Origin of the sequence: Pseudophaeobacter sp. EL27, from assembly GCF_900313025.1 — a bacterium.
Classification (GTDB): Bacteria; Pseudomonadota; Alphaproteobacteria; order Rhodobacterales; family Rhodobacteraceae; genus Pseudophaeobacter.
In genome coordinates, this window is the sequence record NZ_OMPQ01000015.1 from 1 (window position 1) to 230,686 (window position 230,686).

At 56.7% G+C, this 230,686-nt stretch carries 193 protein-coding genes, 3 tRNA genes, 2 other RNA genes and 3 pseudogenes (1 of these 201 cut by a window edge); 97 read left to right on the forward strand and 104 right to left on the reverse strand.

Features of this window, described 5'->3' with window-relative positions; all coding sequences use genetic code 11:
• On the reverse strand, nt 1–197 hold a 197-nt coding region (locus ED661_RS18515), incomplete at its 3' end, for a transposase (protein WP_162930185.1).
• Between the two features lie 42 nt (nt 198–239).
• Here ED661_RS18515 and ED661_RS18520 point away from each other — a divergent pair.
• Nucleotides 240–1,859 (forward strand): ankyrin repeat domain-containing protein, encoded by a 1,620-nt coding sequence (locus ED661_RS18520; RefSeq protein WP_256385571.1) that lies wholly within the window; start codon nt 240–242, stop codon nt 1,857–1,859.
• 1,644 nt (nt 1,860–3,503) lie between these two features.
• Here the strand turns inward: ED661_RS18520 and ED661_RS18530 are convergent.
• The 3 genes from ED661_RS18530 to ED661_RS18540 are packed head-to-tail and all read right to left on the reverse strand — an operon-like array spanning nt 3,504 to nt 8,625.
• On the reverse strand, nt 3,504–4,832 hold the full coding sequence (locus ED661_RS18530) for an HlyD family type I secretion periplasmic adaptor subunit (RefSeq protein WP_122075932.1): 1,329 nt from the start codon (nt 4,830–4,832) through the stop codon (nt 3,504–3,506).
• A gap of 2 nt (nt 4,833–4,834) precedes the next feature.
• On the reverse strand, nt 4,835–6,925 hold the full coding sequence (locus tag ED661_RS18535; RefSeq protein WP_122075934.1) for an ABC transporter transmembrane domain-containing protein: 2,091 nt from the start codon (nt 6,923–6,925) through the stop codon (nt 4,835–4,837).
• Nucleotides 6,922–8,625 carry an ABC transporter transmembrane domain-containing protein gene (locus ED661_RS18540; protein ID WP_122075936.1) on the reverse strand — a complete coding sequence of 568 codons (1,704 nt, stop codon included), beginning with the start codon at nt 8,623–8,625 and terminating at the stop codon, nt 6,922–6,924. The genes ED661_RS18535 and ED661_RS18540 overlap by 4 nt, the downstream gene beginning before the upstream one ends.
• Nucleotides 8,626–8,796: 171 nt before the next feature.
• Between ED661_RS18540 and ED661_RS18545 the strand changes: the two genes are divergently transcribed.
• The gene (locus tag ED661_RS18545) at nt 8,797–12,648 is read left to right on the forward strand and encodes a PA14 domain-containing protein (RefSeq protein ID WP_162930187.1); all 3,852 of its coding nucleotides are present in this window, start codon (nt 8,797–8,799) and stop codon (nt 12,646–12,648) included.
• Nucleotides 12,649–12,994: 346 nt separating this feature from the next.
• On the opposite strand, the gene ED661_RS18550 is transcribed toward ED661_RS18545, so the two are convergent.
• Nucleotides 12,995–15,316: a bifunctional diguanylate cyclase/phosphodiesterase gene (locus tag ED661_RS18550; RefSeq protein WP_122075940.1), complete on the reverse strand. Its 2,322-nt coding sequence runs from the start codon at nt 15,314–15,316 to the stop codon at nt 12,995–12,997.
• Between the two features lie 294 nt (nt 15,317–15,610).
• Nucleotides 15,611–16,162 (reverse strand): helix-turn-helix domain-containing protein, encoded by a 552-nt coding sequence (locus ED661_RS18555; RefSeq protein ID WP_254054888.1) that lies wholly within the window; start codon nt 16,160–16,162, stop codon nt 15,611–15,613.
• 76 nt (nt 16,163–16,238) lie between these two features.
• Between ED661_RS18555 and ED661_RS18560 the strand changes: the two genes are divergently transcribed.
• The 28 genes from ED661_RS18560 (at nt 16,239) to ED661_RS18695 (ending at nt 41,750) form a co-directional block, all read left to right on the forward strand.
• The gene (locus ED661_RS18560; RefSeq protein ID WP_122075944.1) at nt 16,239–16,523 is read left to right on the forward strand and encodes a hypothetical protein; all 285 of its coding nucleotides are present in this window, start codon (nt 16,239–16,241) and stop codon (nt 16,521–16,523) included.
• Nucleotides 16,524–16,947: 424 nt separating this feature from the next.
• Nucleotides 16,948–17,100, forward strand: a complete 153-nt coding sequence (locus ED661_RS18570; RefSeq protein WP_162930188.1) for a hypothetical protein — start codon at nt 16,948–16,950, stop codon at nt 17,098–17,100.
• Nucleotides 17,101–17,222: 122 nt separating this feature from the next.
• Entirely contained in the window at nt 17,223–18,116 is an 894-nt protein-coding gene (locus ED661_RS18575) for a ParB/RepB/Spo0J family partition protein (protein ID WP_162930189.1), read from the forward strand.
• A complete protein-coding gene (locus ED661_RS18580) occupies nt 18,113–20,266 on the forward strand; it encodes a transposase domain-containing protein (protein ID WP_122075952.1) in 2,154 nt (717 codons plus the stop codon). Before ED661_RS18575 ends, ED661_RS18580 begins: the two co-directional genes overlap by 4 nt.
• Before the next feature lie 72 nt (nt 20,267–20,338).
• Nucleotides 20,339–21,082, forward strand: a complete 744-nt coding sequence (locus tag ED661_RS18585; protein WP_027240429.1) for an AAA family ATPase — start codon at nt 20,339–20,341, stop codon at nt 21,080–21,082.
• A gap of 8 nt (nt 21,083–21,090) precedes the next feature.
• Nucleotides 21,091–21,891, forward strand: coding sequence for a hypothetical protein (locus ED661_RS18590; protein ID WP_162930190.1), 801 nt, complete (start codon nt 21,091–21,093; stop codon nt 21,889–21,891).
• Nucleotides 21,888–22,265: a hypothetical protein gene (locus tag ED661_RS18595; RefSeq protein ID WP_122075956.1), complete on the forward strand. Its 378-nt coding sequence runs from the start codon at nt 21,888–21,890 to the stop codon at nt 22,263–22,265. Before ED661_RS18590 ends, ED661_RS18595 begins: the two co-directional genes overlap by 4 nt.
• A gap of 121 nt (nt 22,266–22,386) precedes the next feature.
• Entirely contained in the window at nt 22,387–22,674 is a 288-nt protein-coding gene (locus ED661_RS18600) for an HU family DNA-binding protein (RefSeq protein WP_216822467.1), read from the forward strand.
• 3 nt (nt 22,675–22,677) lie between these two features.
• An RNA gene (locus ED661_RS18605) (hammerhead ribozyme type II) lies at nt 22,678–22,750 on the forward strand.
• Nucleotides 22,751–22,768: 18 nt separating this feature from the next.
• Complete coding sequence (locus ED661_RS18610; protein ID WP_122075957.1) at nt 22,769–22,930, forward strand: hypothetical protein; 162 nt, start codon at nt 22,769–22,771, stop codon at nt 22,928–22,930.
• Nucleotides 22,931–22,986: 56 nt separating this feature from the next.
• Nucleotides 22,987–23,664, forward strand: a complete 678-nt coding sequence (locus ED661_RS18615; RefSeq protein WP_122075959.1) for a DUF3164 family protein — start codon at nt 22,987–22,989, stop codon at nt 23,662–23,664.
• Nucleotides 23,665–23,676: 12 nt separating this feature from the next.
• Nucleotides 23,677–23,934, forward strand: coding sequence for a hypothetical protein (locus ED661_RS18620; RefSeq protein WP_122075961.1), 258 nt, complete (start codon nt 23,677–23,679; stop codon nt 23,932–23,934).
• A complete protein-coding gene (locus ED661_RS18625; protein ID WP_122075963.1) occupies nt 23,931–24,383 on the forward strand; it encodes a gp16 family protein in 453 nt (150 codons plus the stop codon). Before ED661_RS18620 ends, ED661_RS18625 begins: the two co-directional genes overlap by 4 nt.
• A complete protein-coding gene (locus ED661_RS18630; RefSeq protein ID WP_122075965.1) occupies nt 24,380–24,775 on the forward strand; it encodes a helix-turn-helix domain-containing protein in 396 nt (131 codons plus the stop codon). Before ED661_RS18625 ends, ED661_RS18630 begins: the two co-directional genes overlap by 4 nt.
• A gap of 343 nt (nt 24,776–25,118) precedes the next feature.
• Nucleotides 25,119–25,532, forward strand: a complete 414-nt coding sequence (locus ED661_RS18635) for a helix-turn-helix domain-containing protein (protein WP_122075967.1) — start codon at nt 25,119–25,121, stop codon at nt 25,530–25,532.
• 240 nt (nt 25,533–25,772) lie between these two features.
• A complete protein-coding gene (locus ED661_RS18640) occupies nt 25,773–27,275 on the forward strand; it encodes a DUF2235 domain-containing protein (RefSeq protein WP_122075969.1) in 1,503 nt (500 codons plus the stop codon).
• Between the two features lie 271 nt (nt 27,276–27,546).
• Complete coding sequence (locus ED661_RS18645) at nt 27,547–31,560, forward strand: NACHT domain-containing NTPase (RefSeq protein WP_122075971.1); 4,014 nt, start codon at nt 27,547–27,549, stop codon at nt 31,558–31,560.
• Between the two features lie 95 nt (nt 31,561–31,655).
• Nucleotides 31,656–32,777, forward strand: a complete 1,122-nt coding sequence (locus tag ED661_RS18650) for an ATP-binding protein (protein ID WP_162930191.1) — start codon at nt 31,656–31,658, stop codon at nt 32,775–32,777.
• Nucleotides 32,778–33,460: 683 nt separating this feature from the next.
• A complete protein-coding gene (locus ED661_RS18655) occupies nt 33,461–33,814 on the forward strand; it encodes a hypothetical protein (RefSeq protein ID WP_162930192.1) in 354 nt (117 codons plus the stop codon).
• A 76-nt stretch (nt 33,815–33,890) separates the two neighbouring features.
• A complete protein-coding gene (locus tag ED661_RS18660) occupies nt 33,891–34,199 on the forward strand; it encodes a hypothetical protein (protein WP_162930193.1) in 309 nt (102 codons plus the stop codon).
• 12 nt (nt 34,200–34,211) lie between these two features.
• Complete coding sequence (locus ED661_RS18665; protein ID WP_122075980.1) at nt 34,212–34,703, forward strand: hypothetical protein; 492 nt, start codon at nt 34,212–34,214, stop codon at nt 34,701–34,703.
• A 20-nt stretch (nt 34,704–34,723) separates the two neighbouring features.
• Complete coding sequence (locus ED661_RS18670; RefSeq protein WP_162930194.1) at nt 34,724–34,933, forward strand: hypothetical protein; 210 nt, start codon at nt 34,724–34,726, stop codon at nt 34,931–34,933.
• Between the two features lie 453 nt (nt 34,934–35,386).
• On the forward strand, nt 35,387–35,563 hold the full coding sequence (locus ED661_RS22015; protein WP_162930195.1) for a hypothetical protein: 177 nt from the start codon (nt 35,387–35,389) through the stop codon (nt 35,561–35,563).
• A 25-nt stretch (nt 35,564–35,588) separates the two neighbouring features.
• Entirely contained in the window at nt 35,589–35,936 is a 348-nt protein-coding gene (locus tag ED661_RS18675) for a hypothetical protein (RefSeq protein ID WP_122075984.1), read from the forward strand.
• 812 nt (nt 35,937–36,748) lie between these two features.
• Entirely contained in the window at nt 36,749–37,894 is a 1,146-nt protein-coding gene (locus ED661_RS18680) for an acyl-CoA dehydrogenase family protein (RefSeq protein WP_122075986.1), read from the forward strand.
• 103 nt (nt 37,895–37,997) lie between these two features.
• On the forward strand, nt 37,998–39,038 hold the full coding sequence (locus ED661_RS18685; RefSeq protein WP_122075988.1) for an enoyl-CoA hydratase/isomerase family protein: 1,041 nt from the start codon (nt 37,998–38,000) through the stop codon (nt 39,036–39,038).
• A gap of 3 nt (nt 39,039–39,041) precedes the next feature.
• A complete protein-coding gene (gene mmsB / locus ED661_RS18690) occupies nt 39,042–39,914 on the forward strand; it encodes a 3-hydroxyisobutyrate dehydrogenase (RefSeq protein ID WP_122075990.1) in 873 nt (290 codons plus the stop codon).
• 252 nt (nt 39,915–40,166) lie between these two features.
• The gene (locus ED661_RS18695) at nt 40,167–41,750 is read left to right on the forward strand and encodes a choice-of-anchor L domain-containing protein (protein ID WP_122075992.1); all 1,584 of its coding nucleotides are present in this window, start codon (nt 40,167–40,169) and stop codon (nt 41,748–41,750) included.
• Between the two features lie 11 nt (nt 41,751–41,761).
• Here the strand turns inward: ED661_RS18695 and ED661_RS18700 are convergent, their stop codons facing one another.
• On the reverse strand, nt 41,762–42,535 hold the full coding sequence (locus ED661_RS18700) for a helix-turn-helix transcriptional regulator (RefSeq protein ID WP_122075993.1): 774 nt from the start codon (nt 42,533–42,535) through the stop codon (nt 41,762–41,764).
• A gap of 143 nt (nt 42,536–42,678) precedes the next feature.
• Between ED661_RS18700 and ED661_RS18705 the strand changes: the two genes are divergently transcribed.
• Nucleotides 42,679–43,116, forward strand: a complete 438-nt coding sequence (locus ED661_RS18705) for an excinuclease ABC subunit A (RefSeq protein WP_122075995.1) — start codon at nt 42,679–42,681, stop codon at nt 43,114–43,116.
• Nucleotides 43,117–43,155: 39 nt separating this feature from the next.
• Here the strand turns inward: ED661_RS18705 and uvrA are convergent, their stop codons facing one another.
• The 3 genes from uvrA to lpdA all read right to left on the reverse strand — a co-directional run bounded on the left by uvrA (nt 43,156) and on the right by lpdA (nt 49,275).
• Nucleotides 43,156–46,014, reverse strand: coding sequence for an excinuclease ABC subunit UvrA (gene uvrA / locus ED661_RS18710; RefSeq protein ID WP_122075997.1), 2,859 nt, complete (start codon nt 46,012–46,014; stop codon nt 43,156–43,158).
• 183 nt (nt 46,015–46,197) lie between these two features.
• Nucleotides 46,198–47,370 carry an MFS transporter gene (locus ED661_RS18715; RefSeq protein ID WP_122075999.1) on the reverse strand — a complete coding sequence of 391 codons (1,173 nt, stop codon included), beginning with the start codon at nt 47,368–47,370 and terminating at the stop codon, nt 46,198–46,200.
• Nucleotides 47,371–47,880: 510 nt separating this feature from the next.
• Nucleotides 47,881–49,275, reverse strand: a complete 1,395-nt coding sequence (lpdA, locus tag ED661_RS18720) for a dihydrolipoyl dehydrogenase (protein WP_122076001.1) — start codon at nt 49,273–49,275, stop codon at nt 47,881–47,883.
• A gap of 252 nt (nt 49,276–49,527) precedes the next feature.
• Between lpdA and ED661_RS18725 the strand changes: the two genes are divergently transcribed.
• Complete coding sequence (locus tag ED661_RS18725) at nt 49,528–49,959, forward strand: hypothetical protein (protein ID WP_122076003.1); 432 nt, start codon at nt 49,528–49,530, stop codon at nt 49,957–49,959.
• 95 nt (nt 49,960–50,054) lie between these two features.
• Here ED661_RS18725 and ED661_RS18730 read toward each other — a convergent pair whose 3' ends face one another.
• The 4 genes from ED661_RS18730 to ED661_RS18745 form a co-directional block, all read right to left on the reverse strand.
• Nucleotides 50,055–50,633, reverse strand: a complete 579-nt coding sequence (locus ED661_RS18730) for a DUF924 family protein (protein ID WP_122076005.1) — start codon at nt 50,631–50,633, stop codon at nt 50,055–50,057.
• A gap of 138 nt (nt 50,634–50,771) precedes the next feature.
• Entirely contained in the window at nt 50,772–52,046 is a 1,275-nt protein-coding gene (locus ED661_RS18735; protein WP_122076007.1) for an MFS transporter, read from the reverse strand.
• Nucleotides 52,047–52,238: 192 nt separating this feature from the next.
• Nucleotides 52,239–53,309, reverse strand: coding sequence for a tRNA preQ1(34) S-adenosylmethionine ribosyltransferase-isomerase QueA (queA, locus tag ED661_RS18740; protein WP_122076009.1), 1,071 nt, complete (start codon nt 53,307–53,309; stop codon nt 52,239–52,241).
• 77 nt (nt 53,310–53,386) lie between these two features.
• Nucleotides 53,387–56,692, reverse strand: a complete 3,306-nt coding sequence (locus ED661_RS18745; RefSeq protein ID WP_254054889.1) for an AsmA-like C-terminal region-containing protein — start codon at nt 56,690–56,692, stop codon at nt 53,387–53,389.
• A 237-nt stretch (nt 56,693–56,929) separates the two neighbouring features.
• Between ED661_RS18745 and ED661_RS18750 the strand changes: the two genes are divergently transcribed.
• From ED661_RS18750 to ED661_RS18765, 4 genes are all read left to right on the forward strand, one after another.
• Complete coding sequence (locus tag ED661_RS18750; RefSeq protein WP_122076011.1) at nt 56,930–57,391, forward strand: peroxiredoxin; 462 nt, start codon at nt 56,930–56,932, stop codon at nt 57,389–57,391.
• A gap of 209 nt (nt 57,392–57,600) precedes the next feature.
• On the forward strand, nt 57,601–58,440 hold the full coding sequence (locus ED661_RS18755) for a ferritin-like domain-containing protein (protein ID WP_122076013.1): 840 nt from the start codon (nt 57,601–57,603) through the stop codon (nt 58,438–58,440).
• Nucleotides 58,441–58,710: 270 nt separating this feature from the next.
• On the forward strand, nt 58,711–60,042 hold the full coding sequence (locus ED661_RS18760; protein ID WP_122076015.1) for a M23 family metallopeptidase: 1,332 nt from the start codon (nt 58,711–58,713) through the stop codon (nt 60,040–60,042).
• Nucleotides 60,032–60,583, forward strand: coding sequence for a polymer-forming cytoskeletal protein (locus ED661_RS18765; protein WP_122076017.1), 552 nt, complete (start codon nt 60,032–60,034; stop codon nt 60,581–60,583). The genes ED661_RS18760 and ED661_RS18765 overlap by 11 nt, the downstream gene beginning before the upstream one ends.
• Nucleotides 60,584–60,879: 296 nt before the next feature.
• On the opposite strand, the gene ED661_RS18770 is transcribed toward ED661_RS18765, so the two are convergent.
• Both ED661_RS18770 and ED661_RS18775 read right to left on the reverse strand, forming a co-directional pair.
• Entirely contained in the window at nt 60,880–61,425 is a 546-nt protein-coding gene (locus ED661_RS18770; RefSeq protein WP_122076019.1) for a peptidylprolyl isomerase, read from the reverse strand.
• Nucleotides 61,418–61,924, reverse strand: coding sequence for a peptidylprolyl isomerase (locus ED661_RS18775; RefSeq protein ID WP_122076021.1), 507 nt, complete (start codon nt 61,922–61,924; stop codon nt 61,418–61,420). Before ED661_RS18775 ends, ED661_RS18770 begins: the two co-directional genes overlap by 8 nt.
• Nucleotides 61,925–62,061: 137 nt before the next feature.
• Here ED661_RS18775 and pgk point away from each other — a divergent pair, with 137 nt between their 5' ends.
• The 5 genes from pgk (at nt 62,062) to ED661_RS18800 (ending at nt 67,740) form a co-directional block, all read left to right on the forward strand.
• On the forward strand, nt 62,062–63,252 hold the full coding sequence (pgk, locus tag ED661_RS18780; protein WP_122076023.1) for a phosphoglycerate kinase: 1,191 nt from the start codon (nt 62,062–62,064) through the stop codon (nt 63,250–63,252).
• Nucleotides 63,253–63,499: 247 nt separating this feature from the next.
• A complete protein-coding gene (locus ED661_RS18785) occupies nt 63,500–63,799 on the forward strand; it encodes a septum formation initiator family protein (RefSeq protein WP_122076025.1) in 300 nt (99 codons plus the stop codon).
• Nucleotides 63,800–64,045: 246 nt separating this feature from the next.
• Nucleotides 64,046–65,035, forward strand: a complete 990-nt coding sequence (pdhA, locus tag ED661_RS18790; protein WP_122076027.1) for a pyruvate dehydrogenase (acetyl-transferring) E1 component subunit alpha — start codon at nt 64,046–64,048, stop codon at nt 65,033–65,035.
• Between the two features lie 17 nt (nt 65,036–65,052).
• On the forward strand, nt 65,053–66,420 hold the full coding sequence (locus tag ED661_RS18795; RefSeq protein WP_122076029.1) for a pyruvate dehydrogenase complex E1 component subunit beta: 1,368 nt from the start codon (nt 65,053–65,055) through the stop codon (nt 66,418–66,420).
• A gap of 15 nt (nt 66,421–66,435) precedes the next feature.
• A complete protein-coding gene (locus tag ED661_RS18800; RefSeq protein WP_122076031.1) occupies nt 66,436–67,740 on the forward strand; it encodes a pyruvate dehydrogenase complex dihydrolipoamide acetyltransferase in 1,305 nt (434 codons plus the stop codon).
• Between the two features lie 175 nt (nt 67,741–67,915).
• On the opposite strand, the gene cysE is transcribed toward ED661_RS18800, so the two are convergent.
• The 14 genes and pseudogenes from cysE to fabD form a co-directional block, all read right to left on the reverse strand.
• The gene (gene cysE, locus ED661_RS18805) at nt 67,916–68,734 is read right to left on the reverse strand and encodes a serine O-acetyltransferase (RefSeq protein ID WP_122076033.1); all 819 of its coding nucleotides are present in this window, start codon (nt 68,732–68,734) and stop codon (nt 67,916–67,918) included.
• 146 nt (nt 68,735–68,880) lie between these two features.
• Nucleotides 68,881–69,240: a hypothetical protein gene (locus tag ED661_RS18810; RefSeq protein ID WP_254054890.1), complete on the reverse strand. Its 360-nt coding sequence runs from the start codon at nt 69,238–69,240 to the stop codon at nt 68,881–68,883.
• 16 nt (nt 69,241–69,256) lie between these two features.
• A complete protein-coding gene (locus ED661_RS18815) occupies nt 69,257–72,601 on the reverse strand; it encodes a glycoside hydrolase TIM-barrel-like domain-containing protein (protein ID WP_254054891.1) in 3,345 nt (1,114 codons plus the stop codon).
• A 151-nt stretch (nt 72,602–72,752) separates the two neighbouring features.
• Entirely contained in the window at nt 72,753–73,097 is a 345-nt protein-coding gene (locus tag ED661_RS18820) for a head-tail adaptor protein (RefSeq protein ID WP_122076035.1), read from the reverse strand.
• A complete protein-coding gene (locus ED661_RS18825; protein WP_371412462.1) occupies nt 72,979–73,698 on the reverse strand; it encodes a head-tail connector protein in 720 nt (239 codons plus the stop codon). The genes ED661_RS18820 and ED661_RS18825 overlap by 119 nt, the downstream gene beginning before the upstream one ends.
• Before the next feature lie 161 nt (nt 73,699–73,859).
• Nucleotides 73,860–74,447: pseudogene (locus ED661_RS18830) on the reverse strand (phage major capsid protein); the annotation flags it as partial.
• On the reverse strand, nt 74,378–75,421 hold the full coding sequence (locus tag ED661_RS18835) for a phage portal protein (RefSeq protein ID WP_122076037.1): 1,044 nt from the start codon (nt 75,419–75,421) through the stop codon (nt 74,378–74,380). The gene ED661_RS18835 and the pseudogene ED661_RS18830, both read right to left, overlap by 70 nt.
• Before the next feature lie 174 nt (nt 75,422–75,595).
• A complete protein-coding gene (locus ED661_RS18840) occupies nt 75,596–76,672 on the reverse strand; it encodes a DNA-packaging protein (RefSeq protein ID WP_122076039.1) in 1,077 nt (358 codons plus the stop codon).
• A 658-nt stretch (nt 76,673–77,330) separates the two neighbouring features.
• Nucleotides 77,331–78,485: an endolytic transglycosylase MltG gene (mltG, locus tag ED661_RS18850; RefSeq protein WP_122076045.1), complete on the reverse strand. Its 1,155-nt coding sequence runs from the start codon at nt 78,483–78,485 to the stop codon at nt 77,331–77,333.
• The gene (gene fabF / locus ED661_RS18855; RefSeq protein WP_122076047.1) at nt 78,486–79,751 is read right to left on the reverse strand and encodes a beta-ketoacyl-ACP synthase II; all 1,266 of its coding nucleotides are present in this window, start codon (nt 79,749–79,751) and stop codon (nt 78,486–78,488) included.
• 274 nt (nt 79,752–80,025) lie between these two features.
• Complete coding sequence (locus ED661_RS18860) at nt 80,026–80,769, reverse strand: HisA/HisF-related TIM barrel protein (protein ID WP_122076049.1); 744 nt, start codon at nt 80,767–80,769, stop codon at nt 80,026–80,028.
• Nucleotides 80,770–80,926: 157 nt separating this feature from the next.
• Nucleotides 80,927–81,160 carry an acyl carrier protein gene (locus tag ED661_RS18865; protein WP_009808171.1) on the reverse strand — a complete coding sequence of 78 codons (234 nt, stop codon included), beginning with the start codon at nt 81,158–81,160 and terminating at the stop codon, nt 80,927–80,929.
• Nucleotides 81,161–81,571: 411 nt separating this feature from the next.
• Nucleotides 81,572–82,309 (reverse strand): 3-oxoacyl-[acyl-carrier-protein] reductase, encoded by a 738-nt coding sequence (gene fabG / locus ED661_RS18870; protein ID WP_122076051.1) that lies wholly within the window; start codon nt 82,307–82,309, stop codon nt 81,572–81,574.
• A gap of 79 nt (nt 82,310–82,388) precedes the next feature.
• Nucleotides 82,389–83,324 carry an ACP S-malonyltransferase gene (fabD, locus tag ED661_RS18875; RefSeq protein ID WP_122076053.1) on the reverse strand — a complete coding sequence of 312 codons (936 nt, stop codon included), beginning with the start codon at nt 83,322–83,324 and terminating at the stop codon, nt 82,389–82,391.
• A gap of 245 nt (nt 83,325–83,569) precedes the next feature.
• Here fabD and ED661_RS18880 point away from each other — a divergent pair, with 245 nt between their 5' ends.
• Nucleotides 83,570–84,847, forward strand: coding sequence for a cytochrome b/b6 domain-containing protein (locus ED661_RS18880; RefSeq protein WP_122076054.1), 1,278 nt, complete (start codon nt 83,570–83,572; stop codon nt 84,845–84,847).
• Between the two features lie 91 nt (nt 84,848–84,938).
• Here the strand turns inward: ED661_RS18880 and ED661_RS18885 are convergent, their stop codons facing one another.
• The 3 genes from ED661_RS18885 to ED661_RS18895 form a co-directional block, all read right to left on the reverse strand.
• Nucleotides 84,939–85,562, reverse strand: a complete 624-nt coding sequence (locus tag ED661_RS18885) for a LysE family translocator (protein WP_122076056.1) — start codon at nt 85,560–85,562, stop codon at nt 84,939–84,941.
• Nucleotides 85,563–85,757: 195 nt separating this feature from the next.
• Nucleotides 85,758–86,333 (reverse strand): YceI family protein, encoded by a 576-nt coding sequence (locus ED661_RS18890; protein ID WP_122076058.1) that lies wholly within the window; start codon nt 86,331–86,333, stop codon nt 85,758–85,760.
• 208 nt (nt 86,334–86,541) lie between these two features.
• A complete protein-coding gene (locus ED661_RS18895; RefSeq protein WP_254054892.1) occupies nt 86,542–87,096 on the reverse strand; it encodes a hypothetical protein in 555 nt (184 codons plus the stop codon).
• Between the two features lie 362 nt (nt 87,097–87,458).
• Between ED661_RS18895 and rpsF the strand changes: the two genes are divergently transcribed.
• The 6 genes from rpsF to ED661_RS18925 all read left to right on the forward strand — a co-directional run bounded on the left by rpsF (nt 87,459) and on the right by ED661_RS18925 (nt 91,863).
• Nucleotides 87,459–87,812: a 30S ribosomal protein S6 gene (rpsF, locus tag ED661_RS18900; RefSeq protein ID WP_122076060.1), complete on the forward strand. Its 354-nt coding sequence runs from the start codon at nt 87,459–87,461 to the stop codon at nt 87,810–87,812.
• Nucleotides 87,813–87,839: 27 nt separating this feature from the next.
• Nucleotides 87,840–88,067, forward strand: coding sequence for a 30S ribosomal protein S18 (rpsR, locus tag ED661_RS18905; RefSeq protein WP_005982441.1), 228 nt, complete (start codon nt 87,840–87,842; stop codon nt 88,065–88,067).
• Nucleotides 88,068–88,080: 13 nt separating this feature from the next.
• A complete protein-coding gene (gene rplI, locus ED661_RS18910) occupies nt 88,081–88,698 on the forward strand; it encodes a 50S ribosomal protein L9 (protein WP_122076062.1) in 618 nt (205 codons plus the stop codon).
• A 138-nt stretch (nt 88,699–88,836) separates the two neighbouring features.
• Nucleotides 88,837–89,205: a hypothetical protein gene (locus tag ED661_RS18915; RefSeq protein ID WP_122076064.1), complete on the forward strand. Its 369-nt coding sequence runs from the start codon at nt 88,837–88,839 to the stop codon at nt 89,203–89,205.
• A gap of 120 nt (nt 89,206–89,325) precedes the next feature.
• A complete protein-coding gene (locus ED661_RS18920; protein ID WP_122076066.1) occupies nt 89,326–89,805 on the forward strand; it encodes a lytic transglycosylase domain-containing protein in 480 nt (159 codons plus the stop codon).
• A gap of 99 nt (nt 89,806–89,904) precedes the next feature.
• On the forward strand, nt 89,905–91,863 hold the full coding sequence (locus ED661_RS18925; protein WP_122076068.1) for a bifunctional 2',3'-cyclic-nucleotide 2'-phosphodiesterase/3'-nucleotidase: 1,959 nt from the start codon (nt 89,905–89,907) through the stop codon (nt 91,861–91,863).
• An 83-nt stretch (nt 91,864–91,946) separates the two neighbouring features.
• Here ED661_RS18925 and ED661_RS18930 read toward each other — a convergent pair whose 3' ends face one another.
• The 6 genes from ED661_RS18930 to ED661_RS18950 form a co-directional block, all read right to left on the reverse strand.
• Nucleotides 91,947–94,292 carry a CHASE3 domain-containing protein gene (locus ED661_RS18930; protein ID WP_122076070.1) on the reverse strand — a complete coding sequence of 782 codons (2,346 nt, stop codon included), beginning with the start codon at nt 94,290–94,292 and terminating at the stop codon, nt 91,947–91,949.
• A 261-nt stretch (nt 94,293–94,553) separates the two neighbouring features.
• Nucleotides 94,554–95,885: a trigger factor gene (tig, locus tag ED661_RS18935; RefSeq protein WP_122076072.1), complete on the reverse strand. Its 1,332-nt coding sequence runs from the start codon at nt 95,883–95,885 to the stop codon at nt 94,554–94,556.
• A gap of 217 nt (nt 95,886–96,102) precedes the next feature.
• Nucleotides 96,103–97,221, reverse strand: coding sequence for a porin (locus tag ED661_RS18940; protein ID WP_122076074.1), 1,119 nt, complete (start codon nt 97,219–97,221; stop codon nt 96,103–96,105).
• A 355-nt stretch (nt 97,222–97,576) separates the two neighbouring features.
• Nucleotides 97,577–97,732 (reverse strand): hypothetical protein, encoded by a 156-nt coding sequence (locus ED661_RS22020; protein ID WP_162930196.1) that lies wholly within the window; start codon nt 97,730–97,732, stop codon nt 97,577–97,579.
• A gap of 67 nt (nt 97,733–97,799) precedes the next feature.
• Nucleotides 97,800–98,135 carry a hypothetical protein gene (locus ED661_RS18945; protein ID WP_122076076.1) on the reverse strand — a complete coding sequence of 112 codons (336 nt, stop codon included), beginning with the start codon at nt 98,133–98,135 and terminating at the stop codon, nt 97,800–97,802.
• Entirely contained in the window at nt 98,132–98,857 is a 726-nt protein-coding gene (locus ED661_RS18950) for a lysozyme (protein WP_122076078.1), read from the reverse strand. Before ED661_RS18950 ends, ED661_RS18945 begins: the two co-directional genes overlap by 4 nt.
• Nucleotides 98,858–99,144: 287 nt before the next feature.
• Here ED661_RS18950 and ED661_RS18955 point away from each other — a divergent pair, with 287 nt between their 5' ends.
• Nucleotides 99,145–101,292 (forward strand): ATP-binding protein, encoded by a 2,148-nt coding sequence (locus ED661_RS18955; protein ID WP_162930197.1) that lies wholly within the window; start codon nt 99,145–99,147, stop codon nt 101,290–101,292.
• A 64-nt stretch (nt 101,293–101,356) separates the two neighbouring features.
• Here ED661_RS18955 and aroB read toward each other — a convergent pair whose 3' ends face one another.
• Both aroB and ED661_RS18965 read right to left on the reverse strand, forming a co-directional pair.
• Nucleotides 101,357–102,478, reverse strand: coding sequence for a 3-dehydroquinate synthase (gene aroB / locus ED661_RS18960; protein WP_122076082.1), 1,122 nt, complete (start codon nt 102,476–102,478; stop codon nt 101,357–101,359).
• Between the two features lie 2 nt (nt 102,479–102,480).
• The gene (locus tag ED661_RS18965; protein WP_122076084.1) at nt 102,481–103,068 is read right to left on the reverse strand and encodes a shikimate kinase; all 588 of its coding nucleotides are present in this window, start codon (nt 103,066–103,068) and stop codon (nt 102,481–102,483) included.
• A 220-nt stretch (nt 103,069–103,288) separates the two neighbouring features.
• On the opposite strand from ED661_RS18965, the gene ED661_RS18970 reads away from it, so the two are divergent.
• The 6 genes from ED661_RS18970 (at nt 103,289) to ED661_RS18995 (ending at nt 112,311) form a co-directional block, all read left to right on the forward strand.
• Nucleotides 103,289–104,950, forward strand: a complete 1,662-nt coding sequence (locus ED661_RS18970) for a hypothetical protein (protein WP_371412463.1) — start codon at nt 103,289–103,291, stop codon at nt 104,948–104,950.
• Nucleotides 104,951–105,937 carry a tyrosine recombinase gene (locus ED661_RS18975; protein WP_122076086.1) on the forward strand — a complete coding sequence of 329 codons (987 nt, stop codon included), beginning with the start codon at nt 104,951–104,953 and terminating at the stop codon, nt 105,935–105,937.
• A 109-nt stretch (nt 105,938–106,046) separates the two neighbouring features.
• Nucleotides 106,047–107,357, forward strand: a complete 1,311-nt coding sequence (locus tag ED661_RS18980; protein WP_122076088.1) for an HlyC/CorC family transporter — start codon at nt 106,047–106,049, stop codon at nt 107,355–107,357.
• Nucleotides 107,354–108,976, forward strand: a complete 1,623-nt coding sequence (locus ED661_RS18985) for a hypothetical protein (protein ID WP_122076090.1) — start codon at nt 107,354–107,356, stop codon at nt 108,974–108,976. The genes ED661_RS18980 and ED661_RS18985 overlap by 4 nt, the downstream gene beginning before the upstream one ends.
• A 128-nt stretch (nt 108,977–109,104) precedes the next feature.
• Nucleotides 109,105–111,522 carry an FAD-dependent oxidoreductase gene (locus ED661_RS18990; protein ID WP_122076092.1) on the forward strand — a complete coding sequence of 806 codons (2,418 nt, stop codon included), beginning with the start codon at nt 109,105–109,107 and terminating at the stop codon, nt 111,520–111,522.
• A gap of 207 nt (nt 111,523–111,729) precedes the next feature.
• The gene (locus ED661_RS18995) at nt 111,730–112,311 is read left to right on the forward strand and encodes an NTP transferase domain-containing protein (RefSeq protein WP_122076094.1); all 582 of its coding nucleotides are present in this window, start codon (nt 111,730–111,732) and stop codon (nt 112,309–112,311) included.
• A gap of 107 nt (nt 112,312–112,418) precedes the next feature.
• On the opposite strand, the gene ED661_RS19000 is transcribed toward ED661_RS18995, so the two are convergent.
• The 16 genes from ED661_RS19000 to ED661_RS19075 all read right to left on the reverse strand — a co-directional run bounded on the left by ED661_RS19000 (nt 112,419) and on the right by ED661_RS19075 (nt 133,341).
• Entirely contained in the window at nt 112,419–115,625 is a 3,207-nt protein-coding gene (locus tag ED661_RS19000) for a Hint domain-containing protein (RefSeq protein ID WP_122076096.1), read from the reverse strand.
• A gap of 1,182 nt (nt 115,626–116,807) precedes the next feature.
• The gene (locus ED661_RS19005) at nt 116,808–117,836 is read right to left on the reverse strand and encodes an extracellular solute-binding protein (RefSeq protein ID WP_371412473.1); all 1,029 of its coding nucleotides are present in this window, start codon (nt 117,834–117,836) and stop codon (nt 116,808–116,810) included.
• A 29-nt stretch (nt 117,837–117,865) separates the two neighbouring features.
• Nucleotides 117,866–118,675 carry an ABC transporter permease gene (locus ED661_RS19010; RefSeq protein WP_122076100.1) on the reverse strand — a complete coding sequence of 270 codons (810 nt, stop codon included), beginning with the start codon at nt 118,673–118,675 and terminating at the stop codon, nt 117,866–117,868.
• Nucleotides 118,675–119,604 (reverse strand): ABC transporter permease, encoded by a 930-nt coding sequence (locus tag ED661_RS19015; protein ID WP_122076102.1) that lies wholly within the window; start codon nt 119,602–119,604, stop codon nt 118,675–118,677. Before ED661_RS19015 ends, ED661_RS19010 begins: the two co-directional genes overlap by 1 nt.
• On the reverse strand, nt 119,604–120,695 hold the full coding sequence (locus ED661_RS19020; RefSeq protein ID WP_122076104.1) for an ABC transporter ATP-binding protein: 1,092 nt from the start codon (nt 120,693–120,695) through the stop codon (nt 119,604–119,606). The genes ED661_RS19015 and ED661_RS19020 overlap by 1 nt, the downstream gene beginning before the upstream one ends.
• A 467-nt stretch (nt 120,696–121,162) precedes the next feature.
• Entirely contained in the window at nt 121,163–122,311 is a 1,149-nt protein-coding gene (gene argE / locus ED661_RS19025; protein WP_122076106.1) for an acetylornithine deacetylase, read from the reverse strand.
• Between the two features lie 10 nt (nt 122,312–122,321).
• On the reverse strand, nt 122,322–124,391 hold the full coding sequence (locus ED661_RS19030) for an FAD-dependent oxidoreductase (protein WP_122076108.1): 2,070 nt from the start codon (nt 124,389–124,391) through the stop codon (nt 122,322–122,324).
• 122 nt (nt 124,392–124,513) lie between these two features.
• Nucleotides 124,514–125,437 carry a LysR family transcriptional regulator gene (locus tag ED661_RS19035; RefSeq protein WP_122076110.1) on the reverse strand — a complete coding sequence of 308 codons (924 nt, stop codon included), beginning with the start codon at nt 125,435–125,437 and terminating at the stop codon, nt 124,514–124,516.
• Between the two features lie 28 nt (nt 125,438–125,465).
• Nucleotides 125,466–126,959 (reverse strand): aldehyde dehydrogenase, encoded by a 1,494-nt coding sequence (locus ED661_RS19040; RefSeq protein ID WP_371412464.1) that lies wholly within the window; start codon nt 126,957–126,959, stop codon nt 125,466–125,468.
• Between the two features lie 18 nt (nt 126,960–126,977).
• Nucleotides 126,978–127,652: a DUF1028 domain-containing protein gene (locus ED661_RS19045; RefSeq protein ID WP_122076111.1), complete on the reverse strand. Its 675-nt coding sequence runs from the start codon at nt 127,650–127,652 to the stop codon at nt 126,978–126,980.
• 4 nt (nt 127,653–127,656) lie between these two features.
• Nucleotides 127,657–128,073: a RidA family protein gene (locus tag ED661_RS19050; RefSeq protein ID WP_122076113.1), complete on the reverse strand. Its 417-nt coding sequence runs from the start codon at nt 128,071–128,073 to the stop codon at nt 127,657–127,659.
• A 102-nt stretch (nt 128,074–128,175) separates the two neighbouring features.
• Nucleotides 128,176–129,708 (reverse strand): 4-hydroxyphenylacetate 3-hydroxylase family protein, encoded by a 1,533-nt coding sequence (locus tag ED661_RS19055; protein ID WP_122076115.1) that lies wholly within the window; start codon nt 129,706–129,708, stop codon nt 128,176–128,178.
• Nucleotides 129,709–129,960: 252 nt separating this feature from the next.
• Entirely contained in the window at nt 129,961–131,238 is a 1,278-nt protein-coding gene (locus tag ED661_RS19060; protein WP_122076117.1) for an NAD(P)/FAD-dependent oxidoreductase, read from the reverse strand.
• 622 nt (nt 131,239–131,860) lie between these two features.
• Nucleotides 131,861–132,043 (reverse strand): DUF5615 family PIN-like protein, encoded by a 183-nt coding sequence (locus ED661_RS22105; RefSeq protein WP_216822468.1) that lies wholly within the window; start codon nt 132,041–132,043, stop codon nt 131,861–131,863.
• 120 nt (nt 132,044–132,163) lie between these two features.
• Complete coding sequence (locus tag ED661_RS22290; RefSeq protein WP_254054894.1) at nt 132,164–132,766, reverse strand: DUF433 domain-containing protein; 603 nt, start codon at nt 132,764–132,766, stop codon at nt 132,164–132,166.
• Between the two features lie 62 nt (nt 132,767–132,828).
• Nucleotides 132,829–133,341 (reverse strand): transcription termination/antitermination protein NusG, encoded by a 513-nt coding sequence (locus ED661_RS19075; protein ID WP_122076119.1) that lies wholly within the window; start codon nt 133,339–133,341, stop codon nt 132,829–132,831.
• Nucleotides 133,342–133,506: 165 nt separating this feature from the next.
• On the opposite strand from ED661_RS19075, the gene ED661_RS22435 reads away from it, so the two are divergent.
• The 8 genes from ED661_RS22435 to ED661_RS19105 all read left to right on the forward strand — a co-directional run bounded on the left by ED661_RS22435 (nt 133,507) and on the right by ED661_RS19105 (nt 139,026).
• Nucleotides 133,507–134,001, forward strand: a complete 495-nt coding sequence (locus ED661_RS22435) for a recombinase family protein (RefSeq protein WP_371412465.1) — start codon at nt 133,507–133,509, stop codon at nt 133,999–134,001.
• 23 nt (nt 134,002–134,024) lie between these two features.
• Nucleotides 134,025–135,107: a recombinase family protein gene (locus tag ED661_RS19080; protein WP_371412466.1), complete on the forward strand. Its 1,083-nt coding sequence runs from the start codon at nt 134,025–134,027 to the stop codon at nt 135,105–135,107.
• Nucleotides 135,108–135,176: 69 nt separating this feature from the next.
• Nucleotides 135,177–135,782 (forward strand): ParB/RepB/Spo0J family partition protein, encoded by a 606-nt coding sequence (locus tag ED661_RS19085; protein WP_216822469.1) that lies wholly within the window; start codon nt 135,177–135,179, stop codon nt 135,780–135,782.
• Nucleotides 135,783–135,905: 123 nt separating this feature from the next.
• A complete protein-coding gene (locus ED661_RS22110) occupies nt 135,906–136,058 on the forward strand; it encodes a hypothetical protein (RefSeq protein WP_216822470.1) in 153 nt (50 codons plus the stop codon).
• Nucleotides 136,059–136,075: 17 nt separating this feature from the next.
• Nucleotides 136,076–136,675, forward strand: coding sequence for a ParB/RepB/Spo0J family partition protein (locus ED661_RS19090; RefSeq protein ID WP_122076121.1), 600 nt, complete (start codon nt 136,076–136,078; stop codon nt 136,673–136,675).
• A 788-nt stretch (nt 136,676–137,463) separates the two neighbouring features.
• A complete protein-coding gene (locus ED661_RS19095) occupies nt 137,464–137,832 on the forward strand; it encodes a MarR family EPS-associated transcriptional regulator (RefSeq protein WP_122076123.1) in 369 nt (122 codons plus the stop codon).
• A gap of 19 nt (nt 137,833–137,851) precedes the next feature.
• The gene (locus ED661_RS19100; RefSeq protein WP_254054895.1) at nt 137,852–138,421 is read left to right on the forward strand and encodes a GNAT family N-acetyltransferase; all 570 of its coding nucleotides are present in this window, start codon (nt 137,852–137,854) and stop codon (nt 138,419–138,421) included.
• Nucleotides 138,422–138,636: 215 nt separating this feature from the next.
• Entirely contained in the window at nt 138,637–139,026 is a 390-nt protein-coding gene (locus tag ED661_RS19105; RefSeq protein ID WP_122076126.1) for a hypothetical protein, read from the forward strand.
• A gap of 712 nt (nt 139,027–139,738) precedes the next feature.
• On the opposite strand, the gene ED661_RS19110 is transcribed toward ED661_RS19105, so the two are convergent.
• The 12 genes from ED661_RS19110 to ED661_RS19165 form a co-directional block, all read right to left on the reverse strand.
• Nucleotides 139,739–140,695, reverse strand: coding sequence for a DUF2971 domain-containing protein (locus ED661_RS19110; protein WP_122076128.1), 957 nt, complete (start codon nt 140,693–140,695; stop codon nt 139,739–139,741).
• Between the two features lie 38 nt (nt 140,696–140,733).
• Entirely contained in the window at nt 140,734–141,510 is a 777-nt protein-coding gene (locus tag ED661_RS19115; RefSeq protein WP_162930198.1) for a hypothetical protein, read from the reverse strand.
• A gap of 17 nt (nt 141,511–141,527) precedes the next feature.
• Nucleotides 141,528–144,920 carry a DEAD/DEAH box helicase family protein gene (locus ED661_RS19120; protein ID WP_122076132.1) on the reverse strand — a complete coding sequence of 1,131 codons (3,393 nt, stop codon included), beginning with the start codon at nt 144,918–144,920 and terminating at the stop codon, nt 141,528–141,530.
• A gap of 5 nt (nt 144,921–144,925) precedes the next feature.
• Nucleotides 144,926–147,016, reverse strand: coding sequence for a DUF262 and DUF1524 domain-containing protein (locus ED661_RS19125; protein ID WP_122076134.1), 2,091 nt, complete (start codon nt 147,014–147,016; stop codon nt 144,926–144,928).
• A 505-nt stretch (nt 147,017–147,521) separates the two neighbouring features.
• Complete coding sequence (locus ED661_RS19130) at nt 147,522–147,752, reverse strand: hypothetical protein (RefSeq protein ID WP_216822471.1); 231 nt, start codon at nt 147,750–147,752, stop codon at nt 147,522–147,524.
• 148 nt (nt 147,753–147,900) lie between these two features.
• Nucleotides 147,901–148,845 carry a hypothetical protein gene (locus ED661_RS19135; protein ID WP_122076138.1) on the reverse strand — a complete coding sequence of 315 codons (945 nt, stop codon included), beginning with the start codon at nt 148,843–148,845 and terminating at the stop codon, nt 147,901–147,903.
• 1 nt (nt 148,846) lies between these two features.
• A complete protein-coding gene (locus ED661_RS19140; RefSeq protein ID WP_122076140.1) occupies nt 148,847–150,004 on the reverse strand; it encodes a restriction endonuclease subunit S in 1,158 nt (385 codons plus the stop codon).
• Entirely contained in the window at nt 150,001–151,569 is a 1,569-nt protein-coding gene (locus tag ED661_RS19145) for a class I SAM-dependent DNA methyltransferase (protein WP_122076141.1), read from the reverse strand. Before ED661_RS19145 ends, ED661_RS19140 begins: the two co-directional genes overlap by 4 nt.
• 260 nt (nt 151,570–151,829) lie before the next feature.
• The gene (locus ED661_RS19150; protein WP_122076143.1) at nt 151,830–152,249 is read right to left on the reverse strand and encodes a hypothetical protein; all 420 of its coding nucleotides are present in this window, start codon (nt 152,247–152,249) and stop codon (nt 151,830–151,832) included.
• An 80-nt stretch (nt 152,250–152,329) separates the two neighbouring features.
• A complete protein-coding gene (locus tag ED661_RS19155; protein ID WP_122076145.1) occupies nt 152,330–152,707 on the reverse strand; it encodes a hypothetical protein in 378 nt (125 codons plus the stop codon).
• Between the two features lie 143 nt (nt 152,708–152,850).
• Nucleotides 152,851–154,425 (reverse strand): recombinase family protein, encoded by a 1,575-nt coding sequence (locus tag ED661_RS19160; RefSeq protein ID WP_122076147.1) that lies wholly within the window; start codon nt 154,423–154,425, stop codon nt 152,851–152,853.
• On the reverse strand, nt 154,422–154,634 hold the full coding sequence (locus ED661_RS19165) for a hypothetical protein (protein WP_122076148.1): 213 nt from the start codon (nt 154,632–154,634) through the stop codon (nt 154,422–154,424). Before ED661_RS19165 ends, ED661_RS19160 begins: the two co-directional genes overlap by 4 nt.
• 436 nt (nt 154,635–155,070) lie before the next feature.
• On the opposite strand from ED661_RS19165, the pseudogene ED661_RS22440 reads away from it, so the two are divergent.
• Nucleotides 155,071–156,096: pseudogene (locus ED661_RS22440) on the forward strand (recombinase family protein); the annotation flags it as partial.
• A 558-nt stretch (nt 156,097–156,654) separates the two neighbouring features.
• Here ED661_RS22440 and ED661_RS19185 read toward each other — a convergent pair.
• The 8 genes from ED661_RS19185 to ED661_RS19220 form a co-directional block, all read right to left on the reverse strand.
• A tRNA-Ser gene (locus ED661_RS19185) sits at nt 156,655–156,744 on the reverse strand.
• A gap of 240 nt (nt 156,745–156,984) precedes the next feature.
• Nucleotides 156,985–159,552, reverse strand: coding sequence for a DUF3772 domain-containing protein (locus tag ED661_RS19190; protein ID WP_122076152.1), 2,568 nt, complete (start codon nt 159,550–159,552; stop codon nt 156,985–156,987).
• Nucleotides 159,549–160,583: a cysteine synthase A gene (locus tag ED661_RS19195; RefSeq protein ID WP_122077055.1), complete on the reverse strand. Its 1,035-nt coding sequence runs from the start codon at nt 160,581–160,583 to the stop codon at nt 159,549–159,551. The genes ED661_RS19190 and ED661_RS19195 overlap by 4 nt, the downstream gene beginning before the upstream one ends.
• A gap of 70 nt (nt 160,584–160,653) precedes the next feature.
• Nucleotides 160,654–161,778: an NUDIX domain-containing protein gene (locus tag ED661_RS19200; protein WP_122076153.1), complete on the reverse strand. Its 1,125-nt coding sequence runs from the start codon at nt 161,776–161,778 to the stop codon at nt 160,654–160,656.
• Between the two features lie 27 nt (nt 161,779–161,805).
• On the reverse strand, nt 161,806–162,246 hold the full coding sequence (locus ED661_RS19205; protein ID WP_122076155.1) for a TrgA family protein: 441 nt from the start codon (nt 162,244–162,246) through the stop codon (nt 161,806–161,808).
• 76 nt (nt 162,247–162,322) lie between these two features.
• On the reverse strand, nt 162,323–163,546 hold the full coding sequence (locus tag ED661_RS19210) for an aminotransferase class V-fold PLP-dependent enzyme (protein ID WP_122076157.1): 1,224 nt from the start codon (nt 163,544–163,546) through the stop codon (nt 162,323–162,325).
• Between the two features lie 202 nt (nt 163,547–163,748).
• On the reverse strand, nt 163,749–164,744 hold the full coding sequence (gene acuI, locus ED661_RS19215) for an acryloyl-CoA reductase (RefSeq protein ID WP_122076159.1): 996 nt from the start codon (nt 164,742–164,744) through the stop codon (nt 163,749–163,751).
• 11 nt (nt 164,745–164,755) lie between these two features.
• Nucleotides 164,756–165,859: a dimethylsulfoniopropionate demethylase gene (locus ED661_RS19220; protein WP_122076162.1), complete on the reverse strand. Its 1,104-nt coding sequence runs from the start codon at nt 165,857–165,859 to the stop codon at nt 164,756–164,758.
• 284 nt (nt 165,860–166,143) lie between these two features.
• On the opposite strand from ED661_RS19220, the gene ED661_RS19225 reads away from it, so the two are divergent.
• From ED661_RS19225 to ED661_RS19245, 5 genes are all read left to right on the forward strand, one after another.
• Nucleotides 166,144–166,875, forward strand: a complete 732-nt coding sequence (locus tag ED661_RS19225; protein ID WP_122076165.1) for a FadR/GntR family transcriptional regulator — start codon at nt 166,144–166,146, stop codon at nt 166,873–166,875.
• Between the two features lie 139 nt (nt 166,876–167,014).
• Nucleotides 167,015–167,365: a transfer-messenger RNA gene (gene ssrA / locus ED661_RS19230) on the forward strand.
• Nucleotides 167,366–167,639: 274 nt separating this feature from the next.
• Nucleotides 167,640–168,455, forward strand: a complete 816-nt coding sequence (locus tag ED661_RS19235) for a sulfurtransferase/chromate resistance protein (RefSeq protein WP_122076167.1) — start codon at nt 167,640–167,642, stop codon at nt 168,453–168,455.
• Nucleotides 168,452–169,738: a chromate efflux transporter gene (chrA, locus tag ED661_RS19240; protein ID WP_122076169.1), complete on the forward strand. Its 1,287-nt coding sequence runs from the start codon at nt 168,452–168,454 to the stop codon at nt 169,736–169,738. The genes ED661_RS19235 and chrA overlap by 4 nt, the downstream gene beginning before the upstream one ends.
• 138 nt (nt 169,739–169,876) lie before the next feature.
• A complete protein-coding gene (locus ED661_RS19245; RefSeq protein WP_122076171.1) occupies nt 169,877–170,359 on the forward strand; it encodes an SspB family protein in 483 nt (160 codons plus the stop codon).
• 217 nt (nt 170,360–170,576) lie between these two features.
• On the opposite strand, the gene ED661_RS19250 is transcribed toward ED661_RS19245, so the two are convergent.
• Complete coding sequence (locus ED661_RS19250; RefSeq protein ID WP_254054897.1) at nt 170,577–171,194, reverse strand: hypothetical protein; 618 nt, start codon at nt 171,192–171,194, stop codon at nt 170,577–170,579.
• Between the two features lie 234 nt (nt 171,195–171,428).
• Between ED661_RS19250 and fumC the strand changes: the two genes are divergently transcribed.
• Genes fumC through ED661_RS19265 form a run of 3 tightly spaced genes read left to right on the forward strand, consistent with a single transcriptional unit; the run spans nt 171,429 to nt 173,241 of the window.
• Nucleotides 171,429–172,823, forward strand: a complete 1,395-nt coding sequence (gene fumC / locus ED661_RS19255; RefSeq protein ID WP_122077059.1) for a class II fumarate hydratase — start codon at nt 171,429–171,431, stop codon at nt 172,821–172,823.
• Nucleotides 172,823–173,011 (forward strand): DUF4169 family protein, encoded by a 189-nt coding sequence (locus ED661_RS19260; RefSeq protein ID WP_122076173.1) that lies wholly within the window; start codon nt 172,823–172,825, stop codon nt 173,009–173,011. The genes fumC and ED661_RS19260 overlap by 1 nt, the downstream gene beginning before the upstream one ends.
• Nucleotides 173,008–173,241 carry a ribbon-helix-helix domain-containing protein gene (locus tag ED661_RS19265; RefSeq protein ID WP_122076175.1) on the forward strand — a complete coding sequence of 78 codons (234 nt, stop codon included), beginning with the start codon at nt 173,008–173,010 and terminating at the stop codon, nt 173,239–173,241. Before ED661_RS19260 ends, ED661_RS19265 begins: the two co-directional genes overlap by 4 nt.
• Here ED661_RS19265 and ED661_RS19270 read toward each other — a convergent pair.
• The 3 genes from ED661_RS19270 to ED661_RS19280 all read right to left on the reverse strand — a co-directional run bounded on the left by ED661_RS19270 (nt 173,232) and on the right by ED661_RS19280 (nt 176,828).
• On the reverse strand, nt 173,232–174,620 hold the full coding sequence (locus tag ED661_RS19270; RefSeq protein WP_122076177.1) for a cytochrome P450: 1,389 nt from the start codon (nt 174,618–174,620) through the stop codon (nt 173,232–173,234). The two genes, ED661_RS19265 and ED661_RS19270, sit on opposite strands and share 10 nt — an antisense overlap.
• Nucleotides 174,617–175,933, reverse strand: a complete 1,317-nt coding sequence (locus ED661_RS19275; protein ID WP_254054898.1) for a hypothetical protein — start codon at nt 175,931–175,933, stop codon at nt 174,617–174,619. The genes ED661_RS19270 and ED661_RS19275 overlap by 4 nt, the downstream gene beginning before the upstream one ends.
• A 142-nt stretch (nt 175,934–176,075) precedes the next feature.
• Nucleotides 176,076–176,828, reverse strand: coding sequence for a cytochrome c biogenesis CcdA family protein (locus ED661_RS19280; protein ID WP_122077065.1), 753 nt, complete (start codon nt 176,826–176,828; stop codon nt 176,076–176,078).
• A 115-nt stretch (nt 176,829–176,943) separates the two neighbouring features.
• Between ED661_RS19280 and ED661_RS19285 the strand changes: the two genes are divergently transcribed.
• Nucleotides 176,944–177,189, forward strand: a complete 246-nt coding sequence (locus ED661_RS19285) for a sulfurtransferase TusA family protein (protein WP_122076179.1) — start codon at nt 176,944–176,946, stop codon at nt 177,187–177,189.
• A 46-nt stretch (nt 177,190–177,235) separates the two neighbouring features.
• Here the strand turns inward: ED661_RS19285 and ED661_RS19290 are convergent, their stop codons facing one another.
• The 7 genes from ED661_RS19290 to purC form a co-directional block, all read right to left on the reverse strand.
• A complete protein-coding gene (locus ED661_RS19290; protein ID WP_122076181.1) occupies nt 177,236–177,625 on the reverse strand; it encodes a nuclear transport factor 2 family protein in 390 nt (129 codons plus the stop codon).
• A 79-nt stretch (nt 177,626–177,704) separates the two neighbouring features.
• Entirely contained in the window at nt 177,705–180,896 is a 3,192-nt protein-coding gene (locus tag ED661_RS19295) for a ribonuclease E/G (protein ID WP_122076182.1), read from the reverse strand.
• A 629-nt stretch (nt 180,897–181,525) separates the two neighbouring features.
• The gene (locus ED661_RS19300) at nt 181,526–182,863 is read right to left on the reverse strand and encodes a sigma-54 dependent transcriptional regulator (protein ID WP_122076184.1); all 1,338 of its coding nucleotides are present in this window, start codon (nt 182,861–182,863) and stop codon (nt 181,526–181,528) included.
• A 33-nt stretch (nt 182,864–182,896) separates the two neighbouring features.
• Nucleotides 182,897–184,669, reverse strand: coding sequence for an ATP-binding protein (locus ED661_RS19305; RefSeq protein ID WP_122076186.1), 1,773 nt, complete (start codon nt 184,667–184,669; stop codon nt 182,897–182,899).
• Nucleotides 184,670–184,705: 36 nt separating this feature from the next.
• Nucleotides 184,706–185,374 carry a phosphoribosylformylglycinamidine synthase subunit PurQ gene (purQ, locus tag ED661_RS19310; protein WP_122076188.1) on the reverse strand — a complete coding sequence of 223 codons (669 nt, stop codon included), beginning with the start codon at nt 185,372–185,374 and terminating at the stop codon, nt 184,706–184,708.
• Entirely contained in the window at nt 185,374–185,604 is a 231-nt protein-coding gene (purS, locus tag ED661_RS19315; RefSeq protein ID WP_122076190.1) for a phosphoribosylformylglycinamidine synthase subunit PurS, read from the reverse strand. Before purS ends, purQ begins: the two co-directional genes overlap by 1 nt.
• A 110-nt stretch (nt 185,605–185,714) precedes the next feature.
• Nucleotides 185,715–186,476 (reverse strand): phosphoribosylaminoimidazolesuccinocarboxamide synthase, encoded by a 762-nt coding sequence (gene purC, locus ED661_RS19320; RefSeq protein ID WP_122076192.1) that lies wholly within the window; start codon nt 186,474–186,476, stop codon nt 185,715–185,717.
• A 311-nt stretch (nt 186,477–186,787) separates the two neighbouring features.
• Here purC and ED661_RS19325 point away from each other — a divergent pair, with 311 nt between their 5' ends.
• From ED661_RS19325 to bmt, 3 genes are all read left to right on the forward strand, one after another.
• A complete protein-coding gene (locus ED661_RS19325) occupies nt 186,788–187,114 on the forward strand; it encodes a DUF1476 domain-containing protein (protein ID WP_122077068.1) in 327 nt (108 codons plus the stop codon).
• A gap of 123 nt (nt 187,115–187,237) precedes the next feature.
• On the forward strand, nt 187,238–189,220 hold the full coding sequence (locus ED661_RS19330) for a phosphatidylglycerol lysyltransferase domain-containing protein (RefSeq protein WP_122076194.1): 1,983 nt from the start codon (nt 187,238–187,240) through the stop codon (nt 189,218–189,220).
• A gap of 138 nt (nt 189,221–189,358) precedes the next feature.
• A complete protein-coding gene (gene bmt, locus ED661_RS19335; protein WP_122076196.1) occupies nt 189,359–190,384 on the forward strand; it encodes a betaine--homocysteine S-methyltransferase in 1,026 nt (341 codons plus the stop codon).
• A 109-nt stretch (nt 190,385–190,493) separates the two neighbouring features.
• Here the strand turns inward: bmt and ED661_RS19340 are convergent, their stop codons facing one another.
• On the reverse strand, nt 190,494–191,573 hold the full coding sequence (locus ED661_RS19340; protein WP_122076198.1) for a PA0069 family radical SAM protein: 1,080 nt from the start codon (nt 191,571–191,573) through the stop codon (nt 190,494–190,496).
• Nucleotides 191,574–191,796: 223 nt separating this feature from the next.
• Between ED661_RS19340 and ED661_RS19345 the strand changes: the two genes are divergently transcribed.
• A complete protein-coding gene (locus ED661_RS19345; RefSeq protein ID WP_122076200.1) occupies nt 191,797–192,495 on the forward strand; it encodes a B12-binding domain-containing protein in 699 nt (232 codons plus the stop codon).
• A 1-nt stretch (nt 192,496) separates the two neighbouring features.
• On the forward strand, nt 192,497–193,216 hold the full coding sequence (locus tag ED661_RS19350; RefSeq protein WP_122076202.1) for a DUF1638 domain-containing protein: 720 nt from the start codon (nt 192,497–192,499) through the stop codon (nt 193,214–193,216).
• Between the two features lie 36 nt (nt 193,217–193,252).
• On the opposite strand, the gene ED661_RS19355 is transcribed toward ED661_RS19350, so the two are convergent.
• Nucleotides 193,253–193,882, reverse strand: a complete 630-nt coding sequence (locus ED661_RS19355) for a glutathione S-transferase family protein (protein WP_122076204.1) — start codon at nt 193,880–193,882, stop codon at nt 193,253–193,255.
• 96 nt (nt 193,883–193,978) lie between these two features.
• On the opposite strand from ED661_RS19355, the gene ED661_RS19360 reads away from it, so the two are divergent.
• On the forward strand, nt 193,979–194,728 hold the full coding sequence (locus ED661_RS19360) for a YafY family protein (protein ID WP_122076206.1): 750 nt from the start codon (nt 193,979–193,981) through the stop codon (nt 194,726–194,728).
• Here ED661_RS19360 and ED661_RS19365 read toward each other — a convergent pair.
• A complete protein-coding gene (locus tag ED661_RS19365) occupies nt 194,725–195,135 on the reverse strand; it encodes a SufE family protein (RefSeq protein ID WP_122076208.1) in 411 nt (136 codons plus the stop codon). The two genes, ED661_RS19360 and ED661_RS19365, sit on opposite strands and share 4 nt — an antisense overlap.
• Nucleotides 195,136–195,273: 138 nt before the next feature.
• On the opposite strand from ED661_RS19365, the gene ED661_RS19370 reads away from it, so the two are divergent.
• Nucleotides 195,274–195,789, forward strand: coding sequence for a hypothetical protein (locus ED661_RS19370; RefSeq protein ID WP_122077071.1), 516 nt, complete (start codon nt 195,274–195,276; stop codon nt 195,787–195,789).
• A 179-nt stretch (nt 195,790–195,968) separates the two neighbouring features.
• On the opposite strand, the gene rnd is transcribed toward ED661_RS19370, so the two are convergent.
• From rnd to ED661_RS19390, 4 genes are all read right to left on the reverse strand, one after another.
• The gene (gene rnd, locus ED661_RS19375; protein WP_122076210.1) at nt 195,969–197,126 is read right to left on the reverse strand and encodes a ribonuclease D; all 1,158 of its coding nucleotides are present in this window, start codon (nt 197,124–197,126) and stop codon (nt 195,969–195,971) included.
• An 82-nt stretch (nt 197,127–197,208) separates the two neighbouring features.
• Entirely contained in the window at nt 197,209–197,811 is a 603-nt protein-coding gene (gene purN / locus ED661_RS19380; protein WP_122076212.1) for a phosphoribosylglycinamide formyltransferase, read from the reverse strand.
• Nucleotides 197,808–198,854 (reverse strand): phosphoribosylformylglycinamidine cyclo-ligase, encoded by a 1,047-nt coding sequence (gene purM, locus ED661_RS19385; RefSeq protein WP_122076214.1) that lies wholly within the window; start codon nt 198,852–198,854, stop codon nt 197,808–197,810. Before purM ends, purN begins: the two co-directional genes overlap by 4 nt.
• Nucleotides 198,855–198,959: 105 nt before the next feature.
• The gene (locus ED661_RS19390) at nt 198,960–199,931 is read right to left on the reverse strand and encodes an MBL fold metallo-hydrolase (RefSeq protein ID WP_122076216.1); all 972 of its coding nucleotides are present in this window, start codon (nt 199,929–199,931) and stop codon (nt 198,960–198,962) included.
• Nucleotides 199,932–200,049: 118 nt separating this feature from the next.
• Here ED661_RS19390 and ED661_RS19395 point away from each other — a divergent pair, with 118 nt between their 5' ends.
• Nucleotides 200,050–200,985, forward strand: a complete 936-nt coding sequence (locus ED661_RS19395) for a LysR family transcriptional regulator (RefSeq protein WP_122076218.1) — start codon at nt 200,050–200,052, stop codon at nt 200,983–200,985.
• Nucleotides 200,986–201,020: 35 nt separating this feature from the next.
• Nucleotides 201,021–201,096 (forward strand) — tRNA-Ile (locus tag ED661_RS19400).
• A 1,297-nt stretch (nt 201,097–202,393) separates the two neighbouring features.
• Here ED661_RS19400 and ED661_RS19405 read toward each other — a convergent pair.
• The 3 genes from ED661_RS19405 to ED661_RS19415 all read right to left on the reverse strand — a co-directional run bounded on the left by ED661_RS19405 (nt 202,394) and on the right by ED661_RS19415 (nt 205,577).
• A complete protein-coding gene (locus tag ED661_RS19405; RefSeq protein ID WP_122077073.1) occupies nt 202,394–203,659 on the reverse strand; it encodes an ABC transporter permease in 1,266 nt (421 codons plus the stop codon).
• 5 nt (nt 203,660–203,664) lie between these two features.
• A complete protein-coding gene (locus ED661_RS19410) occupies nt 203,665–204,471 on the reverse strand; it encodes an ABC transporter ATP-binding protein (protein WP_054461212.1) in 807 nt (268 codons plus the stop codon).
• Between the two features lie 101 nt (nt 204,472–204,572).
• Nucleotides 204,573–205,577 (reverse strand): ABC transporter substrate-binding protein, encoded by a 1,005-nt coding sequence (locus ED661_RS19415; RefSeq protein ID WP_122076220.1) that lies wholly within the window; start codon nt 205,575–205,577, stop codon nt 204,573–204,575.
• Between the two features lie 197 nt (nt 205,578–205,774).
• Here ED661_RS19415 and ED661_RS19420 point away from each other — a divergent pair, with 197 nt between their 5' ends.
• From ED661_RS19420 to hisD, 7 genes are all read left to right on the forward strand, one after another.
• The gene (locus tag ED661_RS19420; RefSeq protein WP_122076222.1) at nt 205,775–206,755 is read left to right on the forward strand and encodes a LysR family transcriptional regulator; all 981 of its coding nucleotides are present in this window, start codon (nt 205,775–205,777) and stop codon (nt 206,753–206,755) included.
• Nucleotides 206,756–206,939: 184 nt separating this feature from the next.
• Nucleotides 206,940–209,378, forward strand: a complete 2,439-nt coding sequence (locus ED661_RS19425; protein ID WP_122076224.1) for an FAD-dependent oxidoreductase — start codon at nt 206,940–206,942, stop codon at nt 209,376–209,378.
• 3 nt (nt 209,379–209,381) lie between these two features.
• On the forward strand, nt 209,382–210,470 hold the full coding sequence (locus tag ED661_RS19430; RefSeq protein ID WP_122076226.1) for a GlxA family transcriptional regulator: 1,089 nt from the start codon (nt 209,382–209,384) through the stop codon (nt 210,468–210,470).
• Nucleotides 210,379–211,392 (forward strand): D-cysteine desulfhydrase, encoded by a 1,014-nt coding sequence (locus ED661_RS19435; protein WP_122076228.1) that lies wholly within the window; start codon nt 210,379–210,381, stop codon nt 211,390–211,392. Before ED661_RS19430 ends, ED661_RS19435 begins: the two co-directional genes overlap by 92 nt.
• A 16-nt stretch (nt 211,393–211,408) precedes the next feature.
• Entirely contained in the window at nt 211,409–212,599 is a 1,191-nt protein-coding gene (locus ED661_RS19440; protein ID WP_371412468.1) for a DegT/DnrJ/EryC1/StrS family aminotransferase, read from the forward strand.
• Complete coding sequence (locus ED661_RS19445) at nt 212,596–213,315, forward strand: aspartate/glutamate racemase family protein (RefSeq protein WP_122076232.1); 720 nt, start codon at nt 212,596–212,598, stop codon at nt 213,313–213,315. The genes ED661_RS19440 and ED661_RS19445 overlap by 4 nt, the downstream gene beginning before the upstream one ends.
• The gene (gene hisD / locus ED661_RS19450; RefSeq protein WP_122076234.1) at nt 213,312–214,580 is read left to right on the forward strand and encodes a histidinol dehydrogenase; all 1,269 of its coding nucleotides are present in this window, start codon (nt 213,312–213,314) and stop codon (nt 214,578–214,580) included. Before ED661_RS19445 ends, hisD begins: the two co-directional genes overlap by 4 nt.
• Before the next feature lie 271 nt (nt 214,581–214,851).
• Here hisD and ED661_RS19455 read toward each other — a convergent pair.
• A pseudogene (locus ED661_RS19455) lies at nt 214,852–215,864 on the reverse strand (IS5 family transposase).
• Between the two features lie 187 nt (nt 215,865–216,051).
• On the opposite strand from ED661_RS19455, the gene ED661_RS22025 reads away from it, so the two are divergent.
• The 4 genes from ED661_RS22025 (at nt 216,052) to ED661_RS22445 (ending at nt 221,177) form a co-directional block, all read left to right on the forward strand.
• Nucleotides 216,052–216,420: a hypothetical protein gene (locus ED661_RS22025; protein WP_162930199.1), complete on the forward strand. Its 369-nt coding sequence runs from the start codon at nt 216,052–216,054 to the stop codon at nt 216,418–216,420.
• Between the two features lie 145 nt (nt 216,421–216,565).
• Entirely contained in the window at nt 216,566–217,672 is a 1,107-nt protein-coding gene (locus tag ED661_RS19460; RefSeq protein ID WP_122076236.1) for an efflux RND transporter periplasmic adaptor subunit, read from the forward strand.
• A 1-nt stretch (nt 217,673) separates the two neighbouring features.
• Entirely contained in the window at nt 217,674–220,697 is a 3,024-nt protein-coding gene (locus ED661_RS19465; protein WP_216822472.1) for an efflux RND transporter permease subunit, read from the forward strand.
• Nucleotides 220,698–220,991: 294 nt separating this feature from the next.
• Complete coding sequence (locus tag ED661_RS22445; protein WP_122076238.1) at nt 220,992–221,177, forward strand: ion channel; 186 nt, start codon at nt 220,992–220,994, stop codon at nt 221,175–221,177.
• Nucleotides 221,178–221,643: 466 nt separating this feature from the next.
• Here the strand turns inward: ED661_RS22445 and ED661_RS19475 are convergent, their stop codons facing one another.
• On the reverse strand, nt 221,644–222,081 hold the full coding sequence (locus tag ED661_RS19475; RefSeq protein ID WP_254054899.1) for a nuclear transport factor 2 family protein: 438 nt from the start codon (nt 222,079–222,081) through the stop codon (nt 221,644–221,646).
• A 273-nt stretch (nt 222,082–222,354) separates the two neighbouring features.
• Between ED661_RS19475 and speB the strand changes: the two genes are divergently transcribed.
• Nucleotides 222,355–223,338 carry an agmatinase gene (gene speB, locus ED661_RS19480; protein WP_122076242.1) on the forward strand — a complete coding sequence of 328 codons (984 nt, stop codon included), beginning with the start codon at nt 222,355–222,357 and terminating at the stop codon, nt 223,336–223,338.
• 38 nt (nt 223,339–223,376) lie between these two features.
• Here the strand turns inward: speB and ED661_RS19485 are convergent, their stop codons facing one another.
• Nucleotides 223,377–224,696 (reverse strand): ATP-binding protein, encoded by a 1,320-nt coding sequence (locus tag ED661_RS19485; protein WP_122076244.1) that lies wholly within the window; start codon nt 224,694–224,696, stop codon nt 223,377–223,379.
• 142 nt (nt 224,697–224,838) lie between these two features.
• On the opposite strand from ED661_RS19485, the gene ED661_RS19490 reads away from it, so the two are divergent.
• Both ED661_RS19490 and ED661_RS19495 read left to right on the forward strand, forming a co-directional pair.
• Complete coding sequence (locus tag ED661_RS19490) at nt 224,839–225,753, forward strand: MBL fold metallo-hydrolase (RefSeq protein WP_122076246.1); 915 nt, start codon at nt 224,839–224,841, stop codon at nt 225,751–225,753.
• 69 nt (nt 225,754–225,822) lie between these two features.
• Nucleotides 225,823–225,897: transfer RNA gene (locus ED661_RS19495), tRNA-Asn, on the forward strand.
• 198 nt (nt 225,898–226,095) lie between these two features.
• Here ED661_RS19495 and ED661_RS19500 read toward each other — a convergent pair.
• Nucleotides 226,096–228,696, reverse strand: a complete 2,601-nt coding sequence (locus tag ED661_RS19500) for a PAS domain-containing hybrid sensor histidine kinase/response regulator (protein ID WP_122076248.1) — start codon at nt 228,694–228,696, stop codon at nt 226,096–226,098.
• Nucleotides 228,693–229,256 (reverse strand): molybdopterin-dependent oxidoreductase, encoded by a 564-nt coding sequence (locus tag ED661_RS19505; RefSeq protein ID WP_122076250.1) that lies wholly within the window; start codon nt 229,254–229,256, stop codon nt 228,693–228,695. Before ED661_RS19505 ends, ED661_RS19500 begins: the two co-directional genes overlap by 4 nt.
• 401 nt (nt 229,257–229,657) lie before the next feature.
• Here ED661_RS19505 and ED661_RS19510 point away from each other — a divergent pair, with 401 nt between their 5' ends.
• The gene (locus ED661_RS19510; RefSeq protein ID WP_122076252.1) at nt 229,658–230,272 is read left to right on the forward strand and encodes a response regulator transcription factor; all 615 of its coding nucleotides are present in this window, start codon (nt 229,658–229,660) and stop codon (nt 230,270–230,272) included.
• Between the two features lie 25 nt (nt 230,273–230,297).
• On the opposite strand, the gene ED661_RS19515 is transcribed toward ED661_RS19510, so the two are convergent.
• Nucleotides 230,298–230,686, reverse strand: the 3' end of a protein-coding gene (locus ED661_RS19515) for a cytochrome P450 (RefSeq protein ID WP_254054900.1). 850 nt of this gene lie beyond the right edge of the window; only the last 389 of its 1,239 coding nucleotides appear in the window; its start codon lies beyond the right edge, outside the window; the stop codon is at nt 230,298–230,300.

Genomic DNA, 230,686 nt, shown 5'->3' on the forward strand with positions numbered 1-230,686 from the left:
TCCTTCTGGAGCCGCTTCAGTTCCTTAAGCTGCTCTGTGCCCATTCCGCTGTACTTCTTCTTCCAGCGGTAATAGGTTTGCTCCGTCACGCCGATCTGACGGATTGCATCAATCCGGGGCATCCCTTGCCCCATCAACACTTCAACCTGCCGTAACTTCACGACAATCTCTTCGGGCTTCGGTCTCTTAATAGCCATCTATGGTCCTCCGCTTTTCTAAACATAGGGGCGGACCACTTCATTGGGGGAGGCTCAGAGACTGGCACCTTCCCACTTTTGTTTGCCGCACAAGAAGGCCACCGCGAGATCGTAAAAGCGCTTATCAACGCCAAGGCCGATGTGAATGCGGCCAATCATGAGAATGGCACCGTCCCGCTGTTGATGGCTGCCCAGAACGGCCACCGCGAGATCGTAGAAGCGCTTATCGACGCCAAGGCCGATGTGAATGCGGTCAATCAAGAGAATGGCACCGTCCCGCTGTTGATGGCTGCCCAGGAAGGTTACCGCGAGATCGTAGAAGCGCTTATCGACGCCAAGGCCGATGTGAATGCGGTCAATCAAGAGAATGGCACCTTCCCACTGTTGATGGCTGCCCAGAACGGCCACCGCGAGATCGTAAAAGCGCTTATCGACGCCAAGGCCGATGTGAATGCGGTCAATCAAGAGAATGGCACCTTCCCGCTGTTGATGGCTGCCCAGATCGGTCACAGCGAGATCGTAAAAGCGCTTATCGACGCCAAGGCCGATGTGAATGCGGCCAATCATGAGAATGGCACCGTCCCGCTGTTGATGGCTGCCCAGAACGGCCACCGCGAGATCGTAGAAGCGCTTATCGACGCCAAGGCCGATGTGAATGCGGTCAGTCAAGAGAATGGCACCTTCCCACTGTTGATGGCTGCCCAGAACGGTCACCGCGAGATCGTAGAAGCCCTGATAGCAGCGAAAGCTGATCTCAAACTTGCCCATTCGAAAACCCAAGAAACCGCAGTCGATGTGGCTGTAAGGGGCGGGCAGCAAAACGTCATTCAGGTTTTTGCGCGTGCGCTCGGCACCCCTGCCGAAAAGCTCGTCGACGAGATAAAGGATCGGTTGGAGCAGAACCGTGACGCGTACCGGGACCTTTCAGAAAAGCAACTTTCAGAAGATCTTATCGCTTTGACCAAATCCCTTGCGCCGTCAGACCCTTGGCCGGTCCCTCATCCAATGGATCTGGGCTGGACGCAGCCCGAAGCAGAACGCCGCGATGACATCTTGAAGGTTTTTCTATTGGCCAAGGCCCGCGTCGATCTTCCAGACGGCGTGGTCCGAAATGTCAGGTGCACACCGCTCACTTTCTATGTTGGCGTCACACTTGCTGAGGTTTTGATTGAGCGAAGTTCTGGTTCGTTTGGCGTTTTCTCATACCTCGATTTGGGGGGAACATTCGTCCATCTCGACGGTTCATCCGGTGGTATCCATGCTGTGAATGATCGTGCGGGCGCAGAATTGAGGCTGCAACAAGTGGAAGAGGCCGAAGCCTACATGCGCTTCTTCTGCAGCTATGTCTCCGGAGAAAACGGTATTTTTAGAATTGTCGAGCGTTTTTCTGAACTGGGTATTTCGATTGAAAATCCCGAAGTGGCGGACGCACTTGAAAAGCTGTTCAAACCCGTGGAAGTGCTAGGACAGGATGACCGAAGCTTTGTCATGACAGCGAATGTTGTTCACGGCGACGTCCTATCTTGTTCCAAATTCCGGATCGAATCTGGCGGAAAAATCGAGATGCTAGAGGATGATCCGCTTGCGGGCGCTCTTCTCGTGGCGCAGCATCAATTTCGCGACGGATTGCGAGAAATTGTTCCGGTTGTGCGCGACCTGTAGCAACCTCATAATTGTATAGGTTTCACTTCAAACATCCCATCGCAAACCGCTTTACATCCCTCATGCATCGACAGTTGTGAATTTGAGAGCGCGGCTCCTAAGCTGCTTGCGCCAAGCCCACTAAAGTATCAGTTGAATGTCAGTTTTCAATGAAACTACTCAGTTGCACAGTCTTCGCAGCTGATGTTTGGTTTCGGCCCTCAGTGCTAGATGTCCATGTCCGCTTTGGGCTGCGAGCAGCCGTTAGCGCCATTTGGGACTGAGCGGCCGACGCTCGTCGCGAGCCCGACCAGAGAAGTATAGCGATGCCCATTTTGAAACCTGTCCGGGAGCGCGCCGCCCGCGTTCTGTGTAAGTTGGAAGTCCCTGAACCAAAACGCAATGGAGGGGGCGCCCATGTAGCGCTCTTTCCTGCAGGAGGTCGGTGCAGTTCTGAGTGCAATGCTACAGCTCTAAAGTTGGGAAGAATTGAAGGGCGTGCCCCAAGAGCTCGGCTCCGAGCAGTTTAAAACCTCTTCAAACGACCTTTAAAGAACTCAGCAGCCGGATATTTTAAGCGGTTCGGGATGCGATATAACCGAGTTTGAAATGGGAAGTGTCCCGTACTGCAATGCGAAGTGTCCCAAACTCACCCCGAAACTGGTACAAAAAGTGGATGGCCACGGGTTCAGTTTTGGCATAGAAAACATGGCGTTCGTCTTGAAAAATTTGCTGCAATGGGAAGTGTCCCGCACTGCAAAACGAAGTGTCCCGCTACAGCCAAGTGTTAGGAGACACTTGATATTGCAGTAACCGGAAGACCCCGGATGAAGCCGGAAGATACCGGATAGAGCCATTTAAAACAGGCTTTAAGAGGTGTTTATGGGGTTTGAAAGCTTGGAGGGCGTTGTCTTTCAAAGATGGCCTAAATCGCTCAAACTGAAACGACAGACGATTTTGAGACACTTCCCCTTTCAAACTCCCCAACTCTCCAACTGCCCTTAATAATAGCGCCTTGCGGGCCCGAGGTGACCAGCAAGGTTCATTTTCTCTACTTCCGAACTAGGAACTAGACCGCGTTGAGGCGTTCCCGTTCCCAGAAAGGGATTTTGTTATAGGTGGCAACCTCTTGATGAATTCTGACAAGGCTGAACCACACTGCGAACTAGGAACAGATTTTTCGGTGTGAACGGGGTCCCCTCTCCCCTGCCCTGCGGCACCAAATTGAACGGTAGTTCTGCAAAATTCTGAATGCTGCCGTTCTGGGGCGAAATCAGATCAGAGCCATTGAGGTGCAAAGTTCGCCAAACCCTCGTTCGCTGCGGCAGCAAAGACAAAACCCGTGCGGCCTCACGCATTGCGAACAAACCTGCCTTTCGCCTTAGCCACGCGTCTCTTGCTGAATGTGAAAAGGCTTTGTAGGTCCACGGAGAGAACAAAGCCTCTCCACTGCATTGGAGCTCGTAGCCACGGGCGCGTACCGCCCGAAATGGAGCACATTTGGTTGGTTGAAAACCTGCCTGACGAATGTGCTCTACCGGAACCACTTCATACAGGTAGAGCGGCCGAAATTGACTGTCGCTGATGGAAGGCAGTTTCGTGCTCATGCCATCTTTCGTCCGACCGATCAGGCGTCAACGTCGCTCTCTCACACCAAAGCGAATGTTAGCGTTCATTGAACGCATTGTTCATAGTTTGATGTACCGGCTTAAGCATATAGGATAGCAACGTTTTTTCTCCAGTCGTCATTTCTGCTACAACCGTCATACCAGCTTGCAGAGGGCGCATATACGCGCCGGACCCGATTGAGCGGTTGTCCAATTGGATCGATGCGCGGAAATATGTTTCGCCGGTCTGCTCATCAATCAAAGGCACAGGTGACAGTGCTGCAACCCGGCCTTGGATTTTTCCGAAACGCCGTACATCATAGGTATCAACGGTAAGATTAACTGGTTGTTTCAGCCCCACATGCCCGATTTCGTTGTTAGGGATGCGCGCCTCAACCATCAAATCCAATCGTGTTGGCAGCAACTCGAAGATTGTCTCGCCCGGAGCAATTACCTCACCTTCATTGGGGAAGGCAACGGATTGCACTATTCCCACGCTAGGCGCAGTAATCTGCAGCTCTTCAAGTTTGCGATCGACAATTCTCAATGACACTGCAAGTTCACTGCGCATATCGCTCATCTCTTCGACCACATTCAGCATTTCTTCGCGCAAGGTCAAAGTTTGTTCGGCCATTTCCGCCTGGACAAGTGTTAGAGCGCTACGGGTTTGGGCTAAACGGACCTCTCCGTCGGATGCCGCTGTGCGTAACGCATCCAGCTGATCGGCCTCGCGTCCGAGATCACGCAAAGTGGTCAAACCTTGCTTATGCAGATGGCGTGCACGCGCTAACTCTTCCTGCTTACGTTCAACCCGCTCTAGTGTGAAACCCTGAGAGGTCTGGAGTATGTCCAGCGTTTCCTGCTGCTGAGCGATTGCCAGACTCTTCACACGCTGGCTCTCGGCGTAGATTTCTAAGGTTGCGGCCGCGCGGTGCTGGTTTTTCTGGCGCAGCGTTTGCAGTTCGTCTTCGTTGATCACTGTTCCGCTTTCCAGTGTACGCAAAACGGTCCGGGCGCGAGACAGCTTGCGATCAACGGTCGCTATTTGTTCACGTAGCCTTTGCTGTTCCTTATCCAGATCCGGATGGCGCAACTCGACCAGCACATCACCCTCTTTAACTTGGTCGCCGTCTTGCACATGCACATATTCGACGATACCGCCTTCCATCACCTCGATTTGAGTATAGTCGCCAAGCGGCACGATCGTGCCCGGTGCTCGGGTGATCTGAGGCACATCTGTGCGTCCGGCTAAGACCACCAGCGCAACCACCATGCCAGAAAAGATCAAAGAGATTAGCGCTGCAAATCGCGATTGACGGCTTTTTTCTTTCTGCTTGGCCTTTGCAATCGGGCCGTTTCCCTGCTGCTTCTTGGATGATGTGCGCATTTTTAGGTTCCCGTTGCTTTCATAACCGCCTGCACCTTTTTGATGGCCGCAGGTCCGGTATCATTGACGATGACACGATCCCCGTTCAGGTAAATCAGCCGGTCTGCCATTTGCATAAACGAACGGTCAGCAGTGGTGATCAGAACGGTCTTTGCACCGCGCTGATTTTCCAACCAATTCTTAAATCGATCACGGCGGGTCTGTGATAGGCCGTTAGTCGGTTCTGAGAAAAAGAATATTGATGACTGCCGTGCCATGCTCCGGGCCAGCGCAATTGACTTGATCAGTTCGCTAGGTAGGCCCGCCACAAATTGAGCGCTCAGGCGCGTGTCACATCCTTCCGGCATGGCCTTGACTTCTTCAGAGATTCCAATGTGCTCCAATGCCGCAAGAATTTCCGCCTCACTCAGTGCCGGGGCAGCCAGGCGAAAATTTTGTGCCACGGTCCCGTGAAAGAGCTGAGGCGTGTAAGTTGAATAGGTTATTGATTTGCGCAGTTCATCCCGTGCGATCTGACGGATGTCGATACCATCATGCTCGATTACGCCGGAGGAGGGAGACGCAAACCCGGTGGCCAAATCCAGTACCGCTGTCCGGCTGGCGGTATCCCGCCCCATGATTACTACAAGCTCTCCCGGTGTGCAGTCGAAACCGGCTGCTGTGAGCAGCGCGGGATTCAGCGGATCTGGGCGATGGTTCACCCCCTGAAATGAAATTGCACCACGCAGAGTTTTTTGATGAGACTGGTTCAAGCCCAGCTCTACTTCCTCTGTCAGCGATAATACCTGATCGGCCTGCTTCTGGCTCTTGCGAAATCCGGAGATCTGCCCAAGCGAAGATTGAAAGGCTTGAACCGGCGCGAGAACCTTGGAAACAAGGGCGATAGAGGCGATCAACGCACCAAAACTAATACTGCCTGCTACCGCGCCTTGTGCACAAAGAATGATTGCTCCGACCGAACCAAGTGCAACAATACTCTGCGACACGGTCTGAATCAGGTTCCGCAGCTGACGAGCACGAGCAGTTGCTGTTTCCGATGCTTCCGCCAGCGGCATACAGCGGCGCAACCATTGTTCTTGCATGCCAAGATTGGCCATTGTGCGCTGATGCTCCACGGCATCCTGGATCACCGTTGAACTTGCTCTGCTGGCCTCTGCCGCGGCATGTTCCAGTCGCTTCTGGAATGGCATCGCAAGAACCCCGATGCACATCAGAAGTACCGCAAGCCCAAGTGTCAAAAGTCCGACAGAAGGGGCCAAATAAGTCAGAACAGCAAAGAACATCAGCGCAAACGGCAAGTCGATCAAAGTTGTCATCACCTGGCCGGCGAACAGCTCTCGCAAGGATTCAAATTGACGGAAACGCGCAATTTGCTGACTCACACTGGACTTTTGCAGCTGCGGCAGCGGCAGGCTCATCAGCTTTCCAAAAAGCGCAACCGCCAGGGCGCGCTCCCCTTGCTGACCGACATAGGCCAGCGCCCTGGTTCGGACACTGCGGAACAGGAAATCAGACGTTGCCAGAATAACTACACCCGCGACCAATGCCACCAGCATGTCCACCGAACCGGAAGGAATCACGCGATCATAGATGGCCATGATCAAGAGCGGTGCCAGCAAGCCCAACAGGTTGGTCAGGAAACCCGCCAACAACAGGCCGGGTATCATCTGGTGCAGCGCCGCAAATGAAGCTCCAACCGTGCGATGCTCCCGGTGTGAAGGCTGATAACTGAATTTCTCGATCCGGATTACTGTGCAGGGATTGACCCGTGCTTCCAGAGTGCCAGGGTTTCCCCCATTCAATCCCGCAATTTGTAGCATAGCTCCTTTGCGGCGCAGAGCTACGAAGCAGCTACGATTGGCTGGGATAACCAGCGCGGGGCAATCTGCATCAGTAATCTCGCTTTCTAGACAGGCTACACGGGTATAGGGAACATCCAGATTCTCAAGAGTTTGGATCAAACCGTCAGGATCAAGCGTTTCAGTAAGATACGGGAATGCCTCTGCTATCGCTTCGTCGTTGCTCTGCCAACCTCCGACAAGCAGCAGTTCCTTCAACAGTGCACCGGCGTTTTGAGTTGTGACCAGGCTCATGCCACGTCCTTTCGCTGCTCGGCTGCGGTTTGTTCGGCATGGGCGTCCGCGTCCCAATCTGCAACCTCATCCCCCACCAAACAGGTCAGTTTGCATTCCACATCAGCAAGACCCTTCATGCGGGGATCAGGGCTGTTCATCAGGATCGTCGGCTTTGGTGACAAGGAGGCCAAACACTCCGCCAAGTCCTCCCGCTCTGTGGTATCCAGTACCGCAGTCGGTTCGTTCAAGAGCAGGATGCGCGGACGTAACGCCAGCACACGTACCAGCGCAATCAACTGCCGGTTAACGGGATCGTTTTCAAAAGCACTGCCAGAGCCTAGCTTTGTATTATACCCCATTGGCAGTCGATGAATCCGCTTTTCCAGCCCCAGCTTCGCCGCAAACTCTTTCGCCCGGGAAATATGCGTCTCATCGCCAAAAGCGCTTAGATTTTCTAATAGTGTGCCCGACAGAATGGCAGGATCGCTTTCCAACATAACAATGGCATCCTGACCCCGCCTCGATACGAGTGACTGCGCTGAAACTCCGTCTATCAGGACTTCGCCCGCTGCAGGACTACAATGCCCAGTTACAGCATCGTAAAGTGCCTGTATCTGCCAAATCGCATTGCTGCTAACCAAACCGATCTGGCCTGGCGCCAATATCAAGGAGCTTATGCCCGAGCGTTCGGCATCCCCGCTTCCTCCCTGGAGCCGGAGGTCGCGCAGGGTGATTTTTCCTTCAATCAGGCCTGCACACTTTGTTGAGACCGGGTCAATATCCAACGCATCAATTTCACGCAGCTTTCTCCAGGACAGAGCAACGCTCTCTGACTGCACCCATAGTGTCATCAATTTGGTCAACGGCTGTACAATCCGCCCGTTCAGCAACATACATGCAGCCATTTCAGCGATCCCGATCTGCTGGCGGATAACCAAGAAAGCACCAAGCAGTCCCATAGCAGCCACAGAAACCTGCCCAAAGACAGCCCCGAAGTTCTGAGCGAGGCCGGAAAACCGGATCAACCGATGGCTGAGATCAACGGTTTGATCTTCCAGCAGTTCAAACCGCCGCTGCATCTGGCGCTCCATCCGGTTGGCTTTGACGGTTTCGTTGCTCGACAGCACCTCGGACAAAAAAGCGTACCGGCGACTGTCCAAAGATTTTCTCGTGTCAAACAGCGCCCATTGAGCGCGCTTCATCAGCAGGGAAAACACCAGTACCGCCACCAAGCCTGTGATTGGCACAAGAACCAACCAGCCTCCGATCAATGCCACCATCACCGCGAAAACCAGCGTGAATGGCAAGTCAATCAACAGGGCATGATTCTGCCCTGCATGATGGTCACGAAGTTGGGAAATGGCGGAAAATCGATCAATGTATACCGACGCTGAATCCCGCGAAAATGCCTGAGTGTTGGCGTGTAATATCCGGCTCGCAAAACGCCGATAATTCGAGACTGCTGCCTTTTCCGCAGCCCCGTTCAGTAATGTCAAACGGCTCCACCGCAGAACTAGTTCGATCCCCGCGCTCACTAGGAGGAGGACGGTTAACATGCGCAGTGTTTCAACTGACTGAAAGGGGATCACACGATCAAAAATCAGGAGAATAGAGATGGGAATAACTAATGCGACGACGTTAAGTGACAGCGACGCAGCCAGAAGAGGCAGCTTCACGGCCAGGGAGCTGTCACGCCCTTTGAATGTCTCTTGTTCCATACCGGCCCCATACCACTCACTCTGGTGCACAAGACATTGAAACCCCTTAAGCCTTTATCAATTACACAGAACGCTTTGGGTAAGAATGAGTTAAAATTCAAGCTATGCGTGTGAGATTGCATTAACCGTTTTGTGTTAATGAAAAAATCAAATGTATTTCCGGAGGTTCTTATGTCTGGCAAAGCCGATCATTCGATAAACCAGCCACACAATTTGATAAAAGATCAAAAAGATAAGGAGACTTTTGCAGAGGGGCTGTCAAAGGGCGCCCAAGCCGCACCTGAGGACCAAAGCCGCAGTACTCTCCACACTGGAGAAACTCTAGAAGGTGATGCTTCCGAAAGACTCGCTTTTGATGGGCACGCTAGTTTCACTGTGCAAGAGGTGGACACCTTATCCGCCCAAGAGACGCCCGGTGACAGCAGTCAAGACGCAGCTTCGCTTCTTCCTCACGATGGCTCCCCCGTGCTTTTTGATGCAGAAGCTCCTCAAGACACAGGAAGAGACGCTGATGATGGTCAGAATGTTGCCCGGTCTCACCAAATTCCCAATGAAGGGGCCGAGCATGCGATTGACGTTGGCGGTTCTCAGGCGCCATCGGCCCAACAAACTAATCAGACCGCTAACCGTAGTGCTGGAGATGGATCTCCAGAACCTCCCAAAGAAAATAACGCACCGGAAAGCCTTTCGCTCTCTAACGGCACTATTGCCGAGAACGCAGAAGGCGCAATCGTCGGCACCCTCTCCGCTGAGGACCAGGATGCGGGCGACAGCCACAGCTATTCCGTCTCCGATGACCGCTTCGAGGTTGTGGAGGGCCAGCTCAAGCTGAAGGACGGCGTATCGCTCGACCATGAGGCCGAAGCTGAGATCGAAGTACAGGTCACCGTCACCGATAGTGCGGGCACATCGCATACGGAAGACTTCTCAATTGAGGTGACAGATCAGAATGACGCCGTGACCGGCGTCGAGCTGACCGGCAGCGCTATTGCCGAGAACGCAGAAGGCGCAATCGTCGGCACCCTCTCCGCTGAGGACCAGGATGCGGGCGACAGCCACAGCTATTCCGTCTCCGATGACCGCTTCGAGGTTGTGGAGGGCCAGCTCAAGCTGAAGGACGGCGTATCGCTCGACCATGAGGCCGAAGCYGAGATCGAAGTACAGGTCACCGTCACCGATAGTGCGGGCACATCGCATACGGAAGACTTCTCAATTGAGGTGACAGATCAGAATGACGCCGTGACCGGCGTCGAGCTGACCGGCAGCGCTATTGCCGAGAACGCAGAAGGCGCAATCGTCGGCACCCTCTCCGCTGAGGACCAGGATGCGGGCGACAGCCACAGCTATTCCGTCTCCGATGACCGCTTCGAGGTTGTGGAGGGCCAGCTCAAGCTGAAGGACGGCGTATCGCTCGACCATGAGGCCGAAGCTGAGATCGATGTACAGGTCACCGTAACCGATAGTGCGGGTACATCGCATACGGAAGACTTCTCAATTGAGGTGACAGATCAGAATGAGGCTCCTGGCGGGTTAACACTTCAAGGGGAAAGTGAAAACCTTGTTGAAAATGGCAGCTTTGAAAACTTTAGTCTGGAAACCGGTCGTTGGCGCGCCTTCAAAGAGGACGATTCCGGCAGTTGGGATACTGATACCAGTATGGAAGTCTGGGACAATTTAGGCCGGACTGATGCTTCTGAGGGCGAGCAGCACCTAGAAATGGACTCTGGCCGCGGTGTCGATAGCATCAGTCAGACCATTCAGACCAACGAAGGGCAAGTTTATGATCTAGGCATCGATCTACGCGAACGTCTTACAAATGGCACCGACACTGTCGAAGTCTATTGGAACGATAATCTCGTTGGTGAATTGGATCCTGATAGTAAGGAGTGGACGACCTTTGAGATGCAGGTGATCGGTACCGGCGAAGATAAGCTGGAACTGCGTGAAGCAGCCGATCAAAATGACAGCTATGGTGCACTGGTCGATAACATCACGGTTACATCCGCGCAGAATGTTGTTGCCGAAAACGTCCGTGGCGCCATTGTTAATCGGGTGAATTTCGAAGATCCAGATGGCGATGACAGTCATATGTTCGAGGTTTCGGACGACCGTTTTGAAGTTTCCAATGGCTTCTTGCGCTTGAAAGAAACTGAAGCGCTCGACTTTGAAGAAGCCAGCGAAATCGACGTATCTGTCACGGTGACGGACTCTGGCGGACTCAGCACCTCTGAAACCTTTACTGTTGAGGTGGCTGATACCGCCGACCTGACGGTTTCGACTGGATTTCATGCGCGGTACTTCGATGTGGACCAGCGGCTCAGTTCTCTGGAGGATATCGATTGGGACGCGGAGCCAACGCATCAGGAACTGGTCACAGAGATTAATTACGAGAACGGCAGGGACTCCTTCTGGGAGGGCGGCTCGGAAGACACCTTCGGAGTAGAAATCAGCGGAGCCGTGCAGGTGGACAAAGGGGGGACATACCGGTTCGACCTCGGCGGTGACGATGGCGCTCAGTTATTCGTGAACGGGCAGCCGGTCGTCGAAAACGATGGGCTCCATGCCTATCAGACCAAATCAGGCGAAGTGCAACTGGATCCTGGCAGCCACCATATTGAAGTGCGGTACTTCGAGAATTACGGACATGCGGGTCTGAAGCTTGAATGGGAAGGGCCGGGCATGGATGGGCCTCAGCTGGTGACGGCACCAGATATGTCCGAAGCGCAAACTGTATCCGGTATGCCGATTGCGATGAACGTCGCCCATCCAGAGATTGAGCTAAGCGAGACTACAAACCTGGCGCTGAAGGGCCTGCCCGCAGGCACGGTTGTGGAGGCGGACGGCAAAACACTGGTGGTGGAAGACGGCGGCACTGCGGACATCACCGGGTTTGACACAGAAATGCTGACAGTCACGCCGCCGTATGATTTTGCAGGCCAAGTGGATGCCACGCTCACCATGACCGATAGCAGCGCTGCAGCAGGCAGCACAGACATCAGTCAGCCGATTACAATCAATGTGAATGAGGCCCAAATAACTGAGCCAACTGCAGAGTTTGTGACAGGATTTCGAGCTGACTACCTAGATGTGGACCAGCGGATCGGAAAGCTGGATGACGTGAACTGGGACGCTGACCCCACCCACCAGGACCATCAGGCAGAAATCGATTACAAAAACAGCGGTGAATCCTTTTGGGAAAGTGGTTCCAAAGATACGTTTGCTACCCGGATCCAAGGGCAGGTTACGGTTGAGGAAGGAGGTTCCTATACCTTTTTCACCTCCGCTGACGATGGTGTGGTAGTTTTTGCCAACGGGCAGGAGGTCGTCAAAGACGATGGTAATCACAGGTATCGCGAAGATTCCGGTCGGATCGAATTGGAACCCGGCACACACGACATTGAGATTCGATATTTCGAGAATTACGGGCATGCAGGTCTGAAACTTGAATGGGAAGGCCCGGATTCGAACGGCCGTGAGACGGTACAAGCCGATCAGGACATCGCCGTTGATGTGAACGGCACATTGGATGTGGGCATCGGGCTAGAAGGTGCGAGTGACAGTGCGACCGTAGGAATTGAAGGCCTGCCCCGTGATACGATCTTGACTAGTGGCGACAATGCTCTTGTAACAGACGGCGGGCCAGTGGATCTTTCGGGTTGGAACATAAGCGCGCTCGAGGTTTCTCCACCACCCGGTTACGAAGGGGAAATAAAGGGGGAGATAGTTGTTAGCGACACTGCCTTCAATGGCGCACCTATCACCTTCAGCTCTGATTTCACAATACCGGTTGGAGACACAACAATTACGCTCGAACCTGTTTCTCAGGGTGAAGAGGGATTCGGTCCCGAAAGCAGCATGAGCTCTGGAGACGCTGCGTGGGATGCGTTTACAGAACTAAGCGAGGAAGGCGGCCAAGATTACGATACCTCACAGGAAGATGTTCTGGCCGAGCCAGTTATTGTTCAAGAGTCGCAAGAGGTTTCACAGATCAGCACTGAAACCTATGAGCGAACAGATTGGTAACATTCTGCTCATTCAAAAGCTGGCAGCAGCCAAAAAGAACAACGCTGGTTGATTGTCGTGTCATGCGCACCCGATAAGGCCCGTAATGTTGAGCAAGGGGAAGGCCGCTAAAAGTGCACAGAAAGCCCAACCCCTCTTGAGTTGGGTTTTATTGGGCCAAAGAGATTAAGTTAGGCTCTCGAGAGGCAACACTCTCCCGAACTACGTGGCGCAACAATAGAGCTCGATTTACTGTGGGGTACCGAGCTGAGCGCGCTGTTCCCGTACCCTGAGAAGCAGCGGTAGCAGTAGAAGCGACTTTCAACTCACCTACCAGCCACACACCTCAACTAATGGCTATGCGCCTTCAGCCTAAACGAATACTTTTTTTGGAGGCATTAAGGTCGCTCATCCAAATCAACAGGTCATCAAATCTCATTGGTTTTGCGAACTGATAGCCTTGTTGCCGGATGCATCCGAGCGTTGCCAGGTGATCGCTGGTCGTCTTGTCCTCGATCCCCTCGGCTAGAACATCAATCTCTAGTTTTGTTGCGATGTCCTGAATAGCACGTATGATTTCAACATGGAGTTCAGATGTTGCCGCGAAATCAGTCAGAACTTTTGAAATTTTGAGTTGATCAGGGCGTACTTCATAGATGCTTTGAAAGGAAGAATAACCCGCGCCGAAATCACCGATTTCCACCCCGACTCCCAACTCATCCAGTTGATCCAAGAAATAGGCTAGTTTGTCTCTGCATAGGGCACTGCAAAAATCTTCAACGACTTCAATTGACAAGCTGCATGGAAACGGCCGGAGTTCACCAAGTCTGGTTAGAAAGCTTCTTTCTTTTAGCGTTTGGATACTTAGGTTCACGGATATCTTGGGTACAATAAACCCATGATGTGCCCAGTTTTGAGCGTCGGAAACGGCTCGCTCCAAAATAAGTGTATCAATCTTGGAAATGACGCCAAGACGCTCTGCTATCGGTAGAAATGTAGCCGGTGACAATGTTCCTCTTGAAGGATGAAGCCATCGGGCAAACACTTCCAGCCCGATGACTTCATTAGTACTTACATCGACTTGAGGCTGATAGTACGGTACGATCAACCCTTCTCGTATCGCACAAGAGAGTTCGTCAGAAAGTGCCTTGGTTTTGAAGACTTCATCGCGAAGTTCACCTGAAAACTGGGCGCATCTACCACGTCCAAGCTCTTTGGCACGGTAAAGGGCAATGTCAGCATCACTCATGAGCCTTTCGATATCTAGGTGGCCATCACATATCTTCGCCTTGGCGACACCGATGCTAGCCCCGAATTGGCACGTCTCTTCTTGGAAAAGTAATGGTTTCGAAAGCTGTAGGATAATATTGTCGGCGAGCTTTTCTGCATCCGCTGCCAAGCGTTCACCGGTACGAATTATAAGAAATTCGTCCCCTCCGACTCGAGCCACCAGGTCGTCGTCGGCGGCGAGCTCAGCTAGGGTTCGGGCGACCTGTTGTAAGACGTGATCTCCCGCAGCATGGCCCAATGTATCATTGATCTCTTTGAAGAGGTCCAAGTCGATGTGCATTACAGTGATGGCCGATGAATTTGTATTCAGCTCGTGCAATCTCCGTTCGAGTTTCTTTTGTAGAGATCTACGGTTTGCTAGTCCCGTTAAGGGATCATGGTCGGCTCTGTACTCAGCATCTTGATTGTGTCTCTCAAGCGCTTCGTTTTGTTTGTCGAGCTCCAACAATGCGTTGCGCAAACTGTCGGCCTGCTCCAAAATTGACCTTCTTAGAAAGGTCGCGATAGTCAGAGACGCTAGGATCGCGATCAGAAATATGGTCACGACAAGCCAATAGGATCTTCGCCAGTCGGCCACTGTTTCTTCCAACCTGAGGCTCAGCGCCGAGAAAACTTTGTGCCAGTATCCATCAATTCTGTGGTCAAAATCAGTCTTGGCTTCGAGCAATTGTGTGATTTCAATTTCACGACCTTTCCGGAACTTCTCGATTGATTTTATCGTTCTCACAGCTGCGCTTTGAAACATACTGCTGCTTCGACGAAATGAGGTTCCTGCTTCCGTAACCGCCTGTTCAATCGGAGTATCAGCCATGCCAATGGGATGTTTTGAGGCCCTAGAGATGGCATCTGCCACGGCCTTGAATTGACCGGCGTTCACAACAAATGCCATCTGATCGTTAAAGTTGACCCGTTGTTTCTGGCTTAGTCTTTGAACAAGGCTTTCTAGCACCGCGAGCCGGTAGGCAACCTCTGGAAGGCGGTCAAACAAAACTGAAGAATACTCCGCTGCGAACCCATCAGGCGGGACCGTAAGTCCCATTTCACGTGCAATTTCTTGGATTATTTTGTTGGCCGCAGAGAGCCGAACTTCGCGTGATACGTCATCGGCGTTGAATTTCTGGAGATTTGAAAAAATGGTGTCGACCGAATTTTGTGAGAGCGCCTCGGGTTCATCACCGATATCCCAGAGCTGCAATGGTGGGGTATCAGATCCGTTTTCAAAAATCAGTTCAGCATTCGCCAACCAAACCTTTTCAATCAAGTTCAGGCCGGTTTCCGAAGCCTGTATTTGTGTCAGTCGTTGATTGATTACATTTAGACCGACGAGACTTAGCCCGAGGACTGGCAGAATGAGTACGAATAGTAGAATGCGAAGCTTGTCGCCGATCGAATTTTTCATCCGGGTAGACCTCAATCCTAACTCTTCCACTCCTTGGATATCATCCAAGGGCAAAAGTTCGGTTAAAGGTGGTTTCCGCTCAGAGAGCAGTAGTCCGCTTTTGCAATGACTACTATCTGCGCATCGAAGCCTCTCGGGCTATACTAGACTGAGAGTACCGCTAACAGTCGATTGATCGGCACAGCCGCATTTGAACTCATGGCGACAGTCCTCGCGGCAACCAGGTCCGTAAGGCCCGTTATGTTGAGCAAGGGGAAGGCCGACAATAAACACGAGCTTGGAGAACAGATGCGACTAACCTGCCTTGATGGCAAGGTGCTGACGCAGCTCCTGAAGGGTTTTTCCCAAGGCAATTTCCATTGCAACTCCATCTGTGGGATCCGGCAACTGGGACATCATCTTATTGTATACCCACAATGTTTCTAGCAAGTGCGCCTCTTTAGACATCTCAATTCCGTTGTTCGCATATTCCTCGGTCACAACCCCACTACAGAACATCAAACGCATAGAGTCAGCAGGGATAACGTGACCTGGCGATCCAAGACTTGTGTCCGTTCGTCCACTTGGACCGCTTCCTTGCTCCGGCTCAATAGGCTGTGCGGGCTGTTCGCTACTAGGCAGCGGAATCGACATAGACCCCTCACCTGTCAAAACCCAAGATGCCGAAATGCCCAAATGGGTACTTATAGCAGTTAGAAATTCACTTCCAACAGCTCGATCACCGCCAATATAGTTCTGAATCGTACGGTAGCTGACGCCCGTTCTTTTAGATAAATCTTTAATAGTCAAAGATTTAAACTCACACACCTCGCGAATTCTCTCCGGTACACCCAATTGTTCACCCACCTTATTGACACTATACCCATTTGGGTGTAATGTGAGTATGCAACGACACGATACAAGGCCGCAATGCGAGGGCAGTATGACAAAACAAGATAAAATATTCCAGCCCGGGACCATCCTGCATGAGGTGATTGTGGGTGCATTTCGATCTTCAGGGTCAAGTTTCGAGGCTTGGTGCCGCACAAACGACGTCAAGCCAAGTACCGCCCGCACAGCCACCTATGGGCAGGCTGGAGGAGAAGTAGGCAGCGCAATGCTGGAACGCATCATTGATGCCGCTGGGCGGGAGATGATCGAAATGGCCTATTCCCAGCGAGTGATCCGTGAGGCTGCAAAGCTCGAGAATGCACAGGGTGGAGCATGAACCACCTCCCGTTCCCCACTCCCCTCAACCAAGATGGCTGCGCCTGCGGCCGGTTGAGCCACTACCCCAGCGACACCGTGGATGGGTCGCTGGGGGCTTTTGGAACACGGTCGCCACTCGCGAAGCCGGGTCCCAGTTCCACCCTATTTTGGGCGGGCTGGGGCCAATGGATCCGCGATTGGTCCCTGACAGGGTCGGAAGTTTTGGACGACATCATCGGGGCGATCTGCGTCTTCGCCCTGCCCCTTCCGCTCCTGTTTCTGGAGTTCCTGCTATGACAGATGACTTCGTAAGTCGGCGAACCTCCCTCGCCCCCGTAGCTACCGCACTGGCAAGCGCCACGTCGAACTATGCAGAACGCCGAACGGCAGCGGAGAAAGCCCATCTCGCTTTGTGCGAAGCACGCCTAGCGGGCGCTCAGAATGTGAGCGCACTCGCGGATCAATCTGACGCCGCCGTGGAAGCCATGAGCACCGCCCAGGAACAGATCGCCAACCTGATGGCGGATCTCAAAGAACAGGGCGTTCTCGACGATTTCTACGCCTTTGCCGCCACTCAAAACCGGCAGCCTACCTAATGCCAGGCGCGCAGATCATACGAGGCCCCTTCCGGTCAGATCCGCGCATCAAAAATCACAGCCATGTCGCACAGAACGGCAGGCCGCAAGCAACTGACCCCCATTTCACTGGAGCATCCACCATGACCCCTCCAAATTGGCAGAACACCCACACATTGCCGGTGGCAGACATCCAGGTGGAAGAACGCCTGCGGATCGCCTCCCAGCCAGCGGTGGCCAGCATTGTGTCTTCCATTCATGAGGTTGGCAGCATTCTGCAGCCCCTCCTGGTGCGCCGGGTCAAAGGTGGCTATCGCCTGATGGATGGTTTGCACCGCCTAACGGCAGCCAAAGAAGTTGGCCTAGCGGAAGTGCCGGTCAAGGTGAGCGACTGCACCAATGACCAGGCCATTCGCATTGAAGTGGATGCCAATGTGGCTGGCGCACCGCTGACGGCACTTGATATGGCGGTGTTTCTGGCTGCTCATAAGGAGCTGTATGAACGGGAGAATCCTGAGGCGAAAAGGGCATTTAGAGCCAACCAAGCACGCCGTGGCGATTGTACGGACATTATGTCCGTACAATCATTCGCAACCAATGCCGCCGAAGTGTTCGGCAAGGGTGACCGGCACATTCGCCGCCTCATTAGCGTTGGCGAGAAGCTCTCCAGAGAAGAAATCACCCTCCTGCGTGAAGCTCCAAAGAAAGTACAGTTCAAGGACCTGGAACACATCGCCAAGTGCGGAGAGCCTGAAGATCGCAGCGCGATCTGCATGGCCCTGGGTGATGGTTCAGCAAGGACAGCCAAGGAAGTCTTAGACCGGAAGAAAGCCGCAGGTTCGCAGGTACAGTCGACCACGGGGCAGCAGGTCTCAAAGCTCAAGGACGCCTACTCCCGTGCCAAGAAGGCAGCCCGGAAAGAGTTTGTCCGGCTGCATTGTGATGAGTTGATTGAGCTGATCCACGAGATTGCCCTTGAAGAAGACAAGGCGGCCGAGGTTGTCCCCTTCACCAGCACGCGTGAGGCGGGGCAATGAGCGTGGATATCACCCCTGATCAGGAATGGTGGTCTGCAGAGCAGATTGCCGAGGCGCGCTTTCCTGGTCTGCCTGGAACGGCGCGAGGCGTGAACATCTTCGCCATGCGCGAAGGCTGGCGCGGTGCACCAGGCGCGATCATGCGCAAGCCCGGGCGCGGCGGTGGTTTGTTTTATCACTGGTCCGTGCTGCCCTTTAATGCCCGTTTAAAGCTGATTGAACGGGACGCAGAACGTAAAGCAGAGCACCCAGAGGAGTGTCTTGACCGTGGTCGGGCCTGGGCGGAATACGAGAGCACCAGCCAGAAGGCAAAAGACGCGGCTGCAGAGCGCCTGGATGCGCTCAACAAAGTAGAGCTCCTGCACCTGAGCGGTGCGACCCATGTCGTGGCTGTTGAAGTGATCGCAAAGGAAAAAGACGTCAGTGCCCGCACAGTCTACAACTGGCTGGCAATGGTTGAAGGCGTAGCAGATGCGGACCGCCTGGCCTATCTGGCTCCTCGCCCACCGAAGAAGCGGGTCAAGAAAGAAGACCGTGCACAGTACCTCCCCTTTATGGATTGGCTGCAAAGCGCCTTTCTGCGCCTGGAACAGCCTACATTTGCGCAGAGCTATCGGGCAGCTACCCGGGAAGCAAAGCGACAGGGTTGGGACTACCCCATCCTGAAGACCGCCAAACGTTGGGTGGACGCTGAGGTGCCCCGCACCACGCAGGTGTTCAAGCGCCAGGGCATGAATGGCCTCATGCGCTGCTTCCCGGCGCAGACCCGCGACCGGTCTTCCCTATCGGCCCTGGAAGCGGTCAATGCCGACTGTCACAAGATCGATGTCTTTGTGAAGTGGCCAGATGGCACCATCAACAGACCCCAGATCGTGGTGTTCCAGGACCTCTACTCAAACAAGTTCCTGTCCTGGCGGGTTGATCACGACCCCAACAAGGTCATGGTAATGGCCGCCTTTGGTGAGATGGTAGACAAATGGGGCATTCCCAAACGCTGCCTGTTTGATAATGGCCATGAGTTTGCCAACAAGTGGATGACCGCTGGCACGCCAACCCGGTTCCGCTTCAAGGTTCGCGAAACTGATCCAGTTGGTGTGCTGCCGCTCCTGGGCATTAAGATGCATTGGGCCACGCCAGCTCATGGGCAGGCAAAGCCGATTGAGCGGGGCTTTCGCGACATTGCCAGCGACGTGGCAAAGGATCCGCGTTTTGCCGGTGCCTACGTTGGCAATCGACCCGAAGCAAAGCCGGAGAACTACGGCAGTCGTGCCATCCCGCTGGAAGAGTTTCTTGAGATTCTGGAAGAGGGCTTTGAAGAGCACAATGCCCGTCTTGGGCGGCGGTCTGACACTGCAAATGGCCGTTCCTTTGATGAGACCTTTGCGGAGAGCTACGCCAATGCCACGCGCCCAAGGGCAACAGAAGAACAGCGCAATCTATGGCTCATGGGGCAAGACACCAAGAAACTGCACAAACAAAACGGCAGCCTCACCTTCCACAAGAACATCTATCACTGTGCCTGGATGAGCCAGGAAGCGAACAAGAATGTAGTTGTCCGCTTTGACCCTGAAGATCTGCACAGCGGCGTGCATATCTACGCGCCCACAGGCGAATACATGGGCTTTGCTGAATGTCAGCAAAAGATCGGCTTCTTTAGCCATGAAGACGCAAGAGCCACGGCCAAGAAGAAGCGCGCAATTGTGAAGGCAGAGAAGAAACTGGCAGAGCTGCACGCGCCGGTTTCTCCGGAACAGCTTGCAGAGGACCTGCGACAGACCCGCGCGCAAACCAAGGTCACGCCCCTGGTAGAGGCCAAAGTCGTGTCGCCGGTCTTTGCCAACCGGGTATCCGCCTCCAACTTCCGGGACCACAACTCCCCAGCAGCCGAGGCCGCACAGGATGCCCTCATTTTTGAGATGAGCACGGCCAAACAGAGACGCAAACCAAAACCCGCATCAACGGAGAAGTTCGCAGTGGCGAAAGATCCGGATGCGCGCTTCCACCAGGCGCTGGAAATCCAGGAACGGCAACGCGCGGGAGAAGTAGTTGGTGAACGCGAAGCCAGCTGGCTGGACGGGTATCAGACCCACCCGGAATTTGAGGCTCGCATTGAGCTTCACAAGAGCTTCGGCGGCAACGACGCCGGGTAGAAAATCAAAAAGAAGAAGCCGTCGCCTGGCTTGGACCCCGTGGCGACGGCAACCGATGGAATAGGAGCGAGCATGTCACAGCAGATGGAAATCGGCAACAGCGTCCAACCCCTGACCAATGTGGCGGCGATGGCCACTTTGGTGAAGGAGTTGCAGGGCCGGACCTTTGGAATGCCGGGTCTTGGGGTGTTTTATGGCTATCCCGGCTATGGCAAGACCTTCGGCGCGATCTACTGCGCCACCACTTTTGACGTCATTCACATCTCCATGCAGGGGGATTGGACCAAGAAGACCTTCCTGGAACGTCTCTTGATGGAGCTCGGTGTGCCACCAAAGCGCACTATCCCGGATATGGTGTCGCAGGCCTGCGAAGAGCTGGCCATCGACGGACGCACCTTGATTGTCGACGAGTCTGATTATGCCTTCCGGCGCGGCATCATTGAGCTGATCCGCGATCTGCACGACGGCTCTGACACCCCCATTGTCATGATCGGCATGGAGGAGTTTCCACAGAAGCTCCAGAAGTACGAGCTGATCCATAGCCGCGTGATGTCCTGGGCCGCTGCCGAGCCTGCCATCCTGCGCGATGCCAAGTTGTTGGCATCCGTCTATGCAGAAGGCGTGGAGATCAGCGAGGATCTTTTAGATGCAATCATGGTCCGCAACACCGGCAATGTGCGCCGCATGGTGGTCGACATTGCCCAGGTGAAAAGCGAAGCCCTGGCGCAGGGCGTGGATGCAATGTCGCTGGAGGATTGGGGCGGGCTTCAGTTCCGCCGCAAGGATGCGCCGTCTCCGCGCCGGGGGCTGAAGTAATGGCCACCATGTCTAACAGGCCTCGCACGCCACGCGATCCCTCCGAGCAGAAGATCCTGGAGTATATCTGCGCCCAAGAGCGCTTCACCTACTCAGATGTAGCTGAGCATTGCGACACAAGTAGCTGGGCAAGGAGGATTTTCCTGAAGGAGCTGCAACGTCAGGGCATAATTAAGCCCTGCGCGCGTGAAGGTAAGGTCCAGTATTTTGCGGTTATCCGAGGAAATGGCCAACCACCTCAGTCGCTCATTGAGCTTCCCCCGATCCAACCCAATGGCGCAGAAGAAAAAGCCATTTGGGCCTATATCCACGATCACGCCTACTTCACCTTTGAGGACATAGCACGGGTCTGCGTTGTCGGAGCCGTCCGCACCCGGTTTATGGGACGGCTGCGCAAGCACGGCATCATTCGCGAATGGAGCCGCAGCCAGGGCAAAATCTTCTACACGGCTAAACAGCCTGAAGACCTCAGGGACCAGGCCAAGGCCGAGCGTACATCGGATGAAGGCGCGATCTGGACCGCCATTCGCCATCAAAAGAAGTTCCGCCCCGTTGATCTCTTTGCAGCTCTCTCCCCTGCCCGCCCTGACATCACCCAGGGTGATATTCTGAACTACTGCCGGATCCTTCGCACTTCGGGGTATCTGCGCGCAAGCGCCCGCACCCGAAGCCGCAAGATGGGCCCTGAGACTTCCCTTATTCTCACCCGAAACACCGGTCCTTTGCCGCCTCAGCAAAGGCGCATGACCGTCGTCATCGACAGCAATGAGGATAAGATCATCTACGCCTCCGGAGGCCGCCTTCAATGAGCAGCGATAGAGAAGTGATTGCGCTGGACGCCTGGGGCGACACCCTGCCCGACTGGATCACCGTGCTGGTACAGGAATGCGACCGGTCATCGCAGAACGCCGTAGCCCAAAAGATCGCCTTCAGCCCGGCCGTGGTCAGTCAGGCCATCCGCAACCGCTACAGCGGAAACATGCGCAGCATTGAAAGCCGGGTGCGGGAGGTCTTCATGAGTGCCCCGGTTCTTTGCCCCGCTCTGAAAACCAAGATCGAGAGTGCTGTCTGCCTGCAATACCGCCGCCGCGCTGAGACCTGGACCCATGGCAGCCCCTTCCGGGTCAAAATGATCCGTGCCTGCCGGGCCTGCCCCAAGTTCAACAAGAGTGATGAAGAATGACCCTGCCCCCCAAAACCAAGTTTGCCATCTGGCTCCGCAGACTAGCCGACCGGCTGGATCCCACCGGAGCCTGACACCCCCGCGCGACCTGCGCACAACCCACCAGAAGGAACACAACACCATGTCAAAGAAGATCACCAAACAGGACCTGATCCGCAGCATTGCAGAAGAGCTGGGCCAGACCCAGGAAGCCGTTGGCGCAACAATCGACGCCCTCATTGGTCAGATCACCAATGCCGCTGTGGCCAGCCAGGAAGTCACGCTGCATGGCTTTGGCACTTTCAAGCGGTCTGAGCGCGCAGCGCGCGCAGGGCGCAACCCCGCAACAGGTGTCTCCATCCAGATCGAAGCGTCTTCTTCGCTTGGCTTCAAGCCCGCCAAGGCCGTGAAAGACAAGCTGAACTCCTGACCCAAGCGAAACCCGTCCGGCCTAGCCGGGCGTGGTCACCAGGGCGTGGCGGCCCTGATCTGATGAGCAGCCAAGCACCGGAAAGGATACAGACATGGCATCATTCATTCTCGGGGTAGTCCTCTTGGTTGTCGGCGCTTTTCTAGCCGCAGTCGAAGCCCGAGCCTGCGCGTATGAGCGCAAAAACATCGGCCCCGTTCTGGCGCTGGTCGGCGTCGGTTTCCTGGTCGGCGCAGGTATCGACACTCTTTTCTAAAGCTTCCTCCCTCCTCTAAAGCTTCCTCCCTCCCCCAAATTTGAAAGAAACCACTCATGACCAACGCCCAGAATCCGACTCCTGAAACGGCATTCATGCCCGCAAAAATCCCAGATGGGATTGTCGAAGTAGACGGCAAGAATTACCGCACCAACGCCAAAGGGTCTCTGGTGCCCGTTGAGCTGGTCAAAGCGCAAGACGCGCTCCAGGACGAAACCGTCCGCAAGATGATTGGACATGGGAAGGCCTTGAGCGAGCAGATTGCCCGGTTCAAAGCCCACACCTTCAACGATATAGGCGCCTTTGAAGCGCTTCTGGCCCAGCAATACGAGGCCAAAATCGGTGGCAAAAAAGGCAACAAAACCCTGTTCAGCTATGACGGTCTGTACAAAGTCCAGGTGCAGATCGCTGAGGCCTTTGACTTTGGTCCGGAATTACAGATCGCCAAAGAGCTGGTTGACGAGTGCCTGAATGAGTGGGCCGCTGACTCTGGACCCGAGCTCCGCGCTATCGTGACCAAAGCCTTCAACACTGACAAGGAAGGCCAGATCAACCGCTCTGAGATCTTCATGCTCCTGAACCTGGACATCTCTGATGAGCGCTGGAAGCGGGCGATGCAGGCAATCCGCGACGCTATGCGCGTGGTCGGTTCCAAAACCTATGTCCGGTTTTATGAGCGCCCCTCCCAGACCGCTGCCTGGGAAGCCATCACCATTGATCTCTCAAAGGCATAGGAGGCGGTCGTCATGGCGATGTCAGAAGATCAGATCCGCGAGGCAATGCGGAAGAGCTTCAGCTCTTACACCACCAAGATGCGGCGGGCCTCCTTGGTGCTGGGCAGCAACCTGTCGGTTCTCAAAGGGGAAGCAGATCTGGCAAAGCTCGAGGGCGATGCCTTTGGCAAGATTGCCCGCGAGGAAATGAGCGCCGCAGACCAACGCATGGCGGCGGATGCGGCGACCTTCCACCCGGCCGTCCCCTTTATCAACGAGGTGTCCGGATGAGCCGCGCCCTGCAACGCAAGATCCACGTTGGCTGCCGTGAGCTTGGCCTGAACAGTGACGCACGGCGGGAGTTGCAACTTGTCGTCACCGGCAAGGCCTCCATGACAGATATGACCGAGGCAGACTTAAACGCTGTTTTAAACCGCCTTAAACAGGATGGCTTCAAAGCCAGCTCCAGCTCCAAGAAACACGCAAAGGCTTCGCGCCCCGATCTGCGCCTGGTCCATGTACTTTGGCGCAAACTCGGCGAAGCTGGCCAGCTCCGGGATGCAAGCCGCAACGGCTTAAACAAGTTCATCCGCGCCCGGTTTGAAAAGACCTGGCAGAACGTGCCCGCAGATGTGGACATGATGCGAGACCACTCCGAGATCGACCAGGTCATTCAGGCTCTCAAAAGCTGGGGCCAGCGCGTCAATATCGACTTTGACTGGTCGGATCATCGCAGATGAGCGGTGAGTTCAAACCATATCTCCCAGGTGTTCTGGCCCTGATCGCTGATAACATCAGTGTTGAGCTCGCCGTCCGCCTTGCCAAGCAGCGTGGCGGGCGTGAAGTCTATATCGCCAAGAACCCTGCCCCCGGCAGCTCAATTTCCAAAATCGTGGGGCAAGCCAATGCACAAAAGCTCTACAAACTGCTGGGCAGCGGCAAGATGCTGGTGCCTGCCGGAAACATCAGCGGCCAAACCGGACGCCGCCAGCGGATTGCCATGCTCCTGGACCAGGGCCTGAGCCATTCGCGCATTGCAGCCGAAGTGGACGTCCACGTCCGCACTGTGGAACGCGTATCCGCCGAGCTGCGCTCCCCAAGGGAACAGCGGCAATCAGATCTGTTCCTCTAGATCCTGTTCGACCAACTGGTGGCAGATAGAAAAAGCTCTCCTCACCTGGATCTCCATTGATCATTTTTGGCTGAATTTTGCCCAATCCGCCCTCCTCACCCCCGCCAGCTGAAAATCGCAGCGTGGGAGTGTTCTGAGGATCGCCGTTAAATACCACTTAAACGGGGTACAGACGCGCTTGTGGAAATTTCCGACCCGGAGTAGCGTTCAGCCGAAAACAGCGCTCAGCGGCCCGCAAATCGAGCCACGCAGATCTCCCAAAATTCTCAACTGATGCGTTTTGAGCGACCTCCCGACACGTGACAGGGAATTATCTGCCGACCGATGTCGGCATCACAGTCACATGACAGATACAAAACCAAACCTCCTCACCTGTGACGAAATGATCGATCTCGGGATGAACGTACCAGAAATGCTGGAAGACCTGGAAGATCACCTAGGTCCGGAGGCCGTCTGGAAACTGACAAGCCTTTTTGGCGGTATTGAGGCCTACATCCCTCACCCGCATAAGAAGGCGCAATCACTTGCAGCCCAGCAACTTGGTGATCCAATCACAGATTGGATCTACAAAACCTATGGCGCAGGCCGGATCAACATCCCGCTGGGGCCACAATCAAGCCGGGCAGTGAAAATGGCAGCGTTCCGGGTGGCCCTGCTCAGCGGCAAATCGCAACGGATCATCGCTCAGTCTCTCGGCTGCAGCATACGCACCGTGGAGCGCGCAAAGCGCGAGCTGGTAGACGCAGGGTTTCTGTAAGGAACTTGGGGTTTGGGGGGCTGCAGTCTAGAAGGTCTCCAAGACCGCTCCATGACCTTTGCCCGATCTCAATCCGCCAGGGGCAGTATTCGAGGGACCAGCCTACCCCTATTGCAAGGTATTATTTGCCCTTGGCAAAGTGCACTCTTCGGTGGAACATGTCTGCATTGATTTACGACCTTTTGATGAGCGATAGCGCTCTTCGTTCGCTCAGATGTATTTGCAGGAGGCTCGACTGCCATGGCCAATTTGATTGTGTGCTGCGATGGAACTTGGAACACCCCCGATCAAGAGGACAACGGTCAACCTGCACCGACCAACGTGTTCAAACTGCATGGCGCACTAGCGCCCTCTGACGCAGGCGGCGCACCTCAGCATGCCTATTACCGGGCAGGCGTCGGCACGTCGGGCAACCTCATGGACAAGGCTTTGGGTGGCGCTCTGGGCGTGGGCCTCGGCCAGGACATCAAAAGCGCCTATAACTGGCTGTGCCAAACCTTTGACCCCGACACATCGCAGATATTTCTGTTTGGCTTTTCGCGCGGGGCTTATACGGTTCGGTCTTTGGCTGGGATGATCGGACGGTGCGGCCTTTTAGTCCATGACGACGACACACCCGAGGTTAAGCGATGGGCCGACATCGACGCGGTGTATGAACTCTATCGCGGCCCAAAGCAGCTCGCTAAGCAAAAGATAAAGCACTACACACGGCATGACGACGTGACGATCCATTTCATGGGTGTCTGGGACACAGTAGGCGCGTTGGGTATTCCCGATGAATTACCAATCGATTTCATCTATCGCCGTAAGGATGCGCGGTTTCACGATACCCAATTGGGTGACAACGTACGCTGCGCGCGGCACGCGGTAGCTATCGACGAACGACGCCTGACCTTCGCGCCTACATTGTGGTCCAATCCACGCCCAGACAGGGTAAAGCAAGTCTGGTTCCCCGGCGTACACGGAGACCTGGGCGGGTCCTATGCCGAAAGAGGTCTTGGAGATATCGCGCTGCAATGGATGATAAATGAGGCACAGGCCGAAGATCTTGCGTTCAAGGATGGTGCCCTGTCACAGATCAAGCCCGACCACCAAGGCGTTCTACATGACTCTGTCCGCGGTGTGTTTGCAAAGATGCGAACGCGGCCCCGCGCAGTGCCGGACATCCGCTCGCCCGCGATCCATCTGACCGCGCGCGCGCGGTCAGATGATCCGCCCCTGATCCAGCCGGAATACTGGCCGACAGAGGTCCTCGTGCAAGGGCAGAGCCGCAGCTTCGATGTATTTGCACGGGACCGATGGAACACCACGGATCTTTACCTTGAAGCGGGCGCGACCTATCGGTTTGAGGCGAAGGGTGAGTGGTTGGATGCGAGCATCCGATGCTCGCCAGACGGGCCGGTCACGTCATTCAGCCTCGGCCAGCTTTTTCAAGCGCCCACCTGGATCAGCCGAAAACTGCAAGAGCGTAGGCGTGAAAAGCGCAGCAACGCAAGCGCGATCGTTCCGGGTGCCCCCCGCGAGAGCAAAGCTCCTTACTTTTGTCTGATTGGTGTGGTGGCGAGTGGGATCGGTGCTGACGACAAAACCAAAGAACTGATGCCCCACGACACCTTTCAAATCGGCAGCTCGAACACCCATACACCTGATGAGAGCGGATATCTGTACTGCTTTGCCAATGACCTCTGGTCCCTTTATGGCAACAATAAAGGCTGCGTCCATCTCACTGTATCACGACAGTAGTAGAGTGGCCCAATGGGTGCGAACGGCCCAAACCAGACACTCGCCCGAACATTATGATGCCGCAGTCGCAGCAAGCATTGCTGCCATTCGCTGTACCTACAGAATGCAGCATCTAACATCGCCGTAAGCTCTACAAGATTTCACAGTAGAGCACCCATTGCTCGGCCTCTGCGTAAGGTGGCCATTCCGCTGGTTGTAGGCCAACGCTGGAGCTTCTATTACTGTGAAACAGCTTCTGGTTCAGTACGGTAAGCGCTTTTGAAAGGCGATCATGACTAACAGCATCCTTGCGCGGCGACTGAGCGGCGTTGACGCCGATGGCAAATTATTTGAGCTGCCTCAAACTGATCTCCTAGGTCGGAAAAAACCCATTCTCGTCTTGGGCGATGCTGGAATGGGAAAGACGACACTGTTAGAAGAAATCGGACAAGAGGCAGGCTACAAATTTGTTCACGCAAGACGCCTAATCAGATCGCATGATCCTTCAAAACTCTTAGGTGACGCGACTACCTTCGTTATAGACGCACTTGATGAACTGGCAGTGCAAGCTGAAGGAGATGCTGTCGACGCCGTCCTCGCTTCGCTTGAAGCGGCAGGGTTCCCAAACTTCATTCTTTCTTGCCGGGTGGCTGATTGGAGAAGCGCGACGAGCGTGCAAGCTGTGGGAGACACCTATGGGGACGATCCACTCGAGCTGTTTCTTAAACCGATCTCTCGGGATGACGCTCGTAGTCTTTTGTCGAAGGACATCGGAGATGAGCGTGCCGATACCGTTCTCAGTCATTTCGAAGAAAATGGGCTTGAAGGACTGTTTGGCAACCCTCAGACGCTGAAGCTGATTAGAGCTGTCGCTAGCAGTGAGGAACTGCCTGTTTCAAAAGCGGCGCTGTTCAGCCTTGCAGTGACAAAGATGTGGGCCGAGCATAGTCAAAAAAAAGCAGACTCGTCACTGTCTAGGCTACATGAAAGCGCAGCATTAGATGGGGCTGGGGCCGCATTCTCTTCTCTAATCTTGACTGGCAAGAGAGCTGTATCCAGGTCATCCGCCCTGGCGATGGACCAAGATGATCTTCCTGTGACGGAAGTTGGCATGCTGGCATCGCGGAACGCTCTCGATGCAGTCTTAGGCAGTCGGCTGCTCACAAGTAACGTTGAGGGCGACCCAGATAGGTTTAGCTACACGCACAGGAGCGTTGGCGAGTTCATCGCAGCTCGTTGGCTCGCGCAAAAAGCAGATACTGACAGAAAACGACGACGCCTGCTAAAGCTGTTTCATGGGCATGGGCTTGTTCCCGCGAGTCTTAGAGGTGTTCATGCATGGCTTGCCCAAGATGCTCACCTGGCTCCGCAAGTTATTGCGGCTGATCCAATGGGCGTGGTGGAGTATGGCGACACTGACAACTTTTCGGATCAGCAGGCGCGCGCTTTGTTGGAAGCACTGTTCGAACTAGGCGATCGGGACCCCCGGTACTATAACTTCGACAAAACCCATTCATTGAGGGGGATTGCAAAGACATCTCTTTGCAATGAAATCAGAAATTTAATTGTATCTCGGTCGACGCCGTTCTTTCTGAGAGCAATGCTCTTGCATTCAGTTTTTGGATCACCGGTTGCGACTTTGCTGTCAAAAACCCTCGAAGACATGGTGCTTGATCCAACTGTCACGTTCCATGAACGACGAATTGCTGGTGATGTACTGTCCGACTTGTCAAAAGATCATACTGACTGGGCTCAATTGCTAGCAGAACTTCACGATTTAGCGGATGAAAGTTCGCTACGGCTCGCGGTGGAATTACTTCCTGGCCTCGGCTTCGCAGGTCCAACTAACACCCAAATCGTCGAGTTGATTGTTGCGTTCAGCGGGCTTAGCCTCTGTCATTTCCCTCAAACAAAACGACATAGAATTAGTGGGTTCCTATGGGGCCTAGAGAAAAAGCTTCCTGACGATCGAATTGAACCCGTTCTCAACATCCTAGCGGAGTATTTGATTGCTCTACTTGGTGATGCTTACGATCGCCTTGAAGACTCAGCTGCTATCAACGTTGTTTACGCCCTCACCGAAAGACGCTTGGCGCTTGGCGGTGTTGATCCGCTAAAGCTGTGGAAATGGCTATCATCCATTGGAGACTGTCGTGGCTTTCGCGACGACTCTCAAAAGGCAATTTCAAACTGGCTAAGGAACAACAACGATGCGAGGCGAAGAATTCAGCGTTTTGCGTTGCTGGAAGAAACGGGTTCCAAAACAGTATGGATGCGCGGCTGGAGGCTTAGCGACCATCTTAACGGCCTATCTCCAGATGAGGGCGATATCGTCGCGCTTCTGGATTGTCTCGATCCGGTGACCGAAGCTCAAGGAGACCGTTGGAAGGACCTTGTCCGCCTATGCCCCCACAATGAAGAACGTGGGGAAAGAGTGCGCAAAGCCGCTGATCCATTCGCGATAGAAAAAGATGGTAAGGCATTCCTTGAGCAACTGGCAAAGCCAGAAGTCCCAGAATGGCAGATAAAGCAAGAACAGCGTGACCGAAAACGAAAAGAGGAAAAGCAGAAGTCGTGGGCAGAGCACAGAGCCAACTTTCTCAAACATATCGATGATCTTCGCGGTGGGCGATATGGTGAGGTCGTTAACCCAGCAAAGGCATATTTGAACCTATACTCCGACATGGGCAACGACGTGCCTGCCCATGAACGGATCGAACAGTGGTTAGGGCCGGAGCTTCAGGACGCGGCGTTTAAGGGTTTTGAAGCCTATCTATCGAACGAAGGATCGACACCTACGGCTAGAGAAATTGCTGAGTCCTACGCTGAAAGCAAACGTTGGGATGCTGCATACATATTCGTTGCGGCAGCCGCCGAGAGAGTCCGCAACAATAAGCCTCTTGATGATCTTTCTGACGAGAGGCTACTCGCTGTTCTTCTCGAAATTCGACTAACCCCTATCTTGAATCATGCAAAAATCGACCGAGTGTCCGAAGTGGTGGAGCAAGAAGTCAAGAACAGGCCAGGGCTTTGGGAGGCGTTCTGGCGCTTGCGGGTTGAGCCACAGCTTGAATCCCAAAAAGAGCACGTTGACGGGCTCTATGAAATCGCTCGTGCAACGAATGGCGAAGGCATGGCGATTGATCTCGCATGTGAATGGCTGGAACGCTTTCCAAAGATGACGCATCGCGCAGAAACCGAGCTTATCGACTGTCTTATCGCAGCTAACAAATTCGGATTTCTGAAGAAATATGTGGATGAGCGTAGAGCGAGCAATATTAATGATGACGAGCGGCGTTCTGATTGGGACGCGGTTGCATTTCTTGTTGACTATGATGTTGTTCAAGAAAACCTCTTCGACACGAGGCATGAGGATCCAGACTTCCTATGGCACCTGCGGTCACGTCTCTGTCGACGCCATGATGAAGGTCCACCTGTACCGCTCTCCGCAGGGCAACTTTCTTGGATCATAAATGGATTCCGGAAGATGTGGCGGAACGTGCCTCATCCCAGTGGCGGAACAACCGGAGATGCCAACCCTTGGGACGCGGCAGAGTATCTAGGGGTGCTAATCAACCGCCTTGGAGGGTTAACTTCGGTTGAAGCAGTGGGAGAGTTGCGCGCATTGCGGGACGCGCCCACTGATAGTTACACTGATTATCTCAAGAGAACCTTCGCGGAACAGGCTCAAAAGGTTGTCGAAGAGAAATACGTGTCGCCCAAACTTGCTGACCTCGAGTCCGTGCTGATCGATGCAGCTCCAAAATCAATGGATCAACTTCAAGCAGTTGTGCTTGAGGAAATAGTCGAAGCTCAACGCAAAATTCGGTCTCACCCAGTTGATTGGTATAAAGACTTCTTCGTAGAAGGCGTACCTAAAAATGAAGAAGACTGCCGGGACACTCTGTTGAAGATTCTTGGTGACTATCCGCATGGAATTCTTTGTGAGCCAGAAGGCCATCTTGCCGATGACAAGCGCGCCGATATACGTTGCACAATTGACCAGCTGATGTTGCCCATTGAAGTCAAGGGACAATGGCACAAGGACCTTTGGCACGCGGCGGACACCCAACTAGACAGGCTGTACAGCAACGATTGGCGTGCTCAACGCAAAGGCATCTACGTTGTATTTTGGTTTGGACCATTTGTCCCACAAAATAAGAAGCTTAAATGGCCGAAAAGTGGCGCAAAACCTCCTAATTCTGCAGAAGAGCTTCGAGCCACTCTCATCGAAAACAGCGACGTGGCCAAGGAAGGCAATGTCGAAATTTTCGTTGTAGACTTAGTTAGGCCATTAGCGTCGTGATTGCTCGTGCCACGCAGGACATGCTCCTATCTAGATTACTTCATAGCAGGGTTGTGATAATCCGAGCTTTGCCTAGGGCTGGACGTACTTCTCTATTGAAAGCGCTGGCCAAAGAGATGGACGATGGTTCAGTAATAATTGCTGGCGAGGACTTTGCTGGCTCAGTTCCTCAAGAAATCCAAGCTGCATTTGGCGAGAGAGCAGTTTTTGTCGACGCAATACAAACAATTCAAGTAGCAAGCGTTGACATGATTATCCGTTCATGCATCGAACACAAGCAGGCCTCACCAAGATTCATTCTTGTTTGCCGAAATGCAAAAGCCGAACAAGAGCTAAGTGGCGCTCTCATCGGGATAGCCACGGACCTTGAGCTTCCGCCGATCCAAGTTTTGGAGCATTTGAACGATGAACGATCGCTGCAGACTACTCAGGGCCCGTCGAGCGCCGCAGCTCCCCAAGCGCAATCGTCCAACACGCCTGAATGGAACAAAGAAGCCCTTTGGCTGCGCGGTGGTCTTCCCGAAAGTCTCAATGCAGATAGTGATCGCCAGAGCTATTCCTGGAGATCAGATTACCTTGCTTCTATGCTAAATCAAGACTTGGATTGTTGGGGAATCGACGCAAGTGATCGCCTTCCCGCGGTTTTTCAATATGTTGCCAACAACAACGGTGAGCAATTTGACGATGCGAATTGTGCAAAAATCCTTTCAGTCAAGAGGGAGAGTATCAGAAAATCTCTAAACCTTCTTGAAAGGATGGGTCTCCTACGACGCCTGCTGAATTGGCCCGCCGGAAGTAATCAAAGTCTCAACTCCATGCCGGTCTTCTACGTCAGAGATTGTGGCTTACTGCACGCAGCTCTCGGTATCGGGTCTGTGGAACACCTTCGCTCGCACGACGCTCTAGGTCACAGTTGGGAGAGCTTCGTAATTGAAGCTATCGTCAATGCATCAAATGGTAATGCGACGCCCGCGTTCTATCGGGACAAAGAGAAAAACGAGATCGACCTAGTCCTGCGTTTTCCTAGCGACGCGATCTACGCAATCGAGATAAAGGTGAGTTCTGATGCGAAGGCGAAGAAAGGTTTTGCGATTGGATGCAATACAATTGGAGCAACACAAAGGTTGGTAGTCCACTCTGGCGAAACGGATTTCACTTCAAAAGAGGGTGTGCCTCGGCTCAATCTCATTTCCGCGCTTAAGCGATTACCACATTGACGAACAACACCGGGCAGCACTAAATCCAAAGTCTGCTTTTTAGTGCAAATCCATCGATGATGCTCCCGCAGCGAAGGTCCGGGTTCCGCCCTATCTGCATGTACTGGATGCCCGGCTGCTTACCTGGGATGAGTCCGCCTTGAGCTGAGAGCCGACCTTCCGGCACTTCTAGAGTTGATCACTGACCAGGCGGCCCGCCTTGGCTCGGCGTTAACGGCAGCTATGCGCAGAAAACGGACTTTGCAATTTCCTGCTAAGCGCACCAGATTATCGCGCCTGATATTGTCTGACGCCGCAACGCAGCTTTCGCGTTGCAGACGTTCATTCATCTTGCTGTCAGCCGGAAAGTACTTCCATAAGGGTTAGGTGATCTCGCCCTGTTCGGTAGCGGTCAATCAACGGGCCTAAGCAGGCGAGCAACTACCGGTCTTCGCGCTCGTTGAAGTCATCTGTTTGATCTCCGGCCTTTGTTGGAATCTGCGGCAAATGGCCCGATTAGAGAAGTAGAGTGTTGGGTTCCAGCCTGGGATGGTGCACTTACTGATTGAATTGTGTCCGCTAAAGAGTCCATTTAATTGTCCATCAACAACGCCGTTCCATCGGTGCTTTTGTAGATAAAGCGGCATTAGAGTTCGCTAAAGGAGGATCGATAGATGTGTGACAAATACGAAGAGCAATCCACAATGCTCGGAAAGATCATTGCAATCTTTGAGCCTCTCGGAATTGAGCCGACAAGCTTGGACGGCAAAGCTCTCTTTGGACAGGCCGAACTCGGCCTCTTTATTTACTGTATGAACTGGTTGATCCACGAAGAGGTGATCCGAGTTGATGCCTGCCGAGGTGAGGGCCGGTGGATCGGGTGTCAGCTCACATCCAAAGGGATATTCTTGCTCGGTCGCGAAGTTGAGATCGGCGGGAAGTGGCTCCCGATGAGAGAGGCGGTGAAGGAAGCTGAGGCTGGTACCTGGGATCGCTCAAAAGCTGGTGAGTTAATGGGGGGGTTCTTCGCAGGGGCCTTCAAGGCACTTGCCTCATGAAGGGGAGATTGGGAGAACAAGGCCACCATTCAGAGTGAAACTTTAGTAAACACGTTGCCCAAGTTAGGAGTTTGAGGTGAGCTTGAGGGATGTTCCATATGAAGAGCAGCTTGAGGCAGAGCGCAGGCTAAAAACGCTTGGGCTTAGTCGGCCGGAAGTCAGCACGTTTGTTCTTTATGGTGTGGGGGTTCCAGGTCTTGCGGCGGCCGTGTTTGAGGGGTTGGCTGGAGAAGGAATGCTGCAAGAGAACATTATCGTCATCCTGCTTCTTTGTGTGGTTGGCGCGCTCATCGGTCGGTCAGTGGGACGAGAAAAAGTCGCCTCATACGAGCAAGCGCTGGAGAAGACAGTGAAAGATCTACGCCGTGACAGTCGGTCCATCTAAGGAGTATTTGAAGTGGGTGAATTACTTGACCGCGGGTTTCAACGGGAAATCTTGCACGTAGTTGCGAATGACTATCCGAGTGCGTCGGACATCCTGGCGACATTCGGGCCTCAGTCAAACAACTCTCTGAAGGTCAATCTCGCTTACCTGCGAGAACATGGGTTGGTAGAATTCAACGTACACTCCAACAAGGATGATCAGTTTCCGATGCCGCTCCAGGCAGTGATAACCGCCAAGGGTTTGGACTTCTTGTCGGACGACGGAGGGCTATCGGCGATCCTTGGGGTTGTGACCGTACAGTTTAGCGAGGAACAGTTTCGCAAACTCCTTCTTGAGAAAATCTCCGCCGCAGATGGAGCGGCTGAAGACAAATCGGCCATTATTCAAGCCATCGAGGAGATGCCGACGAATGCGCTCAATGAAGTCTTTTCTAGGGCTGTCGATTGGGGCATCGAGCAAGCGCCTGAGGCTTTGGGTGCGCTACAGAGCGCCTTGGGGCTTTGATCCAGAAAAGGAGTGGTGATGTGTTGGTGCAGAAGGAAGTATTGAAATTCTTGATCGAAAAAGGGCCTGGGCGCACTGAACAAGAACTTGCTGAGGCAATATTTGGAAAGAAGGCCTATCAGCAGCAAGTGAACCAGGATTGCCGGATGCTTGCCGATCGAGGCGAAGTCGATAGGCGCCGTGACGGCGGGCAGGCAGATCCATTTCGGTATCACCCGGTAAACAGATAGAATCCGATTAAGGAGTTTAAGAATTTGTATTTGAAGAATATTGCGGCGCGAAGGTCCGCCCTTTTGATGGGGGTGGTTGTGTCCTCCGTCATTGCGGCATGTGCTCCTCCAGCGGCCTCTGGTTGGGTTGCAACATCGCAAAACGATCCAGTGTCTGGCGAAAGCAGGTGTGTGGTGACAAAGCCTGATGCCCTTGGAGGCCGCGGTTACACTCGTGCATTCTATTTGTATCCCGTTGTGGAGAAGCACCCAAAACACGGTCTCCTAGTGGGTGCAAGTACAGGAGGCAGTTACCCGGTGCCTTCGGGGGATATTCTGTGGCGAGTCGATGGGAATAATCCCGTATTACTTAAGGCAGCCGAGACACCCGCATCCGGGCCAAGTTATTATGGAGTGAACGTCAACGCTATTCTTTCCGGATCAACAATGGCGTCTGGCGCAAAGGCTCAGAGAATGCTGGATCAGATGAAGCAAGGCAGCACTTTGCTATTCCGCCAAGAATTGCCGAGTGGCAATATCGGGATTCCGCGGGTCACTGCAAATATGGTGGGTGAGGTGAGTAATGGGAAATCGCAACCGATTGCTCTGGATCAATCATTTCACACGGCCTTAGCCGCCTGCGGCATCTGACTAGTCCAACTAAGGAGAGAAGTGCTTGACGTTGCGTGACATTTTTCAACGCGCAGAGACGCTCGTTTACCGAGTTGGGCAAGATTTTAGTTCCGCAGCATCTACGTCCATATTGGACTGGCCACTATACCTTGTCGTGCTGTCGGGGCTGGGTCTCATGCTGTTTCTGATTTTGGCAGTTGCCGTGGTCCAGCGCTACCATGACAGCCTTGTGAGGGCTGGGTTGCTATTAGGAATTTGGTTCATTCTTGCCACCGTTTTTGTCTTGATAGCAGTGGGTTTCGGTGTCTCGCCTGGTTTGTGGGTTGCATTGGTTCCAACGGTGATTGTTGTTGTATTGCAGTTGCTCGCCGTGAAAGGGCGGTTCAACTAAGGAGCCCTCGAGGGATTATCCTTTCAGGTCTCGGTGGGCACCATGGTTGCGTATGAAGGCAACCGCGTTGCATGCCGGTCTGTGAACGGCAGCTTTGGCCAAAATGCCTGGCGAACCGAGCGCTCGCAGAAACTTGTTTACTCATGCCTGAGGGCTACAGGCTTTAGTCCGCTTCGGGCTGCGAGCAGCCGTTAGCGCCATTTGGGACTGAAGTGTCGGTACTCGTCGCGAGCCAGACCAAAGAAGTATAGCGATGCCCATTTTGAAAGCTGACCGGGAGCGGGCCGCCCGCGTTCTGTGTAAGTTGGAAGTCCTGGATCTAAACAATGGAGGGGCGGCCATGTAGCGCTCTTTCCTGCCGGAGGTTGGCGCAGTCCTGAGGGCGATGCTACGGCCCCAAAGCTCGGAAGAATTGAAGGGCGTGCCCCAAGAGCTCGGCTCCGAGCATTTTAAAGCCTCTTCAAACGACCTTTAAAGAACTCAACAGACGGACATTTTAAACGGTTCGGGATGCGCTATCACCGAGTTTGAAATGGGAAGTGTACCGTACTGCAATACGAAGTGTCCCAAACTCACACCGAAGCTGGCACAAAAAGTGGATGGCCACGGGTACAGTTCTGGCATAGAAAACACGGAGCTCGTCAAGAAAAATTTGCTGCAATGGGAAGTGTCCCGCACTGCAAAACGAAGTGTCCCGCTACACCAAGTCATTCCTGCAGGATTGATTTGCAGCCACGCAGGTTGCTCTGACGCCTTCTGATGGTTAGTAAATTAACAACCGTTCAATTCAGGCACGCCAGGGAGGACAGGACGTGGATTTTGCTTTGTCCGAGGAACAAACTGCGATTTTTGATATGGCTCAGGCCTTTGGCCAGGAACACATCGCGCCTTTTGCGCGCCAGTGGGAAGCTGATGGCACCATCCCCAAAGAGCTTTGGCCCCTGGTGGGCGAACTGGGCTTTGGCGGACTATATGTCAGTGAAGAAACCGGCGGCGCGGCGCTGTCGCGTCTGGATGCCACTTTGGTGTTTGAAGCCCTGTCGATGTCCTGCCCCTCAGTGGCGGCCTTTTTGTCTATCCACAACATGTGCGCCAAGATGCTGGACAGCTTTGCCAGCGATGAGATGAAGGCGCGTGTCATGCCGGGCGTTGTCTCACTTAATACCGTGCTGAGCTACTGCCTGACCGAGCCTGGCTCTGGCTCAGACGCGGCCGCGCTGAAAACCCGCGCTGAAAAAACCAACGAAGACTATACCTTGAATGGCAACAAGGCCTTCATCTCGGGTGGTGGCTACTCAGACGCCTATGTCTGCATGGTGCGCACCGGCGAGGATGGCCCCAAGGGTATCTCTACCATCTATGTCGAAGACGGCACCGATGGTCTGACCTTTGGCGGGCTGGAAGACAAAATGGGTTGGAAGAGCCAACCAACGGCACAGGTGCAGTTTGATGACTGCAAGATCCCGGCCGATAATCTGGTTGGTGAAGAGGGCCAGGGCTTCAAATATGCCATGGTGGGTCTGGACGGTGGACGTCTGAACATCTCTTCCTGCTCGCTGGGGGCCGCACAGGCCGCTCTGAACCTGACGCTGCAATACATGTCCGAGCGCAAGGCCTTTGGCAAATCCATCGATCAGTTCCAGGGGCTGCAGTTCCGGCTTGCGGATATGGAGATCGAGCTGCAAGCGGCGCGCGTTTTCCTGCGTCAGGCCGCCTGGAAGCTGGATCAGGGCGCGCCCGATGCCAGCAAGCATTGCGCCATGGCAAAGAAATTTGTCACCGAAGCGGGCTCAAAAATTGTCGACCAGTGCCTGCAACTGCATGGTGGCTACGGCTATCTGGCGGATTACGGCATTGAAAAACTGGTGCGTGACCTGCGGGTTCACCAAATTCTTGAAGGCACAAACGAGATCATGCGCGTGATTGTCGCGCGCCATTTGCTAGCCGAACACAGCTAAGCGGGGTACAACCCTGCCAAAGCTGGCGACTGGTTTTGCCCCATGACCGCTTGGTCGTGCAGCAGTGAAACTGAATGCCTGTTTGGCCAACTGCGAGGAAGTTATGAGCGATATCAATATCCGTGTGACCGGACAGGCCGGTCGCATCACCCTCACCCGCGGCAAAGCCCTGAATGCGCTGTCCTACGAGATGTGCATGGCCATTGATACCGCCATGCGCCAATGGGCCAGTGATGACGCCGTCAAGCTGGTGGTCATTGATGCCGAGGGTGACAAGGCCTTTTGCGCCGGCGGCGACATCGCCGAACTCTATGACACCGGCACCAAGGGCGACTTCGCCTATGGGCGCAAGTTCTGGAGCGACGAGTACCGCCTGAACGCCTTCATCTTTGAATATCCCAAACCCGTTGTCAGCTTCCTGCAGGGCTTTACCATGGGCGGCGGCGTGGGCATTGGCTGCCATGGCACCCACCGCGTGGTTGGCGACAGCAGCCAGATCTCCATGCCCGAAGTTGGCATCGGCCTGATCCCCGACGTGGGCGGCTCTTTGATGCTGACTTTGGCGCCGGGACGTCTGGGGGAGTATCTCGGGCTGACCGCAACGCGTATGAAGGCCGCCGATGCCATCTACGCGGGCTTTGCCGATTTCTACATCCCTGAGAGCTTTTGGCCCGTGCTGATCGCCGGATTGGAGAAAGATGGCGATGCCGCGCTGGTCGAGGTGGCGTCGCAAAATCCCCCTGCCGGCACGTTGGAAGCCCAACAGCCAGAGATCGACCGCTATTTTGCCGGGGAAACCCTGACGGATATTCAGACCGTCCTACGGGCTGAGCCGAGCGAGTTTGCCGACAAGGCCCTCAAGGTTCTGGGCCGCAATGCGCCGCTCTCCATGGCCTGCACGGTTGAACTGCTGCATCGGCTGCGGGACAGCTCCCTGAGCATCCGCAAGGCACTGGACCATGAATATCGTTTCACCTATCGCGCCATGGAAAAGGGTGACTTTCTAGAGGGCATCCGCGCCCAGATCATCGACAAGGACCGCCAGCCCAAATGGCAATATGCACAGCAGGATGTCCCCGCTACCGCCGTCAGTCAGATGCTGATGCCGCTGGGCGCGGATGCCTTGGTTTTTGAGGAGGAGTAACACATGAAAATCGGATTTATCGGTCTTGGCAATATGGGTGGCCCGATGGCTGCCAATCTCGCCAAAGAGGGCCACGAGGTTCTTGGTTTTGACATGGCAGATGTCAGCATCGAGGGGGTCACGATGGCTGGCTCCGCCGCTGCGGCGGCGACCGGGGCCGATGTGGTCATCACCATGCTGCCCAATGGCCAGATCCTGCGCGCCGTCGCCAATGATGTGCTGCCTGCCATGCAGTCTGGGGCTACCCTGGTGGATTGCTCCACCGTAGACGTGGACTCGGCCCGTGCTGTTGCAGAACAGGCCGCAGCATCAGATCTGTTGTTTGTCGACGCGCCGGTATCCGGTGGCATTGGCGGCGCCGCAGGCGGCACCCTGACCTTTATGGCTGGTGGCAGCTCTGAGGCCTTTGCCAAGGCAGAGCCGCTGTTTGACATCATGGGCCAGAAGGCCGTGCATTGTGGCGAGGCCGGCGCAGGCCAGGCCGCCAAGATCTGCAACAACATGATCCTGGGCGTCACCATGATCGCCACTTGCGAGGCCTTTGCGCTGGCTGATAAGCTGGGTCTGGATCGCCAGAAAATGTTCGACGTGGTCTCGACCTCCTCGGGCTATTCCTGGACCATGAACGCCTATTGCCCCGCCCCGGGTGTCGGCCCACAGTCGCCAGCCGACAATGATTACACCCCGGGCTTCGCCGCCGAACTGATGCTGAAGGACCTGCGTCTCAGCCAGCAGGCGGCTGTCAGCGCCGATGCGGACACCCCAATGGGTGAGCTGGCGCAGGCGCTCTATACACAGTTTGTCGAAAATGAAGACGGCACCGGCATGGATTTCTCTGCCATGTTGCCACGCTTTGAAAAACGCACTCGCGGCTAAGCCACAGCCGAAAATACAGCAGTTTCAAAGCTGCACAGGCCCGGCCCGGAGCCGTCTCATTTTGACTGAGGCTGCTCTGGGCCGGGCTTTTCTTTTGCCACTCTGCGGCTCCAGACTGTGTTAAGAAAATGTTCAATTTGATTAAAATTCAGGAAATTGGCACCGGGTTTCCATATTTCAGTCCAAGTTCGAGGCGAGATCTAAGGGCAGGTCAGGGTGATTTGTGGCCTGTCACAGGATGCAGGATCTCACATGCCAACGGCTACAGAACTCAATATCAATACCTCCGCCACAGCCAATCAGATGGCGCAGGAGATCTTTGGTGACGGAACCACGGTTGTCAGCGCCAGTTATTCTGGCGATGGGGCCTCCTCTGGTATCTATTCCGGCGCGGATACCACCGTTGCCGGGGTCGCCCCAGCGGATAGTGGCGTCATTCTGTCGACAGGCCATGTCGCGGATTTCACCAACAGCTCTGGCAGCACCAATACCAATACGTCTGGCAGCACCAGCACCAATACCGGCGGCACCAATGGCGACGCCGACTTCAATGCCCTTGCTGGATCCGCCACCTTTGACGCCGCCTTTATGGAGATCGATTTCATTCCGGACGGCGATGTACTGACGCTGGACTTTGTTCTCTCCTCCGAGGAATACCCGGAATTCTCCAACTCCCAGTATAATGATGTGGTTGGGGTCTGGGTTAACGGGGTACAGGCCCAGGTCACCATCGGAGATGGCTCTGCCTCGATCGGCAATATCAACCAAAACGAGACCCAGAACATCTACGTCGATAATACCGGCGATCAGTACAACACCGAAATGGATGGGTTCACCGTCACCCTGACCTTTACCGCGCCGGTCACTGCAGGCGCAGTGAACACCATCAAGATCGGTGTCGCCGATGTCTCTGACAGCAGCTATGACACCAATCTTCTGGTTGCCGGCGGGTCAGTACAGACCGCCTTTGTTGCCCAGGACGATCAGGTTGATCTAGCCTATAACACTACAAAAACACTGGATGTTCTGGCCAATGACAGTGATTCATCCGGCGGCACACTGACCGTCAGCCATATCAATGGTATTGCCGTCACAGCCGGGGATACGGTGACTCTGACCACAGGCCAGCAGATCACCCTGAACCCGGACGGCACCCTCACGGTGCTCTCTGATGGTGATGACGAAACCGTCTATTTCAACTACACCACCGAAAACGGCAATGGTGACAGTGACACCGCCCTGGTCGAGATCAATCAGGCCCAGGCCTGTTTCATGGCGGGCACCCGGATCGAGACCGACCAAGGCCCCATCGCCGTTGAGGCGCTGCGACCCGGCATGATGATCCAGACCTATGATCACGGGCTGCAGCCGCTGCGCTGGGTCGGACACAGCCAGGTTCCGGTCACCCCCGTTACCGCACCCATTCGCTTTGCCAAGGGGCAGTTTGGCGCCGAGGCGGATCTATGGGTCTCTCCCAACCACCGGATGTTGATCACCGGCCAGTTTGCCGAACTGCTGTTTGGCGAAGATGAGGTGCTGGCAAAGGCCAAGGATCTGATCAACGATGGCGGCATTCGTCCCGATCTGAGCCTGGCGCGGGTCGACTACTACCACCTGCTGTTTGACCAGCACCAGATCCTCACCTCACATGGGGTCCTGAGCGAGAGCTATCACCCCGGGCCGCAGACCACTGCGGGCTTTGATGCCGAAACCCAGGCCGAGCTGTTTGCACTGTTCCCAGAGCTTTGCCCGCAAAGCGGTGCGGGCTATGGCTGTGCTGCCCGCCCTGCCCTGCGCCAATATGAGGCACAGCTTCTAAACCATTGTATGAATTGATATTACCGGCATCACGCGGAGCCAGAAAATAGGCTCAGCAGAGTCTCTTTGGAGGCCGCGTCTGCCGGGAACATCAGTTCCAACCGCAGCTCCGACATGGCGACATCACCGGTCGAGGTGAATTGCGACAGGGTGGAAAACAGTTTCAAATCCACCCCGTTGAACCGGTAATGCGTGGGGATCACCGCTGGCATTTCCCCCGGTCCCTGCCATCCCTGCGAACCCACACGGCGCTGTAGGCGCGCAACCGCGCCGGCAAGGACTGCATCCTTACCAGCAGAGGCCAACTCGCTGCGTAAACGGTGCAGGATCAGCGCCTCGACCTCATCCAGATTGACCAAGCTGCTGCGCAACTGCTGATTTACGATCAGGGCCTCAATCAGGCTGTCCCCCAACTGCAGACCCGAAGCGGCAAGCAAAGCCGCCGCAGGCGGGTTCATCCCCTGCAACACCCAATGGTGATCAATGGCCAGCGCCGGAAAGGGCGCGTGGCGTTCCAACATCCAATCCACCGCCTGCTGCAAAGGCGCGCGATCCTCGGCACTGATGGGTGCACTGCCATAGGCCGGGGCCAGCCCCGCAGACAAAAGCAGCTGATTGCGCATATCCAATGGCATCTGTAATTCTTCGCCCAACCGCAGGGCCATATCCCGGCTGGCCTTAGCCCGCCCGGTCTCCAGAAAGGAGATATGGCGCGAGGAAACCTCTGCCGTGAGGGCCAGATCTAGTTGGCTCATTCGGCGAATGCCGCGCCATTCCTTCAGAATTCCGCCAAAATCAACCATTCCCTGTGCCCCTGGTCATTGCGCAGCCCCCTTAGCCCAGACACCCTAGCCCCAGGACATCAGAAATTCACCTACCTCAGAGGTAATTGTTTTGCCCCCGACAGGGGTGAATGCTGTGGCGGTAACCTCATTGGAGACCCACAATGACCCTAGACACCTCAATCCGCCTGTTGAAACTCGCCGCCCTGGGCTCAGCCCTGTTTGGCCTCGCCATGGTGCTGGCGCTGATTTCCCCGCTAAAATTGGTTTTTGATACCTTCCTAGACCTGGTCCACTGGCCCCTGGACGGGCAGCAGGCTTTGGCGGGGGACAGCGCCCGCGTTTTGGCCGCCATCACCGGCGGGCTGATGGTCGGCCTTGGCGCGCTGATCTGGCGGATCACGGAGGATGTCTTTGCCAAGGATCCCAAGACCGGAGGCCGGATCATCCTGATCGGTGTCATTGCCTGGTATCTGCCGGACAGCTTTGGCTCCTACATGGTTGGCGCGGGGTTCAATGTGGTGCTCAACACCGGGTTTCTGGCGATGTTTGTCCTGCCTGTCCTGCTTCATCGCCAAACTATAAAAACGGCGCTGGCCTAGCCCCAAAAACAATGGCCGGGGCGTCCCCCGGCCATTTGCCTATTCAGCAGCGACCTTCTTGGCGTCGAGCATCTCTTTCAGATAATGCCCTGTGTGGCTGCGTGGCTCCTTGGCGACATCTTCCGGTGTGCCGGTCGCCACGATCTCGCCGCCGCCATCGCCGCCTTCGGGGCCGATGTCGATGATCCAATCGGCGGTTTTGATGACATCAAGGTTATGTTCGATCACCACCACCGAGTTGCCCTGATCGACCAGCTCATGCAGCACTTCGAGCAGCTTTTTCACATCCTCAAAATGCAGACCTGTTGTCGGCTCATCCAGAATATAGAGCGTGCGCCCGGTGGAGCGTTTGCTGAGCTCTTTCGACAGTTTCACCCGCTGCGCTTCACCGCCTGACAGGGTGGTGGCCTGCTGGCCGACCTTGATATAGCCCAGCCCCACCCGCATCAGCGCATCCATCTTGTCGCGAATGCTGGGCACGGCCTGAAAGAAGGCTTGCGCATCTTCTACAGTCATATCAAGCACATCGGCGATGCTCTTGCCCTTGAATTTCACCTCCAGGGTCTCGCGGTTATAACGCGCGCCCTTGCAGGTTTCACATTCCACGTAGACATCGGGCAGGAAGTGCATCTCGATCTTGATGACACCGTCACCCTGACAGGCTTCGCAGCGGCCGCCTTTGACGTTGAACGAGAACCGCCCCGGTTTATAGCCGCGCGTCTTGGCCTCAGGCAGGCCGGCAAACCAGTCCCGGATCGGGGTAAAGGCCCCGGTATAGGTGGCCGGGTTTGAACGCGGCGTCCGTCCAATGGCCCGCTGGTCAATATCGATCACCTTGTCCAGATGCTCCAGCCCCTTGATGCTTTCACAAGGTGCCGGCGTCTGGCGCGCACCGTTCAGCCGCATTGAGGCGGTCTTGAACAGGGTCTCGATGGTCAGGGTGGATTTACCCCCGCCTGACACACCCGTCACACAGAGGAATTTGCCCAGCGGGAATTCCGCCGTGACATTTTTCAGGTTGTTGCCCGTGGCCTTGACCACCTTGATCTTCTTCTTGTTGCCCTTGCGTCGTTTTGCCGGAACCGGAATTTCACGCACCCCGGCCAGATACTGACCCGTAATTGACGCCGCATCCGCCGTCACCTGCGCCGCCGTGCCGTGGCTCACCACTTGACCACCATGCACGCCGGCACCGGGGCCGATGTCAAAAACATAGTCCGCCTGGCGGATCATATCCTCGTCATGTTCCACCACGATGACCGTATTGCCCTGATCGCGCAGGTTCTTCAGCGTGGTGATCAGGCGGTCATTGTCGCGCTGGTGCAGGCCAATTGAGGGCTCATCCAGCACATAAAGAACCCCGGTGAGGCCAGAGCCGATCTGGCTGGCCAAGCGGATCCGCTGGCTTTCTCCCCCCGACAGGGTGCCACTTGAACGGGACAGGGAGAGATATTCCAATCCCACGTTGTTCAGGAAGCCAAGGCGCTCGCGGATCTCCTTGACGATGGCGCGGGCGATCTCCTGCTTTTGCTTCGTCAGGTGATTGGGCACATCCTCGATCCAGGCCAGCGCCTCGCGGATGGATTTCTGCACCACCTGCCCCGCGTGCTCGCCAGCGATCTTCACCGCCAGCGCCTCTTCGCGCAGACGATAGCCGCCGCAGGCGCCACAGGGGCGATTGTTCTGGTAGCGTTCAAACTCTTCGCGGATCCAGTTGCTATCGGTCTCGCGGTAGCGGCGTTCCATATTGGGAATGACGCCTTCAAAGACCCGCGTCACCTCATAGACACGGCCTCCTTCGTCATAGCGGAAGGGGATCTCTTCCTCGCCGGACCCCCGCAGGAAGACCTGCTGCACCTTGGGAGACAGATCCTTCCACTGGGTGTTCTTGTCGAATTCATAGTGTTTGGCGATGGCCTCGATGGTCTGCAGGAAATAGGGCGATTTGCCTTTGCGCCAGGGTGCCAGAGCGCCGTCATAGATTTTGAGGCTTTGATCCGGCACCACCAGACGTTCGTCAAAGAACAGTTCCACCCCCAGCCCGTCACATTGACTACAAGCGCCAAAAGGCGCGTTGAAAGAAAACAGTCTTGGCTCAATCTCTGGAATTGTGAAGCCACTGACAGGGCAGGCAAAATTCTCACTGAAGGTTATCCGTTCGGGATCGCCCTCACGCGGGGCGGTTTCCAGAATGGCGATGCCATCCGCCAGATCCAGCGCGGTGCGCAAACTATCTGCCAGACGGGTCTCCAGCCCTTCACGCACCACCAGACGATCCACCACCACGTCAATGTCATGGCGGAATTTCTTGTCCAGTGTTGGCGGCTCATCCAGCTCGTAGAACTCGCCGTCCACCTTGACCCGCTGAAAGCCCTGCTTGCGCAGCTCCAGCATCTCTTTTTTGTACTCACCCTTGCGATCCCGCACGATCGGAGCCAGCAGAAAGCCCCGCGTGCCCTCCTCCAGGGTCATGATGCGGTCAACCATATCCTGCACCTGTTGTGCCTCAATCGGCTGGCCGGTCGCCGGGCTATAGGGCGTGCCCGCCCGGGCAAAAAGCAGACGCAGATAGTCGTAGATCTCGGTCACGGTGCCCACGGTAGAGCGCGGGTTCTTTGAGGTGGTTTTTTGCTCGATCGAGATCGCCGGGCTGAGGCCGGAAATGTGATCCACATCGGGCTTTTCCATCATGTCGAGGAACTGACGCGCATAGGCAGACAGGCTCTCAACATAGCGGCGCTGACCCTCAGCATAGATGGTGTCAAAGGCCAGCGAGGACTTACCCGAACCGGACAGGCCGGTAATCACCACCAGCTCATCGCGAGGGATATCCACATCGATGTTTTTGAGATTATGTTCGCGTGCGCCGCGTACTTCGATGGATTTCAACTCAGCCATACTGCCCTCGTGCCCAATATTCTGGCCACTGCGGGATCTCGCCGCTGCCAGTCTTCGCCTTACAGATAGGCAATGTGGCGCGGAACTCCAACAGAAAAATGAGAACGTTAGTGGAACATTTTCCCGGATTTTGACGTTGAGCCGCCAAATATGGTGGCTTTGCCTATTTTTCGGCGCCGCCCCTTACGCGGAGATTTGCCGACGCTTGAGCGCCAGCAGCTGATGGACGAGACAGCCGCCCAGAAACAGCAGGAGCAGAGTGGCCATCAGTCCCGAAAACCCGGCCAGGCCAAGCGCCATCACCATAAGGGGCGTACCAATGGTATTGCCCAGGTTCCCGGCCTGCGCCAGAACACCGCTCGCCTGGGCGCGCTCCGCATCCTCCAGATTAAGATGCGGTATCGCCGCAAAGGAGCCCCCCTGCACCAGGCCCATGGCCGCAGCCAGCGCAATGCAGGCCAGCGGATCGCCGGGTTGGATCCAAAGCCATAGCACACCGCCCCCCGAGAGCAGAAATCCCAGCTGCACCACCTTGACGGCTGCGATATGGCGCAACAGGAAGACCCCCAGGATCATTGAACTGGCAATACTGGCCAGAGGCATGGCGCCAAGTACAAATGCGCGTAGGTCCGCGGCAATATAGGGCGGGATCACCGTAAGCACGGAGACAAAACAGCAGGTGTAAAACAGCCAGCCCGCCGCAGGGGCAACCTGCCAGGGGCTTTTGTAAACCGGCAGGTGCAGCCCCGGCAGGCTCCGCAGCGCGGGAAACTCCGCGCGCGCGGGCACGGGCACGTCCCGCAGGGCAAAACCCAGCCAGAGCGCCAGCCCCGCCATGATCAGCGCATGCATTGCAAAAAGTGACAAGAGGCCGAACCCTGCCACCAGCGGCAGGCCAAACCAAGCCAGCAGGGTAAAGGCGACACCAAAGAAGGTGCTCCACAGGGACATGGCCAGCCCACGATCCCGGCGAGAGGCAAGCGCTGCAATCAATGTCGGTCCGGCAACCACAGCGCCCAGATGCGAGATCCCCTCAACTAGGCGGCTGGCGAGAAACAGGCCAAATGGCAGGTGCAGCGCCTGTAGGGCGGAGATCGCTGCGCCCAACCAAAGCGCCCAGACAAGGCTGCGCCGATAGCCGATTGAGCTGACAAACAGCCCTGCCACCAGGCCAAAGATGATACCGACGATTCCCACAGCAGAGACAGTGAGACTGACGGAGGCGCCAGCATCCGGGTAGAGCTGATCCATCCGATCGAAGATCACGCTGATCTTGCCATATTGCGCCGCAACGCCCAGGCCTGCGGCCCAGATCGCTATCACCAGTGGCCAACGTGTTATCGCGCGATCATCCAAGGCATTCTCCCTACTGTATCGACAGCGGGGTGGATCTTTTCCCTGTGCCTACCAGCCTGTTCTAGACCGGGCCACTTCGGAGTGCCAGTTCCGTAGCATTTCCATTTTGTCATTGGTCGGTCGGCGGGGCAGCCCATGTGGGGCGAATAGGTTGATCGGGTTCCAGTTTAGCAGGGCCTTCAAACTCATGATACATTTCGTCCACCGCTTGCGCGACAGACGCTCCATTTTGTTGAGGTAGCTCACCATCACGCCTTGGCTTACTGCAACAAGACGCCGGTTCCCCAAGGCTGTTTCACAAAGGCGGTCAGAATAAGGCAAAGAGGCCATAATTGGCCGCTGTCTAATTAAGGGTTAACTCAGACTCTAGACACCTCACCTCGTCTCCGCCCTAGCCACCGCCCTAAAACAGCCACAACATATTGAAAGAATGGACAAACCTAAAAACACAAACGCGCACCTCCTGGCAGGGAGATGCGCGTAAAACCACAGCAGACGGTAAAGCTGCTGCTACATGTGGATGACCCGATCAAAGGCGTCTAACACACTTTCATGCATCATTTCACTCAAGGTGGGATGCGGGAAGACGGTGTTCATCAGGTCTTCTTCAGTGGTTTCCAACTGGCGGCCCACCACATAGCCCTGGATCAGTTCGGTGACTTCGGCACCGACCATATGGGCACCCAGCAGCTCCCCGGTTTTGGCGTCAAACACGGTTTTGACCAGCCCCTCAGCCTCCCCCAGAGCGATGGCCTTGCCATTGCCGATAAAGGGAAAGCGCCCGACCTTGATATCATAGCCCAGTTCTTTGGCCTTGGCTTCGGTATAGCCAACGCTGGCCACCTGCGGCTGGCAATAGGTGCAGCCCGCGATGCTTTCGGGTTTGACAGGATGGGCGTGTTTACCACCGATCAGATCGGCGACCATGACGCCTTCGTGGCTGGCCTTATGAGCCAGCCAGGGCGCGCCGGCGATATCGCCAATGGCATAAAGCCCTTCAACCCCGGTGCGGCAGTATTCATCTGTTACCACATGGGTCCGGTCGATCTTGACGCCAAGCGCCTCCAGCCCCAGGCCTTCGACATTGCCGACGATGCCTACGGCCGAAATCACCGTGTCAAATTCCTGCTTTTCAACCTTGCCAGCAACTTCGATATGAGCGGTCACTTTGCCCTTGCCACGATCCAGCTGCTTGACCATGGCTTTTTCCATGATCTTCATGCCCTGTTTGACAAAAGCCTTCTTGGCAAAGGCCGAAATCTCGGCATCTTCCACCGGCAGCACCCGGTCCATGACCTCAACTACGGTCGTCTCAGCGCCCAGAGTGTTGTAGAAACTGGCAAATTCGATACCGATGGCACCGGAGCCAATAACCAGCAGCTTTTTGGGCATCCGCGGCGGCACCAGCGCATCGCGGTAGGTCCAGACCAGATCGCCATCGCCTTCCAGCCCGGGCAACTCGCGGGCCCGCGCGCCAGTGGCAAGGATGATGTTCTTGGCAGTCAGCTCTTCGGTGCCCTTATCAGTTTTGACGCTGACCTTGCCCTTGGCCGGGATTGTGGCCTCGCCCATCACCACGGTAATCTTGTTCTTCTTCATCAGATGACCAATGCCCGAGGACAGCTGTTTGGCCACCCCGCGGGAGCGTTTGACAACCGCATCCAGATCATAGCTGATGTTATCGGCGCTCAGACCAAATTCCTTGGCCCGCTCCATCAGGTGGAACACTTCCGAGGAGCGCAGCAGCGCCTTGGTCGGGATACAGCCCCAGTTGAGGCAGATGCCGCCAAGGTTTTCACGCTCAACAATGGCGGTTTTCAGCCCCAGTTGCGCCGCACGGATTGCGGCGACATAGCCGCCCGGCCCTGCGCCAATTACGATCACATCATAGGTCTGTGCGGCCATGGTCTTCCCTCACCAATAGGAGCAACATAATTTAGTTCACCGTTAAACTACTTTTCAAAGAACTGCAAACACTCAGTCATGCACCTCCAAAAAGACCCTTTCCCAAGGCCACATCAGCGCTTTCTTGTCAGTCTACGGCTTCTGCGGCAGTGCAGAGATGGCAGAGGTCTTTTGTCTTTCCAAAACCATAGCCCTGCAACTTCGCCTATACTAGCGCGAAATCTTGCCAGAATCGTAAAGTGATCCCCCGCAATGACAAAGACTGTTTTTGACCTCTTCAAAGCCCTGCTAAATGCCACCCTGTTGTTACTGGCGCTTTGTCTGTTTCTGGGCTGGCAGTTTTTCACATCCGCACGCGACGTGACGGATCGCTTGGGTGAGATCGGCACGCGCTTTGCACCAATCCACAACCAGCTTCAATCAATGACTGAGGAGCTTTCTGCCCTGAACCAGGCTCTCACAGACACAGCCGCCCCGGATAGTGCCGAGATGCGGTTCAGACTGACCAGATTGGAGGAACAGTTGTCGGGGTTGAAAGAAGAAACACATGCCCTGAGCCAACTCCCGGCCCAGGTTGTCGGCACGGCCGTGGAGGCAGCGGTGCAGGAAATCTCAGCAGAAATTACCACGCGCCTGCCACATCTGGAGCCTTGCGCCCCCGGTATCTCGGCGCCCCTGAACTAGGGCACCGTCTCGCTCGGCAAAGGATACGAAAGGGAGCGGGACAAGGCCCCCTTTCGTGCATTAACCTGGCGAACCTTTAGCAACCTGGCGAACCTTTAGCCGGTTGCCTGCAGGCTGCGGACGGTCTCGCCATAGCCGCCAGCAGAGACATAGTCTCTTTCAGGGGCGGTACTGTTGCGCAACAATGCCTCGTTGCGGTAGGGGAAGCGCCCGAACAGGCGGATCACCTCACGGTGGGCTCTGGCGTGCAACATGTTGGAGGCGCCATTTTTGGGCATCCGCTCTTTCATCAGGCGCACACAGCGTTCCTGATCGCAGAGGTTTTCCGAGTGCATCAAGGGCAAGTAAAAGAACTGCCGCGCCGGCTCATCGATCTTCATATCCCATTTTCGCTGAATGGCGTTTTTGGCTGCGCAAAGCGCCAGACGATCTGAGCGGAAAGCCTCGCCAGTGCCGCGGAACATATTGCGCGGGAACTGATCCATCAGGATGATGTAGGCCAAAGTCCCCGAAGGATAGGTCAGCCACATGGAAAACTTGCCCTCACAGGCCGCTTTCCATGTCTCCTGAAACCGGGTTCTAATGGTTTCATCCAGCGCATCATCGCTTAGATACCAACCTTTTTCTCCAACCTCATCCAGCCAGAACTTAAGGATTTCTTCGGGCCCCTGCATGGTCCATCTCCACGTATAAATACTGAGGTTCAGTTCAGACCTTTTTTGGTGCTGTTTACAAGTGACGCTGGGTCACTATTTGCAACATTCAGTGGCATTTGCTGAAATATTCCTCACAAACCCATTGGGTTAGCGCAATCAGTTGGCCTCACTGGCGGCTTCTTGCTCCTCAATCTCGGTCTCAATGGCATATTCCTGCGCAAATTCCACAACCACGGGCGAGCCGGTCAGGGCCATGGGCGACATAATGCCCGTCTCGTCGGCGGGAATCGCTGCCCGCTGTGTGGTGCGATAAAGCGCATAGACGGCCAGGGTGATCAGCAGGATCGCCATGAACAGGAAGTAACCCGATGGGCCAAAGACCGCATCACTCATGATCCACCCGGTGATCAGCGGACCTGCAATGGCGCCCAGACCGTTGATAAAGACCAGCCCGCCAGAGGCCGCTGCCATATCATCATGGTCGAGATAGTCATTGGTATGGGCAATCAGCAGCGAATAAAGCGGGTTGGACATGCCGCCGATAAAGAAGGCCGCCAGCAGCAAGTAGCTATAATCGCCCCCCATCATCATCCCCAAGATCGCGGCACCGCCGCCCAGTGCAGAAACGGCAAGAACCAGAATACGACGATCCATCCAGTCCGACATCCAGCCCAGCGGATACTGCAGAACAATGGCGCCAATATAGAAGGTGGCAATAAAGATCGAGATCTGCGACAGGGTCAGACCCGCTTCAGCTGCATAGACCGCGCTCATGCCAAACTGCGCGGAGAAAACACCCCCGAGCAGGAACATCCCCACACAGCCCAGCGGCGAGACATTCATCAGCTCGCGCAGCGACATCGGTTTTGTGGTCTCAAAGGCAGGGGTGGGCGAAATCGACAATAGAATCGGCGCAAAAGAAACCGAGATCACCACAGAGGCAATCACAAAGGTCTCATAGCCCGCGGGATCCCCGACCAGCATCAGCGCCTGGGCTGTCACAATGCCCATTGTCTGCACAATCATGTAGAGCGACAGCGCCTTGCCCCGGTTGGCATTGTCAGAGGCATTGTTGAGCCAGCTTTCTGCCGTCACATACACGCCGGAGAAGCAAAACCCGATCAGCGCCCGGCCCAGCATCCAGGCAATCGGATTGGCCACTGCCGGATACAGGATCATCACCGCCGAGATCAGCGAGGCCAGCGCCGCAAAGACCCGCACATGGCCAACACGGCGGATCATTTCAGGCGCCAGACGAGAGCCACCCAAAAAGCCAATGAAATAGGCCGACATCACAAAGGACATCTGCAGGGTCGAAAACCCCTCCATCGCGCCCCGCACGCCCAGAATGGTGCCCTGCATGCCATTGCCGATCATCAGCATGCCCATACCCAAAAGCAGCGCCCAAGCGCTCGACAAAACCTGCAGCATTGAGGTCACTCCTTTGCCGTCGAGCAGAGCCCCACTGAAACGAGTGTTACAGCAGCCCTGCCCGTCTGTTGTTATTGACGGGGGATGCCCCTGATGTCAGAGGCGAGTGTCGGTTGATAAATTTCGAATAAAGCGCGTTATCCTACTCTTATCAGAGCGGATGTTGCCTGTGCTTGTCTACGTTCATTCGCGTCACTTCTGCGGCGTATTCGTCTCTTCGGGCAATAAAAGCGACCCGTCACCGTAAGAAAAGAAGCGATAGCGGCTGTTTACCGCGTGATCATAGATCTCGTGCACCCGCTCTTGCCCCATCAAGGCTGAGATCAGCATCAGCAAGGTCGATTTTGGCAGGTGAAAATTGGTCATCAGCGCATCTGCCGCATGAAAGGTAAAACCCGGATAGATAAAGATATCCGTCTCCCCCTCCCAAGGCTGCACAGTGCCGGACCGCGCAGCACTTTCAATCAGACGCAACGCGGTGGTGCCAACTGGAATCACCCGGCCACCTGCAGATTTGGTCGTGGCGATCTCGGCTGCGGCCTGCGCACTGACCCGCCCCCATTCCGCATGCATCTTATGGCTGGTGACGTCTTCGACCTTGACCGGCAAAAAGGTGCCCGCGCCCACATGCAGGGTCACATAAGTGAATTCCACCCCTTTCGCCTTGAGAGCCGCCAACAGGTCCTGATCAAAATGCAAAGAGGCCGTAGGCGCCGCAACCGCGCCTGAATGACGGGCCCAAACGGTTTGGTAGTCTTCCTTATCCTGCGCATCTGCGGCCCGTTTGGCGGCGATATAGGGCGGCAAAGGCATAGCCCCTGCCGCGTTGAGCGCCGCATCAAAATCATCGCCTGCAAGATTAAACTGCAACTGTCCCTGCCCGTCCGCCACACCAACCAGCTCCGCCGACAAGGCGTCCGAGAACACCACGGTCTCACCCAGCTTGACCTTCTTCAGGGGCTTCAACAGGGCCGACCAGCTGCCATCAGCCTTGGGATCCAATAGCGTCACTTCTATCTTAGCGGCCATTTTACCCTGAGCAGTGTCGCGATGACGCAACCCAGAAAGCCGCGCCGGGATGACTTTGGTGTCATTGAGCACCAAGCGATCGCCAGGCTGCAAAAGGTCAACCAGATCGCCAATATGGCCATCCGTCATCTGGTCAGGCGTAGCCACCAGCAAGCGCGCCGCGCTGCGAGGCGAGGCCGGACGGGTGGCAATCAGGTCATCGGGCAGGTCAAAATCAAAATCGCTGAGTTTCATGCCGCCCCTTTAAGGGGTTTATCCAGGCTTGGCTATGGTTCTTGACGACAACTATAGCGGCACAGTTTCAGGTGGTCCTACTTGTCACCCCCCACAACGCCTGGCGGTTGGTAGGGTTCGGACTGGCCGCGATCGGGCTGGCTTGGTCGGGATTGCCGATCCTCTGTCGGCGCGCCAGGAACAGTTGGCGCCCTGCCACGGAAAATCTCTCGGAACATTCCCGGCGCCAAGGCTGAAAGCGGATTGACGCTGACCTTTGGGTCATCTGCGGTACCTTTGAGCCTGAAGGCAAAGCCAAACAGCCCCTCACCCTTGCGGGAAACCACCCGGCCAATGGCATTGATGATATAGATCGGCGAGATCACCCCGCGCATATTCAAAGCCCCGGTGTTCAGGTCATAGATCCCGTCCATCGACAGCCCCATTGAGGGCCCAACAGCGCTGCTTTCATGCAGCACCAGATGGGTAGAGCCAAGCCGGAACTTTGCTTCCATCCCAGTAAACAGAATGCCGCCACCGGACAATTCATCCAGCAGGCCAATGACGCTGATGGCGTTCAACAGGGCTGCCATGGAGGGCGCATTTTTGATCCGGGTGTTTTTGATCTTGATCTTACCGTCATATTCGCCCGCCTCTTTGGCCGGCACCAAAGTCATGTCAAAGCTGCCACCCTCACCATGGCGTAGAATGCCAGCGGCCTTAAAAACCCCCCCCGCATCCTCTGACCGGATGCGCGTGGCAACGCCTCCAGGCTGTGGCACCACGACGCCAGAAACCGGCGTGGCCCCGTTCAGATTGCCGGTAAACTGCCCATTCAACCCGCCTTGGGTGGAGAACCGGCCCTGAAACCCGGTCAGGGCGATGCTTTCGGTGACGCGCAGTCGATCCAGCCGCATCGAAATAGGACCGGACTGGGCGCTGCCGCGAGAACTGCTGCCGCTTTCTCCTGAAAACGGTGCCCTTTGCAGATCCAGCGCGCCGCTGGTAACCTTAATTTCCGCCAACCCGTTGCGTAGACCAAAGAAGTCCACAGCCCCCTGCATCCAGTTGCCAACACGCACCGTGCTCAGATGGGCCTGTTTCAACCCGCCATCTGTATTGGTGCTGACCCAGCCCTGAACCTGCAAACCCGGTGCATCAAGCCTTAGCCTGTCAACTTTTACCGGCGTTGACAGGGTGACATTCATATCCAGCTGACCTTTGGCCGCGGGCCGTTTGCGCCAACTGATCTGCGGAATGCGCAGATCCAACCCCGCAAGATCGGATGAGAACTGCAACTGCGGCGGCTGCTCTGGCAGGATATCAAGCTGGTAGCGCCCCTGCCCCTGTCCCGCCAGCGTCCCCTTTGGCAGACCTATCTGCAGAGTATCAATGGCCGCTGGGCTGATCTCGATCTCGCCAGTCACCTGGCTGGCCGGGCTGGCCTGCGGCCCTACGGACTGGCTCCAATTTGCGGTGATTGGGATACCCGACAGGCTGCCTGCGCCGGAAAGGGAGACCTGCCCCTGATCCCCACGCAGGGTCAAAACCGGGGCGGCGACCTCGTGGTTGGGAACCAAAGTGGTGCTCTGCACCGCGCTGACAGTGCCTTGGTAGTGGTATTCAATCTCTTCTGGATCCACCTGCGGCTTAAGCGGCAGCGCCAGGGTGCCGGTCAAACGCACCCGCCCTGCGGCCAAATCTACCGGCAGCTGCGCCTTATCCATAACCGACAGCGGTGGACGGTTCAGCAGCGATAACCCGGCAGTGACAGGCCCTTCGGCCATCACCCGGGCGATCCCCGGCGTCCCGTCGCGCACCGAGGTATCCGGAATAATGAAGGAGGTTCCGGCGACCTCTACCTCGCCCCCCTGATCCGCAGTTACTGTCCCCCCGGAGGCAACCACCACCATCCGCGTGTTATAAAGGCTAAAATGACCAGCCCCGCCCTTCACCCGTGGCATATGTTTTTGGAACTTGACCTCAGCCCCGGTGAAATTGGCCTCCAGCGCATAAAATGGCTTTGCCCGCCCCTTGCCGCGCAGGGCAAAACTCACATCCTGGGCCTGGGCCTGAAAGATATTCTCAAGCACCCACTGGCGTGGTTTTTCCGCCGCCCCCGCTGGCCAGAGAGATTTAACCTGGGCCAGATCCAAGTGATCCGAGTGGGCATCCAGCGCATATTCCCAGCCCTCAGGTCCGGTCTCGATCTGGCCATCCAGCCGGATCTGGCGGCCTTCGTGCTCAACCAGCATCTCGCCCAGCTGAAAGCGGAACGGGGCGGGCTGCAACCGAAAATCCGCGGTCACCCCGGCAAAGACCTGCGGTGCCTCATAGAGCCCGCGCGGGTTGAGGGTCAGATCGGTGAATTGCAACTGCCCCACCAGATCGGTCAGGCGACCGTCAGTGATTCCGGCCAATTCAGCACCACCCTGCATAGTGCCCGAGCCCCATCCGCTGTTGATCTTCAACTCATCAAACTGCAGGCGCTGCTCCAAGGGGAAGAAGGTAAAATAGCTATGGGCGCCGTGAATAGGAATTGGCAGGGTTTCTGGGGAGGGCTGGATCACCCCCTGGCCAATCTGCAGGCTGGCCGAAAGCGGCAATAGGCTCCCATCACTGGAGATGCCGCCGCGCAGAGATCCCGATATGGAGGCCCGCAGAACCTGCAACCAGCCAAGGGCCGGCGCCTGCACCGCAATATCTTCGCTGGCGATATCACTGACAAAAAACCCAAATTCGGCTGCGGCATCGCCGATATCTGATTTGTAATTGGCCTCAACCGCGCCCACATCCTGCCGACCGCTCAGTACCGAAAACCCCGAGGAAATGGTCAAGGACTGGCCCTGACGCGTGAACTGCACATGGCCGCCATCCAGGGTCCAGACCCGGCCAAGCCGCGCATCCTCGTAGCGCAGGGTCACCCCATCCGTCGAAATCTCTGTCAGCGAAGAGAGCACCGGCAATTCGAACTGTCGGTCCCATTGCTCGATCAACTGAGGCAAGCTGGCAGCCTGACGCAGTGGCGAGCCGCCCTCGGATAGGCTGAGCGCGATACTGTCAGATTCGCGGCGCAGATTGGCGTAGAGACCGCTCAAAGAAATCCGTTTGGGGTGTATCTGTCCCCGCAGCAAAGGACGCATGGCCAAGGAGATTTCGGCATCCGCCAGATGCACAAGTGGCGCCCCATCCGAGGTGCGCAGAGTCACATCGCGCATTCCGACGCGAGGTCTCCAACCATGGTTCACCACAAGGCTCAGATCGCCGAATTCCAGTTTCAACCCATTCAGGTCCCGCTCAATACGCGTTTCCAGACGCTGACGCAGCCACTGCGGCGCATCCATTTGGGTGCCGATGCCAAAATAGATCGCCCCGGCGCCGAGGAAACACAGCAAAGCCAGCATCCGGATGGTCCACCGCAGGACACGCCACGGCCGAGACCCGCGCCGTGGCGCGGGCTGCCCTACCAGCTCATCGACTTGACGTGCGACGAGATCCTCTTTTTCCGCAACTGGTTCGATCGGTGTTTATCCTTTGGCCTTGATGGCCTAACTATATCAGACAGCCCTTGCCAAACTGTTTGAGTTCAGCCTTTTTGGCAGCCAACCACTTGGGACCAAACCTTTCAGGAGACCCTATAAATGCTCGATGCAACTGATCAGGCCCCTCTGTTTTGCCTGCCCCGGGATGGCGGCGGTGAAATCTCTCTTGCGGAGCTGAAAGGCCAAGCCGTTGTTTTGTTTTTCTATCCCCGCGATGATACCCCGGGCTGCACCAAAGAATCCATCGGGTTTTCAGAACATTTGCAAAGCTTTGCCGATGCCGGAACCCTGGTTTTTGGAATATCCAAAGATACGGTGTCAAAGCACGATAAATTCATCGCAAAACACGAGCTGACAACGCCTCTCTTGTCGGATTCTGAAGGCAGCACCTGCGAGGACTACGGGGTTTGGAAAGAGAAGAACATGTATGGCAAGAAACACTGGGGCATTGAGCGGTCGACCTTTTTGATCAACGCCGAGGGGCGCATCGCCCGCATCTGGCGAAAGGTAAAGGTGGCGGGCCATGTGGAAGAGGTGCTGGAGGCGGCTCAGTCCCTATAATCCGTGCGACTTAGGGGTGAGGATTTGCTGGATCCGATCTTTCCTGTCCCCTGGGCCAGAAAGGAATTAAGTGAGGCTCTGCCTCACACTCCGGAATATTTTTGGAAAGATGATAGAGGAACAGCCTCGCAGGTCAGGCGCGAAAGTGCCGCTGGAGATACTGCTCCCTGCAAGGCTGGCCTTTTGCGCCCCTGATATGAGGATCTACCATGACTGCTCCCCTCACTCTTGCCCAGATGGCGAACGAGGTACTCAACACTGCGGACGGGGCTGCGAAAACCGCCCTGTCGCGTCACCATGCTGCCAGCTGGTTTGCGGCCCGCGAACAGGACCCTTGTCCAATTGAGATTGGCACTGCCAAGCCACCGCTGCATCCTGCCCGCCCGGAAAAACCAGAGTTGCTCAGCCCGCGGGATGTGCCGAAACGCAAACCAGGCAGCGAAGACGGGCGTATTGCCATGCTGCACGCGGTGGCGCATATCGAACTCAATGCGGTGGATCTGCACTGGGACATTATCGCGCGGTTTTCGCATGTCCCTTTGCCGATTGGTTTTTTTGATGATTGGGTCAAGGCGGCCGATGAGGAGTCAAAACATTTTGGCCTGATCTGCGATTGCCTGGAAAGCCTGGGCAGTCATTACGGTGCCCTGCCTGCCCACCGGGGCATGTGGCAGGCAGCGGAAGACACCGTGGATGATCTGATGGGCCGACTTGCAGTGGTACCCATGGTTCTGGAGGCCCGTGGTCTGGACGTCACCCCGGGCATGATCAAGCTGTTCCAACAGGCCAAGCTGACCCAGGCGGTTGAGGCGCTGGAGGTGATCTATGCGGAGGAAGTCAGCCATGTGGCCTATGGTTCCAAATGGTTTTATTTTCTCTGTGGTCGCGACAATCTTGACCCCAAGGAGGTTTTTCACAGCCTGGTCAGAAAATACTTTCGCAGTACGCTGAAGCCGCCCTTCAATGAGGAAAAGCGCGCCGATGCCGGTATTCCGCCGGATTTCTACTGGCCGCTGGCAGATCAGATCAAACCGATTGCCGGGGTCTGACATCGGTAAATTCCACCTCTGAAACGCCGGTGCCGGTGTGGCATGCCATGAGGCCCTCAGGCACGCAGCGACCAGATCATTCGCCAGCGTCAAGCACTGGCGGTATTCCGCCCAAACCCAGCTCTCTCGGCGTCAAAGCGATGGGACAGCACCAAAAAACCGCCTTCACGCTTGCCCAGAGCCCGCCGCGTGGCTAAAGATTTTGCGCAGTGTTCTGCAGCTGGGGATGGCGGCAGACCTGCGAATTAGGGATGGGACAAGGATCAGCACGTGCGAACACGTCTGGCTATTAAAATACACTCATTTCTGGAAAGGCACTTTCCAGAACGCCGGGTCTTTTTGAAATCGGATACCGATACCCGTTTTGTACGGCTCAGACCGGGGACACAGCTGATCGCGATCACCGGGATGGTGGCTTTTGTTGCCTGGGCAATTGTCGCCACCGCAATCGTTTTGATGGACAGTATCGGCGCTGGGAATTTCCGCGAGCAGGCCAAGCGAGATCAGATCACCTATCGCGCCCGGCTTAATGATATCTCAAATGAACGCGACAGCCGTGCTGAAGAGGCCTTGGCGGCACAGCAGCGGTTCAACGCCGCGCTGGCACAGATCTCGATGATGCAATCAGAATTGCTCACCTCTGAGACCCGCCGCCAGGAGCTGGAAACCGGCATCGAAGTGATCCAGACAACCCTGCGCCAGACCATGACCCAGCGGGATGGCTCCCGGGCGGAACTGGAGGAGCTGCGCGAGAGTGCCAAGGAAGAGTGGTCCACTCCCCTGGCCGCTGCGGCCGCACCTTTGCAGATGGATTTTCTGTCGACCGTGCTGTCAGAAACCGCCACGGAACGGGATCAGATCGAAGCCGACGCCAGGGATGCGCTGGAACAGCGGGCCGAAATGGAGCTGGAACTGGAGCTGCTCAATGAGCGCAACGACCAGATTTTCCGTCAACTCGAAGAGGCCGTGGCTGTCTCGGTGACGCCCCTGGACAAGATGTTTAGAAATGCCGGCATGCCAACAGATCGAATTCTGGAACAGGTGCGTCGTGGTTATAGCGGTCAGGGCGGTCCGCTCAGCCCTTTAGCCCTGTCCACCCGCGGTGAGGAGCCCTCCGCGGATGAGCTGCGCGCCAACCAGATTCTCAATCAGTTGGACCAGTTGAACCTGTACCGGATGGCCGCCCAGCAGGCGCCTTTTGCCTCGCCCGTCAATCTGAACCATGTGCGCCAGTCTTCGGGCTTTGGCTATCGTCGCGATCCCAAAACGGGTGGACGCCGGTTGCACAAGGGCTCTGATTTTGCCGGGCGAACCGGCACCGATATCTTTGCCACCGCCGATGGCACCGTCACCCATGCCGGCTGGCAATCCGGTTATGGCAAACTTGTTACCATTCAGCATGCCTTTGGGATTGAGACGAAATACGCTCATAACTCAAATCTGCGCGTTAAGGTGGGCCAAAGGGTCTCGCGTGGCGATCACATTGCTGATATGGGTACCACCGGACGGTCCACCGGCACCCACCTCCACTATGAGGTAAGGGTCAATGGCAAACCCGTAAACCCGATGATCTATATCAAGGCTGCAAGAAATGTTTTCTAAAAGCAAAATCAATGAGCCCGGTCCAAAACAGGCCGAGGCGACCCCAACAGCGGCCCCAATGGCCTCTTCCGCACCTGCGGCACCTGCAAGCGATTACAAGCCCTCTGCCCCAAAGGCAAAGCCGCCCGCATCGCTGCTGAGCTCGGATCTGCACATCACAGGCAATCTGAAAACCTCGGGTGATATCCAGGTTGAAGGCACCGTCGAAGGCGATATCCGTGCCCATCTGCTGACCGTTGGCGAAACCGCCACCATCAAAGGCGAAGTGATCGCGGATGATGTTGTGGTCAATGGCCGAGTTGTTGGTCGTGTACGTGGCCTCAAGGTGCGTCTCACCGCAACGGCGCGGGTTGAGGGTGACATCATCCATAAAACCATCGCGATCGAGAGCGGCGCCCATTTTGAGGGCTCTGTCCAGCGCCAGGATGATCCGCTGACACCCGGCGGCAAAAAGGCCGCCCCGGCCGCTGCGCCCGCCGCTGCACCTGCCCCTTCGGCAGCTGTCAAAGCGGCCACAGCCGCTGCCAAAGCCGATAGCTAAGCTGGATTAGATGCCATCCTTTCAATGAGGTCAGGCATCAGGTCTTGTGAACAATTAGAACGCCGTAGACTTTGTCTGCGGTGTTTTTCCTTGATCTGCATCTTCTGAATTCTCCCTCCGCCCCACTCGGACACAGGGCTCTGGCCGACTAGGCGAAACCTTGGCCACAGCCAACCCCACCGCACGATCCTCCCCGCTAGGAACGAAAAAGCCGCGCCAGAAACAGGTCTGGCGCGGCTCAATATTCGATTACCTTTCGCAGCCCCAGAAAATCGCCCAAGGTCGCGCTAGATCACTTAGTCAGTGACGGTCACTTTGCTCATCATGTCGGGCTTGCCCACAACAGAGCCATTCCCGCCAGTGCCCAGTTTGATCGCATCGACCACATCCATGCCCTCAGTCACCTCACCTACAACGGTGTATTGACCGTTGAGGAAGTGACCGGGCTTGAACATGATGAAGAACTGCGAATTGGCGCTGTTTGGGTTCTGCGACCGCGCCATACCAACCACACCGCGATCAAAGGGGCGATCGGAGAATTCTGCAGGCAGATCAGAACGCTCAGATCCGCCCATGCCGGCACGGCTCATGTCGCCGCCCATAAGGCCAAACTGAACATCGCCAGTCTGCGCCATGAAGCCATCGATCACGCGGTGGAAAACCACCCCGTCATATTTGCCTTCAGCGGCCAGAGCCGTGATCTGTTCCACATGTTTGGGGGCCAGGTCTTCGAACAGGTCGATTGTGACGGTGCCATTGGCCTCGCCCTCGATCTGAATTTCCAGCCCCGCAGCCAGCGTCGAGCTGGCCAGCAGAGAAAAGACTGCGGCGAGCTTAAACATCTGCGGCCACCTTGACGCTGATCATGCGATCAGGGTTCGCAGGGGGTTCGCCCTTAACGATGGCGTCAACATGCTCCATGCCCTCAATTACACGGCCGTAAACGGTGTATTGGTTGTTGAGGAAATGGTTGTCCTTGAAGTTGATGAAGAACTGCGAGTTGGCCGAATCCGGATTGGCAGAGCGCGCAGCACCCAGGGTGCCGCGGTCATGTGGCAGGCTGGAGAATTCAGCAGGCAGGTTGGGCAGCGACGAGCCACCTGTGCCGGCCGAGCGCAGGTTGAATCCGTCTTCCATATCGCCATTGGCAACATCACCGGTCTGCGCCATGAAACCATCGATAACCCGGTGGAAACAGACATTGTCATACTCGCCACCACGGGCCAGTTCCTTCATGCGCTCGGCATGTTTTGGGGCAACATCTGCCAGCAGTTCGATGACCACATTGCCATCTTTCAGCTCGATGATGACGGTGTTTTCGGGATCTTTGATATCGGCCATGAGGCGCTCCTGTCTGCAAAATTTGCAACGATAGTTAAGGGTAGCGCTCGCAATTGCCAAGGGAGCATTGACTGATGGCTAAAAAGCGCTGAAAGAACTGCGTAAATAACCGCGATTTTTGCACAGAGGAGCCTCTGATGGGCTGGAAAACACTCGACGACATGGATCTCAACGGCAAACGCGTCCTGGTGCGTGTGGACATCAACGTACCGCTTGTTGATGGCGTGGTCACCGATTCCACCCGGATCCGCCGCATTGCCCCCACCGTGCAGGACATTCTGGCCGCCGGTGGCAAACCAATCCTGCTGGCGCATTTTGGCCGCCCCGGGGGCGAGCGCCGCGAGAACCTGTCGCTCAACCAGCTGATACCAACTCTGGAACGCGCTTTTGAAACCAATGTACATTTTGCTGCGGATTGCATCGGTGAAGGTGCAAAAGAGGCCGCAAGCGCCCTGCAGCCAGGTGACGTGCTGCTGTTGGAAAACACCCGTTTCCACGCCGCCGAAACCAAAAACGATCCTGATCTGGCTGCAGGCATGGCCGAGCTGGGCGATATCTATTGCAACGATGCCTTCTCTGCCGCACATCGTGCCCATAGCTCGACCGAGGCCCTGGCGCGACTACTTCCCGCCTGTGCAGGTCGCCTAATGCAGGCAGAGCTTCAGGCGCTGGAGAGCGCCTTGGGCGCCCCCAATCGTCCGGTGACAGCCGTTGTTGGCGGCGCCAAGGTTTCGACCAAGCTGGAACTGCTGGGCAACCTGGTGGAGAAGGTCGATTACCTGATCATTGGCGGTGGCATGGCCAATACTTTCCTCTGGGCCAAGGGCCTGTCGGTTGGTGTTTCACTGGCAGAACGGCTGATGAAAGACACTGCGATCGAAATCATGGCCAAAGCCGAAGGCACTGGCTGCAAGATCGTCCTGCCCAGCGATATCGTGGTCACTGAGAAGTTTGAATCCCACGCCCCGCATCAGATCCTGCCTGTAGATCAATGTCCTGAAAACGCAATGATCCTCGACGCTGGTCCCAAAAGCGTCATGGTGATCAATGATATCTTTGAACAGAGCAAAACCCTGATCTGGAACGGACCACTTGGCGCCTTTGAGTTTGAACCCTTTGATGCCGCAACCAATGCAGCGGCCCTGAAAGCGGCCGCCCTGGCCCGTGCAGGCCAGCTGACCGCTGTTGCGGGCGGTGGTGACACTGTGGCAGCGCTGAATGCCTCTGGCGCGGCTGGGGATTTCACCTATATCTCCACGGCAGGCGGTGCCTTTCTGGAGTGGATGGAAGGCAAGACCCTGCCCGGCGTTGCCGCGCTGGAAAGCTAAGCCCCTCTGGTTCACCCCTCAACTGTTGACCGCCGATCAGGATCCCTCCTTGGTCGGCGGTTTGCCTCTTGCCGCTACCAGTCTGTTCTCACGGCAGAACTTCTTAACAAACCCTTAACAGAAAAAATTCTATCCCCTTGGAGTCAAAAGGGGATTCACAAAGCGAATCACTTGTGGCATAACAAAGTCAGAGGCCGGAACAACTGGCCCAACAGCAGACTTGAGCAGTAACATACAGGCACTTCCATTGACCCGAAGCAGTAAGCCTTCCATAGGTTCCTTTACCTTTTTTGTCGTCGCGCTTGCGCTGGGCGCATATTTTACCTTTGCGGCGGTACAGGGTGACTTTGGGTTGTTCAGAAGGGTTGAGATCCAGGCAGAAGCCGGTGAGCTTCGTCTGGATCTTGATCGCCTGAACCTGGAAATTGCCGCGATCGAAAACCTTACCCAACGCCTGTCGGACGACTACCTGGATCTCGATTTGCTCGACGAACAGGCCCGTTCGGTGCTTGGCCTGCTACGCGCTGACGAAATCGTCATTCAATAAACCCTTTTTGCACCCCTCCTGTGGCACTGCTGGCTGATCCGGCTGTTGAACAGGTTCGATCCTCATGCGACCATGAAAAAAGAGCGCTGCAGTTGCAGGGTGTTTGACGCGGCATTTATGCCCGCGCCACGGCCTTTTCTGCGGTGAAATGACCCGAGGTCACAAAATGTCTCGCCAGCCGCGTGAAATTCAATTATGAATTAGTTTAACACTAAACTATCTAGCCTCAAAGGGGAGCCCGCACCGATGGCAGCTAGGAAAAGCACAAAGAAACCAAACGTTTCTGCCGAAGAACTGACAAAATACTACCGTGACATGTTGTTGATCCGTCGATTCGAAGAAAAGGCCGGTCAACTCTATGGTATGGGTCTGATTGGGGGGTTCTGTCACCTTTACATCGGCCAGGAAGCAGTTGTTGTTGGTCTGGAAGCTGCGGCTGAAGAAGGCGACAAGCGTATCACTTCTTATCGTGACCACGGCCATATGCTGGCCTGCGGCATGAATGCCGATGGTGTCATGGCTGAGCTGACAGGTCGCGAAGGAGGTCTGTCCAAAGGCAAAGGCGGCTCGATGCATATGTTCTCGAAAGAGAAGCATTTCTACGGCGGCCACGGCATCGTTGGCGCTCAGGTGCCGCTCGGGGCCGGTCTGGCCTTTGCCGATAAATACAAGGGCAACGGTCGTGTGACCTTTACCTATTTTGGGGATGGGGCTGCCAACCAGGGTCAGGTCTATGAGACCTTCAACATGGCAGCGATCTGGGATCTTCCGGTGATTTTTGTCATCGAGAACAACCAGTATGCTATGGGCACCGCTCAGGCGCGCTCCACCTCCACCCCGGACATCTACACCCGCGGCGAGGCCTTTGGCATTCCCGGCGAAGCCGTTGATGGCATGGATGTTCTGGCGGTAAAGGCCGCCAGCGAGCGGGCCACAGCCCACTGTCGCTCGGGCAAAGGTCCATATATCCTCGAAGTCAAAACCTATCGCTACCGCGGCCATTCGATGTCGGACCCGGCCAAGTATCGCACCCGCGAAGAGGTGCAGAAGATGCGCAGCGAACGCGATCCGATCGAACAGGTCAGGGATCTGCTGTTGACTGGCAAACATGCCACCGAAGACGATCTGAAGGCGATCGACAAAGAGATCAAGGAAGTGGTCAACCAGTCCGCTGAGTTTGCCCGCACCAGCCCGGAACCAGCGCTCGAAGAGCTCTGGACCGATATTTACGCCTGAGAGGGAAGAGATAAGATATGGCAACTGAAATTCTGATGCCCGCCCTGTCGCCAACCATGGAAGAAGGCACGCTGGCCAAATGGCTGGTCAAGGAAGGCGATACTGTGAATTCCGGCGATATTCTGGCCGAGATCGAAACCGATAAGGCCACGATGGAATTTGAGGCTGTTGATGAGGGCGTGATCGGCAAGATCCTCATCGCTGAAGGCTCTGAGGGCGTAAAGGTGAACACGCCTATCGCTGTTCTCGTCGAAGAGGGAGAAAGCCTGGATGCCGCGCCTGCGGCCCCCAAGGAAGCGCCGGCGGCCGGGGCACCTGCGGCGCCCGCAGCCGCCGTCGCTGCTGCCGCGACTTCTGACATACCTGTCGTGGATGACAGCCCGGATTGGCCTGAAGGCACTGAGGTGGTGAAGACCACGGTCCGCGAAGCCCTGCGGGACGCCATGGCGGAGGAAATGCGCGGCAATGAAAACGTATTCCTGATGGGAGAAGAGGTTGCCGAGTACCAAGGCGCTTACAAGATCTCACAGGGGTTGTTGGACGAATTTGGCGCCAAGCGAGTCATTGACACGCCCATCACCGAGCACGGTTTTGCCGGCATCGCAACCGGGGCTGCCTTTGGCGGTTTGAACCCGATTGTCGAGTTCATGACCTTCAACTTTGCAATGCAGGCGATTGACCATATCATCAACTCTGCGGCCAAGACGCTTTATATGTCTGGCGGTCAAATGGGCGCACCCATGGTGTTCCGTGGTCCCAATGGTGCGGCGGCCCGCGTTGGTGCCCAGCATAGCCAGGACTACGCTGCCTGGTACATGCAGGTGCCCGGTCTGAAGGTTGTGATGCCCTACTCAGCCTCCGATGCCAAAGGCCTGCTGAAATCCGCAATCCGTGACCCCAACCCAGTGATCTTCCTGGAGAATGAAATTCTCTATGGCCGTTCCTTTGACGTGCCCAAGATGGACGATTTCACCGTTCCCTTTGGCAAGGCCCGGATCTGGCGGGAAGGCAGTGATGCTACCATCGTCTCCTTTGGGATCGGCATGCAATATGCCCTGGAGGCGGCTGACAAGCTCGCCGCTGATGGTATCTCAGCTGAGGTCATCGATCTGCGGACCCTGCGTCCGATGGACCTGCCAACAGTGATCAAATCGGTGATGAAGACCAACCGTCTGGTCACCGTTGAAGAAGGCTGGCCGCAGGGTTCCGTTGGCAGCTACATCGCCTCCGAGGTGATGCAACAGGCCTTTGATTACCTGGATGCTCCGGTCATTACCTGCACCGGCAAGGACGTGCCCATGCCCTATGCCGCCAACCTGGAACGCCACGCGCTGATCACCACAGATGAAGTGGTCGCTGCCGTGAAACAAGTCACCTACCGGTAAGGGAGCACGAGAAGCATGCCTACAGAAATCCTGATGCCCGCCCTCTCCCCCACCATGGAGGAAGGCACTCTGGCCAAATGGCTGGTAAAAGAAGGCGATACTATTTCATCCGGCGATCTGATCGCTGAAATCGAAACCGACAAGGCCACGATGGAGTTCGAAGCCGTGGATGAAGGCGTTGTCGGCAAGATCCTGATCCCTGAGGGCTCTGAGGGGGTGAAGGTCAATACCGCCATCGCCGTGCTGCTCGAAGAGGGTGAAACGGCAGATGACATCGGCGCCAGCGCGGCACCCGCTGCCCCTGCAGCCGCAGCGAAGGAAGTCGCCGCAGCACCCAGTGCTGGGGCGGGTGAGGCCGCGGCACCGGCTCCGACGGCCCCGGCAGCTGCCGATGGCAGCCGTATCTTTGCCTCACCTCTGGCGCGACGCATCGCGGCAGACAAAGGTCTTGATCTGGCAGGCCTTGTTGGATCCGGTCCCCGTGGCCGTATCGTCAAGGCAGATGTCGAGGGCGCGGCAGTCGCGCCCAAAGCCGCTGCGGCCCCTGCTGCAACTGCCAGCCCAGCTGCTGCCGCCCCAGCCCCGGCTGGTCCCTCTTCTGATATGGTTGCCCGCATGTATGAGGGGCGCAGCTATGAGGAGGTCACTTTGGATGGCATGCGCAAGACCATCGCCGCCCGCCTCACCGAGGCCAAACAGACCGTGCCGCATTTCTACCTGCGCCGCGATATCCAGCTGGATGCGCTGCTGAAGTTCCGCGCACAGCTGAACAAGCAACTCGAAGGACGTGGTGTCAAACTCTCGGTCAATGATTTCATCATTAAGGCCGTGGCCCTGGCGCTGCAGGCGGTTCCGGATGCCAATGCTGTCTGGGCTGGCGATCGTGTGCTCAAGATGGAAGCCTCGGATGTGGCCGTTGCCGTCGCCATTGAGGGTGGCTTGTTCACACCCGTCCTCCAGGACAGCGAGCTGAAATCGCTTTCTGCGCTTTCCGGCGAGATGAAAGATCTGGCCGCGCGCGCACGTGATCGCAAACTTGCCCCGCATGAATACCAGGGCGGCAGCTTTGCCATTTCCAACCTTGGCATGTTTGGCATCGACAATTTTGACGCCATCGTGAATCCACCCCATGCCGGCATTCTCGCCGTCGGGGCGGGCGCGAAAAAGCCAGTTGTCGGAGCTGACGGTGAGCTGAAAGTGGCGACAGTGATGTCTGTCACCATGTCGGTGGATCACCGGGTCATTGATGGTGCGCTTGGTGCGCAGCTGCTGCAGGCAATTGTTGAAAACCTGGAGAACCCGATGGTCATGCTCGCCTGAGCCTGTCCTGCCCGGCGACACCCCAGATGCTAATACCTGCCCGCATATCTCCATGCGGGCAGGTATTTTTTTGGAAGCGCATCAAAAAAAAGGAGGCCTGAGCCTCCCTCATTTACACCCGTGAATCCCTCAGTGAACTGAGCAACTGCATAAGCTCATTCAGCGATCACAGCGATTATTTGGGTGTGCTATGTTCCGAGAGAACCTGGTCCATACTGATCGAAGGCTGGTCACAACCGGCTTCACCAACGATCTTGGCAGGAACGCCGGCAACGGTTTTGCAGGCAGGTACTTCTGCCAGCACAACCGAGCCCGCAGCGATGCGGCTGCAGTGGCCAACCCGGATATTGCCCAAAACCTTGGCCCCAGCCCCGATCAGCACGCCATCCTCGATCTTGGGATGGCGATCTTCTTCTTCCTTACCGGTGCCGCCCAGGGTCACCGAATGCAGCATCGAGACATTGTCCCCCACCACAGCGGTTTCGCCGATCACGATGGAATGGGCGTGGTCGATCATGATGCCCCGGCCAATTCTGGCACCGGGGTGAATATCAACGCCAAAGATTTCGGAAATCCGCATCTGGAAAAAGAAGGCCAGATCCAAATCGCCCTGTTTCCACAGCCAATGTGCAATGCGGTAAGCCTGAACGGCCTGGTATCCCTTGAAGTAGAGGATCGGCTGCAGCAGTCGGTGGCAGGCCGGGTCACGGTCATAAACCGCCATCAAATCGGCGCGCGCAGCGGCAATCAGGTCAGGATCCGAGGCAAAAGCCGTGTCTACAATTTCCCGCAGGATCACCATCGACATCTCATTGGAGCAGAGTTTTGCGGCGATCCGATACGACAGCGCCTTTTCCAGCGTCGGATGATGCAGGATGCAGGCATGGATCAGCCCGCCCATAAGCGGCTGTTTTGAAACGGCTTCCTGAGCCTCGGTCGAAATTTGTTCCCAGACCGGGTCCAGGGGCGAAACGGCTGTGCGCGTCTTGATCATGGCATGGCGTCCTCTTCTTGCCCTTAGGTTTGCATTTAGGGGAGAAAAACCCAAGCGCAAACCCTTGATGGAAAGAATTTCAAAATGGAATGGATCGCACCGGCCAAACCCGTTCTCGCCAGGAACACCATCTGGCAGAAGCGAGGTTATGGCTCCGCCTGCGAAATTTGCTTGCTATCCGCAGAGCGGACAAGGCGGCTGTGCAGGCCCGTCAGAACCAGTCGTAAACAGGTGATATAATCCGGATTGTCCCAAGTGGGCTCGCTGCAAAGCGGGCCGCAACTGTGCCGCGCCGCTGCATCCAGCGAGCCATTGCCCCAGCGCGGATGCAACTGCGCTGTACGCGCAACATGCGCCGCCGCCAAACCTGCGCGGTCAAACAGCTGTTGACACAAAACGGTGCGCTCGCGTGCAGGGGCTGCAAAGAGCGCCCGTGCCATGCTGCTCACATCCTGTGGCAAAACAGGCAGGCGCGCGTCGGTTTGATCTGGATCGTGATCCTTCACCGTACCGGACTCTCTGCTATTGGATGGGTTTTTCTGTCACAAATCCTGCCCCATACCGATCTGACAGCTGCGCAACCTCGACGATATCCCCGATGACTGCCGAATCTGCGCTCTGATCACCTACGCTGTAGATCCAGCTGGCGGAGTTTACCTCCAGTTCCCGCAACAGGCTGGTCCCACGCAGGATACGGATCCGGTAGGCCTCTCGTGACTCACCCAATGGAATTTCAGCAAGATCCCAACTGTCGCCTTCAATCCGGCTGCGCCGGATCCAGCTGACCGATATATCCTCGCCAAGGCCGCCGTTGAGACGCAGATGCACCGGCGCATAGGGGCGCAACCCATTGCCATCAAAGGCCTCAACCCGGTGAATATAGCTCGGGTCATCATAGCTGCGCCGCGCCGGGCCAATCCGGTAGTGGCACGCAATGCGCCGCTGTGCTGGGGTCAGCGCCACCTGGGAAAGACTGCCATCCAGCAAGACCACATAGGATCCTTCGGGCCAAAGCGCTGGCATCAGCCCATCACTGCCCAATTGCCCGCGCAGGCGGCCCCGCAGCATATAGGTGTTGTCACCAACCAGATCTGCCTCGCGAAACTGGAAAACTTCCCAGTTGTCGCTGCTGCCATCCCCGATGGCCACTGCATTGGCCCCATTCAAAACCGCCAAACTGTCGCGGCTTTGCAAGGCACCGGCGATCAGTTTCACCTGCAGATCACTCCCCAGATCCCAACGTCCCGGCGCAGCGGCCTGCAGCGGCGTTTCAGTCAGCCCTATCGTGCTGCGCGCTGCAATGATCTGTTCCAGGCTGTAGTCAGAATCGCTCCGCGCGGCATAAAGCGCCACGGTTCCGGGCCAGGGAGAGGCGCTCACCGCCAGATGCGGTGCATGGGGGACTTCCTCGCCCGTGAGCAATGGCAGGTCCATGAACAGTGGCAAGACCGGCAGAGGCGGTTCAAAGGCCTGTCCGGAGGGCAACACGTCAGAGATTTCCGCCGGCAGGTAGACCTCAGGGTCGACCCGCACCGCATCTACGATCTGCGACGCCCCCAGCTCCATCCGGTCGAGACGATAGTGCTGAACAAGGGAGGGTCCCCCCGCTGGCTCCTGAGAAGGTTCATCTGCGGGTTCAGACTCCAGCTCACTTGGCAGCGAAACAACATCCCCCACCCCCAGATGCAACAATGAGGGCGGAAGCACAAAGCCGGCGGTGTCACGCGAGACCCGCGCCTCCGCCAGCCAACGTTCGACGATCTGGCGGGCCTCGCTTTGAGTCAGGACCAGGGCCAGCTCGCTGGAGCTCACTGAATGGGTTGTCTCATCCGGCAGGCTCGCCTCGACAGCTCCGATATCATAGGCCGCCCCCCACTCGATAAACCGCAACCGGACCCGCCCCGCCAACTCAGCCTCGGCCTCGCGGGTCACCTCGATGGCGCCGTCAAGTTCCTCCTCATCCACCAGCCCCTGTGCTGAGAGCACATGCTGACTCTTTCCCAGGCGCAGACGGAATTCCAAAACCCCATTGCGCTCAATGGTGTCAAAGCCATAGCGCAGGGCCAGAGGTTGCAGTGCTGCACGCGCCTCAGCCACGTCGCTGACTCCATAGCCGTGCACAATCCCGTACAGCTGAGAGGTGTCAATCCAGGTCTGCCCGGCAGTCCTGCAGATCTCCTCCACCACAGAGGCCAGGCTGCGCTGCCCAACGCGGCCATTCAGCCAATGGCCACGCGGGTAGTTTTCCCCATCGCTCCAGACGGCATCAAGACTGGGAAAGGCCGGAAAAGGCCGGGCATCCCAGGTCCAGACATAGGCATTGCTCATATCCAGCATCCGCCCCGCGTACTCGCTCGACACCGGGTTATTGTCCCCCTCTCCCCAATAGCCCAGAACCGCACGCAGATATTGCAGCTGCATCAGATCATCCCGCTGACCATTGGAATAGCGCGGCAATTGCGATTCAGAGCTTTTGGGGTCGAGAAACTTGTTCGGCTGATTGGTGCCTTTGTCTATCGCAGCGCAGCCCAGCTCGGTGAACCAGATCGGCTTTTTCTGCGGCTGCCAGGCGGTCGGCAAGGCCTGACGCACCCCACCGATGCGCTCGTGATGCTGGTTGCCCCACCAGCTTTTCAGATCCTTGTAGCGCCAGATCCAGGGTTCATAATGGGCCTCGTCAGTGATGGGCGTCCGGATCTGCGCCTCCACGGGCTCAGTTGAGTGGTAATACCAGTCATAGCCCTCACCGCCCTCAACATTGGCACGCAGATAGTCCAGATCATAGATGCTGGGCGCACCCGCGACACGATCCAGATGATGCCTGCCCTCGCACCAGTCCGAGACCGGCATGTAGTTGTCGATGCCGATAAAATCGATATTGCTATCGGCCCAGAGCGGATCAAGGTGGAAATAGCGCTCGCCCTGCGGGCTTTGGTAACCCCAGTACTCGGACCAATCCGCCGCGTAGCTGATTTTGGCGTCAGGCAGCAACAGGCGGACCTGGGCCGCCAGATCCCGCAGCGCCGCAACCGCAGGGAACCCGGAAGCCCCGCGGATCTGGGTTAACCCCCGCATCTCTGAACTGATGCAAAAGGCCTCGACCCCGCCTGCCGCCGCACAGAGCGCAGCATTGTGTAATATGAACCGCCGCAATCCCCAGTCTGCTGCACCGCTATAGATGACCTCGCCCGCCAGAACAGTGAAGTCCGCCGCCATGGCGCCGCCCATGAAGGCCGCGACCTCAGCTTCGGCAGCCAGAGATTGGTCCGGGCTTCCCACCAGTCCCGGTGCCTTTGACAGCGTGATGCGCCCCCGCCAGGGCAGGGACGGTTGGCTCTGTGCATCGCTCCAGGGATCGGGAAGATCATTGCCCGCCACCTTATCCATCAGGATAAAGGGGTAAAACATCACCCGCTTACCAGCGGCTTGCAACGCCTGGATCGCCTCAATGACCGCCGCATCAGCAGGCGTGCCCCCATAAAGCGCCCTCCCCTCATCATCCTCAGGCACCAGATCGGCACTGCTGCGCGTCTCGCCCGAGACCCGCCAGGGCATCGGAATCCCCTCTGTCTGTTTCTGCTCCACCTTTGGTTTGATCTGACACTGCCCACAGCGCAGATCATTGCCAAACCAGGAGACAATCAGCGAGGCGGCGTCGCAGCTGGGCAGCTCGTTCGAAAGCGCCTCCAGAGAGGTTGCAAGATCGCTTTGACCTGAGGCGGTATGGCTGTTACCGCCCTTTGCCTGCCCCGGCCCGATGCCATAGTGAACCGCAGTGGTTGCCAGCGCATATTCGCCCGTGCCCGGCATCAAGGCCACCCCCTGCACCAGCTGACCGAGATCAAAGGGGTAATCCGAGCGATCCAAGACCTCCTCAGCCCCAAGAACCGCATAGATCTGCGGCGGCTGCCAGTTGGCATGGCATCAAACAGATTGCTGCCCAGGGCGGCCGTTACCGCAGTATCACTGGTCAGATGTTGAAAAACCGACTGCTGCGGGGCAGCGGCAAGCGCATAGGTCATGGGGCCAGCTCCTCGAGACATTGACATGTAAGATAGCGCCTGCCCGGATCGGCCTCGCCAACCGCTTCGATGCGAAACAGCCGCTGACCTTGACGAAACCGCTGACCAGGGCGTGGACGCGAGGCGCTGCCCTGTGGCATCGCCCGCAGGGTGATCCGGTAGCGCTGCAAGGAGAGGCTGGCGCCCTCCTGGCCAGAGGTGCGACCGGTTTGTGATTTCAGCTCAGCCCAGATCTCTCCCAGTGGCGCCCAGCTCTCGCTGTAGCCGCCGGATCCGTCGCTGACCCGCTGTGGATCTTCCAGCACCAACCGCCGGTTGGTTAGGGGCACTGCGCCGCCCATCATGACCCACCCCTGCCGAGAGCCGCAACAGGCGATACCGCTCGATCAGGCTGACAACCCCAAAGGGCATGCAGCCCCCATGCAGGGCTGTGTCATCGCGGTACTCGTAATAGTGGGCGGCAAGCATCAAAACCGCCTGAGCCAGATCATGGGGCAAGTCCTCCCAGCTAGCGGCAAAGCCTGCAGCTAAGGTGATTTCCAGCCGGGCTCCTTTTTGCAAAACAGGCAGGCTTGCTCCCCGTGGGTGCAGGCGTGGTTGCTGGCTGTCAGGCTCCACCCAAATGGTATCGGGTGCTAAAACCGTTGTATCACCATCTGCATCAATCAGAGTTGCTGAGGTGAACGTAACAACCGGGGCAATCGGCACCGATGCCCGATCCGGGTGACGCCATCCCGTGATCACCCAAAGAAAATCCCGCTGTAGCAGGACTTTGCCGGTTCGGCTTTCGATCGCCGCCAGGGCAGCCCGCAGAAAGCCGGTCAAAACACTGTCCTGCAGGTCATCTTCGCCAAAGCCGGTCCCCAACCGCAGATGTGCCTTAAAGGCCTCCAGCGGCAGGGCCGTGTCCGGCAGGGGTGTCACTTCGCTCAACATCATCATCAACTCCGCGGGCTCTGATCCCCAAGATGTCCCAATCAGGTTCAGCGGGCACGCAAGGCTCTCTGCCGCTCGGACGGAGGGGGAGCAGCTAGACGACAGAATGCCAGGGAATGCGTACCCGCCGGGGAGCCGGGCTGCCGGCTCCCCATTCAGCCAAAACCTTAGCTCAGGCCGAATTTCAGCAGTTTGATGGCAGCAAAATCGCTGACATCGCCGCCCACTCGTTTGGTGGCATAAAACAGCACATGGGGTTTGGCGCTAAAGGGATCCCGCAGCACCCGCAGATCCGGGCGTTCCGCAATGGTGTAGCCCGCTGCAAAATCGCCAAAGGCCAGCGACAGGGAATCCGATGCCGCATCCGGCATGTCCTCGGCAATCAGCACCGGATAGCCCAGCAGCCGCGCAGGCTCGCCAGCGGCCAGCCCGTCTGACCACAAGAAACGGCCATCTGCGTCCTTGAGTTTGCGCACCAGCCCGGCGGTTTTGGAGTTCATCACAAAGCTGGCATTGGCGCGATACTGCGCCCCAAGGGCATAGACCAGATCGATGATGGCATCCCCGTCACCAATGCCACCATCCTCACCGGAGGGCACATAGCCCAGGCTGCCCCAGCTCCAGCTGTCATTCTCCACGGTGGGGTGGGTCAGAATACCGGTAGGTTTATCCATGCCATCGCCGTTCAGAAAGGCCGCAGCTTCGGCGCGCGAAAACTTGTCGGCGATCCGCCTGGCCAGCCAACCTTCGATGTCAGGGCCCTGATGGCCTCTTGATAGTTTGAATAAGCGGTATCACCAGGCAGGCCCAGCAGCATGGGCGGCACCCCAAAAGCCAGGGCAATTTCACGGGCCGCGGCTTCCTTGGTCTTTTGGAACTCCATATCTGACGGGGAAAACCCCATGGGTTTCCAGTCCAACCCGCCCTCCAGAACCATAGGGCGTCCAGCGTTGCGCGCGCCTTGGAAATTGGCCTCGACCTCATCGCTCAAGCAGCGGAACTGATCGTCTGACAGGGTGCCCTGGCTATCACTTCCGGCCCAGACCAGTGCGCCGGAGGGACGCGCGGCATTGTCCAATAACCCCTTGGACCACTGCGAGGCAGCTGAATGCACATCCAGCGACAGCGCGGCCGCCTGAAGTGGGGCAAACCCGTAGTGATCATCCTGGGGATGGAAGTTCTTCAGGTGCAGCACCGCAGTGCGCCCACCGTCACAGGGAAAGCGGTGCTTGCGTCCTCCCACGGTGTAGTCATAGGCCTGCGGCCAGCCATCAGGGCCGGGGACAATCGACATTCGATCCGGGCGCAGCAGGTGCCGCTCAGAGGGCCAGCTCGCATCTTCGCTCACCGCTTCGACATAGGCATTGCCGGACAGCATCAGGTGGCCAAACAGCCCCTCAAAAAAATCCTGCCGTGTCTGCGCCCCATTGGGGCGGGTGATGAGCGCAAGCAGCGGGTGGGTATCAAAGCGCTGTGCTGCGTCCTGCACCACCAGCGGCAGGGCAGCTGCGGCCTCAATAACCATGCGAACGGCGCGGAACCCCACCGGATTGCCCTGATAGCCCAGACGCGTCAAAGAGATGGCATCGCGGGCACTCAGTGAGAGCGCCCCGCCTCCCTGCCAGGCAAGACCACGTGCAGCGGCGCTGGCCTTGGTCTGCGGTGATTTGGCCGGGGCGGCCAGGGGCTCGCTGGGCTCTGTCTTGCGCCAAGGTAGGTCAAACCTCATGGGCCGCTCCTTTGATCCATCATCCGGGCATCACGCCCTTTGCTGGAGAAAAGATATGACGCTGAGATCTGAATATCCTCAAAGAGCGGCGTGCCGACCTATGGAAACAGCACCGTCAACGTATTGTATTCACTTCAACATTCATCCAACCCTGATGTTGCAGGCCACCATTTCCTAAACCATTCTCGCCCGTGGCAGGCGATTCTGCAGCGCCGGATCCAGAATGAGCTGGTGCAGGGCCCAGACCAATGCATCAACCCGGTCCGGCGAGCCCTGCCCCTGAAACCCCTGTGGTGACATCTGGCACATTTGTTCTTCAAGCTCCGCCAGCCCCGGCAGATGATGTACCCGGCGCTGCTCATATAGTGCGGCAACGGGTTCTGCCCGCACCACCTTGCCCCGACTGGCATGAACCGCCTGAAAAGCCACCAGAGGATCCACCTGCCGCAGCAAGTTCTCAACAAGCGCCCCGCCCTGGTTCACCTCTGCCACAACCCGGTCCAATTCCGGCGCTGCCGCGACCTGGAGTTCGGCCAATTGAGCCGCCCGCCAGATGGCGCCCTCAACATCGCTCAAAAGCACCCCATCCAGCTCCTGACGCCCAAGTCGGGTTCCGGCATATCGGGCACGGACCTCGCTCAGGAAGGAGGGCGCGAGATTGGCCCGGTTGGCCTCGGTTGCGGCGTGGCTTTGCACGGTGGATGGGGTTTGCAGCAGCTCGCGCAACACCGCAACATTGCGCGGTGTTGTTGTCACGCAGGCCCGAGGGTCCTCTCCCAACCGCAGCGAGAACTGCAACATGTCCCAAGCCTCCCGCGCTTGGCGCCACTTGGCCAGCTCATCTGCCCAGGCCGTATCAAACTGCGGCCCCCGCAGTGCCTCTGGATCATGGGCCGAAAAGGCCTGCGCCATGGCGCCATTGGCCCAGAGCAGTTTGCGCTCACCCGCCTTCCATTGCGGCCTGCAATCCGGGGGCGAACAGGCCAGAATGCCGCTATCCCCCTGGACCATCACATCACGCACCTGGTCATAGGTCTCGCCTATCAGCGCCAGACGTCGTCCACGACCCGGCGCCAGAGGCGTAGATCCTTCCACCTGGGCCCGGATCCATTCGGCACCTGCGCGGGTCTTACCCGCGCCGCGTCCGCCCAGGATCACCCAGGTTCGCCAATCCCCCGACGGTGGCAGTTGGTGCCCATGTGCCCAGACCTCGAACAGATAGGGCAGACAGAGGATGGCATTGTCACTCATCTCCTTGATCAGGGTTTTCTGAGCGCTCGGCGGCGCGCAGGCGATCCAGGCGGCAGCTGATTTCATTCCGGGCAGCGGCGAGATCTCGTTCGCGCGCATCTCCTGTTCCTGTGGGGCTGTGCTCGACAAGGGTTTTCTCCACTTTCTGGCAGTCTCTGATAAGCCCCTCAAGTTTTGCGATCCGGGGAAGTGATGTGGCCAAAGCCTCCTCGCCGGATGTGGCAATCAGTTGTTGGAGATCTTCGGCCTCCTGACGCAGGCGCAGAATTGATCGCTGGAGCGATTGAAACAGATCCTGCGTGGTTTGAGTTTGGAGGGTTGGCTCTGTCTGTGACATCTGAGCATGGGCCTTTCATCCAGAGGGGCCCCGGCACAACAAAAGACTAAGAGGATCAAGAGCAGGCGCTGAACCACCGGCTCAGCCGACAAGAGCTGATCATCGATCTTTTGCAGCTGCGGGGTAAGTTAGGTCAAGCGCCGGACAAAAGTCAAATGAGTAAGGGTTGCCAAACGACCGGGAACATGGGGAAATCTTAACCAACCTGAATTGGACAGACCCTGGGTCGCGACCTCGAGACAGGACCAAAACAGAAAAACCCGCCCGGTCATTTGACACGGGCGGGTTCAAGGATTTTCAGGGTCTTGCAGATCAGCGTGATCAGTTGTTGTTACGCTGCGCTTCGATCTCGCGCCATTTTACAACGTTGCGATTGTGCTGTTGCAGCGTTTCCGCAAAGGCGTGACCACCGGTACCATCTGCCACAAAGAACAGAAAATCGGTGGTATCCGGGTTCACAGCCGCCAAGAGGCTCGCCTGACCTGGGTTGGCGATAGGCGTTGGAGGCAGCCCTTCGATCACATAGGTATTCCAGGGTGTTACCTTGCGCAGTTCGCTTTGACGCAACCCGCGACCCAGCACACCTTCGCCCTTGGTGACACCATAGATCACGGTCGGATCCGTTTGCAGACGCATGCCGCGGTTCAGACGGTTGGTAAAGACACTGGCCACCTGGCCGCGCTCCCGTGCAACACCGGTTTCCTTCTCGATGATCGAGGCAAGGATCAGCATCTCCTCTGGGGTCTGAACTGCCGCGTCTTCGCTGCGGTTTTCCCAAGCGGCACCAATCAGCAACTCCTGCCGGGCCTGCATCTGCGCCAGAATTTCAGCGCGAGGCTGGCCAGAGATGATCTCATAGCTGTCTGGTGCCAACATGCCCTCGGCAGGGCGCTCTCCGGGATCACCGGAAAGGATATCGATGATTTGCAGCGCATTCACCACCTGCCAACTGGTCACACCCTCTGCAAGGGCAACCCGAAAGCGGGTATCCGTAGCGGATTTCAGCTCGGTAAAGATCGCTGGAGCCTCGTCTACACCAAGCTCAAACTCAGCCCGTTCAACAAACTTGCCAGAGGCCGGGTCCAGCTCACGCACTTCGGCGCGCAGCCGGGTCACGCCAACGCGGTAGACAACCTCGGTCCCGCAGGTGCTGGCCCCGCCCTGGGTGATCTGATCCAGAATGCTCTCCATCGAGGTGCCTGGACGGACCAGAAAGCTGCCGGCTTTAAGCTGGCTAGACTTTTCAGTGTACTTGGCGCTCAACCGAAATATCATGCCAGAGGCCACCGCCCCCTCCTGTTCAAGTTCAGCGCTCACCCGGGTCATGTTCGACCCGGGGCGCACCTGCAGACAGATCGCCGTCTCCAGCGGTCCTTCGGCGGTATACTGCGATTTGCCCCAGAGGATGAGGCCGCCCAACAGGAACAGCAGCACCACCAGAACAGTCAGCATGTTTGAGGCTAGGCTACGCCACATTTATTTGGGCTTCCCAAAGACCACAGAGGCATTGGTGCCGCCAAAGCCAAAGGAATTGGACAGGGCCACATCAATCTTGCGCTCACGCTTGGCATTGGGTGCCAGATCGATGGGTGTTTCCACCGCCTGGTTGTCCAGATTGATGGTTGGCGGTGCAACCTGATCCCGAATCGCCAGGATCGAGAAGATCGCCTCAATCGCGCCAGCGGCGCCCAAGAGGTGGCCAGTAGCCGATTTGGTCGAAGACATAGTGACCTCAGCCGCGTGATCGCCCAGCATGCGCTCAACCGCACCCAGCTCGATCGTATCGGCCATGGTCGAGGTGCCGTGAGCATTGATGTAATCGACGTCTTTGGGCTCAAGTCCAGCATTTTTCAGCGCCGCTCGCATCGAACGTTCGCCGCCCTCGCCGCTCTCGGAGGGAGCTGTAATGTGATAGGCATCGCCCGACAGGCCATAGCCCAGAACCTCTGCGTAGATCTTGGCACCACGGGCCTTGGCGTGTTCATAGTCTTCCAGCACCACAACACCGGCGCCTTCGCCCATGACAAATCCGTCGCGGTCGGTGTCATAGGGACGCGAGGCCGATTTGGGATCATCGGCGCGTTTGGTCGACAGGGCCTTGCAGGCGTTAAAGCCAGCAATGCCAATCTCGCAGATTGCCGCTTCGGCGCCGCCAGCGATCATCACATCAGCATCACCCGATTTGATCAGCCGGGCCGCATCACCAATGGCATGGGCACCTGTGGAGCAGGCCGTCACTACAGAATGGTTGGGGCCTTTGAAGCCAAAGCGGATCGACACCTGGCCAGAGATCAGGTTGATCAGGGCACCCGGAATAAAGAAGGGAGAAACCCGACGCGGGCCCTTTTCCTTGATCATCACGGCGGTGTCGGCAATCGAGCTCAGCCCGCCGATACCGGAACCGATCATCACGCCGGTGCGTTCCAGGCTTTCGGTATCTTCCGGCGTCCAATCCGCATCGCGCACAGCCATTTCGGCGGCGGCGATCCCGTAGAGGATAAAGTCATCGATCTTTTTCTGATCTTTCTTGATCACCCAGTCATCCGGGTTGAAAGAGCCGTCTGTACCGTCACCACGCGTGACTTCGCAGGCATAGGTGGTTGCAACACCACTGGCCTCTGCGTCAAACAGCGTGATCGGTCCGGCACCAGACTGGCCGTCCAGCAGGCTTGACCAGGTCTCTTCGACTCCGGTTGCCAATGGTGTCACCAATCCCAATCCGGTTACAACGACTCGACGCATTCCTTGCTCTCCTCTGCCTCGGCAATTCGCTCACCCAGATAGCTTGGATTGCCCAAGAGGTGCAAGTGCGCCAATAGAACGCCCAGGCGGGAGTGTTAAAAAACAGGAGAAAGACCGCCGCTCAGAGCAGATCTATTGCAGATCTTTCATCTGCTTCGCGGCTTTGGGGCAGATTTCCCCCTGCCCCAAGCCAGTTTTGCAAAGCCGTCGCATTCCTCCCAAATGGTTTAGCACAAAGACCCTGCCTAGCCCCCAGAACGAGAGCGGGCTCAGGTCAAAGGAATTCAGCCACTTGCTCTGTCTGCGGCTGCGCCGTCTCCAGAGCCTCTTCCAGCGTCAGCGATTTACGGAACAGCGCCCGTCCCACCAATGCGCCAGAGATGTTATTGATGTATTTCAGTCGGGAGATGTCATCCACGCCACGAACGACACCGCTGGCAATCACGGGCGAATGAGCGGCAGCGGCGAGACCAGAAATCAAACCCAATTGCGCCTCAACATCAGACATATCGCTGTCGATATCAGTCACAATGATTCCAGCAAAGGGGGCACTGCCAAAGGCTGCGATATAGGTTTCGGGCTCAAAGGCACCGGCCTTCAACCAACCCTCGGTCATCACCTGCCCCTGCCAAACATCCACTGCCAAGACAATTTGATCTGGGTGCTGCTTGGCCAATTCGCTCACAACTGTCGGATCCAGCGCTGCCAGGGTGCCCACCACAACGCGGCCTGCGCCCTGGTCAATCCAGGCCTCAACGCTTTCACGGCTGCGCATGCCACCCCCCAACTGCACCGGAATACCAGCGGTCCGGATGATCTCCTTGACCAGATCCGCATTGCAGTCATCACCTTTGACCGCATTGAAATCGGTCAGATGCATCCATTCAGCACCGGAGGCGGCGAACTCCTTGGCCTTTTCAACCGGATCCACATGCCAGACCAGCGGCTCATCCAGGCGCCCCTTTTCCAAGGTGACACAATGCCCGTCCAGCAGTTCCATTGTTGGATAAATCTGCATCCCGAAATTCCTCCTGATTGCTCAACCTCTGCATGATAGCACATATCATCACAGCATAGGCCGAGCCTTCCCCAGAACAGTCAGGCATGCGAGACGCAAAACGGCGCTTCCCTAGTGGAAAACGCCGTTTCGATAATCACATTGCTGTGATGGAGACTTAGGAAGCTTCGGTGATGAACTTCACTGCGTCGCCAAATGTCTGGATGGTTTCGGCCGCATCATCAGGGATCTCGATGCCGAACTCTTCTTCAAATGCCATGACCAGCTCAACAGTGTCGAGGCTGTCTGCACCCAAATCGTCGATGAAGGACGCGTTTTCGGTCACTTTTTCTTCTTCAACACCCAGGTGCTCTACAACGATCTTTTTTACGCGGTCTGCGACGTCGCTCATGTCATTTCCTCGTTCTTCAGGGCAGTTTGCCCGGTTTTGCCCGTACCCGCTTGGGGTGGCATTGTTTTGCCCGATGCGGGCGGTTCTGCTCCCAAACGCGAGAGCTACCCGATCGCCGCCCTTTGGTAAGGGAAACGTCAGGACGAATATGGGCCGCCTATAGCACAGACCAGCGCAGAGGCAAATGGTTTCGCACCATCAGCCGCCCTTGTCTGTCCCCTGCCGTGACCGACCCAGTCGAGCAGATGGCGCCGCACAGCCCCAAGGACAAGGGGCAGCGCGGGCTATTTCTTAGACCCAGTTGATATCAATGTGATATTTCAAAAGATCTGGGACATTCTGTGCTTTGGACTATCCGATTCTGCAATGTTTTTTGCGCGAGCTCCCGGAATTATCAAAACCAGATTCCCCTTACAGCATCGCCATACCGCCGTTCACATGTAGGGTGCTCCCGGTCACATAGGCCGCCTCGGGGCTGGCCAGATAGAGCACTGCAGCGGCGATTTCTTTCGAATCCCCCATGCGAGCAGCCGGGATCTGGGTCAGGATCGCATCTTTCTGGGTATCGTTCAGCTTCTCGGTCATGGCAGTGGCGATAAAGCCCGGCGCAACCGCGTTGACGGTAATGCCCCGATTGGCGACCTCATAGGCGATGGATTTTGACATGCCGATCATCCCAGCCTTGGAGGCCGCGTAGTTGCCCTGACCGGGGTTGCCGGTGGCGCCAACGATGGAAGAGATATTGATGATGCGGCCCCAGCGCGCTTTCATCATGCCACGCATCACCCCACGGCACAGGCGCATGGTCGAGGTGAGGTTCACGTCCAAAACGCTCTGCCACTCCTCATCCTTCATCCGCATAAACAGATTGTCCTTGGTGATCCCGGCATTGTTCACCAGGATATCAACCGAGCCCATGGCTTCGGCCGCCTGTTTTGGCAGGGCCTCAACCGCCTCTGCGTCACTCAGGTTGCAGGTGAGCACATGAGCGCGTTCGCCAAGCTCAGCTGCCAGTTCCTGCAGCGGGGCCTCACGGGTGCCGGAGAGCGCTACGGTCGCTCCCGCTGCATGTAGAGCACGGGCGATATCGCCGCCGATGCCACCAGAAGCCCCGGTGATCAGGGCATTTTTGCCAGTCAAATCAAACATATCTATTCCTCTGTTTCCAAGTGCTTGGCCTTCTGAGCTGCCTTCAGCTTCAGGCCGCACCTCTATTGCTTGCGCGAGATCAGGACTCTTTGACGGCAGCAACCGCCTCAGGAGTGCCAAACTGGCGGCTGGACAGGCTGCGGTCGATCTTGCGGATCATGCCCGAAAGCGCCTTGCCGGAGCCAATTTCCCAAAACTCCGTGACGCCCTTGGAGGCCATCACCTGGACGCTCTCACGCCAGCGCACCGACCCCGTGACCTGTTCGACCAAGAGCTGGCGGATTTCGGCAGGATCGCTCACCACATCGGCCCGCACATTGGCGATCAATGGCACGGCGGGGGCTTTGATCTCTACTGCGGCCAGGGCCTCAGCCATGACATCTGCGGCGGGCTGCATCAGTGCACAGTGAAACGGCGCCGAGACCGGCAACATCACTGCGCGTTTGGCACCGCGCCCCTTTGCGATTTCGGCAGCGCGTTCCACGGCGGCCTTGTGACCTGACACAACCACCTGGGTGGGATCATTGTCATTGGCGGCCTGCACCACTTCGCCTGTCGCGGCAGCCTCAGCGGCGACCTCTTTGACGGTGGCAAAATCCAGCCCCAGCAGGGCGGCCATGGCGCCGACACCAACCGGCACCGCGCTTTGCATTGCTTCGCCCCGCGTGCGCAGCAGACGGGCGGTATCTGTGACAGAAATCGCACCCGCTGCGGCCAGAGCTGAATATTCACCCAGCGAATGCCCGGCGACAAAACCCGCGTGATCAATTGCAATCCCTTCGGCCTCCAGCGCACGCATCGCCGCCAATGAGGTCGCCATCAAGGCAGGTTGGGCATTCTGGGTCAGGGTCAGGGTCTCGATATCGCCTTCCCAGATCAACTTGCTGAGGTTTTCCCCCAGAGCCGCATCGACCTCATCAAAAACAGCCTTTGCGGCCGGATAAGTCTCTGCCAATGCCTGGCCCATTCCGATGGCCTGGGCGCCCTGCCCGGGAAATACAAATGCGATCGTCATTAAGGGTCACTTCCTTCGCTGTCGTTTTCTCCGGTTTAGCCTCAGCTGACCCAACGTACAAGTGAACTGAACAGAGCCGCCCTATGCCCCTTTCCCAGGGGGCCAAGGATATCTGAGGAGACAGACGGCACCCGCTGTGCAGCGCCGCGCACAAACCCTGTTCACATGTGGACATAGCCTGCCATTGCATGACCCGAACGCATGACTAGATTGGCCAGTATCCATCTGTACAAGGAACCAGCCCCGTGTCCGCCCAAAACACCACCTCCAGCTACGGCAGTGTCACCAAGAGTTTTCATTGGCTCACCGCGCTTTTGCTGATCTCCGCCTTTCTGCTCGGCCTAAATGCCACCGACCTCGCTCATGAGATCCAGAGTCCCGGTTTTGATGGCTCTGCCGAGACCCTGTCGCGGGCCGTGCTGCTGTTCTCGATTCACAAAACCGTCGGTGTTGCGGCCTTCTTCACTGGGTTGGCCCGGATCATCTGGGCGCTGAGCCAGCCCAAACCAGGCCTGCTGCATCCTGAAAACAAACCCGAAGCCCTGGCCGCAGAGGTGGTTCACTGGGTACTTTATGGCGCCATGGTCGCAACTCCTTTGACCGGCTGGATCCACCACGCCGCCAGCACCGGCTTTGCCCCGATCTGGTGGCCCTTTGGTCAGGAGCTGCCCTTTGTGGCCAAGTCTGAGGCCACCGCCGGGCTGTTTGGTGCGCTGCATTGGATCTCCACCAAGGCCCTGCTGGTTACCGTTGGACTGCATGTGGCAGGCGCCCTGAAACATGTGGTGATCGACCGCGATGCCACCCTGCGCCGTATGTTGCCCAAGTCCGGTGACCTGCCAACACCACCGGCGCAAAAGCACAGCCCGGTTCCAGCCTTTGTCGCCGCAGCGATCTGGGTCGCTGTCCTGTCGGCTGGCGTGATGATGGCGCAGGACCCTCACGATCACGGCTCTCACAGTCATGCGGAGGCAAGCCCCGCCGCAACACAGACCAGCCAGGATGCGGGTTCCGCTGAAACCAGCCAACAGGCCTCCGCAGGCAACTGGGTGGTACAAGAGGGGAACCTTGGCCTGACTATCCAGCAGATGGGCAGCGGCGTCAGCGGCTCCTTTGCCAACTGGCAGGCTGAGATCACCTTTGACAACCCCGATGCCCCTGGCCCTGCTGGCAAGGTAGCCGTCGAGATCGACATAACATCGCTGACCCTGGGCACCGTCACAGACCAGGCCATGGGAGCGGATTATTTTGACGCCACGACTTATCCAACGGCGCGGTTCGATGCCGAACTGGAAAAGCTCGCAACCGGGTATCAGGCTGTCGGGACCCTCACCATCCGGGACAAAACCGTCCCACTCACCCTGCCCTTTACCCTCAGTCTTGATGGCGATCGGGCCGAGATGAGCGGCCAGACCAGCGTCAACCGGCTCGACTTCGACATTGGCAAAGGTACGCAGGAGGAGGGCACTCTGGGCTTTACTGTGGTTCTGGACGTGGCCTTGACGGCGCAACAGTCGCGCTAAAAGCAAAGGCTCTGCTGCACAGCGAAAAAACGAAACGGCCTCCCCGAGCGAACTTGGGGAGGCCGTTTCGTTTTGATAAACTGAATACCCTTTAACCTTCGGCAAGTGCCGGTGGTTTGGCCAAAAGCAACAGGACCCCAAACAGGATCATCCCAACCCCGGAGCCGCGCTGGAACCAATGCAACTTGGCCGCGGCTGTGCGGGCTGCAAAATGACCGATCATCGCATAGGTCAGGATCGCTGTGGCCTCGAGCACAAGGAAGATACCACCCAGGGTCAGGTAGCTCAGCGCGTAGGCATCAACATCCACAAACTGGGGAAAGAAGGCCGCAAAGATCAGGATCGCTTTGGGGTTTCCAACCGCCACCAGGGCCTCGCGGCGAAAGCTGTCGCGCAGCCGCACCGGGCTGGCCGATACATCTGCCCCTTGGGTGGCTGCCGCGTTTTTCAGCAGTTTAACACCCAGCCAGATCAGATAGCAGGCTCCCAAAATCTTGACTGCAGTAAAAACCAACGCCGAGGTCGACAGAACAAGACCCAGCCCCAGGGCGCTCAACGCAATCATCGGCACAAAGACCAACAACCGCGCCAGCCCGGCAAGCAGTGCAAACCCCGGTCCATGTTGCGCCCCATTGCTGAGCGCCAACAGGTTGCTGGGGCCAAAAGCCAGGTTCAACGCAAAACAGGCGGGAATAAAAAGTAACAATTCGGCCATGAGGCAGCTCCCAATACATATGTTATCAGGGCATCCCCTGGCTCCTCCTTCCCTCCTACAACGCCCTAAATGTTCTGGCGAGAGGGGTTTTGGGGTGGGGGTACAAACAAAAGGCCGCCTCCCAGATTGGGAAACGGCCCTTTTTTCCTTCAGTGTCGTGTTACGCAGTCGAAACCCGTAAAACGCTCCAGAAGATTACTCGGCTTTCATTGCCTCGATGGAGATCATCAGCGGCACTTCATCGCTGACATAGGGGGCAAATTTGCCCAGACCAAAGTCAGAGCGCACCAGGGTGGTGCTGGCATCAAAACCGGCCCATGGCTTACCCGCCATTGGGTGATCACCCGTCTGGTTCAGCTTTGCGTCCAGAACGATGGATTTGGTCACACCATTCAGCGTCAGATCACCGGTGATGTTGGCGGTACCTTCGCCGGTCACGTCGATCTTGGTGGAGGTGAATGTAACCTGCTCGTCGCCATTGGCCTCAAAGAAATCTTTGGACATGAAGTGATCAAACCGCGCCTGCCAACCTGTCAACATCGAGCTCAGCGGCATGGAGACGGAAACCGTAGAGTTTGCAGGGGTCTCCTGATCAAACATGATCTCACCTTCAAAACCGGAGAACATGCCCCAGGTGGTGGAGAATCCGAGGTGGTTGTAGTTGAACACAACCTGGCTGTGGCTGGCGTCCAGCACGTATTTCTCGGGAGCCGCGAAGGCTGCGGTGGTGCTCAGGCCGACAAGTGCTACAGCTGCAAGGATCTTTTTCATTCGTTTCGCTCCGTTGGAGAAGAGTAGAGTTCAAGGTTTCTTGATCGTGTCGGCTATACCTGTGCCCTGTGGAGAGAAAATGAAACCGGCATTTTCCAACACTATCTGTTGAGAAAAGAACAAAGGCCCTGCGCGGTGACGCAGAGCCCTTAATTTATTCAGGATCGGAGGTACCTTGGTCAATTCCGCTCACGCGGACGTGATCAGATTAGCTGAACAATTGCACCGCACCGCTCAACTGATCGCGCAATTGACTGCGCGCTGCCGAGCTCCCGAGAGGCACCTCGATCAACAGGCTGCCGTCGTTTTCAAACAATTGCACTGCACCGTCTTTCAGCCGTGCGCCGCCAATGGTGTCGTAACTGCGGCGCAGAACCGTTTTGGGTTGCCCATGGGCATCACGGCGCAGCACCCGCAACTCACGGCGCACCGGGTCAAAACAGGCTTCTGGCTGATTGCGCAGATCCCGCAATGTCATCAGCACCAGCCCCAGAACAAAGAACAACACCGACACCCCAACCTTCATCAGGTTCAGCTCGGGATCAGCCACGCTACTAGGAAACAGCCAAAGCCCGCTGGCACTGACCATCATTGCAAGCCCCAGGCCGCGCAGCAAAACTGTACGCAACCGCCAGTTTGCTTCAAAGCTCAATACCAGGGGCATGGCCGTGCTCAGGTTGCCACCGGTCAGCGCCTCTCCAACAAATCTGCTGCGATGTTGTTGCCCATAGGGGGGAAGAGCTGCTTCGCTGGATATGGTCATGATCTGCCTCAATCTGCCGAACCGTCACCAATGAGGTGCGGATTAACTTTTTGTTAACCAAGATTGACGCGAAGAATGAGGCAACAATGGGGCGGACTGGCAAGAATTGTTGATATCCCCGTGTTTTTCGTGACTTATAGCATCCAATACAGCCTCAAACCGGCCCTAAAATTGACCAATCCTCCCCCTTTGCTCGCTAGGGTGGAGTACACCGGTCCTTTTGCCTTGCTCTTTGCGCCAGAGCCGCTATATGAGGCCATCCTTCCGCGACACATTCGATCCGCGCAGACTCTCGTGACAGGGCAGCGGAAGGTTCAACCGCCCGGTCTATGAAATGCGCCTTGAAACAAACTGGAGTTCGCATGCCCCTCTATGAGCATGTTATGATTGCGCGTCAGGATCTGTCCAACTCGCAAGCTGAAGGTCTCGTCGAACATTTTGGTGCCGTATTGGCTGACAACGAAGGTAAACTCGTTGACAGTGAATACTGGGGCGTCAAAACGATGGCCTATAAGATCAACAAAAACCGCAAGGGCCACTATGCCTTCCTGCGCACCGATGCATCTGCAGCGGCTGTTCAGGAAATGGAACGCCTGATGCGCCTGCATGATGACGTGATGCGCGTTCTGACCATCAAGGTCGACGAGCACGCCGAAGGACCTTCGGTCCAGATGCAGAAACGTGACGAACGCGACACCCGTCGCGAGCGCCGCTGATCTAGCTTGAGAAAAGGACGCTAAACCATGGCAGCCAAACCATTTTTCCGCCGTCGTAAAGTCTGCCCCTTCTCGGGCGACAATGCGCCAAAGATCGATTACAAAGACACCCGTCTTCTGCAGCGCTACATCTCTGAGCGTGGCAAGATCGTACCTTCGCGTATCACCGCCGTTTCGGCAAAGAAGCAGCGTGAACTGGCCCGTGCTATCAAGCGCGCCCGCTTCCTCGCCCTGCTGCCCTATGCTGTTAAGTAAGGAGACCTGAGCAATGCAAGTTATCCTTCTTGAGCGCGTAGCCAAACTGGGCCAGATGGGCGACGTTGTAGACGTCAAACCCGGTTTTGCCCGCAACTTCCTGCTGCCCCAGGCGAAAGCCAAGGTCGCATCGGAAGCCAACCTGGCCGCCTTTGAGGCCCAGAAAGCGCAGCTGGAAGCACGCAATCTGGAAACCAAAGCAGAAGCAGAAGCACTGGCCGAAAAGCTGGACGGTCAGCAGTTCGTCGTGATTCGCTCCGCTTCGGATGCTGGTGCCCTCTACGGTTCCGTCACACCACGTGACGCCGCTGAAGCCGCCACCGAAGCCGGGTTCTCGGTCGACAAAAAGCAGGTTGCTCTGATCGATCCGATCAAAGACCTCGGCCTGCACACTGTTGTGGTCAAACTGCACCCAGAAGTCGAAGCTCAGATCAAGATGAACGTAGCCCGTTCTGAAGAAGAAGCTGAGCTGCAGGCCTCTGGCAAATCGATCCAGGAGCTCGCTGCCGAAGAGGAAGCCGCTGCTGAATTCGAAATCGCAGAACTGTTTGACGATATCGGCGCAGCCGCATCCGACGACGACGAGGGCGACGCTCCCGCAGCTGCCTCTGACGAAGAGCCCGCTGCCTGATCTCCCTTCGATCAGACGACAAATGATTCAAAAGGCCACGCCCTCGCGGTGTGGCCTTTTGTCCGTCAGGGCTAGCCCAATCCTTTGTTCGGTCCTATTTTGGTGTTGCGACATCTTTGGATTTAAGGAGCAAAGCATATGAATAACCGAGTTTTGACAGGTCTTTGTGGTGGCTTCCTTTTGCTGGCAGTCTCTGCCTGTAACACTGTTCCGCTGGAGGCCCCGCTACAGGTCAGCGGCTCGCCAGCCTCAAATTTCGCGGGCGATGAGGCCCAGTGCCGCGCAGAAGCACGGCGTGTGGGACAGGGGCATATCGGCAAGACTGCGGCTATTGGTGGCGCAGGTGGGGCCATTGGCGGTGCTGTAGAGAGCGGCGACAAGGCCCTGGCGGGTGCCATCGTTGGCGCCGCTGTTGGCGCTGCAATTGGCGATGCCCAGGTTAAGGAAGCGCAGCGCAACTACCTGGTTCAATGCATGCAACAGCGCGGCCATGCCGTGACCGGTTAATCTCGACAGGCTTGCCCCTGCAATCTCCCCAGCCAGCGGCAGTCAGAAACTCGCCGCCCCAAAAGCCCCGCGCACCTGGAATGGGCCAATGCCCTTTTCCGGCCCCTAAGCAGGTTTCCCATGTCTCGACGTCAATTCCTCGCTCTTTGCCTTGCCCTGCCACTTGCACTGCCCGCCTGCGGCTCGGCGGGCGGAGACACACTGGATGAGAACGCAGCCTTTGACCCGCCGCTTTATCCCAATGAGACCCCCGACCTGCGCCGCAGCATCAACCATTGGGCCGACCACTACGACATCCCTCGCCTCCTGGTGCACCGGCTGGCCGTCCGCGAAAGCACCCATCGCCCCTGGGCCATCAACCGGCCCTATTATGGCTTGTTGCAGATTCTGCCTGCCACAGCCCGCTCCATGGGGTTTTCCGGCAAGCCCTCGGATCTGCTGGATGCCGATACAAATCTTGAGTTTTCAGTAAAATACCTGCGCGGTGCCTGGCTCTTATCGGACGGCGACTACGACACTGCGGTCAAACACTATTCCCGCGGCTACTATTACGAGGCCAAAAGGCGCGGCATGCTCAAGGAAACCGGGTTGGCGAACTAACCCGCACAATCCTTTGGGGAAAATTGGTCGGGACTCCTGTCATTTTGATGTTATCGTTACCGGATATCCAAGCAGCAAATTTACACTGGGAGTTTCACCATGCCGATCTCACTTGACCGCCGGTCCTTTCTCGCGGGCAGCGCCGGCCTCATCGCGCTGCATCCGTTTTCGCTCCAGGCGGGCTCAAACCAGGTCCATCTGCGCCTGATGGAAACAACCGACCTGCATGTGCATGTCTTTCCCTATGACTATTACGCCGACAAACCCCGCGACACGGTGGGGCTGGCCCGTACCGCCGCGATCGTCAATGAGATCCGGGCTGAGGCCAGCAATGCTTTGCTGCTGGATAATGGTGACTTTTTGCAGGGCAACCCGATGGGGGATTACATCGCCTATGAGCGCGGCATGCGCGACGGCGATCTGCATCCGGTGATTGCGGCGATGAATGCTGTGGGCTTTGATGCCTCCACCTTAGGCAATCATGAGTTCAATTACGGCCTTGATTTCCTGATGAAATCCCTTGCCGGAGCGGATTTTCCGGTGGTCTGCGCCAATATCGCCAAAGAGAGTGGTGCAGCGCCGCGCGACGACAAGACCCTGCTGCTGCCCTATGTGCTGATGGACCGCGAGCTGACAGATGGTGCGGGACAAAAGCATGCCATCAAGATTGGCCTCATCGGCTTTGTGCCGCCACAGGTGATGAACTGGGATCGCCGCCATCTGGAGGGCAATGTTGAGGCCCGCGACATTCTGCAATGCGCCCGTGCCTATGTGCCGGAAATGAAGGAAAAGGGCGCCGATATCATCATCGCCCTGTCGCACTCGGGCATTGGTGAGGCACAGGAGCGCGAGGGCATGGAGAATGCCTCGCTGGTGCTGGCCGGCGTTGATGGTATTGATGCCATCATGACCGGGCACAGCCATCTGGTCTTCCCCTCGTCCAAGTATGACGGGCTCGACGGGATTGACGTTGCCAAGGGCACGCTGCAGGGCAAACCTGCCACCATGGGCGGCTATTGGGGCAGCCACCTGGGGCTGATTGATCTGATGCTGGAACGGGACGCAGGCGGCTGGCGCGTTGTTGGCCATGCCTCAGAGGCGCGGCCGATTTCCAAACGCAATGAGGATCGCTCAATCACCGCCCTGGTGGAGAGCGATGCAAAGGTTTTGGCCTCTGCCGCGCAGGAGCACGAGGAAACCCTGGCCTATGTGCGCCGCGCGGTAGGCAAAACAGACGCTCCGCTGCACAGCTACTTTGCCCTGGTTGCAGATGATCCCTCGGTGCAGATCGTCTCCATCGCTCAGAGCTGGTACATCGCTCAGATGCTGAAGGGCACCGAATATGAGGGCCTGCCCATTCTGTCTGCCGCAGCCCCCTTCAAGGCCGGTGGCCGTGGTGGGCCAGAGTATTTCACTGATGTGCCAAAGGGCGATGTGGCGATCAAGAATGTCTCGGATCTATACCTCTACCCCAATACCGCACGGGCGGTTTTGGTCAGCGGCGCTCAGGTCAAGGACTGGCTGGAACGCTCGGCTGGCATGTTCAATCAGGTTGATCCTGGCAAGGCAGATCAGTTGCTGCTCAATCCAGAATTCCCCAGCTACAACTTTGATGTGATGGATGGGGTGAGCTACCAGATCGACCTGAGCCAGCCGTCAAAGTACAGCAGCAAGGGGGCCCTGGAGAACCCAGAGGCAAATCGCATCGTCAATTTGACCTATAACGGCGCGCCCATTGATGCCGAGGCAAAATTCATCATCGCCACCAACAATTACCGTGCCTCTGGTGGCGGCGATTTCCCTGGCGCCAAGGGCGATACCATCGTGTTTGAAGGTCCGGACACCAACCGCGATGTCATCGTGCGCTACATCGTCGAGAAAGGCACCATCAGCCCCCGTGCGGATGCCAACTGGAGCTTTGCCCCCCTGCCCGGCACCAGTGTCCTGTTTGACACCGGGCCAAAGGCCAGCGATTACGCCAGCGAGGTTCAGGGCGTCGATATCACCCCCGCCGGAGAGGGCCCCGACGGTTTTGCCCGCTTCCGCATTGATCTTTGATCTCGACTCCATCTTTGATGGATGAGAGACAAAGGGGCCCGCTGACATGGCGGGCCCCTTCTTACATACTGCTGATCCTGGTATCAGAAATCATCCCACCGGACCTGATCATCTGTACCGGTTGCAGCCATCACCGGTTCAGCCTTTACGGGCTCATCCCAGCTCTCGCCCTCACCGCTTGGATGGGCTTCAAAGGCGGTCTGCGGGGCAGAAGTATTGGCAAGGGGGGAGACAGTCGCGGCACCGTCGATCTCAAAGTTCCCCATCAGTTCGACCAGCTTGCCGGCATCCGTTTTCAGCAACATGCTAGCGGCGGTGGATTCCTCCACCATGGCGGCATTCTGCTGTGTCACCTGATCCAGCTGCATCATGCCGGAATTGATCTCATTGAGGCCCGTTGATTGCTCAACCGCACCTTCGGCAATGCCAGAAACCTGTTTGGAGATCCGGCTGACCTGTTGAACGATGGTTTGCAAGGCGCCACCTGCCCGGCCAACCAGATCAACGCCGCGGCCAACCTGCTTGCCACTGTCTTCGATCAAGGTCTTGATTTCCATCGCCGCGTCAGAAGAACGCTGTGCCAGGGCACGTACCTCGCTCGCCACCACGGCAAACCCACGACCGGCTTCTCCGGCACGGGCGGCTTCGACACCGGCATTCAGCGCCAACAGGTTGGTCTGGAAAGCGATATCATCAATCACCGAGATGATTTGCGAAATACTCTCAGAGGAGCTCTCGATCTCGGTCATCGCCGCAACAGCCTTTTGCACCACCACATCGCTGGTCTCGGCCTCAACGCGTGCTTCTTCCATGGTCTGCTCAACTGCCTTTGCACCCTCGGCTGCGGATTTGACCGAGGCCGTCAGCTCATCCAGGGCCGCCGCAGTTTCTTCCAGCGTTGCAGCCTGGCTTTCGGTGCGGCTCGACAGATCCTGCGAAGCCTGACTGATCTCAGCCGCGCCATTGCCGATACTGCTGGAGGTGTCCATCACATGGCCAACAATGCCCTTCAGGTTCTGTACGGTGTTGTTGAAATCTCCGCGCAGCTTTTCATAGTCTTCGGGGAACTGTTCCTCGATCTGCGCCTGCAGATTGCCTTTGGACAGTTGTGACAATTCCTGGCTCAACCGTTCCACCACATGGTTCAGCTCAGCATCGCGGCCTTCGGCCTTTTTCTGCTCCAGGGCCTGCATCTCAACCAGGGCATCGCGGAAAACGTCCAGGGCGCGGGCCATTTGGCCAACTTCGTCACCACGCTCCTGGCCCTGAATTTCGACGGTGTTGTCGCCGTCAGCGAGACCTTTCATCGATACGGTGATCCGATTGACAGCGCGGGCCAGACTGGTCCCGACAATCAAGGCAAAGGCACTGCCCAACACGATGGCGACCAGGATTGCAGCTGGGATCATTGTCTGCGCTTGGGCCGAGATCGCGGCATTTTCAGCGCGACGCGCCTGCATCAGAGCAAGCTCTTCAGCCTTGAAGGCAGAGATGATCTCGGAGAATTCAGCAAAGAACGCCGCTCCGCGCCCTTCACCCACAAAATCCGCCATATCATCCATTGTTTTGGCATCGCCAATTTCTCGGCGCAGCTGAAGCAGCGGTTCCACGGCCTGTTCACGCCAGTCGGCGATGATCTTGGCCATCTTTTCCGCCCGGATCTCCTGCATCATGCTCTCGACCGACTTAACTTCCAACTCAGCGACCAGCCGTTCGAACTCAGCCGCATTGGCGTTGAAAGAGTCCAATAGCGTGTTTTCGCCGACCAGAAGGAACCCACGCATTCCAGCCTGCAAATCTACAGCGATGGTCTGTAGGTCTTTGGCGTCACTGATAATTGAGTGGGAACGCTCCACCGCTTCGAGGGAGCTATTCATAAACTCTGGGCTGGCAATGCCGGTTTTCACCAGGGTCATAAATGCCTGTCGGCGATTGCTCAGGTTCACTTCTTCTTCTTCGATGAAACTCTCAATCTCCGTGCGGAAGGCATCAAAAAACTCTGTGCCTTTGGCCTTCCTCACTTCGGCCGCCATGTCATTCATGGTCATTGCATCACCAATGTCCCGGCGAAGCTGAATGGCGTGCTCAGCAACCTCGGTCTGCCAGGCGCGCAGGATGTTCTCCGCCTGCGTTAGCTGCTCCACCATCTGAGGTTCATCGCTGACGGTCTGATACAATTCCTCAAAGGCGACAAAGGTCTCTGCCACACCATTTTCATAGGGTTCCAGATATTGTTCTTGGCCAGCCAAAAGATAGCCGCGCAGGCCCGCTTCCATTTCGAAGGCAGATGAGGTGAGATGCGCTACCTCGTCCAAGATGTGCTGTGTGTGGTCAACCTTATGTGAGGTCTCTTCCATCAGTTTGAGATCAAAGACCGTCAGTGCACCAACGCCCCCGATCAGAATCAATGGGAACAACGCAGCAGACATGACTTTTGTCTTGGTCTTTACACTGGAAAGAGAAAATCTCCGTACCTTATTCGCAGAAATACCGGTCATCGTTACATCCTGTGAGAATCAATATCTCTCTCAGAATGAGACAAAAGACTTACCATACTATTAGTTGTATTAGTCGATTTACATTTCAATTCCTGAATTCATCTCAGGAAAAGCCAACGCAACCAAAACTTCAAAGTCTCAAAAAAAGGGGCCGCCCAAAAGGCGACCCCGAAAAACATAATTAAAGGAAGATTATTCTTCTTCCAGAGCCTCAACAGCTTTCTGAAGATCCTCTTTCGAGACTTCTTTCTCCGCAACTGTTGCCGATTCAAACAGGTGATCGATGACTTTGTCTTCAAACAGAGGCGCGCGCAATTGCTGTTGCATTTGAGCGTTCTGCTGGATGAATTCAAAGAACTGACGTTCCTGACCAGGGTACTGACGCGCCTGTGCCATGATGGCCTGGGTCATTTCAGCATCGGTCACTTCGACTTCTGCTTTCTGACCCAGCTCTGCCAGCAGCAGGCCTAGGCGCACACGGCGCTCAGCCAGCTTGGTGTGCTCTTCGGTGGTTTCGATTTCACCGTGGTCGTGACCTTCAACCTCTGGGTGATCCTCGTGCCACAGCTGGTGCGAGATCTGCTTGGCTTCGGCTTCGACCAGCGAAGGAGGCAGGTCAAAGGAAACCAGCTCGTCCAGCTTGTCCAGCGTCGCACGCTTCATCACAGCGCGGGCAGCACCGGCGTATTCGGATTCGAGACGCTCACGGATCTGGCCCTTCAGACCATCAAGATCTTCGGCGCCGAATTTCTTCGCCATCTCGTCGTTGATCTCGGCAGCTTTGGGTGCCTTGACCTCTTTGATGGTGCAGGAGAAGACAGCTTCTTTGCCCGCCAGGTGCTCGGCCTGATACTCTTCGGGGAAGGTCACGGAGACGTCTTTTTCGTCGCCGGCCTTCACGCCAACCAGCTGCTCTTCGAAACCAGGGATGAAGGAGTTGGAGCCCAGAACCAGTGGGTAGTCGTCAGCCGCGCCGCCTTCAAAGGCTTCGCCGTCCACTTTACCCAGGAAGTCGATGACGACCTGATCGCCATCTTCAGAAGCAGCTGCTTCGTCACGGGCTTCAAATTCCTGGGCGTTCTCAGCCAGGTTTTCCAGAGCTTCGGTGACAGCTTCGTCTTCTGCTTTCACAACCAGCTTTTCGAGGGTCACGCCGGACAGGTCAACCGCAGGAATTTCTGGCAGGGCTTCATAGGACATATCAACGCTGACGTCGTCGCCCTCTTTCCAGTCTTCGTTGGTCATTTTGACGTCGGGCTGCATTGCAGGGCGGTCGCCGGATTTTTCAAAGTGCTCGTTCATGGCACCGTCGATGGTTTCCTGCATCGCTTCGCCAATCATGCGCTGGCCGAACTGCTTTTTCAGCAGCGCCATCGGCACCTTGCCTTTGCGGAAACCCTTCATTTCGATTTCCGGCTGGGCCTCTGTCAGCTTTTCATTGACCTTGGCGTCCAGTTCGGCAGCGGTGACCGTGATGGCGTAGCCGCGTTTCAGACCTTCGTTCAGTGTCTCGGTGACCTGCATGTTATACCCCATAGAGATTCGGGACGCGCGCGCGCAGGCACCGCCCCCAGACAATTTGAGGCCTTCTATTGTTACTGGCGGCGCGGTGCAAGAGCCATTGCCGGTTTCCCCCTCTCAAAGCAGCAATTCCAGCGCATTTTTTGGCTCACCCACAAAAAAGCACGCCCCCAAACAGGGGACGTGCTTCTTGTTTTGAAAACCGAGGGGAAATCTGTCTTCAGAACTTCCAGCGAGCGCCGGCCAGGATCACATTGGCATCCTGGTAGGTGGTCGCCGATGTGTCAGCGTAGGAATATTCGCGATAAGCGATATAGGTCTCAAGATTGAAACGGTCGATCTTCTGGACCGCGCCAATGCCCCAGCTTTCCGAGGAGTCGCCTGCGGTGACCAGATCGGAGCCATCGTAGTAGTCCACCGAGAAGGAGGTCGAACCGGCGGCGATCAGGTTTGCCGAATAGCCAAGCTTGGCATAGGCATAGTTGCCGGAGATATCGCGGTCGCCACCAGCAATTGCCAATGAAATCCCGGTATCTTTGTGCAAAAGCGCAATCGAACCGGAAATATCACGACGGTCCTGGGAGCCGGTTTGCTCGGTCCAGGCGGCACCCAAACCAGCATCCAGCGCAAAGGCACCCAGGTCGTCGTTGCTGTAGCGTACAGCGACATCGTAGGTTTCGCGATCGTTGTTGTCCGCCAAGATATCGGTGCCGTAAGACGCCGAGAAGGTGAACCCACCGAAGTTGTTGCTGTCATAGCGAACGCGGCCCAGACGGCTGCCGTCGATATCGGTGAAAGCATCACCAATCGCAACAGTGCTCAGCGCACCAGTGCCATCACGGAAGAAGAAACCACCGCCGATATCCGGAACCGAGTTGCTGGCGGCAAGGCCAGTGCCGGAGAAGTCAGCGCCGGTGATGCCATCGGTTGCCATAGAGCCCTGACCAGCAGAGAACGTACCGTACTTGGCAGTTTCAAACTGGAAATCAACATGACGCAGGTTGGTCCGGCGCCAATTGGTCAAATCACCTTTGGTGGTTTGATCCGTGCCGTCAGACGCGCGCAGACCAAAGGCTGTTTCAAAGTTAAACTTCAGGGTGTTTTCGCCAAAGGCCTGCTCGACCCAAAAACCGATCCGCGAGTTTGACGAGGAGTTGTCAACAGCGCGGTTGTAGTCTTCGACGCCATCGTCAAAAGACTGGTAGGATGGGTTGAACTGACCGTACCAGCGGAAGCTACCGCCATTGTCATTGGTATAGGTGGGGCCCGCAAATGCCGGCGCGGCCAGCAAAGCAGCGGCAACGGCTGCACTGCTGCGCAATACGAGTTTGGTGCTCATGGATCTGAGTCTCCTGGTTGAGTATTGGTGGTCCGTATTCCCCCCATCCCAGGGATCCGTTCCTGTTTAGCGTTATATCAATCAGATTTTGGGGGGCGCAGTCTTGAAATTTATTCCGCTCTGCCAGGGGGGCAAAAACTGACAAAAAAGTGTTCTTTTGCGACGCTAGCGGGCGGCTTTTCGTAAAGCCGGAAAAAAGTTACGTGACCTAGTTCACGTAGCGCCTGCGCTCAGAGCAAAGCTGCCTTGCAGTCAGCGAAACTCACCGCAATTGGAGAACTTTTTTTGACCCATCGGATTCGTTTTTTCCTTCATTAACAGAAAGAAATACGCAGCATTTCTGTTCACTTTCTTGTCAGTTACCACCTACCGGCAGCCCTAGCTCTAAATTGGGGCCCAGTTCAGGTTTGACAAGTATTTCCGCCAAAGTCGCCAGCCTGGCATTGGCACAGGCCCGCCCCTGCGCCTCGGCAACGATCGCTCTGGCCAGCTCGCCCTCAGTGCGTGGCAATGGCCCCTCATATCCGGAACAGGGCCTCAGCAGGTCTGGCGGAACGGCGACTGGTGAAAGTATCGCTTCAGGGAGAGTGCGGGTACAGGCGCTCAGCAGTATGGCCAAGCAAAGGTGACAAAGGCGCATCCTGGCCCTCCATCTGTTGCAGATCATTTGTGATCAAAATCCAGCGCCGTTCTTCCTCTGCGGCGCGGGCCAAATGGGCGCGGTGAACACGTGCGGCCTCTTCTGCGCGTTCCAGTTCCACCAGCGCCGCAGTCAGTTGTCGTTGGGCCTGCTCCAGTTTAGCGGCCAATTGCCCCCGGTCGCCAAGCAGCTTCATGCCGCCAAAGACCAAAAGGGAACAGGCCAGCCCAACTGCCAGCATTGGCAGGTTGCGCAGCAGCCAAACCAGGCTCATGTGGTCTCTTTCAAAGCTGCATGACACATCTGCATCTCTGAATACCGGCGCTGAGTCAGGCCCCGCCAGACCCGACCGCCCGCCCGGTTCCAGCGCTTCAGCTCATTGCAGGCCCCCACCAGATCTCCTGCATTGGCGCGACGCACCAATGTAGAGGCGCAAGCGGCCTTGGCCCCAACATTATAGGTCCAGGACACCAGCGCGATTTTCATCCCCAGCGGCACAGTGGCCATGAGACATTGATCAAGGGCGGTTTCGTATACCGCGATCTCAGCCGCCAATATCTGGTCGCACTCCGCTTTGCTGTAGCGATCTCCTGGCGCCACCTGTTTGGTTTTGCCGTAACACACGGTCCAAACGCCAACGACATCGCGGTAGGCCTCCTGTCGCAATCCTTCCCAGCCGCCAATAAAGGCCAGGGCTGTGGAAAGCGCTATCCCGCTGCCTGCGACAATTCCCAAACTGCGGCTCTTGAGAGCACCTCGCTGGTCTCGGCGAAACTGACTCAAATCCGCAAGCCCTATCTGAAATACTATCCGTGCCGGGATGGCCAGGGTTTGAAACAGCGCAAAAGCGGCCGCAAAATAAACCGGCGACCAACCGACCATATCAGGGCTGAATGTGGCAAAGAAAAACCCAAGCAGCGCCAGCAACCCTGCGAGAACAAACCACATACTGGCCGCCCTGGTTATTACCGCTTTCCAGTTAGAAACAAGCGTCATGATGCGTCTCCTACGACCCCGAAGTCAGAAGCCAGGCAGCCTAAAAGAGAAGTTTTGAGGTCAGGTAAGCCCTACGCGCGCGACGCAACAGCAGGGCATAGAACGACGAGATCGGAGGCGGCACCACAGGCAATATCACCAGTTCCGCGATTTTAGGGCTGGGCAAATAGAAACACGTCGCCTCGATGGGCGTAGTTATACAAAACTATGGCAACACTTTTTTGTTTGCGTATCACGAGAGGTACCTTCAAGCTACACCACTTGAGGGTAACGGAAAACTGGCACCGATGCAGAATATCAATAGCCTTGATAAGGCCACCAGCTATAGTCAGGGCGTGCGTAAAACGCTGCGGGTTGTCCTCGATTTTCTGTCCGCCATCGCCGCCTTACTGGTGGTGCAAAATCTTGTTCGCGACGGTCAATTTGGGGCGAGTATTGTTGCAACAATCTTGCTGCTTGTTGTTCTCTGTGTTCTTCCTGCCGTCTTCTTACGAAGGGACATTTATCTGCCATTGCGGGGTGGCATGATCGTAACGGGCTTGGTCACCGCCAATTTTATCGGTATTGCCAATCTTGGGCTAGGCGCTGCCGGATTTGTTGGCTTTCCCTTTTACATGGCCCTCTGTGCCGCATTGTTCAACCGAAAACTGACACTCTTCTTCTTTGCGGTTTTTAGCTGCGCCATTGCAGCCATCGCCGCTTTGTTCATTCAGGGCGGTTTATCCTCTCCAGACCCCCGAATCGGCGAGTGGAATCAAAACACAACAAACTGGGTCATCATGTTGGCCTCGCTCATGGCCAGCAACTTTCTGGTTATTATACTGGTCTCCAACCTCAGTCGTTATTGGAAAGAAACAGACAATGTTGCGGCAAACCAAGCCCTACAGTTTGAAACTCTGGTCGAATATGCCCCCGATGCAATTGTGATCTATGACATCGACAAGAACCATTTCACTTCCGCCAACACCCGTGCCGAGGAGCTGTTTGGCCACAGCCGGGAAAAGTTGGTCAACGGGCTCAGCCTGGCAGAACTCAGCCCAGAGAGACAGCCATCAGGAGAGCTAAGTGCGTCTCTGGCGCGCAAACACCTGGAGGCCGCTCTTGATGGTGAGTTCCCCATATTTCACTGGCGTCATCTCAATGCCGAAGGCAACGAAATTGACTGCGAGATATCGCTCACCCGCATGCCCCCCTTTAGTCAAAAACTCATCCGGGCAAATATCGCTGATATCGCCAACCGGCTTGCAGATCAGAAACACCGCGAGGAATTGCAGTCGCAACTGTCTGCTTCTCAGCGGCTCGAAACAATTGGCCAGCTGACGGGTGGGGTTGCCCATGACTTCAACAATCTCCTCGCAGTAACCCTCGGCAATCTTGAACTGTTGCTAGAGGAAGCCGATGAAGAAAGGCGTGTGGAATATGTGACCTCCTGCATCAATGCGACGCTGCGCGGTGCTGATCTGACACGCAGCATGTTGAGCTATGCCCGGCGTGCTCCGCTGCATCCCGAGGTGATAAACCTGAACAAACTTGTGCTGGAAACAAAGAACTGGGCCGGACGCACCCTGCCCTCTCATATTCAGGTCGAAACCTCACTTCTGGCCCAGCTATGGGATGTTGAGGTCGACCCCGGCGTCGCCGAAAGCGCGCTGTTGAACCTCATCCTGAACGCCCGTGATGCTATGCCTGACCACGGCAAACTGACCATTGAAACCGCAAATATCCGGATCGATGAAAGCTATCAGGACAGCCGTAACGAGGCTCTGGAGCCGGGGCGGTATGTCATGATCGCGGTGTCAGATACTGGCGAAGGCATCAATTCCGAAATTCTGGACAAGATCTTTGACCCGTTTTTCTCCACCAAACCCTCCAGCGAAGGCTCGGGTCTGGGGCTTTCTATGGTGCTAGGTTTTATGCGCCAATCCGAGGGTACTGCCCAAGTCTACTCAGAGCCTGGCGTGGGAACCACTTTCAAGCTCTACTTTCCAGCCCTCTCCCCCGCTCGGCCCCCAAAACCTGAGGGAAGTGCCGCCTCGGAATCGACCTCATCCCAAGGAAAACGCATTCTCATCGCTGAGGACGAAGATGAGGTTTTAACGGTTCTGAAAACCACCTTGGAAAAAGCAGGGTATCTGGTAACCCGCGCCAGCAGCGGAGATGAGGCAAAAGAGCTCTTTGAAGCCGACCCAGGATTTGACCTACTCCTGACGGATATCGTCATGCCAGGTCAGCTCAAGGGAACAAGCCTGGCAACTGCTCTTCGCGCCATCAACAATGATCTTTCAGTTGTCTTTATGTCGGGCTATGCGGCCGAGGCAACCGTGCATGGCAACGGATTGCGCCCCGAAGATATTCGGCTGATGAAACCCATCATGCGGCGGGACCTGTTGGCGGCAGTTGCCACCGCCATCGGGACACCAGAAAAGACGGCATAGGGGCGGCGGTCGCCCAGTCTAGCATCTGAGATCTGCCTGCCTCAGCACATCTGTGCCCCCTGACCTATGCGACAGCGCAATCCGCCAGCGCGTCCTGAAGAACCGCAAGCACCGCCGATATGGGCACATCCGCTGTCACAAACGCATCGCCAATGCCACGCGCCAGGATAAAGCGCAACTGACCATCCACGACCTTCTTGTCCTGTCCCATCAACTCCAACAGTGTTTCGGCATCAGGCAATGTGCCCTCGATGTCCGACAGATCCGTTTTCATCCCCATGGATTTTAGATGAGCACGCACCCGGCTTGGATCTTCCTGGCTGCACAGCCCCAAACGCGCGGACAGCTCAAAGGCCAGCGCACAGCCAATGGCAACGCCTTCCCCATGCAACAGACGGTCCGAATAGCCGGTCGCGGCTTCCAGAGCATGGCCAAAGGTATGGCCAAGGTTCAACAGGGCACGGTCGCCCTGTTCGGTCTCGTCACGCACCACGATATCGGCCTTCATCTGCACCGATCGCGCCACAGCCTCTACCCGCGCTTCCATATCGCCAGAGGCCAGCTTTGGCCCCATATCTTCGAGCCAGGCAAAGAACTCCGCCTCGCCCAGCATGCCGTATTTCACCACTTCGCCGTAGCCTGCCAGGAAATCGCGCGCGGTCAGTGTGCCCAGCACCTCGGTATCGGCCAGCACCAGTGTTGGCTGATGAAAAGCGCCGATCAGGTTTTTGCCCTGTGGCGCATTGATCCCGGTCTTGCCCCCGACCGAGCTATCAACCTGCGCCAGCAACGAGGTGGGGATTTGAACAAAGCGCACACCACGGCGCAGTACCGAGGCCGCAAAGCCCACCAGATCGCCAATCACCCCGCCGCCAAAGGCCACGACCACATCGTTGCGCTCTACCTTTTGATCCAGCAGCCATTCCACCGTGCGGGTAAACTGCGGCCAGCCCTTGGTGCTTTCCCCGGCAGGCAAGGCGAGGGAGACCATCTCTATTCCCGCCGCGCCCAGGCCTTGACGCAGGCTCTCCAGGTGCAGATCTGCGACGGTTTCATCCGTCACCACCGCAACGCGGGGCCGTTTGAGAAAGGGGGCAATCCGCGTCCCGGCGCTTTGCAGCAGTCCCGGCCCGATCACCACGTCATAGGCGCGTCCCTCCAGGGGCACATGCACGATCCGTTCCATATTCAACTCTCCAATACGTCGGGGCGAGACCGCAAGGCCTCCAGCACCCGGTCAACCATCTCTTCAATCGAGGCCTGCCCATCAGAGGCCACCGTCAGATCCGCCTTGGCATAAAGCGGCACGCGCTGCTCATAAAGCTCCGCCAACGTTGCACGAGGATCAGCGGTCTTGAGCAGCGGGCGGGTATCCCGATGACGGACTCGATTCCACAGCACCCCCAGATCGGCCTGTAGCCAAATCGAGGCCCCGTTTTCAGTAATCGTCTCGCGGTTCTCCTGCGCCAGAAAGGCACCGCCCCCAGTGGAGAGCACACCGCATTCCTCGGTCAGCAGCCGCGCAATCACCTGACGTTCCTTCAGTCGGAAAAAGGGTTCGCCATCGCGGGCAAAAATCTCGGGGATGGTCATATTGGCGGCAGTCTCGATCTCATGATCGCTGTCCAGGAACGGTACCTGAAGACGAGCAGCAAGGGCGCGCCCAACAGCGGTCTTACCTGCCCCCATCATCCCCACCATGACAATGGTCTTTTTCAGCCGTCCTGGCCTCGGAAGTGAGGTGTCCACCTCGGTTATTTGCTCTTTTTCGCTCATTCTTCAGTGAATGACGTGATATTGCAAAAAAGGCCATATATAACTTGAGCAAAATACAAAGAAGCAGGCAGCGGGTGCGCAATGGTGCGATTGATCAAATATCTAGTTATTTTTGCCGTTCTGGCGGCGCTAGGCCTGGTGGCCTATGCCTATATCGGCCCCTGGTTCGGGGCAGATTTTAGCGTACCAGTGCAAGAGATCCGAAAACCGGTGTTGCTAGATGCGAACTAGGCAGGACAGGAAAATCAGTCTTAAGGCGACGGTTTCCGCGTTATTATTCAGCGCATTATGCGCCACCCCCAGTCTTGCACAGGCTCCCCTCACGGTGATCGACTGGCTGGGCCAGCCGGACAATTCTGCCCCCTTGCCCAGCACCGTTTTACTGGAACCCCCTGTCACTGGAAGTGCAGCGCGTCCCCAGATTACCGTGACACCACTCCAGGCGCTCTTGCCGCCCATCGGATTGGTGTCCCCTTCGGCCACTGGCCTGCCAATTGATCTGTGGCGCGGCAGCACTCCAGAAGACATAGCCGGTCTCATCCGCCAGGTTTCAGTGCAAGGCAACCCGGCGATGCAGTCGCTGCTGTTTACCCTGCTGCTCTCAGAAAGCCGACCACTCGCGGCCAAGGGCGATGTTATCCTCTTGGCGCGTCTGGACCGGCTGATCACCCTGGGCGCCTCTGATCCCGCACAGGCCTTGGTGGAACAGGCCGGCCCCTCCAGCACCCCAGCCCGGTTCCGGCGCTGGTTTTTTACCGCCCTGCTGAGCGGCGATGAAGATCGCGCCTGCGCCGCGCTGACAGCCGCGCCCTTTCTTGCGCCCGACTACCGCGCCCGTGTTTTCTGCTCTGCCCGCCGAGGGGATTGGCCGACAGCGGCTTTGATGCTCGAATCGGCCCATGCATTGGAGATCTTGCCAAAGGCGCAGTTGGACCTGCTGGATCGGTTCCTGAACCCAGACATCTTTGAACTCGCACCGCCCCTGCCCCTGCCCGACAACCCCGATCCTTTGACCTTCCGCCTCTATGAGGCCATTGGTGAGCGTCTGCCCACAGCACCACTGCCACGGGCATTTTCCGCAGCAGACCTGCGCGACGTGGCGGGTTGGAAAGCGCAGCTCGAAGCCGCCGAACGTCTGACCCGCGCCGGTGCTTTGAACCCCAACCAGCTCTTGGGTCTTTATACAGATCGCAGCCCGGCGGCCTCTGGCGGGATTTGGGACCGTGTTGAAGCGCTGCAACGTTTTGAGGCCGCCCTGAACAGCGCCAGCAGTGCAGAGGTTGCCAATGCGTTGCCAGCTGTCTGGCAGGCGATGCAGCAGGCCGGGCTTGAGGTTGGCTTTGCTGATCTGTTCTCCTCCCAATTGGCCCGCTTTGATCTGACGGGTGCAGCAGCTGAGCTGTCCTGGCGCATTCGTCTCTTGGCGCCGACCTATGAAATCGCCTCCCACAGCCCGCCCAGCGACAGTCAGGAGAACATCTTTCTGGCAGCGCTGGCGCAGGGGACCCCAGGGGAACCTGGATCCAATTTGAGCGCCCCACAAACACAACCAGCCGACGGTCAAACCAATGCTGGCGCTGGGTCTGAAACCGGTGCAGCCTCCCCAGCTGCCAGTGCGGTGTTACGCGAAGGGGGCACCCCATTGATGCAGTCGATCATTCAGGGTTTTGAGGATGGTGCTGAGGTCCCCATCAAGATCCGCAGCTTGTTGGACAATGGTCAACTGGGAGAGGCCATTTTACGGACCATGGATCTTTTTGCGCGCGGAGCACAGGGCAATCTTGGCGATCTGAGCAAATCTCTGGCGGCGCTGCGCGCTGTGGGGCTGGAAGATACCGCCAGGCGGGCAACCCTGCAGTTGATGCTGCTGGAGCGCGGTTAGATGGCCGCACCGCGTGATGATCTGCAATGGATCTCCACCTTTCTGGAGGCCCAGGCTGCCGAGGCCGGGGCCGCGCGCAATACCCTGCTGGCCTATGGGCGCGATCTCAAGGATGTCGCGGGCTGGCTGGACCATCGCAACAACGCCTTTGGCCAGGCCGCGCGGGACGATATTGAGGCCTACCTGATCGGCTGTGATGCTGAGGGGCTGTCCCGCGCCACCCGGGCGCGACGGCTCTCTGCCATTCGCCAGCTCTATCATTTTGCCTTTGAGGAAGGCTGGCGCGCCGATAATCCTGCCATCCAGATCAAAGGACCGGGGCGCGCCAAGAAGCTGCCAAAAACGCTGGAGGTCATCGAGGTCGACCGCCTGCTGGAGGCCGCGCGTCAAACCGGGCGCCACCCTGCGGATCGGCTGCGCAATACCTGCCTGATGGAGCTGCTCTATGCCACCGGCATGCGGGTGAGCGAGCTGATGTCACTGCCAGTGGCGTCCGCCCGCGGGGATCCCAACATGCTGTTGGTACTAGGTAAGGGCGGCAAGGAACGCATGGTTCCACTGTCGCCCCCTGCCCGTGATGCACTGCGGGTCTGGCTTACGCTTCGCGATGAGATTGACGGTGAACGCCAGGCCAAGGGACAGCCGGGATCAAGGTTCCTGTTCCCCTCACGCGGCAAAGAAGGGCATCTCACACGCCATTGGTTCTACCTGCTAATCAAGGATTTGGCAGTCACTGGCGGGGTGGATCCGCAAAAGGTGACGCCGCACACCCTGCGCCATGCCTTTGCCACCCATCTTTTGGCCAATGGTGCCGATCTGCGAGCCATTCAGGCGCTTCTGGGTCACGCGGATATCGCCACCACGGAAATCTACACCCATGTGCTGGACGCGCGTCTCAGCGAGTTAGTGCTGGAACATCACCCCCTATCGCGGCCGGGTGAGGCCCGCCAAAGCCTGAACAAAGACAGTGAAAACCCAAAGGACTAGAACGGGTCGTTCCCGTTCTGATATCTCTGCTCCTTTACGCAAGCACCCTTGTCTGACACTGCGCCACAGCCCATAACCAATAGCAACACAAACTGAATTTGGACCCACTATGGACACCGCTCAAACCGTTTTGGACAGCGCCTTCTGGATCTCTGCAGGGGCAATTCTGCTGCTCTTGGTCCTGTCCGCCTTTTTCTCTGGCTCGGAAACAGCCCTGACGGCAGCTTCACGCGGGAAACTGCGCAGCCAGGCCGACAAAGGATCGCGCGGAGCACAGCGCGCGCTGGATGTCACCGAGGATAGCGAACGGCTGATCGGATCAGTCTTGCTGGGCAACAACCTGGTGAACATCCTGGCGACCTCGCTTGCCACCGCATTGCTGACCCGCACCTTTGGCGAAAGCGGCGTGGCCTTTGCCACCCTGGTCATGACCCTCTTGGTACTGATCTTTGCCGAGGTGCTGCCAAAGACCTATGCGATCTCCAACGCCGAAAAAGCCGCTTCTGCGGTGGCTCCTATCATTGGGATTTTGGTGACCATTCTTGCCCCGATTGTGGCCGCTGTGCGCTTTCTGGTCCGTGGCATCCTGCGACTTTTTGGGGTTAAAATCGACCCCGACAGCCATATCATGGCGATGCGCGAAGAAATCGCCGGAGCGTTGCAGCTGGGCCATTCTGAAGGCGTGGTGGAGAAAGAAGATCGCGACCGGATCCTCGGCGCGCTGGATCTCTCTGACCGCTTTGTCGAAGAAATCATGCTGCATCGCTCGCATATTCAGATGATTGATGCCAATGCCGAACCAGCCGATATTCTGGAACAGTGCCTGACCTCGCCCCATACCCGCCTGCCGGTCTTCAAGGATGAGCCAGAGAACATCATCGGCATTGTCCACGCCAAGGATCTGCTGCGTGAGATGTATGCCCAGATTGGTGGCCCCGAAGGGGACGCCAGCGCCCTGCGCAAGTTCGAGATCACCTCGGTGGCCAAGCCGCCATATTTTGTCCCTGAAACCACCACTCTGGACGATCAGATGCGACAATTCCTGCGGATGCGCAGCCATTTTGCCCTGGTGGTGGATGAATATGGCGCCCTGCAGGGGTTGATCACGCTGGAAGATATCCTTGAGGAAATTGTTGGTGAAATCACCGATGAATTTGACCCCGCAGAGCAGTCTCTGGTCAAAAAGGATGCCGATGGCAACTATTCCGTCGAAGGCGCCACCACCATTCGCGACCTGAACCGGGCCACCGACTGGAATCTGCCCGATGAAGAGGCCAATACCATCGCCGGGCTGGTCATTCATGAGGCCCAGATGATCCCGACCACGGGTCAGGTTTTCTCCTTCCATGGTTTCCGCTTTGAGGTCACGGCCCGCGAAGGCAACCGGATCACCGCCTTCAAGGTACGCCCCCTGTCATGAGCCGGGCCTATGCATGGTTCGACCAGATCGTTCTGGACCTGCTACGCCAGCTGCGCTGGAGTTTTCTGCCGCCACTCCTGATCTATTTTGCCTATGGTGTTCAGGGCATTACCTCGGTTGTGGCCACCTTTTTCGTAAAGGAGTATCTGGATCTGGAGGCCGCCTTTCTGGCCGGGCTTGCCTTTTGGGTGGGGCTACCCTGGGCGTTGAAGATGCCACTCGGGCATCTGGTGGACCTGATCTGGCGGTGGAAATACCTGTTGATCGTGCTGGGCGCCGGGCTGATGGGCACCAGCTATGGCATCATCGCCAGCCTGCTGATCATGCCCGAGGCAATGGTCCAGATCATGCCCGCCAACAGTTGGTATGTCACTGCCGCTCTGCTCGCCCCTTGCGGGTTTGTGCTGCAGGATGTGGTTGCCGATGCCATGTCGGTCGAGGCCATCCCCCATTGCAAAACCGATGGCAGCGCCTTTTCTGAAGCCAAAAACCGTACCATGCATACCACCATGCAGATGCTGGGCCGGATCACCCTGATTGGCGGCTTCAGCGCAGCAGCAGCCCTGAATGTCTGGTTGTTTGACGGTGCAGAGGCGCTGGCTCAGGCCGAGAAAGGCGCGCTTTATGCCGATGTCTATCTGCTGGCCCTCATGGTGCCTCTGCTGTCACTGACCGGCATAGCCGTGGCGCTGTTTCAACGCCTGCACCTGGGAAGCAAGCTGCGTAAAATGGGGCTCAGCCCAAGCGAGATCCAAAGCCGCCTGACGCTGCCACGGGATCCGGTTTTGCTGAATTGGTGGTTTTTTATCGGCGGTGGCGTCTTTGTGGCGCTGTCGCTTGGCGTAGGCCTCAGCGAGGTTGAACAGGCGCAGGAGCTGGTCTTTGTCGGTTCGATGGCCATTGTTCTGCTGTTGATGCACCAGTTAATCAAAAGCCTGACAAAGCAACAGGCCCGCGCCTTGATTGGCACCGCGATCATCATCTTCACCTATCGCGCCACACCATTGAATGGCGCCGCCGCCACCTGGTTCGAGATCGACACGCTGGGCTTTGACCAACAGTTCCTGTCGGTGCTGTCGCTGATCTCATCCTTGCTGACCCTGTTTGGCATGGTGCTCCTGCGTCCGCTGATTGCCAATAACACCATCGCCTGGATCATCACCTTCCTGGCTCTGACCGAAGCCCTGCTAAGCCTGCCCAATATTGGCCTGTACTACGGGCTGCACAATTGGACAGCTCCGCTCACCGGTGGGCTGGTTGATGCACGGTTTATCGCTTTGGTGGATACGGCTGTGGAATCCCCCCTGGGGCAAATCGCCATGATCCCCATGCTGGCCTGGATTGCCCGCAACGCCCCCAGCAACCTGAAGGCAACCTTCTTTGCGGTCATGGCCTCCTTCACCAACCTGGCACTCTCAGCCTCTAGCCTCGGGACAAAATACCTCAACCAGGTCTTTGTGGTCACCCGCGAAGTCACTGACGCCAGTGGCCAGATCACCACCCCAGCGGATTACAGCAACCTTGGAGCACTGCTGATCACAGCGGCGCTGCTGAAACTTGCGATTCCACTGGTGACGATCCTCTTGGTACAAATCAGTCCGCTGCGCAGTACCGACTAACCGGCTCTGAGCCTACTTCCTCGTCGTTTCCCTCGTTTCGCCTGGGAACGACGGGGAGTGTCGCTTTTTTACTGGACTACTGTTCACTTCTGTCCAGAATAAAGAAAACACATCCAGGGAGAAGCCTCATGAAGACCACCACCCGTGTGGCCGTGATCGGCGGCGGTGTCGTCGGCTGTTCGGTCCTTTACCACCTGACCAAACTGGGCTGGAGCGACGTGATGCTGCTCGAGCGCTCAGAGCTCACCTCTGGTTCCACCTGGCACGCTGCCGGCGGCTTTCACACCCTCAATGGTGACACCAATATGGCGGCGCTGCAGGGCTACACCATCAAGCTCTACCGCGAGCTGGAAGAGATCACCGGCATGTCCTGCGGGCTGCACCACGTGGGCGGCGTCACCCTCGCCGACAACAAAGAACGCTTTGACATGCTCAAGGCGGAACGTGCCAAGCACCGATTTATGGGGCTGGAGACCGAAATCGTTTCCCCCGAAGAGATCAAGAAAATCGCGCCCGTGACCAATATTGATGGCATTATCGGCGGGCTTTACGATCCGCTGGATGGCCATCTTGACCCCTCTGGCACCACCCATGCCTATGCCAAAGCAGCCCGCATGGGCGGCGCCACGATCGAGACCCATTGCAAAGTTCTGGAAACCAACCAGCGCCCCGATGGCAGCTGGGACGTGGTGACAGATAAGGGCACCATTCACGCTGAACATATCGTCAATGCTGGCGGTCTCTGGGCGCGCGAAGTCGGCGCTATGGCAGGGATCTATTTCCCGCTGCACCCGATGGAACACCAATATATCGTCACCGACGAAGTCCCGATGATTGCCGAAATCATCGACGCAGGCGGCGAACATCCCCATGTGATGGATCCGGCAGGTGAAAGCTATCTGCGCCAGGAAGGCCGTGGGCTCTGCATTGGTTTTTATGAACAGCCCTGCAAACCCTGGGCGGTGAATGGCACCCCCTGGGACTTTGGTCACGAACTCTTGGGCGATGACTTTGACAAAATCGAAGACTCCATTGATTTTGCCTATAAACGCTTCCCTGCCCTCGAGGCCGCCGGGGTGAAATCGGTGATCCACGGACCCTTCACATTTGCCCCCGATGGCAACCCGCTGGTGGGGCCGGTCCCGGGCGTGCGCAACTACTGGTCGGCCTGCGGTGTCATGGCTGGCTTCAGCCAGGGTGGCGGCGTCGGGTTGATGCTGGCGCAATGGATGATTGAGGGCGAACCTGAACGCGATACCATGGCGCTGGACTGCGCCCGCTATGGCGACTGGATCACCCCTGGCTATACCCTGCCAAAGGTTATCGAAAACTATCAGACCCGGTTTTCGGTCTCCTACCCCAACGAAGAACTCCCCGCCGCCCGTCCTTTCCGCACCACGCCAATGTATGATGTCTTTGACAGCATGGGCGCCGTTTGGGGGCAGCAATACGGGCTGGAAGTGCCCAACTACTTCGCCACAGGAGATGAGCCGCGCTACGAGACCCCCTCCTTCCGCCGCTCCAACGCTTTTGAGGCCACCGCCCGCGAAGTCCAAGCGGTCCGCAACGGCGTTGGCATCAACGAGGTGCATAACTTTGGCAAATACCGGATCACAGGCGCAGGGGCGCGCGCCTGGCTGGACCGTATCATGGCAGGCCGCATCCCTCAACCAGGACGGATCAGCCTCACACCAATGCTCTCGCCCAAAGGCCGCCTGATTGGTGACTTCACCGTCTCCTGCCTCAGCGAGGAAGAGTTCCAGCTCACCGCCTCTTACGGGGCACAGGCCTATCATATGCGCTGGTTCCTTCAGCATCAGGATCCCGGCGTGGGGATCGAGAATATCTCCGACAGGCTGAATGGCTTCCAGATTGCCGGCCCCAGGGCCGCAGAGGTCCTGCAGGCCTGCACCCTCCAGGATATCTCTGAGATGCGGTTTATGGATGTGCGGCGCATGACCGTGGGTATGGTCGAATGCCTGGTGCAACGGGTCAGCTACACTGGGGACCTTGGCTACGAGATCTACTGCGACCTGCCCAGCCAGCGCGCGCTGTGGGATATTCTATGGCAGGCCGGCCAACCCCACGGTATGATGCCCTTTGGCATGCGGGCGATGATGTCGCTTCGGCTAGATAAGTTCTTTGGCTCCTGGATGAATGAGTTCTCACCAGATTACACCGCAGCAGAAACCGGCCTGGACCGTTTTATCTCCTTCAAGAAAAACACCGATTTCATTGGCCGATCCGCTGCAGAGGCTGAGCGCGAACAGGGCACAGCCCGTAAACTCTGCGCCTTTGAAGTCGCGGCAACAGATGCAGATGTGGTCGCCTATGAGCCCATTTCGATCAACGGGGAGGTTGTCGGCTTCTGCACCTCTGGCGGCTACTCCCACCATGCGCAGAAATCCATCGCTCTTGGCTTTGTTCCCACTCAGGACGCCCAGCCCGGGCTGGAGGTCGAGATCGAAATCCTTGGTGAGATGCATAAGGCCCGACTGATCACAGAGCCCCTGTTTGACGCTGAGGGCACCCGCATGCGCGGTTAACCCAGCCAGCTCTCCAATTAATCAACGCCCCATATGTTTGGGGGCGTTGATTACTTTCTGTCTCCCACCTTTTACGCTCCACCTTTTTTCTTTGACAGGCTGAGTGTCACCAGGGAGCCACTTTACTCTGGCCTTCCGCTTTCACTTTTCCCAAAATATTCCCGCCGGAGGCATCCAACCTCTCCTTTCTCAGCGCGGGACCAATTTATGAGCACCATCGCAATCCTCCTCCTCGCAGCCGGAGCCTCTTCACGCATGGTGGGCCGTGACAAGCTGATGGAAGAGATCGATGGGCTGCCCCTGCTGTCCCTGATCTGCAGCCGCGCATCGCAAACCGGGCTGCCCTGCTATGTGACGGTTCCCAGCCTCTGCCACCCGCGGGTCTCAGTGACCGGAACCGCCCATGTCATTGCAGTGCCAGAGGCCTCAGAGGGCATGGCCGCCTCGATCCGCACCGGGGTTGCTGCCCTGCCGGCAGAGATCGAGGCCGTGATGATCCTGCCCTGCGACATGCCCGAGCTGCAAACGCAGGATCTCTTACACCTTGCAGCCCATTACCATGGTCCTGACAATACGGTGCTGCGCGCCACGTCAAGCAACGGCACCCCAGGCCATCCGGTCCTGTTTCCCCGCCGCTGTTTTCCAGCCCTAAGCCAGATCACCGGAGATCAGGGCGCCCGCGCCGTGTTGCAAAACCAAGAGGTGCAATTGGTGGCCCTACCCGGCCAAAGAGCGGTGACTGATCTGGACACCCCAGACGCCTGGGCGCGCTGGCGTGCGGGCAGATAGGGTAATCAGACCCGAGAGGAAAACAAAACTGGGCGACACCCTGCGGTGCCGCCCAGTTTTCTATTCGGTCCTAAATCGCCACAGTCATGCAGCAGGCCAGTGCAGGCTTAATGCACCAAGAGGCGCGCCTCATGACGTTTCAGCGACCGGCGCGCAGAGCTATAGGCTTCTCGGCCGACCTCGGACTTCAGCTCAGGGAAGATCTCATAGACCTCGTTGCGCTGCGCGTTATCAAGGCCCCGCAGGGACTGATCGCCAGGCTGGAAGCTTTCAGTCCAGGCACCATCCGAGAGCACCACCTCGTGCTGATCGAACATGAAGTGGATATAGGTGACCGAGCTGGTCTCAACAGCGTCCACACCTGCCAGGCCAGTCAGATGTTTGGCGGCAACCAGGACTTCGCGATCTTCAAAGTAGAGAGCGGTCTTGTCATTGGCCACCAGTACGCGGTGGTTCGGGCTAACCATCATATCGCGCTCAGGCAGACCATTGCCCAGAGCACCTTCGCGGATCAGGATCGGCTGCAGATGCTCTGCGGCCTTCAGATCTGCCGTGGCAAGGTTATGTTTGCCCAACCAGCGAATGGACTGGATACCATTGTCCCGGGTGATGATCCGATCGCCAACCGCCAGATCCTCAACGCGGCGCTCGCCCTCGGGGGTGGCGATCAGCGTGCCAGGGGTAAAGCAGGGAACGATGACGTTTTCGATCTCAAAGAAGTCAGCCGTACCCGTAACTTCGCCAGCGGAGTTCAGGAAAGACACAGTCCCGTTTTCAGCATTGGTAGGATCATATTCCACCACAAGGCTGCCGCCAGGGTTCTGCTCTTCGGCAACGCCGCGCAGATCCAGCACGTCGACATCGCTGTCGTCATCATCTTCGCCGCCATAGACGGTATCGTTCTGGCTGATCCCGGAGATGGTGTCCGAACCAGTCCCGCCCCGAGCAAAGTCGGTGCCATCGCCTGCCCCCAGATCGATCTCATCCAGACCTGCACCACCGTCCAGCTCATCGTCACCCTGACCGCCCAGGATGGTGTCGTCGCCCTCGCCACCGGTCACGGTGTCATCATCGATGCCTGCATCGATCATATCGTTGCCGATACCACCAGAGATAAGGTCATCATCATCCTGGCCATAGATCACATCATCGCCAGCGCCGCCGTCGATGGTATCCATGCCATTAGTGGGATCCGGATCCACCGGACGCCCGTCCGATCCATCATCCGTGATGTTGAGCCCGTCAGGGAAGATCGGGTCCAGACCGCCATAAATGGTATCGGAGCCTGCGCCCCCCATCAGGCTGTCAGAACCTTCACCACCGGTGATCACATCGTCTTCGGTGCCGCCGTCGATGGTATCGTCGTCGATGCCGCCATCGATGGTATCCGAACCCGCACCGCCAGTGATCAGGTCGTTGTCGTCGCCGGTGAGAATGATATCGTTGCCGGCACCGCCATCTACAGTGTCACGGTCATCCAGCGGATCTGCATCTGCAGGCACGGCTGGAATGGATGGCGTGGTACCATCATATCCGGGGAAACCGCGATCCGGCAGCGGCACGGCGTTATCTGAAGAGGTGTCGATGACATCATCACCTTCACCACCCTCGACGCTGTCAGAGCCCTCACCGCCATCGATAGTGTCGTCACCGTCACCACCAATCAGCGAGTCCTCGCCGTCGTTGCCATCAATGATGTCATTACCTTCGCCACCATCAATAGTGTCATCGCCGGGAATGCTGGTCACCGGGGTGCCAAGGGCGTCAAAGAAGACATCGCTGACAACAACGCTGCTGTTGATTGTGCCGTCCTGCGTATGGGTGATCACAATCGACGACACCGGGCCGGGAATTGTCACCAACATCGAGGTGTCTGGGTTGTCATCGCTGGTAAAAGTATCATCTTCACGCGCCGAGGCGGTATCATAGCCCGAAACTGCATCGGTGTCTTCCATGGTCAAACCAGGGCCACCCGCAAGGTTCACCACGACCGGGTTTCCGGCGGCGTCAAAAGCCGTGATGGTGACCGCGCTGTCGGCGTCAATATCGCTGACACGGAAGGACACATCGCCAACCGCATCCGAGAAATCCAGCTGATAGTCAACGGTGCTGCCATCTGAGCTGACATCGGAGTTCAGACCGCTTGTCGGATCTGCCGAAATGCCGCCTGTGTTGATATTGCCAACAAACTGCGGCACGTCAGAGAACTCGTTACCGGTGTCACCGGAACTGCCGGAGACCGAAAAATCAACGGTAATAGATCCGGTATCCTGTGAGAAACCGCCGCTCAGATCGTCGCCTGCATCCACAGGATCGCCACCATCGGGATCAGGTGCAAGGTCCCACTGGAACACTTCACGGGTGCCACCACCGCCAACGCCGGGCACGTCCGTGTCACCGGAGAGCACATCATCGCCGACGCCACCTTCCAGGCTGTCGGCACCGCCGCCGCCATGCACGGTATCGTCGCCTTCGCCCGCCAGCACGGTGTCATCACCGGTACCTGCGTTGACCAGATCATCATCTTCGCCATCTGCGGGGTTGTTCGCATCATCATTGTCGATGCGGTCGCCTTCAGGATCACCCAGATAGGAGGTGTCGATCAGATCATCACCAGCGGTGCCTTCGACGATCCCGTCCAGACCACCACCGCTCACTGTGACAACATTGTCGTCCAGCACGGCAACATAGTCGATGCCGCCATCAAAGGTATTGCCGCCATCTCCATCAGCGCCAATAACAAAGCTGTCTTCGCCATCTGCTGCCACATCCATGGTCATGCCATCGATATCATCGCCAGTGGTATAGCTGGTGCCCTGGGTTGTGTTCTCCACAAGCAAAGTGACGCCACCTGGGCTCCACCCATAGGAAACAGTCACCACATCCCCGGCAGCAAAGAACCCCGTACCAGTCTCAAAGGCCACCTCATTGCCGCCATCGGCATGGGTCAACTGAACCGAGCCATCTTCGGTGACGCGGACTACAAAATTCTCACCGTCGCTGTCGCCTTCCGTCTCCAGACCGCGGCTGACAACGGTTTGATCCCCGACACCCGGGTAAGAGTTGGCCTTGAACGAGGTAATGAGCGTACCGGTGGCCAGATCAAAGGGATCATCATTATCGCCTGCCACGGTGAATTGGCTGCCATCACCATTGCCCAGCATCCAACCACCAGCGTAAGAGGCGCCGCCAGATCCAACGCCATCCTGAGCGATGCCATCGCCAAGACCGCTGTCGTCCTCGGTATATCCATCGCGGAAATCCCAAAGACCAATCAGATTAGCCGAATACGGGTTGTCAAAATTGTCAGCCATCTCGTTCTCCTCATCGGCCTAGGGCCGTTCAATCCGCCTCTTAGATCGAAGCGCCCAAAACCGAATTTCCAGGTCAGCCAAATGCGTTGCCGCAAAGGCCTAACCATAATACCAACCCAAAATGAGAAGAGGCACAGTCTCGCTAGTCACACACCATCGTGCAGCAACAGCGCACCAGCGCAGGCCACGACAACAGTCGGACAGGTCAAGTTCCTAGGACTTGGAACAGAGGTGAGTGCATTTCATATCAGCAAATGCTAGGCAGCAGCGCTTTTTGTCCTCGGACCGACCAAAGAATTTGTTACCCCCCAGATGGGCAAGTTAACAAATACTTTATGGAGGTAGGTCAACAAAGCGAAAAAACTTTCAGAAATTTTAAGAAATCCTCATTTTGAGGCCCCAGTCCCCCTGTTTTGATCGCTGCCAGAGTAAGGACCAAGGGGCATTGTTATGGTAACTACAGCAATAGTTTTGCAGGGCGCCCATATATTCCACGGGGGAAACAAAGAGCCGAATTTGCGCTGCTCCCTGTTTCCAAACCAGCAACAGACACGGAGTGCCGACCAGTGGGAAATTGACGCAGATCAACCAGAGTTAGTTCTAATCACCGCCAAAAACTCAGGATCAATCCCCCCAATATTCGAGGACTGCTTCAGTAACCGCAACAGTTTGGGAAAGAATCGCCCAAAGGCCCGTACAATTTGGGGAGAGAACCCAACCAAAAGGCTAGTCTAGAATGAGCATTCGTAGCTCTTGCAACCCGCAAGTGAGGCATCTTCTCTGAGCGACAATGGAAGGCAAAGACCCTTCATGACCGCAACGCCGAAGGTTTCTGGGGCGTGCAAGACGAAAAGAACTGCCCGTTGTCATAAAACACCGCAACGAGATCGCTCTTTTTCCAATGGCATGGGCAATCGCACTAAGGGTGTCAGCAAGTCAGAGTAAGTGCGCAGCGCCGCCAGAAGGGCCATGAATGCCTGTGGTGCGAGGGGGCTTTTCGGAGCCCCTATTAACCAACAGGAGATAGAGGTGACGCTGGCAGGGCCTATCGCAAAGGCCGCCGCATTACAGGAATAGACTACACAAATGCGCGGCTCGCTGGGGCGCAGGTTTCGTACACCGCCCCACGAATGTAAAATGGGCGGCGATGCCAAGGCCGCCACCCATATGTTTCCAGCAAGCTTACTTCTTCAAGTTAACCCAGATCTTATCATAGATCGCCTGAGTTGCTTCATCACAGACTTCGATAAAGACCCCGGCACCAGCACTAGCGGGCGGATTGCCCTCTGGCAGGTTCGCCAGTTCAGGGTCCAGGAAGGGCGCGACACCAGACAGGCCGGATCCGTAGCGCGCATAGTTGGACACTGCGGCAATGTTTTCTGGCTCAAGCAGGAAATCCATGAACTTTAGCGCGTTTTCACGGTTGGGCGCGTCTTTCAGCAGCACCACATTGTCCATCCAGACAACGTAACCCTGGGTCGGGAATGCATAGCTCAAGGTGTCGCGTTCTTCACGGGCCTTGGCGGCAAAGCCATCATAGATCTGACCAACGGCTGCGTCACCCGACACCAGAACCTCTTTGGCAGTATCCGAGTTGAACGACGCCCAATGCCCCTTGGCCTCTTGGAGCATCGCGTTCAACTCTGTCAGCTTTGCGCGATCGGTCGAGCATTGCTCCATGCCAAGATGCAACGCCGCCATCGCCATGACTTCGCCCTGGCTGTCCAGCATATTGATCTTGCCCGAAAGCTCTGCGGGTGGGTTGAACAGGATATCTGTTGTGTTGATATCTCCAGCAAACACGGCGGAATCCACCGCAAATGACGTCGATCCCCACTGGTATGGGATCGAATGCGCCCAGCCTGGATCAAACGACGGATTTGCCCACTCAGGTGCGATATTGCCTTTGTTGGCAAGTTCTCCGTCACCGATGCGGTCCAGCAGGCCTTCTGCTGCCATGATCGAAACCATGTAGTCGCCGGGGACTGCAACGTCATAGGTGCCGATAGCTCCGGCTTTCAAGGAGGCAAGCATTGCTTCGTTGGAATCGTAGGTATCCATGGTAACTTCGATACCGGTTTGCGCTGTGAACTTGTCCATCAGCTCTTGTGGCATGTATTCGAACCAGTGGTAGACAACCAGTTTGCCCTCGGCGCTGACAGCATTGGCGGCCAGTGCCATCCCCATCGCGGTGACCGTCGTCTTTAGCATGGTATTCATGGGTTGAGTTCCTCTGTTGGTTACTTTGTTTTATCGGTTTTCGAGACGAAGTAGCTGATTGTGACCATTATGATTGAGACGCTCAGCAGCATGGTCGAGATCGCCATAATGTTTGGCTTGAGGCCTTGTTTGACCGAGCCAAAAATCGCCGTGGGCAGGGTCTCGATGCCAGCGCCCTTGACGAAGTTGGTGATGATGAAGTCATCAAGAGAGACGATGAAGGCGAGCAGGAAGCCGGAGATGATACCGGGCATCATCAGGGGCATCAGGATCCTGGTAAAAGCCTGTCTTTTGGTGGCGTAAAGATCCATCGCCGCCTGTTCATAGCTGTCCTCAATTCCTTGCATTCGGGCCGAAATCGGCAGGTAAGCAAAGGGAATACAAAAGGCGATATGCGCCAACAGGATCGTCATCAGGCCGCGACCAAAACCAATCGAATTGAAAAAGATCAGCGTGGCGACAGCCGTCACGATTTCAGGCACCATCAGCGGCAGGGAGATCAGGCCAAAACTCACCCTGCGCAGGCGGAACTTGCCCCCCCGAACAATCGCGGTCGCCGCCAGCGTGGCAATTGCCGTTGACACGGTGGCCGCAATGATTGCGATGACAAAGCTGTTGCGCGCGGCCAGTTTGAACTTGCCGCTTTCCGGGCCGGTGAACACATCAACGTACCAGTGCAGCGACAGCCCTTCCCAAACGGTGATCGATTTTGAGGCGTTAAAGGAATAGACCGTTACGACGACCAGTGGGGCGTAGAGGATGATCAGGCAAAGAATGGTGATGGCCCGAAACCCTTTATAATTGCGAACATCTGCTGTTGAGCGCGCCATTATCCTGCCTCCTTTTCTGCCTTGGCTTGCTGTCGGGCAAAGATCAGCAGGATGATGAGAACCATGGTCAACAGGATCATGGAGGCCGCTGCCCCAAAGGGCCAATTGCCGGCGTTGCCCTTAAATTGCTCTTCGATCAGCGAGCCAATCATGAAGTTTTTGGCACCCCCAAGAAGATCAGGGGCGAGGAAAGAGCCAAGCGAGGGCACAAAAACAAGGATGCAGCCCGCGATGACACCAGGTTTGACCGCGGGCAGCAGGATACGACGCAGCGTGGTCGCCTTGCTGGCATAGAGATCCGCTGCCGCTTCGGAGAGCGTGAAGTTGTAGCGCTCGACCGCTGCGTAGATCGGCAACACCATGAAGGGCAGGTAGGAATAGAACAAACCCAGCTGGACCGCGAAATTGGTGTTGATGATCCGGATCGGATCATCGATCAACCCGATGTTCATCAGGAAACCATTCAACGGGCCTTCGTCACGCAGCAAGAACTTCATCGACACCGTCCGGATCAACAGGTTCACCCAATAGGGGATGGTGATCAGGAAGACCCAAATGGGGCGCACGTTTTCGGCACGGGTCGCGATGAAATAGGCCGTTGGGAAGCCAATGACCAAACTCAGGAGCGTTGCTGCTCCGGCCTGCCAGATCGAGCGCCAGAAGATTGTGATATAGGTCCATTCCACGCTACAGGCTTCGTCGCCAAACAGGCCGCGATCACAGAAAAACTGCTCATAGGAGGCCAGACTAAACTCCCAAACAACGCCGCCGCGGAACTCTTTAGTCAGGAACGAATAGACTAACATCATCCCGACCGGCACCAGTGAGAGCACCAGTAATACGACCCAAGAAGGCAGCAACAACCAATTGCGGGCCTCTGCATAGGTGTCCGTTGTTGCGCTGCCGCCGCTTGCTGCACCGCTAGCCATCAGTCTACCAGGAGGCGTGCCGCCCCCAGCTCCATGTTGACGAAGACATCATTACCCGGCTCAAATATGCGTTTGTTGCCGCGATCCGAATTGGAGGTGCGAACAGTAAAGTTCGGCCCATCCGCCAGATCGATGATCGTGGTGATATCCGTGCCGGCAAATACGTTCTCAAGCACCTTGCCTTTGAGGCTTTCGCTTTCCGTTGGCTCATCCGAGATAAACAGCCGTTCTGGGCGCACCGACATATGCACCTTGGCGCCGGTACCAATGCCATCAACAGCATTGCAGGTCAGTTCATGGCCACCGCCGAGGTGGCAAATCGCCCGACCGTTGTTGATCGCATCAACGGAGACCTCCAGAAGATTTGTTTCGCCGATGAAATCCGCAACAAACATGTTGCGTGGGCTTTCATAGATGTCGCGGGCCCCTCCCAGTTGCTGCAGCTCACCGGCAGACATAACCGCGATGCGGTCAGACATCGTCAGGGCTTCTTCCTGATCATGGGTCACAAAGATAAATGTGATCCCGGTTTCACGCTGCAAATGCTTGAGTTCCAACTGCATCGCCTGGCGCAGTTTCAGATCCAACGCCGACAGCGGCTCATCCAACAGCAGCACCTTGGGCTGCGGCGCCAGCGCGCGCGCCAGTGCCACCCGCTGCTGTTGGCCCCCCGAAAGCTGCGAGGGTTTGCGCGCCGAGAACTGCGACAGCTGCACCAATTCGAGCATTTCCCCCGCCCGCTTACGTGCCTTGCCCTTGGATTTACCGCGCATTTCCAGACCAAAAGCCACATTGTCCAGAATGGTCATATGCGGAAACAGCGCATAGTTCTGAAACACGGTGTTCACCGGTCGCTGATGCGGTGGCAGGGTCTCGATCTCCTCTCCGTAGAGATAGATTCCGCCCTCCGTCACATCCTCAAAACCAGCAATCATCCGCAAAAGCGTGGTCTTGCCGCACCCGGATGGGCCCAACAGGGTGAAAAACTCGTTGTCCATGATGGACAGTGATATTTTCTTTAAGGCTGTAAAATCGCCGTAGCGCTTCACAGCATCGCGCACATCAATCGCGACTTCGGGATCGTGAGACAAAGCGTCCTCCCTGGAAACAGTTCAGTTACAAGGAGCATAGGGGGCCTGTTTACCCGCGTTAATGACGGAGTCCCTCAGCGTTCATTAGCCTAAGCCTAACGAAATTTTTTAATTATATTTCAATATGTTGAAATTCATTCACCCATGAATTGCCATTGTATAGTGATTGCTTCGGCGCGGCCTAACCGGCGACAGGCAAAACATATCTCTACCGCGATCGGCGCACCTGGTCTTTGCCGTCAGGGCCTAACAAGCTGATGGAGGCGCGCAGATCAGCACATTGAATTTGGCGACGCACCGACAGTCGTAAAATGCCATCTGGCCGACATCGCAGTCGCAAAAAGTGAGTTGCAACTGCGCCCGGGACCGCTGCTTTGCCCCACGCGTATCCCTTTCCTAGCCACTCATAAAGAGACAGGTGCGACACCGGAATTGTCCCCACAGGAGGGTTAGACGCGGCACAGATTTCACCCCTCCAGGTCTTCGACAATCCGCAGCATCATCCTGTCACAGGCAGCCAGCTGCGCTTCCTCGACATACTCGTCAGGTTTATGCCCCTGCCCCTCCATCGAGCCCGGACCACAAACGACCGTCGGAATCCCGAGATTGGAAAAAAAGCCGGCTTCGGTGCCAAAGGCCACTTTGGTGATGTCCTGTTGTTCTGCAAGCCGCTGAGCCAGTGTTACAACCGGCGCGTCCCTAGGCACATCCAGGCCCGGATAGGCATTGTAACGGTTCAGCTTGATCGCAGCCCCGGGAAACAGATCGCGATACCGCCCGGCCACAGCCACTGCAGCCTCTGTCAGGCGCGCCATAATCTCCTCTGGGTCGTCTGCGGCCAAATGTCTGTATTCAAACGTTACATCGGCACTATCGGCCACAATGTTGAGCGCCATACCACCGCTGAGCGTTCCAACATGCAGCGTTGTATAGGCGACACTGTACCCCTCGTCCCGCTGTCCCTCTTTCGCATACCAGTCCTGGATCCCGCGCAGCTCAGAGACAAAATCAGTCGCCAAATGCAGCGCGTTGACAAACCTGGGCGCCAGAGCGGAATGGCCGTTCTGCCCATTGCAGCTTGCCCGGATCGCCGCTTTACCCTTGTGCCCAATAGCGACACGCATCTCAGTCGGCTCGCCAACAAAACAGGCGCGCGGTGTTCCCAATAACGGAGATAACGCCGCAAGCATTTGCTGAATGCCGACGCAGCCGATTTCCTCGTCATAAGAGAAAACCAGCTTGAGTGGTTCTTTCAAACGACGTGTCGCGGCCATATCTGCGGCGGTCAACATCGCCGCCAGATAGCCCTTCATATCGGTGGTGCCACGGCCAAAAATCTTGCCATCTTCTTTGGTCATCCGAAAGGCGTCGCGGCTCCAATCCTGGCACTCGACAGGCACCACGTCTGTGTGGCTTGACAGCATTATGCCGCCCTCACCAGCGCCGATTTCGGCATATAGCCCCGCCTTCTGACCACAGGGCGAGGGCAAGCGGCGCAGCCGAAAGCCGCGAGTCTTGAGATAGGTCTCAATAAAGGAAATGATGTCCAAATTCGAACGCGCGCTGACCGAGTTAAACCCGATCAGACGCGCAAGATTGTCGATAGTCTGCGTCATGTATTGATGCTCAATCTACGGCCAGTTCAGTGATTTCCCGGCGGAATGGCAGCGCATCCCCAATATCCGGTTCGTCCAACTCACGAGCATAGCGGTGACCAGCATAGGTTGCCCAGGCGATTGGGCCAGGCGCATTGGCGTCACCGATCAGCTTGACGGATTTGATGCCCGCGTCAGCCCATTCTGCTTCGCGTGCCTTAAGATCGTTGTATACACCGTTGTTTTCTTGGCGGGCAGCCACAATCACTACGGCGTCAGCTTCGTGTCTCTGGGGACGATCAGTGTAGACGCAATTGCTGACCACGTGATCCGGGTGGATTTCCTTTACACCGCGATTGAGCACAATATCAACGCCAGCTTCAACCAGACGGGGGTGAATTGCGATCTGTTCCAGCGTGTTGTTGGTCCAGTCGCTGACATAGGCGGAGGGGGTGATCAAGGTGACCTCAGCGCCGTTTTTGGCCATCAGTTCCGCCAAAACGCCACCCATGTAGTAATGATCGTCGTCAAACACGATGACCTTGCCCGTTGGAATGGTTCCGTCCATCAGGTCATCAGGCGTATAGATCTTGGCCCCCTCAGCAATGGGCATGGGCACCACATGCTGGCGCGCAACCCCATCGCGACGCCATTTCGATCCGGTCGCCAGACAGATGTTCTGGAACCCAAATTCTAGAATGCTCTCCGCATCCAGCGCGCTGTCGAAATAGGTTTCAACATTGGATTTCTGGCTGATCTGATACTCACGGTATTCCAGAACCCGCCCCCAGGCGCTGAGCCCCGGCAGCTGGCGTTCACGCGCAACGCGCCCGCCCAGCGTGGTTGTGGCCTCGGCAATTGCCACGTCATAGCCGCGTTCAGACAAGGCCCGAGCGGCTTCCAGCCCGGCGGGGCCGGATCCCACGACCAGCACGTTTTCGCTGTCGCCTTTGGTGTTCATCTTCTCAGGGTGCCAACCTTTGCGCCATTCTTCCATGAAGGTCGGATTCTGGGTGCACCGGCTGATCGACATGGTCATGTCACCGGTGATGCAGATATTGCAGCCGATGCATTCGCGGATATCTTCTATCCGGCCTTCTTCGATCTTCTTGGGCAGGAAAGGATCTGCGATAGAAGGACGCGCGCAGCCGATCATATCCAGCACACCGGTCCTAATCTGTTTGACCATGACATCCGGCGAGGTGAACCGCCCTACCCCGACGATGGGCTTGTCTGTGAGCTCATGAATGCCACGCACCAGCTGCTCTTGTGCGGCTTCTTCTTTGAAACGCGAGGGGCCAGAACAATCTTCCCAGGTGCCCTGTGCCAAATCCCAAAGATCAGGCAGATCCCGGTTCATTTCGATGTAATCGCGCACCTCGGCGTTGGAGAACCCCAGCTCGCCAATGGTTTCATCCAGCGACACCCGCAAGGCGATCCCCATGGTGTCGCCCACCGCATCCTTGATATCGGCAATGACCTCTTGCGAAAAACGCGCCCGGTTTTCCAGACTGCCGCCATATTCATCGGTCCGCTGGTTGGTAGCGCGGCTCAGGAAATGCTGGAAAATACCAAACCCATGCGCGCCGTAGAGATTGATCAGATCAAACCCTGCCTTTTTTGAGCGCTTTGCAGCATTCACAAACCACCGCCGTAGATTGACGATATCTGTCTTGTCCAATGAGCGTGCCTGCACCGGGTCATTGGTGAAGGTGCGGATCGGCATCGCAGAGGGCGCCAGTGGCACCTCCTTTGAGTAGAGGTTCGGGCCGTTGATACCCGAATAGGCCAATTGGATGCCGGCCAGGGCACCGTGGGTCTTCATCCGTTCGGACATCTTGCGCAGCTGCGGAATATCCTTGTCTTCCCAAAGACGTAGCTCGATGAAGGGGGTGATTTCTGAAGTGTGGTGCATCTCGCATTGTTCAGTGAAAATCACCCCCCAGCCGCCTTCTGCCTTGATGCCACGCATGGCTGCTGCAGCCGAGGGATCGCGGTAGCCACCACCGTTGCAATGCGGGACCTGATAGAAACGGTTTTTGGCCGTAACGGGACCGATCTGCATCGGCTCGAATAGGATATCGTAGCGGGGATCGCGCAATTTTGCCTCCTCAGGTCTTAGGGTCCACCCAGAATACTTGCTGAACCCTCCACCGAAAGATGCCGTTGCAAAAGCGTTGATTAGGATGTCCCTAAGAGGATTGCCCACCCGCTGTGCAGCCCTCAGCCGTCAAGACCCGGAAACCCCGTTCTGATCAGCTCTTCGCTACAATGTTTGGCAAAGGCGCGCACCACGCTGGAGGAATCCGCATCATTGGACATCAAAAGCCCCATCCGCATTGGCCTCACATCGCCAACAAGTGGGATGAACTTCAACGGTTTTCCATCCGGAGCACGATCATTCACCGGGCGCACATTAGCGATGGAATAGCCAAAACCATTGGCCACCAGGCTGCGCATGACCGCCATGTCTTTTGTACGTTCTGCGACATTGGGCACCGCGTTGATCTTTGCGAAGAAAGACAAAAAGTAGTCCGAACTAAACGGTAAATCCAACAGGACCATCGGATAGTCGTTCAGCTCGGCCACGGAGACTGCAGGCAAATGTGAGAGCGGATGGGCGACATCCACAATCGCAAAGGGGGGCAGCTCCAGCAGGGATGTGAACTGCAGATCCGCAGGCAAATTCAGATCATAGGTCAGTGCCACGTCGATTTCGGCCCGCCGCAACAGGCTGAAAATCTCAGATTGGTTCGCCTCTTTTTGATGCACATTGACCTCAGGAAAGGCCTGCTCGAAACTCCGGCGCACCGTTGGCAGAAGAACCTGGGCAAATGTGATCAGACAGCCTACCGAAAGACGCCCGCGCACCACACCGGAGATATCGCCCGCCAGCGCCATCATCCCCTCGGCCTCTTTCAGAACGAGTTTGGCCTGCTCCAGCATGATGCGGCCTGCTTGGGACAATGACAGACCCTGCGCATGCTGGCGCACAAATAGCGGCATGCCGAACTCTTTTTCCAGCTGATTGATCGCCGAGGAAATGGAGGGCGACGACACATTCACCTGCTCCGACGCAAGCGCAATGCTGCCAGCTTCACCAACAGCAACAAAATACTCCAATTGTCTGAGAGTGTATCTCAGCATCGCCCATCCTTTGGCCCAAGAGCGCTCATCAAGGTTTGTACTTTATCCAGGTTGTCTTCAAAGCGGTATACTTTTCAAGTGAGTGCAGTGACAAGTCACGACCGAACCCGGATTGTTTCATGCCGCCAAACGGGGTCATTGCCGACAGGGCATCCACTGTATTCACAGAAACCGTTCCCACATGCAGCTTATCCGATACCCGACAAGCACGGCTCAGGTTGTCCGTCCAGACCGAGGCGGCAAGACCATAGATCGAGTCATTAGCCATTTCGACCGCCTCTTGCTCACTGTCGAAGGGGATCACCGCCAGAACCGGGCCAAAAATCTCGTCTCGTGCCAGTGGGTCGCCATGTTTCACATCATCAAAAATGGTTGGTTGCACAAAACACCCTTTGCCATTGACCGTGACCTGTTCCCCCCCGGCGACGAGGTTTGCGGTGGATTTCCCACTCTCAACAAAGCGCATAATGCCTGCGGTCTGCTTTTCGTCAACAATTGCACCCATCTTTGACTTCGGGTCCAGTGGGTCGCCCGGCTGTGTGGCATTTGCTCGTTCGATCAGCTTCTCGACAAAGGAATCTTTGATGGATCGCTCAACATAAAGCCGCGAATTTGCGGAACAGACCTCACCCTGATTGAAGAAAATTCCAAAGGCCGCCATATCTGCCGCAGCCTCCAGATCCTCGCAATCGGCAAAGACAAGGTTCGGGCTTTTGCCGCCCGTTTCCGGCCAGACCTGTTTCAGGTTTGATTGGCCAGAATACTGCATGAACCTTTTGCCAATGCCCGTAGAGCCCGTGAAGGTCAGACAATCAACGTCCATATGAAGGCCCAGAGCCTGGCCTGCGGTGGCGCCAAAGCCAGGCACCACATTCAGCACGCCATCAGGCAGACCTGCTTCAGCGGCCAGCTCGGCCAGTCGCAGCGCCGAAAGCGGCGATTGTTCAGCTGGTTTCAGCACCACCGAATTGCCTGCCGCCAGCGCAGCCGCTGCCTTCCATGTGGCCATGTCCAATGGGAAATTCCACGGCGTCACCGCGCCAACTACACCCAAAGGTACGCGGCTGATCAGCGCCAGATCGCCGGGTCCGGTGGGGGCGACCTCGTCATAGACCTTGTCGATGGCCTCGGCGTACCATTGGAAAAAATGCGCCGAACCCGGGGCATCAATGGTCACCGCGTCGCTCACCAGTTTCCCCATGTCCAGACTGTCCAGCAGCGCCATTTCCTCAAGGTTTTCACGGATGAGTGCCGCCAGCTTCAGCAGGATCTCCTTGCGATCACCCGGTGCCATGCGTGACCAACGCCCATCCTCAAAGGCACGCCGTCCTGCCGAAACCGCAAGATCGATATCAGCGGCGTCGCATTCGGCAACCGAAGTCAAGATTTCCCCATTCGCGGGATTGATGCTGTCGAAGGTTTTTCCCGAAATTGCGTCGACAAACTTCCCGTCGACAAAGGCCTGCCCCCGGAGAGAAATGCTCTCCGCGCGGGTTTTCCAATCCTGATAGCTATAGCCCATCACCATGTCCTCTTTGCTTCACTCGTCGCCCGGCACGCCGTAAGACGGGGCTTCTCTTGGATCCAACGCCCGTTGAACGTAGGCCTCCATTTGCGGTTTGTAGACGTCCCAAGCCTGCGCCAAGGCCTCGATCGGGCAGTCCAGTGTCCAGTCACAGCGCAGGTCGACCAGGGGCCAGCTCTGCTTGTCCACAACCTTCATACCTGCGGAATGGATTGGCCCCGCCTCGCCGCCTGCCTCCAGCCCCGCGCGCATGGCAGCAAGCAGACGATCACCAAGATGGCCTGAGGCACTGACGAACCCATCGACAATCGCCTGGGGCACTGCGTCATTTGCCAGCAGGTTGCCACCCGAGGCGACATGATCGCCACTGGCCTGCGTCCAGATACCAAGGGAATTTGGCCCAGAATGAATGGCGGTGTTGCCCGCCTGATCCACTGCCAGAACCTGGCGGTAGTCGATGAACGTCCCCTGTTTCACCACCTCGTCGATGGCCTCAGCTGCAGTGCGCCCCTGCGCCATGAAATCAAGGGCAAGAGGGCCAAGTGACGGATCGGTGATATTTTGTGACGCAACCGCCCCAACCCCTGCACGCGCGAAAGAGCAACGCGCAGCGACTGCCGGGGAGGAGGATGAGATTGCGAGGCCGAACATACCTGTTTCAGCGCAACGGGCGACCAGAGAAAATGTCATGGCCTCAGTCCGGGATCACGGCGGTGCCGTCGATTTCGACCAGCCATTCAGGACGCGCCAGCGCCTGCACAACCAGCCCGGTCGAACAGGGGTACACCCCTTTGATATATTCCCCCATGGTGCGGTAAACAGCTTCGCGATGACGCACATCGGTGATGTAGACCACGATTTTCACCAGGTGTTCCATCGTCCCGCCGGCCTCTTCGATCAGCTGGCGAATGTTCTGCATCACCTTATGGGTCTGCTCTACCGGGTCGTGGCTGTCGATATTGACGGCGTCGTCCAGGTTCTGCGGGCATTGCCCACGCAGATAGACGGTTTTGCCGCCCTGTGTGACCACGGCCTGACACAGATCGTTGTCGAGATTTTGTTCAGGGTAGGTTTCCCCAGTGTTGAACTTGCGAATTCGGGTATGGGCCATGTCGGTCTCCGTCAGATTGGAATTATGTGAGAGCTACGCTGCGGATCTCTCAGCGCATTTTCTGAGCACAGCTGCGCTGAGATGCGTGATGCTGATGCTAGATCACCCCACAGCGGTCTCAGGTGTCAGATTGTCAAAGTTGCTGGAAAACCAGTTTGAAATCGCTGAATCCCCAACGGCGGATACCTCTTGAGCCTCCACTTTGTCGGACAGGTTGGCAGCATCCTTTACAAAGGCGAGCGGCCTCTCCCAGTCGAAATTCCGGTACAGGGCTGCAAGATGCGCAAAAGAGGGGGATTGCGAAAAGGTCTGAAAGGACAGGTGATGTCCCGCATATTCAGAATTCAGAAGATCCCGTGCAAAGGCCAGGAGTTTTCTGCGATCTTCAACCAGCCAATCGCCACCAACCCCGTAGAACTTGTCCAGCCAGGGTTTGGTTTCCGGATTACCAAAGGACGCGGCATCCGGCGTCACACTGATCTGCCCCCCACACAGCTCACGTGCGATATGCATCATTTGGGGGAGTTGCGAACAGGCTGTGACCCGCCCCGCATAGAGCAGCGATTGATTGGGCATCATCAGCCCGGCAGGTGATTTCTCGGCCAGGGCGATGGCGGCAGTAAGATGGGCATTGATGCTTTCACGATAGCACGCCAGCGTCGAGAGTTTCTCCTGCACTCCCTGCAGGCGATCCAGCCCGGTCTGGCGGATGTTGAACAGCGCCGCACCAATCATCATGTCTGTGTATTTCAAAATGCGCTGAACAAAAGAAAAGGCCGTGTAACGGTGCAGTGACGCTCGGATGAACTTGGCGGCCTTGGTGCTGCGATAGAACAGGACATCTTCCCAGGGGATCAGCACATCGTCAAAAACCACCAATGAGTCGATCTCATCAAATTTGTTGGCCAGCGGGTAGTCTTCAGCCGAGGCCCGCCCAGCAAAGCCTGAACGGCAAATGAACTTGAGACCTGCGGCATTCAAATCGCAGATAAAGCCAAAGGCGTATTCTGATTTCTCTTCCCTGCCCCAATTGGCAATGGTCGGTTTGGTCACAGCCCGATTGGCATAGGCGCCGGCGGTTTCAAACTTTGCCCCCCGCACAACAATCCCTGCATCGGTTTCCTTGACGACGTGAAGCAGCATTTCGGGATTTTGGTCCTGAGGAACCTTCATGCGGTCTCCCTTAGGGTCGGCATTTGCCGAAACCAGAAAACTGTCTTCCCGTTTGGCCTTTTCTATGTGGGCTTGGATGTTCACCGCAAAAGCGGGCTCGATTTCACTCAGCTCCTCTTTGGCGTCATAAAGAGACCAAAGCTCCCCCACGATATCATCCCCCGTTCGGGTCAGAACACCACCCGCCTTGTTCATGAGGTGGTCACTGGCACGGCGCTTGGCCCACCAGTCGGCCTGGCTAAAGGGCATTTTGTGAGCGATCGCAGTATCTTCTCCCTCCTCCTTAAAGGTAAGGATAGCGGCGCTTTCGCCCTGGTGCTGGAGATCATAGAGGTCGGCACGCAGATCAATCAGGGGCCTAAATTGCGGATGAAGGGTAACATCTTGGACGCGATCCCCGTTGATGTAGATTTCGCGACTCCCGCGGATTGACTCACGGTACTGGTCCCCGGTGCGGATCATGATGTAGTCCTTTCTCCAAACCGGGTCACGAAATCAGATGTGAAGCCTGCGTCCTCTGGTAGATGGCATGCCGAAATCAAATCCTGAAAGAACAGCTTCTCTCATCGCTGCTTAGCCTGAGGCTAAGGGGAACAGGGGCTCAGCCGCGCGGCCTGTGTTGCTGAAGACTATCCCAATCGTACGGCAATTCTGCAGTCCGATTGGAGCGGTATCACGCCCACATCCCCCTGCGCAATCACAGGGCGTGCCGGGTTACCGCGCGGCCGTGGTTATCTTTGCAGCCTCGCCATCATACTGGCCATAGGCCCGCTGAATTGCGATCTGATCGCCGACATATTTGGCGTCATGCCAGATCCCCCAGAGGAAACTCGACCCCCGGCGCGATTGCCAGGGCAATCCAAGGAAATAGATACCGGGTTCGGCGGCAACACCGCGCTGATGAATCGGCTTGCCGGATTCTTCAAAGGTGTCTGCTTTCAACCAGTTGAAATCCTGACGGAAACCCGTGGCCCAGATGACCGAAGTGATCCCGGCCTCGGCGAGGTTCAACTCGCTTACTGGGTTTGTCACACTGTCCGGAGTGGCCAGGAGTTCGCGGGCTTCGGGCTCTCGCGGCAGATCAACCCCGGTCCGTTCAACATAGGCATCAGCCATGTCCAGAAACGCCAGATAGCCCCGATCACCCTCTGCAATACTCTCCGCAAGATCTGGCGCAAATTTCAGCACGCCCTCTTTATAGGACTGCGTCATGCCAAACAGATTGACCCCCTCTTTCGCCAAACGCCGGAAATCCACTGTTTCACCGCCGCGTGCTCCGCTGACACAGATGGCAAAACGCTCGGTTCCCGGCGCCATCGAGGGCGCGTCCCACAGGCCAAGCACCCCCAGCCACCAAACATTGTCGCGACCACGATAACGGCGCGGAGGACGGTCATGGGGGCTCACCGACAAATAGACTTCCTTGCCGTCACGGCGCAGCTCATCGGCAATCTGCACACCGGAGGATCCGGTCCCCACTACCAGGACATTGCCTTGCGGCAGCTGAGCCGAATTGTGGTAATGGAAGGAATGCAGCTGGACGATGCCTTCCTCTTTTGGAATCACCGGTGGAATGACAGGAACCTGGAAAGCCCCGGTGGCGACGACAATCCGCTTAGCCTCGATCTGGCCTTCGGATGTATCAACCAGAAATCCCTGCTCGCCTGGTTTCTTTTCGGCGTTCAGAACCTCGACGCCAGTCCGGACCGGCGCATCAATCATCTCTGCATAATCAGAGAGATATTGCGCCATGCGATCTTTGGGCACAAAGGCATCCGGGTGAGAATCTTCGAACTTGAGGTTCGGGAACCGATCATGCCAGGCTGGACCATTCGCCACCATGGTGTCCCAACGTCCCGTGCGCCATGCTTCCGCGATACGTTTCTTCTCCAGAATGATGTGGTCAACACCATGGCTGGAAAGGTGCTCGCTCATCGCGATGCCAGCCTGCCCTCCGCCAACAACAAGTGTATCGGTTTTCTCAATCGGCATGTTCGGTTCCTCGGTCTCGATTTACGTATTCGCAACGTCTCTGGAGGCCAGCCTACCGAGGCGTGAGTTTTGTCGAAAATACCGTTTCTGAAACCGTTGCTTTGCCTGAGGCTAATCAAGCCATTGCCGGATACCAGCCCTCTTCGCGAGGGTGGCACGGGTTCGCATAACTCGATCCGCCGTGATATATGGGAATGTGAGTTTCGTGATGAGATGCAAAACCTCACGCCGTTTGGGGGGCAGGTTTACAGTGGTCACACAGAGGCTTTGGGGGCAACAAGCCGCAAAAATAGAGCCTGAAAAACGCCAACTCTGAACCGTGCAGAACCAGATGCAGCACCAAACCCACCTGGTCGTTCAGGATGTTTGCGGATCTTTCTTACCAAAGTAAGATTATGGCGGAGGGAAAGGTCTGGGGGTGGACACCCTCCATCCTTTAGTCACTGTAATCATTGGCACCAATCAGGGTTCGAAAGCCTTCCGGTTCGAACGGTCCTGACAGCCAACCGTTTTACGTCGCCGGCAAGGGATACAACCTCATCGTAACCCCACCCTGACCGTCTTCTTCAACTTCCAAGACATGATTCACCATCACATCATCTGGATCGCCCCGCTCTGTAAGTTAATCGATCGCCGACAACAGGTAGGCCTTCGACTGCTCACGGGAGGTGCAGGGAATAATAATGATGCCCGGATGAATTTCTTCTCGAGCGACCAATGCTCGAAAATCCCTTGCATTCTCGGTCACGATCACGAGGTTTTCGCGCGTTGCCCTCGCCAAGACGGCATGATCTGGTTCCGCCATGCCTCCTTGGTTTCACGGATGAACCGCGAAGTGCCCGATTTTGATCAGTTCGAGCGCCATCTTCGTCGATAAGCACTCGTCAATAAATAACTGCAAGCTCGCGCGCTTTCCTCTTTCACTTCAGCGCCACGGCTTTCCAGCTCTAGGCCTTCCGCGAACGGGATGGCTATTTGCGTAAGTCAGCGCGACCTCGAAGACTTCTTTGGGGACTTCACCATCGTAGTCCTCGACGAGATCGCCAAATGTGTCACCGGCATCAACACGGCCTTTAACAGAGCGGCATGTAATCCGCGTCCCCTTGATGATGGGCGCGCCACCAAGTATTTCAGGATCGCTCGTCAGATACTTATTCATTGCGGCCATGTAGGAACGAGCAAGCGACCATTCCGTGCCGGCGATGGCGTCAAGATTAAGCATAAGGCCTTCACCCAAGTCGGCCACCCCGAAAGAGCCCTCAAGCCTGCGAGATGTCCGAAGGAACCGCCACAGACGCTTCTTGAAGGTCTTGTTCGGGGAAATGTTCGCGCAGTTTTTAAGGGCTGCTGAATAGACGACGGTTTCCGCTGGCACGTGAAATACCTCACGCTTGACCAGATACCCCGTGTGTTTCTTCTTGTGCACGATACCTTCTTCGCACGACTTCTCCACCTTGCGGACTGAAACACCTGCAAGATGGTCGGCCTCGTTCACAGTGAGATCTTCGATGTGTGCTGTCGATGCCACAATCTTTCCCTACGAGGGGAGGATATAAGATCTGGGGCACTCATGCCAACGCTGAGGCGCCCTCAAACCGCCCGCAGTTGATCCGCTCCGACCGCCACGCGGGTCTGACCACCCATGATCTCCATCAGGACCCAGATGCGCCGATCGGGCGCGATCTTTTCGAACTCCGCCACAAAATTGGCAAAGGGCCCCTTGGTCAGGGTCACCTGATCACCGGGCTTCAAGAGCTTAGGCGGCAGCAATTTGCCCTTCGCGTCACTGCGCAGCATCAGCTGTGAGACCAGATCCAGAGGCACCACCGTTGGCTCCTTGCCAAAGCTCACCAGCTGCGTGATCCCGTAGGTCGAATTCACCGTGCGCCAGAACCCGCGGGCTACATCGAAGGTCACGAAGATGTAGCCCGGAAACAGTGGCCGCATGGAGGTGACGAACCTGCCATTTCGCTGTCGCGTCTCCTCTTCCATTGGCAGAAAGGTATTGAAGCCTTGGCGCTTGAGGTTCTTATCCGCGATGTTGGCACAATTCGGCTTCAGTTGCGCCAAAAACCAGCTTGTGCCGCGATCGTGGAATGTCATCTTGTAACCTCATTAAAACTCTATCGCTCACATATCGCTCGAATTTGAACGGGTGCAAGTAAGGTTTTCCGGATGTGATGTGATATCTTGATGAAGATGCTGGCGCGAACACCCCTCAAGGCGTTGATATGATGGTATAATCCAAAACTTTCAGTTTGATACATTTTGCCATCCAAGCAAACGTCCGACCAGTTTGAACACGGATCGGAGGCTGAGTTGGACGGGAGTGGCGAGGTAAAAAAGTTTTGGGCGGCGCAGTATGTGCGCATGTCCACCGAGCACCAGCAGTACTCGACCCATAACCAATCCGATAAAATCCGCGAGTATGCCGAAAAGCGCAACATTGAGATCGTTAAAACCTATGCGGATGATGGCAAAAGCGGGCTTTCGATCGGCGGTTGGGTCTCCCTACAGCAGCTGATCGCGGATGTCGAAAACAGCGTGGCCGATTTAAATGTCATTCTGGTTTATGACGTTGGTCGCTGGGGCCGGTTCCAGGACGCGGACGAGAGCGCCTATTACGAATACATCTGCAAGCGCGCGGGGATCAACGTCGCCTTTTGCGCTGAGCAATTCGAATACGCTGGCTCGCCCGTCTCGACCATCGTCAAGGGCGTCAAACGCGCCATGGCCGGGAATGCAGCCGCGAACTTTCGGTAAAGCTCTTCGCTGGCCAGTGCCGCTTGATTGCGTTGGGCGTCCGCCAGGGCGGCGCGGCAGGCTTTGGTCTGCGCCGGGTGCTGGTAGATGAGCGCGGCAACACAAAAGCCGAGTTGAAACGCGGCGAGCACAAATCACTGCAGACCGACCGTGTCATCCTGATGCCCGGCCCCGACGAGGAAGTGGCCTGGGTCAACAAGATGTATCGCTGGCTGCTCGAGGAGGATCTGTCCTTCCGCGAGATCGCCGACCGCCTGAATGAAGAAGGTGTCACCACCGATTTGGACGGGACATGGAATTCCGGCACCGTACGGACGGTTCTGACCAATGAGAAGTACATTGGCAACAACGTTTACAACCGGTCCTCTTTCAAGCTGAAGAAGCTGCATGTGGAAAACCCGCCTGAGATGTGGGTGCGCAAGGAAGGTGCGTTCGAGGGGATCGTGCCGCTCGAGTTTTTCCTGGCCGCGCAGGAGATCATCACGGCGCGGTCCGCCCGCCTGTCTGACGAAGAACTGCTGGATCACCTAAAACGGCTTTACGCCGATGTGGGCCAGCTTTCTGGGGTGCTGATCGATCAGACGTCCGACATGCCCTCATCATCGGCTTATCGAAACCGGTTCGGGTCGCTGGCGCGGGCCTATGAGATGATTGGCTATCGCTCGGACCGCGATCAGGAACGCATTGCGCTCAACAAGCGTCTGCGCGCCATGCACCCGGAAATCATCGCCCGCACTGAGGCCGCGATTGCAGATGTGGGTGGCACGGTCGCGCGCGATCCCAAGACCGACCTGCTGACCATAAGTGACGAGTTGGTCGTGAGCCTAGTGCTGGCGCGTTGCCAGCCAATGGCGGACGGGCGGCTGCCTTGGCGCATTCGCTTTGATCCAATGCGCTATCAGGCGGACGTCACGCTGGCCGTACGTCTCGATCCAGAAAACCACGACGAGCTCGATTACTACCTGCTGCCCTGGCTCGACCTGCCCCGGCAAGAAATCAGGCTGTGCAATCGCTCCAGCATCGCCTTTGAGGCCTTCCGGTTTGAAGATCTGGACTTTTTCTACGGCATGGCCGCGCGCGTTCGCATTCGCCGGAAATGGGGGTGACGCAGGGAGTTTAAGAAACAAACGCAAGTACAAAATATGAACAATCCAATCAAACACGGGAGCCCCCCAATGATGACTGACACACCCGAGAGCGTCACGCTCGTCCCCATCGACCGGATCGAAATCCTGAACTCGCGAGACCGCAACATGAAGATCTTTGAGGAGATCGTCGAAAACATCCGCACCATTGGCCTGAAAAAGCCGATCACCGTGACCGAACGCGAAGGTGCCGATGGGACAACCGCCTATTTGCTGGTCTGCGGCGAAGGCCGCCTCAATGCCTTTCGCCTGCTTGGCGAGAGCCACATCCCGGCGCTGGTGGTCAATGTGACCGACGAAGACGCCTTCATCATGTCGCTGGCTGAGAACATTGCCCGCAAAGGGCACCGACCGCTGGAAATCCTCGCCGACATTGAACTGTTGCTGGCGCGCGAATACAGCATTGACGACATTATTCAGCGCACTGGGCTGTCCGAGAAATACGTGCGCGACATCGTCTTCCTGCTGGAAAAGGGAGAGGAGCGCCTGATTGAGGCGGTCCAAAACGGGACAATCCCGCTGACGACAGCCCTCGAGATCGCCCGCGCCAAACATGACGACGAAAGCCTCGGCGACATGCTGGAAGAAGCCTATAAAACCGGCCAGCTCAAAGGCCACCAGATCACCGATGCCTAGCGGCTCATCGAAAAGCGCCGCGAAAAAGGCCTGAAGGTCGGTGGCGATCGCCCGAAGCTGCCAAACTAAGCCCATTCGCTCGTCAAAACCTACCAGCGCGAGATCGCCCGCCAGCACAAGCTGATGCTGAAGGCTGATCACGCCCGGCAGCAGCTTTTGCTGGTGATCCGAGGTCTTAAACGTCTTTTTTCTGACGAGAACGTCGTGACCCTCCTGCGCGCCGAAGGGCTCGACAGCCTGCCCAAATACCTCGCTGACCGTATTGAAACCGCCTGACCCGAAAGGACCACCCAATGAATGATCTCAGCACCGTAAAACCGCTTTACCCTGGGGCCTTCCCAGTGCCGCAGGACGATGATGCCGACGCGGCCTATCCAAAGGCACCGCTGAACCTGACGCTAGGCTTTGATCTCGAAACCTGGCAGATCCCGCTGGAGGAATTGAGGCCATCAAAGAAGGTGCCGGACGGCGTGATGACCACACGCAAGTTCAAACAGATCGTCTCTTCGATCCGGGAGATCGGGCTGATCGAGCCCTTGTCGGTGATCAAGCCCGACCCGGATGCGCCGGGGTTTCTGCTGCTGGATGGCAATCTGCGAGTTCTGGCACTGAAGGAGCTGGGCCAAGACACGGCGCCCTGCCTGATTGCCAAGGATTTCGAGACCGATACCTACAGTCACCGCATGAATCGGCTTTCAACGGTGCAGGAGCATTACATGCTGCGCCGCGCCATCGACAAAGGCGTGAGTAAGGAACGGCTAGCGTGCGCCTTTAACGTCAACCTCTCGACGATCAACAGCCGGATCAATCTGCTGCGCGGGATTTGCCCCAAGGCAGTGAAACTCTTGCAGGCCCACCAGTTCACGCCGGATGTGACTCGCCACCTGCGCTAGATGAAGGCAGCCCATCAGATCGAGGCGGTTGAATTGATGATTGCGGCCAACACCATCACGTCTGCCCATGCGGACGCCCTCCTCAAGGTGACGCCACCGGAACAGCCCGCCCCGGCCGGAGCAGCCCAAAGGCGACCCGCTGGAGCAAATCGTCAGGCTCGAACGGGAGATGAACCAGGTGCAGGAAAAATACAAACATGCCGAAGATAATTACGGATCGGAGTTACTGAACCTCGTCGTCGCCAAGGGCTACCAAAAAAGCTGATGGAGAATGAAGCAGTGCGCTCTTACGTCGCCCGCCACGCGTGAGAAATTCTCGAAAAATTTGATCTGGTTTTGAACACCCTCAGCATGGAGGAGGTTGTTGAACAGGCGGAACGGCAAGAATTGGCGCCTGCAGGGCAAACCGACGCAGAGCGGGATGTACAGGCGGGTTCAGGTGGTCAAAGCGACGGAGGTGACGAAGCTGACGCTCCTCAGGCTTGCGCATCACGCCCCGCTCAACCAAGACCGCGGCGCATAGCGGTTTCACTTTCTGCGACAAAGTGAAGTGTGCTGCAAGAGATGCAGCGACCTGGTCAAGACTGGGGTGGCAACATCCGTTGCGCAGTGCGAGATATCGTTTTTCTTTCAGAAGGTTTCAAATTGGGGCTGTTCGCGGTCGCAGCATAATGCTATCGCTCGATACCGAACGATGACGTTAATTTGCGACCAGTCGAATCTTGCATACCCCAAGGCGCCCTCAGGCAGCCCTTGTGCGGTAGCCTGAGAAAAAGCACCACACATCAATGACCAGTAAGCGCAGCAAGCTCCAAGAAGATACGCACTTCCGCGTCCTTCGGCTTCTTCAAGACAATCCGGAAATGTCACAGCGTGAGCTGGCTGAAGCCGTCGGGATCAGTGTCGGTGGCACGCACTATGTGCTGAACGCATTGATTGAGAAAGGCCTCGTCAAGCTGGGCAATTTCACGGCTGCAGAGGACAAGAGGCGTTACGCATACGTGCTGACACCAAAGGGCCTTGCCGAAAAGGCCGCCATCACGAAGCGCTTTCTTGCGCGGAAGATGGAGGAATATGCGTCTTTGAAGGCTGAGATTGATACTTTGCGAAATGAGTTAGCCGAAGAAACTCGTACGATCGGCAATAGGCAAATTTGAAACTAGTTTTGGAACCGGCATGGTATCGAAAATGGCTGCGATAAAAGAACTTGAACTTATCGAAGGTCCGAACCTGACCCTGAGACTGATCCAGCCAAAGGACGCAGCTTTTGTTTATGGCCTGCGCACCAATTCCCTCTATAACAAGCACCTCTCTGCAGTGCGTGGAACTGTCGAAGATCAGCGCAGGTGGATCGATGCTTACAAGGACCGTGAGGCCGAAAGAAACGAGTTTTATTACCTTATTGAGCGAAAAGACGGCGTGCCTTGTGGGGTGGTGCGGCTTTACGATATGGATGCCGACAGCTTTACTTGGGGCAGCTGGATCCTTGACGAGAACAAGCCACCGAAAGCGGCTCTGGAAAGCGCGGTTTTGTCTTTTGGCATAGGTTTCAACGCACTTGATCGCAAAATGGCACGTGTCGATGTGCGAACCGAAAACGATCGTGCTCAAGCTTTCTATCAGCGTTTCGGCATGATCGAGACCCATCGAACCAAATCAGACATATTTTTCACCTACCCCCGCAGCCAATATCAGGCGGATCGAGAGAGTTACATGATGGTTCTGCGTGGAGAGGTGGGAGTATGAGTGAGATGAATGGTTTCGTGCGGGAAATAAAGCCTGCAGCAATTCGATCCGCTGCGGGATGAACTTTTCCCTGCCGAGCAGGCGCGCATCATCGCATTGGCTGTTGAGCGCGTCGAGATTGGCACCGATGCAATCCACGTCCGGATGCGCATCGATGGTCTCGCGGAGCTGGCCCACGAACTGCGGAACAACACCAACAAAGAGGCGGAAGCCGCATGAGCAATAAACCTGTTCTCTCAGAAACCGTAACCGTCACGGTTCCATTCCGCATTGCCAAACGCGGCGGCCGCAAAGATATCCAACTGCCGCCCAGCACAAACAATCACAGCCCAGACTACACGTTGATCAAGGCCGTGGCGCGCGCCTATCGGTGGCGCCGGATCATTGAGGGCGGCGAAATGGGGACGATCGCCGAACTGGCGGAGCATGAGAAGATCTCGCCATCATATCTGACGCGCGTCATGCGGCTCACATTGCTGGCACCCGACATCATCGAAGCCATCCTGGACGGGAACCCACCGTCCGTTGGCATGTCAGAACTGCTTGATCCGATGACGCCCATTTGGGCAGAGCAGCGGGCCGAGCTCGGCTATGAAGGCAGATAACACTCGGCACACCACCAAGACCAAGCCGTTCCAAGTCAATGATTTGGAACGGCTTTTTGTTTTTGCAAAGGCAAAATAGGGGAGCAAAATGTCAAAGATTTGGATGCGAGTCGCTGTGACCATTCGCGCGACTCGGCTCGGAACGAAAAATAGCGAGACATTTTTTTGATTCAGTATCAGCAAGTTATTGAAACCGTAGTGAAAAATGCGTGGTTAACAGGTCCAGAGAATATGGAGGCGAGAGAACGCGATTGTGGGGTTCCAGAGGCCAAAACAGTAAATCCCGAGAAACCGCACCAGAGCTATAACGCTCGAAAATAACGGAAAAATTTAAAAACCTCGCGTTTCGGAGACAGGGTCCAAAAGGCTTGGTGGCGGGCCGAATGGGATAAAAGTGAGAACTGCTATGCTGTTGTTATTAAAGGGCCTTTCAGTTGGTCCGACTCGAGGCTGAACTCTCTCTCACCACAGCGGCGGTTGGCTGAGAAGCTTGTGCAATCATTTTCCTCTGGTCGGTGCAAACAAGGGGAGACCTTTCCCAGGAGCAAAATTGTTGAACTTGTAAAAACCAAAACAGGCGTAAACCATAAGCAAGCCTCGAATGCAGTCGACAAGGCGTTCTTGTGGGTGGTCCATGGTCGTTCCAACGGAAAAAAGTAGCCAAAGAGAACCCACGTTTTCCCGACCAAATCACGGATCTTCGTGCTGCAGTTTAAGCTGATGCTCTTAGGGGAATGTCCGAAAGAACTACCTTTGTCGCGGCGTCTTCAACTCCCACTCCTGACAACACATCAACAAAGGCCCTGTAGCTAACATAAGGAAATTCTGTAGGACCGATAATGATCCTGTCCAGAAGGGAAGGAATGTCAGCGCCGTGAAGGCCTTTCTCCGGTTCATCGGCCAAGCGGAGTTTGTAGATCTTCTGTGGCACCCCGCCAAGAACAACAGTTTCTTCAGTCATGCCCGGGCTTTGTCGCTCTGTTGGGCGATAGAAAAGGCGCCACTCCTGTTCTTCTTCGAACCCCGGGTGTTTGGTCGCAATTGCTAACCGGAAGAGCATGTTGTGGATGTAGGAGACGAGAGTATCTTGGCCCAAACCTTGTAGGTATTTCCGGTTGATCAGGATTGCGTCCGTGATTTCCGCAAGATGATCAATCAATTCTACCTCTGAAAGATAAAGAACAGGGATGGAAAAAACCGCCAAGAGATCGGTAACCGCCGTCATAGGTGTGTTGTTCACAACTATCGCTGTATCACCGTATGCCCTCCACATAGACAGGCGCCCACGCTGATCCTCATCAGGGTTATGGACCGAAACACAAGCGATATAGGTTTCAAATTGCCAGTCTTTTTCCCATCCCGCGAGCAACTCATCGGCTCTTTGGATCGTTCCTGGAAAGATGTCCTCGACAGCTTCACGAAACCGTTCCCCTTCTGAACCCGAAAACACAGAACGGATCAGCTCGAGGCCGTATGAGATTTCAGAAAAATCATTCATTACGGTAGCGTTTCGAAACCAGAGCTCTCCGTTGCGAATAACTTTCATCGCGGTATCGGCAGATGTATAGTAGACGAACCGTTTTTGCTCCGCTACCACAGCCATGCTTTCTTCCATAGCACCAGGATGAAAGATCTGGTTAAACTTTATCGTTTCTTCATCAAAATCCACTGCTTCTCTCCCCGTCTATGCCAACAAGCCGAGATTGTTTAACTCGAACTCAAATCCTCGAAGAATTCACCAGCACCCACAAGAACGTGATCAATCATCGAAAGGCAATGCTGGATAAATTCTTCGCTCATGTAGAAAATCCAAGGTTCATCATCCTTAGTCGACTTCTCGAACCATTCTTTTGGCCAGTGTTTGTTGTCGATGCGTTTTTGGAACTTTTTTCGCGTTTCAACCGGCCACTCAAACCCATTGTGAAACATGTTGTTCCGGTAAGAGAAAAGTGCCTTCAGAGTCGTTTCATATCCCTCGGGCAAGTGAGGCAGCAGACCTGTTTCTGCAGCCAAGTCTGTGATTCCTTCAACCAAGTTCGTGCGTGGCTCATTTGACCCCATGACAATCTGAGGGTTCCAATAGAAGTCTTGAAAGGCTTTGGAGCGCCCTTTTCTCCCTTCAACTTTCTGAGTTTCTCGGCGAATTGCACCAAAGAGAGATACAAAAAGAGACTCGAAATACGGAGCCAACATGCCGACCGCAGCCATAGAGTGGGCAGCATCAAAATAGACAGATTCATGAAACATGTCTGTCAGGTGGTCAATGAAGTGATCTGCATTGGTGTTGTCTTCAGGATCCAGCAAATTAAGCTGCTCACGCATATGCTGAATCCCCTTGGAAAACTCATTCTCCGCTTCTTTATTTCGACTAAGCGCGCCCTTTATTGCTAAAAGTTGCGCCTCGTAATTTTGCTCGTTCTCGATCAAAAACAATGCGCGGTCCCTATGGCTTAAGCGGAATTTTTCGAAACCTGTGCGTGTCATGGTAGGCAAGTCGTTTGTCATACGGCTACTCGGTTCATGTCCTTAACTATTGTGACAATTTCCCGAACTTGAGGTTTCGAGAAAACTCCCAAAATTCCCAGCTCATTTATGTCAGTAAAAGGGCTTTCATAAAAAAGCCTCGGATCTACGATCCCATTCTCGCACAAGAAATCGAGCAACAAGTCGAGGAACTCATTCTGGTCTCCATTGAGCTGATGGCTGGCAGAAAACTCGGAAAATGCCGCTTTGGCTGCGGAACGTTCCAGCCCAGTCAAAGACCTCAAGAAGTTCGCCAAACCGGTATCGGTTCGAATCTCTTCCAAGTGGCTTTCTTCTGCCACTCCCAACTCAACAAGCATTCCCTCAAGTTCACTGAGATCCTGTTCCGTCACTGGGATCGCTCTCCTGATCCGTTGAAGAGCTACATGATCGGAGTGTTCTTCGATGAACCGCCGCACCTTCATCTTGAAGCGCGCCTTGTCGAAACCGCTGCCGACATCAGGCAAATCGATCTGATCACCGCGCCCAATTTCGTCCTCAAAGTCAGTGATGACGATTTTGCGTTCCTGGGGTTTGATAAGGTCTGCAAGCAGCCGAAGTCGTCTCCTGATGTCTTCCAGCATCTCAACGGTTACATCGACCCAAAATTCATCCGTCTGAATTTCCAGGATGAGCTCCATTTCCCGAGAAACCGCAGGTACATTGGTCAGCGTCGCCAAGGATGCCGCAAACTTGACAATCCGGTCCTGGAGGCGGGCAAACCCTGTGTCCGCGCGCAGAAGCATAAGTTGGGCATTGAGAAGCAACAAATCGAACTGTTTAGCCGGTAGCCCATCATCCTCAAAAGAACTTGGCAGCCCAGCGACATCGTCGCAGAGCGTCATCCGATCGTCGAAACTGAGATGCTCCCAATTTTCTGCATTCTGGAATTCCTCAACGGCACGCCTTTTGGCGCGCACCAGGAAATTTTCCGTGTTCATGCCCCGCACTTCATCAGACAATCGGGATTTTAATCCGGAAATTAGTTCTTCGTGCGGTTCGTCCTGTTCCTGAATGTCGCCTATCAGATCGACCCTTGCTGTGAACAAACGTTCTCCTATTGGTCTTGCCACCGCTGCGTCCATCGCCTTCGGGTTCTCGCGGAAAAATTCCAGGTTCTGGCAAAAGTCAAAAATCAGAAATTCCTGCTTGTCCTCCCCTGGCCCGAACAAGTCCGGACACAAGCGTGTACCTCGGCCGACCATCTGCCAAAACTTTGTCTTGGAGCGAACAATCTTGAAGAATACGAGGTTTAACACTTCAGGAACATCGATACCGGTGTCCATCATGTCGACTGAAACGGCGATGCTTGGGTTTTTCTCAGCCTCGGAAAAATCGTCAATCAAAGATTGAGCATAGGGAACGCTATAGTCTATCAGCTGGGCAAATTTTCCCTGGTAGTGCGGGTAATTGGCATTGAACCTTTCGACGAGAAACTGGGCATGCTTGCTACTCTTAGCAAAGACAATTGTTTTTCCGAGCCGATCCCCACCGGAGACTTTGATACCATTGACCATCAGGTGCTCCAGGACCTTGTCCACGGTATCTTTGTTGAACAGCCATTCGTTCAAGTCTCCTGCATCAACGTGGTCAGGAACATTCCCCTCCTCGTCCCACTCAAGGTTGTCCCACTCGTCTTTTTCTTCTTCGGAAAGTTCGTCGTAGGAAATGCCGCTTCTCTGGAACTTCAAGGGAACAGAAATTGATTTAGGTGGAACAAGGTAACCGTCGGATACCGCATCATCCAGATCATATGCATCCGTAGGAACTCCCCGCTCAAGCTGGAAGAGCGAGTATGTGTCCCGATCGATCTCGTCCCTTGGGGTAGCAGTAAGCCCAACCAGCAGACTATCGAAGTACTCAAAAATCGCTCGGTACTTCCGGTAGACTGAACGGTGGGCTTCATCGATGACGATCAGATCGAAATGCCCTGGTCCGAAGCGTTTTTCGCCCCCTTTTACCTCATCGATCAATCCCATCATGGTCGGATAGGTTGAAAGCATCACGCGCGCTCCGGCGTGATCGTTTTTTGACGGATCATGGCGCTCCAGGAGGTTCGCGCTTGGAGCAGAAGGCAAATGGGTCTTGAAAGCGCCATGAGCTTGTTTGACCAGAGCCACCCGATCCGCAAGGAACAACACCCTACGCACCCAATTCGCGCGCATAAGCTGGTCAATCAAGGCGATGACTGTCCGGGTCTTTCCACTGCCGGTAGCCATGACCAGAAGGGCCTTACGTTGCCGGTCTTTTTCGAATGCCTCCCCGACGCGACGTACGGCCCGCTGCTGGTAGAAACGGCCTGCGATGTCCTCGTCTACAGCAATCTTCCCGAGGTTTTTCCTGGTCGCACGCCGTTGCTGAAGAAGGTCCAGCTCGTCTTTCTTCAGGAAACCCGACATCTGCCGAGGCGGGTACATTTTGTCATCCCAGAACCAGTGTTCATACCCATTCGTCGTAAAAATAGCCGGGCGCTGACCATACATCTTCTCAAGGCAATCCGCATAGAGTTTTGCCTGCTGTTGTCCAATTCGGCTGTCCTTCCGGGTCCTCTTCGCTTCAACAACCGCCAGAGGCTTTCCATCATCGCCCCAAAGCACGTAGTCAACAAATCCTTTGCCAGATTGGTTTGGCATGCCAAGAACTGGAAACTCGCGGTCACGTTCCTGGTCGAGAGGCCAGCCTGCTTCCGAGAGAAGAAGGTCGATGAAAGCATCCCTTGTTGCGGCTTCGTCATAATCATGAGGATCAGGAACTGCTTGATTGGCTGCACGTGCAGCAGCGACCTCGGCCCTCAGGGAGGCCAGCTCCTCCTCAAGAGCCTTCCGCCCTTCCTCCGAGGCTCTACGGGCTTCTTCGGCATCCTCCAGAGCTTTCTGGGCCTCTGTGTGCTTGTCACCAAGTTCCTTGATCTGTTGAACGGTGCTCGCCGTAATTGTCAGCGTTTTTTCCAGTTTCCCAGCATCGAATTTCAGAGCTGGGTCTGGTTTCGCACCCTGGGAGTAGGTCCGCGCAATCCAGTAACAAACATGAAACAACTCTCTGACGGTAGAAGCGGCATCCTGGGAACTGATCTTTTTTCCACTGTCATGCGCCGCCCTGTTGCCCTGGTCTTTGATGTATCGGGCCTTGGTCACGATCGCAGGGCCGGTCAACGCCTCAAGGCTGGGTTCGGCGATCAATGCCGCCAAAGTGGGATTGTAGGGCTTCCTCAACGCGGGGTCGCGGCGGTAGAGCCATTTCATAGTTGTTTCAAGCGTGAGCCGCGCCCAGAAACATGCCCCACGAGGATCCGAGAGAGCTGCAGATTCAGCCTTGCCCGACAGCTCAAACAACTGGGTAAATTCTGCTTCAAGAAAGCGAAACTGGCTCATATCGCCTAACCCTCTCCAAGTTGCCGATCGAGTGATTGGCGAACCAAGCCAATCACGTATGGCAGTTGCTCAAGGTCTGTCATTTTGACCTCTGTGTTTCCGTTTCCCCACCGCCCGACACTTGAGACGTCCACTGCCAAACTGTGTGGATCATTCAGATCAGGCAAATCGATGTTAAGTGAAATCCTCAGAGCTCTGGCCTGCGGCACGACATCAACGAAATTGGTTTCCGCTTTGTAGGCGACGTAGAGCTTCAAGAACTCTTCCGACACACATGGATCCAGGGCTGTCACTTCTCGCCGAAACCCTTCGAATAGATCTCGGATTACTCCCCCCGCCAAGTTCGGGTGATCTTCTATGGAATACTTCTCCGGTTTCTCGGGCTGGCATTGGTAACTATCAAGAACTGAGGGAGACAGCTCGGGTGCCGTCCAAACGACGACAGCGTGCTGGATCATGCGTTTAGCGCGGTCCACGATGGCTGGCTCATTCCAAATATCTATTCCTGCCAAGCCTTTGTTTACACGAAGTGGACTTTCTTTGAAGCCGCCTTCCATGTCCCGCTTTTCTTGGAATGGCCTATCGCTCATCTCTGAATTGTAGCCCGTCAAGGTTAAGTTGCCGATGGTATGCAACCATTTTTCCTGGACTGACTTCCAATCTGCACCGAGTGAACTGCGCCAAGCCGGAGAAAGGTTATCGTTCTGCGGCAGGATGTGTTCGATGGTGTAGTCGTCAACGTGAACTCGTTCCTTGCGGCCATAGTTTTCGAAGCGGCGTAGCCAATAGGATCTGCTCCGGAAATTGTACAAATCACGTTCAATCAAGCGCGACGCAAATTCTTCGTCTCGTGGAAACCTGCGATAGGACTTCATGTTCATGAAATGAGCCATCACACTTTCAAGATACCGGTCCTTTTTCAATGACCTACTGAAAGTGGCAAAGGTCTTGTTCAGCGAGTTTGTAGGCACCGCACAGACGGCTCTCCGGAAGACATACGACTCGATCAAGCGAACAATCTTGCGAAAATCTTCGCCATCCAGCAGCCCATCTTCGAAGTCCGCATAGACTTCCAATAGAAATGGGTATGAAACATCCACACGAAGTTCACGAAGGTCCTTGAATGCCGTATCGAGCTTTTGGTCTGCCTCCTGTCCCAACGCAATCGCACAATAAAAGCGAGCGAATTTTCGCAATTCCTGAACGAGTTCTTCTGTCACTTTGCCTTCCGCAGATTTGCGGCGCGAGTAGTCCTTGAATGCTTCGTAGACATCATCTCGACGAGGCAGGTTCCCGGTGGCCACGGCCAAATAGTGACGCATGAAGCTGTCAAAGTGGCTGGCGTAGGCGATTTGCCCAAACCCTTCTTCCATCTTTCGCCAATACTGTTCGTAGAGCCGGGTTTGCAGCTTTGGTTCAAGCCCCATAAGGATGAAGTTCCTGATGAGATCAGCCTGAGACAGCTCCTTACCTGTCGAGTTCATGCTTTCAAAAATCAACTGAGGATTGTCGTGTTCACGGCTCAGGGCGACATCGACAATCATGAGCTTCGCCAGACCTGAACAAATATCAGCCATCACCGTGTCGTCCCCAGACAACCAATCCGAGAACAGTCGAAAGTTCTCCTTCACACGATATGAGGCCGGTTCGGGAAATTCATCGCCGGCAACAACCGAATTCAGGGTTGTCCGGTCAGTCTTGGAAAGCAACAACTTGAACTGCCTTTCGCCAGTCTCATCCGGATCCATCAAGTATCGGTTTCGGATTTTCTTCCTGGAGAAACCGTCAACAGGTTCGCTGTCACCAAGCACATTCGAGAGCGCAGCAAGCAGAAGAGAAACCGACGTCAGCCGTTGTTGACCATCAATGACCAGCAATGGTGCCCGGCTGGATGCGTTTGAAAGGCTTTCCTCAATGTACACCACTGAACCCAGAAAATGGACCGGGATATGGTCGCTTCGCCCCGCACGCAGGATATCGTCCCAGAGCTGTCGGCATTCTTTCTCTGTCCAAGAATATGTGCGCTGGTAGATCGGGATCACAAACTGCGGGGCCGCGTTAATGAAGGCTAAGAGGTTTGCGTCAGTTGCTTTCATGAATAATGTCTCAAATACCGTTCTTAAGATCAGGAAAATCCTGGAAGAGATGCTCTTTCACTTTTTCCATGGCGACTCATCGAGCGGCCTCCTGCAATGCACTTTATTCAGAACATCATAATCGACACTTTTCAACGTATCGGCGAGTTTCTTTTTCAGGGCGACGACGACATCTCGTCTCGGTCAGTGCGCCTCAAAGTCATCCACCTCGGAAAAATTGATCCATAGAAGGAGAAATCCCAATGGTCGATCAGCGCCGGTTCGTCGTCGAAACCTCTTCCTGCTGTGTTCAGAAAATGGCACAGGATCCTGAGGCTGACCAGGGTGACAGCTACCACTGCGACGATGATTGCCAAATCCACGTAGCTCGCATTCTGAAAAAGTATCACCTTTCACATCGCTCTCTGAAACCAGGCACCAGCACACCACTTTGCAGAATAAGCATATCAGGTTTCCAAGGGTGGCAGACTCTACATCATGGTGAGGGATTTCGCGGGCGGACAGGTCATGAGAGTTCGACCTTCATTTCGCTGTCCCGTCCATTGTTAGATAGTGTCCAGCGCTGAAATCGGAGGATGCTTCCATCGTCACACATGGTCTTGGTTAATGTCGATTTTGATTCAGGATGCAATACGATCCAGAGGAGGCCAAAGGCTGCCTCTCGCTTGCCGTGATCAATACCGTGCATCTTCAGAATCTTGTTAATTTCGTAAATCCGCGCTCTATCATCCATCACTCATCCTTCCTCTACTCTCATCCCCAGTTCGCCCAACTTAGAACAAAGTCGCTGAGCCGACCGGCTGCCGTCACACGTATAGCCAGAAACCGCGCTCCAAGATGGCTCTTAGGAGCGAAAGGGAATGCAGTTCTGGTTCCGGCATCAATCACTCCGCAAAGATGGCATCCGCGTTCAAAAGATCGGTCAGGTATGGTGTGAATCCGGCCAAAACAACGGTCATCGCCACCATGTCCCGCATATCTATCTCACGAAGACGGCTTGCAGGATTGCCAGCATGGCGGATACCAGGATAGTTCGACGCAAAGCCATAGAGGTTGCTGATTGCCGCGCGAACGGTGGCATGTGGCCAACTGTCAATGTGATGCGTCATTTGCCCCAATGAATCCCGCTCCACCCCAGGAACTTTTGCCGCCAATTCCTCGAGAAGTTTGAACTCGGCTTCAATACATTGTCGAATGCGCCGTGACGAACGGTCTTCCTTCAAATCCCTGATGGAATCTTCGAAGTCGGTCATGAGCAAAGCCAGGGCTTCATCTTGGCTCGTTGCCGTCCGCAGGTCCCGAACAAGTTTAGCAAATACACCTGGCAATGTTGGATGAAGGGTCAAACCATTCCCATTGGCTGGACGACGCAGATCATACCTCAAACTGAACTTATCCAGGAAACTCTCAAGTAGGTTGAAGTACTCGTTGGCAAGAGGATCGCCACCGAACTCCTCCACCACATCAAAGGCATCTTCGAGTGCCTGAACAATCTGAAGCTCAGTAGTCTGCTCATCGGCAAAGAAAGACTGCAGATAATCCCATGCCAGGTCCTCACGGGACGAGGCATCGTTGTAGGCTTCAAGCCTTTCCTGATAGGTTTCAAAGGCAGCGTCAAAATCTTGACGCGCTTCAATATCACCTGGAAGAAATATCTCGCCATCAGCATTTAGCTCTGCTGGTTGGGGTTCCGTCGGCTGAGCTGGCCTTGGCACGACATCACGAAACAAGTCCAAATAGAGTGAGCCATCAACATCATCAAAGTCCTGAAGCGGTAGAAAAACCCCTTCCGAAATATCCGACCTTACACCACAGAATTCTCCTCGCATCTTAGAGTTCTCCTCGAAACGCCCGATCTTGGATCGATGCAAACAAGGCACGTTGTTTCAATGCGCTTTCCTCAGCCAAAACAATTTGTTTGTGAAGTGACTTGAGCCGTTCTGAAAAAGCTCTTTGCTCAGTCAAAGGCGGAATGGAGACTGGCAATTCACGAAGCCGTGTCAAAGTAATTTCTCTGAACGTTGCACCTTTTACCTGTTTCTGGATCCAGCCTTGAACGGCGGGAAAGTGAAGAAAAGAATTCAGGTACTCGACTGTTGTTTCATCCCCAGGTGCGATCCTTGCTGTACCTTGCGTTAGGTTTGCACCATCTAATTCAGTCGGAACAATCGCGGTCGTACCCACCGTCGCGCGAATACTCATTACGATCTCACCAGCTTCCACTCGGGAACGAGTGAATTTTGCGGCTATCTCTGGATCCGTATGACGAAGACCGGTCGTAGAGATCTTGCCACCAGATATGTCACCTGTTCGAATATAAGGAACTCCGCCTGGAAATTCCTCGCCGGCTTGAACGATACCATATGTCACAACCGTTCCATCACGGACGACTTCGGAAAGTTGCTTGGTGGGCCAAAGTGCTGCCTTTAGCCCCTCTCCAAACATCTCATGAAAGATCGCCTGTCCGAGAGTGTTAAGTTTGTCGAGGGCGTGCGTACGGAGGCGGCGTAAGGCGTCCGCCTGATCCAGGATCCCCGCAATTCGCTTCTGCTCCTCCAGCGGCGGGAGGGGAATTTCGAGCCGGCGCAACACATCGAGTTTGATCCCTTTGACGGTTGCACCCGTTGCTTGGTCTTCGAGTTTCCTTGAGTTCGCCAGGAGCGCATGCAGGAGATATTGCCGATCTACATGCTTTGATGGGATCAGCGCTTTCAGATCCTGGTTTATCGCCAAATCAATGGTATTTATCGCAGCTTTTCCAACCGCCATGCGGGTTGGGACAATGATGTTGCCTGCGGGAATTACCTGTGTGGCCGAATTTGCCACTCCTGCGGCAGTGATCGAGTCGACTGTTTTTCCGAGCTCTGCGCTCTTGAAATCCTTAACCGATGCCCATGGTATTTCTCCGCCCCAATATTCTGAGACTTTCTTGTCGGGTGTACCACCGCCTCGTATTTCTACGATGTCGCCGAGAGGACTTGAATTCATCTCAGCATCCCTTCAAGCTTGGTCAGCCCATCTGCGATTTCTTTCTCGATGGCACGCAGCTCGTCGATGATGTCCTTGGGGGCGTCATGCACAACCTCTTCGTGTTCAATCTCCTTGTAGCGATTCAGGGATAGGTCCCAGGTCCCGGTGGCGACGATATCTTCCTTGGGCACCATGAAGCTCTGCGCAGTACGAGGACGCTCGGCCTCGCCATCCAAGTTTTCCCATCGAGCCAGAATATCCGGAAGGTTGTTCTTGGCGTGCTCATCTTCTATCAGCTGCGCCTGAACGCCCAGCTTGTCGTCCTCCAACAGCGACGTGCGTTTGTCGTCCAAGCTGAACCCATCCGCCGTCATATCGTAGAACCAGACGTTTTCCGTGCCGCCGATAGTGGTCTTGGTGAAGATCACGATAGCGCAGGAAACCCCGGCATAGGGCCGGAACACGCCCGAGGGCAGCTTGATGATGGCTTCGAGCTTGTGATCCTCGACCAGCATCTTGCGGATGTCTTTGTGGGCCTTGGAGGAGCCGAACAGCACCCCATCCGGCACAACCACTGCGGCCCGGCCACCGGTGCGCAGCAGGCGCAGGAAGAGCGCCACGAACAGCAGTTCGGTCTTCTTGGTCTTCACCACCTTCAAAAGATCCTTGGCGGTAGTGTCGTAATCCAGCGAGCCCGCGAATGGCGGGTTTGCCAGGATCAACGAATAGGCTTCCTTGTCGCTGCCCTGCTCCTCGGCCAGGCTGTCTCTATAGGACACATCCGGGTTATCGACCCCGTGCAGGGTCATGTTCATCGCCCCGATCCGCAGCATTGTGGTGTCAAAGTCGAAACCATGAAACATGCCGTTGTGGAAATGCTCGCGCTGTTCCTTGTTTCGCAGCATCTGCGGATGGGTGTCCCGCAGATACTCACCGGCTGAAACCAGGAACCCGCAAGTCCCCGCCGCTGGGTCACAGATGACATCTTCGGGCTTTGGCGCCATCAGATGAACCATCAGCTGGATGATGTGGCGCGGCGTACGGAACTGGCCATTCTGCCCGGCACTGGCGATCTGGCTGAGCATGTATTCATAGACGTCGCCCTTGGTGTCGCGGTCGTCCATGTCGATCTCGTCGAGCATCCGGACCACCTTATCGAGGAGATTCGGGCTGGGAATACCCAGACGCGCCCCTTCCATGTGGGCCGCAAAGGAAGACCCCTTTTGGCCAAGCGAGCCCATGAAGGGGAAAACATGCTTGTCCACGATCCGGAACATCTCGCGGGACTCGAAGTTCTTGAACCGGGACCAACGCAGATGGTCGTAGGGGCGGTCTTCGTAGTCATCCAGGTCCGGATCATCCGTCAGTTTATATTTGAAAGTTCCTTCCGGAAAAATCCTGCGCTCCATCTCGACACCAAGGGTCTCTGCCTTGCTTTCCTCGCGGGTATGAAGCTCGTCCAAGCGTTTGATGAACAACAGGAAGGTCAGCTGTTCGATCACAGAGAGTGGGTTGGACACGCCTCCTGACCAGAAGGCGTTCCAGATTTGGTCGATTTGAGTGCGGATGGCGCCTGTCAGCATGGAATCACGTTTTCTCTATTTCTTGTTGGTGCCCAAGCTATTGGCAGGTGTAGCCAATCGCAATCAGGGATTGATCAGAGCTGGAGGGCCAGCCCAGGTAAGCCCTGGGCAAGTCTCGTGGACCATTTATTGCCAACGGTTTCCTGGGTGGCGTACCGCAATTGTTCTGAACATCGTGACGCAGCTGTCCGATTTGCCGGGACAACATGCGTCAAGATTGGTTTTTGGGAAGCCGCTGCCCTTATGGCATAACGGTTCAATCAGTTGACAGACGAACGCGCCTGTCGTTCTTTGAAGCGCATCCAACGAATGGCTGTCAGTCGATCCTGCACCAGGCTGTGCTGGTAGACCAACTCTACATGGCAGACCATCGCATGATGCAGCTGCCTCAGCTCTCGGTTCATGATGTCATGCGCATCCGAAAAGCGGGTGAATTCTTGGTCGCCAAATCCGGGCCGCAGCCGATTCATGGCATCTCGGATCAGAACACAAAGCTCTTCGAGTGACTGAAACTCCTTGATACACAGGATCTCGCCTTCGTGGAGGCGTTCCATCAGATGATGGAAGTCCCGAACCATTTCGTCCGGGACTGATATGTCGGCCTGCTCACAGGCATTGGCGAGTTGCCGACCGACACGCAGGCAATTGAATGCCAATTCTTCCAAAGTTTGCTCGAACATAGATACTCCTTTCGCAATTGGTCAGGCGTAAGACCTGCCCTCAAGAAGCCAGCCGAAATTGCAGCTGGCCCGCGCCTGCGTCAGGCAACCATCAGGTAATCAGCCAAAGGCTGACCAGGATCGAATTCGAGCCGATAAAGAATATCCGTAAGCGCCTCGGTCAACAGGCAGATATCTTCGATGAAGGGGTCGCAAAAATCGATCTCAGCAAAATACGCGGCTTCAATACGATCAGGATCGTGCGCGTGATAAAGCGACAGCAGTTTGTGAATATCGATGATGTCCACCTGCAGCCGCCGAGTGATTGTGCGAGAACTGAGGATATCGTCCAACAGCGATTGAACACGCTTGAGGGCAAACGGCCCGGCAAGCAAAAGCGCTGCATTCTGAAGACCCTCATAGTGAAAGCGGGCATACTCCTGGAGTTCAATGAGGGAACGAGGAATGGTTGAGCACATAAATTTCTCCTGTGCCTATGGCGCACCAACAGCTGGTGGCCTTCTATCAAGAGCGCCGACTTTCTCCTTTCTGGCGCCAAAAGGATGTGATTGAGCGAAACCTTCATGGGGTTCACAACAAAACCCCTTAAGGTTCGATCATCTCACATCAGCTTTTCCGGACTTTTGCCGCAGTCGATTTTGATCTGAGGGCTATTTTCACGAGCAATGATGTTGATGACGCGATCTTTTACCACCACACTTTCCAGAAACGCTTGGATGTATCTTTTTCGAAAACCAACGGGACCAGCCAACAGCACCTCGCTGAGGAATTGGCCAAACTGGGCCACCTTCTCCGGGGACATCTGCATGCGCATACTCCGGTTTCGGGTCAGGGCCTCGATCTTACCTTTTATGATATCCCGCTCTGATCGGGCGGTTTGGTATTGCACCTGGAACAGCTCGTCGTCGAGGTCGAACAGCCCCTTCTCGACACCCTGGAAAAGGCGGGTTACAGCCTGCTCTTTGTCTTTTAGAACGCGCCGAAGCTCGGCTGTTCGTGACTTTTCGTCAACGTCCCGGGCATCCATCCGCTGGTTCAGCGCCTCGAGCACAGCTTGGCTTCGCTCGGTATCATCGAGTGCCAGGATCAGCGCATCAGTCACGATTTTGTCGAGTTCCTCCATCGGTACATTTTGCCCTTGGCACACAGATTTGCCTTTACGCTTGTGATTGCTGCAGGTGTAGTATCGATACAGGTTACTCTTTCCAGTCGCCAAAACCATGCCGCCCCCGCAGTGGCCACAGCGGGCTGTGCCGGTGAGCAGGACCGGGCTACTGACTTGTCGGGGAGCCTTAAGGATTGGATGGTGTTCGCGCAGTCGCGCCTGGACCTTGTCGAAGGTAGGAGCATCTATAATCGCAGGCACCTTCACGATGACCTGTGAATCCTTTGGCTTCTTCTTCCCAAAGAGGTAATCGCCTACATATACTGCATCGGTCAGGAGCCGGTGAAGTTGACCCGTGGTCCAGTTCCTCCCTCTCCGAGAATGACCATGAGAGTTCATCCATTGCGCTACTTTCTTGACGCCCATGGGGCCAGTTTTGCCGTCACCGTCGAGGTATAATGTGAAGATCAGCCGCACGTCCTCAGCTTCGTTAGGGTCTACCGCCAGTTTTTTCTTTACCTTCTTCCCCCGCATACCGGCGACAGCCGCGACGTAGCCAAAGGGCGGCAAACCCCCATTCCAGAAGCCGTGCTCGGCGTTGTACTTCATGGTTCTCGTGACATGCTTGGCGATTTCGTTCGATGTATACTCATCGAACACATTGATCATTTGGCGAAGCAGGCCACCTGTAGGTGAATCTTCGATGGGCTGCGTAATGCTGACGATCTGCACACCGAGTTTTTCCAGCTCTCGCCAAAGCCATTCAGCTTCGTAAGATTCCCGTGCCAAACGACTGAAAGAATGCACGATCAGCAGATTGATCGTCACAGTACCGGACTTGATTATGTCCGATATCTCACCCAGAGAACGCCCATCCAATGAACGTCCAGAACGGGCATCAGAGAACTCATGCGCGACAGTGATCCCTGCCTGTCGACAGTGTTTTCGCATGCTCTCCATCTGATCAGGAATGGATAGATCCGATTTAGCCTGCTCGGCTGATGATACTCTGGCGTAAAGGATCGCGTTAAGCTGGGTACCAGGGAAGTCTTGGCCGAAGGGATAACTCATTTACGTCCCCCCTTCTTGTCATTCAGCAGATCACTCATATCCTTTTGGTAAAAGGTTTCGAGCGCGCGGATCTCCTCTTCTGTCACGAACCGAACCGACTTGAGTTCGTTCACGACAAAAAACCGGGACGTTTCCCTGAAACGGCTTTTCTGCGTCCTCGCGCCCGCCGAAAGCGCGTCTTTCGGCAGATCATGTGTGTATTCAGACATTGTGTCTCATCTCCATAGCTTTGGCGTTCCAGCCGAAGCCGGTTCGCTGTTGACTAATGAGACCGACCGATCGGCAAGCCCCAGTGCAGGAAGAACCCTGCTCAAGAGATGGACACATTGGCATCGCCGTTGTGCACCAGTTAGTTGGCCTCAGACTACAAGCCGTTCAAGCCCCACAACAAGCTGTTTTTTTAGATTTTTGCTCTTCGGATCTCGTGATTTCGACCAACGCACGCGCGCGTTGAAGCACTGAGCCTGGAGCTTTTTCTTGGTGCGTTCAAATTGAAATGCACCAAGAAAAAGTAGCCAGCGCTAAGGGCTCAATGGGAACAAACGCGAACATTCGCTTGAACCTTGATTCGTACACTGGCTATTGTTGGAGCCGATCCAGCACACATTGTTCGCCTCGAACGCGATTCCATGGAAGGATATTGCCGTGCAAAAGCAGTTTGTCGCCTCACCAGGCAGCCGCGCCGTTATTTATCTGAGAGTTTCGACAGGCAAGCAGGCCCAAAAAGATCTTTCCATTCCAGATCAGCGCAAACAGCTCAAGGCATATTGCAAGCATAGCGCTTACAACATCGTCGGTGAGTTCAAAGACGCCAAGAGTGGCACAACCGACAAGCGGCCAGGCTTTCAAGCCATGGTCGATGCCATCCTTTATGGCGGACTTGAGTGTGAACTTATTGTCGTACACTCCTACAGCCGTTTTTTCCGGGATCAGGTCGTCGGCGAACTCTACATCAGATCGTTGGCCAAGCGACGTGTTCGTGTGGTCAGCCTGACTCAGCAAACCGATGAAAGCCCTGAAGGCAATTTGATGCGGCGCATCCTGGCTATTTTCGATGAATATCAATCACTGGAGACAGCAAAACATGTCAGGCGCAGCCTCCACGAAAACGCCCTGCAAGGTTTCTGGAACGGCGGCAACACGCCCTTCGGGTACAAAGTTGTGGAAGTCGAACGGCGCGGAAAGACCCGGAAAAAAGGCTTGGTGATTGATGAACGCGATGCAAGCGTGGTGCGTCGCATGTTCGATCTTGCTCTCAAGGGTGACGGCTCTTCCGGCCCCATGGGCATCAAGGCAATCGCATGCTGGCTCAATGAGAGAGGGTATCGCACGAGAAGAGGCAAAAAATGGGGCGTGAGCGGTGTGCATCGCCACCTTACCGATCGAACATATACGGGCGAGTTTACGTTCCGCAGCGGTGAAAATGGAGGTGTGGAAATACCGCTGCAGGTCCCGGCCATCGTATCCGAAGATGAATTCCTGCAGTTGCGCGACTTCCTTGATGCCAGGAATCCGAAAAAGACCCCACCGAGAGTCGTGACCGGCGATGTCCTCCTTACGGGTCTCGTTACGTGTCCGCATTGCGGCAATGGGATGACCACGCAAACAGGAAAGGGTGGTCGCTATCGCTATTACTCCTGCTCCAATCAAATGCGCACGGGTAAGTCCGGCTGCCAAGGTCACCGTGTACCTATGGGTGCTCTTGACGAACTGGTTCTTCAGCATGTTCGAGAAGATCTGCTTACCTCCGAGAAGGCGAACGCACTTCTCGACCCATTGCGCACGCGCCAAGAGAAAGCTGAAGAGGCTCAAGTGGAGCGGCTGGCAACTCGTGACGCCGAAGTACAAGCGGCCAAGAAAAGCCTCGACGCCCTATATGACATGATCCGGCACGGGCTGGTTGACCTTGCCGAAGAAGACTTCAAGCAAAGATTCCTGTCAGCGAAGGAACATCACCTGCGCGCCCAAAAGGAACGGGACCAGGTTGCCGCTGAACTCGCACCTGAAGCTCGCGTCAGCCATCAAAAGGTCTCAGCGTTTGTTTCAGGTATCCAAGAGGCCCTTGCGCAGCCATCAATAGCAGGAAAGCGGGGATTCCTTCGAGCGATCATTGACGAGATCAAAGTAGGTGCTGATCAAATTACGATATTGGGTCGCAGGTCACAATTAGAGCGAGCCATAGTGAGCGGCGAAGCAATCGCTTCTACAGTTCCCACTTTTGTTCGTAAGTGGCGGAGAGACAGGGATTCGAACCCTGGAGACGGTCTCCCGCCTACACACTTTCCAGGCGTGCGCCTTCGACCACTCGGCCACCTCTCCGTTAGGCGGACTTTTGACCGATCAGAAAAGGAATTGCAAGGCCCGTTCTGACAAAAATCTCACCTTTTTTAAAACCTTTTCCAATCAACCAGATGCAGGCCGATCTAGGGCTTCAGATTTGCCTGTTCCCCCAGCTCTCTAGCGGGTGTTTTTCGACCTCCAGCGCGCCCCGCCAACAGGCTTTAGCAAAAGCTTTGCAGGCCAGGTCAGCCACCAGCTCCCTGCCCTGACAACGGCGTCTTAACGGTCGGCGTCTGCCTCTCCATCTTCCGCGCTTCCCTGCACATCCGCTAGGTCAGGCTGCACCTTGGTTGACGCCGCTACGGTGCTCGCCCCTGTGGCGGATTCCGCGTCTCCCAGAGCACTGGCCACGTCCTGTGCCTTGCCGGACGCAAGCGCCTCTGGGTTACGGATCCAGAGATCTCGCTGGGCGAATGGAATTTCGATCTCTTCCGCGGCAAAGCGCGCCGCGATCTCGTAGTTGAGATCGGATTTGACGGATAAGACCCAGTTCACATCCCGCAAGATGGCACGGATCTCAAAATCGAGGCTATCCGCCCCAAACCCTTGGAAGATCACACTGGGTGCCGGTTTCAGCAGCACCATCGGGTGGGATTGGGCAATCTCATTCAGGATTGTCTCGACACGGCGCGGGTCGGTGCCATAGGCCACACCAACCGGCACAATCACCCGACCAACCGTATTGCCACGGGTGTAGTTGGTGACGGTTCCGGTGATCAAATCCGAATTCGGCACAATTACATCGCTGCGATCAAAGGTCTCAATCCGGGTCGAGCGCACTGAGATGTCCCGGACATAGCCCATCAACCCGCCCACTTCGATCCAGTCCCCTTTGGAGATTGGTCGTTCCACCAACAGGATGATGCCAGAAACAAAGTTCGACACGATGGTTTGCAGGCCAAAGCCGATCCCCACTGACAGTGCCCCCGCCACAATCGCCAGCGAAGAGAGATCCAGCCCCGCCATTGAGATGGCCACAACAGCTGCCAGAAAGACGCCGACATATCCCAGCCCCGAAACAATGGCATTCTGCCCGCCGGGATCAATGTTGGTCTTGGGCAGCAGGGAGGTCCGAAGGGTGCTCTGCACCACGCGGGTCAGCCCATAGCCAATGGCAAAAACCACGGCAAAACTCAGAAAGGCCACGGGCGAAATCTGGGTCTCGCCAATCGTGAACCCACCCAGGAAGGTCGACCAGAGTTCTGTCAAATCAGCAACACGCGCGCCCCAGATCAAAGCCAGGAGCGGCAGCGACAACAGGGAGAGACAGAACCCAACCCCGACCAATACAAGTGAGTCCCGCGCCGCCTCTCCCTGCCCGGACAGGAACCCAAACAGATCCCCTGCAAAACGCTGGACAATAAACAGCGCCGCCAGAAGCAGCAGCGTTGAAATAGCCGGGTAAATCAGCGCCTCCGCCGCATTGACATAGCCAATTGCTGCAACAATAGGGGCCGCAAAGCCCAAGAAAAAGGCGCCGCGCCGCACGACCTCAAACAAACGGTTGGCGCCGATTGCCAGACGTCGTTCTTGCTCAGGGTCGCGCTCCTCCCCCTCTGGTCGAGCCTTGGCCAGCCCTCCCTGTGTTACCCCAATCTGGTGCAACCGATACAAAACCAGAGCGGCGGCAAGGATCAGCGGAAAGCTCAGCACTGCCTGAGTGTCCTGTGCGGTGTTTTCCAACTGGTACAGCTCGGTCAGGATATCGTGCAACACCAGTATAACCGCCCAAAGATCGATCATCAGACGGGCTTCGCCGCGGCGCTGCACGGCCATCGGTACCAGGCTTACTTCACGGGGGGCCTTGAACAGCTGGTCGCCAAGCCAGTGGAACGAGAGCAGGATCAGGGCCCAGCTCGGCAGGTGATCCAGCATCAGGGTGCCCCGCACCCCAAGGACGCCAGCGACATCCAAAGCGGCTGTCAGCAAGAGGATCCCAAGTAGAGGCAGGGCCACCTGCAACAGGGACACTATGAAGGTCCAGACCCCGGTGCCGCGCGCGCCAAGCCCGCGCAGATACTCGCCCATGCTGCGTGCCCAGGGGCGGCCACGAAGCAGCAAAAAACTCCCCAGAAGCACCAACAAGAGGATCTCCGGAAGGCCATCCCAGATCTTCTCCACCGTGGTGTCACTGCTGATCTTTGTCCGTGTTTCGAGCCAAACAACCCGCCCAACCCTGAACAGGGCCTCGAGGGCATCAGGCCAGAGTTCGGGGTTCAACGGTGAGGGACCACGCTGCAACAGGTGCTTGGTCCGGCGTTCGCGGATAATGGTATCAACTTCACCAATCAAACCATTTGCCCGGCTAAAGGCCTCTTCTGCAATGATACGCGGGACTTTTAACTGATTGAGCTGGATGGTCAGGCGGTTCCGCAGCCGCGCAATATCAGCGGGTTCTGTCGTGCCATCGGCAGGGGCAGCCCCAAGAGCCAGGATCTGCCCGTTCAGCGTATTGATCCGCTGTTGATTCTTGCTTTTAACCGCCTGAAACTCCTGGCGAAACCTCGTCAGATCCTTGCGCAGCTGTTCAAAGGCTGCGCTGGAGGCGCGACTGCTTTCGATGGCCTGCTCGGCCCTGAGGGCGGTGCTTTGCCAATCATCCAGGTAGCTGCTGTGCTGCGGAACCTCATCCTGCGCCAAGGCGCTGCCAGAAAAGGCAAAGCCCCCCAGCACAATGATTGCAAGCCAGAGGGTAAAAGCGGCAATCAGGCGCGTTACAATGGCATGAGGCCACAGGGTTGTGGCCTCACTTCGAACATTGGCAAGCTGCCTGAAAGCGGTGGTCATACGTCCTCGAACACGCCCGGGATGGAAGCTGGTGCATGGGTCATCCAGTCGGGCACTGGCAGGTCTTTTTCACGCAGGAAATCCGGGTTGAACAGTTTCGACTGATAGCGGGTGCCATAGTCACACAGAACGGTCACGATGGTTTTGCCCGGCCCCATGTCCTTGGCCATGCGCACGGCCCCGGCAATATTGATCGCCGAGGACCCGCCCAGCACCAGACCTTCGTCGTGCAACAGATCAAAGACATAGGGCAGCGCCTCATTGTCGGAGATCTGGTAATTAAAGTCGGGCTTCAGCCCTTCCAGGTTTTTGGTGATGCGCACCTGGCCGATCCCTTCAGCAATCGAGCCCCCCTCCATGGCGATCTCGCCAGTGGTGTAATAGGAATAAAGCCCGGCCCCCATGGGATCCGCCAGGGCGATTTTTACACCCTTTGGCTGCAATGCCTCGGCCACCCCTGCCAGCGTGCCGCCTGACCCAACCGCACAGGTGAAGCCATCAACCTTGCCATCGGTCTGTTCCCAGATCTCTGGGCCGGTGGTTTCCACATGTGATTGCTTATTGGCCACGTTATCGAACTGATTGGCCCAAATCGCACCATTTGGTTCGGTTTTGGCAAGTTCATTCGCCAAACGCTCAGAATAACGCACAAAATTGTTAGGATTTCGATAGGGTGCTGCAGGTACCTGCACCAATTGCGCCCCAGCAAGGCGCAGCATATCCTTCTTTTCCTCAGATTGGGTTTCCGGAATCACGATCACGGTTTTGAACCCCATCGAGGCCCCAACCAGGGCCAGGCCAATACCGGTATTGCCAGCGGTGCCCTCAACAATGGTTCCGCCCGGCTTCAGATCCCCCCGCGCAATCGCATCCTTGATGATATAGAGCGCTGCACGGTCCTTGACCGATTGACCCGGGTTCATGAACTCGGCCTTGCCCAGAATTTCGCATCCGGTCTCATCGCTGACGCGGTTCAGACGGATCAGAGGTGTGTGGCCAATGGCGTCGGCCAGATCGCGTGCAATGCGCATGGTATCCCTTTCGATCATTCCCCCAAGATGTAACCAAGGGGGCTGACCTCTACAAGATGCGAAGCGGCGCTTAGCGCAGCTCTGCGCGCAGCCGATCCCGGTGACGCGCCAGCCACAGTGCCGCCGTGATCAGTGGCATGTCCTGATAGCGATGCGCATCGATGCCCTGCATCAATGTATCAAAACTCAGGATTTCGCTGCGCAGATCTTCATTCTCGCCCGCAACACCACCGCCACCACTGATGTAGCTTAAGTCCGTAACACCCACAAAAATATGAATAAACTCTCCCGATGACCCACTAGAAGGGTATCCACGGCTCACTTCCTCCAAATGTGAAATCGTGACACCAGCTTCTTCCACTGCTTCGCGATGCGCCGCCTGTTCAGGTGTTTCGCCTGGATCAATCAGCCCCGCCACCGGCTCCCACATCCAGGGGCGTTTTTCCCCAGCAATAAAGGTGGCTGCCCGAAACTGTTCCACCAAAAGCACCTGATCACGCAGCGGATCATAGGGCAGAACCACCGAGGCCCGCCCAACCAAGGCCACACCACGGTTCACCACCGGGCTCATGCTACCATCATAGCGGCGGAATTTGAGATCCATTTCCTCCATCGCAAAGAAGTTCACATAGGCCCGGTTATGAGCCACAACTTCTACGTCGCGCGACAAATCAAATCCTGGGTCTTCTGATCTGGACTGGGCCTCTAGCCAGGCAGCGGCCCGCCGACGGATCGAAGGAAAAGACTTGCGCATCTGCTCAGCCGTGACCCGGCCGTGATAGGCCATGACTTCTTCGGCGGCGCGCAGCGTCATGGCCCCCGACTGCGCAATCCAGGCCTCCAGATCCCATAATGCGCCAGCCTGCCACTGGCCTGGGGCGGGAAAATAGACCTGCGTTTGTGCCATCTCACCCGTGGCAAGCCGAACCGTGATGGGTTTCAGTGCATAGTCAAAGCCCCCTTCATAGAAATCCAGCGCCGCCAGATCCTCTGCGCTCAAGCCACGTACCAAAAGCCCGGTCGCCTCTTCCCCTTCGGCCTCTGCGATCATCGGGAAAATCTGATCCTGGACACCATAAATGGCGTGATCCGCAAGGCTGGCAACAGCGGTGTCAAGGGCTGCACCGCTGCGCCCCAGTACCAATTCCAGAAGGGGCACATAGCGAAGCGTGCCGTAGAAAAATAGATCAACCACGTTCTTTAACCCATTGTTAATTTTGATTTAAGACCAGCGTTTATTGGCACTCTCTGCCAGTATACCTGCCAAGCAGCCCCCTAAGACCAAGGGCAGTAATACCGTTGGCACCGCAATAACAAAGAAGTACTCAAGCGACAGCGTTAGAATTGCTAACAGGGCCTCAAAGGGTCCACCATATCGGTTCCGCATGGCCCGGTCGAACATCTCCCAGGCGCCCTGGATAAACAGCGCCCAGAGCACCAGTACAGCAGCCCCCGTCAGTCCATTGTTGATCGCCGGTACCAGTCCATGTCCAACCCGCCGCCCCATAAAGATCCAGCCTGTCAGCAGGCCGACAGTGACGTTGATATGGAAAAAGTATCCAAAATCAGTGCCTTCGGGCATCAAGGGCACCACTTGCACCGAGAGAACAAAGGCAAGGATACCTAGGCAAATAGCAGCGGTCAGGCGGGCAGCGGTAGGCATTTGGAGAAAATCCTTGGAGCTGAAGCTGGAGTGCCGGGCGCCAGAGCCCCTAAAGCACTCAGGTTAGAAAGCCAGATTACAAGACTTGATCAAGTGCCTTGATCAATTTGTTCAATTCTTCCTGGCTGGTGTAATGCGTAAAACTCAACCGTAACACGCCTTCTTCTGGGTCGATGCCCATTGCAGTAAGGGCGCGCACTGCGTAGAAATCTCCGCCCCCCGCCATGATCCCCATCTCTGCAAGCCTCTCCGCCACAGGCCCAGCTGGGCGATTCAAGGCCAGGGCTACGGTTGGGGCCCGCCGGTCGGCTTCGCTGGGGCCCAGCAAGCGCAGATCATTGCGATCCTTTAGCGCATCCAGCAGCGGCTGGAGCAGCGTGACTTCATGTGCGCGCATCAGATCGTGAACAAACTCCCCTCTGGCAGTTGCCCCCTCAACCGGTCCACCGTGATGATCACAAAGGGCATCAAAGTAGTCCACCATGCCGGCGCTGGCGGCAATCTGCGCATGATCCGGTCCTGCAGGCGTAAAGCGTTTGTACAGGCTGTCGGCGTTGAAGAAATGCCCCTGGTTTGGCAGCAGCGCCCCCAGTTCGCGACGCATCACCATCATGCCCTGATGGGGGCCATAGGTTTTATAGGCCGAAAACAGATAGATATCCGGGCCAAGATCACCAACATTGGGCAACCCGTGCGGCGCGTAAGAAACCCCATCGACACAGACAAAGGCCCCAGCCGCATGCGAAAGCGCAGTGATCTCTGTCACCGGGTTGATCTCACCAACAACATTGGAGCAATGCGGGAAGCAGACCAAACGCACCTTCTCGTCCAGCAAAGCTTCAAGTTTTGCCGGATCAAGATGGCCGGTTTGCGGATCAATTTCCCACTCGCGAACCTCGATCCCCTCATCAGCCAAACGACGCCAGGGCCCGGTGTTGGCCTCATGGTCCTGATTGGTCACGATAATTGCTTCACCCGGCTGCAAGAATTGCCGAAAGGCCTGGGCCAGCACATAGGTGTTTTGCGTGGTGGAGGGACCAAAGCTCAGCTCATCGGTCTCAACCCCCATCATTGCTGCCAGCCGCTGGCGCGCCTCATCCATTTCAGCCCCCGCCAGACGCGAGGCCTCGTAGGGGGCATAGGGCTGCACTTTGCGTTGGGTATAATAGCGGGTCAGCCGGTCGATCACTTGCTGGCAGGTATATGACCCACCTGCATTTTCAAAAAACGCCTGCCCCTGCAAGCTAGCTTCTTGAAAGGCAGGAAACTGCCCGCGTACAAAATCGATATCCAGCGTCATCTTAGGTCCCCGTTTATTGTTGTCTGAATGGATGCAGCTCTCACCGCAGGAGGTCAAGACCGACTGGCGAAAACCGGCGCCTCGAGCCACTTAGACGGGTGGATTTGGCCAAACCAAATAAAGTCAGCCCCAAATACCAAGATTCGGGGCTGACGTCTGTATGATCAGAATACGCGGTCAGGTGAGACTGCGTGGCGCCAGTTTAGGCGTTTACATCCACGACCACACGCCCCTGAACCTGTCCCTTCAAGATATCAGCCCCCAGCTGCGGCAGATCCGACAGCACCGCGGGCTTGACCATGGCCTCCAGCTTCTCTATCGGCAGATCCGTCGCCAGTCGCTGCCAAGCACGAACCCGGTTGTCATAGGGCTGCATCACGGAATCGATGCCCAGCAGGTTGACCCCCCGCAACAAGAACGGGATGACAGTGGCTGGCAAGCCGGCGCCGCCCGCCAGGCCAACCGCAGCAACCGAGGCGCCGTATTTCATCTGCCCCAGAACTCGCGCCAGCATGTCACCACCAACCGCATCAATACAGCCCGCCCAGGTCTCGCTCTCCAGCGGGCGCTTGACCGTCTCGTTCAACGCCTCACGCGCCACAATCTGCGTGGCACCAAGGCTACGCAGGTAGTCCTCGGTTTCGGGACGTCCGGTAACACCTGCGACCTCATAGCCAAGATGCGCCAGGATAGCGGTTGCCACCGAACCAACACCACCCGCGGCACCAGTCACCAGAACCGGCCCCTGACCGGGCTTCATCCCGTGATCTTCCAGCGCCATCACCGACAACATGGCTGTCAGCCCAGCCGTACCAACCGCCATGGCCTGACGGGTATCCAGCCCCGCTGGCAGTGGCACCAGCCAGTCGGCCTTGACCCGGGCCTTTTGCGTATAGCCGCCCCAATAGGCCTCGCCAACGCGCCATCCGGTCAGAACCACCTTATCGCCCGGCTTATAGCGATCATCTTCGCTGGTCTCGACGGTGCCAGCAAAATCAATGCCAGGGATATGAGGGTAGTTGCGCACCAACCCGCCGCCTTTGGGGCTGAGGCACAGGCCATCCTTGTAGTTCACGGTGGAGAAATCGACAGCCACTGTCACATTGCCCTCTGGCAGCTGATCCAGCCCGATCTGCTCTACTGCAGCTGAGGCCAGACCACTTTCTTCATCCTTGTTCACAATCAGTGCATTGAACATTTTGCTCTCCTTCAAATCCAAAACTTGTCGCGCACGGTGGCCGTACGCATCCCGTCAGGGGTTTCAACTTCCAGCTTGGCGCCTGCATCCCAGTGGGTCATGCGCACCATGCCAATTGCTACATTTGTCCGAAAATCCGGTGACCAGGCGGCCGAAGACACCCGTCCTACCCGCTTACCTGCCGCGTAGAGCGGCCAGAATTCGGTACAGGCGGCCACAGGGTCTCCCGCAATTTCGATGGCCCGGATCTGTTGCACCGGCCCCTCCTTAGCCACGCGCAACAGTGCATCACGCCCAATACAGCCAATCGCAGTATGGGTGTCACAGAACCGGCCCAGCCCACATTCATGCGGAGTGTTATCATCGGTCATGTCATTGCCATAGCTCAGCAATCCGCCCTCAATGCGCTCAATCAGGTTCGGGCAGCCCGCCCGCACCTCCAGGTCCTGACCGGCCTCAAACAGCTTGTTCCACAGCGGCATGCCAATTTCGCTGTCTTGAACATAGATTTCAAACCCACCCTGTTTGGAATAACCAGAGCGCGCGATCACCAGGTCACGCCCCTGAAACTGGAAGGTAGAAAACCTGAAAAAACGAATGTCACGAATACTGCTGCCAAAGACCCGCTCCAAAAGCTCTTCGGCTTTTGGCCCCTGTATCGCCAAGGGGGACACATCCGGCTCATCCACCAGCACATCCAGACGCCAGCCATTGGCAATGCCCTTGACCCAATAGAGCAGATCACTGTCGGCGATCGAGATCCACCAGCGATCCTCTGCCAGCTTGACCGCAACCGGATCATTCAACATCCCGCCCGTTTCATCAACGATGGGAACGTAGAAACACTGCCCCGGCAACATTCCCCGCAGATCACGCGGTGTCAGCATCTGCATCAAGCGTCCAGCATCCGGCCCGCGCAGCTCCACCTGACGTTCACAGGACACATCCCAGATCTGCACGTGTTTCTTCAGGTGATGATAATCCGCCTCAACGCTCTCAAACACTGTTGGCAGCAGCATGTGATTATAGACCGTATAGGCCTTTACTCCAGCTGCTTCGACGCCTTCAGAAAACGGCGTTCTGCGCAACCGCCGTGATGGTGAAATCAATGCCATTGTTCATCCTCCTGGCAACGGGAACTCATTCTTCAGAGCAGAGTGATATCTCGCCTACCCTGATCGATTAGCGTGGAGACCACAAATGGCCGGGCTGGCCTCTCTGACACCCCACTAGAAACAAACCTCAGCAGTGCCGCATCTCCCTGGCACATTCTGCATCCAGCGATGGCTTTCGCCGCCTCCTCCAAGTAGACCAACCCGACTCACCGCTTGCAATTTAAATGTCAGACTTTTAAATGTCAGACAAATAAAAAATGCAGCTCGCATAGCCAGGACCTGAGATGAAGATTGACCCGAACAGCTCCGCAGATCTCTCAGCGCAGATTGCCCAGGCCATCAAGGACGCCATCATCATTGGCGAGTTGATTGTCGATCAGCGCCTGCCTTCAGAGGCCGAATTGGCCGATCACTTTCAGGTCTCACGCCCCACGGTGCGCGAAGCCCTGAAACGCCTGGCAGCACAATCCCTGATCCGCACGCAACGTGGCGCAACTGGCGGCGCCTTTGTCAACCGGCTCAGCTTCGAAGACGCCCATGCCCAACAGGTGACCACCTCGACCCTGCTGCTCAGCATGAATGCGGTGAGCTTCGAAACCGCCTGCGAGGCCCGCTATGCGCTCGAGCGCGCCTGCGCACCGCTCTCAGCCAAACGCCGCAGCGCCGATCAACTGGCCACAATGCGAGCCGAAATCTTCCGGCAAACCCAACCAAACCTCTCGGATGAGGCCTTCTGCGCCTCGGATGTTGCTTTTCACCGCGCCCTGGTCGACGGTGCCGGTAACCCCGTCCTCTCCTACCAACTGGCCGGCGCGGTAGAGGCCATGCAGCCGCTGATGAATATGATCACCTTTACCGCCCGGGATCGCGCCAGCATCGTTGCACTGCACAGCCAGATTGCCGATGCCATAGACCAAGGCGCGGGCACAGATGCCGCCCAGGGGCTGACTAAACTCGAAACAGAAACCCTGCGAATGGCCCAGAAAGTCTTCGAAACCCGCGCGTCCAAGCCCTAAGCCAGTAAGGTCACGCAGCCTCCCCTATTTCATTTGGCCAAAAATATCCCGGGGGAGCCGGTGCTTTGCAGCGGCGGGGGCTGGCCCCCAATACCGCCGCCAAAGAAAATGGAACCCACCTTCAAAAAAGCGTGCATCTCCACTTCAAATCCCCCCCGTAATGCCCTATATTTACCCTGTTCCCTCGGGAACTATGAACATAAATGCGCTCGTAATACACGGATCGGACCCGGGGGCGGTACCCGGCGACTCCACCAAACATGCTTCATTTGGGCATCATGGGGTCGAAATAGGATCGACGGACGTCTAAAGGGGTTAGCTTTGTTTCGGCTGTCTGCCACCGTTATCGGCGAAAACTGTACAATTGCAAATGACAATCGTGCTCCGGTAGCCCTCGCAGCGTAAGCTGTTCGGAAAACCGAAACTTAAGTCCTTTCGCCTAGCAGCGTCTGGCGGGGTTCGCAGGTACCTGGCAACAGAAACCTGCACTTCCCCCTCCCCATCGCAGTGTGTTTGTGCCTCTTTCGAGCCGTATTTCCTGTTCTCACAACTGTCCCGTGCCCCTCCATCTGACAGCACTCAAGACGCCATATCCGATGCCTCCCTTAGGTGAAATTTAAGCCAAGGTGACATCAACACCCTGCCTCGCTTGACAAAACACTGCCAAAAACCGCATCACTGCGCCATGGGGAGCGTTGCGAACGCCCCGTGAGGCGCCAAGCCAGAGGTTCGCGTGTTACCCTTGCTTGCGAGGAGACCTCCCCTTGGCCGCCCCCAATGAAATCACCCCACCACAGCTGCTGCGCCTGATTGGCACCCCGACCGCGCCGAATATCGTAGACATCTGCACCGATGAAGACTTTGACGCAGACCCTCACCTCATTCCCGGCTCCTTTCGCCATCCACATGCGGATATTGAGGGGCTGAAGGCCCGCATTGGATCTGCTCCCTGCGTGATTGTTTGTCAGCGCGGGCGCAAACTTTCACAGGGGCTGACCTCCTGGCTGCGCAGCGAGGGGCTCACAGCCGAATACCTCAAAGGTGGCATGTTTGCCTGGCGAGATCTAAGGGATGCCCCACGTGTTCCGGTGGCGTCCCTGCCTGGCAAAAACCTCCGCCCAAGCCTCTGGGTGACCCGCCACCGCCCCAAGATCGACCGCATTGCCTGCCCCTGGCTGATCCGCCGCTTTGTCGATCCACAGGCCCGGTTTCTGTTTGTCGCCCCTGCTGAGGTCGCTGGGGTTGCTGACCGCTACAGTGCCACTGCCTTTGATACCGAAGGTGGTGATTGGTCTCATCGGGGGGATCACTGCAGCTTTGACACCATGCTGGACAGGTTCTCCCTGCGTACAGAAGCGCTTGACCGGGTCGCAACCGTGGTGCGGGCCGCGGACACCAATCGCCACGATCTGGCCCCCGAGGCCGCAGGGCTTTTGGCGCTTTCGGTTGGGCTGTCCCGGCAATATCGTGACGACCACCAGCAACTGGAGGCTGGTTTCCACCTCTATGATGCGCTGTACCGCTGGGCCAGGGATGGCCAGGGCGAGACCCATGATTGGCCAACAGGTAAAAAGACATGACCCCCGTTTCCTGGCGTGAGATGTGGCGGGTCTTTGGCAAGATCGGCCTGATGAGTTTTGGCGGGCCTGCCGCGCAGATCGCGGTGATGCACCGGGAGCTGGTTGAAGAGCGCCCCTGGCTGGATGAAGAGAGTTTTTTGCGCGGCCTGTCCTTTTGCATGCTTCTGCCCGGGCCTGAGGCCATGCAGCTCTGCACCTATACCGGATGGCGTCTGCGTGGGTTTTCTGGCGGCCTGTTAGCAGGCTTGCTCTTTGTGCTGCCCGGCGCCTTTGTCATCGCTACCCTTGTCTGGCTTTACACGGCCTTTGGCACCCTACCTTCGGTGCAGGCGGCATTCCTCGGCATCAAGGCCGCAGTGGTGGTCATCGTTGTTCAGGCCCTGTGGAAGCTGAGCCACAAGGCCCTGAAAGCTCGACAGGACTACTGGCTGGCCGGGTTTGGCTTTATGGCTCTTTTTGCCTTTGGCCTGCCCTTTCCGCTGGTGATCCTGGGCGCCGGGATCCTCGGCCTGTTGCGCCCCCCCAGCCGGGCCTCTCCCGGCCAGGTCGTAAAACCAATGGCGACAGCGCCAGATTTCAGAGCCCATCACACCCTGCGCACGGTGGCAATCTGGGGTGGTCTATGGCTGCTTCCTCTCATCCTTCTCAGTCTCGTTGGCGCTGATTTCCTGGCCAGCATCGGCTGGTTCTTTGCCAAATTGGCAGTGGTGACCTTTGGTGGGGCCTATGCGGTGCTGGCCTATATGAGCCAGGCCGTTGTACAGCAATACCAGTGGATTAGCGCGGGCGAGATGATCGACGCGCTGGGCCTCGCCGAAACCACGCCCGGACCGCTGATCCTGGTCACCCAGTTTGTCGCTATGCTGGCCGGACTGAAACAGGGGGGCTTTGCGCTCTTCCTCGCGGCCGGTGCAACAGCGCTCTGGGCGACCTTCATGCCCTGTTTCCTGTGGATTTTTGCAGCCGCCCCCTATGTAGAGCGCCTGGCGGCCCTGCCCCGGCTTGCAGCTGCGCTCAAGGCGATTACCGCCACTGTGACTGGTGTTATCCTCAACCTGATGGTCTGGTTTGCACTCCATGTGCTGTTTCAAGAGGTTACCCATCTGCAAACAGGCCCATTGGCGATGCCCTGGCCCAATCTTCACAGTCTGGCCCCTGCCGCCCTGCTGCTGACCCTGCTGGCGCCACTGGTCGCCTATGGCCTGCGCGGACGGCTGTTCTGGCTGCTTGCGATCATGGCTCTGGCCGGGCTCTTTGTGCAGCCCCTGCTGTCGGCGCTATAGCAACAGGCACCCGGTCAAAGGCCGGGTTTCTTGCTCCAGCTAGAGCTCCAAAATAATGACAAAAACCAGCCGGGCTCCCCTTTAGTTTCTGGTAGAATCCCCTATGCTGGTGCAGCAATTTTAACAGGGGTGTCTTTCATGTCCCGCGAGATCGACTACGGCAATCTGATGCACTCCGCCATGCGCGGCCTCATTCGCACCGTCCTGCAGGATGTGGCGGACAAGGGCCTGCCCGGGAACCATCATTTCTTCATCACCTTTGATACTAACCACCCGGACGCCCAATTGGCAGACTGGTTGCGGGATCGCTATCCCGGCGCCATGACGGTGGTGATGCAGCATTGGTACGACAATCTGGACGTTGGTGAAGATGGCTTTGGCATCACCCTGAACTTCGGTGACGCACCAGAACCGCTCTATATTCCCTATGACGCGATCGAGACCTTTGTCGATCCTTCGGTTGAATTTGGGCTGCGGTTTGAATCCGCAGATGAAAATGACGATGAAGAGCTCTCTCACTTGGATGATGAACCTGAAGTGGACGACAGCGATGAGGATGACAACGCGCCGCGCGCCTCTGAGGGGGATGTTGTGTCGCTGGACAGTTTCCGCAAACACTAGTCCCATCACAAGTCCCGCGTTCATCTAATTGGGAGTGGGCACCCTCCGCTTTGCTGGTGGAGCAGCACGTGGTGACTGTTTTGGACTCTTCACAGACGGCCCTGCCTGAATATGTCGGCTTGCCCGTACTCGAATCTCAATACACCCTCAATGTAGCAACAGGGAACATAGCGACTGGCTCAGTCTTTGCTCAGTCGCCTTTCCTCTGGCCTGGCCATCATTGACGCAGAAGCTCAGCTTCAATCTGGCGCACAGGCTCGCCATTGCGGTGCGTTTGAAAAACCAGAGCGAGCCCTTCTTCGGTCAGGCTGCGGTCATATTGCTGCATCTCATAATCGCCGTTTTGGTGAATAAACATCGAAAACACCGTCAATGTATCGCCGGTTAGGCGCGCCCAGACATAGGGCTGCCCTTTCATCGGATCCTGCTGCACCTCATGACCAAAGACATTCCGATGCATCGCCGCAGAAAAAATTCCTCTGCGGTCACTTCGGATGAACTCAACCGTGTAAGATTTCTCCTTGCGCCGCCCGTCCTCTTTTTCGGTTACCGTGCTCCACTGAACCTCAAAGCCATTATGGGTCTCGGAAATCACCACGCTCAAATTACGCAGATCACGCGTTCCATCGCTTTGCGTTACTTCAGCCGAGCCAGAATAATGGCCCAGAAAATCGGATACCTCATGGGCCGAAGCCCGGGAAACCTGGCCAAAGAGCAGCGCGAGGGTAAAAACCAGCAGCGACAAAACCACAGGAAGAATCCGTTCTTTGAACGGGCTTGGTCGAAGGGCTTGTGCCGCAAATACCGGGCGGCAGGGTTCGACTTTTTGGATCACAGTGATCTCCCATTGTACTGGCAATAAACGGGTGCCTAGTGGCCAAAGCCTCCGCTTCACATCCATTCTAAAGATCTGAGTACATCTAGCAATGACATGGAACAATCCCAATTGGGCGAATTCTCCCTATACCCCGGCCCGTGATAAGCTATGCTGCGCGCAACTGGCCAATTGCGTCGCGAGGACGCAGAGGATAAACGGCATGCAACGGCATACCAGACGGAGATAGACAAGATGTCCGATACCCGCACCGAGACCGACAGCTTTGGTCCGCTAGAGGTTCCTACAGACAAATATTGGGGCGCTCAGACACAGCGCTCGATCATGAACTTCCCCATTGGTTGGGAAAAGCAGCCCGTCGCCATCGTGCGCGCCCTGGGTGTGATCAAACAGGCCTGCGCCATGGCCAACAAGGCCTCCGGCAAGATGGAAGACCGCATCGCGGATGCCGTCATCGCCGCTGCGGGTGAAGTCATCGAGGGCAAGTTTGACGACAACTTCCCACTGGTGGTTTGGCAGACCGGCTCCGGCACCCAGTCCAACATGAACTCCAACGAGGTCATCGCCAACCGTGCGATTGAGATGCTCGGCGGCGTGATCGGATCAAAAGACCCGGTTCACCCCAATGACCATTGCAACATGGGCCAGTCCTCCAACGATACTTTCCCCACCGCCATGCATATCGCCACCGCCATGTCGGTACGTGACGTGCTGCTGCCCGGTCTGGAAAAACTCGCCAAGGGTCTTGAGAACAAATCGGAAGAGTTCAAAGACATCATCAAGATTGGCCGGACCCATACCCAGGATGCGACTCCGCTGACTCTGGGTCAGGAATTTGGGGGCTACGCCCATCAGATCCGTCAGGGCATTGCCCGTGTCGAGCTGGCCATGCCCGGCATCTATGAGCTCGCTCAGGGCGGCACCGCTGTTGGTACCGGTCTGAACACCCAAAAGGGTTGGAGCGAGACCGTCGCCGCCAATATGGCAGAGATCACCGATCTGCCCTTTGTCACCGCCCCCAACAAGTTTGAGGCCCTGGCCGCCCATGACGCCATGGTCTTCCTGTCGGGCGCCCTCGCGACCATCGCAGGCAGCTGCTACAAGATCGCCAGCGACATCCGCTTCCTGGGCTCCGGCCCCCGTTCCGGTCTGGGAGAGTTGATCCTGCCCGAGAACGAGCCAGGCTCCTCGATCATGCCCGGCAAGGTGAACCCCACCCAGGCCGAGGCCCTGACGCAAGTGGCGGCCCATGTCATGGGCAATGACGCGGCGATCAAATTTGCCGGCAGCCAGGGCCATTTTGAGCTCAACGTCTATAACCCGATGATGTCCTACAACCTGTTGCAGTCGATCCAGCTCTTGGGCGATGCCACCGACAGCTTTACCGAACGGATGCTGGACGGCATTCAGGCCAACGAGCCACGCATCGACAAGCTGATGAAAGAATCGCTGATGCTGGTGACCGCTCTGGCGCCGACCATTGGCTATGACAATGCCACCAAGGTTGCCAAGACCGCCCACAAAAACGGCACCACCCTCAAAGAAGAGGCCATCGCGCTTGGCTTTGTGGATGAGGCGACCTTTGATGCGGTTGTTCGCCCCGAGCAGATGATCGGTCCCAAGGACTAATGGGCATGCCGGTCAATCTGAACCGGTATCGCAAGACCCAGGCGCGGGCCAAGGATAGGGCCCGCGCTGACGAAAACGCTGTCAAATTTGGCCGAAGCAAGCTGGAAAAAGAGCTGGAAAAGGCCCGTGCTGCCAAGGCAAAGCGTGATCTTGATGGCCACCTTGATGGCGACAAGAGCGACCAATGAACAGCCGCCCTCGTAAACACTCCCTGACCTTACGCGGGCACCGGACATCGGTCTCATTGGAAGATCCCTTTTGGCTGGCTTTTCGCCAAATCGCCAGCCGAACTGGCAGACCGATCAATGAGTTAGCAGCCGAAATTGATGAAGCTCGCGGGGCAGATTGCGGATTGGCCTCTGCCATTCGGCTGTTTGTTCTACGTGATTTGCAGTCGCGTCTTTTCGCTCAGGACTGACCTGCCGCCTCGCGCGGGGTCATCTGCAACCAGATCCCATTCCTTGAGCGCACCGTCAGATGCGCCACCGGCACAGGGGCTGCCCCCTTAACGCAGGCAATTTTGAAATGGCGCAGGATCATCGACAGGATCAATGGCCCCTCCACCATGGCAAACCCAGCCCCCGGGCAGACACGCGGCCCGGCGGAGAAGGGAATATAGGCATCACGCTGGCATTGCTTGCCATTCTCCGTCTGCCAGCGGTTCGGGTCAAACCCGTCCGGATTGTCCCATAGTTTTTCATGCCGTTGCAGATGCCAGGGGCTGAGCACAATCTGCGCCCCCTTCGGCACCGACCGGTTGCGGAAGGTCACCGGGCAGCTGGCCTCGCGCACCATCATTGGCACCGGCGGATAGAGCCGCAGCGCCTCACGAAACACATCCCGCGACAGGCGCAATTTTGAGATCGCGGCAAAACTCTCATCCTCCAGCGCGCCAGCTTCCTGTGCCAACTGCTCCTGCCAGTCGGGATATAGCGCCATCAGATAGAGCGTCCAGGCTAGGGCCGAGGCACTGGTTTCATGCCCCGCCAGAAAGAAGATCGCCACCTGATCCACCATTTCCTGCGCGTCAAAGCGCGCCCCGGTTTGGGGATCCGTCGTGGTCATGATCTTGGTGGCCAGATCCTCGGGCGCGCTGCCTGCCTCAATCTCTGCCATGCGCGCTTCGGTCAGGTCGGTGAACAGCGCCCGGATGACATTGGCGTTGGGGCGGGTCCCACGTCGAAAAAACCGCGGCATCCATTTGGGCAGCGGCACAAAGGCCGCCAGGTTCAACAGGGGCTGGCTGCGTTGATAATCGCGAAACCGGGTAAAGACCTCTCCGGCAACCTTATTCTCGATGGGGATCGAAAACAGGGTGCGAAAGATCACATCCGCCGCCACATGGCTGGTGACCTCTTCCACCTCGATCTTGGCGCCCTGCCCGACCTGCGCCAGCAAACGCAGTATCGCAGAATCCGCAGCGGCCCGCATTGCCGGATAGGTTGCCTTCAATCGCCCACCCTCAAAGGCGGGATCAATGATGCGACGCTGGCGCTTCCAGGTCTCGCCATTGGTCAGGAACACCGAATTTCCCAGTAGCGGTTTTAGCCCCTCTGCTATGCGATCAGACTTGGGGAAGTCATCCGGCTGCTCTTTCAGCACCCGCTTGATCAGGTCGGGCTGATTGATCAGATAGGAGCGAAAACTCGGGGCGCGAAATTCGGCCATCCAGGCCCGGTACAGCTTGGCCGGTTGCGCTGACAGGATATCCTCGCGAAACAGCTTTACATACCGCCACAGCGAAACACGATTGGGTCGTGCGGCGGGTTTGGGTGGCTGTCTTTCAGATGCGCTCATTCCGGTCTCACCGAAATATATTTGGACACAGGCACGTCAATCCGGCTCCCTGAGGCTTTGCGGGACCGATAGCGCTGCCGCAGCGTCTGTGCCCCGGCGGTAATGCGGAAGTAGTCATAATCACCAGGCCGGTCAAAGGCGCATAAGTACTGAAAATGCAGCCGGAAAAACCGCCAGCGCAACTCGGCCCATCGCGCCGGGCTCAGTGTCTGGGTGAAGGCGGCGGAGAACACCAGGGGCCAGCGCTTGTCAGGGGGGGCAACGCCACTGACCGAGACCGGATCACAGAGTGCAAAGGCACAGCCATCGCCCGGTGCCGAGACATCAACCCAGGCTATTTCCTCCCGCTGGGACAGATATTGCAGATCGGCGCGCAAGCGGCTGGCGCGGGGCAGGAAAGACACCATCGGCACCACCTGCCCCAGAGACAGAAACCCGATTTCAGGACAGGTCTCGGGCAGGCCTTCCCGGATCAGATCCGCCAGAACCGAAACCCCGACATGCGCCCCCGAAGAATGCCCAACAACCAGCAGCTCATCAATATCGCCTGCCCTCAAGGCCGCGCTGATCTCTTCCTTAAAGGCGGCAATCCGCGCCTCCAACTCAGGTGGGTTTTCCCCGCGTGAAGCAGCTGAATAGGCGTAGTCATGCATCAGGTAATAGGCAAAGAACTTACCGTCCTGCTTTTTGAACCACCTGAGCAGGGCAAGGGCCGCCGCTGCGCCGATCCCCCAACCGGGCAGCTGCAAAACCCAGGACATCTGGTCTCCGAGCAAAGCCAGAACTGCCTCCCAGCCCGCAACACAGGCCCAGAGCAATAGAAGGGCAAGGAGTGCCTGAACCAGCAGCATGCCAACAGGATAGAGCGCCGCGATCACAGGGCCCTTGCGCAGCCGCATGAGGCGACCCAGGGTGCCAGAGGTGATATAAATCCAGGCGGTGCGGATCAGTTGCAGATAGGTGCCCGCAATTGAGGCATCCATACTGTCGCGCACAATATCAGACCAAACCAGCACGCTAAACTCTGACCGTACAGGGTGATCATCAATCGCAGCTGAAACCCGCCAGCCATAGGGGCGCGGCTTCTCGCCTTCGTTAGAAGCGGCTTTTGCCTGAGGCCGCAATGCGATTTGATAGGCGCTGATTTCCGCCTGTGCGGCAGCTTCCTTGCGATACAGCTCTCGGTAGCGGCGCGGGTGAATGGGGTCATAGCCAGGAATATAAAACACCCGCCGCGCACGCACCGGTGCGGCATTCACGTCCTGGCTGGTCTCTGGCTCCGGCCCTGCTGAGCCCGGCACTGCACTGTCCATTCCCTGGCCTCATTGCTTCTGCTGCCAGATTATCCGCAATTTCCGACCAGAGTAAGGCCGCGACAGGGCCTGAAACAGAAAAACCTCTCCCGGACATCTGCCCGAGAGAGGTTGGCTGCATTGGTCAGGAGAACCCTTTGCCCTAGCCCAGAGTGGCGAGGAAGGGGAAGGCCTCCAAGAGCCACCAGGAGAAACTTGAAAACAGGCCAGTGACCAGCATAAAGCCCACCAGCAGCAGCAGGGCGCCCATGATTTTTTCGATCAGCCCCATATGGCGCTTCATCTTGTTCATCACCGCCATTGAGCGGTTGACGAAGATCGCCGCCAGCAGGAAAGGCACGCCAAGGCCAAGCGCATAGATGCCCAGCAGCAGGGTGCCGCGCGTGACCGAGGCCTCGGAGGCGGCCAGCGACAGGATCGCGCCCAGTTGCGGGCCAATGCAGGGCGTCCAGCCAAAGGCAAAGGCCAACCCCAGCACATAGGCCCCAAGCACAGATCCACCCGCCTGCCCGGTATCGACACGCGCCTCCCGGTCAAGGATCGGGATACGGAACACAGATAGAAAATGCAGGCCAAAGATGATCACCACAACACCTGAAGCCTGGGCAAAAAGCTCCTGATTTTGCAGCACAAATGCGCCAAAGAAGGAGGCGGTGAAGCCCAGCAAAAGGAACACCGTCGACAGGCCCATAACAAAGAACAGCGCCGATAGGATCACCTTGCGCCGTGCCGCGGCCGTGCCCTGCATCTCACCAATTGAAACACCGCTCATATATGCGAGATAGGGCGGCACAATCGGCAGCACGCAGGGGGACAGAAAGCTAATCAAGCCGCCCAGCAGCGCCACAAACATGGCAGGCAAAAGACCTGCATCTATGATCTCAATTCCAAACATCTCGTTCCCCAAAATCAGGTTCCCATGACCCATAGACCAGCCCGTAGCAAAGGTCACGAGGGGCATTGGTCACATCCTTGTGGACAGGACGTGAGCAGCGGATTATCTGGAAGCCATGGATACCTTTGCCAACAACAGCGATGCCACCCTGGATGCCATTGGGCTGCTTTGCCCCCTGCCGGTGCTAAAGGCGCGCAAACGCCTGAAAGCCATGGTGGCGGGCGAGGTTTTGCAGGTGCTTGCAGATGACCCGGCTGCCATCATCGACATCCCGCATTTCTGCACCGAGGCCGGGCATGTGTTTCTGGGCCAAAGCGCGGGCGAAAACCATCAGGTCTATCAGATTCGCAAAGGTGGCTAGTCGGCTGGCGAAACCCTCTCCACAAATTCAAATGAATCTTATGACCCTAGACGGGAATTGATCCTGCTGTGGGGGTGTCCTGACTAAAGAGGTTCAGCCAGCCCTCTCCCTGCCGTTGCCAAATGGAAGATACATACATCGCATCCGCCTTTGCAGCACCGGGACGTTGATACCGCGCCAAATATGACAGGCAGGCATGATCCGCACCCAGCTGCAGAACTCGCGCTTCTGTGAGTTCAAAAGAAACCACTGTCGGCCCTTGTCGCAGCTGATCACAGTGATCCGCGCGGGTGGCAAAGCCACTGGGAAAGACGCCGAGAAAATCTACATGAAGCGCAGCCAAATCGGCCTCTGCATCGCCGTCAACCAGGGCCTGCCACACACGTGTCTCCTGTTCCAGGATTTCGCCCAGCAAGTCTGATCTCTCATCAACCACCTTTGGGCACCTCCTAAATTTTCCCCAACCCCCTTTACGCAGCAAAGAAAAAGGCGACCCCGGGGGCCGCCTCTTTGCTTTAACCGATTGACCACCAGCCGCGCCGCTTGGGCTTGGGTGGGGCCGCGGGTTCTGGTTCCGCGACAGCAACCGCCACTTCCGGCTCCGCGCTTGCTGCAATCGCTTCAGGTTCCACTTCAGCTACTGCCGCTTCTGGCTCAGCCGCAGCTACTGCAGGTTCTGCTTCGACTGCGGGCTCTTCAGGGGCCTCTGCAACCGGTTCGCTGACAGCCTCCGTTGTGGCCTCCGCCTCAGCAGGTTCTACGACAGGGGCCTCTTCCGCAGGTGTCTCTTCAACTGCAGCCACTTCCACTTCCGTGGTAGCGGCTTCAGCAGCTGTCGTTTCAGTCACAGTTTCCGCCATGGGTGCATCAGCTGGTGCCTCGGAAACCTCTGCATCCGCTGCCGCAGATGTCACATCTCCTGCCACAGGTGCCTCGGCTTGAGCCGCAGCCTCTTCAGGTGCAGATGGCTCGGCTGCGACCTCAGCCGCAGGCTGGGCTTCAGTCGCACCAGTGGATGCCTCGACGCCTTCAGCCTCTGTGTTCTCGGCAACAGCGGTCTCTCCGGTCTTCTTATTACGCGACCGTCCACCACGGGTACGGGTCCGCTTACGGCTTGGCTTTTTCTCTTCTGAACCCGCTTCGTCAGCGGGCTGGGTATCCGCTGCAGCGTCACCATCAGCTGCGGCTTCAGACGCTTCAGCACTGTCGCTCGCCTCGTTTCCGTTGCTATCAGCCTCAGAGTTTTCACCACCGTTACCAGACTTGCGGCGACGACGCCGACGACGCTTGCGCTTAGGCTTATCTTCGCCATTGCTCTCAGCCTCGGCAGCTTCAGCCACATCCTCCTGGGGCAGTTCGTCCTCATCCGCTTCGGCTTCATCCGCATCGATCTGCGCCATCAGCGAGGTATCCACAGAAACAACCGGAGCCGCAGCGACGGCCACCACACGAGTTGCGGTCTTGAACTTCTCAAGGGTGAAATCTGGGCTGACCAGATGCGCATCCCCTTCGATGCGAACCGACAGACCATAGCGCGTTTCGATCTGCGCGATATGCTCCCGCTTCTGGTTCATCAGATAGTTGGCGATATCGATCGGGCAACGCACCAGAACCTCGCGTGAGCGGCGGCGGGTGCCTTCTTCCTCGATCTGACGCAGGATCGACAGGGCCATGGAATCATCCGAGCGGATCAGCCCCGTGCCGTGGCAATGTGGACAGGGCTGTGTTGTCGCCTCGATCATACCGGGACGCAGACGCTGGCGCGACATTTCCATCAGACCAAAGCCTGAGATACGACCCACCTGAATGCGGGCGCGATCGGTCTTCAGCTTGTCCTTCATGCGGTTTTCAACGGCGGCGTTATTCTTACGCTCATCCATGTCGATGAAGTCGATGACGATCAGACCGGCAAGGTCGCGCAGACGCAGCTGGCGCGCCACCTCTTCAGCGGCCTCCAGATTGGTGTTCAGCGCGGTTTCCTCGATCGAGGACTGTTTTGTCGCCCGACCCGAGTTCACGTCAACAGCAACCAGGGCCTCGGTGGTATCAATCACGATATAGCCACCGGATTTCAGCTGCACTGTCGGATTGAACATCCCACCAAGGTAGCTCTCGACCTGGAAACGGGCAAAGAGCGGCAGGGTTTCCTGGTAGTTCTTCACGTTTTTGGCGTGGGACGGCATGATCATTTTCATGAAGTCCTTGGCGATGCGGTAGCCGCGCTCGCCTTCAACCAGAACCTCGTCGATCTCACGATTGTAAAGGTCGCGGATCGAACGTTTGATCAGATCACCTTCTTCGTAGATCTTGGCAGGGGCAACGCTTTTCAGCGTCAGCTCGCGGATCTGCTCCCAGAGGCGCTGCAGGTATTCATAGTCGCGCTTGATCTCTGCCTTGGTGCGCTTGGCACCTGCGGTGCGCACAATGAGACCGGCGCCAGATGGCACGTCGATTTCGGTGGCGATGTCTTTCAGTTTTTTACGGTCAACGGCATTGGTGATCTTGCGACTAATGCCACCACCGCGCGCGGTATTGGGCATCAGAACACAGTAGCGGCCTGCCAGCGACAGATAGGTGGTCAGAGCGGCACCTTTGTTGCCGCGCTCTTCTTTAACGACCTGGACCAGCAGAACCTGACGGACCTTGATCACTTCCTGGATCTTGTAACGACGTGGACGAGGCTTGCGCGCCGGACGAATGTCTTCGCTGTCGTCTTCGTCGGCAACCGATTCAATGCTTTCATCTTTTGAGCTGGCATCGGCACGTGCCTCACCCTGCTCATCGCTGTCGCCAGTCTCGTTGCTTGCGACCTTGGCTGCTTCGCCGTCGCCAGCCTCTTTGTCAGCCGCGTCTGATTCAGGCGCCTGAACCGTGGCATCCTCAGAAGTTGCTTCAGCAGCAACAGGCGCCTCGGACACGGGCGCCTCTTCTCCTGCGGGTTCCACAGCAGCTTGTTCAGATGTTTCTTGAGCTGGTGCTTCATCGGCAGCGGCTTCAGCGTCTTCGCTCGCAGCTTCAACACTTGCGTCAGCTTCAACACTGGATTCAGATTGGGCTGCACCCTCTTCTTCAGGGCTGGCCTCTTCTGCAACCGTAGGTTCTTCTACAGGGGTGTCAGCGACCCGTTCCATCGGCGAGGAGCCTTCGGGAACTTCGGCCAGCTTGGCCTCATCGCTTTCCACCTCATCCACCAGATCGATGGTTTCCATGCCAGCGATTTCCGAAACCACAGGGGTTTCAGATGTGGTGGCGTCAGAACTTACAGGTTCTTCGACCTTGGCTGGTGCAACTTCTTTGGTTTCCACCGCATCGCCAGAAGTGACTTTGGCCGCTTTGGAGCGCGAGCCTTTACGGCCCCGCGAACGCGAGCGGGAGGGTTTGGACTCTTCGTCCTCATCCCGAGCGCGCTGTGCTTCCGCATAGGCGCGCTCTTCTTCCATCAGGGCTTCGCGGTCGGCAACCGGGATCTGGTAATAATCGGGATGGATTTCCGAAAAGGCCAGAAATCCGTGGCGATTGCCGCCATATTCCACAAAGGCCGCCTGTAGCGAAGGTTCGACCCGGGTGACTTTTGCCAGATAGATATTGCCAGCTAGCTGGCGTTTGTTCTCGGATTCAAAGTCGAACTCCTCAACCTTGTTTCCGTCGACCACCACGACGCGGGTTTCTTCCGCGTGGGTGGCATCGATAAGCATCTTCTTTGCCATGTTTCCTTAGTGCACCTGCCCTGCGCAGGCGCAAGCCTCCCCTTATCAGGGGGCCGCGCATGTATTGGGGGGTGTCTTGTCAGGGCGATCTGGGACGGCGCACCACAGGAGATGGCGCTGGAACTTACGTCCGGTCCTCGTGCCTGTATGCTCTTCGCTCTCGCGCGCGTCATCGCGTTTCTTCTCCGACAGGTCGGGAGGGCCCGTTGCCTGCCTTGTTATCCCTCTTTGATTTGTCAAAGAGGCGCTTAGCTGCTCCGTATGGTTTCGGAGCCAATCGGTCTGTCTTGCTTTTGCGGTTCATGCCGATGTCGGGTCGTTCCGATCACGGATCATGCCGGTCAAATTTGCGAGACAGCGAATCTCAATCAGTGCTGGGCCGGTACGCAGACCGCGTCCCATAGGGTCACCATAAGACCAGCACGGCGGAAATGACAATGGACATTCGTCATTCCTGGCCCGTCGATGCGGCAACAAAGCGGGTAAACTGCAAAATGATGAATGTTAAATTAAAAAAAATCCGGGTCTGGCGCTGACAGGTAGCTCTGTCCCCAGGCCAAATCACTGGCACCCCAGTAGAAAGTAATCTTACCCACAGGGCAACCTATGCCCTGCAGGTAGAAACCGCGTTATCCGAGGTAATCGGAACGCTGCAGCGCGTATTTTGCCATCTTCTCGTTCAGGGTCCGACGCGGCAGGCAGAGTTCTTCCATGACGCTGGCAATCGACCCCTTGTGGCGGCGCATGGTGTTATCAATCAACATACGCTCAAAGGCTTCGACATATTCCTTCAGCGGCTTGCCCTCGGTGGTCATCACCGGCTGCATTTCTTCGTGATCAGACATCAACAATGAGGCAATGGTGCCAGAGCCGCGCCGCGCCTGTAGCACAGCCCGCTCAGCCACATTGATCAGCTGGCGCACATTCCCTGGCCAGGGCGCCTGCAACAGCTGGGCTGCCTCCTGCGCCGAGACCTGCGGAGCGTCACAGCCGTATTCTTCGGCAAATTGTTCACACAGACGAGTGAAAAGCGTCAGGATGTCTTCGCCCCGTTGACGCAGTGGTGGGACCGTGACGCGCAGTGCTGCAAGACGGTAAAACAGATCCGAGCGCAGGGCATCCTCGCAGGTTTTGCCGGCCTCTTGCAGATTGGAAATCGCAATGATCCGCGTCTCACCAGGTGTCCCCTGCTCGTTGATGGCGCTCAGCAGTTTTGCCTGCAGGCTCTCGCTCAGCGCCTCGACCCCCTCCAGAACCAAAGTACCGCCACGGGCTTCTTCCATGGCAGGCAGCAGGCTGTCTTCGGGCTGCATGGGACCAAACAGGCGTTTGGACAGCGCCTCTTCTTCTAGGGCAGAACAGGAGATCAGCACAAATTTCTTACCCGCCCGGCTGCCGACCGCATGCAGCGCATGGGCAACCAGGGTCTTGCCTGTGCCGGTTTCACCGTCAATCAGCACATGACCATCGGCCTGCCCCAGATCCAGAATATCTTCGCGCAGACGTTCCATCACTGGGCTCATGCCGATGAGTTTTTTCATGATCTGGCTACCATCCGACAGCTCACGGCGCAGCGCCCGGTTGTCCAGCGTCAGGCGGCGCGCACCAGTGGCACGTTTTGCCAGCTCTGACATGCGATCGGGGTTAAAAGGTTTTTCAAGGAAATCAAAGGCACCAACTCGCATTGCCTCAACCGCCATTGGTACATCACCATGGCCGGTGATCATGATAACCGGCAGGCCACTATCGCTGCCCATCAGCTTTTTCAGAAACTGCATGCCATCCATGCCAGGCATCTTGATATCCGAAATGACAATGCCAGGGTAATCCGCCCCCAACTCCTTGAGCGCCTCTTCGGCACTGGCAAAGGTCTCGGTGTCATAGCCCGAAAGCGCCAACCATTGGCTGATCGACTGGCGCATATCCTGCTCATCATCCACGATCGCAATTTTCATGGCCTGTGCCATAGGACACCCCTTCTCACTTTTCGTTACGGGCCGCTACTCGGCAGCCTCGATGCCATCCACAAGGATCGGCAATTGCATTTCAAACACGGCGCCGCTTTTTTGTCCGTTGCGCGCTGCGAGCCTTCCCCCTAGGTCGTTCACGATCCCAGAGGAGATGGCAAGCCCCAGCCCAACCCCGTCACCGGCCTGTTTGGTGGTGTAGAAGGGATCAAACAGGCTTCCAAAATCCTCAATCCCCACCCCATTGTCGCGCACCGACAGGGTCGCAGTCTCACCCGCAGCCAGGAGGATCTCAACCTCAGGCTCCTCAACCGATTTGGTGGCATCCAGCGCATTGCGCAAGAGGTTGACCATAACCTGTTCTAACCGCATGCGATCGGCCATGACAAAGACCGGATCATCCGGAAGGATACGGGTGATCTTGACATGGCGCTGGCGCAGCTGTGGCTCCATCATCGACAGGCTGGAGGCCAGCGCATCGCCAAGGTTTACAGGGCTAAAGGCATCACCGCCCTTACGGGCATAGGACTTCAGCTGGCGCGTAATCGCCCCCATGCGTTCGATCAGATCATCAATCCGGCCAAAGGAGGCCAGCGCCTCATCAGGGCGGTTGCGATTGAGCAAAAGCCGCGCCCCAGCCAGATAGGTTTTCATCGCCGCCAAGGGCTGGTTCAACTCGTGGCTGACAGCTGCCGACATCTCGCCCAGAGCCGCCAGTTTTGAGCTCTGCGCCAGGCTTTGTTCTGCCACCGCAAGGGTCTTTTGCATGCGTTCGCGCTCGGCAATTTCCCGCTGGAGCCGTGCGTTCAATACGCGAAGCTCCGCCGACTCCCGCTGGAACAGCGCCATGCGCAGCGCGGTCTTGCGGCTGAGCGCATAAAAGGCCAGCGCCAGCAGGATGGCGAATCCCATGATCTCCAGTGCCAAAACCGCGTTCACCCTTTCGCGGATCGAAGCAAAGGTGGTGAAAGAGGTCATCCGCCAGCCCTGAAACGGCACCCGGTTCTCCAGCCGCATCACCGCCTCACCCTGCAAATAGGCATCAGCTGGCAGGGTGCTCCAGTCCGCCGTCGCGCGGATGGCGCGCTGAATGGCGCTTTCGGGGGTCTGCAACAGCAGCGCCTCCCCCTCCTTGAGGCCCCGCCAGCGCGCCTCGGTTGCCAGGACGATATTGCCCTTGCTGTCGGTGACCATCACCGCATCCGAAACCCCGGCCCAGGCGCGTTCAAATTTGCGCAGATCAACCTCGATGACGATCACGCCCAGCAGGCCCGATATATCCACCACCCGGCGGGAATAGGTAAATCGGTAGCCGCCCACTTCGCGTTTGATCACGGAAAACACCGTCGATCTGGCGCGGGCGGCATCAACAAAATAGGCCTCATTGCGATGGTTTTCGCCCAACCGGTTACGATTGGTCGCCGCAACTGTGCGACCGTCATTGGCCATCAGCATGATCGAGTCCGCGCCGATTTCCTCAATGAAGGACAACAGGCGCTGGGTTGATAGAGAGAAGTCCTGGCTTTGCAGGGCCGCAATCAGGGTCTGATCCCGCGCCAGCAGCTGAGGCACAATCGCATAACGTCGCAACTCGCTGACAAGGTTGCCAGAATAGAGCGCCAGCCGCAGTTCGCCGCGATTGCGGGTACTGTCGGTAAAGCGATGGGTCAATTGCTGGTTGGTCACCCAGACAGTGACTGCCGCAACCCCCATGAACAGCAAAAGCGCCAGTCGCGCTCCCCAGGGAATGGTGCGCGATCCGGTCTCTTTTTCTGGGGCTGCTTTGGGAGTCTGCGGCGCATTCATAGGTTTACCCTATTCCTGGCGCCGCAGGAGCTCAAGTCACGCCGCGGCGACAATACCGGCCAATGCGCGAAAGACTGCCGTTCCGTCGGTGCCACCATGACCTTCGTCAGCGGCGCGCTCTGGGTGCGGCATCATACCAAGCACGCGGCGGTTTTCAGACAGGATACCGGCGATATCATCAACCGACCCATTTGGATTGTCCGCATAGGTAAAGGCAATGCGGTCCTGGTCTTTCAACGCGGCGATGGTCTCTGCATCGGCAAAGTAGTTGCCATCGTGATGCGCGATCGGAATGCCGATCACATCGCCCTTGGCATAGCCATTGGTAAAGACACTGTCTTCGGTGGCGACCTGCAGATCGACGGTGCGGCAAATGTATTTCAGCCCGGCATTGCGCAGCAATGCGCCTGGCAGAACACCCGTCTCGGTGAGGATCTGGAAGCCGTTGCAAACCCCCATGGCATAGCCGCCACGGTTGGCATGTTCGACAACTGCCTGACAGATCGGCGACTGGGCCGCAATGGCACCGCAGCGCAGATAGTCCCCATAGGAGAAACCACCGGGAACGCCTACGATATCAATACCCTCGGGCAGCACACTGTCCTTGTGCCACACCATTGAGACATCAAAGCCGGCCTGTTCAAAGGCAACCGCAAGATCGCGGTCGCAATTGGATCCGGGAAATACGACGACGGCTGCTTTCATCACTTCATCTCGATGCTGTAGGATTCGATCACAGTATTGGCGAGCAGCTTTTCGCACATCTCGGTCACATCGGCCTCGGTGGCGCCCGGCGTGAGGTCAAGATCAATCACCTTGCCCTGACGCACGCCTTCGACCTTATCAAAGCCCAGAGCCCCAAGCGCGTGGCGCACGGCCTCACCCTGTGGATCCAGAACCCCGTTCTTCAGCATTACATGCACCCGTGCCTTCATCGTGTCGTTCCTCAGCTTCGATGGGAGCCGACCCCTGGTCGCGCCCTTTGCAGAAAATGTAGTACCCCCCCGGCTCGACGGGAGATAGGGGAGAGAGTATGTTCACCAGATCAGTTCACCAGCGTCGGCTTGCTGGGGCTTGGCGGATTGTTTGGCATCACGCCCAGACGGCGCGCCACTTCGCTATAGGCATCGGTCAGACTGCCCAGGTCGCGACGGAACACATCCTTGTCGAGCTTCTGCCCGCTCTCAATGTCCCACAGGCGGCAGCTGTCGGGGCTGATCTCATCGGCCACCACCAGACGCTGGAAATCGCCGTCATAGACGCGGCCAATTTCGATCTTGAAGTCCACCAGACGGATCCCAACACCAAACATGACGCCGGACATAAAGTCGTTCACCCGCAGCGCCAGGCTGAGGATATCATCCATATCCTGCTGACTGGCCCAGCCAAAGGCCGCGATATGCTCTTCGGAGACCAGCGGATCACCCAGGCTGTCGTCTTTGTAGCAGTACTCGACGATGGGACGCGGCAGCTGTGTGCCCTCGTCGATGCCAAGCCGTTTGGACATGGAGCCCGCAGCGTAGTTGCGCACGATCACTTCCAGGGGAATGATCTCGCAGGACCGCACCAGCTGCTCACGCATGTTCAGACGCTTCAGGAAATGTGTCGGCACGCCGATCTGGCCCAGGCCTTTCATGAAGTATTCGCTCAGCAGGTTGTTCAGGACACCTTTGCCTTCGATCACGTCTTTCTTTTCGGCGTTGAACGCGGTGGCGTCATCCTTGAAATACTGCACGATGGTGCCCGGTTCCGGACCTTCATACAGTGTTTTGGCTTTGCCTTCGTAGATCTTCTTGCGACGTGCCATGAGGAGCCTTTCGAGGTAAAGGCCAGGAATCCCGGCCCGGTTTCTTGCCGCTCTCATAGGGCAAGGGGGGAATTGCTGCAAGTATAGTGGCGCGAACCAGAGGAATAGAACCGCATTTGGAAAGAGTGTCGCAGGCAAACCCGCAAAAATCCGCGAGACATCTGGGATCTGGCCCGGCGATCTACCCAATCCTGGTCGCAAAACAGGGTAAGCGCTGGCCCCGTTCAGACCGGCAAATTGTCGCAATCGCTGTCTCCAGCCCCATATTGTCCCATATCGATACCAATACAGTGCTTTTTGGAGGACGTGACATGACGACATTTGATGACCGCGTACAGGCCTTTGAGGCAAAATTTGCGCATGACCTTGATCTCCGATTTCAGGCCCGGGCCCGCTGCAACAAACTATTAGGGCTTTGGGCAGCGGATATCCTGAGCCTGAGCGATGCACAGGCAGAGAGCTATGCCTCTGATGTTGTTACCGCTGACCTGCAACACCCCGGCCATGATGATGTGTTGAACAAAATCCTCGCAGACATGCAGGCAAAAAACCAAACGCAGATAACCGCAGATGACATCAAGGAACAGATGTCCGCGTTTATGACTGAGGCCTGCGCAGAAATGCTGGAAACCACCTAACCGCAAGGGGCACATCAAATCCCCCTCCGCTAGGGCCCATTTGCGGGTGCAATTAACGTCACAAAAACCTGAGCTTGCTAGCCTGATCTTTCTGCCCCTTCCGGGCCCCGCAGAAAGATCACAATGCAGAGCCTCAAACTCCCTTCGGCAGGACAGCCTTTTCAGGTCCTGCGCCTGACCGCGCCCTTTGCCATGGCTGCCCTTTGCCTCTGGGCGCTTTCGACCCGTATTGATCTGCCATCGGCTGCGGATCTTGGCGGCATGCTGGGGGAGTTGCAGCTCTGGCAATGGTTGGCTGCTTGTAGCGCCACTTGTTTCAGTTTCTGGGCTTTGGGGCGCTATGATGCCGTGGCCCATCGTCACCTGCAAACAGGCCTGGATGGCCCCCAAGCCCGTCGCGCCGGAATGGCGGCAATCGCTTTTTCGCAGTTTGTGGGTTTTGGCCTGGTTACCGGCGCCTATGCGCGGTGGCGATTGGTACCCGGGTTGACCGTGATGCAGGCAGCACAGCTGACCGGGTTGGTGGCTTTGACCTTCATGGCGGCACTGGCGGTGATCTGTGGCCTTGCCATGGTGCTTTTTCCTGTCTTTGCCTGGTTCCGCCCCCTCGGCGCCCTGCTTGTTGCCCTCGCACTCGCCGCCAGCACCTTCAGCTTTGTTGCCCCCCGGTTGACCCTCGGCCCCCTTTCGCTGCGCTGGCCCTCGCTGCGCGCCATGCTGGCGTTGTCCGTTTGGGCACTGATCGATGTAACAGCCGCCGGAACGGCCCTCTGGATCCTGTTGCCCGCAATGCTCGAGATTTCCTGGACAACCCTTCTGGTGGTCTATGCCATCGCTCTGGGCGCCGCGATCCTGTCCTCAGCGCCCGGCGGCACCGGCCCCTTGGAGCTGATGATCTTTACCCTGCTTCCCGCGCAGGACAGCACCGGGCTATTGGCGGCACTTTTGGCGTTTCGACTGGTCTATTATGCCCTGCCCGCCGCAATTGCCTGTGTGATCATGGTTGTGCCCGAGCGGCTTAAATCCATCCGCGCGCCGGTTACCGATCCCGATCTTCTGGGCGCCCAGCACCGGGCAGCAGAGATGCTGCCGCATCACCGGTTCCGGGCCGAAAGCGGCGTGATCCGGCAAAATGGTGGCCATGTTCAGGCCTTTGGGTTTAACCAGCTGGCGCTGCTGAACACCCCACAGATTTCTGTGGCCCTGTTTGACCCGATGAACGGAGTGTTCAAAGAAACCCTGGCCCCTTTGCAACGATACGCACGCGAGCGCAATGCCACGCCCTGCTTTTACAAATGCTCAGCCCGCAATGCTCTCGCTGCCCGCCAGGCGGGTTGGGTGGTCTTACGTATCGCCGCCGAGGCTGTGGTCACGCCCCTGACCTTCAGCGAGGCAGGGTCCAGCCATCGCCAGTTGCGCCGTAAACTGCGCCATGCCGAAAAGGCAGGCATAACGGTGCGCCCGGCTCCGCCCAGCCTGCCACTGGAACAGATGGAAGCCTTGGATCTGGCCTGGCAAAACCACCATGGCGGTGCGCGTGGCACCACCATGGGACGATTTGAAGCCAATTACCTCGCTACACAACGGGTCTTTCTGGCCTGGCAGGGAGAGCGCATTATCGGATTTGTCAGCCTGCATATAGCAAATGCGGAATGGTGCCTCGACCTCATCCGCATCTGCCCCGACGCCCCTGATGGAACGGGTCACAGCCTGGTGCGGGCAGCCATTGCGGGCGCCAAGCAAGAAGAGATCCCACGCCTCTCGCTCGCTGCGGTTCCCGATCACCGTTATGCCGCCCGAATGGATCCCGGCCTGCGTCGCTTCAAGGCCTGTTTTGCACCTGAATGGCGGCCCCGCTACATGGCCTGCCCCAATTGGGGGGATATGGTGATCGCGGGGTGCGAGCTTTTCCGCCTGATCCATCGCCCTGACCCGGTACAACCCGCGATCCTGATGCGGTCAGACGATCTGCGTAGCAGCCTTGGCCTCAACCTGCCCGGGGTTTTACCAGGATCAGAAACTGAGGCCGCCGAATGGAACGGCGAAGCCCAACTAACAGAGAACCAATCCCCACGGGCGGCGCCACAGGCTTCACGCGCCTCATAATCAAGTTGAGGATTATGCAATTGCCCTTAATGCGCACTCATGACACAGCAGGCGTGAACTTTTGCTGCTCTTGAGCGATAGGACAGCCGAAGGGGCCAAACCAGCCCGCACTTGCCTCTCCTTTTACAGGACACACCGATGACCAAATTCTTTGCTGATTTCCTTGCGGAAAAAGACGTTCTTCTGGCCGATGGGGCCACTGGCACCAACCTCTTCAACATGGGTTTGCAATCCGGCGATGCGCCGGAACTGTGGAACACCGATGAGCCCAAAAAAATCATGGCGCTTTATCAGGGCTCTGTCGATGCGGGCAGCGATCTGTTTTTGACCAACAGTTTTGGCGGCACTGCTGCACGTCTGAAACTGCATGACGCCCAGGGTCGGGTACGTGAGCTGAACCGCGCTGCGGCCGAATTGGGCCGCGAAGTGGCCGACAAGGCCAGCCGCAGGATTGCTGTCGCAGGCTCCGTTGGCCCAACCGGTGAAATCATGCAGCCAGTCGGCGAGATGAGCCACTCCCTGGCGGTTGAAATGTTCCACGAACAGGCCGAGGCCCTGAAAGAGGGCGGCGTCGATGTGCTCTGGGTGGAGACCATTTCCGCCCCCGAAGAATTCCGCGCCGCCGCCGAGGCCTTTGCCCTGGCGGATATGCCCTGGTGTGGCACCATGAGCTTTGACACTGCGGGCCGCACCATGATGGGTGTAACCTCTGCCGACCTGGCTCAGCTGGTTGAAGAGTTCTCCAATGCCCCGCTGGCTTTTGGTGCAAATTGCGGCACTGGTTCTTCGGATATTCTGCGCACCGTGCTGGGCTTTGCCGCCCAGGGTACCGAGCGCCCGATTATCTCCAAGGGCAATGCCGGCATCCCCAAATATGTCGATGGCCATATCCACTATGATGGCACCCCGGAACTGATGGGCGAATATGCTGTTATGGCACGGAATTCCGGCGCCAAAATCATCGGTGGCTGCTGTGGCACCATGCCCGACCACCTGCGCGCCATGCGCGAAGCCCTGGACACCCGTCCGCGCGGTGAGCGCCCCAGCCTGGAACAGATTGTCGAAGTGCTTGGTCCCTTTACCTCAGCCAGCGATGGCACCAGCGCAGAAGATCAGGCCGCCACAGAGCGTCGCTCCCGCCGGGGCGGTCGCCGTCGCGGCTAGAAGACTGACGAATGTAATAGAAAATGTTCAAGGGGGCAGTGCGCAGGCATTGCCCCCTTGTCCTTGACGCACACCTCATGGCGGTTCAGTGCGCGCCTGACTGTATGGCTCAGAACAGAGCCATCTGATCCCCGGGTTGTGCTGGACGCTGGAACAGATCGCAGGATAACGGAGCCGCGCTGCTTTGCAGCCCCAGGCGCTTACAGGCCATCTGAAAGCGTCGCCCGATCATCTCGGCATATTCCCCCTCGCCGCGCATGCGCTGCCCCCAACGCGGGTCATAGTCACGCCCCCCATGCATTTCGCGCAGCCGCGCCATCACCTTAGCCGCGCGCCCCGGCTCATGCTCTGCCAGCCAGGCCTGCCAAAGCTCCGATACTTCCCGTGGCAGGCGCAGCATGATCCAGCTGGCCGCATCTGCCCCCGCCGCAGCCCCGGCGGCCAGCAGCGCCTCCAGCTCGTGGTCTGTCAGCCCCGGCACCACCGGCGAGGCCATCAACCGCACCGGCACCCCGGCGCTGGTGAGGCGGTTGATCACCGCCAGTCTGCGCGCTGGCGTCGGCGCACGGGGTTCCATCCGGCGCGACAGGTCCGGGTCCAGCGTGGTGACCGAAATGCCAACCCGCACCAACCCCTTGGCAGCCAATTCGGACAGGATATCGAGATCACGCTCAATCAGGCTGCCCTTGGTCACGATGGCAACCGGGTGATTGAAATCCCGCAGCACTTCCAGACAGGCGCGCGCCAGCCCGTGGTCACGTTCGCAGGGTTGGTAAGGGTCAGTATTGGTGCCCATGGCCAGGGTCGCCACCCGGTAGCGCGGCTTAGACAGCTCCTGGCGCAGCACCGCGGCCACATTGGGGCGGGCAATCAGCCGGGTTTCAAAATCCAACCCCGGCGACAGGCCCAAGTAGGCGTGACTGGGACGAGCAAAACAATAGATGCAGCCATGTTCGCAGCCACGATAAGGATTGACCGAGCGATCAAAGGGCAGGTCCGGCGAGCGATTGTATGAAATGGCACTGCGGACCTGTTCGAGCCGAATCTCGGTGGGAATCACCTCAGGCTGCGGCTGCTGTTCCCAGCCATCATCGACCGCTGCGCGCCCCATATCAAAACGACTTGGCGCATTGCTAAGGCTGGCGCGCGCTTTGCGACGCAGCACTGGATTGTGAATCACCTGTTCCATTTTGGCATTGTGGTAGTAAACTTAGAACAAACAAAGAACAAACCCGAGAAATCGAAGATTTCCTTGCGAATTCTTCATTATCAATCTGCTATTTTTGGCCCTATAGGTCGGTTCGGACAACGGCAATGTCGCAAATAATGCAGTCTCGACGCGGCAAAATGGCCCAATAGTCGACATAACGATGCCACGCAGGGGACTCCCCGCCCACTCAAGGAATAGGCGCATGTCAGAAGAAGAAGATATCATCCTGGCGGAACTGGACGATGAAGAACTTGTCCAACAGATGTTTGATGACCTTTATGACGGGATGAAGGAAGAAATCGAAGAAGGTGTGAACATCCTTCTGTCGCGCGACTGGGAGCCCTACAAGGTGCTGACCGAAGCACTGGTTGGTGGTATGACCATCGTTGGCGCTGACTTCCGCGATGGCATCCTCTTTGTGCCTGAAGTTCTGCTGGCGGCAAACGCCATGAAGGGCGGCATGGCCATCCTGAAGCCACTGCTGGCCGCAACCGGCGCGCCGCGCATGGGCTCCATGGTGATTGGCACCGTCAAAGGCGACATCCACGACATCGGCAAGAACCTGGTTTCCATGATGATGGAAGGCGCTGGTTTTGAAGTTGTCGATCTGGGCATCAACAACCCAGTTGAAAACTACCTGGAAGCGCTCGAAGAGCACCAGCCCGACATTCTGGGCATGTCCGCCCTGCTGACCACAACCATGCCCTACATGAAGGTCGTGATCGACACCATGGTCGAGCAAGGCAAGCGCGACGACTATGTTGTGCTGGTTGGTGGCGCGCCACTGAACGAAGAATTTGGCAAGGCAATTGGCGCTGACGGCTACTGCCGTGATGCCGCTGTTGCGGTGGAAATGGCCAAGGACTTTGTTGCGCGCAAGCACAACCAGATGAGCGCCTGATTTGGCACGTAAAGGACGTGCAGCCCGTTTAAACGAACGGGCTGCATTTCGCCCCCCTACGGGGCGTTCGCTCGAGGAAAGCTCCCTCACCGAACAGGGCCTGGCCGCCCCTGAAAAGAAACATGGCCGTATCCTCCTGATCGCCTGTGGCGCCCTGGCGCGCGAGATCCTTGCCATCAAGGAGATCAACGGGCTGGATCACATCGACCTCACCTGTCTGCCTGCAAAACTACATCTATATCCCGATCAGATCACGACTGCGGTGGAAGGCGCTGTGCGAAAGCACCGCAATACCTATGATCAGATCTGCGTAGTCTATGCCGATTGCGGCACTGGCGGTGCATTGGAACAAAAATGCACCGAACTGGGCGTGGAAATGGTGGCAGGGCCGCATTGCTATTCCTTCTTTGAGGGCAATGAGGTCTTTGCTGAACACGCTGAGGCCGGAGAGATCACCGCCTTTTATCTGACTGATTTTCTGGTGAAGCAGTTTGATGCCTTTATCTGGAAGCCCATGGGGCTGGATAAAAACCCGGAACTGCGGGGGATGATCTTTGGCAATTACACCAAACTGGTCTACCAATCCCAGCTCTCGGACCCTGCCCTCCTGGAAAAGGCCCGCGACTGCGCCACGCGCATGGGGCTAGAGTTTGAGCACCGTCACACTGGCTATGGCGAGCTGCAAGATGCCTTGCTGCACTGGGGCAAGCCCAAAGCCTGAGGCAACGATGGTCGCTCAGGCTTTGAACTCAGCGTTTTAGGCTGGCACCTTCTGATTTAGGCTCTCCAACGCTTTGGCTTCAAATGCTTCCAGCGCGTCACTGTCCTGCGCCTTTGCGACCCGCGCGACCCAATCCTTGACCACAGTGATCTCCGGCATCAGATGCGGCGCCCAGAGGAAAGCAGAAGACATGATCAAATCGGCCAAGGACAGCTCATCACCCAGCAGATAGGGCTGATCCTTCAAGCCACTTTCCAGCTGCGCACCAACCTCGGTCATGGAGCGGAAAGTACCAACAAGCGCCGGATGATCGAGCCCGGCGAACTGCGCCACCAGCGCCGGTTCCAGCACACCACCATAATAATACATCCAAGACAGATAACCCCCACGCCCCTTGCTACCAGGCTTGGGGCTTAGGGGCTGGCCAAACAGCTCATCCAGATACATCATGATGGCGCCACTCTCGCGAATGGTCTCTCCCTCATCGGTGATCAAAAAGGGCACTTTGCCCTCCGGGTGGGCATTCATCGGATCCTTGCGACCGGAGCCATCGTTTTTGATGACATCCACGCAGATCACCTCAACCTCATCGAGCTTACCCATCAGCATCAGCTGAGAGATGACACGGGAGGAGCGGCTGTGGGGAGAATGGTAGAGCTTTGGCATTTTGAGTGAACCTTTCGGGTTTTGGGTTGTCGATGAGGGATGTATGACGCTACCCTCCTGCCAATTTCTGTCAGGAGTAGATGCCTAGGTTACCTCATGGCCAAATCCGATCGTCTCTTTCGTCTGCTGCACCTCATCCGGGGTTTGACACCACCTGTGACGGCCGCGCGGCTGGCCGCTGCGATGGAGGTGTCAGAGCGCACCATCTACCGCGATATCGACAGCCTGCGCGTCGCGGGTGCACGGATCGAAGGGGAAGCAGGGCTTGGCTACACCATGGTCGAGGACCCGGCCCTGCCGCCGCAGGCCTTTACCCAGATCGAAATCGAAGCCCTGACGCTGGGACTGGCCGATGTGGGGCAGCGTGGAGACCGCGATCTGGCCCTGGCGGCCAATGATGCGCTGGTCAAGATTCTGGCCACTCTTCCCGAACGCCAGCAACGCCAGGCCATGCATGCGGTCAATCTGGTGCATCGCTTTACGGCACCTCAAGTCCCCACAATCGACATGACGCTCCTGCGCGAATCCATGTGGGCCGAAGAGGCGCTGGAAATTGGCTACCGGGATCAAAAAGAGGCCTATACCTTGCGGCGCATCTACCCTCTGGCCCTCTCCTACCATGACCGCGCGGTGATGCTGTTGGCCTGGTGCTGCAAACGCCGTGATTTCCGCATGTTTCATGTCACCCGGATCGAGGGCTATGAAAAAACCGGCGAAAGCTATCGCCCACGCCGGGTGCCGCTGCTGCGGGAGTATATCGCCCATCTGCAGAACCGGGATCGGGTCAGATTGTACAAATCAAAGCAGGAGATCAGCCCTGTTCAGGACACAGGCCTGTCAGATTAAAGCTGGGCGGCGGCTGTTTCACGAATGCGTTCGATCATCGCCCGCACCCCATTCGAGCGCTGCGCTGACAGATGCTCATTCAACCCCAATCGCTCCATCTCCGCACGGGCATCAACAGCCATAACCTCCGCCAGCGGCAGCCCATTGTAGAGGCTGCGCAGGACCGAGATCAAACCGCGCACGATAAGCGCATCGCTTTCGCCGTCAAAATGAAAGCGCCCCTCTTCGATTTTTGGGTGCAACCAGACCTGGCTGGCACAGCCATCCACCTTAGTCGCAGACACTTTCAACGCCTCTTCCAGAGGCTCCATCGCCTTGCCCTGCTCAATCACATGGCGATAGCGATCTTCCCAGTCTTCCAGGAATTCGAAGTCTTCAACAATCTCTTCAAATGCGGCGCTGGCCATGATGGGGAGTCCCCTCGTTTGTGACGGAAATCAGCACTGCAGCACCTATGCCGCCTGCCCATGTTTTTCAACAGCTTTTCAAGCGCCGTACAATCAGGTAACCACAATCAACCAGAGTTAAAAGACGGGCGGGACGACATGCGCAAATCCTTGGCACTCATCTTGGCGGGCACGCTTGTACTTGCAGGCTGCGGCGGATGGAGTGATTCACGTATCAACCCAGGCAACTGGTTCGGTAAATCGAGATCCACACCCGTTGCTGCGACAAGCGCCGAAGTCACCAATCCGCTGCTCCCTGACCAAGGGCGCAAAAGCATCTTTGCCCGTGCAGACAAAGAAGATCTGAGTGTTCCGGTCGCAACGATCAGCGACTTGCGGGTTGAGCCCACTCCAAACGGAGCGATCATCCATGCCACTGGTATTGCCTCGCGACAGGGCGCTCATGAGGTGGAATTACGTTTGGTTCCGGATGCTGCGGAGAACACGCTGGAATACACCCTGCATGTTCTCTACCCAGTAGACCCGACCCCAGCCGGGAGCGCACACAGCCGCACCGTGCAGGCGGCGGTTACGATTTCTGAACAGAGCCTACGTGGCATTCGTACCATCCGTGTCAGCGGCGCCGAAAACGCCCGTGAAACACGCCGTCGCTAACTTCGCATCGCGAAGCTGTAGCTTAAGACAAAGCCCAGAGCCGGTAATTTCGGCTCTGGGCTTTGTTGATTCTAGTGACCGATAATTCAGAGAGGGTCGTGTAGAGCATCGGAAGCTGACTCAATCAGCCCGCAGCTTGAACCCGTCAACAGAGACTACATATCCCCCAGGCGCAGTAATTACAGGGCAACCACTTTGACCGACTGCCCCTTGGCGGCCAGGGCGATTTCACCATTGCACAGACGCAGCGCGTCCTCGCCAAAGACCTCATGACGCCAGCCCGTCAAGGCCGCCACGTCGCGCTCACCTGCGGCGATGGCATCCAGATCAGCGCTGGGGGCGATAAGTTTGGCTGCCACACCGGCAGATTCGGTCTTGGCCTTCAACAGTACCCGCAGCAGATCAGCCAGCGCCGGGTTAACCTGCAGCTTTTCCCGGCTGCGATCCATTTTGGGATGTTTGTCTGCCGGGCAATTCATCCCCTTGGCAACTGCTTGCAGAATGCCCTCTGCGATGACACCTTTGCGGGCCTCACGCAGCAACAGGCGCGATCCGCCAAGATCAGCTCCGGTGCGTGGCTTGGTCGAAGCGAGTTCTACCAATGCATCGTCTTTGAACACCCGGTTACGCGGCACGTTGTTGCTCTGGGCATAGTCCTCACGAAAGGCCGCCAATTCACGTACTACGGCGAGAAATTTCCCGGAAGAGGTTCGGGTTTTCACCCGGCGCCAGGCCTCTTGCGGCTGAATATTATAGGTCGCAGGATCGGTGAGCACCTGCAACTCTTCGGAAACCCAATGCGAGCGGCCACTGCGCTCCAGATCGGCGGCCAGATATTCATACACCCGGCGCAGATGGGTGACATCGGCCAGCGCATAGGCCTGCTGGGCTTCACTTAGGGGGCGACGGGACCAATCGGTAAAGCGCGAGCTTTTGTCGACGCCTTCCTTGACGATCTTGCGCACCAGAGTTTCATAGCCAACCTGATCGCCAAAGCCGCAGACCATGGCCGCAACCTGAGTGTCAAACAGCGGCTTAGGAAAAACATTGGCATCCACCCAGAAGATCTCCAGATCCTGCCGAGCGGCATGGAATACCTTGACCACGGATTCATCGCGAAACAGCTCATACAGCGGTTCCAGCGACAGCCCATCCGACAGCGGGTCCACCAGCACGGCATCGTTTTCACCATCGCCGGAAAAGGCGATCTGGATCAGGCAGAGCTTGGAGTAATAGGTACGTTCGCGCAGAAACTCGGTATCGACCGTCACGTAGGGGTAATTTGCGGCTTCTTCACAAAAGGCCTGCAGCTCGTCGGTGGTGGTCAGAGTTTTCATATATCACGACTTTTCTGGTGTTCTGGTCTAGTGGGCTGGCCATGGTGATACGCCTTTGCCGCCCGCAATGCAAACCGCCAGATCAGCCCTGCAGCAGCACCGGGGTGCGATCCCCCGCAGCAAAGCGCCGCAGCACTGCCGGATAGAGCCGATGCTCCTGCACCAAGACCCGCGCCGCCAGGTCTTCTGGGGTGTCGCCGGGCAAAACAGGCAGTCGCGCCTGCCCCAGAATGGGCCCGTCATCCAGCGCGGGCGTGACCTCATGCACGGTGCAGCCATGTTCGCTATCGCCAGCCTCCAGCGCCCGCGCATGGGTGTGCAGGCCTTTGTATTTGGGCAGCAGCGAGGGGTGAATATTCAGCATGCGACCCTGAAACGGCGTCACAAACCCCGCGGTCAGCACCCGCATGAACCCAGCGAGACAGACGATATCGGCGCCCGCCTCCAGAATCGGTTTAATCAGCTCAGCCTCAAAAGCGGCGCGATCGCCCTTGAAGGGGCGGTGATCTATCGCCGCCGTGGCAATCCCCGCAGCCGCGGCCTTTTTCAGCCCCCCTGCTTCGGCGTCATTTGACAGCACCAGACAGGGGCGGGCCGGATGGTCGCCAGTCATGCTCTCGATCAGCGCCACCATATTGGAGCCGCCGCCCGAGACCAGAATGGCAACCTTCTTCTTGTCGCTCACAGCAGTTTGCCCGAATAGCGCATGCCCGCACCAGCAGTGACAGTGCCCAGACGGCTGACGGTTTCGCCTTCGTCTTGCAGGATTTCCACCAGCTCATCGGCGCGATCGGCCGAGACCGACAGGATCATGCCGATACCGCAGTTGAAAGTCTTGAGCATTTCAGCCTCGGCAATGCCGCCAACTTCCGCCATCCATTTGAACACACCGGGCAGCTCCCAGGCCTCCAGGTCAATATCGGCCCCCAGATCCTCGGGCAGAACCCGTGGCAGGTTTTCGGTCAGGCCACCACCGGTGATATGGGCCAGCGCATGCACGCCCCCTGCCCGCACAGCCGCGAGGCTTTGTTTGACGTAAAGCCGCGTTGGCGTCAGCAGCGCCTCACCCAGGGTGCCCTCGCTGAACGGCGAATCCGCATCCCAGCCCAGGCCGGAGAGTTCAACAATCTTGCGCACCAGGGAGTAGCCATTGGAATGTACCCCATCAGAGGCCAGGCCCAGGAGCACGTCGCCCTCAACCACACCCGCAGGCAGGGCAGTGCCACGTTCCATGGCGCCAACCGCAAAGCCCGCGAGGTCAAAATCACCCTCAGGATACATGCCCGGCATCTCGGCGGTTTCGCCACCAATCAGCGCAGAGCCAGAGCGCACGCAGCCCTCGGCGATGCCTTCGATGATCCGCGCGGCAGTTTCTGTCTCCAGTTTGCCAGTGGCAAAATAGTCGAGAAAGAACAAAGGCTCAGCACCCTGACAGACCAGATCATTGACGCACATGGCCACCAGATCGATGCCCACACCGTCGACGACACCGGTATCAATCGCAATGCGTAGCTTGGTGCCAACACCATCGGTGGCGCCGACCAGAATGGGATCGCTATAGCCTGCGTCTTTAAGATCAAACAGCGCGCCAAAGCCGCCCAAACCACTCATCACGCCGGAGCGATTGGTACGCTTGGCAGCTGGTTTGATGCGATCCACCAGGGCATTGCCCGCGTCGATGTCCACACCTGCATCCGCATAGGTCAATCCGTTCTTGCCGCTGGTCATCTCTTGGCTCCTTAAAACTGGTTGCGCAGCCTTTAGCGCAAGGCGCCGCAGAAAGAAACAAGGGAATCTGCCGCACGCGCTACCTCGTGCGACAGAGGCCTTAGATCAGAGCCCAAATTGCCAGGGAGCAGCCTGGTATGCATAGCCGTCCTTCTGTCGCAGCACTCGGCCAAGACCTGGGAAATCAATATGGCTGCCCGTCAACAGGAGATTGTCCGACACCGCACGGTCCAGCATCTTGTGGCGCGTCGCCGCTGTCAGTACCGGGTCGGTATCAAAGGCAATGGTCCAATCCGGATAGGCAAACTGCAGGGCGGTGCTGTGAATGATATCCCCCCAGAACAAGAGCTGTTGCCCCTCGCTGTCCAGCATGTATCCGGTATGACCCGGCGTATGCCCTGGCAGCGGCAGAGCAGTGAAACCCGCAATCACGGCCTCTTCCCCTTTGATCAGCCGTAGCCGGTTTTGATAGGGAGAAACCGTCATACGTGCCATCTGGAAGAACCCGCGGCTGTTTTCCGGAACAGAGGCCATGATGGCATCGTCATACCAGAAATCCCATTCCACCTGCGACACCACCAACTCTGCATTGGCAAAGCGCGCCGCGCCATCTGACGCAACCAACCCGCCAGAGTGATCCGGATGCATATGGGTCAGAAGAACCATTGAGATGTCAGATGGATTCACGCCTATTGCGGCTAAACCAGCCCCCATGCCCCCCAGGTTAGGCCCCATCAGATTGGCAGTGCCCGCATCAATCAGTATCTTGTCCGTGCCCCGCTCTACCAGATAGCCGTTTACCGGGATGTTCATCCCCTCCGGTGACATTTGGTGCAGCCCTTTTGCGAGCACTGCATCGGCCTTATCCGCATCATAATTGGCAAAGAGCTGTGTCCCCAATGGCAGATGACCATCCAAGAATACCGTCACACGCGCCTCCCCCAGCGAAAACTGATGCAAAACCGGAGGCAGCCCCTGTGCGAGAACTTGGGTCTCAGCCACAGCCTGGCCCGATGCTAGAGCAGCCGCAGGCACTGTAGTAAGTGCGGCAAGAAGGGTTCTACGATTGATCGTCATAAGGATCTCCAATATGGTTTTGACGAAGTTTTGGTCGCACCCCCGATTTAGTTTAGCCAGATTGACCACCGTAGACCCAGATCACCTATTAGGGATATAAGCAGGATTTATAGCGAACATGGATCGATTGGGATTATTGGAGAGCTTCGTTATCGCTCTGGACGAAGGCAGCCTCAATCGCGCCGCCCAGCGCCGGGGTATCAGCCAGCCCGCGATGAGCCTGCAAATCAAACAGCTCGAGACACTATTGGGTCATGAGTTGCTGCATCGCTCCTCAACTGGGGTAAAGCCAACCCGCGCCGGCCAGCTGATCTATACCCAAGCGCAGGCGCTGCTATCGGGCTATGATAGAATGTGTGCAGAGCTGAGCGCACTGGAAGAAAGCGTCTCGGGCACCTTCCGGATCAGTACCAGCACCTTTTTTGGCCGCATCATCCTTGGTCCTGTACTTCTGGAGATCAATCAGGCCTACCCCGATCTGAATATCGTCATGAAGCTCGAAGACCGGCTGATTGATGTGGTTCGTGAAAACGTCGACCTGGCAATCCGATCCGGAACGCTTGGCGACATGGACGGGGCGGCGCGTAAAATCGCACAGATGGAAACTGTGCTTTTTGCCACGCCCAGCTACCTGGACCAAACCGGACGCCCCAAGGTTCCGGAAGACCTGAAGCGGCTGAAATTCATCCAACACCATGAAGATCAGACCGGAGGTTTCTTCCCGCTTATGCTGGAGGGTGTCGAATACCAAGCTCCAGTCCATGTGGGCTTTACCGCCGATGACCCTGATCTGATCATCCGCGCGGTCACCAACCACACCGGATATGCCCGCGCCCCCCGGTTGTTTCTGGAAGAGGCGCTTTGGGACGGTCGGTTCGAGGAAGTCTTACCTTCCTATCACCCCCCACACAAAGACATCTATGCCGTCTACCCCTCACGCCATAGCTATGACAAGCGCCACGACGTTGTCATCACAGCCCTCCTAGAGCGCATGGAAGCAATGTCAGTGGCTTCAATCGCCCGACAACGCCCTCCGGCTGCAATCTTGGCTTGACCTTCTTGCAGGCATTTTCTAACCACATGCCCAGTGGGCCTGTAGCTCAACGGTTAGAGCAGAGCGCTCATAACGCTTTGGTTGCGGGTTCAAATCCTGCCGGGCCTACCACCACTGCCAGAAAATTCAATGTTTTCAATTCCTAAGTAGTACCGCACTGCGCGAAATCCGCTTTATAGGTTTCAATGGGTTACGAGCAAAGTGTACCGCAGTTTGCGGTCAAAAATGTCCTTTTTGCAAATTTTTCTAACGATCCGGATCCTGAACTCTGGCCCGCTACGGTGTAAACAACACGTCCCTTGCTCAAGCTATTGATTTTAGGACTAAGGGACGCTTTCTATTCAACCTTTTTCCACCACCTACGCGAGCTTAGCCGGTTCAATACAGTTCACAGCATCTATGGACACCTCGCTACTCTAACGAAGTGTCCCTTCTACATTGCTTAGGACTGGCAGTTCCCACGAAAGGCGACCACACCAAGAGAAAGACCCCAGCTGATGCCAGGGCCTTTGGGTTTTCCTCTTGCAGCAACAAGCCTCACTCAAACCAAAGCCGCCACCACGAAAAAGCGCTATCAGGGGGCAGCGGAGAAGAAGATCCGGTATTCCCTGACGTTCTTCATCCGGCACCAGGAGCAACGCATTTTACTGATGGCAAAACACACCGTCCCCTGATCCCCAAGCTTCTTGATGAAATCCAGAACCCGCACTGATTCAGCATGACCGTAGTTGCACATCACATAGATGTTCCTGCTGATCGATCACTGAAAGTTTGGTTTCGCCGCGCATTAACATTAGCGATGAAAAGGAGAGGCTATTTAGCCTGACCAGCCCTAGAACCAAAGGTCATCTAAGAAGGAAACTCCAACGTACAAGGTCCGCTTCCTGCGCCTAGCTGCCCCCTCTGAGCCAATCAAAGGCCACTCGCTGCTCTGGCGGTCGTCTGAAGTCAGCTCTCAGCCCAAACAAGACATTCGTGCCAGGTGCAGCGAGCGACCGGGCGCTTACACAGAAGCGAGAACCGGACTTTCGCCTCGGGTGCGCAATCTCATGGGTGACATCGCAAAAACTGTCATCTTATGAGAATTCGAATCTACGCATGCTACAAACGATCTATTGGCGGCAGAGAGCCCGACCTGTGAATTCGACTTCCTCTCAGCGTTTGCCCGTATTGCGATAAATTCTGCGGCGGCGCAGATCACGGCATTACAGTATTGCGGAATTACAGTATTGTGGAAATTTCGGCCATTTACTCAGGGGGCGGCGATTTTGCAGCCTTGAATTCGCGCTTCATGGACAAACCAAACTTGTTCCACAGACATTAAATAGCAGTAAGGCGCTAACGTTAGAATAGGCTGCTCACCGGGCTCGCAAGCCCGGCGCGTTTCATTTTCAGCGTGGTGCCCGGCTCAGCTGCGCCCTTTCCAAGGAACCAGCCAGTTCTCGGCCCGGCGCATCAGCACATCGATGCCAAAGCCGATAACTCCGATAAGTATGATCCCCATGAGCACGATGTCGGTCAGTTGGAACTTGGATGCGACCATGATCATCATCCCGGCGCCTTCCGACGCCGCAACCAGTTCGGCCGCAACCACCGTGCCCCAACAGACCCCCATGGCGACACGCGCGCCGGTAAAGATCTCGGGCAGCGAGTTAGGCATGATGACATGGCGCATGATCTGCAGCTTGCTTGCGCCCAAGGAATAGGCCGCATGCACCTTGGAGATATTGACCCCCGACACACCTGCCCGCGCCGAAATCGCCATGATCCAAAGCGAAGCCAAGAACAACAGGATGATCTTGCCCACCTCGCCGATGCCAAACCAGATGATAACCAGCGGGATCAGCGCCAGCGGCGGCACTGGGCGCATGAATTCCACGATCGGTTCGAACCAGCCACGGAACCAGTCGCTCAAACCCATCGCATAGCCCAGAGGGATCCCGATCAGCGCCCCGAAGAAGAAGCCCGCAATCACGCGAAACAGCGAATAGCCCAGGTGTTTCCACAGCGTGCTGTCACGGTAGCCTTCATTGGCAATTTCAATCACACGGCCCACAACAGCTTCGGGCGGCGGCAGCCAGATCGGCTCCATCTGCAAGCCCTTGGGCGGAGAGAAGCTGATCGCGCCCTTGCTGGTCAGGGCAAAGCGCCCCGCATCGGTACGGATCGAGCCGCCCGGTGCAATCGCGACACCATCAATGGCGACAACCCGGGTCCCATCTTTGCGCGTGACCTCGTCATTCTTGTCAAACAGCACAGTGGCCGAACGCGAGGCGGACATGGCCAGCGCATCGTCCTTGGCAAACCCGTCGCCGAGCGGCACGTCAAACTTCTCCGGCTTCTCACCGAAATCCACGACGCGCACATGCACTGTGGCATCATCGCGTTCGCCATCTTGGGTGGCCACCGTATAGGTAAAGGATGTCTCGCCGACAAACGGTCCCGGCGCGTGCAGGAACCCCGGCACCCAGGCCGACCCTGTGAAGGATCCCCAAAGCAGGAAAATCGTCAGAACCGAGACCACCGAAGCAGACCGGTTCGAAATCACCGCGCTTTCGTCGCCAAAGGTCACGGTTTTGAGCGAGGTAAAATCAGTACTCGTGCGCTGCACGAAGAACCGCACAACAAGGAAGGAGATCACGAAAATCGCGACGTATACCAGCAGGATCATCAAACCGATCATTGCATTTCCTCCGAACGACCCATGATTTCTTCTTCCATGTCCCAGATCATTTCCAGGATTTCTTCGCGCGTCGTGGCATAGCCTTCTGCTTTCTTGACTTCGCGCAGGTCACCCCCAACGCCCATTTCGGCAAAGGGAAGCCTGTATTCCTTGTGAATGCGTCCTGGACGCGGGGCCATAACGAGAAGTCGCTCGCCCAAAAGCAGGGCCTCTTCCACGGAGTGAGTGATCAGGATGATGGTCTTGCCCGTCTCTTTCCAGAGCTTCAGCACGAGGCCCTGCATCTTTTCGCGGGTCAGCGCATCCAGCGCGCCCAGCGGTTCATCCATGAGGATCACGTCAGGATCATTGGCCAGGCAGCGGGCAAGCGCCACACGCTGCTGCATGCCTCCGGAAAGTTCAAAGATCGCCTTGTCCTTGAAATCGCCAAGACCGGTCACGTCAAGCAGGTGATCCACCTGATTGCCCCATTCCGCTTCGGTCTGCCCCTTCATCCTTGGGCCGAAGCTGACATTTTCGCGCACGTTCATCCATTCGAACAAAGCGCCTTGTTGGAACACCATGCCGCGCTCGGCGTCGGGGCCCTTGACCACGTGCCCGTTCATGGTGATTTGACCTCCTGTCGGCGCCAGAAACCCGGCCGCGATGTTCAGCAAGGTGGTCTTGCCACAGCCCGAAGGGCCGAGCACGCTCAGAAGCTCACCGGGCTTGAGATGCAGCGAGACGTCTTTCAGCGCCTGCACCGAACTGCCGTTGGGCAGATCAAAGCGCATAGAGATGCTTTCAATAGATAGTCCTGACATAGGCAGCACGTCCCTTTTGAGAAATGTGTGGGAGGACGGACGGCCCCGGACGGAGCCACTCTGAAAGGCAGCGACCCGCGCCGCTGCCCCAGTTGGTATCCTTAATTGCCACCGGCGCTTGCAAGCGGATCGGTGTTGACGTTGCTCTCATAGGAATCGAGGGCCGCGTTGATGCTCTTGGCCTCGACAAACACGTCCGCAACGCCCTTCATGAAGGTCTGAGCATTCCCACCAAGCCACTTCTCCGAAAGCTGATCGTCAACAGTCGGGAAGGTGAAGGTCGCGATGGTTTCCGCGGTGGCGGCTTCATCCATGCCCGCGTCCTTGGCAATCAGCGGCAGCATTTTTGCGTGGTTGGCCGGATCGGCCCACATTGCGTTAGCATCTGCCGTCACCTTGAGGAACTGGGAAACCACGTCGCCGTTCTCGGCAACCCAGTCAGCCGGGCCGGAGGTGACATCAAACACCAGGATGCCAATCTCGGTCTTTTCAGCACCGGTCAGCAGCACGTTGCCATGCTCCAGAGCGCGGCGCAGTGATCCGCCCCAGCCGCAGAACATGTCGATTGAGCCCTGTGCAATCGCAGCGGCCGCATCCGGCGGATCCATGTCGACCACATCCATCGAGGCGACATCAACGCCAAAGTGGCTCATCTGCTTGAGGAAGCCATAATGCGCGGCGGTGCCCAGCGGCACAGCGACTTTCCGGCCGGCCAGTTCGCCCGCATTGGTCTTGTCGATCTCCAGTTCCGAACGCACGACGCAGTTATCGTTGTCAGCATAGCTCACGGCGACATCAAGGATCTCCAGATTTTGCCCGGCGCTGGCGGCAACTACGAAAGGCGGCAGGCCCTGGCTGACCGAAAGGTGAACATCACCCGAGGCCATGGCAGCTGACATTTTCACACCGCTTTCAAAGCTGACCCAGTTGATGTCCATGCCAAGGACTTCTTCATAAGTGCCCATCTGCTTGGCATATTCGAACGGCATCGGCCATTCGAGGAAATAGGCCACGGTGATGCTCTCGGCGCTGGCCTGTGCAGCGGCAAGTCCGGCCACGCCGGCTGCAAAAGCTGCAATGGTATTTCTGAGGGGCTTCGTCTTCATTGTAGTCTCCCTGTTCTTTTTCTGGGTCGCTTCCTTGCGACTTGGGTAAGCCGCGAAGAATTCCGGCTGTTAATATCTCGCAATGTTTTCCGCCCATTTGTCCAATAAAACTCGATTTTCGCAAAAAGATGGACTTTAGTTCCGAAATTTTCGAATGTAGCGCAGGATTCGCATAGATATCATGCAAAAGGTCGGTCATGCAGCGCAGTAACCTAAGCCTTCGCGGGCTCGAGATCTTTCAACTGATCTCCAAATCGGGCTCGGTCCGCAAGGTCTCCGAGGAAACCGGTCTCTCGATCAGCACCATATCACACCATTTGCGAAGTATTGAAGATAGCCTTGGGGTCGACCTAGTAGACCATTCCCGCCGCCCGATGGTATTGACCCCCGCAGGTGAAGTTTTTGCCCATCACGTCGGAATTGGGTTGCAGGCGATTCGTCGGGGTGAAACAGAGCTCACAGCAGGCAACCTTGCCCAGGTCCGGGAGCTGCGCCTGGGCATTGTCGATGATTTCGATAGCGAGGTCGCACCGGAACTGGCCCAATTCCTGTCTCAGGCCATGCCAAAATGTACGTTTAAACACCTCACCCGTCCCAGCCACGACATCATCCGCCTGCTGCACGAAAAGAAGCTCGACATCGGTATGGCGACGCGCCCGATCAGTGGGGATGCGGGGCTGGTCGAACTGCCTTTGCTGCGCGATCCTTTTGTGATTGCCTTGCCGGCCAATGCCACGGAACCGCCCGAAGCCTATCTGGCAGGACGGTCAAAACTGCCCTTCCTGCGCTATTCCAAGAACCTGATTATTGGCAACCTGATCGAACTGCATTTACGGCGCACGCAGATATCCTTGGACAACCGCTTTGAGCTGGAGAGCAACCATTCCCTGCTTGGCATGGTTGCAGAAGGCACCGGCTGGGCGATCACCACGCCGGCCAGCTACAACCGCGTCAAACGCTATCAAAACCGCATCACGCTCCATGCCTTCCAGAACAAGAGCTTTGCGCGGGAATTGTCGTTGTTTCGCGCGGACTACTATCCTCAGGCGACGGCCGATCTGATCGGCGGCACGTTGCGGCGCCTGCTGTCGCGCCATTTCATCGAACCGATCCTGGATAACCACCCTTGGCTTTCCAATGATTATCGTCTGCTGGAAAAGCCCGGAACCGACAGTTAACGCCCCTAACAGATAACGGCCTTTCCGTACCCAAAACCGCTCTGCGATGCCTTTGCGGGCTTGTCAATTCGTGAGATCCGAAACAACTGGCAAACTAAATTCGATTTTTTCCAATCTGAAGACTTCCCATTGCGCCACCGCCGACCCTGCGAGCAGTTTGCAGGCAACGCATTAGGAGATCGCAATGAAATCGAGAACCAAAGTAGTGGTCATTGGCGGCGGCATCGCTGGCTGCTCGACACTCTATCATCTCACCCGGGAAGGTTGGAGCGACGTGGTCCTCGTTGAACGCAACGAGCTGACCAGCGGCACCACCTGGCACTCGGCCGCGCAGGTCACGAACTTTGGTGGCAACCAGACCATGGTTGGGCTGAAGACCCATTCCATCAACCTTTACAAAGAGTTGTCGGAGAACCCTGAATATCCGATCAACTATCACCACGCTGATGGCGGCATCCGACTGGCCAATACCGAAGAGCAGATGCAGGGCTATCGGCATTTCTCTTCGATGGCTCGCGGCATGGGCGTGGATCTGGAAGTGATCGACGCCGAGGAATGCGCCCGCCGCCACCCGCTGATTTCCACCACCAACCTGTTGGGTGGCCTTTGGGATCCGCTGGATGGCGATATCGATCCGGCGCAGCTGTGCCAGGCGCTGGCGTATCATGCGCGCAAGGCCGGGGCCGAAGTCTATCGCAACACGCCTGTCACCGCGCTGACCCAACACAAGGACGACACCTGGACCGTGCACACCGAACATGGCGATATCGACTGTGACATCGTGGTCAACGCCTGCGGTTACCGCGTGAACGAAGTGGGCGCGATGATGGGTGTGCATCACCCGGTGGCGTCAATGGAGCACCAATATTTCCTGACCGAGGACATCCCGGCCATTGCCGAGGCCGGCCACCGCATGCCGCTATTGCGCTGCCCGATCTCGGACTATTACTCGCGCCAGGAAAAAGGCGGTCTGCTGGTCGGCTTTTATGAACAGGACTGCAAGACCTGGGGCATGGACGGGATCGACCCGAACTTTGTGAATGCGCTGTGCCCGGACGATCTGGACCGCGTGATGGATGTGCTGGCCGGTGCCTTTGAACGTATGCCCGCGCTGGAAGAAACTGGTATCCGCTCCATCGTCAACGGCCCGATCACCTATACCATCGACGGCGCTCCGCTGGTGGGTCCGATCCCGGGCAAGCGCAACGCGTTCTGCATCATCGGGTTGCGCGCTGGTCTGGGCGAAGGCGGCGGCCACGGCTGGCTTCTGGCGCAACAGATCGTGCATGGTGAAGCCCAGTATGACACCTGGTGCATCGATCCGCGCCGATTTACCGGGCACACCAACGTGGAACTGACCGCACTGAAGGCCATCGAAGACTATCAGAACGAATTCCGCTTTCACTTCCCCCACGAACACCGCCCTGCCGGCCGTCCCGCGAAAACCACGCCGCTGACCCCTGTCCTTGCCGCTGAAGGCGCCGAATTCACCGTGGTCAACGGCTGGGAACGTGTCGACTACATCAAGCCCAGCCCCGATTTCCACCCGTCGTTGTCGTTCAACTTTGACGAAGCCTTCGACATCGTCGGGGCCGAAGTCAAAAATGTTCAGGACAATGTCGGCCTGTGTGAGGTCAACGGCTTCAACCGGTTCGAAATCACCGGTGCGGATCGCCACAGCTTCCTCGACCGTTTGTTCTGCGGCAACGTGACCAAACGCGACGGCCGGGTTGGCCTCGGTTACATGCTGAACGACCACGGCATGGTCAAAGGCGAAGCAACAGTCGCCAACTTGCCCGAAAGCGACTGTGGTCCGGCGCGGGTGTGGTTCGGTTCGGCAGCGGCTGCCGAGTTCCACGACATGGACTGGCTGACCCAGCATGTGCGCGACCACGAAGACGTCGAGATCAAATCGCTGACCAATGACCAGACCATCCTGGTTCTGGCCGGCCCCAATGCGCGTAAAGTGCTCAGCGCTTGTGCGCGTGGAGACTGGTCGAAACAGGCCTTCCCCTGGCTGTCAGCGCGCGAATGCTTCATTGGTTTTTCGCCCGCAACCGTGCTGGGTGTCAGCTTCTCGGGCGAGCTGGCTTACGAAATCCATGTTCCAAATGCTTCGCTTTACGCGGTCTACCTGGCGCTCCGTGCTGCGGGTGAGGCCTACGGCATGCAGCTGTTTGGCGCCCGCGCCGTGGACTCGATGCGCATGGAAAAAGGGTTCTTGCACTGGAAAGCCGACCTGCTGACCGAGTTCGACCCGTTTGAAACCGCGTTGGACCGGTTCGTGAAGCTGGACAAGGAGGCCGACTTTATCGGCAAGGAGGCGCTGCGCAAACGGCATGCCGAAGGTCCGCGCAGCAAGCTGGTCTCCCTCAGGATAGACGCGACCCACGCCCCTGCCCATGGTGGCGCCTCGCTGATGCAGGGCGACGCGGTGGTTGGCACCATCACCTCGGGCGACTGGGGCCACCGCGTCGGCATGAACCTTGCCTACGCCTTCGTCGAGCCTAGTCTGGCAAAAGAAGGCAGTACCATGGAGCTGGACCTGTGCGGGGACCGGGTACCGGCCACCGTCATAACGCCGTCTCCTTACGATCCCAGCTACGAACTGATGCGGAGTTAAACCATGTCGCAGGAGGTTCGTGTTACCATTCTGGTTGCCAACGGCTTCGTGCCCACGGAACTGGCGCTTGCACAGGATATCTTGCGCATCGCCACCCGCGTGGGTCGTGGTCTGACTTTCACTTGTCAGGTCTGTTCAATGAACGGCGAAGACTTTGTTGAAGTTCTTGGCGGTTTGTTGGCCCGAACCGAAGGTTTCTCGGTTGACGAGGCTGTTCTTCCAGACCACCTGATCGTTTTAGGTGGCAAGGGGGCATGTTCCGGGTTTTCTCAATTGCGCGCACGATTGCGATGGTTCGAACGCATGGGCCGGGACGTTCTTTTGCTGTCCGATGCCGCGTCGGAATGGAAGCAACTCTACCCTGACGACGCACTGGTTACGACACACTGGGAAATCCAACAGCGCGCCCGCGACGCGGGTCATGGGCTCGATGGCGCGCTCCCTCTTTTTTCCCAGGCCAGCCGCATCACCACCGCCGCTGGTATGGCATCCACCGCCGACGTAGTTCTAAACCGGATCGTGGCGCCTAAATCGCTGCAACTGGCCCAGGCCGTCGGTCAGGTCTTGCTCCTGCACGGCATCCGGGAAGGCGACACCAGCCAACCGTGCAGTGTCAACGACGTTGGAGCACTTCGTCTTCCCGGGCTGGAACCAGTGGTTGCTGCAATGGAACAGAACATGGATACGCCGCTCAAAACCACTGAACTCGCCGAGATAGTTGGCTTGTCGGTCCGCCAGTTGGAACGCAAGTTTCTTAGCATCGTTGGCCAAAGTCCGGCGGCGTTTTATCGATCGCTACGATTGCACCGCGCACGCAATCTAATCGAGCATACAGCCCTACCTCTTTGCGAAGTAGCCCTGGCCTGCGGGCTGGGCACCACGTCGAACTTTTCACGTAGGTACGCCCTCGAGTTTGGCGTGAGCCCAACACGGCGGCGTGCCCAGCTGTCCGCCACCGCGTCACAAGAAAAGCCTACAACACACACTCAAGGAATTCAGAATGCACCTATCTCGCTTCCCACGCGTCCATCTCGCCCATCTGTCTACGCCACTCGAACCGATGAAGCGTTTGTCGGAGGCGCTCGGCGTTGATCTGTGGATCAAACGCGACGATTGCACTGGCATGTCCACGGGCGGGAACAAGACCCGCAAGCTGGAATTCCTGATGGCCGAGGCGCTGGAACAGGGGGCTGATATGGTCATGACCCAGGGTGCCACACAGACCAACCATGGTCGCCAAACAGCAGCCTTTGCCGCCAAACTGGGGCTGAAGTGCCATATCCTGTTGGAAGATCGCACTGGTTATCAGGACGGGAATTACAACACCAACGGCAATGTGTTGCTCGACCATTTGCATGGCGCCACGACTGAAAAGTTTCCAGGCGGCCACGATATGCCCGGGGAAATGGAGCGCGCGGCTGAAAAAATGCGTGCAAAGGGCCATAAGGTCTATGTGATCCCTGGTGGCGGGTCGAATCCGACCGGCGCGCTTGGCTATGTGAACTGCGCCTTTGAACTTCTTGCCCAGGCCAATGAAACCGGACTAAAAATTGACCGAGTTGTGCATGCGACCGGGTCGTCAGGCACTCAGGCCGGGCTGGTGACCGGGCTTTGCGCGATGAACTCCGCCGTTCCGGTACTGGGCATCGGCACGCGTGCACCGCAACCGAAACAGGAACAGATGGTGTATGACCTGGCGTGCAAGACCGCCGAGAAGCTCGGTTGCCCGGGCGTGGTCAAGCGCGAAGATGTCATGGCCAACACCGACTATGTCGGCGAAGGGTATGGCGTACCCACTGAAAGCGGCATCGAGGCCATCCGGATGTTTGCCGAACTGGAAGGGATTCTGCTGGACCCCTGCTATTCGGCCAAGGGTGCAGCAGGCCTGATCGACCTCGCGCGCAAGGGCGCATTCAAGGACGAAACCGTAGTGTTCCTGCACACCGGCGGGGCAGCCGCCCTGGGCGGGTACGATTTCGCATTCGATAACGCTGACCGCTGGGTCAACCTGTAAGGAGACGGCCACCGTGGTGTGCAAATTCACAGGATCATTCACGCAACAGGAAGCGCTTCCTGCCGCAGCTGTGGATGCCGCAGTGGCCGTGCTGAATACCGGCCGCCTGCATCGCTATAACCTGGCCGAAGGTGAACCCGGCGAGGTTGCCATTCTGGAGGCCGCGTATCGCGAATGGCAGGGCAGCGCGTTTTGCCTTGCGGTCACCTCCGGGGGGCAAGCCCTGCAAATTGCCATGCGCGCTTGCGGAGTCACACCCGGCACGCCGGTGTTGACCAATGCCTTCACGCTCGCCCCTGTTCCTGGTGCGATTGCGGCGGTCGGGGGCAATCCGGTTCTGGTCGAAATTGACGAAACCCTGCGTCTGGACCTGACCGACTTGGAACAGAAAATCGATACCAGCGGCGCAAAGGTTCTGCTGGTGTCGCATATGCGTGGACATCTCTGCGACATGGAGAGGCTCATGCAGATCTGCGACGACAGGGATGTCGTGGTGATCGAGGATTGCGCCCATACCATGGGGGCAACATGGAATGGCAAGCGTTCAGGTAATTTCGGAGCGATGGCTTGTTTCTCGACCCAGACTTACAAGCATATGAATTCCGGCGAAGGCGGTTTGCTGACAACTGACAATGCGGATCTGGCGGCCCGCGCAACGATCCTGTCAGGAAGTTACATGCTGTACGGACGCCACGGAGCTGGCCCCGATGACGTCGCCTTTGCTGATGCCCGGCTAGACATGCCCAATTGTTCGGCCCGCATGGATGCGTTACGCGCCGCCGTTCTGCGTCCGCAGCTTGCACGGCTGGACCAGTCAATCACCCGCTGGAATAGGCGCTACAGAATTATCGAGGACGGTCTGTGCGATGCGCCGCATATCTCATTGATCATGCGTCCAGTCGCGGAACAGCCGGTCGGATCTTCGATCCAGTTCCGCCTGCCGGCTTTTTCCGCTGCTCGATGCCAGAGGGTGCTTGCCACGGCCTCCGAGCGTGGGGTTGATCTGAAATGGTTCGGCGGGTCGGAACCTTCCGGCTTTACCTCCTCTCATGGCACCTGGCGGTATATCCCGGTGCAGGCCCTGCCTACGACAGATTCAGTGCTATCGACATTGTTCGATATGCGCCTTCCCCTGACATTTTCAGAAGCAGACTGCGCCCTGATCGCCAAGATTATCCGCGACGTGGTGGATGAGGTGGCGACATGACGGGGTTTGCATCCAGACGCGTGGTCGGAATTCTGGGCGGCATGGGCCCTGAAGCGACGGTCCTGCTGCAACAGCGAGTATTGGCAACCGTAGCCGCCAGAGACGATTCCGATCATTTACCGCTGTTGATCGACATGAATCCGCAGATCCCGTCGCGCATTGCCCATCTGATTGACCAGACCGGAGAGGATCCCGGCCCGACTCTGGCGGCCATGGCTCAGCGGCTCGAGGCCGCAGGTGCCACTGCTCTGGGCATGCCGTGCAACACGGCGCATCACTATGCCAGCGCCGTGACCAAAGCCGTCACGATTCCACTTCTGAACATGATTGATCTGTCAGTTGCCAAGGCCGCCTGTCATTTGCGACCGGGTCAACACATCGGGTTTCTGGCTTCCCCTGCGGTACAATCGGCTGGCGTATTTGACGGGGCTCTCAGACAAGCCGGGTTGCAGCCGCTCTGGCCAGAGGACGGCGACCGCATGCTCTCTGCCATTCGAGAGATCAAAGCAAAGGGTCCGACAGCGCGCGCACGCCAAATCCTGATCGATGCGGCCCATGAACTGACCACCAAGGGCGCGGCCATCCTGTTTGTCGCCTGCTCCGAATTCTCACTTATCGCGCGCGATCTGCCAGAGGATTTTCCAACCCTCGACACTGTTGATGTGCTGGCAGATGCGATCCATGACCACACCCTTTCACAGGAAGTGAACCCGTGACCGTTACATATTTGAAAGAAGCCGCCCCCCGTCCTGCACTGGAAAACACCGGTATCCGCGAGGTTGTCAGCTCCATGTTGACAAATATCGAACGCGACGGCGAAGAGGCTGTGCGCCGCTATGCCAAAGAGCTCGACCGATGGGAGAGCGACATTGTCCTGTCCGATGCCGACCGCGCTGCAGCCTGCGCGAGAGTGCCTGAGGACGTGAAGGCCGACATCCGTTTTGCCTACGCCAATATTCGCCGCTTCGCCGAGGCGCAACAGGCGACGGTACAGGAATGCGAAATCGAGGTCATTCCTGGCTTGATCGCCGGGCAGAAGCAGATCCCGGTGTCCTGTGCAGGCTGTTATGTCCCTGGGGGACGCTACAGCCACATCGCCAGCGCGTTGATGACAATCACTACAGCCAAGGTTGCCGGGGTTCCCCATATCACTGCCGTATCGCCGCCGCGTGAAGGGGGCATCCCTGATGCCATCGTCTATGCAATGGATCTAAGTGGTGCCGATCTTATCCTGAATCTGGGCGGGGTTCAGGGGATCGCCGCCATGGCCCAGGGGCTGTTTGGTGGGAAGCCTGCGGATATATTGGTTGGCCCCGGCAATTCCTATGTCGCGGAAGCGAAGCGCATGCTGTTTGGTGATGTCGGCATCGACATGTTTGCCGGGCCGACGGACTCGTTGGTTATTGCTGATCACACGGCCTCGGTCGAAACCGTCTCCTGGGATCTGGTCAGCCAGGCCGAACACGGTACCGACAGCCCCGTCTGGTTGATCGCCACCGATCGCGCCCTGGCCGAAGGCGTGCTTGAGCGTGTCCACACGCTGATCGCCGACCTGCCGGAACCTAATGGCGCAGCGGCCCGTATCTCTTGGGAAGACCGGGCTGAGGTTATCCTGTGCGACACACGGGAAGAAGCAGTGGCCGTGTCCGATCGCTACGCGCCAGAGCACCTCCACGTACAGGCGGACCAGCTTGATTGGTGGCTGGATAAGCTCGGCGCCTATGGATCACTGTTCCTTGGCGCGGAAACGACCGTGTCCTTCGGTGACAAAACGTCAGGACCGAACCACGTCCTGCCCACCAGTGGTGCCGCGCGTTACACTGGCGGTCTGTCAGTCCACAAGTTCACCAAGACAGTGACCTGGCAACGGTGTAACTCTGAAGCCTCACACGAACTGGCGCAAAGGACCGCTCGAATTAGCCGTATGGAGGGCATGGAGGGCCACGCCCGCGCCGCTGAGATGCGTCTGACCGGAGCCTGAAACGGGGCATCTTACCCCATCTCCCCTTCTGCTGCGCCTTGTCCTAGCCTGTTCGGCTTGGGCAAGGAGGCAGCCGTACCGGTTTGCCAGTCTGAACATGGCTTCAATGTCATCTGCCTTTGTCCTGCCAAAGAAGATGAACCGGGCACAGAACACGTTGTTCATAGCGATCGGCGTGACCGCTCTTTCTACGATCGCCATGATCGGATACCGGCTCGGCTCTGTTGCACAAATCGAGTTCTGAGCGAGGTTCCCCTTTCCCCAGAAGGACTTACCCCACGGCCTCTGTGGCGGGTGTTCCGAGCCTAGTGGAGCCGTTTGGGACGGCTATGCGGGTCTGAAGCGCGGCGACCTGTCGGTCGAAGTCCCTCGCCATGAGGCGCTGGCCCATCAGTTTCACACAATGCATCCGCTGCCCGGCAGGGTTATGCGTAGCGTGATCCCGAGAGGGTGGTTTCGACCCGGCTTCGGCGGTGGTATCCGCTCCCTCTTCGCCAGATCGCGCGGCCTAGGTATCGCGATGCGTTGACTGCTTCGTTTTGGGCGATGGCCCCAGCGCTCGTCGGCTTCCAGGGCTTGGCGTTTTTGCGCGGTGGAATGATGGCGTCAGCACCACCTACAGCAATCGCCTCGTGGCATTTGCGCGTGTCATAGGCCCCATCAGCGGTCATTGATCCGATGTCCTGATCGGGCGGGATGTGATCCAGCAGGTCTGGCAGCATGGGCGCGTCTCCGACATTACTGGTGGTGACCTCGACGGCTCGAACCTCCAGCGTTTCCTCGTCGTTCCCCCTCTCGGGATCGTGCAATGCATGACCCTGCCGGGCAGTGAATGTGTATCATGCGCCAAATGCGGCGCTTTGGGCCGCCATGCTCGCGCGCGTTCCATTCGCCTTCACCCTCGGCCTTGAGGCCGGTGCTATCGATAAGGAGGTTCAGTGGGCCTTTGCCGCCTCGATACGGTAGGCGCATGTTCAGCGTCTTTTGTCGGCGGCACAGCGTGCTGTAATCCGGCATCGCCCAGTCCAACCCTGCCAGCCGTAACAGGCTTTCGACAAAGCCAGAGGTCTGGCGGAGCGGCATGCCAAACAACACTTTCAGCGTCAGGCAGGTCTGGATCGCGGCATCGCTGAAACTCTGATGCCGACCGCGTTTGCCGTTTGGCGGCGGCACCCAAACCATCTCGGGATCAAACCAGATTGCCAGCGATCCACGACGCTTCAATGCCGTGTTGTAGGTCGACCAGTTTGTGGTCTTGTACTTCGTAGGTGTCCAACTGCTCATGGCCTCCAGCTATCATGCTGGATCCACAACGTGAATCCTCTCAAACCATTTGCGCAACAAAGCCAAGGGGAGGCATTAAGGTGAAGCTTCTATTACGTCCTTTGAGGCGGTCCTTAAACCTCAGCGTTTGCTTTACAGTTCTTGTGGTCAATGTAATGGTTCTACTATTCTTTAAGTGGAACGACTCATGCGCATTATGGCAATAACCACCCTCGCCCTAGGTTTCACCTTGTCACTAGGTATTCCAGCTATCGCGGCCAATGTTGCCGGAACAGATGGCCAAGACTCCATTGGGAACCTTCCCTGTAGTGCTCAAGAAGGGCAGCTTCTGTCAGATTGCCATTTTGAAACGCTGCGAAAAGAGGATGGATCCTTCACAGTCCGCGTACTTCTACCTGGTGGAGGTATTCGTTACCTTTATGGAGCAGACGGAAAAGTGACGGGAACTGACAGTACTGGATTGCTAGCCTCTAAGCGTCTCAAGAACAAAACGATCGTGCACATTCGCCCAGGCGAAATGTTTGAAATCGCTAACGAGTTGATCGACGGTCAATAAGCGCCATTTTGTTTGATCCAGACAACAGCAATCTGCGCTCATGTAGTATCAATACCCCTTCAGACATCGTGACGTCTACGAAGGGCAAAAGAGTTGTGCCCTCTCCGCAGTAGAGGTTTCGTTCGTTTTGGATAAAGGACCAAATATGTTTCGCGTTTCGCTCATTCTAGGCTGCCTCTTGTTGTTGGGGTGCAAAGAAGAAGACGTCCAGACTGACGAGGTCATTCGTGGGCTAAAAGTACACACTGTTGAGGCCACGGAAAGCTCCAACATCCGACGTTTTCCAGCGGTGCTTGAACCATCCGAACTTAACACATTGTCCTTTGAAACCGGCGGCGCCCTATCCGCCATTGACCTTAACGTTGGCCAACGTATCGCCAAAGGTGAGGTGATCGCGAGATTGGACGAAACCTCACTTGTCTTGCAGGTCGAGACCGCAAAAGCAGCTGTCAGCCAGTCCGAAGCCGCCGCTCGGAATGCGTTGGAGACAAGTGCGCGCCAGGCAGAACTGCTTGAGCGCGGCAGTACCACCCGTGTGGCAGCGGATGACGCCAAGGCTGCCGCTGATCAGGCCGAAGCAGTTCTTCTCCAGAGTCAGACATCGCTGGAAGTCGCGCAGGAAAACCTCTCCAAAGCAGTGCTCACGGCCCATATGGACGGGATCATCAACTCTGTCGATGTGACATCCTATTCAAATGTGGCAGCAGGCGCTTCAATCATCACGCTTTATCCAGCCGACTCTTTTGAAGTGTTTTTCTCGGTCAATTTCGACACCGTTAGCCAGCTTGTTGTTGGCAAACGGGCTGAAATTCGGCTTGCTGATCGCCCTGACATTGTTTTGCCAGCCGTAATCAGCGAAATCGGTTCACGCGCAGGTGCGGTCTCAAGCTTCCCAATTGTGCTGGAACTCACCCAGGAAAACCCATTGCTCAAAGCTGGCATGGCGGTTGAAGCCTCTATCGAGCTGCCTCTTCCTGAGGCCGAGGGTTTTCTGGTGCCGCTGAGCGCCATCATCAAGGACGGAGGCGGCAACACCAATATCCAGGACGCCGAAGTTTCAAAGGCCGGAGTATACCTGTTTGACCCTGACAGCAGCACGGTTGTGCGTCGTGACGTCTCCGTCGCAGGGATCCGTGAAAATTCAGTCATTGTGATTGACGGTCTAGACGCAGGTGATCTTGTGGCCTCGGCTGGTGTTTCCTTTCTTAAAGAAGGTCAGAAGGTCAACTTGCTGACAGCTGAGGAGAATTGAGGTGGAGGGGCTTGCACGATTTGGCATCGAGAAATCCCGCCTGACAATCCTCGCCATGATTGGCCTGCTGCTTATCGGTTGGATGAGCTTTATTGGCCTACCCAAGCGGGAAAACCCGGCAATCACCATCCGGGCTGTAAACATTACAGCGATGTACCCCGGCATGACGCCCGAGCGAATGGAAAACCTGATTGCGATCCCGCTAGAACGCGCGGCTCGGGAAATCGGCGAAGTCGATGATATCTCGACCCTTGTTGTCACCGGCCAGGTGACCATGAGCGTGATGGTCAGTGACAGCATTCCGGTTGCTGATCTGGAACAGGTGTTCACGGATATCCGCACCCGGATGGAGAGCACCCCCAGAGAGCTGCCCGAGGGAACGCAGGGCCCCTTTGTGAACACCAACTATGGCGACGTCGCCATTGCCACCATTGCGGTGACCGGTGAAGGCTTTTCTTATGCAGAGATTTCAGACGCCGCCGAAGATTTGCAGACTGGTCTCTATCAGGTTGACGGCGTTACCAAAGTCACCCTGTCCGGTGAGCAGGATGAACGCATATGGCTCGAGCTGGACAGTCGCCGCCTGGCAAGTGTCGGGGTACAACTCCCCCAGGTTCTAAATGATCTGAGTGCGCAGAATGTTATCTTACCAGCAGGAAGCATCGACGCGAATGGCACCTCTATTCTTTTGGAAACTGACGGCAACCTCACCTCGATAGAAGAGATTGAGCAGGTCCTGACAAAACTGCCACAGGGAGACATCGTAAAGCTTCGTGATCTGATGACTGTCCGGCGTGGTTATGTCGACCCTGTTCAAAAGCCAGTCTACTTCAACGGTCAACCCGCGGTTCTTGTCAGCGTCGAAATGTCTGACACTGACGATGTGCAAAAGCTGGGCAGACGTCTGAACGGCGAGATTGCGGCGCTTGAACAAAACCAGCCCGTCGGCATGTCCTACAGTATCTCGACCTTTCAGGAAACCAATGTCACCATTTCAATTAACGGTGCCCTGTCCAACGTCGGCCAGACATTTGCTGTTGTCATTGTTGTGATGTTGCTGTTCCTCGGTCTGCGCCCGGCTTTGATCATCGCAAGCATCGTCCCCTTCACTGTGACCTTTGCTCTGTTGGCCATGTCCTACTTTGGCATTGATCTGGAGCAGATTTCCATTGCCGCTGTGATCATTTCACTCGGGCTTTTGGTTGATAACGGGCTAGTGGTGGTGGAAGATGTCGCGGCCCGCATCCGCCAGGGGGCCTCTCCCAAAGACGCGTCAATCGCAGCAAGTGGTCAGTTCTTCATCCCACTCGCCGTTGCTTCTGTGACCACTGTGGCGGCCTTCATGCCGATGTTCATCCTCGAAGGTACATCGGGCGAATTCGCCTTCTCTCTGGGCGCTGTTGTGGCCATCATGCTGGCCGGCTCTTGGCTGACCGCGCACTACATCTTGCCTTTCCTGGCGGCGAACCTGCTGCGGCCTCAACCGGAAAAGGATAAGAGCGAAGGCCTGCTCGTGCGAGCCTACGGAAGCCTCATCCGACGTTTCATCCGATTCGGGATACCGGCAGTAGTGGTAAGCTACCTCTTGGTTGCGTTTGGCGTTTCAAGCTTTGGGTCCCTGCGGTCTGAGATGTTTCCACTGTCAGAGCGATCAGAATTCCTGATCTATGTGGACTTGCCCAAGGGCAGCTCGATCACCGAGACCCAGCAAGAGGTGCTTTTGATCGAAAAATGGCTGCGAGACCCAGAAGTAAACCCTGGCGTGGCCAATACCACCCTGTTTGTTGGTCATGGTGGCCCGCGCTTTTATCTTGCGCTGTCACCCGCGGACACGGATCCGGCCAGCGCCTTTTTTGTGGTCAATACCCACAGCTTCGAAGACGCAGTCACCGCTTCAGACCGGGCCCGGAGCTACCTGATTGAAAACCACCCGGCGGTGCGTGCACGGGTCACCCGATTGTCTATGGGAGGCAGCGAAAGCGGTATTGTTGAAGTTGAGATAACCGGCCCCGACGCGGATGTGTTGTTGCAGGCCGCAGCCAAGATTGAGACGGCTTTTGACAGCGTGCCTTCCATGATCCTCAACCAAAACGACTGGGGAAACAAAACCATCACCGTTGGCCTTGATCTTCTGCAAGAAAAGGCGCGTCAGTTGGGGGTGACCTCGCAAGATGTCTCCAATGTGATGCAAGCCTATTTCTCCGGCACCGAAATCTCGGTCTATCGAGACCAATCAGATCAGATCCCGATCGTCGTCCGGGCCGAAGATGTTTTTAGGGACAGCTTGGAAGATCTGTTTAACATGTCGATCTCCACAGAGAATGGTCTTGTTGCATTGGATCAGGTTGCAGTCTTTCAGCCCCGGCTGGAATTGGCGCAAATACGTCGCGAAAATCAGAAACGGCAGATCGTTGTTTCTGGCAAAAGCGCTACCTTGCCAGCAGCTCAGGTCGAGGCCTTGATTGCACCCACCATTGCGGCACTGGACTTAGGGCCTGACTACGCAGTGGTGATTGGAGGGGAAAGTGCGGATTCAGCAGAATCCAATGCAGACCTCCTTGCTGGCATGCCCTATGCGCTCATGACCATGATTGCCGCGCTTGTGTACCAGTTCAACTCGGCACGCCGGGTGGCACTAACTTTTATGACTATACCTCTTATCGTAGTTGGCGCGCCGCTCGCCTTGCTCCTTACCAATCAGCCGCTATCCTTCTTTGGAATACTCGGGTTGGTGTCGCTCATGGGGATCATCATCAATAATGCTATCGTGTTGATAGATCAGATCGACATTGAGCGTGGGGAACAGCCTTTGGATGAAGCGATCATCACGGCTTCCAAAAAACGGCTGAGCCCGGTCCTGTTGACGTCACTGACAACGATCCTAGGGCTGTTGCCGATGGCGCTTGTTGGCGGCGCCCTATTTGAGCCCATGGCGACGTTGATGATTGGTGGCTTGTTGTTTGCCTCGCCTCTGTCGCTGATCTTTGTCCCTCTGTCCTATCGTCTGTTGTTTCCGGATCGATGAGAGGTTTGCGAAACATCCTAAATCCAGCGGGGAACTCTAAATCTCGGTCTTTTAGAGCTCGCCGCTGGGTCGCTAATGATCATTCTCTGCGCGGTTCCTCATCTTTGTATTGCGGCACTAATTGTTAAACACCTCAAGGAGAAACCGCCATTGGCGGAGATCACATCCTTTTGGACATTTTTCTTTAGAACATCCGGATTGTTTTTGATGTTCCTAGTGTCGCACACTTTGCAGATTTATCTTTGGGCATTTTTCTTCTGGCTCATTGGTGCTCTACCGTGACACGAAGCACCAATCTACTTCGTCCTCGAGACCTATTCGACGGTTGGATATGATGATCTCACCCTTGTCAAACATTTCCGCATTTTTGGAGCTATGGCATCAGTCAGCGGCATCTTAATGTTCGGTGCGATAACGGCATTCTTAGTTGGTTTTTTTACGAGAACCTTGGATGCGAAGAAATCTGACCTCAAGGGGTAGTCTGAGGTAGAGAGTTCTCCTTGGATGAATGTTGGCGGAGCACAACAGAGGCGAAAGAAGTCTAGTAGCGGATTGTGAATTGAGTTCCTTTGGTCAAGGTCCGCTTTAAATCCATCCTGCAGAAGCAGCTTTGCCTGCAAGGGGTCCTCAGATGACGGCTTTGGGCTGCGAGCGGTCATAGGACCTAAAGCCCGGCCAAGTGCATTTTTTTGCGCACACCGCGCAGACCGGTTCAGGGATAGCCTTCGGATGTTCCGAGAAGATGGAAGCTGCGCAGCAAATTCTTTCCAGGACTAGCCGCTTCGGTGGCCGATCAGTGGGGTTCGGCAGCGCAGTGCAGATACAAAGCACAAGCCGCCTGAACTCCGAATACCAAAGATCTCCGAACCAGAATTCTATCCCGCCTGCCAGCCCCTGTGCTGTAGTCTAACCAACGTGCACATAGGTCAGCAGACCAAAACCGCGGTTACTTCCAGGTCAGGCTTTGTCCAGAAAAGCAGCCAAGAAGAGTATCAGGGGGCATTTGTCCGAGCTGTTCAAACAAAGCCAGACTGTCTATCCTCGAGATCATTTCGGCGATCAGCCCCTGATCAAAACGAAACATAAGCAGGCTATCCAATTTTATAGGGGTATCCCCGTCCGGGCCAGAGGCCGTCGTGCGGTAATTGACGCAGGCCCAGTCACCATCCTCCAGAAAGACGAGAATTTCCGATTTCATCGGCCCGATGAGCCGATGGAAAACTTCGACCAGTAAGGGGATATCCTTGCGCAAGGCCAGGCTTCCATAGACCGTATCCTCCTGCCCCAGGGAAGGTGCGAGAAGCTTGTCCAAAAAGGAGATATCGCGTGCGTCCCAGACTTCTGCAAACCACAGTTCAAGAACGTCCCGTTTTGTCATAGTCATGGTTTGGTCAAACCTCTGTTAGTTCTCCACTCCGCCCTATCAAAGGATGCCCCCAGTAACGCGAACTTAGGCAGTGGCAGGCTACAGGTAAAATCAATAACTTGCATATCCTAATTTTCGACCAACAGGCGGTTTACTCGTTGATCAAAAACAGAAACATCCCAGCCGCGTAATTGACCACTGATCGTAATACTTACGAACGAATTGCTGGTCGTGACACGTGAAATCCGTCATCATCTTTATTGAACACCAGCAGATCAGCAGGATGCAAAAATGTCAGAAAATGGATATGAGGCCGGGCGGTTGAACCTCCCCTTTGTCGGGATCTCAACCTTTGGGAAATCCAGCTATGTTGCGGATTGGGATGCGATTGATGCCGATGTCGCCATTCTTGGCGCCCCCTTTGACTTTGGCACCCAATGGCGCCCGGGGGCGCGGTTTGGTCCCCGTGCGGTGCGCGAAGCCTCTACCCTGTTCAGCTTTGGCCATGCAGGGGCCTATGACCACGAGGATGACGCTACCTATCTGGGGGCCGATGTAAAGATGGTGGATATTGGAGATGCCGATATCATCCATACCAAAACAGAGGAAAGCCACGCCAATATCGAATTTGGCGTGCGGAAAATCCTTGATGCCGGTGCCCTGCCCGTCACCATTGGTGGCGACCACTCCATCAATATCCCCTGTATCAACGCCTTTGCGGAGGACTGCGCAAAGAATGGGCCGGTTCATGTGGTGCAGATTGATGCCCATCTGGATTTTGTTGACACTCGGCATGGCGTAACCAATGGCCATGGCAACCCCATGCGCCGCGCCATCGAAAAAGACTATGTTTCCGGCATGACCCAGCTGGGTATCCGCAATGTCTCCTCAACGGCCAAGGAAGGCTACGACGATGCCCGGGCCCGCGGCTCTGACATCCTGTCGGTACGTCAGGTACGAAAACTGGGCTGCGAGGCGGTTCTTGACCGCATACCGGCCGGCGCACGCTACTATGTGACCATCGACATCGACGGCTTCTGCCCCTCTATCGCGTCCGGCACCGGCACCCCCAGCCATGGTGGGTTTCTGTACTACGATGTGCTGGAGATCCTGCAGGGGCTGACCCAACGCGGTGACGTGGTGGGCATTGATCTGGTGGAGGTCGCGCCGGCCTATGATCCAAGCGAAAGCACCCAAATTCTGGCGGCCCAGCTGCTGCTCAACTTCATTGGCTTTATCTTCCACGCCCGCGAGGGCCTGGCCTCAGAAGCGTGAGGTAATCCCCGCCTTCGGTATTCCTGCCGAAGGCGGGACTAGCGGCCAATCACAATATCGGCCTGCAACCCGCCAAGCTCCTCGCTTTTGCCCAGCCGCAGCGTGCCGCCATGGGCTCGGGCAATATCGGTGACGATGGCAAGGCCAAGCCCTACCCCCGACCCCTGATCCTGATTGCGCGCCGGATCCAGCCGGGCAAAGGGGCGCACGGCATCCCCCCTCTGGGCTGCCGGGATACCGGGGCCGTCGTCCTCGACCCGCAGGCGCAGGGATTTTTCGGTCAGGACCACAGAAACCCGCGCCCGGGTGCCATAGCGCACCGCATTGGAGATCAGATTTTCCAGCGCCCTGCGCATCGATTGCTCCCGCAGTGGCACGGTGCCAGCGCCGCTCAACTCTCCCAGCATCACATCCTTATCCTGGCGCCGCCAGCCTTCGACCACTGAGGTCACCAGCTGTTGCGGGTCGACCGGTTCAGGCTCTCCGGTGGAGGCCCCCCGTGAAAAATCTAGGAAAGCATCCAGCAGGGCCTGCATCTCGCTGACATCGCGCAGCATCGGCGCGGCATCCTCTTCGTCGATCATTGCCAGGCTCAGTTTGAGCCGGGTCAAGGGCGTGCGCAGATCGTGGCTTACTCCTGAGAGCATCAAGGTTCGTTGCTCGATCTGGCGCTCAATCCGCGCCCGCATATCCAGAAAGGCGCTGCCTGCCACCCGGACCTCAGTTGCACCACGGGGGGAATAGGGCAGATTACGCCCACGCCCAAAGGCCTGGGCGGCATCGGCCAGCTTCTTGATCGGACGCAACTGATTGCGCATGTAGACAAAAGAGATCACCGTCATCAAAAACCCAAAGAACACCATGGTCACAATCAGCTGATGCGGTGCCGCCGCCGTAAGGCGCCGTCGGTCAAGCCGCAGCTCCAGAATGCCGGCCGGGGTTTCAAAATAGAGCAGAAACTGCCGGTTCTCCGGGAACTTGACCGCCACAAACCCTGCCAGCTCGCGTTGCAGTTTGTCCCGCACCACCCGGCCTGAAAACTCATTCAGACTCAGCGCATCCTGCGGACGTGGCGCATCTGGCGCCACAAACCCTGCTGCCATGGTCAAGGGCACCAGATAGGGCTGCATCCTTTGCAAATAGAGGTTCGGATCCGAGGTGCCGCCTGCCTGCTGCCGCAACAGGTCGATTTCACGCAGGACCGTTGTGGTCATCTGCGTGGTGACATCCTCAAGATCGCGTTTGATAAAGACGATTGTGACCAGTAACTGCAGGGTGACAATCGGCATAATCAGGATCAATGCCGCACGGGCATAGAGACTGCGCGGAACATATTGTTTGAGCCATTGGAAGAACATAGGCTAATACTAACGGCGCAGACGCGCAGTGTGAAGACCGGTTGGACCCCGCCTTTTCCCATTGGGTTTTGGCCAGATCTCTCCCCCAAAGACCCCAAAGGGCCGTGCAAAACGCCCCCCCCCAATAAGAAAGAAAAACCAAATGCAGGCTCCCGACGATTTCAACCCGACAGCCGGTGTGCCAGAAGAACTGCAGCCCGATGTGCGACGTCTCTTGGCCCCCAACCCCTCTCCGATGACCTATCGCGGCACCAATACCTATCTGGTCGGCACCACCGATCTGGCCGTCATCGATCCCGGCCCCGATATGGACGCCCATCTCGAGGCCATTCTCGCCTGCGTCCTGCCCGGTCAGCGGATCAGCCATATCATCGTCACCCATAGCCATCTGGACCATTCTCCCCTTGCCCGCCCCCTCGCGGCCCGTTGCGGCGCGCCGATCTATGGCTTTGGCGCCTGCGAGGCGGGACGCAGCACCATCATGCAGGAACTTGTCTCAGCAGGCATGAAAAGTGGCGGTGAAGGCATCGACCTTGGGTTCACCCCCGATATCACCGTTGCAGATGGTGAAATCCTGTCGGCGGCAGGATGGGAGCTCGAGGTCATCCACACCCCAGGCCATCTGGGCAATCATATTGCTCTTGCTCTGGGGGATGCCTGTTTCACTGCGGATCACGTCATGGGCTGGGCCAGTTCCCTGGTGTCCCCTCCCGATGGCGATCTGACAGATTTCATGAGCTCTTGCGCCCGCCTGCGCGCCCGGGATTGGCGGGTGTTCTACCCCGGTCATGGCGCCGCTATCACCGCCCCCCAAGAGCGGCTGGACTGGCTGATCAGCCACCGCAAAGGACGCGAAGCAGAAATTCTGACCTGCCTCGCAGAGGCCCCGGCCACCCCGGCTGAGCTGGCTCGAATGATCTACAAGGAAACGCCCGTCGCCCTTTTGCCGGCCGCGGAACGCAATGTATTTGCCCATCTTGTCGATCTGGTTGGCAGATCCAGAGTCGCCCCCTGCGGTGAGTTTAGAGAAACAGGCCGCTTTCAAATCCTGGTTTGAGGTTTTTTCAAGAAATCGGATTTCTCCTCTGGACCTCCCCCAGAGGCCTCGCTATATCGCACGGACCGTTCCGGCGTAGCTCAGCGGTAGAGCAGTTGACTGTTAATCAATTGGTCGTAGGTTCGATCCCTACCGCCGGAGCCAACTTTCTCAGTCGAGGTTGGATAAACCGAAAGAGCGCTCCCTTTGCGGAGCGCTTTCGCGTTTAGGGCCTTTCGCTGCCGAACATTTTGACACAGCGCCCCCGCGGAGAGGCCAGGAACCTCATGCAGGCCTACACCTGAAAACCCAAATCAGGTCAATCTCACGGAGGCACGGAGAATTCCCAGAACCTCCTTCCCGTCAAACCTGTTCATAATGGGCAGAAGCGGACACCAGGATTCGTTTAGCCTTCATCCAAAGGTCCTGAATCTCTGCAAACAGTGGGGCTTGATCCCCCTCTTGCATCTCAATTTCAAGTAGCGCGCTGCGCAGATCTGCCAGCCCCAAGACAGCGGCGGATCCGGCCAGCCGGTGCGCCTCTTTGCGGTGCTCCTCGATGAGCTGACCTGCCTGTTCCAGCGCACCTATGAAGTCTTCGCCCTCGGAGATAAAGGCCTGCAAAAACCCGATTGCGCGCTCTGCGCCCAGGGCCTCAAAAAACTGCGCAATATCGGATTGCTCAGACGGCTTCGCTGCTTGCTGGCCTGTCAGGGCACGTCTGGAGATCAAGGTTGAAAGATCCTTTTGGGTGACCGGTTTTGTCACCACCTCTGCAAAGCCAGCCTTCAGAATACGTGCATGGTCTTCTGGGGCCGTATGGGCAGTGAGTGCCACAACATCTACATTCTCAGCCAGGTTTTCTGCCCGTATCCGACGGATCGCTTCGATGCCGTCCACCTCCGGCATGCTGATATCCATCAAGATCAGATCAAACCCCTGTGCTCGGCAGGTTTCAACCGCTTCGGCGCCACCTGAGGCGACTGTGACCTGATGTCCCTGTTTCAACAACATCTGCTGGAACAGCTCGCGGTTGATCTCATTGTCTTCCACGACCAGGATCTTTGCCGATGGTTCCTGCGCCCGTTCTGCTGCCGGGTTGGGCATGGAAAGCGGCTGGGCGACTGGCAGTGGCAAGACCAATGAGAACAGGCTGCCTTCACCTAATTCGCTTTCACAGGTGATGGTTCCCCCCATGGCCTCTACGATCCGACGGGTGATAGCCAGCCCCAGACCGGTGCCCTCACTGCCACGCCCGTAGCTGGAATCCAGGGTAATGAAATCCTCAAAAATCCGGTTCAGGTCACTCTTGGCAATGCCTTCCCCGGTATCAGAGACATGAAACTCGATCTGCCCCTCCAGAGCATTGAGCTGGACATCAACCAGTACTGCTCCATCACGGGTAAATTTGATCGCATTGCCAATCAGGTTCAGCAAGGCCTGTTGCAGTGCCCGGGGACGTCCGGAAAACATTCCGACCCCGTCATCAATACTGTAGTTCAGGGTCAGGACATTGCCGTTCGAGCGTGCATGCGCCTGCTGGCTTTCCACCAGCCCCTCCATCAGGTCACGCAGATTGAAAGGACTCTCGATCTCTGTTTCGATACCAGCTTCCAGGCTCGACAGTTGCAACACATCATTGACGTGATGCAACAACAGCTCTCCGGACACCGACATGGCATCCAGATAGCGGCTTTGTTCAGGATCTGGGCGGGTTTGCTGCAGCAGCTCGATTGCCCCCAGAATACCGGTCAAAGGCGTGCGCATCTCATGGCTCATCACGGTCAGCAAATTGGCCTTGGCACGCTCGCCTGCGAGGGCATCATCACGGGCGCCGCGCAGCTCTTCCTCGGCTGCGATGCGATCCGAAATATCCCGAATAAAGCCAACAAAGACCAGATCGGCCTGGCTGCGACTGATGGAAAGGGAAACCTCTACCGGGAAGATCTCACCTGATTTGCGCTGTGCCTCCAATTGCACCCGCCCCCGGCCAGCCACGCGCGTCTCCGAGGTTTTCAGCAAGCGCTCCATTCCCAGGCGATGGGCCTGTCGCAGATGGGGCGGAATAATCAGCTCATCCATGGCGCGCCCCAGGACTTCTTCACGCCGGTAGCCAAAAATGGCCTCGGCTGCGCCATTGAAGGCCAGGATGCGTCCTTCTTGGTCGATCATCAGAATGGCGTCCAGCGAGGAGGAAATCATCGCCTCCATACGGGATGCCGCTTTGCTGCGCTCTTCGGCCAACCTGCGGCCGCGCCGATACATCCACCCCGAGAGGATGGCGGTGAAAGCCAGGGCTACAAACAGAGCCAGAACCACCACTGCCAGGCGCCACAGAATTGCAAACAGGTTCAACCTTTTACTTTCGGTGTCTTCAACCTGGATCACCACACCAAAGAGTGCCAGCTCCCGAACATCATCCCCATTGTGCAACAGATGTGATGCAATCATCTGGCGATTGTTGATGAGCTGATTGTCCGGAACGTCAATGGCTTCGACAAGGGCCTCCAAGCGCCCTTGCAACCGGCCCAGCAGTTTGCTTCCCGCAGGAGATCTGCGCAGATCAGCAAAGAGCGGCCCCTCAACAAAGGTATCTATCCGGCTGTAATAGATATCAAATTGGCGACGTAGGGCAGAAACACCCCCGGGTTCGTCCAGCGAGGCCAGTGCCAACTCCAGTTTGAGATGGTCCACTTCGGCCTGGGAGAGCACCCATTGCATATTGTCAGTTGCAGCCGTCGATAACCCTTCGAGACGCTGCACCACCTCATGCCCAAGACGCACGGATTGCAGGGCCAGAAGCGGCAAAACCATCAGAGCCAGGGCAAGCAGGATCTTTGTCAGGCTTGGCCTGTTCTTCTTGCCCGGAACGACACTGGAGAACGCGCCAGCCACCTTCGCGAGAAAGGTGGCTTTGGGGTCTGATCTGTCCGGATCAGGGAACTGGCCTGGAGTTTTTGTCATTCAGATATGGGTTTCAGAGTCAGACTGTCCAACTGCCAGATACTGCGGGAATAGACGGCTTCGGTGCGAAAGGCGGCGTTGCTGTCATAAGGGTAAACCACCCAAAGGGGCCCCTTGCCACGCAGCGACATTGTTTTCCCGTTACGTAGATAGGCGACAATCGGCCCGCCTGCGGTGGCATCCGTCATGGGAATCTCGACCATGTAATCGTTAACCGCGCGCGCCTCGATGGTGAAACCCGCTGACCCATCGGTCACATCAAAATGCGTCAAAAGCTCCTTCAGCGGAACGCCGGTAAAGCTCTGCGGTCCTGTGGTCCAGATCGTTGTGGTTTCAAAAGTCTCTGCCGTGAAGCCCTGCAGGTCTTCCAACGTCAGCTGTTTGGTTGCGGAGTCGTCATCCATTCGGGAAATGGAGAGAAGAACATCCCCTTGGATCGCAGGTGTCACCACTTCGGTAGTGGTATCAGCCCAAGCATGATCAGCCGCAAACAAGCCGACAAGAGCTGCAAAACCACCACAAAAGGCCAAGGACACCACTCTCTTTCCCAGTCTCATCATGTTTCTCTCCTGTTTGCGACGCATTGAACGGTCTTGGTCTTTGCAGCAAGCAGCACCATCAATGCTAACTAAGCCCTCTAAGATTGAGCAAAGCCTAACATATCTCTGTCTTCAGGCTATCTACGCCTGCGGATAGCCACCTATCCTTCCGTATAGCTACACCTCTCCCTCCTGCAGCTGCCCTTTGTAACCTGCACCGGAATGCAAGGAATTGGGCGGTTTCAGGACCGAGATCAAAAACGTCGATCTTGCCTCTGGCACGCCCCTAAAACCGCCACTTTCCGATAGCTGAACTATACAATTGCGCGCAACCTCACCAAATGATCAAAAATCTTGATGGATTTGAAATACTTCTGATTGTACGCTGATCTGAATATCACTCGAACAGTTTTAGGGTTTTCATGCGTATTTTGCTAGCCGATGACCATGATATGGTCCGTGAAACCATCTCTGCCTACCTGGAAACCAAGGGGGAGGCAGCGGTTGTTCTGGCCACAGATCTGGTGGGAGCCCTGGACAAAATACGCATCGAAGGTCCCTTTGATCTGGTTTTGCTGGATTACCAAATGCCAGGAATGCATGGCCTTGCCGGGCTAAGCGAAGCAATAGCGGCCAATGGTGGCAAGGGCGTTGCTATTCTCTCTGGCAGTGCACCGGCGCAAACAGCGCAAGAAGCGCTCAAACTGGGGGCGATTGGCTTTATTCCCAAAACCATGGGGGCGCAGTCACTGCTCAATGCTGTGCGGTTCATGGCCGCCGGCGAGATCTATGTCCCGGTTGACCTGATGCGCGAAGAACCCGCTCCCCCGGCGCACCCGCTGGCGGCAAAACTCAGCCCGCGTGAGAACGAGGTTTTGGCCGGGCTGTGCAAAGGTGAATCCAACAAAGAGATCGCCCGCGAGCTGGATCTGCAGGAAGTCACGATCAAGCTGCATGTGCGTACGCTATGCCGCAAACTGGAGGCAAAAAACCGCACCCAGGCGGCTATGATCGCCAAAGAGGCCGGTCTTTACTAAACGCACCCCTGGCGATAACTGCCCCCTAGGGCAATACCCGCGCCGGCAAAGCCGCGTAGCCGCGAAAACGAATGCGCCCCCCCTCCCGACGTCCCGGCAAGATCTGGTAGTCAGGAAAGCGTGCCAGAAATCGCTCCAGCGCAATTTTTCCCTCCAGCCGTGCCAGGGTCAGCCCCACACAAACATGTGGTCCCCCGGCAAAAGCATGGTGGCGGTTTGGCCGCCGGGTGATGTCAAAAACCTGCGGATCCGCAAAGACGTCTGGATCACGGTTGGCCGCACCAATCATCAGATGCAGATTGCTGCCCCGTGGTATGGTAACGCCGTTGATTTCGACCATGGCTGTGGTTTCACGATTGCCCAGCTGGTTTGGTGAGCGAAAGCGCAGTACCTCCTCCACTGTGGATTTTATCA

Bases quoted from the DNA above. Each gene is read 5' to 3' on its own strand.
- ED661_RS18530 (WP_122075932.1), bottom strand. From the start codon at position 4,832: ATGCGCACATCATCCAAGAAGCAGCAGGGAAACGGCCCGATTGCAAAG.
- ED661_RS18535 (WP_122075934.1), bottom strand. From the start codon at position 6,925: ATGAGCCTGGTCACAACTCAAAACGCCGGTGCACTGTTGAAGGAACTG.
- ED661_RS18540 (WP_122075936.1), bottom strand. From the start codon at position 8,625: ATGGAACAAGAGACATTCAAAGGGCGTGACAGCTCCCTGGCCGTGAAG.
- ED661_RS18550 (WP_122075940.1), bottom strand. From the start codon at position 15,316: ATGAAAAATTCGATCGGCGACAAGCTTCGCATTCTACTATTCGTACTC.
- ED661_RS18560 (WP_122075944.1), top strand. From the start codon at position 16,239: ATGACAAAACAAGATAAAATATTCCAGCCCGGGACCATCCTGCATGAG.
- ED661_RS18575 (WP_162930189.1), top strand. From the start codon at position 17,223: ATGACCCCTCCAAATTGGCAGAACACCCACACATTGCCGGTGGCAGAC.
- ED661_RS18580 (WP_122075952.1), top strand. From the start codon at position 18,113: ATGAGCGTGGATATCACCCCTGATCAGGAATGGTGGTCTGCAGAGCAG.
- ED661_RS18585 (WP_027240429.1), top strand. From the start codon at position 20,339: ATGTCACAGCAGATGGAAATCGGCAACAGCGTCCAACCCCTGACCAAT.
- ED661_RS18590 (WP_162930190.1), top strand. From the start codon at position 21,091: ATGTCTAACAGGCCTCGCACGCCACGCGATCCCTCCGAGCAGAAGATC.
- ED661_RS18595 (WP_122075956.1), top strand. From the start codon at position 21,888: ATGAGCAGCGATAGAGAAGTGATTGCGCTGGACGCCTGGGGCGACACC.
- ED661_RS18600 (WP_216822467.1), top strand. From the start codon at position 22,387: ATGTCAAAGAAGATCACCAAACAGGACCTGATCCGCAGCATTGCAGAA.
- ED661_RS18610 (WP_122075957.1), top strand. From the start codon at position 22,769: ATGGCATCATTCATTCTCGGGGTAGTCCTCTTGGTTGTCGGCGCTTTT.
- ED661_RS18615 (WP_122075959.1), top strand. From the start codon at position 22,987: ATGACCAACGCCCAGAATCCGACTCCTGAAACGGCATTCATGCCCGCA.
- ED661_RS18620 (WP_122075961.1), top strand. From the start codon at position 23,677: ATGGCGATGTCAGAAGATCAGATCCGCGAGGCAATGCGGAAGAGCTTC.
- ED661_RS18625 (WP_122075963.1), top strand. From the start codon at position 23,931: ATGAGCCGCGCCCTGCAACGCAAGATCCACGTTGGCTGCCGTGAGCTT.
- ED661_RS18630 (WP_122075965.1), top strand. From the start codon at position 24,380: ATGAGCGGTGAGTTCAAACCATATCTCCCAGGTGTTCTGGCCCTGATC.
- ED661_RS18635 (WP_122075967.1), top strand. From the start codon at position 25,119: ATGACAGATACAAAACCAAACCTCCTCACCTGTGACGAAATGATCGAT.
- ED661_RS18640 (WP_122075969.1), top strand. From the start codon at position 25,773: ATGGCCAATTTGATTGTGTGCTGCGATGGAACTTGGAACACCCCCGAT.
- ED661_RS18645 (WP_122075971.1), top strand. From the start codon at position 27,547: ATGACTAACAGCATCCTTGCGCGGCGACTGAGCGGCGTTGACGCCGAT.
- ED661_RS18655 (WP_162930192.1), top strand. From the start codon at position 33,461: ATGCTCGGAAAGATCATTGCAATCTTTGAGCCTCTCGGAATTGAGCCG.
- ED661_RS22015 (WP_162930195.1), top strand. From the start codon at position 35,387: ATGCTGGATCAGATGAAGCAAGGCAGCACTTTGCTATTCCGCCAAGAA.
- ED661_RS18685 (WP_122075988.1), top strand. From the start codon at position 37,998: ATGAGCGATATCAATATCCGTGTGACCGGACAGGCCGGTCGCATCACC.
- mmsB (WP_122075990.1), top strand. From the start codon at position 39,042: ATGAAAATCGGATTTATCGGTCTTGGCAATATGGGTGGCCCGATGGCT.
- ED661_RS18695 (WP_122075992.1), top strand. From the start codon at position 40,167: ATGCCAACGGCTACAGAACTCAATATCAATACCTCCGCCACAGCCAAT.
- ED661_RS18700 (WP_122075993.1), bottom strand. From the start codon at position 42,535: ATGGTTGATTTTGGCGGAATTCTGAAGGAATGGCGCGGCATTCGCCGA.
- ED661_RS18705 (WP_122075995.1), top strand. From the start codon at position 42,679: ATGACCCTAGACACCTCAATCCGCCTGTTGAAACTCGCCGCCCTGGGC.
- uvrA (WP_122075997.1), bottom strand. From the start codon at position 46,014: ATGGCTGAGTTGAAATCCATCGAAGTACGCGGCGCACGCGAACATAAT.
- lpdA (WP_122076001.1), bottom strand. From the start codon at position 49,275: ATGGCCGCACAGACCTATGATGTGATCGTAATTGGCGCAGGGCCGGGC.
- ED661_RS18725 (WP_122076003.1), top strand. From the start codon at position 49,528: ATGACAAAGACTGTTTTTGACCTCTTCAAAGCCCTGCTAAATGCCACC.
- ED661_RS18730 (WP_122076005.1), bottom strand. From the start codon at position 50,633: ATGCAGGGGCCCGAAGAAATCCTTAAGTTCTGGCTGGATGAGGTTGGA.
- ED661_RS18735 (WP_122076007.1), bottom strand. From the start codon at position 52,046: ATGCTGCAGGTTTTGTCGAGCGCTTGGGCGCTGCTTTTGGGTATGGGC.
- queA (WP_122076009.1), bottom strand. From the start codon at position 53,309: ATGAAACTCAGCGATTTTGATTTTGACCTGCCCGATGACCTGATTGCC.
- ED661_RS18745 (WP_254054889.1), bottom strand. From the start codon at position 56,692: ATGCTGGCTTTGCTGTGTTTCCTCGGCGCCGGGGCGATCTATTTTGGC.
- ED661_RS18750 (WP_122076011.1), top strand. From the start codon at position 56,930: ATGCTCGATGCAACTGATCAGGCCCCTCTGTTTTGCCTGCCCCGGGAT.
- ED661_RS18755 (WP_122076013.1), top strand. From the start codon at position 57,601: ATGACTGCTCCCCTCACTCTTGCCCAGATGGCGAACGAGGTACTCAAC.
- ED661_RS18765 (WP_122076017.1), top strand. From the start codon at position 60,032: ATGTTTTCTAAAAGCAAAATCAATGAGCCCGGTCCAAAACAGGCCGAG.
- ED661_RS18770 (WP_122076019.1), bottom strand. From the start codon at position 61,425: ATGTTTAAGCTCGCCGCAGTCTTTTCTCTGCTGGCCAGCTCGACGCTG.
- ED661_RS18775 (WP_122076021.1), bottom strand. From the start codon at position 61,924: ATGGCCGATATCAAAGATCCCGAAAACACCGTCATCATCGAGCTGAAA.
- pgk (WP_122076023.1), top strand. From the start codon at position 62,062: ATGGGCTGGAAAACACTCGACGACATGGATCTCAACGGCAAACGCGTC.
- pdhA (WP_122076027.1), top strand. From the start codon at position 64,046: ATGGCAGCTAGGAAAAGCACAAAGAAACCAAACGTTTCTGCCGAAGAA.
- ED661_RS18795 (WP_122076029.1), top strand. From the start codon at position 65,053: ATGGCAACTGAAATTCTGATGCCCGCCCTGTCGCCAACCATGGAAGAA.
- ED661_RS18800 (WP_122076031.1), top strand. From the start codon at position 66,436: ATGCCTACAGAAATCCTGATGCCCGCCCTCTCCCCCACCATGGAGGAA.
- cysE (WP_122076033.1), bottom strand. From the start codon at position 68,734: ATGATCAAGACGCGCACAGCCGTTTCGCCCCTGGACCCGGTCTGGGAA.
- ED661_RS18820 (WP_122076035.1), bottom strand. From the start codon at position 73,097: ATGGGCGGCGCAGTGCCCCTAACCAACCGGCGGTTGGTGCTGGAAGAT.
- ED661_RS18825 (WP_371412462.1), bottom strand. From the start codon at position 73,698: ATGATGATGTTGAGCGAAGTGACACCCCTGCCGGACACGGCCCTGCCG.
- ED661_RS18835 (WP_122076037.1), bottom strand. From the start codon at position 75,421: ATGAGGTTTGACCTACCTTGGCGCAAGACAGAGCCCAGCGAGCCCCTG.
- ED661_RS18840 (WP_122076039.1), bottom strand. From the start codon at position 76,672: ATGAGTGACAATGCCATCCTCTGTCTGCCCTATCTGTTCGAGGTCTGG.
- mltG (WP_122076045.1), bottom strand. From the start codon at position 78,485: ATGTGGCGTAGCCTAGCCTCAAACATGCTGACTGTTCTGGTGGTGCTG.
- fabF (WP_122076047.1), bottom strand. From the start codon at position 79,751: ATGCGTCGAGTCGTTGTAACCGGATTGGGATTGGTGACACCATTGGCA.
- ED661_RS18860 (WP_122076049.1), bottom strand. From the start codon at position 80,769: ATGCAGATTTATCCAACAATGGAACTGCTGGACGGGCATTGTGTCACC.
- ED661_RS18865 (WP_009808171.1), bottom strand. From the start codon at position 81,160: ATGAGCGACGTCGCAGACCGCGTAAAAAAGATCGTTGTAGAGCACCTG.
- fabG (WP_122076051.1), bottom strand. From the start codon at position 82,309: ATGTTTGATTTGACTGGCAAAAATGCCCTGATCACCGGGGCTTCTGGT.
- fabD (WP_122076053.1), bottom strand. From the start codon at position 83,324: ATGACGATCGCATTTGTATTTCCCGGGCAGGGCGCCCAGGCCATCGGA.
- ED661_RS18885 (WP_122076056.1), bottom strand. From the start codon at position 85,562: ATGGCCGAATTGTTACTTTTTATTCCCGCCTGTTTTGCGTTGAACCTG.
- ED661_RS18890 (WP_122076058.1), bottom strand. From the start codon at position 86,333: ATGAAAAAGATCCTTGCAGCTGTAGCACTTGTCGGCCTGAGCACCACC.
- ED661_RS18895 (WP_254054892.1), bottom strand. From the start codon at position 87,096: ATGACCATATCCAGCGAAGCAGCTCTTCCCCCCTATGGGCAACAACAT.
- rpsF (WP_122076060.1), top strand. From the start codon at position 87,459: ATGCCCCTCTATGAGCATGTTATGATTGCGCGTCAGGATCTGTCCAAC.
- rpsR (WP_005982441.1), top strand. From the start codon at position 87,840: ATGGCAGCCAAACCATTTTTCCGCCGTCGTAAAGTCTGCCCCTTCTCG.
- rplI (WP_122076062.1), top strand. From the start codon at position 88,081: ATGCAAGTTATCCTTCTTGAGCGCGTAGCCAAACTGGGCCAGATGGGC.
- ED661_RS18915 (WP_122076064.1), top strand. From the start codon at position 88,837: ATGAATAACCGAGTTTTGACAGGTCTTTGTGGTGGCTTCCTTTTGCTG.
- ED661_RS18920 (WP_122076066.1), top strand. From the start codon at position 89,326: ATGTCTCGACGTCAATTCCTCGCTCTTTGCCTTGCCCTGCCACTTGCA.
- ED661_RS18925 (WP_122076068.1), top strand. From the start codon at position 89,905: ATGCCGATCTCACTTGACCGCCGGTCCTTTCTCGCGGGCAGCGCCGGC.
- ED661_RS18930 (WP_122076070.1), bottom strand. From the start codon at position 94,292: ATGTCTGCTGCGTTGTTCCCATTGATTCTGATCGGGGGCGTTGGTGCA.
- tig (WP_122076072.1), bottom strand. From the start codon at position 95,885: ATGCAGGTCACCGAGACACTGAACGAAGGTCTGAAACGCGGCTACGCC.
- ED661_RS18940 (WP_122076074.1), bottom strand. From the start codon at position 97,221: ATGAGCACCAAACTCGTATTGCGCAGCAGTGCAGCCGTTGCCGCTGCT.
- ED661_RS18945 (WP_122076076.1), bottom strand. From the start codon at position 98,135: ATGAGCCTGGTTTGGCTGCTGCGCAACCTGCCAATGCTGGCAGTTGGG.
- ED661_RS18950 (WP_122076078.1), bottom strand. From the start codon at position 98,857: ATGACGCTTGTTTCTAACTGGAAAGCGGTAATAACCAGGGCGGCCAGT.
- ED661_RS18955 (WP_162930197.1), top strand. From the start codon at position 99,145: ATGCAGAATATCAATAGCCTTGATAAGGCCACCAGCTATAGTCAGGGC.
- aroB (WP_122076082.1), bottom strand. From the start codon at position 102,478: ATGGAACGGATCGTGCATGTGCCCCTGGAGGGACGCGCCTATGACGTG.
- ED661_RS18965 (WP_122076084.1), bottom strand. From the start codon at position 103,068: ATGAGCGAAAAAGAGCAAATAACCGAGGTGGACACCTCACTTCCGAGG.
- ED661_RS18970 (WP_371412463.1), top strand. From the start codon at position 103,289: ATGCGAACTAGGCAGGACAGGAAAATCAGTCTTAAGGCGACGGTTTCC.
- ED661_RS18975 (WP_122076086.1), top strand. From the start codon at position 104,951: ATGGCCGCACCGCGTGATGATCTGCAATGGATCTCCACCTTTCTGGAG.
- ED661_RS18980 (WP_122076088.1), top strand. From the start codon at position 106,047: ATGGACACCGCTCAAACCGTTTTGGACAGCGCCTTCTGGATCTCTGCA.
- ED661_RS18985 (WP_122076090.1), top strand. From the start codon at position 107,354: ATGAGCCGGGCCTATGCATGGTTCGACCAGATCGTTCTGGACCTGCTA.
- ED661_RS18990 (WP_122076092.1), top strand. From the start codon at position 109,105: ATGAAGACCACCACCCGTGTGGCCGTGATCGGCGGCGGTGTCGTCGGC.
- ED661_RS18995 (WP_122076094.1), top strand. From the start codon at position 111,730: ATGAGCACCATCGCAATCCTCCTCCTCGCAGCCGGAGCCTCTTCACGC.
- ED661_RS19000 (WP_122076096.1), bottom strand. From the start codon at position 115,625: ATGGCTGACAATTTTGACAACCCGTATTCGGCTAATCTGATTGGTCTT.
- ED661_RS19005 (WP_371412473.1), bottom strand. From the start codon at position 117,836: ATGCTAAAGACGACGGTCACCGCGATGGGGATGGCACTGGCCGCCAAT.
- ED661_RS19010 (WP_122076100.1), bottom strand. From the start codon at position 118,675: ATGGCGCGCTCAACAGCAGATGTTCGCAATTATAAAGGGTTTCGGGCC.
- ED661_RS19015 (WP_122076102.1), bottom strand. From the start codon at position 119,604: ATGGCTAGCGGTGCAGCAAGCGGCGGCAGCGCAACAACGGACACCTAT.
- argE (WP_122076106.1), bottom strand. From the start codon at position 122,311: ATGACGCAGACTATCGACAATCTTGCGCGTCTGATCGGGTTTAACTCG.
- ED661_RS19035 (WP_122076110.1), bottom strand. From the start codon at position 125,437: ATGCTGAGATACACTCTCAGACAATTGGAGTATTTTGTTGCTGTTGGT.
- ED661_RS19040 (WP_371412464.1), bottom strand. From the start codon at position 126,959: ATGGGCTATAGCTATCAGGATTGGAAAACCCGCGCGGAGAGCATTTCT.
- ED661_RS19045 (WP_122076111.1), bottom strand. From the start codon at position 127,652: ATGACATTTTCTCTGGTCGCCCGTTGCGCTGAAACAGGTATGTTCGGC.
- ED661_RS19050 (WP_122076113.1), bottom strand. From the start codon at position 128,073: ATGGCCCATACCCGAATTCGCAAGTTCAACACTGGGGAAACCTACCCT.
- ED661_RS19055 (WP_122076115.1), bottom strand. From the start codon at position 129,708: ATGATCCGCACCGGGGACCAGTACCGTGAGTCAATCCGCGGGAGTCGC.
- ED661_RS19060 (WP_122076117.1), bottom strand. From the start codon at position 131,238: ATGCCGATTGAGAAAACCGATACACTTGTTGTTGGCGGAGGGCAGGCT.
- ED661_RS22105 (WP_216822468.1), bottom strand. From the start codon at position 132,043: ATGGCGGAACCAGATCATGCCGTCTTGGCGAGGGCAACGCGCGAAAAC.
- ED661_RS19075 (WP_122076119.1), bottom strand. From the start codon at position 133,341: ATGACATTCCACGATCGCGGCACAAGCTGGTTTTTGGCGCAACTGAAG.
- ED661_RS19085 (WP_216822469.1), top strand. From the start codon at position 135,177: ATGATGACTGACACACCCGAGAGCGTCACGCTCGTCCCCATCGACCGG.
- ED661_RS22110 (WP_216822470.1), top strand. From the start codon at position 135,906: ATGCTGAAGGCTGATCACGCCCGGCAGCAGCTTTTGCTGGTGATCCGA.
- ED661_RS19090 (WP_122076121.1), top strand. From the start codon at position 136,076: ATGAATGATCTCAGCACCGTAAAACCGCTTTACCCTGGGGCCTTCCCA.
- ED661_RS19095 (WP_122076123.1), top strand. From the start codon at position 137,464: ATGACCAGTAAGCGCAGCAAGCTCCAAGAAGATACGCACTTCCGCGTC.
- ED661_RS19100 (WP_254054895.1), top strand. From the start codon at position 137,852: ATGGTATCGAAAATGGCTGCGATAAAAGAACTTGAACTTATCGAAGGT.
- ED661_RS19105 (WP_122076126.1), top strand. From the start codon at position 138,637: ATGAGCAATAAACCTGTTCTCTCAGAAACCGTAACCGTCACGGTTCCA.
- ED661_RS19115 (WP_162930198.1), bottom strand. From the start codon at position 141,510: ATGACACGCACAGGTTTCGAAAAATTCCGCTTAAGCCATAGGGACCGC.
- ED661_RS19120 (WP_122076132.1), bottom strand. From the start codon at position 144,920: ATGAGCCAGTTTCGCTTTCTTGAAGCAGAATTTACCCAGTTGTTTGAG.
- ED661_RS19125 (WP_122076134.1), bottom strand. From the start codon at position 147,016: ATGAAAGCAACTGACGCAAACCTCTTAGCCTTCATTAACGCGGCCCCG.
- ED661_RS19135 (WP_122076138.1), bottom strand. From the start codon at position 148,845: ATGCGAGGAGAATTCTGTGGTGTAAGGTCGGATATTTCGGAAGGGGTT.
- ED661_RS19140 (WP_122076140.1), bottom strand. From the start codon at position 150,004: ATGAATTCAAGTCCTCTCGGCGACATCGTAGAAATACGAGGCGGTGGT.
- ED661_RS19145 (WP_122076141.1), bottom strand. From the start codon at position 151,569: ATGCTGACAGGCGCCATCCGCACTCAAATCGACCAAATCTGGAACGCC.
- ED661_RS19150 (WP_122076143.1), bottom strand. From the start codon at position 152,249: ATGTTCGAGCAAACTTTGGAAGAATTGGCATTCAATTGCCTGCGTGTC.
- ED661_RS19155 (WP_122076145.1), bottom strand. From the start codon at position 152,707: ATGTGCTCAACCATTCCTCGTTCCCTCATTGAACTCCAGGAGTATGCC.
- ED661_RS19160 (WP_122076147.1), bottom strand. From the start codon at position 154,425: ATGAGTTATCCCTTCGGCCAAGACTTCCCTGGTACCCAGCTTAACGCG.
- ED661_RS19165 (WP_122076148.1), bottom strand. From the start codon at position 154,634: ATGTCTGAATACACACATGATCTGCCGAAAGACGCGCTTTCGGCGGGC.
- ED661_RS19190 (WP_122076152.1), bottom strand. From the start codon at position 159,552: ATGACCACCGCTTTCAGGCAGCTTGCCAATGTTCGAAGTGAGGCCACA.
- ED661_RS19195 (WP_122077055.1), bottom strand. From the start codon at position 160,583: ATGCGCATTGCACGCGATCTGGCCGACGCCATTGGCCACACACCTCTG.
- ED661_RS19205 (WP_122076155.1), bottom strand. From the start codon at position 162,246: ATGCCTACCGCTGCCCGCCTGACCGCTGCTATTTGCCTAGGTATCCTT.
- ED661_RS19210 (WP_122076157.1), bottom strand. From the start codon at position 163,546: ATGACGCTGGATATCGATTTTGTACGCGGGCAGTTTCCTGCCTTTCAA.
- acuI (WP_122076159.1), bottom strand. From the start codon at position 164,744: ATGTTCAATGCACTGATTGTGAACAAGGATGAAGAAAGTGGTCTGGCC.
- ED661_RS19220 (WP_122076162.1), bottom strand. From the start codon at position 165,859: ATGGCATTGATTTCACCATCACGGCGGTTGCGCAGAACGCCGTTTTCT.
- ED661_RS19225 (WP_122076165.1), top strand. From the start codon at position 166,144: ATGAAGATTGACCCGAACAGCTCCGCAGATCTCTCAGCGCAGATTGCC.
- chrA (WP_122076169.1), top strand. From the start codon at position 168,452: ATGACCCCCGTTTCCTGGCGTGAGATGTGGCGGGTCTTTGGCAAGATC.
- ED661_RS19245 (WP_122076171.1), top strand. From the start codon at position 169,877: ATGTCCCGCGAGATCGACTACGGCAATCTGATGCACTCCGCCATGCGC.
- fumC (WP_122077059.1), top strand. From the start codon at position 171,429: ATGTCCGATACCCGCACCGAGACCGACAGCTTTGGTCCGCTAGAGGTT.
- ED661_RS19260 (WP_122076173.1), top strand. From the start codon at position 172,823: ATGGGCATGCCGGTCAATCTGAACCGGTATCGCAAGACCCAGGCGCGG.
- ED661_RS19265 (WP_122076175.1), top strand. From the start codon at position 173,008: ATGAACAGCCGCCCTCGTAAACACTCCCTGACCTTACGCGGGCACCGG.
- ED661_RS19270 (WP_122076177.1), bottom strand. From the start codon at position 174,620: ATGAGCGCATCTGAAAGACAGCCACCCAAACCCGCCGCACGACCCAAT.
- ED661_RS19275 (WP_254054898.1), bottom strand. From the start codon at position 175,933: ATGGACAGTGCAGTGCCGGGCTCAGCAGGGCCGGAGCCAGAGACCAGC.
- ED661_RS19280 (WP_122077065.1), bottom strand. From the start codon at position 176,828: ATGTTTGGAATTGAGATCATAGATGCAGGTCTTTTGCCTGCCATGTTT.
- ED661_RS19285 (WP_122076179.1), top strand. From the start codon at position 176,944: ATGGATACCTTTGCCAACAACAGCGATGCCACCCTGGATGCCATTGGG.
- ED661_RS19295 (WP_122076182.1), bottom strand. From the start codon at position 180,896: ATGGCAAAGAAGATGCTTATCGATGCCACCCACGCGGAAGAAACCCGC.
- ED661_RS19300 (WP_122076184.1), bottom strand. From the start codon at position 182,863: ATGGCACAGGCCATGAAAATTGCGATCGTGGATGATGAGCAGGATATG.
- ED661_RS19305 (WP_122076186.1), bottom strand. From the start codon at position 184,669: ATGAATGCGCCGCAGACTCCCAAAGCAGCCCCAGAAAAAGAGACCGGA.
- purQ (WP_122076188.1), bottom strand. From the start codon at position 185,374: ATGAAAGCAGCCGTCGTCGTATTTCCCGGATCCAATTGCGACCGCGAT.
- purS (WP_122076190.1), bottom strand. From the start codon at position 185,604: ATGAAGGCACGGGTGCATGTAATGCTGAAGAACGGGGTTCTGGATCCA.
- purC (WP_122076192.1), bottom strand. From the start codon at position 186,476: ATGGCACGTCGCAAGAAGATCTACGAAGGCAAAGCCAAAACACTGTAT.
- ED661_RS19325 (WP_122077068.1), top strand. From the start codon at position 186,788: ATGACGACATTTGATGACCGCGTACAGGCCTTTGAGGCAAAATTTGCG.
- ED661_RS19330 (WP_122076194.1), top strand. From the start codon at position 187,238: ATGCAGAGCCTCAAACTCCCTTCGGCAGGACAGCCTTTTCAGGTCCTG.
- bmt (WP_122076196.1), top strand. From the start codon at position 189,359: ATGACCAAATTCTTTGCTGATTTCCTTGCGGAAAAAGACGTTCTTCTG.
- ED661_RS19340 (WP_122076198.1), bottom strand. From the start codon at position 191,573: ATGGAACAGGTGATTCACAATCCAGTGCTGCGTCGCAAAGCGCGCGCC.
- ED661_RS19345 (WP_122076200.1), top strand. From the start codon at position 191,797: ATGTCAGAAGAAGAAGATATCATCCTGGCGGAACTGGACGATGAAGAA.
- ED661_RS19355 (WP_122076204.1), bottom strand. From the start codon at position 193,882: ATGCCAAAGCTCTACCATTCTCCCCACAGCCGCTCCTCCCGTGTCATC.
- ED661_RS19360 (WP_122076206.1), top strand. From the start codon at position 193,979: ATGGCCAAATCCGATCGTCTCTTTCGTCTGCTGCACCTCATCCGGGGT.
- ED661_RS19365 (WP_122076208.1), bottom strand. From the start codon at position 195,135: ATGGCCAGCGCCGCATTTGAAGAGATTGTTGAAGACTTCGAATTCCTG.
- ED661_RS19370 (WP_122077071.1), top strand. From the start codon at position 195,274: ATGCGCAAATCCTTGGCACTCATCTTGGCGGGCACGCTTGTACTTGCA.
- rnd (WP_122076210.1), bottom strand. From the start codon at position 197,126: ATGAAAACTCTGACCACCACCGACGAGCTGCAGGCCTTTTGTGAAGAA.
- purM (WP_122076214.1), bottom strand. From the start codon at position 198,854: ATGACCAGCGGCAAGAACGGATTGACCTATGCGGATGCAGGTGTGGAC.
- ED661_RS19390 (WP_122076216.1), bottom strand. From the start codon at position 199,931: ATGACGATCAATCGTAGAACCCTTCTTGCCGCACTTACTACAGTGCCT.
- ED661_RS19395 (WP_122076218.1), top strand. From the start codon at position 200,050: ATGGATCGATTGGGATTATTGGAGAGCTTCGTTATCGCTCTGGACGAA.
- ED661_RS19410 (WP_054461212.1), bottom strand. From the start codon at position 204,471: ATGTCAGGACTATCTATTGAAAGCATCTCTATGCGCTTTGATCTGCCC.
- ED661_RS19415 (WP_122076220.1), bottom strand. From the start codon at position 205,577: ATGAAGACGAAGCCCCTCAGAAATACCATTGCAGCTTTTGCAGCCGGC.
- ED661_RS19420 (WP_122076222.1), top strand. From the start codon at position 205,775: ATGCAGCGCAGTAACCTAAGCCTTCGCGGGCTCGAGATCTTTCAACTG.
- ED661_RS19425 (WP_122076224.1), top strand. From the start codon at position 206,940: ATGAAATCGAGAACCAAAGTAGTGGTCATTGGCGGCGGCATCGCTGGC.
- ED661_RS19430 (WP_122076226.1), top strand. From the start codon at position 209,382: ATGTCGCAGGAGGTTCGTGTTACCATTCTGGTTGCCAACGGCTTCGTG.
- ED661_RS19435 (WP_122076228.1), top strand. From the start codon at position 210,379: ATGCACCTATCTCGCTTCCCACGCGTCCATCTCGCCCATCTGTCTACG.
- ED661_RS19445 (WP_122076232.1), top strand. From the start codon at position 212,596: ATGACGGGGTTTGCATCCAGACGCGTGGTCGGAATTCTGGGCGGCATG.
- ED661_RS22025 (WP_162930199.1), top strand. From the start codon at position 216,052: ATGCGCATTATGGCAATAACCACCCTCGCCCTAGGTTTCACCTTGTCA.
- ED661_RS19460 (WP_122076236.1), top strand. From the start codon at position 216,566: ATGTTTCGCGTTTCGCTCATTCTAGGCTGCCTCTTGTTGTTGGGGTGC.
- ED661_RS19475 (WP_254054899.1), bottom strand. From the start codon at position 222,081: ATGACTATGACAAAACGGGACGTTCTTGAACTGTGGTTTGCAGAAGTC.
- speB (WP_122076242.1), top strand. From the start codon at position 222,355: ATGTCAGAAAATGGATATGAGGCCGGGCGGTTGAACCTCCCCTTTGTC.
- ED661_RS19485 (WP_122076244.1), bottom strand. From the start codon at position 224,696: ATGTTCTTCCAATGGCTCAAACAATATGTTCCGCGCAGTCTCTATGCC.
- ED661_RS19490 (WP_122076246.1), top strand. From the start codon at position 224,839: ATGCAGGCTCCCGACGATTTCAACCCGACAGCCGGTGTGCCAGAAGAA.
- ED661_RS19500 (WP_122076248.1), bottom strand. From the start codon at position 228,696: ATGACAAAAACTCCAGGCCAGTTCCCTGATCCGGACAGATCAGACCCC.
- ED661_RS19505 (WP_122076250.1), bottom strand. From the start codon at position 229,256: ATGATGAGACTGGGAAAGAGAGTGGTGTCCTTGGCCTTTTGTGGTGGT.
- ED661_RS19510 (WP_122076252.1), top strand. From the start codon at position 229,658: ATGCGTATTTTGCTAGCCGATGACCATGATATGGTCCGTGAAACCATC.